The following is a 230,686-nucleotide window of genomic DNA, read 5'->3' as shown; positions in this document are numbered from 1 at the left end:
ATCAAAATCTAATCTTAATTTATAATAATATCACATCAAGAGGTTAATTACCATTATAATTCAACCTCTATTTCCTGCAAATCGAGAGCTTTTCCACCCACCATAACTTTTTTTATTTTATCATTTTCCGAAGATAATTTTACATGAATCTCTGAGGGCCTGTTCATGGAATATCCCTGTTCCATCACAATATTTTCCATATCTTTTACCTTACCATACTTATATAAATAACAGGCTAAAGCACCATTGGAGGTTCCTGTAGCAGACTCTTCATTAATTCCGTAAAGCGGTGCAAAATTTCTACAATGTGCTGAAGCATTATGTAGAGTCTCAAGAGTAAAAACATGATATCCTATAACTCCATATTTTTTGCTTATATGCTTTATTCTATCTAAATTCGGAGATATTTTATTGATTATATCCAAGCTTTTCACAGGAATAATTATATCCTTTAGTCCAGTGGATACGATTTGAATTGGCAACTCTTCAATAATTTCATTAGTCCCTATGCTCAACGAGCCGGTTATTTCTTCATTATTTAAAATGTCATAATAAGTTGGACAGTTTTGTTCCATAGTTACTATTCCATCTTGGTTCACTTCTATTTCTAAAATTCCTGCTTTAACCTCCTGAGTGTAGACTCCTGATGCTATTATACCCTGCTTAAAAAGGGTAAAAAAGCTTCCAACAGTAGCATGTCCACATAAATTTACTTCATCATTAGGTGTAAAAAATCTCAATTTAAAATCTGCTAAATTAGATTTCGAAATAAATGCCGTCTCTGAAAAACCCAATTTTTCAGCAATTCTTTTCATTTCTTCATCTGATAAAAAATCAGCTTCTAAAACAATTCCAGCTGGATTTCCTCCTCCAGATTTTTTTGCAAATGAATTTAATTTAAAAGCTTTAATTTTCATAATCGTCCTCTTTCAATAATTTTATCTGCAATTTATATATAAAAAAATAATATTTCAAATAATATAATTATACTTTTACATAAAATTTGGTTTATGACAATCCATTAATTAAAAATTATTGCATAGGAGAAAATTGAATTTTAAAAAAATAAGTGCAGGTTGCACTGCACTTATTTAAAACACATTCAATTATAGTTCTTCTCCATTAGATTCTATAACCTTTTTATACCAATAAAAACTGTCCTTTCTTAATCTGTCTAGGCTTCCCTTGCCATCATTGTCCTTATCTACGTAAATGAAGCCATATCGCTTTTTCATTTCTCCTGTAGAAGCACTTACTAAATCTATGCAGCCCCAAGGTGTATAACCTATTAAATCCACGCCATCTGCCACTGCTTCTTTCATTTCTTTTATGTGTTCTCTTAAATAATCTATTCTATAATCATCTTTTATAGACCCATCAGCTTCAATCGTATCCACAGCTCCTAATCCATTTTCAACCACCATTAAAGGAATCTGATATCTGTTATATATGTTATTTAAAGACCATCTCAAACCTTTGGGATCTATCTGCCACCCCCAATCGCTAGCTTTAAGGTATGGATTTTTTAAACCGATAGCGAGATTTCCTCCTATGCTCTCCTGATTAGGATCTGCACTGACACATACTGACATATAGTAACTGAAAGTATAGAAGTCCACACATCCATTTCTCAGAATATCTTCGTCTCCCTCTTCCATAAATATGTTTATATTATTCTCTCTAAAATATTTTTTAGCAAAGCCAGGATAATAACCTCTCACCTGAACATCCGAACACAAGAAGTTACTGATATTATCCTTCTCTTGGGCTAATAATATGTCTTCTGGATTGCAGGTAAGCGGGTAAGAGCACATATAAGCTATCATACAGCCTATTTTGAAATCCTTATTAATTTCATGTCCAAGCTTCACTGCTTTTGCACTCGCTATAAATTGATGATGAAGTCCTTGAAATCTTTCCTGTGCATTGCTATCTAAACCGCTCTTTAATTCAGCTTCCTTAGGAATAATAGCTCCCGCCAAGAAGCTTCCAAAAGGCATGGTTAAACAATTTATTTCATTAAAGGTTAACCAATACTTAACCACATCTTTGTATCTATTAAATATTACTTTACAGTATCTAACATAGAAATCAACTACTCTTCTATCTGCCCAGCCATTATATTTCTGTGCTAAATTAAAAGGTGCTTCATAGTGAGATATGGTTACCAAAGGTTCTATATTGTATTTCTTTAGCTCAGCAAATACAGAATCATAGAATTTCAAGCCCTCTTCATTAGGTTCTAAATCATCTCCATTAGGGAAAATTCTGGACCAGGCAATAGACATTCTGAAAACCTTAAAACCCATTTCTGCAAATAGCTTAATATCTTCCTTATAGCGATGATAAAAATCTATAGCCTCATGACTTGGATAGAAAGTTTCTCCTTCTAAAACAGGAGTTATTCTTCTTGGAGTTGTATGAGTCCCTCCAGTCATTACATCTGCTGTACTTAATCCTTTTCCGCCTTGGCTATATCCACCTTCAAATTGGTTAGCAGCCGTAGCTCCTCCCCATAAAAACCCTTTTTTAAATTTAATATCTGCCATATTATCACTCCTTTTTATAATTCCTTACCATTAGTGGTAATTACATTTTTATACCAATAAAAACTTTTTTTCTTGCTTCTGATTAGTGTTCCTTTTCCTTCATTATCATTATCAACATATATAAACCCATAACGTTTTTTCATTTCTCCTGTAGAGGCACTTACTAAATCTATACAGCCCCAAGGGGTATAACCTAATAATTCAACTCCATCCTCATTAATTGCAGCTCTCATAGCTTTAATATGCTCTCTTAAATATTCGATTCTATAATCATCCTCTATATTACCTTGTGAATCTAGAGTGTCTATTGCTCCCAATCCATTCTCTACAATAAATAAAGGTTTTTGATATCTGTCATAAAGAGAGTTAAGAGTTATTCTTAACCCAATAGGATCAATCTGCCATCCCCATTCACTAGCTTTTAAATATGGATTTTTAAGAGTGGCAAATACATTTCCCTCTGTCTGTGAGCTTGCCTTTGGGTCAGCACTAGTAAGTCTTGATGCATAGTAGCTAAAGGATACAAAATCCACAGTGTTCTTCTTTAAAAGTTCCTCATCTCCAGGTTCCATAACTACATTTATCCCTTTTATCTCAAACATCTTTTTAGCATAGTTAGGATATTCTCCTCGTGATTGCACATCAATAAAAAAGTAGTTTTCTCTATCCTTTTCTAAAGCCTTCCAGACATCCTCTGGGGCACAGGTATTGGCGTAGGTATTCCCTGCCGCAAGCATGCAGCCTATCTTAAATTCTGGATTTATTCTATGAGCTATTTCAGTAGCCTTAGCACTGGCTATTAACTGATGATGAGCGGCCTGATATTTAATGGCTTCTTCATCTTCTCCTTCTTCAAATACCAAGCCTGCTCCTACAAAAGGCAGATGCAAAAGCATATTAATTTCATTAAAGGTAAGCCAATATTTAACCTTATTTTTATAACGAGTAAAAATGGTTTCACACAATCTTTCATAATGCTGAACCATTTTACGACTCTTCCAAGAATTTATCGTCTTTACCAAATTTATTGGCACATCAAAATGAGTTATAGTTACTAAGGGTTCTATGCCCTGCTTAATACATTCATCGAACACAGCATCGTAAAATTTTAATCCCTCTTCATTAGGCTCTTTGTCATCTCCATTAGGAAATATCCTCGTCCAAGATAAGGAGAGTCTAAAGCATTTAAAACCCATATCTGCAAATAATCTTATATCATCTTTGTATCTATGATAAAAGTCTATAGCTTCATGGCTTGGATAATAGTGTTCTCTATCACATTCAAGCATTTTTTTCTTACCAAGCATCACAGGAAAGCGATCTTTTCCCGCTGGGATTACATCCACTGTAGATAAACCTTTACCACCTTCTAAGTATCCTCCTTCACATTGGTTAGCAGCTGTAGCTCCTCCCCACAAAAAGTCTTTTGGAAACCCCTTCATAAATATATATCTCCTTTCTTTAGAAAACTTTATAGGAAATAAGTTCCAAGCATAAACTGCTTAGAACTTACTGTTGGTTAAATCATCACAGATAATAGTTCTTCTTCGTAATTAATTGACTTTTTATCTGTTTCTATAATATCTAAGTAGTTAGCTGAATTAGTAACAACTATTGGAGTTGTTAAGGAATAACCTGCTGCTTTTATTGCTTTTATATCAAACTCTAACAATTCTTGTCCCACGGTAACATGATCACCTTGTTTTACTTTTACGGTAAAATATTTTCCATCCAATTGAACTGTATCCATACCTACATGAATCAATATTTCTGCGCCACCATCACTTGTGATTCCAATTGCATGACCAGTTGGAAATACTGTTGTCAATACTCCGCTTATAGGTGCAACCACTTTTCCTTCAGTTGGTTCTATTGCAACACCTTTTCCTAAAGCCCCTGTGGAAAACACTTCATCTTTAACTTCTGATAAAGCCTTAACTTCGCCTTTTAATGGGCTAGCTACAGTTTCTTGTTTAACTAGAACTTCTCCCTCTGCTTCCTTCTTAACGACTTGAATTTCGTCATCTTTAAAACCTGTAACCATCATTAATAAGAAACCTACAACGAAGCTTACTATCATTGCTATTATGGCACCATAGAAACCAGCGGTTATTCCCGAAGGTGATATATAAGTTGGAATTCCGAATATACCCATTCCGCCTATCATATATATCTTGCTTCCTGCAATACCTAATATGCCTCCGCCTACTGCTCCGCCAATACAGCTCAATATGAATGGCTTCTTACGTGGAAGAGTAACACCGTATATAGCTGGTTCTGTAACTCCAAATATACCTGAAATGAAAGCTGGGAGAGCTATAGCCTTTAACTTCTTATTCTTGGTTTTAATTAATATAGCCAATACTACACCTATCTGCGCAAAGGAAGCTCCAAACATAGTTCCAAGGATAGGGTCAGCCTTTAATACTGATAGATTGTTTATAGCTATTGGAACTAGACCCCAATGTAATCCAAACATTACAAATACCTGCCAGAACCCGCCAATAAATATACCTGCTACTACTGGGCTTAAGTTATAAAGTGCAAGAGTAATCGCTCCTAATAATTTACCAGCCCAGGTTGCTATAGGGCCTATTACTATAAAGGTTAATGGAACAGTAACTAACAATGTGCAGAATGGAACAACGAAAGCTTTAACAACATCTGGTACTATCTTCTTAAAGCCTCTTTCAATTTTAGAAGCTGCAAATATTGCTAGTATTATAGGTATAACCGTGGAAGAATAATCCATTAATATTACTGGAATACCCAAGAAGTTCAAATGTATTGGAGATTCTATTAAAGTACCTTTAAATAAAGTATTTATGACTGGAGCTGCGCTAAAAGCCGCTATCTTAGGATAAAGCATAGAAGCACCAATCGCCATACCAACAAATTCATTGGATTTAAACTTTTTAGATGCTGTGTATCCTAGAAATATAGGCAAGAAATAAAACAAGCTGTCACCAATACCATTTAACATTGCATAGCTTCCCGATTTATCACTAAGTAATCCAAAAGCAACAAGCAATGCATTCATACCCTTTATCATACCTGTTGCACATAGCACTCCTAGGATTGGAGTGAAAACTCCCGATACAATATCTATAAATTTATTGAAAGCATTAATTTTTTCCTCTGGCTCTTCAGCTCCTGCTGCTGTCTGAAAGCCTCCTACTGCTACCACGTCTGCATAAACCTCAGGAACATGGTTACCTATAACTACTTGATATTGCCCACCGCTCTTTACTACAGTAACAACACCATCCATATTTTTTAAAACATCTGTATTAGCTTTACTTTCGTCCTTCAATTTAAAACGCAGACGTGTAACGCAATGTGTCAAGCTATTAACGTTTTCTTTACCACCAACATTTTTAATGATGTCTTTTGCAAGTTTTTCATATTTCATTTTTTACATCTCCTTTGTATTTTTTATATAAAAAAGCGAGACCCAGCACGGATAGTAAAATACGTTAAAATATATTACTATCTGATTTGGTCTCGCCTGCTTTACCAGTAACAATCCAAAATATTAAATTTTATTGAGTAATCCTCTGAATATGAACAGTTAGGTACAATTTTTCTTCATCTGATAACTCTTTTTCTAAATATTTTTCTATTTTAAGCATACAATTATAAGCTGATTTATATTTTTCCCTAACCTGTTTCAATAAAAAATCTTCTTCAACTCCTTCTGCAGCATCTATTTTTGAATTTTCTTTTTTATTTAACCTTTGGAAGAAAAACCTTAAATGTGTAACAAATCTTTCATAGCTTATAGATTTTTCATCTAGTGATATATTATAGGTATACTTGACAATGTTTAAAATATCCTGTATCATTTTTGCATTTTTAGCCACATCATCAGCCTTATTGTAGGAACTGTTAATCTGCGCATTTATCAAATGAAGGGCTATATTAGCTGCTTCATCTTCATCTAAAAGTTTTTCAGTTTCATCCTTAATAAATTCTAATGCTTTTAATCCCACATTGAATTCCTTGGGATAAAATTTTTTAATTTCCCAAATCAATGGATTAGTATTTCTTATTCCCTCGCTATACATATTTAATGTATTGCTGATATGATCTGTAAGTGTAACATATATATAGTCATTTAGTTTGATATCTAATACATTCTTAGCGTATTCGATTACATCATAGCATAGAGATACATATTCCATAGGCACATCTTCTAATAATAACTTAAATTTTTCAGAGGCATCCTTTTGTTTAAGAATGAATGTCTTCTCTACAAGACTCTCATCCACCTTTTCTCCCGCATTCTTTTTAAATGCGATTCCCCGCCCCATAACAACGAATTCATGTTTATCTGAATCTTTTGCTAATATGACATTATTATTAAATATCTTCTGTATTACCATCCCTATCCTCCATCCTATAATAGCTTTTATGAAAAAAACCTTAGTTAATTTATAAAAGACATAAATCTTTTTAATTAACTAAGGTTTTGCCTGATCGAGTCAGTAACAATCCAAACAACCATATAAACGTTTTCTTGATGTTTTAATCATACATTGTTTTCTTGGAGCTGTCAACAGTTTTTATAATAATTTTTTGTAGTTTTTTATAATATTTTTTATTTGCTTTTTTGCCTTTTCTAGCTAGCAAGTATATAAAATAAGGTGCTCCAATAATTGCTACAATAGCACCTGAAAAAGCAAACTCACATTTTAGAAATACTTAGCCTATTTTCTAATTCAATTTTTATTTTACTTTATAGTAAGAAAAATTTACTCCAATAAAATACTAGCATGACATATGTCCTATTAATATTTTCGCAGATGTGGTAACTTATATAACATATCACAGATTACAGGGGGATTTATATTCATGAAATATGAAGTTATATTATTTGATGCAGATGAAACCTTATTCGATTTTGAAAAATCTGAAAAGCATGCTTTAAAAAATACTATGATAGATTTCAACATAGATTATAATGAAAATTACCATTTAAGCATATACAAGACTATAAACTCCGCCATTTGGAAGGAACTCGAAAATGGTCTAATTGAACAGAAAGACTTGAATGTGGAAAGATTCAGAAGATTATCCAAAGCTTTAGAAGAAAAATTTGATGGAAATGAATTCGCAAAACACTACGCTCAGCATCTATCAGAGGCATCCTTTTTATTCGAAAGCAGTACAAATTTAATAGAAAGCTTACATGAAGCTTCCTATAGACTTGCTATCGTAACTAACGGTCTAAAGGATGTACAGCATAATAGAGTAAGAAAATCTGTAATAGGAAAATTTTTTGAAACAGTTGTCATTTCTGAGGAAATTGAAATATCAAAACCTAATCCAGAAATATTTCAGTATGCCTTAAACACTTTAAAATGCATTAATAAGAAGAAGGTATTAATGGTTGGCGACAGCTTAAGTTCAGATATACAAGGCGGCATAAATTTTGGAATAGATACTTGCTGGTACAATCCGAAAAAATTAAGCAACAAAACTAATTTAAACCCAACCTATGAAATCTCAGACTTAATGAAGCTTAGACAAATAGTTTAGTCATTAAATATGGAGCTGTAGCAAAAAGATTATTTATTCTATTCATTAAGAAGTAAGATGTAAAAATTAATAGTTTTTCTGTATTATCTTATCAGCTAAGTAAACTATAGTCAATAAGATACTAAATTTGAATAATAAGTTCAAAACGTATATTAAAAACATAAAAAAATGTTTATTGATTGGGGGAAGTCCTTTGCCGTTATTAGAATTCCAAAATACATTTTTTATTAATGATAATAAAACTATACTAAAAGATATAACAATGTCCATTAATCAAGGTGATTATATTTCTGTTGTCGGTCCATCTGGAAGTGGTAAAAGCACCTTTCTTAAACTTTGCTGCCACCTAATAAGTCCAACAAAAGGTACAATAATATATAAAAATAAATCTATTATGGAACATAATCCTATTGAACTCAGAAAAAATATTGCATACTGCTTTCAAACTCCATATCTTTTTGGCGAAACAGTTATGGATAATATTTATTTTCCATATCAAATAAGAGGCATTAAAGTAGATTTAAAAAGGGCAGAAGAACTTTTAACCCTTTTTAATCTTGATAAAGAATATTTAGAAAAGGATGTGAAAAATCTGTCTGGCGGCGAAAAGCAGAGGATTGCGCTTATCAGAACATTGTTATCTAAGCCTGAAATATTGCTTTTGGATGAAATAACCTCTGCACTGGATGTTAATAATACCTTAATTGTTGAAAATGTGATAAAATTGCTGAACCAAAACGGTACAACCATCATTTGGATAACACATAATCCTGAACAAAGTAAGAGAGATGCACATAAATTATTAACCATTGAAGCTGGTAAAATAAAATCATTGGAGGTGCTAAAATGAACGTAAGCAGTAATTTAATGAATACTTCTTCACTTTTAATTTCCTCATCTCTAGTATTGGTGTCCTTATTGTTTTCATATTTTCAGAAATTAAAACTTGAGAAGGAAATTATAATAAGCGTTGTCAGAGCAATCCTTCAACTTATCATTGTAGGGTATTTGCTTAATTATATTTTTGGTTTTAACAATCCAATATTTACAACCATACTTCTTTTATTCATGACTTTCAATGCCGCATATAATGCTTCCAAAAGAGGTAAAGCAATAAAAAACGGACTGCTGATATCTTTTATATCAATAGCTGTAGGAACTATATCAACCCTTGCTATTCTTGTATTTTCTCGTGCAATCAAATATGAGCCTTATCAAATTATTCCTGTCAGCGGTATGATAATAAGCAATGCAATGGTAGCTTTAGGACTTTGTTACAGGCAATTAAGTTCAAATTTTAAAAATAAAAGAGAAGAAGTTGAAACAAAGCTTTCACTTGGCGCGGATATCTTGCCATCTGCTATTGATATAATTAGGGATTCAATAAAAACTGGCATGCTTCCAACAATTGACTCAGCAAAGACCTTAGGCATTGTATCATTACCCGGTATGATGACAGGGCTTATACTTGCTGGCACACCACCAGTAGAAGCAATCAAATATCAGATAATGGTGACATTCATGCTCCTTTCAACTACCTCAATATCTTCTTTCATAGCATGCTATTTATCCTACAAGGGTTTCTTCACTAATAGAAAACAGCTGGTGCAAAAATAAAAAACAAAGCTTATTCAGTATGCAAGTTACAAGCAACTAAATAAGCTCAAAGCTATATTTTGAAAATATTTTTTTATTTCTCTTTTATCGAATCTGCTAACAAGTTCTCTATCTGCTGCAGGAAATCAGTAATGTCACAAATAATAGTAGATCTTGTATTCATCCTTAAATTCAATTTGTCTAATTTATCCCCAAAGGAATTAACAAGTTCAGCAACTGATCCAACTCCTGTAGCTGCCCCATTTATTTCAGAGCTTGTCATTTTCATGCCTTTTATTATATGCTGACTAAAGTTCTTTACTTCATCTGTGCAGTCTGTAACCTGCTTAAAATCTTTTTGAACATTTTGAGCGTATTCAAAATTATCTTGAGTGGCTACTTTTGATGATCTTATTTCTTCTCTCAAGGAGTCTATACTTTCATATAGTTTTTTAACGCTTTCGTCTATTCCGCTTACTAATTCTGTAGTTGAAGAAGAAAGCTTTCTTATTTCCTCTGCTACAACTGCGAAGCCTCTTCCAGCTTCTCCTGCTCTAGCAGCCTCAATGGACGCATTTAATGCTAAAAGATTGGTGCTGTCAGCTATACTTGTAATACTATTAGACATCTCTTGAATATTTTTAGAGCTGCTTTCCAATCCATAAAAAGCTTGCGTAATAGAATCAAGCTGAGTACATGTACCATTAATTTTATGCGCCAAAGTCCCCATTTTATCATCTGCTTGCTTAACTGCCACTTCAGAACGTTCCATAACTCCATTTATCTTGCTAGCATACTGGCTGAAATCATTAAAGTTAGTATCCAATTTATTAATCATCTCTTGTATGCTATTGATTTTTGAATATGTATTATCTATATCTTTAATAGACTGAGTTACTTTTACTTCTTCTTCCATAAAATCTTCAAGTTTTTCTTCAATATGTAGAATTCCATAGTTAATATTTTTATCATGATCTGGAGTTTTTCTCAAATCTACAATTTCTTTTTGTTCTACTGAAAAATTTGATTCTTCCTTGGTCTTTACGGTCTTAGTTTTATCTGATCTAAACCACTTCATATCTATACCTCACCTATTCAAATACAGCAAGAACCATAGTTTGATTAAAATGCTGATGATTAAGCTGTTCTCCATAACCTGCAAAGCCTATATAATTTCCTAAAGCTATGCTCATATTTTTTGCAAATTCATTTATGTATCCATCTTTTTCGAAAAGCATGGATCGCGCCAAGCAATTTATCATTATGCTTAAGGACGGATTAGGTATCTCCTTTTTAACTTTATCTACGGTTTCATTAATTACCTTCTTATAATCATCAGGTTCTAAAAGCACCATGTTAGAATTATTATAAACTCTTGCATGATAAGACATGGCATTATTTTCGCAAACAGCTTGGTTTGCTGTAATGTACATATCGTTGCCAATAATTCTTCCAAGAGGGTAACTATCTAAATACTTTGGAAGATTTTCAACAGTTGTATTCAGTGCTTCAGCCATTACCTTTGCAGCAGGTTTATTATCAAATTCATGTACTATACGATTTCTTACATCTACTTTAGTAGCAGTAAAGAAATGTGTAGTTGGCCTATATATATTTTCTCTGTATAGCCTAATTCTTCCGCCTAGATTTTTTATTATTACAAAAGCACAGGCATTATCGTATATTTTACCATTGAAAGAAATCATAGTTCTTTCTGCTTTTCCATAGTCACCGGAGGAGCCTCCGAATAAAGGGATGTTCTTTTTTTCTAGAACTGAGTTTAGAGTTGATAAGACTAGCTCTTCACAGCTTATTAATGATGAAGAAATCTCAAAACATACCGTATTAGAGGTATCTTTAAATTTGTCCACACAGTTTATTAATCTGTCAACATATTTTAATGGATATTTATCTGCTTCTTCAAGCACATCTGCATAACATTCGATGCCATCTTCAATCCCCATTACAAGCAATGTATTCTTATAAGCTCCTTCTTTACAAAAGCCAGCAAAAGTAGTTGCTCCAAGAATAATGCTATTTTTGAACTCTTCTCCTATCTTTTCATTGTATCCTTCGAAATGTTCCACATCAGAAAAAAACAATAATAATTTAGGTGAATTAAGTTCTTGGGTGGCTTCCTTTATTGCTTGTTCCAAATCGGTTTTAGAGCTTTTTCCAACTTTATAATTCATGCATATCTCCCTCTACAATAAATTACACAGTATTACAAATAGCGTTTATTTTTTATATTTTTTTTGATATAAGATAAAATTTCAATTAAATTTTACATTTATTGCAGAATAATTATAATTAATTCCATATAAAAAGTCAATGAAATTAGTAAAATATAACATAAGCTTAAAAATTCATCTTAGCACCATTAATTTTGAGCCAACCTTGCCTTTCCTTATAATCAGGAAGTATACCTTCTACTATACTCCAAAACTTTTTTGAGTGATCCTTCTGTATCATATGACTCATCTCGTGCACTACTACATAATCTATGGAAGTAAGCACTCCCATGGTACATCTCCAATTAAACAACAGATCATTTCTCCCAGTGCAGCTTCCCCATATACTTTTTTGCTCTTTAACCTTTACGCTTCTCGGTTTCAAAGGGAAAAATTTTTGATAATATTCAACTCTTTCTTCTATTACTTTTTGTCCCATTTCTCTGTACCATTGCTCCAAAGATAGTCTTATAACTGGGTTTTCCTTAGAAGCTGCAGTTACAATTATTTTCTCAGCCCAAAGCATAATCTTAGGTTTTCTAAGCCGCGTATCTATATTTATTTGAAGAGGATATTCTTTTCCTAGATACATGAAAAGTTCTCCATTAGTAAATTTCTTCTCCGCAGGAATTTGGACAGATTTCACTTCTTCTAGTTTTTTTATAATCCAAGCTCCCTTATCTTTTATTTTCTCCAGCACCCATTCTTCTTTAACATTAATTGGGGCAGTCACTATTACAGTATTCGGCGCTTTTATTTGGATTTTCATAGTTTTTCTGTGAGCCAATAATAATTCAAATTCTATCTTTGTATTGTTGTAGCTTACATTTAGCTTCTTCATATTCTATCCTCATTACTGTTAATAAATTTATCTATAGCTTTTGCTACTCCATCATTACTATTAGTTTCTGTAATATAATCAGCTTTCTCTTTTACTAAATCTATAGCATTTCCCATAGCTATCCCCATGCCTGCAAATTCAATCATAGATAAGTCATTCTCACTGTCACCTATTGCTATAATTTCCTTTCTATTTATATTATAATGGGCTGCTAATCTCTCTACCGCTGTACCTTTAGATATTCCATGACAGTTTATCTCAATATTATTTTTAGAAGAGCTTGCCACCTGAATTTCCTTAAGCTTCTCTAACTCTTCTCTAACTCTCTTTAATTTATTTACATCAGTATTAATTAATTCACATTTTACAATATTACCTTCTTCTAATCTAAATACACTTTTCCACTGCTTTTCATTTCCAATCCACTTATATTTTACAGCTTTATTTATGTATCCACGTAATTTTAAATAATCGGAGAATATTTTAAACATCAAGTTTCCATAATAAATTCTCTCTGGAGTATAAAACATGGGACTTACATTATATCTTAAAAATATTTGAAATAATTTTAGGCATACCTCTTCACTAAAAAAACTTTTATATATGATTTCATTATTCTCTCTTATATAAGCTCCATTGGAGGCTATAACCGCTGATTTAGTACCAATTAATCTTGAATATGCTTCTGCATCAGTGTACATTCTACCCGTGCTTACAACTATATGAACACCTTTGTCATGAGCTTTTTTTAAAGCTTCCCTAGAGGCAGTGCTCACTTTATGCTTAGTGTTTAATAAAGTTCCATCCATGTCTACACATACCAATTTATAACTCATAATTTCCTCCGTTAATAGATTTTCTTCGCTGTATTTTAATATTATTTCTTATGATCAATCTCTGTCCCAAAGAAACTTAAGTCATCTATATCCTCTAACTGCTTTATATCATCTAATACCCATCTATGATCCCTTCTGATGAACTTCCAGTATTCCTCAAAGTAAACCCTTCTATATTTAGAGCCTTGAGTAACTTTATTTGTTTCTTCATCAATAGTGTAGTCTATTGATTTTGCCTTTATATGCATCCAAAGAATATCATTTTCTGTTCCTTCGAAATCCTCCACCCCTATAGGATATACTCCTAGCAGAGTCATTCTCTTAAGAATATTTTTTTCCTTTCGTACCTTCATCCACTCAGTCTGAGTTTTATGCCTAATATAAAGTTCTTCACTCATGTATTCCTTTGCTATATCCTGATTTCTCTCGGTCCATGCAAGCTGTACCTTATAAAAGGCCTCTTCTACATCCTGCTTTATATTAGCATAATTCCAATTATCATCGCTTTTAGATAAGCTTTTTATAACTGCAGCAGATTTAATCTTCTTTTGCCCCATTCTTACTTTAATGACAATGATTCCTATGGATGCTGATACTGCCATTAATGAAACTGCTATTATATCTGCTACTGGATTGTTTCTTCGCCTATTATATCCTCCTGAGGATCCACCTCCATGATATGAGTCAGAACTCCTGCTTCCACCAGAAGTTCCACCACTTCCTCCAGAAGAACCTCCTCCGCTGCTTCCTCCTCCAGCTCTAGCAAACACATTTATTGGAGTACAAATCATTAAAAGCACGCAACATATCAATAACAATTTCTTTATGAAATTACTAAACTTATTCAATTTCATCGTCTCCTATAAATAAAAATTATATATATCTATACGTAACATTTTACCACATAGGAGAGTTTAATAATGAAAAAAGATTAAAATTCACTATTACTACTTAATTCTAATTTTTATAATTTTCTATAAACTAAAAGAACTCCAGTTTAATGGCGGAGTTCTTTTTTATTCTTTATAAAACATCTTTAATATTGCTGAGCTTCTTTGAAATTTGGAGTTCCATCACTATCCCATAGTATTTTTTTCGCATAAGTATGCCTATTAGGATCAGTTAGAGGATTTCCCTTTAAATACCTATAGTTCCTGGCATGATATATTGAAATATCTTCCATTCCATTTTCTGAAACAGTGAAACTATTATGTCCTGGTCAAAAATTTTATCCTCTATATTTGTATCAAGAACAGGGTATTGGTTTTTGCTCCAAGCTCTAGCATCCAATAGATTGTACTCCTGAGAAGCAGTTAATAGTCCCATGCAACAGTTACGATCTGTAGCCAAATATGTGCTCCCATTTTCCCTGTTTCATGTTTTTGCCATATAATTTTTGAAGGTGCATTCCCTATATCTTTTATGGTAGCAGATCTTCTAAGTTCTATTCTATCGTAAGTTGGAACTGATGCAGTAAAATAGTAGAATCCATCTGAATGTTTGTAAACCCAAGGATCTGCTCTTTGCAAAACAATTGGCTCTGCATACTTTTTATCCATTTTTGAAGAAATACTTTCTGACATGATTTGCTCCCTTCACTTACTTACCTAAATCAGCTTTATCTACAAGCTCTATAAAATCTGAAGCTTTTCCTTCTGTTTCAAAAATTACAATTTCATTCTTGCCTTTTTTTAACAAAGGTGCAGGAATATATAAGGTGTTTTGCGGCCCTATTTCCCAAAAGCGTCCTATATTAAAATCATTAATAAACACACAGCCTTTTCCCCAGCCATCAAGTTTTAAGAAAGTATCCCCTAAATTTTCAACCTCAAGCTCAAACTTATAAAATGCAGGCACGCCTGTTTTATAGCCTAAATTAAAATCCACTTGGTTGATATTATCTAAAGGAAGTGTATAATGCTCCCAGCCAGCGTGAGCATGCTTATCTATCTCAACTCCATAACTAATTCCCTTCCTCTGAGCATTCAATTTTTCTCCGAAATTCACTCTTCCCATATTCTCAACTAATATATCTAACAAGTTGTTTTCTTCTTTATCAAAAATAATTTCAGCAGATTTTCCTAATTCTAAATCATATTGAGTAAAAACCTCTTTTTCATTTACATATACTTTAGCTCTGTCATTAGCACCTAAAATTTTAAAATCCTCTACCTTTCTTCCACGCCCTACATTTGAATGATAAAGTATATATCCATAGTTTTGTCCCAGTTTTTCCATAGGCAAAGTATAATCACAATACTGCTTAGAAGAAATAGTATGAAGAGTGTTAAACAAAGCAACCTTCTGGTTAACCCTTATTTTACCATAAGCAAGCTTACTGATTTGAGCTGAAAGCCTAACTTTGGGAATATCTGCATATTTAGAAATAACCTTCCTGCACTCTTCATACTTAGGAGTTATATCTCCACTTTCAGACAATGGTGAATCATAGTCATAAGAGGTCACATCTGGTTCCAATTTATCATAATAATTAGCACCATTCATAAAGCCAAAATTTGTTCCACCATGAAACATATAAAAATTAACATGTCCCCTGCTTAATATTTTATCCAATTCTTCTGCGGTTTCCTTTGCATCCCTTTTACCCGCATTGCCGCCCCAAGGAGTAAACCATCCATCCCAAAATTCCATGCACATAAGCGGCTTATTTCCTATTGCTGCTTGAAGCTTTTCAAAATGTTCCTCTGCCTTCGAACCAAAATTTGCTGTGGCCAGAACATCTGAGTTATTGAACATTCCTGATTCTAGCGCTTCATTCCAGGTTCCATCTGAAGTAACAAAAGGCACTACCGCTCCATACTTTTTCATTACTTCTCTGAGATTTGAAAGATATTTTTTATCATTTCCATAATATCCGTATTCATTTTCAATCTGCATCATTATTATGGGGCCGCCATAATTTATTTGCAGAGGTGTAAGTATCTTGAATAATTTCTCATAATACTCATCAACATGTCTCAAAAAAGGTTCATAATTAGATCTCACTCTCATTCCATCATCAGCTAGAAGCCAAGCAGGCAGTCCTCCAAATTCCCATTCACCACAAATAAATGGAGAAGGTCTAACAATTACCCATAACCCAAGCTCCTGAGCTAATTCTATGAATCCTCTTAAATCAGTGATACCTTCAAACTGAAATTTTCCTTTATGAGGCTCATGCATATTCCAAGGAACATAGGTTTCTACAGTATTACACCCCATTGCCTTAAGCTTCTGGAGCCTATCCCTCCAATACTCTGGAACCACCCTAAAATAATGTATTGATCCTGATATGATTTTAACTTCTTTTCCATCCAAATAAAAATTGTCCCTAATTTCGAAAACTTTATTTTCCATTTTTACTCATCTCCCTATTTAAATTTCATATTAAGGTTTATCTTAAATACAGACCTAACATCATTCATGTTTAACTTCTCCTTACAGTTAATATAAAATCATTAATATTGTTTTTTTAACCATAATCTCAACCTTATGTAACCGGTTACCATCATGTTGAAAAGTTTTTACTGTTTTAGTCTAAAAACTGTGCTTTAAAATGTTTATATTGTGCAATCAATATTTTCTAAAGCACAGCTTAAGCTTTTATATACGTCTGCAGGAATCCCTTATAACCAGTTCTGTATCTAACGAGATTTCTAGTTCTGGTATCTCTCCGTTCACTAGTTTATTTACTGCTTCTACAGCTTTCTTTCCTAATTTTTCATATGGATGAGCCATGGTGGTTAATTCAGGCTTTGTTACCTTGCATAAATCAATATTGTCAAAGCCTATGATGGATAGTTCATCTGGAATCCTTACTCTTTGCTTATTGCACACCTTTAGAGCCCCTGCAGCTACCAAATCATTAATTGCTATAACCGCTGAAGGCATTTCTGCATTTTGCAAAAGCTTGCTCATACTTACGATCCCTCCTTCTATAGAATACCCACCTTCTATAATCCACTGATCCTTATATACAAATTTCATTTTATCGGCTGCTTCTAAAAAGGCATCTTTCTTTATATCAAAAGAAGTAATGCCTGAGCTTCCACCTATAAGTCCAATTTTTCTGTGCCCCAAATTAGTAAGATATTGCAGCATCTTAAAAACAGCTTCTTTTTCGTCTGAGAATACCCTATAACTCTCTACGCCATCCATTTTTCCATTGATCATAACCACTGGTACATGCGGAAGTATTTTTTTCATTTCATCAATGTGCTCCGGATTATTGATAGTATCATTGATTCTTCCACCTGCTAGAATAATTCCGTCCACTTGTCTCTCAGCTAGCTTTTCTAGATACAAGGATTCCAGCTTACGATCATTCATTGAGTTGCATAGAAATACATTATAACCTAATTCAACAGCAGATTTTTCAACCTCTAAACATAGCTGAGAATAAAAGCCGTTTGTAATATCAGGTACAACAAACCCCAGCATTTTTGATTTTTTAGTATATAAACTTCTTGCCAATTCATTAGGTATGAAATTATATTTCTCAATTACAAATTGAACTTTAGCAGCAGTTTCCTCGCTTAACACGCCCTTATTATTAATAAATCTGGAAACTGTGGCAACAGACACATTAGCCTCTCTTGCTATATCTCGTACAGTTATATTTTTCTTGCGCATAAAATTCACCTGTTTTATCATTATTGTATTGTTACCATTTATATTTTATTTTCTCCATTTAAGGAATGTAACCGGATACATTACTATTATATAATATCTTATCTGCTTAATCAAACTTATTTATTAAATAATCCCCATCAGCATTCAAAATATTTCTGGTCTTACTGCCACTGCATATCTTTTTTAGTTTTCAATATACTTATCCCTATATCCGCGGGGATTCATACCAGTAATATTTTTAAACACCTTCGAAAAATGGCTAGAATCGTAAAATCCTAATATTTGAGATATTTCCATGATGCTTAAAGCTGTATTTGACAATAATGCTTTAGCTCTGTTAACCTTTAAATTGGTTACATAGTCCATAACGGTAGTACCTAAATGCTTTTTAAACACTAGGCTAATATAGGGTTTTGATAGGTTCAATTCTTCACTCATATTCTTTAAGGAAATATAATTTTCAATATTTAAATGTATATATTTCAATATTTTATTTAAAGTATAGTTATTAGTAACCTCAGTGTAGTAAATAGCAAAATTTGAATATGTATAGAATATTTCCTTTTCTAATACCTGCAATTCTTTTAATGTACTGCTATCTTTTATTTGGTTATAGAACTTATTGTAGGTTTCATGCATTATAGTATTCATAACTGTATTTTTACTAATAGATAACTTCCTAACTAAAACTCCCTGCCATATAAATAGATCTATTTTCTTATCTTCTAGTTTTTTTTCTATCTCTGCTTCATATTTATGCTTTTTTTCAATAGTTTCATATATTTTATCTATGTCATTTTTATCTAATAAAAAGTCAAATGAAGGTATAAAAAGTAAGCAATCGCTTATAAATCCATCTTCCATGAGCACTCTCCTAAATTTATATTAACACAGTACAATTTATTATAATTATATACCATTTTTAAATTTCATATCTCTATATAATGAAATTAAGCTTAAATAAAGTTATTAATTATTGGAGGTATTAATTTGGAAGCATACGTAAATTATTTAGAAAAAAATTACCTAACTCCCCAACAGTATGTATTAAATAAATTTCAAACTCATGATGTCATTTTGCTAGGAGAAAATCATGCTGTAAAGGATAACCTTGAATTTGTAATAAGTATCATTCCCAAATTATATGAGAATGGAATATATAATTTAGGAATGGAATTTGGAGCTGCCGAAGATCAAGACGACCTAGATAGGCTAATTACCAGTGAAGAATACGATGAAAATGAAGCTAGAGGATTAATGTACAATTATAATGTAAAGTGGGCATATAAAGAATATACTGATGTCTACAAGGCTGCCTGGAAACTAAATAAGTCTCTACCTAAAGATGCAGTAAAATTTAGAGTTCTTAATTTAAGCTATGTATATAATTGGAGTGCTTTTTCTAGAATCAGAACTCCTATAAATGCTAAAAAAATATTTCATAAAGGAAATACCGAAATCTATAGAGCTAACATTATTGAAAAGGAAGTTCTAAATAAAGGTCAAAAACTTCTTGTACTCACAGGAATAGTGCATGCCTTTACCAGATATAAATCTCCTGTATACGATCATAACGCAGAACATTTTTATCATCTTCAAGGCGGCTGGTTAGGAAATAGACTTTATGAGAAATATGGAAATAGAATATTTTCTATTCTTCTCCATCAAGGTCTTCAAAATATAAACACCTTAGTCTTAAGCAACACCAGCGGAGTTAAAACCATAGAAGCAATAATGAATAACTTAAAAAATAAATCAGCAGGCTTTGATCTTGTAAATAGTATAATGGGTGATATAAGAGATGATAGTTATTATTCCATAGGATATAATGATTTTTCTCTTAAGGATTTATTCGATGGATATATTTTTATTAAACCTCTAAAAAGCCTTCAAGGCTGCAGCATAGATCATAAGTATATTCAAGGTAAAAAATATGATGAAATCATAGATAAATATCCAGATAAAGACTGGAGCCCTATCCCTGTGAATGAAAAAGAATATTGGGAGAAGGTTAGCGAATATGTCAACATGAGCAAAAGATATTTTATAGACTAATACTACCTTTCATAATACTTTTTAAGCATGGTTTTATGAGTTTTAGGCATGTTAGGCAGCTCTTGGTAGCTGAAAAATTTCAGTTCTTTAGTCTCAAAATCATCTATCTTCAATGTGCCGCTGAAAGTTTTAGTAATATATCCTACCGTTATAAAATATACTTTATCACCATTGGGACACTCCATATAACAATCCTTGCCTGAGGTTGTACCTATATAATTCAAATCTTCAATATGGAGTCCCGTCTCTTCTTTTGCCTCTCTTATAGCCGTATCTTCAAGAGCCTCTCCCAGCTCTGTAATCCCTCCGATAAGCCCCCATTTATATGGAAAGGTTCCTCTTCTTTGAAGAAGCACTTCATTTTTATCATTTATTATCAGCACATTAACTCCAGTTAAATTTATAACATCATGTCCAACTCTATCTCTTATGTATTTCACATAATCCATTTATAAAAACGTCCTTTCTTTAAAAGCTATTACTTTAAGTATATGAAAATATCAATATTATGTAAATATAAGTATTTAAATTTATGTTTCTGTTTTAAATCAGTGTTGATTTTTACACTGATTTAAAATATTCCTTTAGTTTGGTAGGTTATGTTTTAAAATGTTGATATTATCTTTGGAGTTCTAGAAACTCTTAGGAATTGCGACTTATAATTGGCGTAATTTTGCTCAGGATGGGTAAAGCTATTTTAGTGTCAGGACGGCACAATAAAATGGGTAGCCAATTATGACAAAGCAAACCTTAGAGTTTCTTCCATGGGTTCTGAAAGAAACCATGCCTAGGCGATCAAAGCCTTTATCAACATTCTTTTAAAACATAACCAATTTAATCAATCATCTCTTTTTATAAGCTCCAAATACCCATCCAAAACTGCTTTAGTAGCTTCAGACGCAGTATATTTACCTTTAGAATTTTTTATTCTATCCATATCTGCTCTATCATATTCTAGATTTATATTTACTTTCTCATTTGTAAAGTATTCCTTATATAACTGAACTTTATTTCTTATATTTTTCATGGATTTTTCTATAAACTCATTGATAAGACTGATATCGTTTAAGTCAACCTTCTCCATTTCTATGAATAAAGAAATGAATAATCTTTTGAAGGTATATCCATCTTGCTTAAAAGGAGGCACATTCCAGTTAATCATATTTTTTATGTTAGTATTTTCTAACTTTATTCCATTAACAATTACTTCAATTCCTTTTTTCTGAGTTTTCATCCTATAAAGCTTTACTCTTCTATTAACACCTATTTTAGTATGTTTTTCATTCAGCATTTGTCCGTCTTTATCCTTATAGGTTATTTTTTCTCCAAATATTATCACAGTTGAGCCCATAGCTATTAGCTCATTGTAAATGTGAGATAAATAAGCTTTGATGCTTTTTAAATTTTCAGATTTCATCATAGTTTCTACATCCGCATGAAGATTTTGTTTTGATATTTTAAATTCTATGCTGTTATCTGGAGTTAAACGCATAGCAGCACTTTCATCTTCTTCAAAAGAATTGTCATCTACATCCTTAAAGTTTAATACTTTAGTTGTTTGAATATTATCTCTGGTGTTGATAATACTCATTTCATTGCAAAGCTTTATCATAGCCAGCAGTAATATGTTATCGTTTATATTGATTTGCTTATTAAATTTTATAGTGTGAGGTAAACCCTCTCCGGTTATTATAATTAAAATATCGCCATTTTTTATCTGTACATCTATTAACTTGTTAGCCTTGTTGTTTATAATTACAGAATTTATTATTATAGCTAAGCTTTCAGAGACGCTAAATCTTTTGCTTATTATCTCTTTCCTTTCCATGCCGTAAACAATATGTGTAACCTTATTACTGCTTCCTTCCATAGGTCTTTCCCTTAAATATTATTGTTAATAAATTTTATTCTAAAAGAATTATATTATGCTTTATAATAGGCTTTGTTTTGAAAGAATGTTTTAAAACAAAGCCTATTAATAAAAAAGAACAGAGCTGTTAACCCTATTCTTCTTCCTATTAGCTAAAATATTTTTGCTAGTTCCTCTGCTTCTTTAATGATATAATCGTGGGAAGCTACCTCTCCAAAGCCGTAACTAGCATATACAAAAGGTATGTCAGCTAATTTTGCAGCATCGCAGTCTCCCTGAGTATCTCCTACATATATCGAAGCTTTAAGCTTATATTTGTCTATAACTCTTTTGATATTTTCACCCTTTAATAAACCAGTATTTCCTGCACATTCAGTGCCCTTAAAATACTTTCCCAGCTGGTGGTATTCCAAAAAGGCTTCTATATAGCCGCATTGGCAATTGCTTACAATGAAAAGCTCATATTTCTCTGAAAGCTTCTGCAGAGTTTCCTCTAAATTTCTATAGAGTACCCCGCCTTCTTCTCTTATAAATTCACATTCAATGCTGCAGCAATTTTTTAAAATTTTAAGTCCAGCTGCTTTATCCAAATATGGGAAAAGTTTTTCAGCTATTTGAGGAAGCTGAAGTCCCATAACGCTATGCATCTGCTCCTTTGTAATAGGGCTTCTTACTTCCTTGGTTTTGCTTAGCACCTTATCCCAGGCCTTCAATACTACCTCAGTAGAATCCCATAAAGTTCCATCCAAATCAAATATAATAGAATCTATATTCATTGATTCACCCCACCTTAATGCAATTATATAATTATAATGCATGTATTAAACCGCACCTTATAAAATGCGGTCAGCTCAAAAGATGTAAATTATGATGTTATATTTTCAGACAGCTTAAGAAGTTTAGAGGCTAATTCACTGAGCTCTTGACTTTCTGCTGCGATTTGCTTAGATTGTGATGCTTGTACATCATTTGCAGATGTATACCCATTTATGACCTCAACAATTTCATTTATATTATGCTTAATTTTCTCAAGTGCCTGATTTATTTGAACTGTAGAGGTTTTGCTGTTCGCTGCAAGCTTTCTTATCTCTCCAGCTACCACCGAAAAACCTCTGCCATTTTCTCCAGCTCTTGCTGCTTCAATGGCTGCATTAAGTCCTAATAAATTTGTAGTTTCAGCAATACTTTTTATATAGTTTATTATATCATCCATACTGCTTATACCTTCTTTAGTTTCATTAACTAAATTATTAACATTTTCATTTTTATCTGCCAGCTCTTCTGTTAAGCTTGCAAATTCTTCTGAAGATGCCGCTAATTCTTCAGAAAAAGACTGCAATTCATTAGCCATTTCAATAACTTCATTTTCTTTTTCTAATGAAACAGCATAAGTTATACTTCCTACTACATTATTAGTATCAGGATTAATAATAGGAACTCCATAGGCCATTATAGGAAATCCAAAGGCTTCCTTAGGATAACGTAACGAATGTTTCTTTCTGGTTTTAATAGCTTTTTCTGAAACCCCGCCGCTCACAAGCTCCATACCTTCCTGTATATTTAATTCAAAAGTTTCTGCTTGCTTAAATAATATAAAATTTTCGTTGTCCGTAATAGCTATTGCTGCATCAGAAGCAAATACTGTAGGTAATACAGTAAATACATTCTTTAGTGAAGAAAAAAAACTTTCATCATTTAGTCCCATCTCAAAAATCCTCCTCTTGTTTTACAAATATAAAAACATGGAGTGGACAGATGGTTTCGCTGCATTGGCTCCATGCTTATTTATTAAATAAAAAATTATTAATCGTAAATTATATTATTGCTACTGTACTCTATAAGTATATTGTAAGCATGTATTTAAGTCAATATTACTGCATAGACTTTCCACAGCAAAAAGCTCAAGCAATAATAGCTTGAGCTAGAGAATCACATTAAATTTTCTTTCTTATTTAGGTGACGATTTAAATCATAGCCACTATCTAAGTTTAACGACATTCTCAGCAGTTTTAACAACATTATCAACTGTAAAACCAAACTTTTCAAACAATGTCTGAGCTTTTCCTGATGCTCCAAAGGAATCAATAGAAATTACACTTCCATCTAAGCCTACATATCTGTGCCATCCAAAGGAGGAAGCGGCTTCTACAGCAACTCTTGCTCTTACGGCTTTAGGTAATATACTTTCCTTATATTCTTCAGTCTGTTTTTCAAAAAGTTCAAAGGAAGGAAAGCTTACCACTCTTGCTTCTATACCTTTTACCTTTAGCACTTCTGAAGCCTTGTATACAAGTTCAACCTCAGAACCTGAAGCCATAAGTATTATATCAGGAATTTCTTTTTCACAATTCTTAAGTATATACGCTCCTTTCATGGCTTCTTTGCCTGCTTCATTATAGAGAGGAAGAGTTTGTCTTGAAAGAATCAAGGATACTGGTCCATCCTTTTTTGTAACAGCAAAGTACCAGCCAGCAGCGGTTTCTTTTGCATCTGCAGGTCTGAATACCACCATATTTGGTATAGATCTGAGTGCTGCCAGCTGTTCTATAGGTTCGTGGGTGGGTCCATCTTCTCCAACTCCTATGCTGTCATGAGTCAAAACATAGGTTATAGGAAGTTTCATAAGTGCTGATAATCTCATGGATGCTTTCATATAATCACTAAATACAAAGAAGGTAGAAACAAATACTCTTAATCCTCCGTGAACATAAATACCATTTGCTATAGCTGCCATAGCATGTTCCCTCACTCCAAAGTGAAGGTTTTTTCCCTTTCTATCTTCAGCTGAGAAATCACCTTTTTCTTTCATATAAGTTTTGTTAGAAGGTGCAAGATCTGCAGAACCACCAATGAGATTAGGTATAATATCCACCAGTCTATTTATTAGTATGCCAGAAGCATCTCTTGTAGCAAGAGGTTTTTGGAAGCTCCAAAAATCTCTATCTTCAAGTAAGCTTTCCGATGCATTGTCTCCAAACCAAGCTTTCCACTCTTCAGCTAACTGCGGATAATCCTTTGCATAACCTTCAAATAATTTATTCCATTCTGCTTCCTTTTTACAAGCTTCCTTTTTAAATTTCTCCATATGTGCCTTAACTTCTTCTGGTACTGTAAAAGCTTCATAATTCCACTGCAAAAATTCCTTTGCAGCCTTTAGATTATCCTCTCCTAAGGGTTCACCATGGGCAGAAGCCTTTCCCTGCTTTGCAGGGCAGCCAAAGCCAATTATATTCTTTACTATTATCAACGTAGGTTTTGAAAGCTCCCTCTTTGCTGCTTCAATAGCTATGCTAATAAGCTCCAAATCACTTCCATCATTTACTCTTAAAACCTGCCAGCCATAAGCCTCATACCTCATGGCTACATCTTCTCTAAAGGCTATATCAGTATTTCCTTCAATAGATATATTGTTAGAGTCATATAAAGCAATAAGCTTTCCCAGTTTCAAGGTACCTGCCAGCGAAGAAGCTTCTGAAGATATACCTTCCATAAGACATCCGTCCCCAACTATAGTGTAGGTATAATGATTCACTACTTTGTAACCCGGCCTATTGAATTTTTCAGATAGATAGCTTTCTGCAATAGCCATTCCAACTGCATTGCATATTCCCTGACCCAGTGGACCAGTGGTAGTCTCTACTCCATCAGTATGACCATATTCTGGATGTCCCGGTGTCTTACTTCCTAATTGTCTGAAATTCTTAATATCCTCTATGCTTACATCATATCCGAAGATATGAAGCATGGAATACATTAGCATGGAGCCATGACCAGCTGACAATACAAATCTGTCTCTGTCTATCCATTTTGAATTTAAAGGGTTATGCTTCATGAATCTTGACCATAATGTATAAGCCATTGGAGCGGTTCCCATAGGTAGCCCTGGATGTCCCGATTTAGCTTTTTCAATCGCCTCTGCTGAAAGCATTCTTATTGTATTTATAGTTAATTTATCTATATTAGAAAATTCATACATGTTTTTTCATCTCCTTATATTTAGAAAAACCTAAAGTACATTAGAATACTTTAGGTTAATACACTTAATGACATTTATTCTTTTACACTTCCTACATTCATTCCTACTACGAAATATTTCTGAAGGAATGGATAAACCAAAAGTATAGGTACAGCTGTGACAATAGTCAAGGCTGCTCTTATAGATTGTGGTGTTACCGTATTAGATGCTGTATTTGTACCTGTATTGTGCTGTCCAAATTGAGTTGCAGCATTGTTTCCTGTCTGCATTGAAGTTGCTAAGATTTTCATCATCTCATATTGAAGAGTGCTAAGGCTTTGCTTTGAGGAAGCATATAGATAAGTATCAAACCAAGTACCCCATGCTCCTACCGCTACAAACAGCCCTACTACTGCTAGAACAGGTTTGCAAAGTGGAAATATTACACGAATGAATATTCTAAATTCCCCTGCACCATCTATTTTTGCAGCCTCTATCATACTATCAGGCAAAGATTTTATATAAGTTCTTATTATTATAAGATTGAAAGCTCCTACCATTCCTGGAACAATATATACTGCAAAATGGTTTATAAGTCCAAGATCTTTGATAAGGAAGTAGTTAGGTATAAGCCCAGCATTGAAATACATGGTCATAACGAAAAGAATAGTTATAGGCTTTCTTAAAAAATATTCTTTTCTGCTTAATGCATAAGCCAGCATAGTGGTTAAAAATATATTAAGAGCAGCTGACAAAACCGTTCTTGATACAGATATAAAAAACGCCTGATATAAAGTCCCACCAGCAAAAACTGATTTGTAGTTATATGTGGTCCATATCCTAGGCAATACATATATACCGCCCTTCATAGTATCTGTGGCATCATTTAAAGAAATTGCTATAGTATTCAAAAATGGATACAAAGTAGTAGTAACAACAATTAACATTATAATACCATTAACTATATTAAATATCTTATCTCCCAAAGTGGAAGCATTTCTTTTCTTTTTCATATATATTCCCTCCTAAATAAGTTTTTCTTCTCCGAGTTTACCTGCAATAAAGTTTGCAGTAAGAAGCAGAGTTATACTTACAACACTTTTGAAAATACCTGCCGCTGTTGCAAGGGAATAATTAAATTGATTAATACCATATTGTAAAACAAATATATCTATTGTTTGAGAATAATCTGATACTAATCCATTTCCTAAGAAATATGGAAGTTCGAAATTAGTATCCAAAATATGACCTATATTCATAATAAGCAGTACCATTATTGTTGGCTTTATTCCTGGAAGGGTTACATGAAACATTTTTTGAAACCTTCCTGCGCCATCAATTTCAGCAGCTTCATACAAAGCAGGATCTATAGATGCTATGGCTGCCAAATAAATTATAGTTCCCCATCCAACTTCTTTCCATACCGTAGATACACCTACAATCCCCCAAAATAATTTAGGTATTCCTAGAAATAAAATAGGTTCCTGTACAAGGTGAAGCTTCATAAGCACATTATTGATAATTCCTATCGCTGGATCTGTAGAAAGCACATTTGCGATCATTCCAGTTGCAATAAGCCAAGATAGAAAATGTGGCAGATAAGAAATAGTCTGAACACCGCGCTTTAAGAATGTGTTTTTTATCTCATTTATTAACAATGCCAAGGCAATAGAGCAGACAAAGCCAAGAACAAGGCATATAAAACTCATAGCTATGGTATTTCTTAAAACTTGAACAAATCCCATAGCAGTAAAAAGACTTTTAAACTGATCGAAGCCTATCCACTGCTGGTCAAAAAAGCTAGTTCCTGGTTTGTAATTTTGGAAAGCCATAAGCCATCCCCAAATGGGTGTATAAGAAAACAGCAGTACATATGCCAGAAAAGGAACTGACATAAACATAAGTTCTTTTTGGCTTTTGATCATTTTCCATGTTATTTTCTTCTTTCCATCTTTTTTATTAATTCCGTTTTTATTGCTCCTTGAAATTTTTTGTTGAATCTCAGCCATATATACTCCTCCTACAATGAATGATACTTTTGTTATTTAACAGGATAATGGAGTATTCCATTATCCTGTTCATTCATTTATTTATATTATTTTTTTATAGTCCAATTTTCTATTCTATACTTTATTCCTTTATTTATAGCATCAAGATAAGCACTAGGATTATCCTTTTGTATTTCTGCTACATAAGAACTCCACTGACTATCAAAATCAGAAGCCTTTGAACTAACTAATCTTGGAAGCCATTTAAGTGATGTATTATTTATTGCAGTGCTTGCCAAGGAAGCTGGTGAGTTAGTTGGTATATTTATATTCCATGCTGGATAGTATATTTCGTTTTCAGGAGCTTTACCCATCATATCATATGGGCTGTTTACATTGTAAGCTTTGTAGAAAGCTTTATCATAATCACTCATACCTTTAGCATATTGTATTGGATTGTCTCCTAATGCTGTAGCATTACCGTCACTATATCTTCCTTCAATTTTAGGTATGCTCGCATAGATTGCATCTGCTCTATTCTTTGCCTTCCATGCATTATCACTTTGATTTGTTTTTTGCTCATCTGTCCAAACTGGCTGTTTGCTTGCTTGGTCTATAGAATAATCTTCCCCTTCTATACCCCAGTTGAGAGTCTTCTGCCATTTCTCATTCATTAATAGATTAAGTGCAGCTAAAACTCTATCAGGATCTTTACAAGATTTGGTAACAGAAAATCCATTTGTAAGATTTGGAACAGGTTGATCCTTATAGTGAGGAGTAACCCCTGGATAAGTTATAGCAAGTGGAGCATAAGTCTGTCCATATTTCTTTTCCTTTGTAAGTGTATCCTCTCCACTTTGGAAATCCCAGTGCTGATCATACATACCTATTACACGTCCGCTGGCTACTTTTTGAAGATACTGATCCTTTGTCTGTGTAATAGCTTCTCTATCTACTATACCTATGTTATACATATCATTTAATTTTTTATAATACTGCTTAGCAATATCCTTGTCTGCATAAAGTGCTGCTACTCCCTTGTCTACATTAACCATCCCATCATTTGGATGTCCGCTAAGCTGTGCAGGAGCATTCTCCAAAACAAAGGATTGCTGACTTGTAGCTAAGGTTTCAAAGCCTATTGTAGGCATTCCATTAACTGTTGGATGCTTTTTAACATAATCCTGTACAAGATCAAAGTATTGATCCAAGGTAGTTACTTTTGGATAACCTGCGTCCTTTAGTACATCCTTTTGAATCCAGAAGGCTGGGCCGCTATAATATGAACCTGTTGCTTCTTTACTGATTACACCGTAATTTGGCATATAGTAAATATGTCCATCGTTTGAATCCTTCATTTTATTCCATGTATTACCATCAACAAAATGCTTGTAAATATCTGGTGCATCTTTTTTGACCTTATCCTCTAAAGGTATAAGATCTCCTGCTGCTTGAAATTTATTATTGTAGCTAACTAAATCAGGAAAATCTCCACCGGCAATCATGACGCCTAATTTTTGATCTAAATCACCAGCAAGAATCTCGAACTTAAAAGTAATTCCTAATTCATCCTTGATTTTCTTGAAAATTTTATTGTCTGAAGTAGGATTAATTGTTGTAGAATCTGCAATGAAGGCAGTAATAGTTATAGGATTTTTAGGGCTTACATCAGTGCTGCCATTGTCTGATGTATTTTGTGATTTCTTTCCGCAACCGCTAAAAGTAGATAATGCGATAGCAGAAACCATGCATAGAGCAAATATTGCTTTTCTTTTCATGTTATCTATTCCCCCCATATATTATATATTCTTAAGACTATCTAATGTCTTGTACAAATTTATTATAGGGCGTAAACGAATTCATAACAATGTAATGAATTAAAGGTCTACCCCCTACATTTTTAATATATATTTAATTATTAAGTTCTGTTTTAAATCAGTGTTGATTTTTACACTGATTTAAAACTTCATTCAGTTCGATGGGGCTATGTTGATCAAGAAGCATTATCCCTGAATTCCTTTGGCTTCATTCCAGCATACTTTTGAAAGTGTTTTAGAAAGCTGTTGTAATTGCAATATCCCAATTCTTCAGCAATTTCATGATTTTTAAGATCAGTTTCCCGCATGAGCTTTTTTGCCTCCTGTATACGCAGTTCATGTATATATTCATTCAAACAAATTCCAAATTTATGAATAAAAAGCTGGCCTACATAAGCAGGGTGCATATATATATTTTCTGACAGCTCCCGAATTGTAATATTTCTTTTATAATTTCTTCTCACAAAGGCTTCTATCTTTTCAATATTATTTTCAGAATTACTGCGTCTCGCCTCCTTAAGGCATTCACAGCACTGAACACAAAAATTCTCAAAAATCTTTTTCAAAGCCAATATTGTTTTTTCCTGCTCTTTAATTTCTAAGATCGTATTGTTATATTTTATTTCGCTTCTGCTATTTGCCTCGATTAAATTATTTATTTTACATACCATATTTGAGATAAACATAATGACTATATCAGGGTCTATTCTGTGAATTTCAAAATACTGAAAAATTTCGTCGATAGTGCTCCTCACTTTATCTATTTCAAGTTCTTCTACTGCTTCAATAACTTTTCCAGACATAAAAAGATCATTAAACTGAAAATTAAATGCTTTTTCTTTTACATCCTTATAAAAAACTAAACAATTCAAGCCTCTATAAAATTTATATCTCAAGGTTTCATTAGCTGTTATATATGAATCTTTTACTCTAGATAATTCTGAGACACACTCTCCTACAGCTATGCTGAAATTCTGTAAATGTAAGCTAAGAAGCTTATCGTATATCCTTAAGGCTGAGGATTCCTTATTAGAATCAAATAATTTATCACTTTTAAAGCCTTCAACAATAACAAATCTATTTAGATTCTGTTCCAAAACAAAAATGTATTTATTATCTACTGTAACCTCATCAATTGCAGCTCTTATGGTTTTGTTATCGTTTTCCTCTACTGTATTGCCATAGCTTGAATTAAAGCAATCTATTAGTATGCAGTTCCATTTCATAAAAAATGCATCTCCATCTAATAAATTTTTAAGATAATTAACCGCTTGATGCGCATCGATTCCTCTAATTAACTGACTCAAAACCTCTTGCAATATAACCTTTTTATTAATAACTGTACTTTTATTTACCTTATCTAGGTTTTGTTTAATCTCCTGAATTATTTCACATATATCTTCTTGAAAAACAGGCTTTTGGAGATAGTATCTCACACCATACTTCATTGCCTTTCTTGCATATTCAAATTCTCCATAACCGCTTACAAGTATAAAAATAATATTATCTTTTTTATTTTCCTTAGCATATCGTATCAAATCCAATCCATCCATAACAGGCATTTTAATATCAGTTACCACAATATCTGGCTGCAGCCTATCAATGGCATCAACAGCCTCTTTTCCGTTACAGCATGTACCACATATTGAAAATCCTAAGCTTACCCAATCAGCTGCGTATTCTATTGCTTTTAAAGCCATAGGTTCATCATCTACTAATAATACTTTATACATGAAAAACACTCCTTTAAAATCTAATACTTGTAAATCCTAATAAAACCTCACCTTTTTATTCAATATATTTATTTTTATTGATTACGCTTTTATCAATACCATAATGTATTGTTGTACCCTTATTTATAGCACTTTTTATGTCAAACTCAATGTCATCACCATAATAAAGCCTAAGACGTTTATAAACATTCCTTATACCTATATTTTCAAATAAATTATCTTCCTCACTTAAGCCTTCCATGATTTCTTTTAATTTATCTTCTTCAATTCCTCCGCCATTATCTTCCACATAAATATGGGCAAATTTTTCATCCTGTGTCACTTTTATTTTTACTACTCCTACATCCGAGATATTCTGAATGCCATGTTTGCACGCATTCTCTACAAGAGTCTGTATACTCATCTTAGGTATCCTCAAAGCGAGTGTTTCTTCATCCACGTGAATTTCATAATGAAATTTCTCCAAAAATCTGAATTTTTCTATCTTAAGGTACATCTCAGTAAAAGAGATTTCTTCTCCTATGGTAACCAGATCATCTTTCCAGCTTACAAGTCTTCTAAAAATCTTTGAAAGATATTTTATAACTTCTGTAAGATCTTCATAATTATTTTTTACACAGATAGCCATTACTGCATTTAAAGTATTAAAAAGGAAATGAGGATCAATCTGACTTTGAAGAAATCTCAGTTCAGCTTGAACTCGCTGAATTTCTAAATCTTTCTTTTTAATTTCCAGCTTATATACATCATTTATAAGAGTATTTATTTCTGAGGTCATCATATTAAAGCTGAGTATCAGCTCTCCTATTTCATCCTTTCCTTCAGACGTCTCAATTAATTCAAAGTTTTGATTTTCTACTTTTTTCATATGTTTCAAAAGCTTTTTTACTCTATAGTTATAGGACCTGACAATAATCCAAATAAGCAATGAAGCAAGAACTGTAACACCGATACTAACAGCTGCTACAAAAATATTAGATTCATAAGCCTCCTTGGTAATATTCTCTCGATTTGGCATTGCTACTATATTCCAGCCAGCCAAATATCCATTGTTACCAAGGTCCACTTTTAGATAATCCTGTGCAGTTTTACCAAATTTTACGCTGTCAAGTTTTGTATATTGCTCAAATAAGTCCTTTTCGTATTTGTGATCAGTTGAGCAAACTATTCTATTTTCAGGATCAACCAATAAAAAACTAAAATAATCCCTTTCTCTGTCGAATATATCGTATATTTCATTTATATTAATATCTATCTTAAGAACATGGTTGTATGGATCACTACTGGATGCAAACTCATTCAGCTGACGTAAAATACTTAAATGCAGTGGATTATAATTAATTACATTGCTATCTTTATCTCTATAGGTGTATAAAATTATTTTATTACTCACCTTTTCAATGTTCTTATACCAAGGTGAATCTATAACAGATTGATTAATATAATAATAATTTCCTCCATTATCTATAGTGTCATTGGAGGTATATACGGTTATTTCACTAATATCACTATGAACTGGAATATAGCTTGTTATACGATCTCTTAGTGTATCATTATAAGTTTGATAATATTCGCTGTCCCCTTTATACTTTGCTTCTAATGCTTCATACAAGCTTTTATCAGAGGATACTGAATAGCTCACATTAGCACATGCATCTATAATATTGTAGATATCTTTCTCTGTTCTATTGATAGATATATTGTAATTTTCCGTCTCTCTTTTTTTCACGTCATTAGATATTTTTGCACTATAAATTAAATTAATTGTCATTATGGGTACTAATACACAAAGAATATATATCAATAGAAATTTAAAATTTAAAGGAATATCATTTATTAAGTTGGGAAGTTTCTTCCTTCTAATCAAAGTAATCACCCTTTCACATTTTGTTCTCAACATGATTTTTTCTCCTATAATCCGAAGGTAAATTTCCTGTGATCACTTTGAATTTACTTACAAAATAGTCTGAATCACTATATCCTACTTTGGAAGCAATATTAGAAATTTTCATATCTGTTCTTCTAAGAAGCTTTTTTGCTTCTTCTATCCTAACATTATTCAAATATTCATTAAAATGCATGCCAACCGATTTGGTGAATACTTTGCCAAGATATACAGGATTTATAAAATAATCCTTAGCGATCTCCTGCAGCTTTAAATCTCTTTCATAATTTTTATGTACGTAATCTTTTATTTCTATGATTACGTCTTTAGAGCTTCTAATACTAACACTCTTATAATAATCCGACATATCTAAGCATAACCTATAAAATTCTTCCTTCAAGAAGTTAACTGATACCTTTCCAACAATGGTACTGATATTTTTTAATTTTTTTATAATTTCGTCTATATTGCCATTATGAGCATGTATATGCTTTAATATTTCAAATTCAATATTCTCTATATAATTTTCAATAACCTCTGAAGCGCATTTTCTTTTATAGAATTCATTAAAGACATCATTTATCTTATTTTTTATTCCATCTATATTTTTATTTTTTATATCTTGTAATAACGCCTCAGGATTGGACTCATAAAAATTGTAGTCTAATGAAATATTCTTAATTCTATCGTAATATAAAATTTCGTCATTCATCTGAAAAAGTCTATACTGAAGAGCCGTAAATGCATGCTTATATAATTTACTCATATCCTGTATATCTTCTGACTTCTCACTCAACGCCACTGAAACAGAACATTTACACTCCCTATTTATATATGCTGCCAAATTTTTCAGATACTGCTCTTCATTATTAAAAACCTCCTGAGTTATTATTAGTCCAAATCTATTAACATCGTCATCAAATATATTAAGAACCTGCTCACTTCCCACAGTATTTTCAATTACTTTTCTTACAGTCAGCCTCTTCTTATAAATCTCCATATCGTCAAAATCATTCATCCATTTTTCAAATTCATTGATTTCTATCAATGCACACTTAAATAAATTATTATTCAAATCCAGAATTTCTCTGCATTTATCAGCAATATTTGCATTCATCTCATACTTTATGAGGCTGTTAATATAATTGTTAGCCTCAAACTTTTCTTTATTTCTCTCTGCCTTAAGCTTATGAATATCATTTATAATTTCGCTGCTTACTCTCTTTAGAGTTTCAACTATTTCTTCATCATCTATAGGCTTTAGTATATAATCCTTCACTTTATATCGCATGGCGGTTTTTGCATAATTAAAATCACTATATGCACTCAAAATAATAAATTTTGTTTTTAAATATAGCATTTCAGAAGCTTGATGCAAAAGCTGTAGTCCATTGATTTTAGGCATACGTATATCTATAAGCGCCAAATCCGGATTGCATTGTTTAAGAATTTTTAGAGCTTCTTCACCATCTGATGCCGTGCCACATATAGTATATCCTAAGGCTTCCCAGTCAATTAAGCTTTCCAAAAGCTCTATTACTGAGTTTTCATCATCTACTAGTAAAACCTTAAACATCAAAATCTCCCCCTAAGCCTGTGATTTTTTTATATTTACAATCATACATATTTTAATAAAGTAAAAAATTATGTATACATTTTCATTATATATGCTTACACTATAATGTGCAAAGAAGAAGACTTCTTTCCTATATTATAAAAGCTGCCTTCCTCTAATTCTCTAATGCTTATTTGTATATATCTTAAATATCATTTATAACTTCTAATTCATCCATAGAATGTTTGTTACAAGCCTCGGATAAAGCCTGCTTCCTCTTGGACTTCCTGTATCGCTGTTTACTTGATCCGTAGCTCCATCTAAGCTGCAGCTTAACTGCTGCCAGCTTGCATGAACTCTATCCCATTCCTCTTCTTTTTCAAAATCTATATGAAGTATTTCCTTTATTACATACTGACACAAAAATATCTTGCTGTTCCAAGTATTCTTACTGGTAGAAGAGAGTTTCCAGCCTCCAGAAACCTCATCTATGCAAATCCCAGGTTTCATTATTGTTCTAATGTGCTTTTTAAGCACATTAATAAGTTCTCTGTAAGTCCCATCTTCACTCACTGAATCCTTATCTCCTGTTATATATGGATATATGAGCGCCTCCACCGCTGGAATTATTCTCGATTCATTTCCATTTTCAAACACCGCCGGAATATAGTTTTCCTTTTCATTAAATTTGCTTACTATTGAAGCTGCAGCTGCTTTAGCTTTCTCTACAGACTTAAAAGAGAGTTCTTTCAGATTATGCTTTTCAAAAATTTTATGAAGCAGCACATAAGCAGACCAGCTCTTAACTCCTAAATAAAGATTATTTCTTGCCTGTCCAAGACTAACATCCAAGCTGTCATAGGTTGTTATCTCTGAACCAGACTGGCATCTTTCGCTGTCCACATCCATTATTCCATCCTTATTTTTATCTCTTTTTGATAATGAATCAAAACATTTTATAAAAATATCTATGTTTTGATTTGTCCAAACTGTGTCTCCCATCTTTAAAGCATAAACTCCACCAGTTAATGTCCAATTAAGCAATTCTTCATGGGTCATGTAGCTAAAGCAGCCCTTAAGATTTGGAAGTTCATAGGAAGAATATTGTTTTGGAGAAAATCCATTAGCCACTCCCATATCATGGGTAAATGCTATACCCGCTTGATCATAATAACTATATCTTTCCACAAATAAATCTAAGGCATTTGTAATTGTCCACGGATGAAATTTCATCTCATAAAATATATGGTCTACTGTTAAATCGAAGGTATTCATCATTATATATTCACCTTCATTAACTACCCAAATGGGAGAGCCATCTTCCCTCTTCATCAGTTGACTGCTAGCATGATAGCTATGTGTTGCATGAGCTATCATAAATCTTCTATATTCATTTAAATTGCTTTCTTTAAGTTCATTATCCCTTTTTTCTGCCAACTTCATGTAGGCATCAAGATTTTTTATTCCATAAGCTAATACCTCTTCTAAGGATTTAAATAATCCAGTATAATAAAAGCTTGTATCGATTCCTGTAGTTATGATACCCTGCTGATAGGTAGCAAGAGCTATGGTGTAAGTTCTTATCTCTCCTGCAGGAACCTTAAAAAGCAAGGATGGAGCTCTTCCAAGATCATGATTTTCATAATTGTCATTAGCCCAAGATGAGAGTATATCTAGTCTTGATAATTCTTTGATATCTTTAGAGGCTAATACTGCAAAACCATAGCTTCTTTCACAAGCTGCTCCAAGATATTTACCTGCTGTAGAAATAGATAGTCTTCTTTTAAGACCTTCTAACCCAAATATCATTTCTGCATCACTATTATTTTCTCTATTATCAAAGGTGAGCTTAGCAAATATAACCGGAGCAAAAGCAAATTTCTTTTCTTCTTCCGTCATAGTAGAAGGTTCTTTTACTTCTCCAAAAGGAGTAATAATAGAGAACTTAAAGTTCCCTGCAGACCAGGTATCGAAGCTCCACCCCATGTCCCTATCTATTTCGTCTTCTTTAAATAAAGAAATAGATCTGCCATTTTTTGTTGAAATAATTTCCCCAGTGAATTCTTCTTCAGCGCTCTTATCATTTATTGCACAAAATGGCATAAGCTTGATGCTGTTTTCCTGTTTATAGCCTATATATATATTATTTTTCGGAGGCTTTACATCGCTTAGTACAAAACCTCCTCCCATTCCTAGCTTTCCGACCATAAAACTTGAAAATGCACCAAAAGCACTATGGTGAGCATAAAATGACTTATTCTCCATTTAAAATCTTCCCTTCTTATAATAAGTTTGTTTATTAGGTTCTGCTTTCTAATAAATAGCCAAGATAACGTTTACTTTAGTTGTAATCTTCTATATTTTTACTGCACTACATATTTAATTATATTTACCTATCAAGATAATTACTCGACATAAAAAATATATTAACTAGACAAAAATTGGTGAATTTAATATAATGATTAATAAGGTGATGGTATGAATTATTTTTATGAAAATCGATCTGACTCATTATATGATGACATACAGGTTTCAATCTATGAAAATGAAAACCTAAACTATCTTGCTCACTGGCACAATGATGCTGAACTCAGCTATATTATAGAAGGAAATATTTATATAGGTGTAAATAACCAAAAATATCTGCTTAAAGAAGGAGATATAGCCTTATTTAATAGTGGCGACATTCATTACTATGAGAGTTCAGAAATTCATTCTAAAATGATAACCCTTGTATTTAAAACAGAATTTATTGGTCTTCCCTCAATTTGGCCCCCAAAGGGACGCTTCTCCTCTCCTGTAGTATCAAACTCCATTATAGAAAGCTGTGAGCTCTCAAAAATAAAAGCTATACTTAAAAATATATTAGGAGAATTTAATTCAAAAAATGATTATTACGAGCTTTTCATCAAGTCAGGTCTAAATGAGCTTTGTGGAATTTTGTTAAGAAATGTGGATATAAAAATAGATACTTCGCAAGGTAACTCTTCAAAAATTAGAAGCATGCAAAGAGTTTTCAGTTATATAGAAGACAATTATCATCTAGACATTTCTTTAGAAATGATCGCTAAAAATTTGAATATGGATCCTTATAATTTAAGCAAATATTTCAATGTTCTAACGGGTACAAATTTAAAGACTTATATTAATACTATGAGACTTTTTAACGCAGAAGACATGATAATTAACACAAACAAGGCTATAACTGATATAGCTCTAGACAGCGGCTTTAACAGCATACGAAGCTTCAATAGAGCTTTTAAGAAGCTTAAGGGATATACTCCCTCAAGCTTAAGGAAAAACAAGAAATGATCTTTATTTATTAATTGTAAAAACAGCCCTGCATTTACTCATATTATGCATAAAAACCTATTAGTTAAAGTAAACATTTACTGATAGGTACTGTGGTTTAACAATTTTCATGGAGGTGATTTTTTTAATTTGCTTCTTCAGTAAAATGTTATAAAGTATTTTAATTAAGGAGACTTATTTATGATGAAAAAGCTCAAGAAATTTTTTTCATTACTTCTTGTTTTAATGACTTTAATTTCCACCACATACTATAACAAAGCCTTGAAAGTACGAGCAGCTGATACCAACAACGATGATTGGCTTCACTGTGTAGGCAATAAGATTTACGATATGAATGGTAAGGAAGTTTGGCTTACTGGAGCTAATTGGTTTGGGTTTAATTGCAGTGAAAACGTATTACATGGTGCTTGGTATGATATAAAGACCATACTTACAGATGTGGCAAATAGGGGTATAGGATTTTTAAGAATCCCCATTTCCTCTGAACTTCTATACAGCTGGATGATAGGAAATCCAAATAAGGTTTCAAGTGTGACAGCCTCCAACAACCCTCCCTACTTCGTTTGCAATCCTGATTTTTATGATCCTAATACCAAAAGTGTTAAAAACAGCATGGAAATATTTGATGTCATAATGGGATACTGCAAACAGCTAGGAATAAAGGTTATGGTAGATGTTCATAGTCCCGATGCTAATAACTCAGGTCAGAATTATCCATTATGGTACGGCTTAAATACTTCCACAGCTGGTATAATAACTACAGATAAGTGGATAGATACTTTAGCATGGCTGGCCAATAAATATAAAAATGATGATACCATTTTAGCCTTTGACTTAAAAAATGAACCGCATGGAAAAAGAGGTTATTCTGCTGATGTACCTTCAAATATTGCAAAATGGGATAATTCCCAAGACGAAAACAATTGGAAATATGCCGCTGAAAGGTGTTCAAAAGCCGTACTTGCCACTAATCCAAAACTGCTAATAATGATTGAAGGCATTGAGCAATATCCGAAAACAGAAAAAGGCTACACTTATGCTACTCCTGACATCTGGGGTTCTAATTCTGAAACTTCACCTTGGTACAGTGCTTGGTGGGGAGGCAATTTAAGAGGAGTAAAGGATTATCCAATTGATTTAGGAACTTTAAATAGCCAAATAGTATATTCACCTCATGATTACGGGCCTTCAGTATCAGACCAGCCCTGGTTTGATAAGGATTTCACTCAGCAGACATTGCTTGATGATTATTGGTATAATAGCTGGGCATATATAAATGATAAAGGGATAGCTCCTCTTTTAATAGGAGAATGGGGCGGCCAGATGGATGGCGGAAAAAATCAGAAATGGATGACCTATTTAAGAGATTATATAGTTGCTAATCACATAAATCAAACCTTCTGGTGTTTGAATCCAAATTCCGGAGATACTGGTGGTCTTTTAGGTTATGACTGGAAAACCTGGGACGAAGCAATATATGCCTTATTAAAGCCAGCCCTTTGGCAATCAGATGGGAAATTTATAGGGCTTGATCATCAAATACCTCTAGGAGCAAATGGAATATCTTTAGGGGAATACTACAAAAACAAATAGTTGCTAGAATATCCCCCCGTAAAATGGGCTTTTAAGCCCATTTTATCTCTACATCATATTCATTAAAAACTTTACCTTTGCATTATTTAAAGGTGAAAACATTAACTTCATTTTTATTAAAAAAAGGATATTGATTTTTTATATATTCGTCACTAAATTTAAAAAATAAAACTTTTTTACTATCTGGACTCCATTGAATATTTCTAAGGCTGGAGCTATCACTACCATAATTTTTATATATACAGGTTTTGCCTGTTAAAATATTTCCATTTATTCTAGCTGAATACAAATTCCATTCTTCTTCATTATTTTCAATTGCCAAATTTACATAAACAATCTTGGTACCATCTGGTGATACCCAAAATGGGCACATGTAATGACCCTCTTTAGATTTTGTTGCATAAGGAATATCATCATAAAATTTTTTGTTCACCGTATCATACATGTAAATTCCATAGACACCATTTATAGAAGCTGAGAAAAATATTTTTTTCCACCATCCAGCACATAATATTTTTCTGACCATATATTGCTCATATTATTTAAATTGCTACTTTTAGTATCATTATATGGAAGCAGTAAAACTTCAGTAATTTTAGCATCCTCGCTATTTATTTTAAATATACCCATCCTTGAATAATCCTTTCCCTTATACTGTCCTCCAATAAAATATATTTCTTTCCCATCCTTACTATAAAAGCTAGCATCCATAAGTATGCTTGTATTTCCAGTAAGCTTAATTATTTTAGAACTCTTTTTATTAATATCATATAATTCAATGCCTTCCTCGTTATTGCCCCTTATATAATAATTTCCATCCTCTGAAAAGTTACCCTTAGCTTTATACTGCTTTTCCTCTTTGCTGCCTACAGTAATTAAATTATTTTTCAAATCATATATTGAAAATTTTCCTTGAGAAAAATAGCTTACTTTTTTAACGTTAGGCAGCACATCTGCTAGTACATCTCTAGTATTAATACCTATAGGTGTTTTTTCTAATGTAGAAAGATTTAGCCTATATAGCTGTCCACTTATATCATAAAGAGCTTTCTCGTTATCCTCTTTACTAACTGGATTAGGATACTTTTTAAAAAATTCATCACTGGTCATACCTATTCCAACCAACGCCTCATTATCTCCTATAAAGCCCAGATTCGCAGAGAATCCTTCCACATTTCCATAAGTTTTCTTGCTTATTATCTCCAAAGGTTTATCATCACCAACAGCGGCTGAAGTATCTGCATCCACTATTACAGGTTTTTCAGAAAAATATTTTTCAGAAAGGCTGCTCCATCTATCTACCAAAATGCAGCCCCCTATTATAAAAATTGGAATAGGAACTTTTATTATTAAAGACATTTTTTTGTTTTTCATACTTGCTTCCACCTCTTCCTAATTGATAATGAAATGATAAAATTAATTTATTTCTATTATCCAATCAGGTTGTTGCCAAATTGTAAAACAGAGGAATTTTTATATGAACCCTAGTACCTAGGTTAATTTTACTTTCAATAGTTATAGTTCCGCTATAAGCATCTACTACAGCTTGGCTATGGCAAGCCCTAGACCATTTCCCTCCCGACTTCGCATAGCTGCACTTTTATCCCTATAAAATGGCTGAAAAATCTTTTCAAGAGCCAACTCACTTATACCTTGTCCTTGGTCTTCAACAACTATATTACAGCTCTCTGCGTCACCAAAAAGGTTTATGGTCACTGTGGATTTTACATATCCGTACTTTATGGCATTGTCTATTATATTAACTAAAAGCCTGCTTACTTCATCTCTGTTTGCCTCCCTTCAAAGCTTCTTTCAAATCGCTAAAATCGTCTTTTACAATGGTGCCGTCATTTAAATATAGCTGTCCAGCGCTATAATCCGTGTCCAGCAGCAAGCTTCCATCCTTTTTATAAAGTAAAATCCTATTATTAAGCTTAGAGGCTAAAGCTGTACCTATTTCATCACAATTTTTCTCCACCTCAGCTGAAGTTTCTTTTATATTATTGATGATAATATACTGCTTAAAATAAATATTCAAATCTCTCTGAGAGGCAACTAATTCATTACTTATTATTCTTTTGTTATTTTGCAGGGTCATATTATTTATGTAAATAGTCATCACATTAAAACATATACAAAAAATAATCAGGAGTCCTATAGTAAATTTATATCTAATTGAAAATCTCATGTTAATCTGCTTCCAGCTCATATCATCTTATATCCTACTCCAAATACAGTTTGAATTATTGCTTCTTGGCTGGACTCCTCCAATTTTTTTCTAAGCCTTTGAACATGAACATCTACAGTTCTGCTATCTCCTTCAAAATCATAGCCCCAAACCTTCTGAAGCAGCTTATCTCTAGACATTACCACTTTTCTATTTTTAGCGAAGGCTAGAAGCAAATCAAATTCTCTAGGCTTAAGCCTAATGCCCTCTTCCCCTTTAAAAACCTCTCGGCTATTTTCAAGTATCCTTATATCCTGAGAAAGCTTAATTACATTTTCTGCATCATCCTCTTTTAAACTTTCTATTCTCCTTAGGCACACCTTAATTCTTGTCATGACCTCTCTTATATCGAAAGGCTTTGTAATATAATCATCTGCCCCAAGCTCCAGGCCCAATATTTTATCTACGATATCACACTTGGCAGTGAGCATAAAATGGGGATTTTATGGTTACTTGAGATTTTTTTGCACACATCAAATCCACTCATATCTGGAAGCATCAAATCTAAAATTATTAAATCTATACTTTCCCTCTCCACTAATCTAATTCCCGTTTCGCCATCCATAGCCTCTTTAACTACGTAGCCTTCCTTTTTTATATAATGGGTAAGGATATCTCTTATATCTTCTTCATCTTCTATAACAAGTATACTTTTGTTCATGATTTTACCACCCTAGCATTTACAATTTATCCTTATATTATATATTAAACTTATTGCCAAATTGTAAACAACATTCGTGATATACCACTTACAAATTCTATAAGCCTAAAGCTGCTTTAAAAGATTAGCCATCTCAATAGCAGTAACTGCAGCATCATAGCCTTTATTACCTGCTTTTGTACCTGCTCTTTCTATGGCCTGCTCAATGGTATCTGTTGTCAGCACTCCAAAGATTACCGGGACTCCTGTTTCTAAAGATGCATTTGCTATACCCTTTGACACTTCGCTTGATACATAATCAAAATGTGGTGTAGCTCCTCTTATTACTGCTCCAAGGCATAGAATAGCATCATATTTTTCACTTTTTGCCATCTTCTTCGCCACCAAAGGAATTTCAAAAGCGCCAGGTACCCAAGCTATTTCAATATTTTCTTCCTCTACTCCATGACGTCTTAAGCCGTCTAATGCTCCTGATAAAAGTTTACCGCCTATAAACTCATTAAATCTTCCTACAATAATAGCAAACTTTGATCCTTGTGCAACTAATTTACCTTCATATGTTTTCATTTTGGTTTCCTCCATTTTCTTTTTTAAATTTAGCATAGTCCACGCTTTTCTTTCTTAGTTTTTAGCTCTGTTTTAAATAATGTTAATCCTATACCTCATTATTCCTGCGGTAAGAAATTAAATCTGCGATAGTTATAATTTTAAGGTTATGCTTCTTTACAAATTCCATTAACTCAGGTGTCCTTGCCATGCTGCCATCCTCATTCATTATCTCGCAAATAACTCCAGCAGGATAAAGTCCAGCTAGTCTTGCTAAGTCCACTGCCGCCTCGGTATGACCAGCTCTTTTCAGTACTCCGCCTTCTCTTGCCTCCAACGGAAACATATGTCCAGGCCTTTTGAAATCTTCTGCTTTTGCATTAGAAGCCATTACCTTCTTTATAGTAGCTGCCCTCTCAAAGGCTGAAATTCCTGTAGTAGCATCCGAAGAATCTATTGATATCGTAAAAGCTGTACCATGAGGATCTGTGTTATTATCCGTCATTGCTGATATATCTAAATTTCTTAATTTCTCGCCTATGACAGGCATACAGATAAGCCCTCTGCCATACTTAGCCATAAAATTGATGGCTTCTGGAGTAACTTTTTCCGCTGCCATCAATAGATCTCCTTCATTTTCCCTATCCTCATCATCTATTACCACTACTATTTTCCCAATTTTTATATTCTCAATTGCTTCTTCAATCTTATTAAATTTATACATAATCCATCCTCCCTATACATTAAGCAAAACCATTTTCACACAAAAAATTAAGATCAATTCCACCTTTAATCTGTGCCTGCTCCTTAACTTCTAAAAACTTTTCTATATATTTGCCTATCATATCGCACTCTAAATTTACTTCATCTCCCACCTTCTTTCTTAGAAGTGTGGTCATATCCTTAGTGTGCGGAATTATTGAAACCTTAAATACTCTTTCATCCACGTATGCCACTGTAAGACTTACTCCATCTATTGCAACAGAGCCCTTATTCACAATGTATCTTAAAATCTCTCCAGATGCTGCCACAGTAATCCATACTGCATTGTCTTCTTTCTCATAATTCTCAATGGTACCTGTACCATCGATATGACCGCTTACCATATGTCCTCCTAATCTGTCACCTACCCTTAGAGCCCTCTCAAGATTTACTTTATCTCCTGAAGAGATATCTTTTAAATTGCTTCTTCTCACAGTTTCTGCCATAACATCCACTGTAAATTTATTTTTCCCAAAGGATGTCACTGTAAGGCATACTCCATTGGTGCATATGCTATCTCCAAGCCTTGTTCCTTCTAAAACCTTATTAGCACTGATGGTAATTCTCGACGATTTTACAGACTTAGTTACAGCTTCAACATATCCTATTTCCTCAATTAACCCAGTGAACATTAATGTTAATCCCCCTTTTTTTTCGTATATGCTTCTATCATTATGTCATCTCCAAAACTATGGACATTTATTCTATCCAACAAAATAGCCTCCTTCATACAAGCTTTTCCTTCTCCTCCAACCGGTGTCTTTGCCCTGCCTCCTCCGATAATTTTAGGAGCTATAAAAGCATTTATCTTATCAACTATGCCTTCTTCAAGCGCGGCATAATTTAGTTCGCTGCCTCCTTCTAAAAGCACACTATCAATCTTTCTCTTTCCAAGCTCCTTCATAAGAAAAGATAAATCTACCCTTTCATTTTTAAGCGGCGTTATTATGATATCTGCTCCTTTGTTCTCCAAAGCTCTAATTTTATCTATTGATGCCTTTTCAGTAGTTGCTATTATTGTTCTAGCACTGGAATTAGCATCTAGTACCTTAGCTTCAAGTGAAATTCCAGCTCTGCTATCTACAATAATCCTTATGGGGTCGCTTCCTTTTATATCTTCGAGTCGTGTTGTCAGCATAGGATCATCTGCAAGTATAGTTCCTATTCCAACCATAATTCCAGCTGCTCTGTGCCTTAACTTATGTACATACTTTCTTGAAGCTTCCCCTGTTACCCATCTGGAATCACCTGTATAAGCTGCAATTTTCCCATCCAATGTCATGGCAGTTTTCATTATGCAAAAAGGAAGCTTTGTGGTTATATATTTAAGGAATATCTCATTCAGCTTTCTTCCTTCCTCTTCAAGAACCCCTGTCACTACTTCTATTCCTGCGTCCTTTAGAATCTTTATACCTTTTCCAGATACCAAGGGATTTGGATCCTTCAACCCAATAACTACCTTCTTAATCTTTTTTTCTACTATTTTGTCAGCGCAAGGTGGTGTTTTTCCATAATGAGAGCAGGGTTCCAAAGTAACATACATTGTTGCACCTTCTACATTTTCTGCAGCATTTAAAAAAGCATTGACCTCTGCATGATTATCACCATAAAGCTTATGATAGCCTTCTCCTATCACTCTGCCCTCCTTTACTATTACTGCTCCTACCAATGGATTAGGATTGGTATATCCCATTCCCTTCTCAGCCAATTCCAATGCTCTTTTCATATGTTTAATCTCGTCCATACCACCACTCCAATCCTCTTTCTAGAAAATAAAAAACCCTGAGAACTAAATCTCAGGGCATTCAAAATCCACAAAATATCCTGATCATAAATACTATGACTAAAAAAGCATAGACTTATGTATCAAGTACAAATTTTCATCTTCTTCCATCCAGACTTTACTGTCGGCTTCGGAGTTTCACCGAATCTGCCTTACGGCTCGCGGGCTATACCGCCGGTAGGGAATCGCACCCTGCCCTGAAGATTTATTCAGTTTTTATGGAGTTAATAATATCATTATGAAATTCATATGTCAATATAGAAATGTACTAGCATTTTTTATAACATATCAAATCATTAAAAATTTTTCAAGTAAAATATAGCCAATTGGGTTCTATCTCTAAGCTCCAGCTTCTCCAAAATATTTGTTATATAGTTTCTAACTGTTCCTTCTCCCAAAAATAGTTTTTCTGCTATTTCTTTATTTGAAAAACCTTCCGCTATTAATGCCAGAATTTCAAATTCTCGTTGTGACAAATTGAAATCAGAAGGCTTTTTTCTTTTTCCTTGCTTAAGCATGCCCGTGATTGCGTTAACTACATTCTTTTCAAAAACAGTATTTCCTTTGCATACTGCTCTTAGACTTTCTATAATGCTGTCCGATGACTGATTTTTTAATATATAACCTTCAGCTCCATTCATTACGGCCTCTCTTATATATTCATCGTCTTTAAAGGTAGTTAAAAGTACTACTTTAATATCATGAAAGTTTTCCTTTATAAGTTTAGTTCCTAGTACACCGTCCATAACAGGCATTCTTATATCCATCAATACAATATCTGGCTTGTTCACTTTACAAAGTTCAAAAGCTTCTTTCCCATTTTGGGCAGTGCCTAATACCTCTATATCTTCTTCCAAACTTAAAAGTAATTTTAGGCTGTCTATAATAAGGCCATCGTCATCTACTATTATTATTTTCAATTAACTCTTCACCTTTCTTCTCCAATCGGAATTACATAAACTATAATAAAACCATTTTCACCGCTGAAGGAAACCGTTCCCCCCAGGTTTTTTATTCTCTCCCTTATTCCAAGTAGTCCGAATCCTTCTCTTAAGTTATGGCAGCCTTTCCCATTATCTTTAATATAAACCCTTACCGCACTATCACTTATATCAATTTTTATTTCTATGTTTGTTGCTTTGGAATACCTATATGCATTGGTAAGAGCCTCTTTTACGTCAGAGCTAATAGTCTCAAGCACATTAGGCTGGAGTTTGTTAATATCTCCTGAATATTTAAAATCCACAGAGCAAAAATTAAAGTTATTAATAATACTTTTTATATATTCCAGACCAATTGCATTCCCTGGCTTTATATTATGCACCGTATTTCTCATCATATCTAGGGTTTCTGACAATCTTTTAATGGAATCCTTTAACAGGTTATCAGACTTTTCTTCATCTCTAAGCTTTAGTTTTTGCACTGCTTGAAGCTGAATTAAAATACTGGCAATGCTGTGCCCTACTGTATCATGAATTTCCCTTGCAATTCTGTTTCTTTCCTTGATTTCAGCAATATAAGCAGTCTCCTTGGCGGAATTCAAAAGTCTCTTTTTGGCAGCTTCCAGTTCATATCTATATCTTCTTTCATTATCATAGGTTTCCTTAAAGGAATCTATTTTTTCATTAAATCTTAAATTAAGATTTCCTAACATAAAAGCCATAACATACAATGCTAAAGCCTCCAAAGTATTCCTTGAACCTGAAAAATACATTCCCAATGCAGCAGCTGGAATTGCAAGCAGCTTCATATTCTCTCTGCCAGCATCATATGCAATTAAGGCATAGATTAAGGAAAAATTACTACTATATCTACACCCAAAGGCTGCAAGTGCCCCTTCTATTATTAAACCTATCTCAGTGACTTTAAATTTATGCTTAAATATATTTGCTGATACTATTATTAAAAAAACTCCGACTTCAACTGTAAGAACATTGCCTTGAATTACAAACTCCCCTATAATAATCATGAAAATTAGTATTCTAATTAAATATTCCATGTTCCGACCTTCTTTTTAACTATATAAAAAATAGCCTGTATAATAATATTATTATACAGGTGTTGAGATATATCTGCATTAAATGTTTTCAATATATACCTTTTTCCAAGAGGATGCCAGAAAAAATGCTAATGTGAACAATAATATTATTCCTATATCTTGACCGGCAGCAATAATAGATGCGGAGGTCATTAATTTATTTATGCCATCTGTGAACCAATATGCTGGAGTAAACTTTCCTATGGTAATTAGAACATTAGGCATATATTCCTTTGGCCAAAAGAAGCCTCCAAGCATTCCTATGATAGTATTTACAAGCAAAGCTAAAATTGAAGCCTGCTTAATATTTTTGGAAAGACTGCTTATTGCAAGGCTTAAAGCTACACAGCTAGTAGCATAAATTGCAAATATAATAAACATATTTAGTCCTGATGCTCCAAGCTGAGTTTTAAAAGCATCCACCATAAATATAAAACCTACAAGTACTTGTAATAATACTATGAGCAGGAAGCTTAATATATTTTGAAGCATGTAATTCCAATTCTTAAGAGGTGAAACAAACATACGAATATAGGTGTTATTTTTCTTATCCTCAAGCATTAGGTTTGTTGAAAAAGTTGCAATCAGAAGCATTGTATAGCCTAACATGCATAACGCCATTTCTTCCTTCTGCCCATTGCCACCTGCATTTCCAAAAATAATATTTTCACTATTGAAAGCTCCATTTTCATAGTTCTTAAGAGAAGAATAGAACAATTCTTTATTTCCTTTGGTATTTCTAGCAATATTCTTAGCTGCATTCATATAATTTTCCACATATAGTTTTATAGCAGAAGTAACACTTGCATCATCAGTACTAAAAGCTTTAATTTTAGCATCTTCACCATCTATTATCTCATCAGTAAATCCCTTATCTATGACAATACCGTAATCAGCAGTTTTATTAATAATCCTTATTTTAATATTATCTTCTGAAGTAATTCCTACATTACATTTTCTCTCTAACTCTTTTATAAAAGTATTCGTAAATTCAGTGTTGTCTTTATCTGCTATTGATACATTTATGCTGCCTGTGGTGTTTAAACTATAGGCTAATATAATAAACACTATCGGAGCAAGAAATATGGTGATTCTATTTATTCTTTTCTTAAATATTCTTTTTAAATTTGAAATAAAAATTGTCATCTTATCCTCCTCCTTTCAAGTGCCATAAAGCCTATGAATAACAGAGCTGAAAAAATCCAAAGCATTGAAATATAACCTAAAGTGTTAAAGAAATGTACATTAACTCTATAGTTATTAGAATATATAACATTTAACAAAGCTGTTTGCGGATAAAAATTTGGCGAAAAATGCATTATTATTGATTGATTAATATCCTGTGTAACAATTAAAGCGTATCCTCCTGCCAAGAAGGTAAAAATATTATTTAATAATGTGATTATCCCTGATGCCCTGTTTCCGCTGCCAACAGCCATAGTAATGAACATTCCAAATATGGTAGAAAACACAGCTCCACTTATTATAATCAAAACTATCATTCCAAAATTTCCTCCCCAATTCACGTTGAAGGCAGCCTTACTGAAGGCTATGATAATTATACTTTTAATAAATGTATCAATGACGCAGCCTAGAATCTTTCCTATTAATTTTTCGTATTTCTTTACAGGTGCTGCATTAATCCTAATCCCTACATTTTCAAAATAATCTTCTGAAACCATATCTGCGGAAAATAAAGCTGAGCTCATTATGGCTAGGACAAGCATCGCAACACCGTAGTAATCTATTGCTCTCGGAGCATTTCCTTCAGTAGAAATCCTATTTTCATTCACCGTGTTGTACTGCACATAGCTTAAATTCTTAGCATTAAGTTTTGCCTCAGCCATCAAAGCATTCCCTGAAGAATTATATGCATCCATAAGATTCTTAATAATTTCATTTTTAAAATCTGCATACTTTGTATTATATATTTGAATTGAGGCTTTTTCTCCAGATTTTATTTTCTCCGAATAATCCTTTGGAACTACTAATAAAGCAGAAGCCTTTTTATCATCAATTAACTTTTCTCCTTCATTAATTGAAGCCACTTCTCTTAGGTTTAATATATCTTTAACATCATCATTATTAAAAAATTTGCTAAGCTCCTTTCCTTGAATTCCTCTATCCTGATTGAGATAGCATACATCAAATTTATCTATCTTCAAACCCTTAAAGGCACTATTAAGAGCTGTTCCAAGAACTAAAATCATCAGTATTGGAATCACAGTTGATCTAATCATCGATCTTTTGTCTCTAAAGTCACATTTAATAGTGCTTGCAGCTATATATAAGATGTTCAATCTTTATCCCTCCTAGTCTCTTAGCTTTTTTCCTGTAAGAGTAAGAAATACTCCTTCAAGACTTGGCTTTTCAACATCTATTCCTACTATTTCTGAGCTTGAATTATTTATGGAATCTATTATTCTGCTTAAATTCTTGCTATTCTTTTGCGATATTACAGTTAGGTTCCTATCATCAAGCATACATTCCTTAACACCATCTATCTTCTTGATTTGATCAATCATTGTATAGTTAATATTTGATAGTGTAAAAGTTAACTTTTCTTCTAAAGCAACTAATGACTTTAGCTCTTCCTTTGATCCGTTAGCTATTATCTTTCCACAATCCATAATTGTTATATCGGTGCAAAGCTCCTCTATTTCCTCCATGTAGTGTGAGGTATAAATTACGGTAGCACCGCTTTTATTTAGTTTTTTTACTGAATTCAGTATGTGATTTCTAGACTGCGGATCTATTCCAACAGTAGGCTCATCCATTATTATAAGCTTTGGTTTGTGAACAATAGCACAGGCTATATTTAATCTTCGCTGCATACCTCCTGAATATTTCCCTGGGAAATCTTTTTTTCTATCAAGAAGGCCACTAAACTCCAGAGCCTCTTCTATTCGCTCCTTAAGCAGACTTCCTCTCAGCCCATAGAGTCTCCCAAAAAACTGCACATTTTCATAAGCAGTCAAATCATTGAAAACTGCAATATTCTGAGGTACCACCCCTATGCTTCTCTTAATTTCCTCCTGATCTTTATCCATGCTTTTCCCAAAGATTTTTATTTCACCGCTATCTTTTTTACTCAGTCCTAAAATTGTATTTATAGTTGTGGTCTTGCCCGCTCCATTTGGTCCTAGAAGTCCGAAGATTTCTCCTTCCCTTATAGACAGACTTAAGTTGTCTACAGCTACAAATTCCTTATATCTTTTAACAAGATTTTTTATTTCAACTATCATTATTTTCTTGCCTCCAAACTCTTTTTCTAATGTTATAATACTTGAAGCCCATCTATAAAAATAGTGAGTTAAATTATATTTAAATATGACATTTGTCATTGTAAATTGTAATCACAGTTATAAGTTAGTAATATTTTATGAATGTTCACAATATGTTAACTTTTTCTCCACTAATTTGTCACATTTTTGCTAAAACTAAGTAGCGTAAAATCAATGGCAAAATTTATTGCCAAAAATAGGAGGAGATTTACACATGATTCGAAGAAACTTGAAAATAACTGCAGCTATAAGCCTTGCTCTTCTTATAGCTTTTGGCTCCACTGCATTTGCTGCAACAAATGAGCCATCAGTTAAAATCGAAAAAAAATCCAATGACAGCGATGGAACCTGTAAACACTGTCATGAGCATCCTAAAGGAGGATGGTTCCTTACACCTGATGTTTTAAATCAATTAGGAATTTCTAAAGATGATATTTCCAAAGCAAAGGAGGAGAAAAAAACTATTTTTGATCTTGCAAAAGAAAAGAAAGGCTTCACTCCTGAACAAGTAAGAGCTCTAATACTAGCCTGCAAGACAGAGGAAATAAATAAGCGAGTTTCCGAAGGTAAGCTTACAAAAGAAAAAGCAGAAAACAAAATATCAAAAATAAAAGAAAAATTGAACAATTGGGATGGAAGTCTGAATAAAGACTAAAACAAAAAATCCGTAAAAATAAAAAGATTGAAGCTTAAAGAATAGTCTTCAATCTTTTTATTTGGTTCTGTTTTAAATCCGTATCGATTTTTATACCGATTTAAAACTCCCTTTCAATTTCTGAAAGCTTATGCTCTATCAGCTTCAAAACATATTTTCTGTCTTCAGTATTATTTTCAAAATCTAGGGCATCCACGTTAATCTTAAGTATTGGTGATATATTGTAAGCTTCGAAATATGCTTCATATTCCTTGTTAAGAGTTTCCCAATATGCTCTCTCTACCACCTGCTCATAATTCCTTCCGCGTTTTTTTATCTTTGCCATAGCTGCATCAACGCTTGTCTCCAAATAAATCATTAGCTTTGGAGGCTCCACATGCTCTAACATGTTCTCAAGCAGCTCTCTATATAATTCAAATTCATCTTTTGACATGTCTCCTCCATCACAAAGCATTTTTGCAAATATGCAGTCGCCGTAAATAGATCTATCCATTACCGCATTTCCCATAGAGGATGCTTCTTTTATGTATTTAAAACGCTTATTTAAGAAAAATATTTGAAGAGAAAAAGCGTATCTTGCTCTGTCATAATAAAATTTTTCTAAGATTGGATTGTCCACTACAGGTTCAGCAAATTCTGTATACCCTATTTCAGATAATATCTTCATCAATGTGGATTTTCCAACCCCTACCACTCCATCAATTACTACAGTTCCTTTATTATCGCTTTTTAGCATATCACTAACCCCTTTTTCTCTAGTTTTTACTTTTGATAATATATCACTATATAAGGACATAGGCATGGCCCTCCATAACTATCCAAAATCACTTCATTAGTAATAAAGTTTAGAGAAATTATTATAGCATTTTTCCTTAAGAATTTAAATATGCTTAATTGCGAATACTATATCCTATGAGTGAAAAAAAGTAAAAATTAACATATATAAATAAATTGACAAAAGAGTCTAAATTGTAATATAATTTTGCCAAAGCAATGACGAAGAGAAGTAACATGGATTATCGTTCACAGTGAGCGGGAGATAGTGAGAACCCTGCAAAATGAATTTATGCGAATAACACTTTACCAGCTGCAATCTGAAAGTCTTTTGACTAGTAGGTGAGCCGTAAGCCTATCGTAAATTGGCAACACTAGAGTGACTGCATTTGACAGTAAATCAGGTGGTACCGCGGACATATAACAGTTGTTCGTCCTGAAATTTTTTATTTCGGGGCGGGCAACTTTTTTTATGCAATAATAAGCCGCTGAAGCAAGGTATTATGCTAAGGCTGGCCATTAAAGCAATATATAAAGAATCTTGCAGATAAATTTTTATGCTCTTCCGAAATGATAATATCTAAAAAGCAGAAAAGGAGAGAAAAAAATGTCACAAATGTATCGAAGCAAAACCTTAAATCAAATTTTTGAAAGCGATATGGGATCAGAACTTAAGATAGCTGGGTGGGTAGAAAATATCCGTGACCATGGCGGTGTGTCTTTTATAGACTTACGTGATATGTATGGTGTAATGCAGGTTGTACTTAGAAATACTGATCTGCTGAATGGAATCAAAAAAGAAGAGTGCTTATCCATAGAAGGAGTTATTGAACACCGTGATGAAGAAACCTACAATCCTAATATTCCAACAGGGACCATCGAGCTTGAAGCTCATGCCATAACTGTTCTTGGAAAAGTATATAGAGATTTGCCTTTTGAAATAGCCACTTCAAAAGAAATTCGTGAAGATGTTCGTCTAAAATATCGTTATCTTGATTTAAGAAATCGTAAGGTTAAGGATAACATACTTTTTCGTTCACAGGTTATAAGCTTTCTAAGACAAAAGATGAGTGATATGGGCTTTGTAGAAATACAAACTCCTATTCTAAGTGCATCTTCTCCAGAGGGAGCACGTGACTATATTGTTCCATCAAGAAAATATAAAGGTAAATTTTACGCACTGCCACAAGCTCCACAGCAATATAAGCAGCTGCTTATGGCATCAGGCATTGATAAATATTTTCAAATTGCCCCATGCTTTCGTGATGAGGATGCTCGTGCTGACCGTTCTCCTGGTGAGTTCTATCAATTGGACTTCGAAATGTGCTTTGCTACTCAAGAGGATATATTCCATATAGGAGAAGAAGTATTAACAGAAACCTTCAAGAAATTTTCTCCAGAGGGTTATGAAGTTACGGAAGCGCCTTATCCAATTATTAGCTACAAACAAGCAATGCTTGAGTTTGGCAGCGATAAGCCTGACCTTCGTAATCCGCTTCGCATCATAGATGTTACTGATTTCTTTCAGAAGTGCTCCTTTAAGCCTTTCCACAATAAAACAGTGAGAGCTATAAAGGTTCATGCAGAGATGTCTAAAGGCTTTCATGAAAAAATTCTTTCCTTTGCACAATCTATAGGAATGGGCGGACTGGGCTACCTTGAAGTAAAAGAAGATTTATCCTATAAGGGACCTATTGATAAATTTATTCCAGAGGAAATGAAGAGCCAACTTCTGGATATGGCTTCTCTTGAATCAGGTGATGTTATATTCTTCATTGCAGACGCAGAAGATCTTGCAAACAAATATGCAGGACAGATTCGTAATGAGCTTGGATTGCGACTTGATATTTGCGAAAAAAATGCATACCGTTTCTGCTATGTGAATGATTTTCCAATGTACGAAATTGATGAAAATACAGGCAAAATTGGCTTTACCCATAATCCGTTCTCTATGCCTCAAGGAGGTTTAGAGGCACTTAATACAAAAGATCCATTAGATATCCTTGCATATCAATATGATATAGTATGTAACGGTATTGAGCTTTCCTCCGGTGCAGTTAGAAACCACGACATGGATATCATGGTAAAGGCTTTTGAAATTGCAGGCTATGATGAAGATATCTTAAAAGAAAAATTTGGAGCATTGTACAACGCCTTTCAATTTGGAGCTCCACCTCATGCAGGTATGGCCCCTGGGGTTGACCGTATGCTTATGCTGCTTAGAAATGAAGAGAACATCCGTGAAGTTATAGCCTTCCCAATGAGCAGCAGCGCTCAGGATCTTATGTGCGGTGCACCAAATGAAGTAACAGAACAGCAGCTCCGTGAAGTTCATATTAAAGTTAGGAAATAATTGATTTCGGAAAGGAGATAAATTATGGCAGTAAGTAAAACAGAAATTGAAAGACTTGCCAAACTTGCTAGGTTACGCTTTTCTGATGAAGAACTTGAAAAGTTTGCTAATGAATTTGATGAAATTATTGCATTTGCAGATACCATTAACCAGTCTGTAGAAGGTGGCACAGAAGAGATTCGAAGTGTAGGTTCAGAGCTTGTTTCCTTTGAAAAACTTCGTGAAGATGAAGTAATTCCTTCTCTTCCTAATGAAAAAATTGTTTCTAATGTAGAGGATAAGGACGGGTTTTTCAGCGTTAGGAGGAGTAAAAAATGAAAGAAATAATTTCTGAATTATCATCAAAGCTTCACAAGGGTGAAATATCTTCTGTTGAAATCACAAAAGAATATATAAAGTCTATAGAAAATATAAATCCAACTATAAACGCCTATGTGCATACCACCTTTGATACTGCACTTCAAGGTGCCCAAATTGCTGACAAGATGCTAAAGGAAGGAAATGCTTCTGCATTATGCGGTATTCCAATGGCATTAAAAGATAATATATGTACTGACGGCTTGCTTACCACTTGCTGCTCCAAAATTCTTGATGGATTTAAGCCATATTATGACTCAGCTGTATGGGAAAAATTAAAAGTACAAGGTGCTGTACTTTTAGGTAAGACAAATATGGATGAATTCGCCATGGGAAGCACTTCTGAATCAAGCTGCTACGGAGCTCCTTTAAATCCAAGAAACACTGCACATGTAACTGGCGGCTCCTCTGGTGGATCAGCTGCAGCAGTATGCGCAAACTTAGCAGCTTATGCTTTAGGTTCAGATACTGGTGGTTCAGTGCGCCAGCCTGCTTCCTTCTGCGGTATAGTAGGACTTAAACCAACCTATGGTGCAGTTTCACGTTATGGATTAATCGCTTATGGAAGCTCCTTAGACCAGATTGGCCCATTAACCTACAGCGTAAAGGATGCTGCAGTGGTATTCGATGCCATAAAAGGCGTTGACAGACGCGACCAGACAAGTAAAGCTTTTGACTATGATAATATATTAGCTGGCTTAAATCAGGATATTAAAGGCAAGAAAATCGGAATTGCTGAGGAATTCTTTGAAGGCATTGATGAGGATATGAAGGCTCAGATATTTGAAGGAATAAAATTATTTGAGAAAAATGGTGCAGAAATAGTAAACATAAAGCTTCCAGCTCTTAAGCTTGCGCTCCCTGTTTACTATATAATAGCCTGTGCTGAAGCTTCTTCCAATCTTGGAAGATATGATGGTATTCGTTACGGTCACCGCACAACTTCCTATGACAGCATTGATGATATGATTTACAAAACTAGAAGCGAAGGCTTCGGTGATGAAGTAAAGCGTCGTATAATGCTGGGAACCTACGTTTTGTCCAGCGGCTATTACGATGCCTATTACAAGAAAGCTATAGTTATCCGTGAAGAGATTAACAGAGAATTTAATCATATATTTGAAAAATGTGATGCATTGATTGCCCCTACAGCACCAAATACTGCATTTCCTCTAAATTTTAAAGGCGCAAGCCCTGTGGAAATGTATCTTTCAGATATTTGTACAGTACCTATTAACATTGCAGGTATACCATCCATATCAATTCCCTGTGGAAAAGATGCAAAAGGTCTTCCAATTGGTATGCAGATTATGGGCAAAAAATTTGATGAGAAAACCATCTTAAATATGGCTTATTTCTATGAACAAAATTCCGAAGATAAAGTCGGTATTTATGAAGGAGGTGTCAGAATATGAGCTATGAAGTAGTATGTGGTATAGAAACTCATATTGAACTGGCAACTAATACTAAAATTTTTTGCAGCTGTACCACTGAATTTGGAGGAGCTCCTAACACTCACTGCTGCCCTGTGTGCACTGGTCAGCCTGGTTCCCTTCCTATCTTAAATAAAAAGGTAGTGGAGTATGCAGTAAGAGCTGGGCTCGCCATTCATTGTAAAATCAATAATATTTCTCATATGGATAGAAAAAATTATGTCTATCCGGATTTACCTAAGGCTTACCAGATTTCTCAATATGATGAGCCCCTTTGTGAACATGGCTACATCAAGCTGGATAGCGGTAAAAGGATTGGAATCACTCGTATTCATATCGAAGAAGATGCTGGTAAACTAGTTCATGAGAATGGTTACACATATATTGATTATAACAGAGGCGGAGTTCCACTAATTGAGATTGTATCAGAGCCAGATATTTCCTCTCCCGAAGAAGCAAAGGAGTATGCTGAAAAGCTGCAGCTTATCATGCGTTATGCCGGGATTTCCGACTGCAAGATGCAAGAAGGCTCCATGCGCTGCGACGTTAATGTATCCTTGCGTAAAGCAGGCACAAAAGAATTTGGAACTAGAACTGAAACTAAAAATATTAATTCTCTTAACTATATACAAAGAGCAATGTATGCCGAAATTGAAAGACAAACCGACATTTTAGAAGCCAGCGGCACCATAGTTCAAGAAACCATGCGTTATGACGATGCATCAGATTCCGTATCACCAATGCGTGAAAAGGAAAACTCAGATGATTACCGTTACTTCCCTGATCCTGATATTATACGTTTTGAAATTCCACAGGAAAGGGTAGATGAAATTCAGGCATCACTTCCTGAAGCGCCTTTTGATAAGCTAAAGAGATATATGGATGAGCTGGAAATTCCAGAAGCAACTGCAAAACAGATTTTCAGATACAGAGCTGTTGCAGAATTCTTTGAAGCTGCACTAGCTGAAGGTGCAGGTACTAAAAATACTTCAAACCTGATTACTGGAACTATCTATGCCAATATGGCAACTGAGGAAGACAAGGAGCTGTTCAAGGTTTTAATCTCTCCTAAACAGTTTGGAGAACTAGTAAAGCTTTTAGACGAAAAGAAGATTAATTTTAAAATGGCTCAAAGCACACTGCAGCAAATGCTGGAAAGCGGCAAATCTGCGAAAGAATTCATAAAATCTGAAGACTTAGAAGGTATTTCTGATGAGGTTTTAACCAAATTGTGTCAGGAGGCCATTGCTGCTAACCCGAAAGCCGTAGAAGATGTAAAAGCCGGAAAAGATAGAGCTATCAACTCTATGTTCGGCTACATCATGAAGCAAACTAAGGGAAAGGCAGATGTAAAGAAAGCAGAAGCCATCATTAGAGAATTGGTTGCAAAGCTGATTTAAAAGATAGCTCCAAAAATTATAGCTCAACTCTCAGAATTTAGATAATGCTAACTCTAGCTTCTGAGAATTGAGCCTTTTCTTATTTGCCTATGTTTTAAGAGAATGTCGATAACAGCTTTGATGGATTTAAAACAGAACCTATTATTTTACAACCACATTCATTGAATAATATTTATCGTTCCATGGTAAAATCACTGGATCTGCATATCCGCGGGCTAACGGGAATGAATATGCAGCCTGTACCACCTTACCTTTTAACTTATAAGTTCCTTGCTTATAAAAATCAACTTCAGAGCAATCCCATTTTACTGATTTTTCTAGGATTGAAGCATCTGAATAAGTGGCTATTGCTTTTACTGCTTCCAAGTCCTTTGCTGATGATACTGTTACGCTGTCTGGTACAAGAACCTCGGTATTATAAATTGGTGTCCACTGTAACTTAAAAGCATGAAAAACTTCTCTATTGATAGAAAGTATATTACCAGGTTCTATATATTGTAAATTCACAGTTGGATGCTTAAATTCATATTCTTTTATTGCTTTTGGCAGGGATATTTTATCTCCCTTCATTAAATCCGTTATTTTATTCAAATAGCAGTTTCCATCATTACCCTGCCAACGTATTTCATATACTGCTTCCTCATTGTTGAAGCAAACAATATGCCATAATTTTCATTTAAAGGTCTGAAATAATTTTTTTCATCACAAAAAGCAAAATGAATACTATTACTTAACGACTCAGTATACTCATTTTTGGGTTTTCTTGTATAAATTAAAGCCCTCATATTCTCACATTTATTATCCATACTATCACCTCAAAAATAAAATTCAGCATATTTCCTTTATTTTACACACCTACATATTCAAACCAATCAAATGAGGCTGAGTTATTACTAATTGCAGCATTAGAACTTGCATACAAGCCCAATTCAGTACCTACGAAACCTCCAGCCACATCTGTGCTTAGTATCCTTCCATCAACATTTTCAATTAAAGCTTTATAGTCTTGAGAGCTTTTTCCATAGTAAAAGCTGTATTCCTGCCCATGGGCTTCTACCTTCAAATATAATCTAGCTGCTGAAATAGCTATTTCCTTCAAAACCTTTTCTTCTCCTGCCTCACACTTGATGAGTCTTATCACATTGTCATCACCTTTTTTGGTATATACAAAGCTAAAATTAAATTCATTGCTCTGAAGTAAAACCATTCCTGCCGCTTCACTTTCGCTCCTTGGATTAAACTCCATTGCAGTGGAAGCTGAAAATTCTATATGCTGCTGCCTCCTTCCCACAAAACTTGGATTTTTAAGCTCTGTTATTTTTTCAGGTTTAAGCTTTAAAGTCAAATAACCTGGACGTTCTTTTAAACTGTAAAATTCCCCTCTAGGAGTACGTAAAAAGTTCCATTTATAATCAAGTTCATCATCTTCAAAATTATCGCAGGCTGAAGGAATGAGCATCCTATCTTCAGGTAAATCAGGCTTAGGGTAAGTCATTGATATTTTGCCAACGCCTGGACACATTATGGGCCAACCTTCCTCCCATATAAGCGGAAACAAGAAGGTTTCTCTTCCAAGATTTCTATAATATCCTCCATAAATACGCGATGCTAGTCCCACTGACCACCACTCACCATTCTGAGTCTCTACCAAATCGCAATGTCCCACATTTACCACCGGATACTCTCTTCCTAAATGTCTGTGAGTTAGTATAGGATTTGCTGGATTTCCAGCATAGGGACCTGTAACAGAATTGCTGCGGGCTATTGAAACTGCATGCTCAGGCCCTGTGCCGCCTTCAGCAATCATAAGATAATAAACTCCATTTATTTTATATAAATGAGGCCCTTCAGGCCAAACTGCATCTCTTAAAGCCCCTCTCCATAACTCCTCAGGTTCTCCCACTAATTTCATTGTATTTAAATCAAGCTCTTGAAGCCATGCCTCCCAATTACCAAAATACTTTGGTCCTTCAGGTGCAGGTCTTGTACCTATGTAGTAAGCCTTTCCATCATCATCAAAAAATAATGAAGGATCAATACCTGGAGCATCCAAATAATATGGATCAGACCAAGGACCTGCTGGATCAGTGGCAGTAACTAAAAAGTTTCCGCCATGACCTACATTTGTGGTAATCATATAAAAAATACCATTATTATATCTGATTGTAGGTGCAAAAATCCCTCCAGATTGCTGCTGTCCGTCTAAAGGAAGCTGAGAAGGTCTATCTAATACATGCCCTATCTGCTTCCAATTAACTAAATCCTTGCTATGAAAAATAGGAACTCCAGGATAATAAGCAAAAGAGGAAGTAACTAAATAATAGTCTTCTTTCACCCTGCAAATTGAAGGGTCAGGATAAAAACCTGGTAGTATTGGGTTTTCAAAATTATTCATAATTTATATCACTCCTAATAGTATTTTAAATCTGGATCTGTTTTAAACAAGTGTTGATTTTTAACACTTGTTTAAAACATTCATTTAGTTGGCCAGGCTATGTTTAATTATATCCAAATCCAAGTATGGTAAAGTATTTATTCTCACTACCTTCTGCCATCTTAATTTCTACATCATGCTCACTGCTGCTTTCTTCACCATATATAATAACCGCATTGCAGTGAGTCCATCCTGCTATTGTAGGATCTGCAGTAATCACATGCTTTCCGTCAACATAAACCTCTGCTTTACCAAAATCCATTCTTCCAGAATCCTTAAATACTAAAAGAAGACTGCGGCTCTTAAGCTTCAGCTTAAAGCTGTCATTACCTGATTCAGGAGCATGCATCCAATTGTATGGGAACTGTAGGGTTCCTGAAGGATTAGCATCCATTTCTACAAATTGAAGCTCAGTATCCGTGAAGCTAAAGCTTCCCTCTTCTATTATTGCATCGCAAGCATTATCCTTCTTATCAATAAGGTGTACTCCTAAAAATGAATTTCCTATAGCAGGCGCTTTATCCAATAGGATATCCTTATCATCATAAGCACTTTCAGAAATCTGTTTAAACAAATAGCTAATGCAGTCAGCCATTATAATATGTCCTTCATTAGTTGGATGATATATATCATAAAAATATTGTCTCTTAGTTATTATGTTTCCTTCTTCTTTACTTAGCTTGAATTGTTCAACCACGGCATCGGATACGCTCACCATTGGTAAGTCATACAGCCTTCCTACTGGTGATAACCTTTCCTGCAAATTCCAATCATTAGCAAATACGCTGAATAATAGAACTACTGCAGGCTTGTTTTCAGAGGAAAGTATATTAAGAATTAAGCTTTCATAGCACACTCCCTTAGTCTCGTCTCCTTCATCATTTACCGCAAATTCAACTATAACAATATCAGGCTTTACCTTTCCATCTCTAAGAATATCCCTATCGTACCTTATCATTCCAAGCTCTGAAGGAGTTCCGCCAACTCCTGCCTTTATAAAATGGACATTATCCCCGCCATTTTTACCAAACATCTCTTTAAATTTAGCATAGGATTTATAAGCATAGCATTCTGTATGAATAGGCTTAGCTCCAGCTCCTTGAGTTATTGATCCTCCTATGTAAGCTATAGTAACCTCTTCTCCTGTTCTTGCTTTATCTATAGCCTTCTTAAGCCTTACGTTGTTACCACTATTTAAAAGAGATTTTGAAATCATAGCTTCATACTGAGGACTATAAAATTCAACTGTAGGGTCAACAGATATTTCGGGCACCTCATAGCCATCCTGCAAATATATTTTTACAGTTGCCTTTGCAGTAAGTCCTGGCTTTTCAAATTCAAAAGCCATCTTTCCTACCACATCATCATCTGAAGACCAAGTATAGTCTTCAAGCTTAAGAAGCATTTCTGAACCATCCTTGCTGCAGGGCAACTTGATGCAGGTTCCTCCTCCATATCTGTCTACCTTTCCATAGTTTTGAAGCACAAAATCTATATCACCTGTATCCTCACTAGCAACCACAGAAATACCAATGCTGTGAATTATCTTACGTGCTCCTTCCCAGTTTTTCAGTAATGTAAGAATATTTTCATCCTCCACACTGCCTACAAATTGAGCATTAAAGGAAAGTCTTCCCTCATCAAGATATATTTCTTGTGATGGTTTTGCCACTATCCTTTCAGTGGCCTCTAAAATTTTATCTATCATTATATAAAAGCCACTTCTTTTTTTCTGAGGATCCTTTGGTGCCTTGGGTCCCGACTTAACATCACTTATCATAATTTTATTCCTCCTTTTAATATCTAGTGACAAGAGCCTTTCAACCCTTACACCGACTTATTTTTAACTGCAATAATCAACTATGTTGAAATTATTCCATACCATAAAATTCCTCTGGATCATAACCAAGATAACTGTCCGTAGCATCCTTCACTGGAATAATTTCCAGCATACATAAATGATTGCATGGAATTCTCAATTCTATTTCATAAAAGCCATTTTCTTCAAATAACTTTTCATCAGTCTGCAGAGGCTTTGAAGAAGCCTGTAACAGCTTCTGCTGATTCTTGTCAAGGCTGCGTGGTTTGCCCATGTTGCTCCAGGTTTGCATTGGATTTGCATGCTTGCCGCCCACTTCCTGTTTAAGCAGCAGAGCCTGCTTACCTATTGAAGGAAGCGAAAGCAGGTATTCCTTGTCAGCCACCGCCTTATGATCTCTCATATCATGCCAGTTCCAGCCTATAATTACATACTTATCTTCATCCTTGGTTACAATTATATAATCATCTCTATAAAGCAGTTCTTTTCCAGCCTTAGAGAAAAACTCAAAAGCATAAAATGTTGGTTTCTTTATAGAATTTAAGGCAACTAAGCCAAAGCCTCCATGAAAAACTGACTTTGGAACGTCCGCTTCCTCAAATACGTCGCTAAAGGTCCAATAAGAATAGGAATCTGCATATTCTCCTGCTTCACTTAATATACGTGCTATAAAGGCTGCATTAAAGTCTGTATCATGCACAGGGCAAAGAGGAACATAGGAACTGTTGAACTCAGTTATGTGGAGTGGCATATCCGAAATTTCTGGATAATCAGACATGATCCTGCGAGTTTCCTTTAATTCTTCAATCATGAAGGTAGGTTCATTCATTACATGATATACATAGTGTCCCCGGGCAGTAGTCTCTTGAGCAGTATAGCAGTGTCGAGTAATAAAATCTAAAGGCAGCTTATTTTTTATGCAATGTTCAAAAAATGCTCTAAGCCACTTTTCAGTTTGAATACCGCATATTGCAGGCCCCCCCACCTTTATGCGAGAATCCGCCTTTTTTACAGCAGCAGCTGAATATTCATAAAGCTTAAAATATTCCTCCATAGAGCCTGCCCAGAAGCCTATATTAGGTTCATTCCATACTTCAACAGGCCAATTTACGACTTCCTCTCTGCCATATCTTTCAATTAAGTGATTTAGAGTTGCTGTTATGAGCTCTGCCCATTTTTCATAGGAAACTGGAGGTGTCACATTGCCCTTCCAATAAAATATTGTTTGCTCACCACTTTTTAGCTTTTCCGGCATAAAACCTAATTCTAAAAAAGGCCTTATACCATTTTCAAGGTAAGAATCCATGACCCTATCAAGGTAAGTAAAATTATAGAAAGTGCTTGTTTCACCATCCATTGAATACTCACGATATATTCCCATATCATCAGAAAATAGTCCATGACCTCGTATATAACGAAAATGTACCTCATTCTGAATCAATTTTAAATGATCAATATATTCCTTTTGAAGTGCTAGTCCCATTCTTCCAGTTCCTACACAAAAGGTTGCATTATTTTTAAAAGGTTCGCCTGAAGCAGGTACCTGAATTTTTTTAGACACGTTAATTCCTCCTTATTTGGCTTTATTTTAGAATTTTTACAAAGTATTATATATGAAATCAGAAAAATCGGCGATTCCTCCCATTTCCTTAGTGGAATACAAAAATAAACCGAAGCGGCATCCTACAAACTGATCCATCTTCCATACTAAATTATGAGTTATTCCAAGCTTATTCCAGGTATCACCATCTTTATAGTAAAACTCACACTCGTCCTTCAAATCTTCAAAATTTGCATATGCTTTTAAGGTAACTTTGTCTGTATTCAATGGAATTCTTTGATACTCCGCTGCCGGTTGGTCATCAATTAGATTGCCAAATATTGATTTATCTTCAGCAACTCTAGCGCACATAACAAGATAAGTTTTGTCCTCTTCTTTGGTGAGCGCTATGAAGCCATAGGAGCTTATCAATAAGCATAAACCTGCGTAATCGCCATCCTTAAGTCCACTTCCATCCAAGGTTACTACTGACTCGCATCTAGGCCCCATAGTTCGCTGTGTAAGCGTATTTACTGCATAATTTATGTTAGGACAAATCTTTCCCGAATGAATTCTATATGTTCCTTTTTTTTCTGTCACTGACCACAAATCAGATTCAGGTATATGATTCCATTGCCAAAAATCTTTTAACTTTATATTTCCCTTCTCATCGGATTCATAAATAAAATTGTCATTTCCAACTAGGGGCTTATATTTATAAGCTGGTCTTGTACTAGAAATTTCAATGTGCTTAGGTGCTTTTTTATCAAACACAGGGAAATCCTTCTCCCAGCACATTGGCACAATAACCGGTATACGTCCAACTGCACCGCGATCCTGAAATAACATAGCATACCATTTGCCTTCAGGAGTATCTACAATTCCACCTTGTGCAACACCTGAATTGTGAAATTCCATGTCATCATCAAAAACATCCCCGCCAATGAATTCTCCTTGCAATGTATCTGCCACAAAACATGCTTCTGCTCTACGACCTTTAGCCTTGGGCATATGAATAAAAAAAGCATAATACTTTCCATTGATTTTATAAAGATGAGAACCTTCATAACCAAGATAATGAGGTTCCACCTCCTTCACTATGATACGATTCAGCCCACCTGGTTTAATCCCAGAAAGGTCCTCCTTTAACTCTGTAATATAAATTTCAGTATTTCCATATATAATATAAACCCTCTCATCCTCATCAAAGAGTAAAGAACAGTCATGGTAAAAGCCCTGGATTTCTTTCTTTTCCCAAGGCCCATTAATATCAGAGGCTGTGAATAAATAAGTCTTATGTGTATCATTAGCTACAAAACACACATAAAACTTTCCTTTATGATAACGAAGAGAGGCTGCCCACATTCCTTTTCCATAAATATGTTTTTCAACTTCAAGTTTCTGACTGGGTGTGTCATCTAAAGAATCATATACATAAGCTGCTGTTTCCCAATGTATAAGGTCATAGGATCTCAATATCACACAGCCTGGCATAAAATGCATGGTGGTACTTACCATGTAATATACATCCTCTACACGTATCACATCTGGATCTGGATAATCTGCATAAATAACAGGATTGTTATTCATATAAAAGCCCCCCATCACTATTTTAATTATTATTTCAAAATAACCTTCGTCTCTACTTTTGATAAGCCTTTATTTAAATCCTTATATTCTGGCAGATCTAGCACTGGATATCCATCAATATCGAAATGAACTCTGCGCAATCCACTGGATCTAGGTCCATCGACTCCAGGCCTTGCATGATAAGAATTCCAAACGGTTCCGTTATCATCTATGGCATAAGCATTATGTCCTGGACCATATTCACCAGGTATGCTTCTAGAAGTTAAAAGAGGATAATTTGTCTTTACCCAGCTTTCAGGATTTAATAAATCCGAATTCCTATCCGCTGTCAGTAATCCAACAGCATAAGTAGCATCTATTAAAGCTCCAGAAAAAGTTAAAAACAGCTTTTCATTTCTCATTAATGCAAATGGTCCTTCAACAACAAAGACATGATTATTTTCCCATCCATATTCTGGCTTGGTAAGCAATATAGGATCAGTAATAAGCTTCCAAGGTTCCTTTGGATTTACCTTTGCAATATAAATCCATGCTCCAAGATCTACAGGAAGAAATTGACGCTGTGACCATGCAACATAGTACTCCCCATTCACCTCAAAATTTGTCATATCAAGAGATATGGTTTTCCCTGCTTCACATAGATAAGTCCCATCCTTTTTAAGCACTCGCTGAGGTCTGGACCAATCTCCTGCGCACATTGGATTTCCTCCATTTTTCAGCTGCATAACATGGGATTCCTCGTAAAAAAATTCTCCTGACGTTGCACCATGAAAAATGTATAGTTCATCCTCTATGATATGAAATTCTGGTGCCCAAAGAAGCCCTCTGATCCCATCGTAAGTAGTAGAGTCTAGTATCAAGGCTTCCTCTGCATTGACAAGCTCTGGAATTGTATCTGCCTCTCTCATGTATAAGGTATGATTACCATCAGCATCATTAGTAGCAATAAAATAATATTTTTCCTTCCATTTAGCAATGCATGGATCTGCTCGATTTATTGCAACAGGAAAAACGTATTGATCTTTATGTACTGTACCTTTTACGTTATACTCTCCTGGCTTATCATCTTCTATGTCTGATAAATCCCAATCTATGGGCTTTATATCCATTGTTCCATCGCTGTAAATTGCAGTGGCTTTAACATCCTTTAATTCATTTTTGGAGCTTATACATACCTCTTCAGCAAGCTCTATTTTAATATTTTCAGGAACTGTAAGTTTACATACAAGTCTATCTACAACCTCCTTGGATACTTTTACGATATTCCTTTGAACTATTCCTTCTATTCCTGCATACACAGGTTCTATGGTGAAGGCTTCATCTATCTCTGGAGAAGATACATTTTTTAAACCTGCTATGTCCTTAATGTAATTCTTATAATAGTTTCCTTCAGCATCACACCATCTGATAACATAAATTTTATTAGCTTCATCATATTCACAAACTGCATCACTTACATAAGTATCTTTCTTAAGTTCAATAAATCCAACTTCCCTATACTGCAAAAGGTCTGCAGAAGTAAACAACAATATTTTTCCCTTGCTGCTCTCATCATTATCTCCGTCAGCTTCTATACGTACCGCAACCACGCCGAAAGTTCCATCCTCCATATAGAAGATGTATGGGTTCTTAAGGCTCTTTGCATAAAGCATTCTCTCTTCGTTTTCGGATGCTTTCGCAAATAAAACCCCCGAGTTATGATTTAAATCCTTAAAAAGTTTGCCATCCTCACTGTAGGCAAGGTGCATGCTATATGCAAGCCTTGGTGCATAAATTATATCTTCCTGAGGCATCCTTGTATAACAAAGTACTTGATATGCTTTTTTAGTTTCTGCTAATACCATTTTTCATTTCCTTTCTGAATTTAAAAAATCCATTTAGTTTATTTGAATATTCTTTTGACAAAATTATACAAACCGTTTTTCCAAACAACAAAATTATGATCCCCATCCATGGTATACCATAGATGATTTACCCCATTACTTTGCAAGGCCTGATGGTAAGTTTCTGGTACATCTCCTACCACTCCATCCTGATTTCCATTGCAGATCAATATGAGCTTTGGGATGTTTTTTCCTGCTGGAATTGTAAAGTCTTTTTCATCTAATTGTCCAGCATATCCAAGTGCTTCATATCGAAGCAAGCCAGGTGCTGGCGAAAACGCACCGATATAAGCAAAGGTTTCCAGCATTGAAACACCTATGAAAAGTGATTCTCTGCCACCCATGGACAGACCTGCAATGGCAGTATCTTCCCATCGTGTGCTTACAGAATAGTTTTTATTGATAAAGGGCATCAAATCATTTTTTAAATCGTTAATAAAATTATCAAAAGCAGCTATATTCTGCTGACTCAAAATTTGGCTTGGAACACTATCATCTGAACAAGCTCTTACATTAGGTATAACTACCACCATATTTGCAGCTTCGCCCTCGAATACAAGGTTTCCTATTACTTCAACCGGATTACCTCCAAGCCACTCAGAATGTGTTCCTCCTATGCCATGCAAAAGATAAAGTATAGGATACTTCTTTGATTTATCATAATCAGCTGGTGTTATCACATAGCATTTTCTTTTAGCGGCTGTGGTGCTAGAATCATAGGTTGCCTCTTCTAATTTTCCATATTTTATACCTAACTTTTTTTCATCAAAACCTTCTGGTGTACACCAAATACTCATAATTTTATCCTTTCTGCACCGTTGGTGCTATAATTTTATATTCTGCTTTAAATTAACATGGATTTTTATACTGGTTTAAAAACATAATTTTTTTAATAGGCTATGTTTTAAAAGAATGTTGATAAAGGCATTTTTCGTAATGGCATGGTTTCTTTCAGAACCCATGGGATGAACTCTAAGGGCTACTTTGTTATAATTGACTACCAATTTTAATGCGCCCTCCGTGGCGCTAAAATTGCTTTGCCCGTCCTGGGCAAAATTACGCCAATTATAAGTCGCAATCCCTAAGAGTTCCTAGAACTCAAACGATAATATCAACATTTTAAAACAAGGAAGTTTTAAATCAGTGTAAAAATCAACACTGATTTAAAACAGAACCTTTTAATAAATTTTAAACTCTCCAGCCAGCATAAGAAGACTAAAGAAATACAAGCAATTGTCGTAATATCTTCTATCTCCTTTTCTCAAAGGGAGCTTCCAAAAATATTTTACCCACTCCAACCTGTATTTTCCTTCTCCTGCAAGAGAGCCTGCAGCATTTGTTGCAATGATTGCAACTGGGTGCATGGCAGCTTCTTCTAAAGCCTCTCCATTTATCATATAGGCATGATACTCTCCCAAAATTGTATTTTCACTAAAATAAGCTTGAAGTTTATCAACTATATCTCCAAGAGCTTCATCCTTATTAAACCAAGCTGCATCCAGACCTATATTCATTGCAACACGATATGCGTCTGAATAAAATTCTCCATCACGAAATAATTTTTTAGGTTTACCATCAAATTCCGCATATTCAGGTGCCATACCAGTACTTTTATCACAGCATAGGTGTAAATACTGCCTGCTTGCTTCCGCGGCTTTCTCCCAAAATTCTCTGTCCTTTTCCTCTGCCATAATAGCAAAGAGTTCATAAAAATGAGGCAGATGATAAGATGGATCTGAAAATGGTGTTTCTGGTACAAATTTTATATAGTGATTGGATTGCTCCCACATAGGCTTTCCGCCTTCAACCAACTCTGATTGATGAAGACAGTGATTCAGTATATCCTTTGCCTGAGAAGTGTAATCAAAAGGCGGCTCTCCATCTCCCCATCTCCTGCCTGCAAAAAAGAGTGCCATGGCAAAATATTCTTCACCATCCGGTGCAGGACCCTCAGCATTTTTTGTACCATCAGTGCCTACTGACCAAGCAAAATATCCCTTGTATTTTCCCTGAGATTGATGCATATAGGTCTTAGAAAATAACCATAAGCGATCAAATATATCCTTTCTATCCATCTGTACAGCCATCATCATTCCATAACTCATGCCTTCAGTACGGGCATCATTATTTCCTGTATCAAGCATATATCCCTTGTCTTTGCCCATTTCAAAATATATTTTTTCTTCTGGATCAAAGAACATTGCATTAAAGGTATCTTTAATTTTTTTATCTACTTCATCTTGAGAAATACCTATCTCTTCAAATAAATTTATATATTTTCCAGAATAAAAAGCGCCTTTATCCATACTGAATTCTCCTTGTCAAAATCATCATAATTTTTTATTCTTCTCTCTTTTAATTCTATATTTATTTCAAAGAAATGACTGGCAAAAAATTAACCACATATGGACATATATTGCACCCTATGCTATATTCTTTATATTAGAGGTTATCTCAAGTAATTGGAGGCTATCATGTACCCTTTTTTTGAAACAAGCAAGTCCGGAGATAAAGACTTTTTTAGTTCAGGAGTTTTAACAAATTTTAATTATCCGCCTCATTTGCACCCATATGTGGAGATAGTTTATGTCATGGAAGAAACTATAGACATTGTTGTAAACGATATATCCAATTCTCTGAAAGCTGGTGATATAGCTGTATGCTTTCCTAATGATATACACAGCTTTAGCAGCAAGGTCTCTTCAAAAATATTATTATTTCTTTTTTCTCCACAGATTACTGGAAGCTATTTCAGCAAGCGAATGGACAAGACTTTGGAAAATCCATTTATCCAAAATGAATTAATAGATGATGGAATAAGCTCTCTTTTCCTTATGCTTAAAGAGGAATTCAACAATTGTAATAACAGATATGTTATTAAGGGACTTCTATATACGATATTGGGCAAGCTGGACAGATATTTCACTTTTAAGGAAATCAGCTATTCTTATAACAGCGTAATTCAAAATGTGCTAAGATACATAGAGCTTCATTATAACGAAAATATCTCATTAGATGGCATTGCTAAAGCTTTAGGTTTCAGTAAATTTTATCTTTCAAGAATTTTTTCTCAAAAAATTGGATATCAGTTTAATGACTATATAAATAGACTTAGGATAAACAAAGCTGAAAAATTGCTCAGCGAAACAGAGCTTTCAATAACGAATATAGCTTTGGAATGCGGCTTTGAAAGTCAAAGAAATTTTAATAGAAGTTTCAAGAAGCTTACTTCCCTTACTCCAACAGAATTTAGAATTAATTGGGCTAGCAATACCTAATTTGATAATTATTCCGCGAGTTTAATAAAGATTGCTTATAGTAAATTTTTAAAAAAGCACAAAAGGTAGAATACCAATTGTGCTTTCTTATAAAATTAACTAAATTGCCAATAGTCTATATTGAATAGGTTATTATGTTCTTCTTTTCCCTTAAAGACAAAGTAAATATCGTGGACACCAGTAACTTTTTTAATATCGATACTCATCAATGTTCGGCTTTGCTCTCCTCCTGTAGGATTTATAATAAGTTCTCCTATAAGCTCGCCCTCATATTGGTCTAGATGTATTTCTATTTTTCCACCTAGAGATGCTGCAACATTAGCTTTAAAGGCTGTAGCTCCATTTTCTCCAAAGTCTGCCTTTGAAACAGCAATCCAATCACCATCACTTATTCCTGTAACATTGAGGTTAATGCCTTCAGCTAAATTTCCTGGTGCCTCAGCTTTCTCAGTTGAAATACCGAAATTCCAAGCAAAGGTTTCAGCTCCATTTCTAAGAAAGGGATTAAGCTTTGTGATCTGAGCTACGCCTTCCATATCTGCTTTAACTTCTTTAATAAGTCCATTTTCATAATACTCTAGCTTGTTAATATGAGTAGAACGATATCCTCGCCCTTCTCCAGCTATTGCCTTGTCCAAAGTCTGAGCATGATAAGTAATATACCACTGATTCTTAAATTCAAAAATAGCATGATGATTATTTCCGCCAACTCCAAAATAATCGCTTGGATTTTTCAGTATAGTTTCCACATAGGTAAATGGCCCCATGGGATTATCGCTTACCATATATGCAATTTCACCTTTTGGCGGCGCTCCTTTTGGATGTACGCCTGAGAAATTAGTACAATAGGAGTAATAATACTTATCCTTATATTTATGAATACCTGAATCCTCAAACATATAGGGTGCATCAATTGTAACTGCACTTCCATCAATGTGTATCATATCTTCCGCTAATTTTAAGACTCTGCTTGTTTTAGGATTAGCTATTTCCTCTGGTGTGCAATTTGGATCATGAGGAATACCTCCACCACAATACAAGTAGCCTGTTCCATCATCATCCACCAACACCGCTGGATCAAAGAGCCACCAAACTCCTTCAATCCCAGGTGTATTGCTGCCAATCATAACCTCTCCAAGAGGATCTGACCAGGGTCCAGTTGGTGTATCTCCTACTAGTACTCCAATACCTGATCCATTGTTTGCAAAATAAAGAAAGAATTTATCCTTACCCTCAATATTTTTGTGCGCAACTGCAGGTGCCCAAGAGTTCTTTGCCCATTTTGCAATACCATTAGGGCCAGCAACTGGAACTTCACCATGATCTGTCCAATTAACCATATCCTCTGAGGATATTACGCTTATTTTATTTATTATGCCGTAATCAACTTGAGTAACCTTGCCATGCTCATCATAAACTAAGGTATCGTTTGTCATATAAACATATACTCTTCCATCAAAAACTATAGCATAAGGATCCGCTCCATACTTATGACTAATAAGAGGATTAGAGTATCCAGGAATTTTGGCAAATGCATTTTTCATCATATCTTTAGCCTCCAAATTTTTTTATATCTCATATTACTAATTAAATAATTTTGTTATAAAATCCTTTATGCAATGCCGCCAGAAGGTCCAGTCATGGTATCCATACTCTAGGAAGGTTTCAAGCTTAATGCCACAGCTTTCAACTTCTTTAATTCCATTTACACATTTTTCGTAAAAGCCATCTTTTGTACCACAGGCAACATATAACATATCAAAAGTTTTTTCATAGGTTTCTTTGCTGAGAAGTATATCAGAATAATCAAACTCCTCATTTTTTACAATTAATCCGCCGCTAAAAAGTCCTGCCCAGGCAAATAAGTCCGTATTTGCAAATACAGTTTTCTGAGTCTGCATAGATCCCATGGATAATCCTGCCATAGCCCTATTTTTTCTATCATCTAGGGTTCTATATTTTTTATCAATGAAGGGTACGCAGTTTTTAGTGATAATCTCGTCTACCGAACCCATAAGGGGATGCGAAGTGCCATCTTCTTTAAAGCAGTAACCCGTATTCATCACTATTATCATCTCTTTGCAGGAAGCTTCGGCTAAAAGGTTATCCATAATATTAGCAATTTTACCTTGCCATACCCAGCCAGTCTCATCTTCTCCGCCACCATGCTGCAAATAAAGCACAGGATACCTCTTATTTGTTTCAATTTCATATTTAGGCGGTGTATATACATAACAGCAGCGAGTTTTTCCCTTCTCTACTTTTGCTACATATTGTTCTAAAGTAACAGTACCGTGTGGAACATCTTTTAATTCATGGTATTTAAACCCTGGCTCCGGTATATCAAAAAAATTTATAGGTCTGAAGCAGCCATATCCTAAAGCTGCTGACTGGCTTATTGCCCTACTTCCATCTACTATATAATCATGATAGTGAAGGCCAGGTTCTATAGTAGATACTTCTGCTGTCCAATATTCTCCAGCTTTCTTAAGCTCTATTGGCTCCATGCCAAACACAGCTACTTCCACCTTGTGGGCATTTGGTGCAATAAAATTGAACCTTACAGTGCCTTCAACGTTTACCTCTACCCCGCTTCTTACTTCTCTGTAACGCCCTGCAGGATTGCCTTGCTCATCTACAGCAAAAATCAGCTGCCTGTTAACTGGGTCAAAATTAAGTCCATAGCTATTATAGCTTTGATTAATTTTCAGCATATTATATTTTTCATCTTCTGATTTTATATCATAAAATTCAGTATTCTTCTCTATTTTTGTGTCATCAGAGCTAATGTAACTTTCAGAGTTAATATGCTGACTAGAAGTGTCATCAAACAATAATTTAGCAAATTCTCTTAGGCTTTCCCTCCAAACATGCCATTCATGAAAGCCCTTAAAACGCATAGTAACGCAGTTTGTATCAGTTTTTTCTAACAAATTGCGAGCCTTAGACATTTCCTCCCACATGGGTTCCCCTGTTCCACAGGATAAAAAGATTAAATCAAAATCAGCACCATTTTTTCCTATATCTTCTGTTCCATGAAACATAGCACTAAATATCCCTAAGGTTCCAAAAATGTTTTTGTTGTTAAAAGCTATAGCACGTGCTTGTACTCCTCCTAAAGATAAACCAGCTATAGCACGATCGTATTTATCAGCTTTGGTGCGATATTTTTTATCAATGAAAGGTATGCAGTCCTTTGTTAATTCTGCTTCAAAATCTCCGGGATAAAACAAAGGATTTTCATGTTCTTTAAAAGCATAGCCTGTATTTATTACAACTATCATTTCCTTGCAGGCTTTCTCCGCTATCAAATTATCTATAATATAATGAAGCTTTCCTTGCCATATCCAGCCAGATTCATTTTCTCCTACACCATGCTGAATATATAGAACAGGATATGTTTTTTTATCATCTTCAAAGTATTTGGGAGGTGTATATACATAGCAGCACTTCGTTCTTCCAGTGATAGATGATTTATATAGTTCCATATGCACGGAACCATGCGGAACAGCTTTAATTAAGTAAAAATCCTCCTTGCATTTAGGAAGTTCAAAAAAGTTTACATTTCTAAAGCCTCCATATCCTACAGGTGCTAATGGGTTTATCATTAAATTTCCATCTACGTAATAATCATGATAATGAAAGCCTGAATTAATTTTTGAAACGATTGCACTAAAATATCCATTGCCTTCTGGTAATAAATCAATTTTCTCATTACCCATGGAGCCTCCCCATCCAGAAACCTGAACTTTTTTAGCATTAGGAGCAAAATAGCAAAATTCAACATCTCCGTTTTCAAAAACAGTGACGCCTTGTCTCTCTTCAACGTAACGCATTTTATCTAAGTCATGATATCGATACATTTCAACCTTCTTATTTAAAGGATGGAAAGAAAGAAGATGGCTGTTTAGTGTTTGATTATCTAATTTATTCATAATCTTGCCCTCCTTAAGACAACATTATTAATTTTTGCAATATGATTTCTTTTCGTATTTTAAAACAACCACCCATTATAATCATTGCATTCTTTGCTTAAAATATTGCAAATATTGCTTTTTTAAGTTGATGTATCTCAATGCCTCCTATAAAATATAAGTAAGAGGTGATCGAATGAACAAAGAAATTTTGCATTATTGCAGTAATAATTTTTACATGAATCATTCTATTACAGAGGATCCAAATGACATAACTACCCATATTCATGACTGCTACGAAATATTTTACTTTATCTCAGGAAATCTAACCTATTACATAGAAGGTCAGGCTTACAATCTTTTGCCTAATGATATTATAATAACCAATTCCAGAGAGCTGCACAGAATAGTTTTTAATTCAAAACACTGCTATGAGAGAAAATATATAAACTTTAAACCTGAATACATATCCGCATATCAAACACAGGATTATAATATGCTGCATTGCATGGAGAAAAGAAAATTAGGATATTTTAATAAGGTATCAGCAGAAGATGTGCTGAAAAGTGACATAAATAAGCTATGGGATAATATTGAAGAAACTTCTCTTAAACAATCTGCTGAAAGCGACATAGTGATAAAAACATTTTTTGTTCAGATGCTTGTAGCAATCAATAAAGTCTTTTCAAAGTACAAAAATGTTATTAAAGTAAACGGAGAATGTGATAAGAAAATATTAAATATATTAGATTTCATAAATAATAATCTTGAAGATAAAATAACTTTAGACTTGCTTCAAAAGAAATTCTACATAAATAAATTTTACTTAAGTCATATATTTAAATCCAGCACTGGCTTTACTTTAATGGAATATTTAACCCATAAAAGAGTGATGAAAGCTATGGATCTGCTTCTATCTGGCATTTCAACTCTGGATGCTGCTCATGCCGTTGGATTTGGAGACTATTCCTCCTTTTATAAGGCCTTTAAAAACATAACAGGTTTTTCTCCAAAACAATATTCTAAAAAGTAATAATTTATAGACAATATACTTTTTATAGGCTATAATAAATTTGGACTCGCGCTACTGACGTTTTATGTGAATTGACACAGTGTAGCGGAGTTGTCTTTAATGTCGAACGTCTGGACGGTTCTTTATTGAATCGTCTTTTTTGTTTTTAACACTTATCCCCACTAAAACTCATATAATTAGAGATGAAAGGATGTTAATAATGAAAACTGATATTCAAATTGCTCATGAAGCAGAAATGCTTTATATTAAAAAAGTCGCAGAAAAATATGATATTAAAGAAGAAGATTTAGAGCTTTATGGACACTATAAAGCAAAGCTTTCAAATTCATTTCTTAAAAAGCTTAAGGATAATAAAGACGGAAAGCTTGTACTTGTAACTGCTATCAACCCTACTCCAGCTGGCGAAGGCAAGACTACTACCAGTATTGGACTTGGGCAGGCTTTTGAAAAAATAGGCAAAAAAACTATTGTTGCTTTAAGAGAACCTTCTCTTGGACCTTGCTTTGGTATAAAAGGCGGTGCAGCTGGAGGTGGTTATTCACAGGTTGTACCTATGGAAGATATAAACCTTCATTTTACAGGTGATTTTCATGCAATAACCTCAGCTAACAACCTTTTAGCTGCTTTGCTTGACAACCATATTCAGCAGGGAAATGAACTTAATATAGATACAAAACAAATAGTGTGGAAGCGCTGCTTAGATATGAATGATCGTGTGCTTCGTAATATAATAGTTGGTCTTGGAAGCAAGGTGGATGGCGTGGTAAGAGAAGATCATTTCATCATAACTGTTGCTTCAGAGATAATGGCTATATTATGTCTTGCGGAAGACATTGATGATTTAAAGAAGAAATTAAGCCGCATTATCGTAGCTTATAATATGGATGGCGAGCCTGTAACCGCTGGTGATTTAAAGGCAGTAGGTTCAATGGCAGCACTGCTAAAAGATGCTCTTAAGCCAAATCTTGTGCAAACCTTAGAGCACACAGCTGCTATCATTCATGGAGGACCTTTCGCTAATATTGCTCACGGCTGCAACAGCGTACGTGCAACAAAGACTGCTTTAAAATTATCAGACATAGCTATAACAGAAGCTGGTTTCGGTGCTGACCTTGGTGCTGAAAAGTTTATGGACATAAAATGCCGTATTGCTGGATTAAAGCCTGATGCTATAGTATTAGTAGCAACTGTACGTGCTTTAAAATATAATGGAGGAGTTCCTAAAACAGAGCTTGAAAAAGAAAATCTTGAGGCGCTTTCAAAGGGTATCTGCAACCTTGAAAAGCACATTGAAAACCTTCAAAAATACGGTGTGCCTATAGTAGTTACCTTAAACTCCTTTAAGAGTGATACTGCAGCGGAATATGCTTTTATAAAAAACTTCTGTGAAGAAAGAGGCTGCGAATTTGCCCTCTCAGAGGTTTGGGAAAAAGGCGGAGATGGCGGAATTGAACTAGCTGAAAAAGTATTAAAGGCCCTAGAAAAACCTAATGCTTTCAAGCCAATCTACAAAGACGAAATGCCATTAAAGGATAAGATAAAAACTGTAGCTTCTGAAATATATGGGGCCAAGGCTGTTACTTATTCCCCTGCTGCTAATAAAATGCTAGATAAGCTTACTAAGCTTGGTTTTGGAAATCTTCCTGTTTGCATTGCAAAAACTCAATATTCCCTTTCTGATGATATGACTAAACTAGGAAGACCTTCAGATTTTACTATAAATGTTAGAGAAGTTTATGTAAACGCAGGTGCAGGCTTTGTGGTTGCTATTACGGGCAACATCATGACTATGCCTGGTCTTTCAAAAACTCCAGCTGCCTACAATATTGATGTGGATAGCAATGGCGAGATAACCGGACTATTCTAGCTAATGGCTTAAACTTATAAAATGGCTATGTTTTAAAAGAATGTTGATAAAGGCATTTTTCGTAAATGAACTCAAACGATAATATCAACATTTTAAAACATAGCCTCCCGAACTGAAGGAAGTTTTAAATCAGTGTAAAAATCAACACTGATTTAAAACAGAACCTATAAAATAAATGCTACTACATAATTAATTAGTTAATTATGTAGTAGCAAGCTTTTTAATTAGTATCACCAACATTTTCGGCTTATCTATACTAACTTATATAGAAATGGCTTAGTCAATTGATTTGAATGTTGTTTATATATAAACAATGTATGACCTATATTCAAGAAAAAATCATTCCAAAGTGTGGTAAATAATGATAATATTATATATAGTTACGTCAAAATTGTATATTATTGCGAAAATTATTTATATTTTGATGGGTGGGATTACTTTGATTAAAAGCAGAAATTTTATAGATGGTGATTATGAAAAAATAATGGATTTTTTAAGAGAAATATATATTCAAACAGGGAAACAACATTGTTGGCTTCCACAGCGATGGGAATATGCAGAATATAATTGCAATCCTTTGTACATACAAAGAGGATGGGATGATTGGAAGAAGTATATTCGTATTTGGGAGGAAAACTATAAAATAGTTGCAATTGCTCATAAAGAAACTAAATATGAAGTATTTCTACAAATTAGACCTGATTATGAATTTTTAGCTGATGAAATGCTTAATTTTATTGAAAACACTGTGCCACTTGAGAAGCATGGCATTCAATGTGAATTAAATCTATTTGTAAATGACACCAAACGTTGGATGGAAGATATTCTTACACAAAGAGGATATATAAAGAATGATGAATGTAGTTACTATAATGTTCAAGATTTAAATAAGGAATATGTTCCAATACTTCCAGATGGTTTTCAATTTGTAGATGGAAACGATATAAAAGACCCAAACGCAAGACTTCTATGCTGTCACTTGGGATTTCACCCTGATGACGAACCAGATAGACTACCAGTTAAAGATTTTCTTATGGAATGTGCACCCACATTTAGAACTGAATTGCAATTAATGACACAGGATAAAAATGGTAATTTATGTTCGTATTGTGTGATTTGGTACGATGAAAAATTAAATATAGGGCTGTTTGAACCTGTATGTACACGAAAGGATTATAGAATGCTTGGAATTGGAAAAGCAATGCTATTTGAGGGATTAAGGCGATTGAAAGAACTTGGTGCTGAAAAAGCTTATGTTGGATGTAGTGATAGTTTACGTGGATTCTATAATAGTGCTGGTTTTAGTACCTATGATAGTGACTACACTTGGAAAAGGAAATTTTAGAACTTCCATAAGTGTTAAAAGAATAATATAGACTGTAATTAATGAACATTATTCTTATTTGACGCATATATCTTAAAAACACGATATATTTAAACTTGTGAGATATGACGAAATAAATTAGAGGAGGATTATAATGAAAATTTCTGTAAACGAACTATTAAACATTGAAGAATTAGATGCAAGAGCCATATTTGAAGGGGTTAAGTACCCTTGGGAAGTTCTTACAAAAATTAAGAATTTCATTTTTGAATACGCAAAAAATCTGCCAAGCGATTTTGAAAGAATAGAGGAATTTGTATGGGTTGGAAAAGGCACTACTATCGAAAAAAGTGTTCTTATAAACGGTCCAGCGATTATCGGCTACAATTGCGAAATCAGGCATTCTGCTTACATTAGAGACAATGTTATCATTGGTAATGATGTTGTAATTGGGAACTCAACTGAAATTAAAAATTCAATCCTCTTTAATAAAGTGCAGGTTCCCCATTACAATTATGTTGGTGATTCAATATTAGGGTATAAATCCCATTTGGGGGCAGGTGCAATAACCTCTAATTTAAAGTCCGATGGAACATTAGTAAAAGTAAAATATGGAACAGATATTATTGAAACTGGTTTAAGGAAATATGGTGCAATTGTAGGCGATTTATCGGAAGTAGGATGTAATTCAGTTTTAAACCCAGGGACAATAATAGGAAAAGATAGTATTGTTTATCCATTAAGTTCTGTAAGAGGTTATATTCCAGAGAATAGTATTTTGAAAAATAATGGTGAAATTGTAGAGAGAAAATAAAGTCAACGAACCAGAATATCTTATTATTTCAGAAGTGAATTTTGCTGTGTTTTAATTCGTATTTTTATTATTTTGCGTAACAACAACAACCATACCCTATGTTTATTGTTTGTGCAGTTCTTGTTGATGTTGTTAAGGCTATGGGAGAAACTTTTAGACTACCATAAGGATTTTGAAGCCATCTCATAAATGAAGCCATTTCATCCAATCCAATATCTCTATAATCTAAGCTCTCTTGGTCTAAAAATTGAAAGAAGAGTTTTAAGTGATAGCAATAAGCTCTCAAAGTATTTCTTGCTGCACCTGAATTATCTTTATATCTAATGTACTTTAATACTACTTCTACCGGTTCCCCCTTATCGTCAACCAGCATATATCTTTCTTTTCCTTCTCCTGTAATTAATGCTTCAACTCTCATTTCTATTCACTCTCTCATTCACCATTAATCTTCTATACGTAGTGTTCTACTATTACTATTTTTTATACATATAGTTTTTTGTTAAACAAAGTATAAAAAATAGAGATAGAAGCTTCATAGTGTACTATGAGTTCTATCTCATTTTCTAGTATAGTTAATTCGACAAAACGCACACTAAGCCATTTTATGGATTATACTATTTAATGGCATTAATATAATAGTTCCAACGTCTTGGGTGGTTTTGTCTGTTACTTTGTATTCATGATTATTAAAGGTTAGTATTAGCTCATTAGACCATTCAGGACTATCTTTAAAAGTAACCTAGTTTTTATATTTAGTATATCCTAAAAGTGTAATAGTGAGAAAGAAAATTGAAAGTATAATAATCAATATTTTTTTACGGTTATTAATATTCTGTATAATTTTCACACCACCTTGTATAATCTATCAAAGCTTCATACCGAATTACCTGTTGCTAAAGTGCCAGTAATATGTCTGGTAAGTGGCAATTGCCTTTTTATTATTTACATATCCTTTATTTTCTAAAATTTCTTTTAGAAAACATGAAAATACCTATAGAAATAAATAGTATTAATAATGAATAAATAATAATTTGAGGTAATTGAGTTACCCAATATTTATAGTTATATACTTGGTAATAAACATTATCTGATATCTTTACTGCTATCGATTTATTTGAGTCAAGCCCCTTAATTTTATATGCTGGTAAATTAGGCCATAGATCTTTATTACTTGTTAAACCTATTTGCAAATCTATATCTTTTGCTGAAACAGAGCTAGAGTATTTAGTATATGTTTTATTATTAAAAGAATAGTGCATAGGAATAAGCTGGTGTGAATGCGGCTTAGCATTTGGAGGAATATGTGCTACAGTGGACCTCTCTGTCGGTATTATGCTCTTCTGAATGGTATGCGATAGCAAAATAGTACATACAAGTAATGAAATAAACATAAAGATAAAAATAAACTTAATATTCTTATTTTTCATTTAAGCATACTCCCTTTAATATAAATGTAACTTAGATAAAGGAAACTGTGAATATAAAATTTAGGCTATGTTTTAAAAGAATGTTGATAAAGGCGTTTTTCGTAAAGAAACTCTAAGGGCCGCTTTGTTATAATTGGCTACCCATTCAAATTCGCCATCCATGGCGCTTGAATGGCTTTGCTCGTCCGTGAGCAAAATTACGCCAATTATAAGTCGCAATCCCTAACAGTTCCTAGAACTCAAACGATAATATCAACATTTTAAATCATAGCCTTCCCAACGGAATGAAGTTTTAAATAAGTGTAAAAATCAACACTTATTTAAAACAGAACCAAAATTTAAAATATAGATTTATGTGATTTCAATTACAAATTATACTAATAGATTAGGTGAAATCTCAAAAATACTTACGATACAAATGAATATGTTTCAGTTTACATTATAAGTTAATTATATCAAATTTATGCTGTAATTCAATATAGTAAAATCGCCTACTCTCTTAATCTAGAGGCATATTCTCGAGTCCATCAATATTTCCACTGCTGCTGTCATAGCAGTATCCTTAAACTCTGCCGGATTTAACATAACATATGTCTCAGCTAATTATGCCGACATCTCCTCAGAGATCTCATTTCTACCTACGGCCTTCCTGCCATGCAGTAAATAATATAGGAAAAGGCATGCAAATATCACTGCTGCCATCATCATGTATAGGCCGCGATAATGAACTATCGGCACAAAATACCCTAAGACAAAGGGTCCAATACCTACACCTAGATCCTGAAATATAAAGTTAGTAGAGGTTGCCAGCCCTAAACGATGCTTTGGTGCAACCTTAACTGAAATTGCCTGCATACTGGCAGAGGTTGTCCCATATCCAAAGCCTAATAAAACCCCTGAAAGTAAAAGCATTACGCCATTATGGGCTTGACCAAGAAGAAATAGAGCAGCAGCAAACAATATTATTGCCGGATACATAACCGAATTTTCCCCTTTTTCATCAAACAATCTTCCAGTAAAAGGTCTTGAAATTAAAGCAAAAATTGCATAAACAATAAAGAAAAATGTACCAACAGACATTAAATTTATTTCCTTGGCATAGGAAGTTATAAAAGAAAGAATGCTAGAATAACCAAGAGCAATTATAGCAGCAATAATTGAAATAGGAAGAGCTTTTACTTCAAAAAAATTATGTACGGAAAAACCCTTTTTACTCTTTAATTGCTCTTTAGTAAATTCTAATTTTGGAATCTTTACAAAAAACACAGCAATAAAACTTAAAGCTAAGAAGATAATACAGGCAATAAAATTCATATAAAAACTTGCATGCTCAGTGATAAACATTCCTAGAAAAGGTCCAATTGCTGCAGCCACAGTAAGACTTAAGGCGTAATAGCCAGTGCCCTCTCCTCTTCGTTCGTTAGGAATAAGCTTTGCCACAATAGTACCAGTAGCTGTAGAAGCGATTCCCATGGCAGCACCATTTAAAAAACGATTTATTAAAAGAATAGTCATGCTATTTACTAAAAGATAGGAACAAGTAGTAATCAAAAATAATATAAATCCAATGTAAAGAGTCTTCTTCCAGCCTATTTGATCAATGTATCTTCCGCAAAATAAGCGTGCCACCAGTACTCCTATAACAAATATTCCAGATGCCAGTCCGGCTTCACTTGGGGAAGCATGAAATTTTTCAGTTGCAAATAAAGTGATAGTAACCATTAATAAGTAAAATGTAAAATAAAGAAAAAAATTAGCAGCAGATACTATCATAAAATTTTTCGTCCACAATTTAGGTTTATCCATTTTTATAACCCCTTTTCTTTTGTAAGCTTATCTTGTATTTTGGGAAGTGTCTCAAATAAGGTTACCTGCTCAGCTTCAGTAATATCCTCCATAAGCTTGTATTCTAATTCAGTTATGCTTCTACGGCATTCCTCATAAAGCTTTTCACCAGTTTCGGTAAGATGAATTATTTTTTCTCGCCTGTCCTTACCTGGTACTGTATCCACAAGTGATTTCTCCTGTAATGCAAAAACTCTTCTTGTAATACTTGGCTTTTCTATATTATAGTGATTAGCAATATCCACAAGGGAGGATGGTCCATTTTGTTTTATATATAAAATTACCTGCCATAAGGAGTGGGAAAGTCCATATTCTCCTAACAGCTCATTTAGCTTATTTACCAGCGGACGATATAATGAAAAATAACGCTGAAGTATCCCTTTCATGTAGTCACCTCCAAAATTTGTATAGTTACCTTGGTTAATCATTACCTAGAGTAATTATACTCGTTTTTTATAAAATGTCAAATAAGATGGCTTATAAACTCTTATATGCCGGAAAATATGCTCAAAAAATTCTTTCCTGCAGATGACAGATAACCATTTTTAGACCATACTATAGCTATTTGAGTTGATAACAGTTTGTTATCAATTTCTTTATAAATCAAATTTGAAGAGCCTATTAAATCAAATGAGGATTTTGGAACTATTGCAATGCCAAGCCCTCGATTCGCCCAAAGTAGAGAGGTTCTTGCATCTTCATTTATACAAAATGCATTCGGCTGAAAATTGGCATCTTCACAGGCTTTATATATGAGTTCCTTATATCTTTTATAAAATATTAGCGGTTTGTTATTTAGCTCTGAAATATCAATACTACCGCTATTAGTCCAGTCTAAAGCTTCAGTCATGGCCGCAATCATAGGTTCTTTAGGTAAATAAACTGTGTTTATTCCAAAGCTGCTAAAGGGTGTCCTGACAAAGGCAAGTTCAATTATCCCCTTATTTAAAGATTCTAATAATTCATAGGTGTTTCCCTCATAAAGTTCAAAGTTTATAAAAGGGTATCTTTCATGAAACTCATTTAATTGACTGGTCAAAATATGAGCTCCAGAGGAAGATATGGTACCTATAGCTAGAGTTCCACTCATTCCTTTTTTTATATCCTTAACCTCATTTGCAGCGGTTTCGGTTAAGGTCAATATCTGTTTAGCGCGCTTATAGAGCATGCGACCTGCATCGGTTAATTCTATATTTCGGCTTCGACTTCCTCTTTCAATAAGCTTAGCGCCTAATTCATCTTCAAGGCTTTTAAGCTGATAAGTTAATGGAGGCTGTGCGATATGAAGTCTTTTAGCTGCGCTTGTTATTTGACCTTCTTCCACAATTGTATAGAAATATTTTAATTGTTTAATGTCCATCTAATTACCTCTTTCTATATAAAAAATATATACTTCGTGCATATTTTATGTATTTTTAATATACATAGATTTTAGTTATAATAGTAAAGGAAATAGAGAAAATATTCAATGGTTATTAGAAAGCAGGCGAACGAATTTGAAGAACTTATTAAAATTTATAAAACCTTATAAAAAACAAGTTATTTTAGGTCCTATTTTTAAATTACTGGAAGCCATCCTTGAAATATTGATACCCACAATTATGATACTTATAACTGATAAAGGCATAAGGACAAAAGATATAAATTACATATTCAAGATAGGGCTTATAATGATTTTTATAGCAATCTGCGGAGCAATGTTCTCCTTTACCTGTCAGTATTATGCATCTGTTGCATCTCAAGGCTTTGGAACAGTTCTTAGAAATGAATTGTTTAAAAAGATAGACACCTTTTCCTATAATGAAATTGATAGCTTTGGTACACCTTCTCTTATAAATCGTATAACAAATGATGTAAATCAGCTTCAGCTTGCTCTTGCAATGTTTATTAGGCAAGCTACGAGATTTCCATTTCTATGCATCGGCGGAGTTGTGATGGCAATGTTCATTGATATTAAATTATCCACAATACTGTATTTGTCCATTCCATTTTTAACCTTTGCAATATATATGATTATGAATAAATCTCTTCCGCTTTACAAAGTAGTCCAGAAAAGACTTGATAAATTAGCACTTATATTAAGAGAAAACTTGTCTGGAATAAGAGTAATAAGAGCCTTTTCCATGGCAGAGAAGGAAAAAGAGAGATTTAAAAAATCCAATGAAGCTCTTGCCAATACTGCAATTAACGTAGGAAAGATATCTGCGCTTATGAATCCAGTCACAAGCATAATAATGAATTTTGCACTCATAGCCGTAATCTGGTTTGGCGGAGTAAGGGTAAATACAGGACACATGACCACTGGAAAAGTGATTGCTTATATAACTTATATAAATCTTGTACTGTCCGCCCTTATAGTGCTTGCTACCCTTATAGTTTTATTTACTAAAGCAGCGGCTAGTGCAGCTCGTGTAAATGAAATATTTGATACAGAACCAAGCATTAAATACAATGGAAACAGCAGCTTTAACAAAGACTATGATAAAAACACACCTATACTTAAATTTGAAAAGGTATCTTATTCTTATAACAGTTCCAAAGAATATTCTATAAACAATATATCCTTTGAAATAAAAAAAGGACAAATGGTTGGAATAATAGGAGGTACAGGAGCAGGAAAAACTACATTAATTAATTTAATCCCCAGACTGTACGATGTGAGCCAAGGCAGAATATTGATAAACGGTATAGACGTTAAAGATTATGCCAAGGAAGAGCTTGAGAGCAATATTGGATTAGTTCCTCAAAAAGCTGTTTTATTTTCTGGCACTGTAGCAGAAAACATAAGGTGGGGTTCTCAAGCTGCCAGCATGAGCCAAATAAAAAAAGCTGCTGAAATTGGCATGGCAGCAGAATTCATAGATAAAATGCCTGAAAAGTATGATACCTATATCTCTCAAGGAGGAGTCAATTTCTCCGGAGGTCAAAAACAAAGACTCACCATAGCAAGAGCTCTAATAAAAAAGCCAGAAATATTAATCATGGATGACAGCTTAAGTGCACTTGATTATGCCACAGACGCCGCCCTTAGAAAAGCTCTCAGAGAAAATTCTGAGGACACAACTGTAATTATGGTAACTCAGAGAATAAGCACCATAAAAAATGCAGATTTAATAATCGTATTAGAGGATGGAGAATTAGCTGGAGTTGGAACCCATGATGAATTAATTGAAAAATCCAGCGTTTACAAAGAGATATGCAATTCACAAACTACAAAGGAGGCTATGTAAATGAAAAAGCATGCACTTTATAGATTACTTAGCTATATTTCAAAGTACAAAGGTTACATGTTCGCTTCCTTGATATTTGCGCTTATAAGCAATGTCCTAATTGCCTTTATGCCCTTCGTGGTTGGTAAAGCTATCGATAATATAGTGGCTAAGAATAATGTTAATTTTAATGACTTGATGAAAATAATCCTAATACTTGGAATAATCTACATAGTCAGTGCAGTATTTACCTGGCTTTTTACTACGGTAGCTAATATTGTGGCTTATAGTACTGTTAAGGATCTTAGAAATGAAGCCTTAGAAAAAATAAACACCTTGCCTTTAAAATATTTTGATAGAAATCCTCATGGAGATATTATCAGCAGGCTTACAAATGATATGGATAATATCTCAGATGGATTATTTCAAGGCATAACACAATTTTACCCAGGCATTATAACCATATTAACTTCTCTTATCTTAATGCTGTCCTTAAGCATTAAATTGACAATTGTGATAGTGTTGATGACCCCTTTATGCTTTTTTATTGCCTCCTTCATAACTAAAAGATCTAATAAGATGTTTAAAGCGCAGCAAAAAACCTTAGGAGAGCTGAATGGCTACACGGAGGAAATGATAGGAAATCAAAAAATAGTAAAGCTTTTTGGCTATGAGAAAAGGTCAGAAGAAAATTTTTCAAAAATCAATGCAAGATTATATAAGTGTGGACAGCTAGCTCAATTTTATTCCTCCATTACAAATCCCTCTACAAGGCTGGTAAATAACATCACTTATGTATTAATTGGCTTAGTTGGCGGAATACTTGCTGTCTTAAGCAGATTGAGTGTTGGTGTAATTTCAAGCTTTTTAACCTATTCAACTCAATTCTCCCAGCCGATAAATAATATAACAAGTGTAGCCACTCAGCTTCAAGCTGCCTTTGCCTCCTGTGAGAGAGTATTTGCTATTTTGGATGAGGAGCCGGAAAAAGCAGATTCAAAGGACGCTGAAAATATGGAAAGATGCCATGGAAATGTTAATTTTGAAAATGTATTTTTCTCTTATGATAAGAAAGTGCCACTCATAGAGGATTTTAGCGCTGATATAAAACAAGGAAGTACCGTGGCAATTGTAGGACCTACTGGGGCTGGAAAAACTACTATGGTAAACCTGCTCATGAGATTCTATGATCTGGATAAGGGTAAAATAACTATAGATGGCAGGGAAATAAACAAAGTTACAAGAAACAGCCTTAGAAATCAATTTGGTATGGTACTTCAAGATACCTGGCTTTTCGAAGGCACCATAAGAGAAAATATAGCTTACGGCAAACCAGCTGCTACTTTAGAAGAAATCAAAAGCGCAGCCAAAGCAGCCTATATTCACAGCTTTATAAAGAGACTTCCAGATGGATATGACACAATGATAACAGAATCCGGCGGCAACCTTTCAGAAGGGCAAAAACAGCTTCTTACTATAGCGAGGGTTATGCTTATAAATCCACCAATGCTTATACTGGATGAAGCAACCAGCAGTGTTGATACGAGAACAGAAATAAAGATACAAAATGCTTTTCTTGCCATGATGAAAGGCCGTACAAGCTTTGTTATAGCTCACAGACTTTCAACCATACACGATGCAGAAATGATACTAGTTATGAAAAATGGCCATATAGTTGAAAGAGGAAATCATGATGAGCTTATAGCTAAGAAGGGAACCTATGCAAAGCTCTATAATAGCCAGTTTAAGTATCAGGGGTAAAAATGGTATAACATCATATATACTAAACTGCTTAATTCAGTCTATTTTTTCATATCCCAATTCTTAATTCTGTATTGTATGCCTTCGTTAATAGCATCAAGATAAGCTTTGGGATTATCTTTTTCTATTTCAGCCACATAATCACTCCACTGTCTATCAAAGTCGCTAGATTTTCCAGAAATAATTCTTGGAAGCCATTTAATTTCTGTGTCATTTATGGCAGTGCTTGCTGAGGAAGCTGCTGAATTAGATGGAATATTTATGTTCCAACATGGATAATACATTTCATTTTTAGTAGCTTCCCCCATCATTTCATACTCACTATTTACATTATATTTAGCATAGAAATTTTTATCGTAAGCGCTTAGCCCTTTCTTATATTGTACTGAATTATCACCCAAAGTTGTTGCATTTCCATCACTGTATTCTCCTTCTATTTTGGGCAGCCAGCTGTAAAGTGCCTCTGCCTTGTTTGCAGCCTTCCAAGCGGAATCATTTTGATTAGTCTGCTGCTGTTCTGTCCAAACTGGTTGATTCGTACTAGTGTCCATAGAATAATCTTCTCCCTCTATACCCCAGTTAAGTATTTTTTGCCATTTCTCATCCATAAGTTTATCAAGCGCTACCAAAACTCTATCAGTATCTTTACAATTTTTTGTGATTGAAAAACCATTTGTAAGATTTGGAATTGGGCTATCTAAATAATGAGGAGTTACTCCCTCATAAGTTAAAGCAAGAGGGGTATAGGTTTCACCATATTTTTTATCTTTCTTAAGCACAGACTCACCACTTTGAAAGTCCCAATGCTGGTCGAACATGCCTACAACTTGTCCAGTTGCAATCTTTTGAAGATATTGATCTTGATTCTGAGTAATAGATTCTCTATCAATTATCCCTATGTTATACATTTCATTTAATTTGTTGTAATATATTTTAGATATATCCTTATCTTGAAAAAGCGATGCAATACCATTATCCACAATAACCCCGCCATCATTAGGATGTCCGGAAAGATGTTCAGGTGCATTCTCAAGCACGAAAGATTGAGCTGGAGTGACCAATGTTTCAAAACCTATTGTCGACATTCCATCAATAACTGGATGCTTAGCAACCCAATCTTGTATAAGCTTAAAATACTGATCAAGAGTAGTTACCTTTGGATACCCAGCCTCTGCAAGCACTTGCTTCTGAATCCAGAACGCAGGACCGCTATAGTATGTTTTAGCAGTGTTTTTGTTAATGACACCAAGGCTTGTCAAATAATACGTATGCCCATCATTTGAATCTTTCATCATATTCCAAACATTTCCTTGGGTATAATGCTCATAAATATTGGGTGCATATTTTTTTACTTTGTTTTCAAGTGGTATAAGATCATCTGCAGCTTGTAATTCAGAATTATAATTTACCACATCAGGCAATTCTCCACTAGCAATCATAACTCCAAGCTTTTGATTAAGATCACCAGTTAAGAGTTCAATTTTAAATGAAATGCCCAATTCATCTTTGATTTTTTTGTAAATCTTGTTGTTAGCTGTAGCAGCAGAAATTGTAGAACTCCCGCAAAACATTGAAATTGTTATTGGGTGTTTGGGACTAACAGTAGCTTCTCCAATATTACCTGAATCACTGTTGCTTTTTTTACAGCTACTAAAGGTTGATGTCGTCATTACCAAAGCAATAATCATAGAAGCCGTCATAAATTTTTTCAAGCTTTTCATAAGTTTCCCCCTTTAATCTATATCAGTTGCTTACAATTTCTACATATTAATTATATTCCGCAAAGGGCTACATAACAATCTAACAAATTAAAGTTTCTTTATCTATAATAGGCAAAAATCAAAAATAATTAATTTCAAAAAAGCAGAGAAGCCTTAAGGACTTCCCTATTTTTTGTTTACCTATATTACATAACATACCAAACATGGTATAATTAATCATAAGATTAAATTCTAATTATGGAATTAGCCGTATATCATAGATATTTTAGATGTAGGAGTATAAGTATGGATACAAGAAAAAAAGCAGCTATTTTACAATGAAAAATAATAACGGATAATAATATGGTAGAAATAAGAAAGAAAGCATTAAAAAGATTTATATTGTTTTCAGTAGTAATTTTATCAGTAAAAATTATTAATAATTGGTATGCTACAACCACTATTAATTGGACATACCTAAAATATAACAATAAGCTTTATGTTCTATGTGAACCTGGGAATGCTGCTATAGTTAATGAGGCTAAACCTACACTAAAAAAGATAGGAGAAGTAGAAAGAGAAATCCCAATTTTTTTTACACCAACCCATAATAAAGTTTCAAATGGATTGCCAAAAGGAACTGAAGTGTACACATCTGAAAATTGGGAAATAATAATAAAATTTAAAGGTATGCTTTATCCACTGCAAGACACAACACAGAAAGATACCAATTGGGGAAATGGCATCTATTATTTTATTTGAGAAGTAATTACAGCTTTAAGATATTTACCATTAAGCTCTATGGCGATAACTTCTGTAACATTTTCAGTAGATACTGTATCAGTAGTTAGAGTATAGTCTGTATAATTCCAATGAATCGTTGTAGCGTATACATCCTTAATATTTTTCCATATATACCATTTTATTCTTCTTTAACTAGTATGCCTCCTAGAGGCTGATTTTATCTTCTCTAAGAGAATTAATAAGGAAATAAGATATACCATCTAATATCATTGTAAGAATTTGTTCTTGTTTTCACTATCATTTAAGGTATTGTTCAATTTCAGAAATATTCTCTAAAAAGCTTAAGCAGGTTGATTTTTTCCGGTTCATAGCACTTCTGATCTCATAAGTACTACCAAGATTATTGTCCATTGCAATTTTAAAAGCTTCTATATCAACACCTTCTAATATATTATTCCAATCAAAACTCTGTATGAATCCTAACAATTCAGGTTCCAATTATTTAATAAGTTTATTAAGCTTTTTCAAAATTTTAAATAATAATATAGTAATAACTAAACTATTAATGAAAAATAAAATATGCACAATAAAAAATATAGCAGAATATATAAGTTGCATTTTAAACATCTAACTACCTCCTTTTTTGTTTATTGGTTTATCCTATTAAGGCTATAAGCCCAGAAGCCAATGTTTCTCCCCAGCTCAAATAATCATGACCCTAATAAAAATTCTCATATTTAACGTTATAACCCTTAGATAATAAAACATCCCTCATATTATTTATTACTTTCATCATTATAGGTTCAGTATCATAAGGTCTATCTTCTAAAACTCCAGCATTTAAATAAAAATTTATAGGCAACTTCTCTGCTTCTTTATATTTCTGAGTTAGCCACTGCTCTTCATACCAATATGAGCCTGATTGTGAAAGCACATTTCCAAATACATCAGAATTCTTAAAAGCTATATAAGCTGCCATAAGTCCCCCCAAACTAAGTCCACCTATAATCTTTTTTTGTGGTTCCTTAGTTACATTATAATTCTCATATATCCAATCCATTAATTCTTGGGATATAAAGTTTGAAAAGTTATCATTACAAGTTAATTCTTCGTATCTATCACTATTACTTGCAATAAAAACACATACTGTTGGCGTAATCTTATTACTCTCTATGAGATTATCAAGTACTATTTGTGCAGACATCCAATTTATATATTCAAATCCATCTGTAAGTACTAATAAATTATATGGTTCATTATTTTCTGAATACTCATAAGGTTTATAAATCCATATACGGCGAGGATCTTTTAAAATACTGCTATTAGCTATATGTAAATCAATTTTTCCCTTTTGCTCTATATTTCTATCCTTTGTCCATATTTCTGGTTTAAAATTCTCTAATTCTACTAATGAATAAATCTCTTCTTCACTTTCCGGATCTTCTTCATCTTTCATAAACACAACTTTATTTGGATTTAACTCATCTAAAATAGAATTCTCACTTCTGTTTTTGTAACTATAATCCAATCCGCAATTTATCGAAAAATTATATTTAAATTTAATATCATTTCTAACCTTGTATGTCTTAAACCAAATATCTGTATCAAGTAATTTCTCCATTTCATTTTTAGGGAAATCGTATCCCGGAAATGTACCATAAATTAATACATTTTCTGTGGTTCCCTTATCTTTATATATAAATGTAACTAGTACGTTCTCCTTGTCACCATCAATTTTATCAACTAAAGGTGCCCCATCTTTCCTTATACTTGTCCAAAAATCATCTACTGCACTAATATTATTGCATTCTATATTTTTTATTAATTCATTTATTTTATGACTAAATAATTTATTATCACTCATATTTTTCCCCCAGCTTTATATTATACCTTGATATAAAGAATACTATCTAAACTCGTTTTCATGTATTTTGAAGAAGTCATAGTATGTACGCACATTTTCTAATTCCGTCCATTTTTTCACATCAACTGGATTTTCGTCAAGATCATATATTTTTGCTCCATGCATGGAAAGTAGAAAGGGTGAATGTGTTGATATAATGAATTGACAGCCTAAAAATCTTGCAGACTCCTCTATAAAACTCATTAATTCCATCTGTCGTTTTGGAGAAAGACTGTTCTCAGGTTCATCCAATATATATAATCCATTTTCACCAATTTTTTCAATGAAATATCGAAATGCACTTTCCCCATTTGAATATTCCCTTACATTATCCATTAATTCGCTTCTTACAAATCGTGACTGCGTTTTGCTTCTAGCAGTATTTACTTTTTTTAACTGCTCATAATCCTCTATAGACTTCATTTGAAATTGAGAATATTTAGCATCCAAATATTCTTCAAAAAGTTCTTCTCGTTTTTGGTCAATTCCTTCATTTAGGTTGCGTATATTCAGCATGTAGTCAAATACATCATCGCTTGTAATGATTTTGCTATTTTCAGGAATATCAGTTTCAAGATCCATCTCACACATATTCACATAGTAAGGATAGAAATTAGATTTATTATAGATAGAATCTCGATTAACTCCAGTTTTCTCTGCTATAACATTTAAGGCAGTTGATTTGCCCGAACCATTTCCTCCATATAAAATTGTAACTGGCTCAAAATCTATTCTTTCAAGACCATTTCTTGACAATATCTTAAAGGGATAAAAGGAATCATAGCATTTTCTTTTTTCCTCGATTAAAAAATCAAATTCCATATCATCACTTGGAAATGTAAAAAAATTTAAATAAATCATTTTTTTCTCCTTTGATAGATTTTTTATTTAATCATTACGCAAGATATGAAACACCGCTATTCCTTAGAAAAAAGCTCCATCAATTCATCTCTCATTGTTTCACCAGAATACAGCTTTGGTAATTTCAACATAACAAACCTGTTAAGCCATCTGTTCAGCTCGTAGATATCTGTTTCCACCCCATCTACCTTATTTTTATTAAACACGTATTCAATGCTTCTTTTCATTTCATTTATTTGACTTAGTATACTTCTATCACTTGAAGTTTTATAAATTACTACGCTACATACTTGTAAATATCTATCAATTACTGCTTCATCAATTTTCTCCGCTAAAAGATTATTTTTTATTTCATTTACAATAAGTGAATCAAATTTTAGAAGGTCTGCCTTTTTTAATCCCACCAAAACAAAATTAAATCTTGTCTTGTTATTCATAACTATTACACATTTCTTTCTGTTAAATGTAAATAAGTGCGAATGCCATGAGAATATTGGGTCATTTATCGATATAATTTTCTTATCTATATCGATTTTCAATTCATCCAACAGTTTTTTTGTACAATGTACCGTAAGCATTAAAGTTACCTCTCTTCAATTTTCTGTTTCAATTTAATATATATTATATCGTATAATCTGCATAATTCCTGCTAACCTTTCATACCATTACAACTAGTTATATTCTTTTCTTGTTATCTTCTTTTCTAGTTTCTTAACTAGGTTTTACCTATTTTGAATTTAAAGCATCATAGAATTCTGATTTCTTCTTTAATTCTTCATAAGTTAGATTATAAATTTCTTTTAGAATTTTATCAAACTTCAATTTGTATCGAGACTGGGTTATATTGCACATATAAGCTGTAATCATAAATAAAATAGCTAATGAAATTAAGAATTATAAATAAAATTAATTCTTTCTTTATTTTTTTTAATATTCTTTCATATTGTCACCTGCTTTTAGTTAGTTTAGCCTCTGATTTTATCTACATATTCACTCAAATCATATTGAACTATCTTGTAAGTTTTATTTTTAATGTTAACTAAAAATTCTTTACCATTCTGAATAAGCATAATATTAGAATTTGACTTTAGACCTATTACTATATTTACGCTATGTCCTTTTATTGAAGGCCCATTATATTCAATAAGATTTTTGTCATCTATCTTGTTTAACAATTTAACAAATGATTTCACCTCATCCTTAGATAGCTTTTTTAAGTTTTTAGGTTCCATATCTTGACTTATTTCTATGCTTTCAATGTCATTAATTTTAAGCTGCTTAAAAAAAGGAATATTATTAGAACTGCTGCAGCCATATAAATTTATTACCAAGACTATCAACATACAGTAAATATGAATTTTCTTCATACATAATCATTCACTTTCATTTTACTAATTTTATGTTTCAGTAAACAATTTACATTTCAACAAATTATATCATATTATAACAAAAATTACAATACAAGAAAACTTGTCTTTATGGCTATTCAAGCTTTTCTTCTTTCATTATAAAAGCTTCTTTATTTATCATCTTCTTGTTTTTCTACTTTTTCAACTACACCTCGTAATATTAATTCATTAATAGTTTTATCATTAATCACTCTGTCTACTGAATTGCTAAGAATCCCGCTAGACCTTATAATATATGGAGCTATTAATTTTTTATTTTCTATCTGTACAAACTGACCATATACAACTGCTTCAGTATCTTTTGATAATCTTATATCATTTACAAATATATTATCGGAACCAGCTGATTTGAATATTCTAATTACACTATTTATATCCTTTATAGTAACTACATGATCTCGTATTTGTGACGCTTCATTATCATTAGAATAATTGTCATTAAGCATAATAGTTAAGCTATAGGATTTTAATTTAAGCTGATTTACTTTAGTCTGAGTGTTTGAAAAAGGTAAATTATGACTATAAATTTTTGCTGCAATGTAAGGAGCAAATAGTAATAGTGAAATAACTAATAATATCTGAACTGCTCCAGCAACTATTGGAACCAGCCTACTTAAATTATTTAATGCCATCTTACGGTTTTTATCTAAAGTGCACCCATTTATTTCATAATTATTTGTACTTGCATTACTATATTTTTTATCAGCTTCATCAAGTAAATTTATTTTTTTCATAATACTATATTTTAAATTACTAGGTTGGATTACCTCTAGTGTGGGATCATAATTTTTTTAATAATATGAAATCTTTCTCTACACTTTTTACACAGTAACATATGCCTTTTCAATTTGTATTTTTTATACATGTCTAAATCTTTTTCGAGATATCTTATTATTAATTCTTCAATCATTACACAATTCATAGCAGTCTACTCCTTTTCACAATTTCCTATAATCCTCTAATCTACTCTTTAAGTGGTCTCGTGTTCTTTTGAAATTCGTTCTTGCAGTTGAAACAGGTATATGAAGTATATTTGCAATTTCGGCAAAACTTTTATCACCAATAAGTCTCAATCTTGCAACTAATCTTGTTTTATCATTTAGCTTGTCTAATTCAGATAATAAAAAATCCTTCTCAGCAGTAATTTCAATAAGTTCAATGGCATTACATGCTCTATCAGTAAATTCTCATGATTAAAATATTCTTTTTTATCTAGGGCTTTAAGGCTTGTCAAACATGAATTTACACATATTCTATATATCCATGTTTGCAAAGAACTCTTGAAATTAAACATATGTAAATTTTTATATATTGTAATAAAAACCTCTTGTGACATATCCTCAGCATTCCTCATGAATCTGAAACAAATACGGTAAACAAGTTTTTCATATTTTTCAATTATTTTTTCAAAAGAATTCTTATCGCCATGTAAAAACTCATTTATTAGTTCATAGTCGCTTTTGTGCACAAACTCACCCCACTTTTATGTTCCTATAATATTAGACATATAAAATTCTAAAAACGTTTCATAAAATATAAATTTCAATAAAAAGTAACAAGTATAAGCTTCAACGGCTTCCGTTTTGAGGTCCAAATTTGATAAATAGCATCATAAATCACTTGTGAATTAGTTACGGGGATAGAAGGTGAATTACAGGATATGGAAACTAAAGAAACTGATAAGCAAGAATGAAAGCCTTAGAATTGCAGAAAAACCTTTTACTTTAGAGGATATATAGTATATTCCAAAATCAATTATTACAAAATAAATTAAAAAATACCAATAATATTTAAGAACAACAGCGGTATCCTGCGCTATATACCAGCATTTTACATAATCAATACAATGTCAATTATTTATATTTAATATTATTGTAAATGCTCAGGTATTTTATAGCTTTTTATATGTTGAAATTTCAATAATGTTATTTTTTCTGGTTCAATTTTTAAGGTTATATCATCTAACCCAATGGCATCGTGAGGTCCTATATAAGGAGCAACCCTTAATTTTATATTGAAAATATTTGTTTTGTACCCCAAAGGTCTTACTAACTCCAAAACCTTTATTGCAGAAGGATCTACGCTGTAAAATTTCCCATATTGTTTTTCAACCGCATTCGTAATATGAGGTAATAAAAGTAACATGAGCATATCCTTGTAAGTCTCTTCCGTTGGATTAGCAAACAAATCTAGCGCCTTGAAATTTTTATCGTTTTCAGGCTTAGCATTAATAACTATGGGTTGTTGAACAAATATTAAGAAGCATAAAAAAAATAATAAACTATATATAATCTTTTTTTTCATATATATTCCCTCTCAAATAAAAATTTATTTAAATATATATGTTGCAGATTGGTTTCTATCCGTACGCATGCCCTGTCTGTTGTCTTGGAACTAAAACACCCATATCTAAACCTTGCTATAACTATATTTTATATATTAGTTTGAATATTTTAGTGAATTTATATTTATGGATATATTTTCTTGTCAATCATCTTTGAAGTTTTTATTTTCATCACATTTATTTTTTGTAATAAAGTTTGATTAAAATACATCTTTTATTAATACATACAATATTGTTAAAAAAGTCCATAAGAAAAAGCTGCACACTCTCACTTTAAAGAGAATGTACAGCTTTGAAGTTCCAATATTTACTTTATACGCCCATACTATATTCTCAAAATATAGTATGGGCGTATTTGATTTTTTTATCAAACTTTTTTATAAATTATCAGACTTTATTCCAAATGATCAAACTTTATTCCAAAGTTACAACAGCATTAATTGGGCAAGTCCTACTCTATTCAACTGTTACAGATTTTGCTAGATTCCTTGGCTTGTCTACGTCGCAGCCTTTTGTGGTAGCTACATAGTATGAGAACAGCTGTAATGGTATTATTGAAATTACTGGCGCAAGTAACGGAAGCGTTCTTGGGATATACATTGCTGCATCCACAGTCTTCTCTATTTCTGTATGTCCAGCAAGAGCGAAGCCTAAAACCTTAGCTCCTCTTGTGGTCACTTCCTTCACATTGCTTACCATCTTGTCGTAAAGCTCCTCTTGTGTTGCAAGAGCTACTACAACAGTTCCTTTTTCTATTAATGCTATTGGTCCATGCTTAAGTTCACCCGCTGCATAAGCATCAGAATGAATATAGGATATTTCCTTAAGCTTTAAAGAGCCTTCTAGTGCTAAAGCGTAGTCCAGTCCTCTTCCTAGGAAGAACATATCCTTGTGCATATAGTTCTGAGCTGCAAATTTCTGTACGATTTCCTTCTGCTCAAGTATCTCTTCTGCTTTCTTTGGAAGCTCTAGCATCTCTTTCTTTATAGCTTCTATTTCTTCGCCGCTTAAAGTTCCTTTATTCTGTGCAAAGTATAGTGCTATTATATACATTGCTATAAGCTGAGTAACATAAGCCTTTGTGGAAGCAACAGCTATTTCAGGTCCAGCCCAAGTGTAAAGAACATCATCTGCTTCTCTTGAAACAGAGCTTCCTACAACATTTGTAACTGCTATTACTCTTGCCTTTTTAGCTTTAGCAAGTCTTAAAGCCGCCAAAGTATCTGCTGTTTCTCCAGACTGACTTATAACTATCATTAAAGTATTTTCATCTATTAGTGGATCTCTGTATCTGAATTCAGAAGCAATGTCCACTTCTACTGAAATTCTTGTAAGCTTTTCTATGGCATATTTTCCTACGATTCCTGCATGATAAGCTGTTCCGCAGGCAACTATATATATCTTTGAAAGCTTATTGATCTGCTCAGTAGTTATATTTATATCATCTAGCTTTATTGGACTTCCCACAGCTATTCTTGAAGTCATGGTATCTCTTATAGCCTTTGGCTGTTCATGGATCTCCTTTAGCATGAAGTGCTCATATCCGCCCTTTTCTGCAGCATCTGCATTCCAGGTAACATGATATATATCCTTCTTTATTTCTTCTCCGTCCTCAGTAAGAAGCTTAACTCCTTCTCTAGTTAAAACTACAAATTCCTTATCATTTAATAGATATACATCTCTAGTTTTGCTTAGAACTGCTGGAATATCTGATGCAATATAATATTCTCCCTGACCAAGTCCTACTATAAGAGGGCTGTCCTTTCTTACTGCAACCAATTTATCAGGCTCTGAAGCTGAAACTACTCCTATAGCATAGCTTCCTTCCATTCTTGAAGTAGCCTTAATAACAGCCTCCTCAAGATTTCCTTCGTAGTAGTAATCTATAAGATTTGGTATGATTTCAGTATCAGTTTCTGAGTAAAATTCGTAACCTTTTGCTATAAGTCTTTCTTTAAGGTACATATAGTTTTCTATTATTCCGTTATGAACTACACTTATTGTACCCTTGCAGCTGGTATGAGGATGTGCATTTACATCTGAAGGTTCTCCGTGTGTTGCCCATCTAGTATGTCCTATTCCAAGGCTGCCAACTACGGGATTTTCTTCGATCTCTTTTTCAAGGTTTGCAAGTCTTCCTTTACACTTTACAACCTCAACCTTGTCTCCGTTTATTACAGCTACTCCTGCTGAATCGTATCCTCTATACTCAAGCTTTGATAATCCATGAAGCAAAAATGGAGTTGCCTCATTGTTTCCTATATATCCAACTATTCCACACATATTAAATCTTCCTTTCAACTGACTTATTTTTGAGAATAAGCCACCTGACACAGTTTTATATATTTTAAAAAAGCAAAGCTTAACAAAGGTATTCAGCTATAAATTTTTTAATAATCTACGCTCTACCTAATGCAAAATAATATATAAAACTGAGTTAAATTATGCCCTTTTATTAATATTCCAAACAAAGGCCGCTATACTACTAGGCACATTCATAGGGTTTCCCCTATAGCGAAAGGAATAACACCTCATTGATATTGTTCCGAAAATCACTTCTCGGGTTTGTCAATGTTTAACGGTAGTGTAATACCGTGGGGCATCCGCCGAATTTTCGATACTCCCCATCCTCGTCGTCTTAAAGCTCTCCTGCTTCAAGCTCTGGCGCTATTAATTATCTTATCTCCTATCCTCCTTCCAAATAAATTTAAAAGGTCCACAATGTAGGTGGCTTTTATCTGCATGCATAAAAATTTACATGCACATAGCTTAAATTTGTAAGCTAATATAGTATACGCTTCTTATGTAATTTTAGTGCTATATTTAAGCTACTGCATTTATTATATTTTCAAATAAACAATAAATCAATAGATAAATTATTAATTTTTCCATAACTGCCTTGAGAAATATTGAAGTACATTGTTTCTTGTGATATGATTAATAATAATTTATTATGATGATAATTTTTTATCACAACTGGGAGCTGTTTAAATGAATAATTTAGATATCTTAAAAAGTTACATACCTATGGTGGATTTTATCTCTGAAATCCTTGGAGAAAATTCTGAAGTGGTGCTTCATGACATAAATAACGCTGATTCTTCTATAGTATACATAAAAAATGGGCACTTAAGCGGAAGGACTGTAGGAGGTCCTCTCACGGATTTAGTGCTTAAGGTGGTACAAAACAGGATTTATGATAACGAGAATTTTTTAGCTAATTATAAAGCCTTAGGGAATTCTAAAGCCTTTAAATCCTCCAGCTACTTCATTAAAAATCAGCTGGGAGAAATCATAGGAGTGCTTTGTGTAAATACAGATACCAAGCCTTATCAGGATGCTCAAAAGCTGCTGGAGGGTTTTCTTAAGACCAGTAAAGATTTTTCTCCTGCCAACGATAATCAGGAGGAAGCTGAAGAAAATTTGTGCAGCAATACTACGGATCTGCTTTCTTCCATGATAAAGGAGGCTTTAGAGGAAGTAGATATTCCCCCTAGCAGAATGAATTCAGAAGAAAAAAAGCAGCTAATAGGAAAGCTTTATGATAAAGGAACTTTTCAAATGAAGGGTGCAGTCACGGAAGCCTCAAAGGCACTTTTAGTATCCGAACCTACTATATACAGATATATAAGTATATATAAAGATTAATTTTGATGGAGGATGAATTTTATGATAGAAGAAAAATTTTTAGAAATATTAAAAAAAGAATTAGTAGTGGCCCTAGGCTGTACTGAACCCATTGCCATCGCCTTAGCTGCTGCCACTGCAAGAAAATACCTGTCTTCACAGGAAATAGCCTCCATAAAGGTCTTTGCCAGCAGAAACATAATTAAAAATGCCATGTCTGTAAATATCCCAGGCACTGAGAGCTGCGGTATCAATCTTGCTGCTGCTTTAGGCGCTGAAGTTAATTATGAATTTAGCAAATTAGAAGTATTAAATCGCATCACAAAGGAAAATATTATTAAAGCTAAAGAAATGGTTAAGGCTAATATGGTATCTGTGTCTATAGCGGACACTTCAAAAAAGCTTTATATCGAAGTTATAATAAATTCAGGCTCCTCCTCTTCAAAGGTAATAATTGAGGACGATCATACAAATATAACCACCATTGAAGTTGACGGTAAGTCCTATCTTGGTGATATGCTAAGAACGGCTAAATTGACAGATGATGAAAATACAGATACTCTCTGCATAAAAGAAATATGGGATTTTGTGCAAAGCGTAGATATAGAAAAACTAGCTATAATAAAACAAAGCATAACCCTAAATAAAGCAATAGCCTTAGAAGGTATTAATTCCTGTTACGGCTTAAGCGTTGGAAAAACCATTATGGACTCCATAAAAAAAGGCATATTGCAGGAGGATATTTTAAGCTATTCCATGGCTCTTACTGCTGCTGCTTCAGATGCCAGAATGGCTGGCTGCAGCTTGAGCGTAATGAGCAATTCCGGCAGCGGAAATCAAGGCATAGCAGCTACTCTTCCAGTTGTAGCAGCTTGGGAAAAGCTTGGCTTAGAAGAAGAAAAGCTCATAAGGGCTGTTGCCTTAAGCCACTACATAACAATTTATATAAAATCCAAATTCGGCAGGCTTTCTGCACTCTGCGGCATAACCATTGCTACCACTGGGGCAAGCTGCGGTATAGTTTATCTATATGGAGGTAATCTTCAGGCTATAACCTACTCCATTCAAAATATGCTGGGAAATGTTACTGGAATGCTCTGCGATGGAGCTAAAGCTGGCTGTGCTCTAAAGGTATCTACCTGCACCAATGCAGCAGTTCAATCTGCTATGCTTGCCTTAAACAATATAAATATAAAAGCTACTGATGGCATAATCGAAGAAGATGTAGAAAAAACCATAAATAATGTGTGCAGACTGGCTAATGAAGGTACTCAAACTGCTGATGACATAATACTTGATATAATGATCAATAAATAGAGCCTATTAAAAGGGCTGATTACTCAACTGTAAAGTAATCAGCTCTTTTCTATTTATTAGAATTGGTACCCCAAACTCCTATGAGTATGAGAGCAGAACCTATTAAATGATAATAATGAAAGCTCTCTCCAAGAAGCACCACCCCTGCTATTATAGAAACGATGGTGGATATATTTGAAAATACAGAAGCTATGGAGGCTTCCAGCTTTGACAAGCTGAAATTAACTAAGAAATAAGCAATTATAGAAGATAATATGGCCAGATAAACCATGGATTCTATAAAGGTGGCACTTGCCAAGGGCTTGAAATAATCCTTCAAATTCCCTTCAGTGCCCATCTGTATTAAATTCATTATATTAAAGCATAGGGTTCCTAAAAACATCATAAAGTAAGTTATTTCTAATGGAGTAAAGGCTTTAGATATCTTTCTAGAGGTGATTGTAAAAAATCCCGCTGATACTACTGCACCAATAAGTAAAAGTATTCCCCAAAGAGAGGTTCCATTTCCCCCATCAGAGCTTCCAAACAGGGCAATTATAATTACTCCCAAAACTGATATTCCTATAAAAATGCTTCTTTTAAGTGAGGGTACCTCATTTAAAAAATATATTCCTAGGATAGTAACTGCTATAGGAATAAGAGAAATCATGAGCCCTCCAATAGAGGAAGAAGCAAATTTAAGCCCATAGGTTTCAAAAATAAAATATATCACAGGCTCAAAAAGTGATAAAATCACTAGCCATTTTATAGGTTTATTTTTATAATCCACCTTTATTATTCTAAGCAAAACCAATATTGACATCACAATAAATGCTAATAAAAATCTAAAAGAAACTATCTGCAGCGGCGCTGCCACAGTTAATGCTCTCTTAGTAAACAAAAAACTCAATCCAAAAATAGCTGAGGACAAAATCATCGTCATATGTGGTAAAAATTTAAAATTGCTTTTCATTTTATTTTGCAAGCCAGTTTATAACCGCTTCATTTGGGCAAGCACAGGATTCTGCATCTGTTTTTGTTACAAATAATATATCTCCTGGATTAGCCACTGCTTTTAGCTCTTCTAATATTTCCACAGCAGACAAAGTGCTCTTAACTAGATATGCCTCAGGCATAAAGTGTGCCCAAGCACCTACGGATTTTATCTTTGCGACTATATTATCTTCGCTGGACTCAACATGTTCATGGTCATGATGGTGTTCATGTTCATCAGTATGGTCATGGCCACAACCACAAGTATCACTTAAAAAATATGTAATTAAATAGGGTGTCATAAAATGGTCTCCTTTCAAAACACAACTTTATATACAGCTTGTTTATACTCATTAAATTATACATGATTATGTAAAAATGTACATGTTAATATTTGGCCTAAGAATTTTGATTTTTGCTTTAGGTTCTGTTTTAAATCAGTGTTGATTTTTACACTGATTTAAAATATTCATTAATTCTTTGTTCTCAGATAATTAGATCTTCTGGTTTGGATATCAACATAGAACTTCTCATCATTTTGGATGTAGAATAAGATTCGTTCTACCTGCTTATCCGTAAGGTACCTATACCTGTATTTCAGAACCGTAAGCTAGCTTTACTCTATCCTTTGCAATATCTGCAACAATATCTTTTGAATAGCCATCGTCCACCAAGTACCTGTTGAATGAATACTGTTGACCTTCTTATTGATTGAAGAATTTCTTATAGCTTGGATAGTGATAGCATAGCTGACCATGTAGTTGATTGGTTAAAGTAGTTAAAGCTTTTACAATTGCATTCCCTCTATTTGCCATCATTCTTATAGTCCAGTACAAATCCTGCGGATTAGCATCTGGTAGTTTATCAAGTATTCTTAGAAGCACAGCGGCAATACAATAGGCATCCCAATCGTCACTCTTTTTAGTGGTTGGATAGCTCATTCTCTCTGAGTAGGAAAGGGCTGAATTGACTTCCTTTACTACCTGTCTTTTTCTAGCAGAAATATAGCTAATGACCTGCCATAGCCATGTACATCTTCTAGTCCAAATACTGGTTCTAAACCTCCTGTTAACTTTTTTACTTTGTTTAGTAGCTTTGTAAAATCAGAAGGCTTATTTTCAATTACAATAGTATCTAGTTTTTCATTCCAACAATCAATTATTACAGCGGTATGTGTATCTTTATGTAGGTCAAGACTAACGTAGACATGATTTTTGCTTATAGTGCATTTTCATTCACTCCTCGATTTGTCGTTGCAGGAACGCAGGCAACCTCAGTTTGAATCATTCAGACTATTTCCAAACGGTATTTATTGGAATACCTTTAATTATAAGTCTTGTACAGAAGGTATGTCTAAAGGTATGTGGCTTTAGTTTCATTGCAAAATTTCCATTCACTATATGTTTCTCAAGTAGTGTATTTACAGCATCCCTTTGAATCGCTCCTCTTTGTACTAAGATTAGGTACTCAGAATCTTTGAATGAATTATTATTCCTTTCAGAAATGTATTCTTGGAATAGTGTCCATCACTTCAAACTTTACTGGAACTGCTCTCACATTCCCCCCTTTACCAACTATTTTTATCTGGCTTAGCAGAAAATCAATATTCTTTAACTTGATATCACAAAGCTCACTTACCCTTACCCCTGTAAACATCAAAAGCTGAATTATCATCTTATCTCTTAGGCTTACTTTCTTATGGTTTTGAATGTAGAACTGAATTCTTTCTAGTTGATTATCTGAATATACCTCTACTTGTTCCCCTGAACCAAAAGCTATTTTTATTTTGTCTTTCTTTAAGTCAACCACATTATCTGCCATGTAGCCTTTTTCTATTAGGAAATTATTGAAAGCTCCAATACTATTGACTTTTTTATTAATGGTAGCAGACTCATAGCTGTTATCAACAAGATAGTTTTTATAGCTGGTTATGTAGAACCGTTTTAGTGTTCCATCAAATTCCACTCCAATTATTCCAAGATACTTGAGAAAGTTTGAAATATCTCAAACATATCTTTGTATTGTATTACTGCTTTTTCCATCTTCCATTAGATTAATTTTCAATTTCTCTACTAACATTTTCATACTTTTTATCCTTCCATTATTATTTTTAGGCAAAAGAAAAGACTAACAAAGGAAATCATATTCCAATGTTAGTCTTTGTTTTTTATATTCTGAGGTATTGCTAGGTAGCAGATCTGTCACATCTAGGGCATAGTAAACCATTAGTACAACTATGTTTGGTCGCAAGAGCGTAGTCTCAACCAACTTTATTTTTATTATCGAGTATTTTTTCTATAGCTTATTTACTTTCAAAACTTAGGCCTATCCGCCCAAGTTATTGATTTTACTAGCTTTCCTGTGTCCAAAGTATGCCCAAACTCTGTCCTACTGTATCCAGGTTAGACCTTCGAAAGAAAACTCCAACAGACACCGTTTTAGCATCCATTGGAGCTTTACTATTAGCTTGAATCAGACAACAAAAGGAGTTTTGGTTGAATGTCATATGTTTCCATAGCAACAGACATTTGAACCTCCTTTTGATGGCTGTTTGCAGTTTTTAGAGAGTGTTTTCCACTTAGTAGTGAATAAGCTTACCGCAGAATTATTATTATGGAGTAAAATCCAAAATATTTTTTTATTAGAGATTAAAGTAATCAAAGACCTTACTTACCGTTGAATAATCCCTTACTTATTTTGTAGCTAGTTTACATATAATTATGCTTTTAGTTGGTTTTAATTATCCTGATTATTCTCTAATTCCTTTAAAAAATCATGGTCTATCCAAACCGATTTAACCTTGTAACCACTTAAATCTTCATCTTTTACATTATAAGGTTCAATAATATTAATAAACTTATTAAATGACTCTGCCAAATGAATTAAATCGGTAATAGCTATCTCATTAAATTCAAATTGAATCTCTTTTTCATGGTCCCAATAATAAATATGTCCATACATGTCTTTATTTATATTTATACATATAATGTCTCCACCTTCAACACGAGCTATAGGTACACACCCCTTTGGTATTCTTCCATTAAATGTATTAATAGATGAAAATATATCATCAACAGAATTAATACCAACACCAAAGAAATAATTAACACACAATGATTCAATTTCCTCATTATTTAATTTTACAATATTATTTTCGGGTCTTCCTCCATTATACTTTTTAAGAAAATCCTCATATTCTGCTGGGAAACTAAAACCATAGTTTTTTTCCATTGAATTCAAATAATCCGTATTCAACAATATTTTACTAGAATTTATTTTAATCATAATATCCCTTCCTTTTCTTATTTTCTATTTAAGGCACAATACCTTTTTTAATTAGTGATGCTCCTCCAGTATGACGAACAGCTTGATGTAAATCAGTTGGAACAAGTTCCATTGTTACCCCATCTTCAACGTGATGCCAAGTATATCCTTGTGGTGTAGATTTTAATCCTGCAGCCCTATTAGCAGCAGTAAAATCACTAGTAGTATTTCCTTTTAATCCCTCTACTTCAACCTTTACTTTTGCATAAGGTTTTAAATCCGGGAATCCATCTTCAGTAAATTTAACACCATTCGGATACTTTTCAGCTAAGTCACCTGAAAATTCAAATGTTTGTCCTGCATACTTTTTATTTATAATTCTAACATCATCATAAGGATTACTTACCCCCTCGGACTCTTTCCCCATACTAGCATAATCAAAGGTCTTACTCAAATCATTCCCATAATTATTCCAAGAGGTCTTTATTCCACCAATTCCATATCCTATGCTTGCAATTCCGTCACCAGCTAATTCAAAACTTCCTGCAATAGCTAATCCACCTGATAATACAGCTGCTTGCCCTGCTACATAAATTTCTCCCATTCCTTTTGCCATAGTAACTGCACCAAATGCCATTGAAACTATATCTCCTAGAGATTTTCCTGTTTCAAAAGAAGTGGCTCCTTGATAATCCCCTTTTAATTCTAGTTCCTCTGCATACTCATTAGGATCTTTTCCTCCTACTTTTAGATTTAATATGTTTAAACTTGCGTTATTGGCTACAGAATTCACTATTCCTTTTATAAATTGCCCCGGATTATTCTTTATGCTTTTCCCTATATATAGTAGATTTTGAGTTAAACTGCTTAGTTTATCATGAGTTTCACTTATTAAACTAGATATCCTTGGAACTATATAAGAATATATCTGCGTTTTCTTAATAGATTCTACTACCATATTAGCTTCATTTCTTATACTGTTTATTGTACTGCTTATTCCCTTCCCTATTCCAGTATTTAAAAATGATTTATAAACATATTCTGCATTGTTTTTTACAAACCCGGCTACACTGCTGGCGGCACTAGATATAGCCGATGCTCCCGCCTCAACAGAGTTCCACACAGAACTTGCCGTATTAGATATCCAATTAAAGACTCCATCTAAAAAATGTCCTGTAGGATCTTGATGCATTAGAGGCTCATTATTGCAGTAGGTATAAATATTTAAGCTTAGTGGATCTTTTATATCTCCTCTATAGCTATCCTCCTGCATAAATCTTCCTGTTCGCGGATCATACATTCTTGCCATTATATAATAGGTTCCTGTTTCTATATCATATTGATATCCTGCATATCTATATGGATTATCAATTGTTTCTGTTGTATCTGTTAAGCTTCCAAAGGCATCATAGTAGTAGGAAGCTAATTTATTCCCCGAGGAATCTATTAACATTGTAACATCAGCATGTCCGTTAAATAAATAATAAGCTAATTTTGCTGATGCATATCTAAAGTTCTGATTAGTACCATATACATTTTGCGCAGTTTCTGCTCCAGACTCATTAAGTTCTAATACTACTTTTTCTCCATCATAAAAGTATCTTTTTATGTTTCCATTTGATGCCTTTGCTACTCTTTTTCCTTCACCGTCATATATGTTTACTATATTTATTCCTTCTGCTGTAATGGTTTCAACTAACTCATTTAACTCATCATATTTATTGGTTGTCACTAGTGTATTCTGTGCTTTTCCATTTAAATAAGCTGTTGTACTTGAGGATAATTGATTTCCATTGTTATCATAAAAATAATTAATTTTTTCTGTTACTGCGCCATTAATCGTAGTGGCAGTACTAGTTAATCTATTTTCATCATTGTAACTATAGCTTATTATCTTTGTATTTCCGGCGTATACATTAGTTTCTAATATTCTATTTCCTGAAGCATCATACCCATAAGAAGCTGTATTACCGTTTTGTTCTGTCACCTTGATAAGTCTTTCCAATTTATCATATTGATAGCTAGTCGTGCCTTTGTTGTCTAACTTTGAAAGCATATTTCCGGCCTTATCATACATATAGCTATAAGATTCTAATAAGGTACCATCTGACTTTTTATTAGCAAGTGTTTTTAATAAATTATTCTTATAATAAGTATACTGCTCACTAGTTCCATTGGAATATAATAGCTTTTGAATATTTCCATTATCATAATAACTATATACAGCAGTATTGGCAGCTGATATAACTTCGTTTATTCTTCCAAGTCTATCATATAGTTTTGTTACTATATTTCCCTTAGGGTCAGTATCTATCTCCTCTGTAAATCCATTAGCCATTCCTTTGACTATATCATATACATAAGTTTCTTTTCCTATGCTCGGTGCATTTTTCGAGGTAACCCTATTCAACTCATCATAAGTTCTTACCGTAGTTCCTGTACCATCTGTCATAGTCAACTGGTTGCCGTTATTATCGTAAGCGAAGCTTATAGATATTGCTCCAACTTTCTCTGATATAAGTCTATTGTGAATATCATAAATATAATTTACTATATTGCCGTTTCTATCGGTTTTACTCTTCATATTTCCGTTGCCATAATAAGTATAGCTTTCTGTCTTAGATGAATTATAAGTGTAACTTCCAGAATTTCCTGCTCTTCCGCCATTATCAATCCTTCTTATTAGCTTATTCTGCGGATTATATTCATAGGTAGTTACATTTCCTTTACCATCTGTTTCTGTAAGCATATTACCATTATTATCATAACTATACCCTGTAGTTTCACCAATGGCATTGCTAACGTAAATTAATCTATTGTATTCATCGTATCCATAAGTTGTGGTATTGCTATTTCCATCAGTGCTGGAAATCTTATTTCCTACAGTGTCATAGGTTTCACTAGTTACATTTCCTTCTGCATCAATAGTCTTTATTAATCGCTTGTTTTTATCATAGAAAAATTGAATGATATTATTAAGTGCATCATAAGATTTTGATTGTGTTCCATCATCGTTATATTCTAATTTTTCTATAATTTTATTATAAGCATCTAATTTTTCTACTAATCTGCTTAGAGAATCATATACATATGTGGTTATATTTCCTCTCCAATCAGTAACTATTGTATTATTTCCTACAGCATCGTAGCCATAAGTTGTAATTTCTATTGTTTTTGTTCCATTTATGTCTGTTATCGTTATTGATTTTGTTTTTATTCTATTTAATTCATCATAAGTATTTTCTGTTGTTACGTTATTACCATCTACAACAAATCTTTTATTACCATTCTTATCGTAAGCAATAGATGTTATTATTGCATTGGCTCCATTAGAATTTTGCTCACTATACTTAAGTTCTCTGCCTTGATTATCATAAGTGGTTATTTGTGTCTTGCCTAAAGAATCTTGCGTAAATACTTCTCTGCCCATAACATCATATTCATAATTCACAGTGTAGGTATCTATTGTAGCATCACTTGAATAAATAATTTTTCTTATTTTACCGAAAGCATTGTATTCATATTTTGTAACATTTCCATTAGCGTCAATATTGGCGATTATATCACCAAGTAAATCATAAGTATTTCTTTCCATTGTAATTTCTGGTGATGCGGAAGACTTTTGAATTGTTGTAGATAGTATATTTCCTGCATCATTATAATGATAATTAATTATCACTCCATTAGCATTTATTTCAGATATTTTTCTTAATGCACCATCATAAACATATTTTGTCGTATAGGAAAGTTTTCTGTCTGCAGTATCTGCATCTAAAATGCTTATAATTTGATTAACTAAATTGTAAGTTTTCACTACTCCGTATCCGCTATTTATTTTATCATCGGTAGAGACTCCACTTCCTGCTTCATATCCTAGTGCATAAAGCTCCTTTATAATATTTCCATTATTATCGTATTTGTAGGCTTGTGAAACCATATTTATAACTTTAAGAGTGTTTATGTCCCTGTATACTTGAATTATTGTTTTTAATCTATTCATATTATCATAAGTATACTGAATATTATCTGGTCCCTGCTTAGACAATATTACGAAATCATATATATCTATAATGCCATCTTTATTAAAATCATAATTGGCATTATAGCCGCTATCTGAGGATTTTTTATTATAGTAGTTCTGAAAATTATTCAGTAGCTGCTTATAATCTTCTTCATTTTTAGCAGAAATCTCCTGTATCTTTCTTCCTGCGTTATCATAATAGAACTCTGTAGAATTCCCTTTAGCATCTATTTGATTTATTAAGAATCCTCTTGCATCATATATATATATAGTAATATTTCCATTTCCGTCTGTAGAAGTAAGCTTTTTGCCTTCCCAGTCATAGGTAGCTGAATTATTTATTGTTACAGCCTTTCCAAACTCATCTAATCCAGATTGACTTACAGATATTTGTCTGCCCATATTGTCATAGCTATAGATTGTTTTAACTGAATCTGGTGTGACTACACTTATTAAATTTCCATCTTTATCATAACTATAGGTAGTAATCAATTTTATATTTGATGTTGATGAGCTTCCGTATATATCCTGAGATAACACATAGGTTGTTTTTGTAATAGGTTTTCCTAAATAATTATTGGTATAATCTGTGATATTTTTTGTATTTGCATCTATGTAATCTATCTCTTCAATTAAATAACCATCCTTATCATAGGAATACTCTGTTTTTCTACCACTGCTGTCTACCACTGCTTTAATATTGTTATCTCCATAATACTCATAACTTTTTGTTATCACATTTTGAGGAACCGCATATAATAAAACTTTATCCTTACCTGTAATCTCCTGAATTTTTCGTCCATCCTTATCATAAACCACCTTATAATAGCTATAAAGAATTTTTCCATCATAAGTTTCTAACGGAGTCCATTGCTCTGTTAGTCTATTCAATCCATCATATCTATAATAAATAGTGCTTCCATTAGCATCTGTAGTACTTGCTTTAGTTCCATTAGCATTATACGTGAATATCACTTTTGTGCCATCTGCATTATCTTGTTCAATTATACGATTAGCATAATCATAGATATAATTTGTTACTGCTTTATCTGTATCATTCAAATATACTGTTACGGTTTTTTCTATATTCTTGTTACTTAATATAGAATAAGAATATGTTTCTAAAAGTACTGGTGATTTAGATGAATTTTCACTGAAATATATACTTATAACCCTGTTCATTGAATCGTAAGCATAAGTATATATTCCTCCATTAGGTTTTGTTTCAGTAATTAAGTTTCCGTAAATATCATATGCATAAGTAGTTATATTATTATTGGTATCTTCAGAAGTTTTTATCTTTCCACTTGCATAATATGTGTATCTATTACCTGCATCTGCTTTATAATTGCCATTACTTGCATCCTCTTGTGAAGGATCATATAAATTTGCAGTAACCTCTTCAATTTTTCTTCCTTCTGAATCATAAACAGTTCTAGTAGTTTGTCCACCGTTAAACACTGTCTTAGTAAGACTTCCATTGGAATCATACTCATAAGTTATCACATATCCCTCTGGAGAAACAGAACTAGTTTTTAATCCCATATCATTGTAAACATTATTTGTTGTATGTCCTTCTCCATCTGTAATAGTCTTAATATTTCCATAAACATCATAAGTGTAGCTTATAATATTTCCTTCAGGATCATAGGTACATTTTAATAATCCTTTAGCTTTATATCCTAGCTGAGCACCCTCAGAATCTGAATAATAAACATAAACAGTTACTGCAAATTTTGATTGATCCGAATTTTCCGTATATTGATCTGTTCCGTTTAGTGGTTGTACTTTTTTAATTAGATTAATACCATTTGTATCATAAATATAAAAAGTACATTTTCCAGTTTCATCTACTTCCTCTATAAGATTATTCTTATCATCATAATACTTAAGTTTATAGCTGCCATCTGGGTTTATTATTTTTGTTATATTTCCTTTGCTATCTATCTCGTATTGTGTTATATTACCGTTTCTATCGATGGTAGCCTTTTCGTCACCATATTTATTTAATCCATTTTTGTCAAGATAATAGCTCGTATAGCTTATTTTTCCTTCTTCATCCGTGAAAGATATAACATTATATGAACTATCATAAGCTATAATTGTACTTCTTCCCTTTGAATCTGTAATAGTAGTTTTTAAATGGCTAGTATCATAATTATAGGTTTTAAGATTACCATAAGAATCAGTGGTCTGATATACGTTATTCTTGCTCTCACCTGTAGTTATATAGCTTATAGCTTCTATAAGGTTGTTATCATTGTCTCTTATTTCACTTAAATATCCATTTGAGTCATAGGTATATTTAATTAAATGATTCATAGCATCATAGACTGTTACAAGTTTGTTATTTTCATATTCGTATCTTATATTTTTCCCAAGTCCACTTATGCTTTGAATTAATCCCTTAGAGTTATACTCTATAGTAAAAGTTCTTCCTACAGCATCAACAACACTTTTAACTTTTCCATTACTATCTACATTTATGCTTATAATATTATTATTTCTGTCTTTAATCCAACATAAATAACCATTTAGGTTAAAACCATAATAATACTGATCTTTTGTCGACAAAATATATCCGCTAGAGAATTTTTGCAAACTGTCTCTTGAATTATTAGCAGTATAGCTCCCATCAGAATTTAAGTTAAAAATTTCTGAGCTTCCATTTGGAAGTTTGGCAACCTTAATATTTGAACTTCCTTGAAAATCTTTTATATAACTTTCAAAACTAAAAGTCCACCCTATCCCAAAAGCTCCGTTAGTATCTCTATCTTTTGAGTTGTACGTTCTTATAAAATTTATTCCATACCCCAAGGATACCTCGCTTAAATCTGTGTAACTCTGAGAGAAGTTTCCTGTAGCAGCATCAGTACCATCACTACCTACAGAAGAATTGTTAAATTCATCAGTTCCAAAGTTTATATTATCCTTGTAGCCTTCAATCAAAGTATTCCAAAGAGGAGTCCTGCTAAAAGCATAGCCGCTTTCATAAGGAGCCTTTATAACTAAAACATTGAAGTATGAAGATGTGCTTTCGAATCTAACTTTACTTACTCCGATACCTCCTAATATAACAATATTATTTCCAGAAGCTTGGAAGTTATTTGAATTTTGTGTATTGCTTGGATTTAATTCGGTGAAATCTCCTGCAACTTCTAATATGCCATTTTGGTAATCTCCTGTTGAAGATTTAGTTGTAAAATTACCTCCTACGTAAACATAATCCTCATCATTATCCATGTATACACAGGTATAATCTTCGAGATCATAATTTCCTGAAACTATAAGACTTCCTTTATTTATTTTTATATAACCTTCTCCAAAAATAAGAAAACCCTTAAGCTGATTTAAGTCACCATCTATTTTAAGTATTCCGCCTTGAAGATCCACATCACTGTTCTCTAAATACATCGACCCTTTTATTATAAGAGTATGACCATTTAAGGATAATTTACTTACCCCATATGCATCAGTTGTATCGTTAAAATCTACACTGCAGCCTAATATGGTATCCTTAGTAAGATAAATTGTTGAGTTCCAAAACGTAATTTTGTCAGTATTTTTTATATATTCAAAATCATCAAACTTATTTACCTTTATTGTACTATTAAATAATGCTCCTGCGCTTTTCTCTATTTTTAAAATATTAAAATAGCAAGATGTAGCATCTTTGAAGTATATTTTACTTGTATTATCTCCTGTAAATATAGTCTCATGAATACCCGAAGTGCTAAAGCTACTTGTGTCATTTACATTAAAGTCTCCTTGTATTTCAAAAATTCCACTGCTTAGATCACTATGTCCGTATCCATTAGTTAAAAAATTTCCTCCTACAAACACGTAATCTTCACTATCAGTCATATAAAGTTCCGAAAGTTTATTTATTTGATAATCTTCATACACATACAATTTACCATTATCTATATTTATTGATGTCCCTTCTTGATCTAAATCTGTTAATATTTTTAGCTGACCACCTTGAAGATCTATCTTTGCATTAATATAGATTACACCATTTAAAACTAAAGAATGTCCATTCAAATTTAAGCTTCCATCGTCAAGCTCCATAGAAAGTGGAAGAACTGCATCTTCCTTTAATAAAAGATTAGCGCCTAAAAGTGTGATTTTTTCTGTATTCTTAATATTTTCTATTCCTTCAACTTGAATTACTTTTATGGGTGTGTTAAATATCACCCCAGCGCTTTTATTAATTTTTAATATATTAATTTTAGAATATCCACCAGTATTAATAGATATTTTACTTGTGTTACTTCCGCTAAAAATAACTACATTATTATCCGATGCACAAAAATTATAGCCATCATTCGTAAAATCTCCCTGTATTTCTAGCACTCCATTGGTTAAGTGGCTATATTCTCCCCTACATGAGCTTTCATTAAAATCCCCTTGGATATATACATAATCTTGAGAATTTACCATGTCAAGCTCAGCATAATCTCGTAAGGTATAATTTCCCTTTATTATTATTCTTCCTTTATCTAAATTCAAAGTTCCATTACTTTGGTTTAGATTTCCATTTATACATAAGGTATATCCATTTAAATCTATATTATTAGCTGAGTCCATTGTTACATCACCATTTACGACTCTATCTTTAGTCAATTTAGCTTCCCAAACAGATGTATTAATACTAGAACTATAGTTGGATTCATTTCCCGCTGCGTCAACTGCTTTAACAGAAAATACATAGTTAACAAAATATTGAATATTATCACTGTAAGTAAAGCTTGTAGCTGTTGTTGTTCCTATTTTGGCACCATTGCAATATATTTCATATCCTGCCACTCTGCTATCATCAGTGGATGAATCCCAACCTATTGTTATCCCCCTGTCTGAGACAGATAAAGTTTTTATATTTTGTGGTGCTGTAGGTGGAGTATTATCAACGCTTGTTTTAACTTCAATTATATTACTTGCTTCAGATAACACGCCTAATGAATCCTTTGCTTTCACTTCATATCCATATTGAGCGTTAGGGTCAAGTCCAGTATCAGTATAGGTTGTAGAATTACTATCAACCTCTCCTATTTTAGTATTATTCCTATATATTTCATATGCTGCTAAACCTATATCATCCGTTGACGCTGTCCAAGTTAATGTTATTGACTTTACTGTTTGATTAGTAGAATTTAAGTTAGTAGGTGCAGTTGGTGGTTGATTTTCTTCTTCTACTACATCCAATCCATATTGTCCTGTTTGTGAACCATATGCTTTAACAGCTACATAATATTTTCTATTTCCTACTAATCCTTTTATTACTTGAAAATTGTTTCCATCTCCATCATCATTAGATCCCAACAAATTTCCGTTCTCGTCATACAAATATCCGTAAGTATCTAAATTTCCAGTAGATTTAATAGTATATTTTCCATCTATAGAAGCTGTAAAATAAAAATAATCATAATCCCCAGAATAATCTATTTTACCAGCTTGCTCTTTTCCAATTTGTATTTGTGCTGCATCATTGAAATTATTTCCATAATCATCATCATATGTAGTGACTGCTATACTAGTGCTTTCCGATGATATGTTTCCACCTTTATCTATAGCCTTCACGGTAAATGAATATGATGTATTAGGCCTCAATTCTTCACATTTGTATTCTGTAGTGGCACTATTCCCCATAATCTTACCATTGCAATATACTTGATATCTGTCAATTACTCCATCATCTTTTGCTGCATCCCAAATCAGATTAATAGTATAAGATGTTTTTTCCTTTACGGATAAATTCGTTGGTGCACTTGGCGGAGTCTTATCTATGTCTGTTGTTACATTCAACTGAGTACTTGCATCAGATAAATTTCCTGCCTGATCCTTTGCTTTTACAAAATAATTATATGTGGTATTAGGGTTTAAAGATGTATCTGTATAACTAGTATTATTAGCTCCAACTTCTCCTATTTCAGTTCCATTTCTATATATATCATAATTTAATACTGCTATATTATCTGTAGAGGCTGTCCAGTTTATCGTTACACTTGACACAGCTTTACTTAAAACCTGCAAATTAGTAGGTACTGTTGGCGGTTGATTTTCCTGTACTGTCACAAGTAAATTATATTTTCCAGTACCTGATCCATAAGCTCTAACTGCTACATAATACTTTTTACCAGCCACTAAATTTTGACTTATTCCAAAATTACCACCATTATAATCATCATTAGACTGTATGATATTATGACTATCATCATATAGATACCCATAGGTATCTGTATTTCCTGTAGACTCAATAGTATAACTGCCATTCATTGGTGCGGTAAATATAAAATAGTCGTAATCTCCTATATAATCTATATTAGCTGGTTTTTCTGTTCCTATTTGAACTGGCACTGCCGTATCAAAGCTATCTCCATAATCATCATTATATGTTGTAATAGTTATAGAATTACTGTCCAAAGATATATTCCCAGCCTTATCTTTAGCCTTTACAGAAAATGTATACCACGTGCTTGGAGTTAATCCGTTACAAATATAGGTAGTAGCTGTAGAACTTCCTATATTTTTTCCATTGCAATATATATCATATTGTTCTACCCCTACATCATCTGTAGATGCTATCCAGCTTAAACTTATGCTATAGCCAGTCTTTGATGCTTCCGTCAAATTTGTTGGTGCTGATGGCGCTGAAGTATCAGCATTAGCTTTTAAAGTGCTGTCACCATTTATATTTGTTTTACTTTTTACATCTTCATTTATTACATTAGTTTTATTATTAATATTTGAATCATTAGTTCCAAACTTATTGTTACTATCTTTTAAAGTAGTTTTTATAGCTATTGCGCTCCAACTACTTATTTCATCATTTTTTCTGGCTCTTATTCTATATATATGAGAGGTCCCTTCCATTAGGTCAATATGTGTATAAGAATTTATATTTCCTAAAGCTTTTATTATACCATCTACTTCTATATCATAACCTGTCGCATCTTTAACTAAATCCCAAGTAACTGTTATTGAATTTTTAGTTGCTGTAGCATTTAAATTTTGCGGTATATCTATAGGCTTTTCTAATGTAGTTTCGCTTAAATACTCACTCCAATTGCTGTAACCTAATGCATTTTTAGCTCTTACCCTATAGTTATGAGTAGTTTTGGGCGATAATCCTGAATGCACAAATGTAGTTTTACTTCCGTTATCTTTTATTACTCCATCCACTTCTAACTCATAACTCTCTGCCCTTTCCGATGAGTTCCAAGTTATTATTATAGTATCTATAGTTTGTATTCCCTTAATTTTACTTGGAATGCCCGGAGGCAGTAGTTTTTCATTAACATTATTATCAGTTGCTACTTTATTATCATTTTTAACATTATTACTGATAATAGTATTAGACTTAATATTGTTTTCTCTTTCCTTAGTTTTTTCTTCAGTTTTTTCTTTAGTAGTAACCTCTAAATCACCACTCCACTGGCTAACTTGATCTTTTGTATTGACTCTAAGTCTATATTTATGCTTTGTTCCAGGTCTTAATCCAGAATGTACATATGACGTTAAAGTACCATTATTTATAACTTGTCCATCTATCTCTATATCATAGCTTTCAGCATCTTTTACATTATCCCAAGTTATTTTTATAGTATCATATGTGGCTTGTGCAGATATATTTATCTTATTCTCAATCTGCTTTGCACTCTGGTAATTGTTTTTAACATTTTTTATAGATTTTTTAGTGACAGCTTTACTTTGTCCTTTTGTGACATTAGCCTTAACTTCGATATTTAATGAAACTACCATCAAAATACAAATTAATAGCACAGCAAGACATTGCTTTATTTTTTTCATTTCCCTCCCCCTCACTTACTTTACATAAAATTTAATATATTACTTTTTATGTAATATAACATTTTATATTATATATCATACCTTGGTTATTTTTCAATATATTCCTTTTATGTATTTTCATTCCATAAATTTAATAAAAAAACAAACCAGCAAGGATTATTTTAAAAATATCTTTGCTGGTTTTAAATTACCTATTTGCTTTTTCTTCTATAAGCTTTGCTAAACCGTGAGCCATATTGTCAATCTCTTCTTGATTTTCTCCTTCTAGCATAACTCTAACTAAAGGCTCTGTGCCAGAAGGTCTTATAAGAACTCTTCCGCATCCATGAAGAGCCTCTTCAAGCTTCTTTATTTCAGAAATTATCTCTTCATCCTTTTCATGTATATCCTTTTTATCATTTGGAACCTTTGCATTAGCAAGCACCTGTGGAAGTTCCTTCATCATTGACTTAAGCTCTGACATAGTCTTTCCGCTCTTTTTCAATATAGCTGTCATCTGAAGTGCAGTAACAAGTCCATCACCAGTGGTGTTATGGTCAAGCATTATTATATGTCCAGACTGTTCTCCTCCAAGCTTGTACCCGTTCTTAACCATTTCTTCAAGCACATATCTGTCTCCTACCTTGGTTTTCACAGTCTTTATTCCTTCTTTTTTCATTGCTATATCTAGTCCTAAATTACTCATTACAGTAACTACTAGAACATTATCCTTAAGCTTTCCCTGCTCCTTAAGATATTTAGCAGCTATGCACATCATAAAGTCTCCATCTACCTTGTGTCCATTTTCATCCACACATAGACATCTATCCGCATCTCCATCAAAAGCTAAACCTATATGACATTTTTTCTTAACCGCATAGTCCATAAGCTCTTCAAGATGAGTGGAGCCGCAATTATCATTTATATTTAATCCGTCTGGATCGTTATTAATAACTAAAACTTCAGCACCTAGGGCTCTAAAGGTACTCACAGCTGCCTTATAACATGCTCCGTTAGCGCAGTCTAAGGCCACTCTCATGCCTTTTAAATCTATATCTATAGTAGCTTTTGCATATTCTATATAATCATCTAAGGCACCATCTTCTACTATCTTTCTTCCAAGATTTATACCTGTTGGTGATGGAAGCTCGCTAAAGCCGGCTTCTATAGTGGCTTGAATCTTATCTTCTAATTCATCCGAAAGTTTATATCCATCTCCGTTGAAAAACTTTATTCCATTGTATTCCACTGGATTATGAGAAGCTGAAATCATTACTCCTGCATCTGCTCCGTATTTTCTTGTAAGATACGCTATAGCTGGAGTAGGTATTACTCCTAAGCAAACAGCCTCTGCGCCTACTGATAATATTCCAGAAACTAATGCACCTTCAAGCATGTCTCCTGATATTCTAGTGTCCATTCCTACTAATATTTTAGGCTTATGAGTTCCTTCTGTAAGTACATAAGCTCCGGCTTTACCTAATTTAAAAGCTAAATCAGCAGTAAGTTCAGAATTTGCTATTCCTCTTACACCATCTGTTCCAAACATTCTATCCATGGTTTAAATACCTCACTTTATGGTCATTATTAAGTTTTAAATATACCTAAAATATTATATCACATATGCAAATAAGTTGACACATAAAATTATGGATAATGCGGCAAAACAGCTAGCTACACAATTCCTATTTAAAGAATTAGCAGCTAGCTGCTCTAAATTTAATTTATCAATTTTCTAATGTCCGCTCAAATTACCTGTCTCTCTGCATTTTCTCTCTACAGCATAGAACATAAGGCTTCCCAGAGAAAAGAATATCACCATGGATGCTAAGGTTAATAGGAATTCATATTTTAATGGCATTATGGGAAGCTGATTTATAAGTATTGCTCTTGAGGAATCATTTATATAAGTGAGAGGAAATAAAAAGGCAATCATTATAAATATTTTGGACATTACCTTTAGCGGAAAATATCCACCGGATATTCCGCTGAAAAGAGCACTGGAAACATCTATTATTCCATTAGCCTGCTTTGCTAAAAGCACTAAAGAAGATATTATTAGTCCTAATCCCAGCATAGCTATTATTCCAGGTATCAAAAATGCCAAAAGCTTTAATATATTCGGTGTTATGGTAAATCCGAAAGCGAAATAGGATACAACACCAGTAATTATATTCTCAAAGGTTACAGCTACAAAGTCAAACAAAGATCTGCTTATCAATAAATTTATTCTATTTACTGGAGCGCTCCAATTTGATTCTAGGACTCCCTGCATCATCTCTTCCTTGAGAGCAAAGCCAAGACTCCAGAAGGTGATCATAGTGTAAGCAGATACCATATAGCCGATAACTAAAAAGCCCATGTAATCAGAATTTCCTGTATAGCTGGAAAACCCACTCATTTTACCGTCGGAGGCAAATATTTTTCCCATAAAATAAAAAGGTGCAAGCCATATAATAGGATCTATGAATACCTGAAGCATCTTTAGAGGATATCTGAAATAAAGCTTTAAGCTAACCATAAATCTTGCTTTTGCTGCTATTAAATTTCTACTTATATTATTCATCTTATCCCCTCCTTAAAATCTATCTAAAGAACCTGTGAATCTGACTTTTCTATCCACAGCCATGAAGCATAATCTACCTATTATAAGATAAACTATTCCTTCTAACAGGCAAGCCAGCAAATCCGGCATAGCCTCTGATAAGCTGCCGCTGTTTAACATCAAGGTTCTAGAGGCTGATATTCCGAAGGTAAAAGGTAAAAATTTAGATATAATCTGCATCCACTGAGGCATCACAGCAATAGGAAAGCTTATGCCGCAAAGTATCATGATAAGTCCTCTAACTAATTGAACTAGCGAATTAGTTTCTTTCACCCATAATACAAGACTTGCAAATACAGCGCTTAATCCATAAACCCCTGGCATAAGTACTATAAAAGCTAAAATCCATAATAACATGCTTCCTGTAAAATGTACTCCGAGAATAAACCTGTATTCCAAAAGAGAGATTATAATAGATATTATTCCGTTAACTATACTTACCACTGATCCTCCTAAAAGTATATCAAACCTATGAATAGGGCAAAGCCAATTGGATTCAAGTGTTCCCCTGTTTTGCTCATCTCTTAGATAGGTTCCAAATGACCACATAGTCATATTTGCCCACATATATACCATGGTTCCAATTACTATAAAGCCCACAAAATTATCTGTTCCAGTGACGCTTTTATAGGTTGATAGTCCCTGACTATTAGAACCAGACATACCATAAGCACTTAATATATACATTATCGGAAAGAACAAAGGCCATATTAGAAGCTGAATAAACCAGGATGGATACCTGAAATATTGTGAAAGATCCTTTCTAGCCACAGCATAAATTGTTCTTAACCTGCTCATGCGCTCACCTCATCATCTTTAAGCTTCTTACCTGTAAGCTTTATAAACACATCTTCCAAAGATGGATTTGGATTTTCGCTGCTTTTTATGCTGTTTTTTAATTTTTCTGGAGTATCCAAAGCTATTACTTTTCCTCCATCTACTATTGCTATTCTATCGCACAGAAAATCTGCCTCTTCCATATAATGAGTAGTAAGAAGCACGGCTCTTCCTTCCTTTTGTATGTCTAATATTATTTCTCTTAAATTCAAGGCTGAATTTGGATCAAGCCCAAGGGTGGGTTCATCTAGCAATACTACTGGCGCCTGAGGTATTAGTGCTTTTCCAAGAGCTACCTTCTGTTTCATACCTGTAGAATATTTTTCTACAAGCTCATCCGCCTTTTCAGTTATTCCAAGCCTATCCAAAAGTTTCTCTGCTCTTTCTTTTGCTTCTTTTCTGTTACAGCCGTAAAGTGCTGCAAAATATTCCAGGTTTTCTCTTCCAGTAAGCTTCCAATATATACTCCTGTCTCCTGCCAATACTGTGCCTAAGTTTTTTAATGCTTCCATAGGCTTTTTATCTACATCCAAACCATTTACTTTAACATAGCCGCTGGTTGGTCTTAAAAGTCCCGTTATCATTTTTATAGTGGTAGTTTTTCCAGCTCCATTAGGTCCTAATAGTCCAAAAATTTCTCCCTTATATATATCAAAGCTAATTCCATCTACTGCCTTGAATTCACTTTTTTCTACTACTCTGAACATTTTTCTCTTCTTAGATATAAAATACTTTTTTAGATCCTTAACCTCTACTGCCTTTTCCATTGCCACATCTCCCTAAAGCTTATTTTTTTCTTTTACAACTGCGTCTTCAAGGATGTCTAAACTCTCTGTAAATTCAACTTTATCTATATCACAGCCAGCTCCTATAACTATATTTCTTCCTCTCACTATCTTGGCTGTAGTATATTCTAAATAGATATCATCACCTTCTATAATCTCTGTTTCCACACTACCAAATCTCATTATAAAGCTTGATAAAAGCTTTCCTATGAAATCGCTGCCTCTATCTGATTTTTTTATAGTTATCTTTTCTCCACCCATCTCTTTAACTTTGCTATTGCCGGATACAGATACATCTATTTCATCGCTATTTAGCAATCCATCTATATTGAATATGCCGCTGGTTCTAAATTTATTCGCTTCACAGTCTCCGCCGACTTTTAGAGAGCCAGAAGTCTTTATCTCATCGGCATGTATGTTTCCTCCCGCCTTCATTATGCCTGAAACCTTCACATATTCAGCTTTAATATCTCCCTTCACCTCTGAAGATCCGCTGCATTTAACTTCCTTTGCCAAAAGATTTCCTTCTAGCTCGCTAGAACCACTGGTTTTTATAGTTTCAGTTTCAACATCTCCTGAAATCTTTGAGGAACCGCTTACTGACATAAACACTGCCTTTACATTACCGTTAATTCTGCTAAAGCCGCTGGTATGCATGTCATTACAGTCTAAATCTCCCTCCACTTTTCCAGAGCCGCTTATTGAAACTGCATTATAGCTTCCGCCTGAAGTGGAAGATGCTCCTGATATTCTTAAATCTGATCTGTCTTCATAATTAATTTCCATAAATAAACCTCCAATTATTTTAAGAAAATTTTATTTTTAATTTTTCAATGTGCTTGCCTATATTTATCCTTAATACCATCTTTGAAAGATTATCCATATATATTTCTCCGTGAGCCTGAAGAAGTAAGCTTATTCCTACGCCCATTCTTCTTATGAACACTATATCGCAGTCTCTATCCTTAAACTGCATAAAATTTTGCATTAAATTTTTTAATATATGTTTTGTCTCCTCTAAACTTACCTCTCCAGAAATCAAATATTCTTCCATAATAGACATAAACAATATATCCTGAAACTCATAAATTCCCTTCTCATCAGCTTCTTCTATAAAAATTTGAAGCACGTTTTGTGAAACAATGTTGTTTCTTATAATTTCGTCCTGAGGCAATTTTAGCTCTGAAGATTTAGGTGAAAAAGTTTCTGCCAAATCATCCAGTGATAAATCCTCTTTCATATCCATTATTTTTTTTACTCTATCTAAAATTTTATCTCGTGGAAAAAATGTTTCCTGCCCTGTATAACTGGACTTTTTTATAAACCATTCCTCAGGTATAAGCCCTTTTCGCTTCCATCTATACAGTTGACCATAGGATATGGCTGTAAGCTTTAAAAGATCCTTTTTAGATATTAGCTCTTCATCCATCAAATTCCTCCTTTTCCATGTAAAAAAGTATTGATAAATTATTTTCCATGCATTAAGCATAACATAACATTGTTACGTTGTAAATACCTTTGTTTTATTTTTTTCTTCCTTGTTCCTTTGTCACAAAAAATAGTAGATGGAAATTCCATCTACTATTTTTTGTGACATTCCGTTATAATTCTTCAATTTGCCCTTAATCATATAAGTGACAAGCTACCAGGCTGCCTTGTACCTCTTTCATTTCTGGCACTTTTTCCTTACAGATATTCTTGCAATAACTACAGCGTGTATTAAAGCTGCAGCCCTTAGGAGGATTCAACGGACTAGGAACTTCTCCCTCCAATATTATTCTTTCTCGCTTTCTATCCGTGTCCGGCACAGGGATAGCAGAGAGAAGGGACTTGCTATAGGGATGCAGAGGATTAGAATAAAGCTTTTCTACATCAGAAAGCTCTACTAATTTACCAAGATACATCACTCCAACCCTATTGCTTATATGCCTCACCACATTAAGTCCATGGGCAATAAATAAATAAGTCAGCTCAAATTCTTTCTGAAGGTCCTCCAAAAGATTAAGCACCTGAGCTTGTATGGAAACATCTAAAGCGGAAACCGGTTCGTCGCATACTATAATTTTAGGATTGACCGCTAACGCCCTTGCTATTCCTATTCTTTGTCTTTGACCACCGCTGAACTCATGAGGAAATCTATACCTATGATAGCTTGCTAGTCCCACATAGTTTAAAAGCTTTAGCACTTGACTTTCCAATTTATTTCCTTTTGCTATGGAATTTACCTTCATAGGCTCCGCGATTATATCACCTACTGTCATTCTAGGATTCAAGGATGCATAAGGATCCTGAAAAATCATCTGTATATTCTTACTTAAAAATTTTCTGTTTTTCTTTCCAAGCCTTGATATGTTCTGTCCCTGAAAGGATACTTGTCCATTAGTAGGTTCTATAAGATTTACCATCAGCCTTCCCATAGTTGACTTTCCGCAGCCAGATTCTCCTACCATGCCCAAGGTTTCTCCCTTGAATATATCGAAGGATACATCATCTACAGCTTTCACCCATGCTTTTTTACTTATTTGAAAGTATTTTTTTACATGCTCTACCTGAATAAGCTTTTCCATTATATTTCCTGCCTTTCTGAATAGAGAAAACATCTGACCATGGTATTCCCCTGCCTTATTATTTCAGGAGTTTTTTCCTTGCATATGCTCATGCATTTTTCGCATCTGTCACTGAAGGCACACCCCTTAGGCATCTTTAAAGGATTAGGCACCATACCATTTATCATATACAATCTCTCCTTCTTTCCATCCATTTTAGGTATGGATTTCAAAAGTCCCTGGGTATAGGGATGAAGGGGATTTTTAAATATATCCTTAGCTTCTGCTTTTTCTACCACCTTGCCGCAATACATAACTACCACTTTTTCAGCTACCTCTGCCACTACCCCTAAATCATGAGTTATCAGCAGTATGGAGGTTCCAAGTTTTTCTTTTAATCTAAGCATCAAATCCAAAATCTGAGCCTGTATGGTAACATCTAAAGCAGTAGTTGGTTCATCTGCGATTAGAAGCTCTGGATTGCAGCTTAAAGCCATGGCTATCATAACCCTCTGCCTCATGCCCCCGCTCATTTGGTGAGGATATTCTTTTATTCTAGTTTCGGGAGATGGGATTCCTACTAACTTAAGCATTTCCACAGCCTTTTTCTCTGCTTCTTTTTTACTGACTTTTTCGTGTCTTAAAACAGCTTCCATTATTTGATTTCCAATAGTATACACTGGGTTAAGAGAAGTCATGGGTTCCTGAAATATCATAGAAATTCTATTTCCTCTTATATTCATCATGTCTTTCTTGTTTTTCTTTAGCAAGTCCTCCCCCTGAAAAAGTATTTCTCCATCAGTTATACTAGCCGTAGTATCTTGAAGCAGCCTCATTACAGAAAGTGATGTGACGCTTTTGCCGCTGCCTGATTCCCCAACTATAGCAACTATTTCTCCCTTATCAACCTCAAAGTCAACTCCATCCACAGCCTTCACCACTCCACCTTTTACCCTAAATTCAGTTTTAAGCTTTTTAACTTCTAACAGCATTAGTCACACCTCCTTAATTTCTAAGCTTTGGATCAAGAGCATCTCTAAGCCCATCTCCAAAAAGATTAAAAGCCAGCACCGTTATAGTTATAGCTACTCCAGGAAAAACTACAAGATGAGGGGCATTATTAAAATATCCTCTTCCTGAACCAAGCATGCTGCCCCATTCCGCATAAGGTGGTTGAACCCCTAAGCCTAAAAATCCAAGAGCTGCTGTTTCAATTATTGCCGTGGAAATCCCTAAAGTGCCTCTAACTATTATGGGTGATAATATATTGGGAAGTATATGCTTAAAAATTATTGCTCCATCGCTGTTACCTATAACTTTAGCTGCTTGAATATATTCACTCTCTTTAACCGACAAAACTGACCCTCTTACTATTCTTGCGTATTCAGGTATGGTAACTATGCTTATGGCAATTACAGCTTTATCTATTCCCTTGCCTAAAGCGCTCATGAAGGCTATAGCCAGCAGTAAAGACGGAAAAGCTAGTATAATATCCATAAGCCTCATTATCACTAAGTCAATTTTTCCTCCGTAATACCCGGAAATTGAACCAAATACAGTTCCTATGCTAAGAGCTATAGCAACTGCAGTTATTCCTACCCTCATAGATATTCTTGCACCTATTATTATCCTGCTTAAAATATCTCTTCCCAATTCATCTGTTCCAAGCAAATGCTTACTGCTTGGACCTTGAAGGCTTTGAGACATATTTGCAGAATAGGGATCATAGGGCATAATAATGTTTGCAAATAGGGCTGCAAGAATTACTAATATTATTATTGCAAGTCCTACCACTGCGGCTTTATTTTTTAAAAGTATATTAAAGCATTCCTTGAATCTTCTTTTTCTTATATCAAATTTGCTTTGAGTCAGCATATTATTTTCCATAATAATTTCAGTCATCTTATTTAAGCACCACCTTTAGTAATATTTTATTCTAGGATCTAAATAAGCATATAATACATCCACCAAAAGATTAACTATTACAAATATAACCGCCAATATCAATACAGCTCCCTGTACCACTGGATAATCGGATTTTAATATAGAATCAATTATATAGGAGCCTATACCTGGCCAGGAAAATACTGTTTCAGTAAGTACTGCTCCTCCAAGAAGACTTCCAAGCTGAAGTCCTATCACTGTGACTATAGGAATCAATGCATTTCTCAAAGCATGCTTTCCTACCACTGTACTTTCAGAAAGACCTTTTGCTCTTGCAGTTCTTATATAATCCTGTTTTATAGTTTCCAGCATGGTGGATCTAGTCATTCTTGCTATTATAGCCATGGAATAAAGAGACAGTGCCAAAGCTGGCATTATTATATGCTTCACCGAATCCACAAAGGCATCCGTATCACCGGTCAATATGCTGTCTAAAATATAAAGTCCTGTTATTTTATCTGGTTCATAGCCTATGGTTATTCTGCCAGAAGGCGGTAGTATTCTAAAAACATTAGCAAATAATATAATCATCATTAAGCCCAGCCAAAATATAGGCATGGACACCCCTATTAAGGAACCTATTGTACTTATATAATCTATTATTGAATTTTTCTTTACCGCAGATATTATTCCTATTATTATTCCAAATATGGACGCCAGTATTATGGCCGCTAGTGTCAGTTCTATAGTTGCCGGCAGTCTGGTAAGTATCTCCTTTGCTACAGAGGTATGGGTGGTTAAAGATTCTCCCATATTTCCTGTTAATATTCCCTTTAAAAAATTCCAATATTGAAGATATAATGGATCATTAAGCCCTAAGGTCTGCCTAAGCTTTGCTACTTGATCAGCGGTGGCATGCTGTCCCAATATGACACTGGTGGGATCAGGAGCAAATACGTGCATTACAAGAAATACTAGTATAGATACCCCTAAAAGCACTGGTATGAGAAGCAATATTCTTTTTATAATGTACTTTAGCATTTTAGTTCCTCCTATTGTCAAACTAATAATGGAAATGAACTTGTCATTTCCATTATCGTGATATATTATAATTTAATCTTTATCTACCCCTGCAAGGAAAACTGATCCTGTGGAATGTATCTTAAAATTTTTAACCTTAGGAGAATAAGCCGCCAAAGATTGAGCATGTGATATAGGAAGCCATGCTGCATCCTTTAGCACCAATTGCTGAACTTGCTTATATATTTCATTTCTTGCATCGCCGTTAGGAGTTACTCTTCCTTTCTTGAGAAGCTCATCTACTTGAGGATTACTGTATTTAGCTACATTTAATGTGGATTGTATTTGAGAGGAATCAAATAGTGATAGGAAATTATCCGCATCTCCATTATCACCTATCCATCCATATAGCATTATATCTCCTTCCCCCTGAGCTGCTTTTTGTTTGTATTCAGTCCAAGGATAAGTATCTATGGTGGCTTTAACTCCAACTTTTTCAAGATAACTCTGAATTGACTCAGCTAATTTTTGAGCTGCTGCATTGTAGGGTCTGGGATTTGAATATGCCAGTATCTTTATGCTAAGATTTTCTTTTCCTTCATCCTTTAGCAGCTGTTTTGCCTTATCCACATCATAACCATAGGATTTAGCAGTAGAATCATAGCCTGGTATAAAGCTCGGCATAGTTGTTTCTGCCACAGATGCATAACCTTGATATAAGCTCTTTACCATCTCCTCTTTATTTATTGCATGAGATATTGCTTCTCTAAGCTTAGGATCATTGAAGGGAGCTCTAGAAGTATTAAAAGCCATATAATTTATATTCATTCCTGGCTCATTAAATATCTTTAATTTATTATCCTCAAGCTTTTTAATATCGCTGGCGTCTATTCCATCTATTATATCCGATGTTCCTGCTATAAGCTCGCTGGCTCTAACGGAATTTTCTTTTATAAATTTAAATACAACTTTGTCTACCTTAGCTTTTGTTCCCCAATAATTATCATTTCTTTCAAGCTGTATGTCTTGAGCTTTCTCCCATTTAACAAATTTGAAAGGTCCTGTACCAACAGGATGCTCGTTTAAATTACCATTGTATTTCTGCGCAGCTGTTGGACTAACTATTGGAGCTGCAAGTGTCATAGCTAAATTAGCTAGAAAAGGTGTACTTGCCTCTTTCAGTATTATTTTGATTTCATAGTTATTAACCTTTTCTACATGATCCACCTCTCCAAAACAGAAGGATGCATATGGCATATCATCTGTGGCCTTTGGAGGAAGCTGTCTTTCAATATTATATTTAACAGCATCTGCATTAAAATCAGTGCCATCCTGGAATTTTACTCCCTTTCTAAGTATGAAATCATAGGTTTTCCCATCCTCACTTATCTTCCATGAGGTAGCGAGAGATGGTTCTATGTCCGTAGAATCAGCCTTGTACTTTACCAACCCTTCGTATATGTTACCTGTTACCTTTGCAGATTCCCCATCATCTACATATGCAGGATCCAACCCTCTAGGATCTGAGCCTTGAGCATATACTAAAGTCTTAACTGTGCTCTTGCCCCCATTGGTTGCCTGATGTTTTGATTTGCAGCCAACAAATATACTGGATGCTACCAAAACAGATAATACAATTACCCCAACCTTTTTAATCATTTTTTTCCCCCTTTTTAAATAACTATATTTCTTTGTTTTTTGTATTATCAATTATTGTAGCTTTAATTTTACTATTATTCAATTATTTTACATATATATAGTCTTATTTATTAATTTAATTTTGTAGTCCGTTTCTTGCGTATAGCTTGCTATTTTTGACTGTAGATCGCATACATTTTTGAGAAATTTATGTATATTTTTAACAAGTTAGTTTTGATAACAAAAATTCATTCATATAAGCATAGGCAGAAGGATTTCTTTTACATGCATTTTACTCAATTAACATTTTCTTAACTTGTAATAATTTTCAATTTTTGAAATAATTAATTTAAAAATATAAATCTAACCGGTTATGTATTCATATTTTTAATATACTTAAAATTGGAGATGATATTATGAATAATAAAATTAAAATTACATTAGGAAGCATAGCATGTTCCTTAGTAATAGGTGTATGCGTTCAAGCTAATAGTTATTGGGGAGGAGCGGCAACTCCAGGTACTGGCTCTATGACTGCATATTCATATAGTCAAAACAAAAACGATACCAGCATTTATGAGATAAGTACTGATTTGACTTTTTACGATTCTAATTACAATCTAATGGACCATGAACCTTCTAGATATAGCAATGTTGATGGATATGGAAATGCATATATTTCAATCCCCCAAACAAAAGTTGTCGGAAATGTAGCTCATGTTCAATCTTATCACACATTTGTTGATCATAATAATGATGTATCAGAAGTTTATTATACTGAATACTAAAATATAATATTTTGATTAACTAGTGTTTTTATGTAAAAGCACTAGTTAATCAATTTTAATGAGGTGACTGCCATTGTACTGGATAATAAAACGTATAAGAAATTCCAAACTTTGTTTTGTGATTTTATTTTCAGGCTTTTTTATTTCTATGCTTGCACTTTGTGTGGGTATATCAATTCTTAATCAAATCAACAGGGCTACCCAGGATCATTCTAATGGAAATTTTAAATATGTTAAAAAAGTTAGTTTGTCCTTCACAGATGATTACGAAATGACAGCTTTAGCAAATATCTTAAAAGAGAATTTTATAAGCTCCGATGTTGCCAAAGAATTTATTCCTATCCAAACCCAAAACTATGATATCATGCTTGTTACAGGTATTTTACCTAAGGACAAATATTTATGGGTGCCGCCACTGGAAAAAGGTAGCTTCATAAATGGCACTAGCAATGAAAAAATTGCTGTAGTGGGAAGCAAAATAACAAATGGAATCGAAGATAACAATGTTAATATTGGTGGTAAAATATTTAAAATAGTAGGCACTTGTGGCAAATCAGAGGGTTCCACAATAAATAAACAAGTATTTATTCCTATCAACTATATACCAGAAATATTAGGGCCTATGAATAGAAATAATGCTTTTGATTTTGTGGTTAAAAATAACAAAAATCCTGAAATTGAGATAAATAATTTTAAAAAGGCACTTTTAAGCATATATTCTACGGCAGCAATAAATGTAACGGATGATACTCGAATTGCTACCGCAAGAAGTAACATAACAAGAGGATTTCAAAGTGATCTGAAGGATATTTGGAAGCTGCTGCTTATCAATATATTTAATATAATAAATATTAGCTACTTTTGGATACATTTCAGAAGAAAGGAAATATCCTTAAGAAAAGTACTTGGTGCAAGTAAATTATCTTTATATGCTCTTATATTAAAGGAAATATTATTTATTTGCCTCCTAGCTAGCTTTGCTGCTGCTATACTTCTTGCTTTGCTAAATAAACTATCAATTAATCTGTTATCTTATGAATTTACTCTGTCTTTTAATACATTTATTTTTTCAATTTTTATATCACTATTAACCTGCGTATTTACAGCTGTGATACCTGCAAGAATTGCATTTAAGGTGCAGCCCGCTGCAATTCTTAAAGAATAGAGGAGGTCAATATGAACTCTGTAACTGAAGCAATAAAATCAATGAGTAAAAGAAAAGTAAGCTTACTTCTTATAATAATACAATTTATTATTGGCTTTTCTACAATAATATCCTTTACTATTTTTTATAATTCAATACATAAATTCTCTAATTATTTTGAAAAGATAGCCGATATGAATAAAACGTCACTTATGTATAATCCAATAGGAATTGAGAGTTTGTCCACAGAAAAGCAAAAACCCGATTACATTAATTTCTATAAATATATTCAAAACAATAATGATATAAAAAATTATGGCACCTTCTCCTATTATTATAAACTATTAAATCTAAATAATTTAAATTACATTAATAAACAAAGCTTAGTGAACGAGCTAAATAATTTAAATCCTCCTATAGATAAGAATATGAACTCTAACACTAAAATAGACTCAGTAAATGTTAACTTACTCATTATAGATAAAGACTTAAATAACTTCATAAAATTGCCTGTTTCAAAGGGCAATGCCTTTAATTCAAAGGATTTTGATAAAGAGCAAAGTGATATGAGAAATGTATTACTTGGTTCCTTATATGAAAAATATTTTAAAATTGGAGATATCATAACATTACAATCAAATAAGCTGGAGCAATTTAAAATCTCAGGCTTTATAAAAAATAATAGCTATTTTTATGATCAAGGAAATAGGTCAGATTTAGTGAATTTAAGTAACATTATCGTAATTCCAATTAATGACGAAGAGGAAGCTGATCCTCAAATCTTGGAATCACGTATTTCAAGAGGCTTACTACTGCAGCTAAAAGATACTTCTAATTTTGAGGCTGCTAGTAAAAAAATTAATTTAAAAGCCAAGGACCTAAAATTGTCTGAAGAAAACACAAAGCTAAAAACCATATTAAAAAATTCTAAAGATTATTTTATTAAAAGTAATTTATCTCAAATTGTTATTTCCATATTTTTTTGCGTTTTTTCCTCTATAGGTCTGGTTACCTCCTTAATTGTGACGATTCTAAATAAAAAAAGAGAAATAGGCATACGTATAGCTTATGGAGCCAGTACATTTAATATATTTAATAGCTTATTGGTAGAAATCACTATTATTTCCCTTATATCCTTTATCGGAGCAATTTATGAATATTTAATTGAAAACAAAGTAAGTATTCAACTAATATCAAAACAATCTGCTTATTTATATTTTACTGATCCTTATACTCCTCTAGATTTATTTTCTCTGCTACAATTATTTATTTATGTAATATTGGTGTTTATATTCATTTCATTAATAATTTTTATTCAACTGAAAAAGCTTAAGCCCAAAGATTTAATAGGAGGGATGGACTAATGGATATAATAAGACTAGAAAATTTAGACAAGATATATGGTGAAAAAGAAAATAAATTATATGCATTAAAAAATATTAATATATGTATCGAACCTGGAGAAATGATAGCAATTATGGGGCCATCTGGTTCTGGCAAGAGCACTTTGCTAAATATTATGGGGTTTATCGATGACGCTACTGACGGAAAATATATTTTTAACGGCACAGAATCATCTCAATTACATAAAAATAAATTTCACAAATTTAGAAATAAAGAGATAGGATTTATATTTCAGTATTTTGCCTTACTTAAAGAATACTCCGCACTTGACAATGTTATGCTCCCTTTAAGCTATAGAAAAATATCAAAACATACTTGCAAAAAAATGGCTCTTGAATATATGGATAAGCTCGGTATAAAAAGCTTAAGTGATAAGCTTCCTGCTCAGCTTTCTGGTGGTCAACAGCAAAGAGTGGCCATTGCCAGAGCCTTAGTAGGTAACCCTGAAGTCATTCTTGCGGATGAACCTACTGGTGCCTTAGATCAGGAAACTGGAGAAAATATTATGAAGCTTTTATGTGAAGTAAATGCTTCTGGCAAAACTATAATAATTGTCACTCATGATATTAATATAGCAAATTATTGTAATAGGATTATAAATATAAAAGATGGTATGATACGTGAATAATAAAAAATCTACTTGAAGCATTTAATTGTTTCAAGTAGATTTTTTTAACAAATCCTATTTCTAGTATACTTTTGCTTTTTCTTCTCCGTTTAAAACTCTAATTGCTCCTTGCGCAAGTGCAAGAAGTTCGTCTTCTCCTCCGTATATAACCACAGGAGCTATGAAAGATACCCTATCTGATATTAACTTATCCATAGTTTCATTATATGCAATTCCTCCAGTAATAAGTATTGCATCTACCTTTCCGCAAAGAACAGCTGCAGCTTTTCCTATTTCTTTAGCTACTTGATAACCCATAGCTTCAAATATGAGCTTAGCTTTTTCATCTCCAGCTTGAGCTGCGTTATAAACTTCTAAAGCATTATTTGTATTTAGATGAGCTACAAGACCGCCTTTTCCGTTTATCTTCTTTTTCATCTCTGCAAGTGTATATTTTCCGCTGTAGCAAAGCTTAACTAAATCGCCTATTGGAACGGATCCGCTTCTTTCAGGTGAAAATGCTCCTTCTCCATCCAATGCATTATTAACGTCTACTACTCTTCCTTTTTTATGAGCTCCAACAGAAACTCCACCGCCCATATGAGCTACTATGAGATTTAAATCTTCATATTTCTTTCCATCTTCCTTAGCATATCTTTTAGCCACTGCCTTTTGATTCAATGCATGGAATATACTTCTTCTTGGTAGTTCTGGCATTCCAGATATTCTAGCTATATCCTCTAGCTCATCTACCCCAACTGGGTCTACTATATAAGAAGGAATATTGAGTTCAGTTGCTATAGAATGTGCTATTATTCCACCAAGATTTGAAGCATGCTCTCCTTGAATCCCAATTTTTAAATCCTCTAACATGCTTTCGTTAACAGAGTATGTACCGCCTTCTATAGGTTTTAATAGTCCGCCTCTTCCAACTACTGCATTAAGTGTTTTTATGTCTATATTTTTTTCTTTAAGAACCTTTAAAATTGCTTCTTTTCTGAATTCAAATTGATCTGTTACTGTTGCATATTTTTCTATTTCTTCATTTGAATGCTTTAAATTTTCTACTAAAACATCCTTCTCATCCTCGTATACACCTATTTTAGTGGAAGTTGAACCTGGATTGATTATTAAAAGCTTTAATGGCATTTTTGCATCCTCCTTAAAATTTATTTATTTGCAGCTACTAATGCAGCTAGTGCTATTGAATACATTTTTGTTTCTTCGCTGTCTGCTCTTGAAGTCAATATAACTGGTGCAGATGTTCCTACTAATATTCCACCGTTTCTTGAATTTGTTGTATATGTTAATGTCTTATACATAACATTAGCTACATCTATATTAGGAAGTAATAATATATCCGCCTGGCCTGCAACAGGTCCCCCTACCTTTTTATGCTTTGCAGCTTCTGCTGAAATAGCATTATCAAGTGCTAAAGGTCCATCAACTATACAGCCCTTTATCTGTCCTCTGTCACTCATTTTAGCAAGTATAGCAGCATCTACTGTAGCTGGCATATCTGGGTTTACAACTTCTACTGGACAAATTGGTGCTACCTTTGGCATCTCAATTCCTATGGAATGAGCAACCTTAACTGCATTGTTAAGTATATCCTTCTTAGCCTTTAAATCTGGGTAAGTATTGAATGCAGCATCTGTTAAGAATATTAATCTATCAAAGGCTGGAATTTCAAAAACTGCTACGTGAGACATAAGCTTACCAGTTCTAAGTCCAACTTCTTTGTTCAAAACAGATCTTAAGAAATTCGCTGTATCGATTAATCCCTTCATAACCATGTCAGCTTCACCCTTTGAGGCAAGCTCTACTGCTTTTAAAGCTGCTTTTAAATCATTGGTTTCATTCACTATTTCAAACTGTGATAAATCCATGCCAATCTTTGATGCTATTTCTTTAATCATTTCTTCATTTCCAACAAGTATAGCATCAGCTATTCCCTGCTTTTTAGCTTCGTTTACTGCCTGTAGAACAGGTTCGTCCTGAGCCACTGCTACTGCTAATTTTTTTACTTTGCCACTTTTAACCTTTGCCACTACTTCATCAAAATTCTTTACCATCTTATTATTCCTCCCAATAAAACATGTATATTAAGGTCTATAAAACCTATTAGACTTTGTTTATATTTTAACAAATAAAACCACAAAAAGTCTATTTGTCTGAATAATCTGAATTAAAAAAAGTATCTTTTTATAATGTTCTCAGCAACCTTAACTCCATCTACCGCTGCGGAAACTATTCCTCCGGCATATCCAGCTCCTTCTCCTGCAGGATATAATCCATTGAGAGAAATGCTTTCCAGGCTTTCATTTCTAGTAAGCTTAACAGGAGCAGAAGTTCTAGTTTCTATACCTGTAAGTACTGCATCCTCCATAGCAAAGCCTCTTATTTTTTTATCAAACTGATTTATTCCAATTTTAAGCATATCTATTACATAGGAAGGTAAGCACTCTCTCATGTCAGAAAAAATCCATCCTGGCACATATGAAGGCTCTACTCCCTTTATTGCTGTGCTCTTTCTATCTTGCATAAAGTCTCCTATAAGCTGAACAGGTGCAAAATATTTTCCTCCACCAGCATTAAAAGCAAGACTTTCATAGTGCCTTTGAAATTCCATTCCTCTAAGTGGAGAATTTCCCTGAAAATCTTCTGGCGAAACAGAAACCACCAAAGCTGAATTAGCATTTGCCTTATCTCTTTTGTAATAGCTCATTCCATTTGTTACTAATCTATTATTTTCAGAAGCTGCTGCTACAACCTCTCCTCCTGGGCACATACAAAAGCTATAAACTGCCCTTTTTAAATTATCGTCAGTATAAGCCACTCTATAATCTGCAGCTTTTAATCTTGGATGACCAGCAGATTTTCCATACTGCGCTTCATCCATAAAGCTTTGAGGATGTTCCACTCTCACACCTATGGCAAAGGCCTTTGCCTCCATGAAAATCCCATTTTTATTAAGCATCTCGTAAGTGTCTCTTGGACTGTGTCCAATAGCTAATACAACCGCATCAGCAGGTATGGTATCCTCATTTATAACTACTGCTTTAATTTTACCATCTTTTACGACCAAATTATTTAATTTGCTGTTAAATATTACTTCACCGCCTAATCTGATAATTTCTTCACGTATATTCTTAACTACCTTTTTTAAAATGTCAGTTCCTATGTGAGGTTTTCCACTATATATTATCTCCGCTGGAGCTCCTGCACTTACAAGTTCCTCTAGTACATAGTCACACCTTTTATCCTTTATTCTGGTAGTAAGCTTGCCGTCTGAAAAAGTGCCTGCGCCTCCCTCTCCAAACTGCACGTTTGACTCAGTATTAAGTATACCATTTGCCCAAAATTTGTCTACGGTCTTTGTTCTGCTGTCTACATCCTCTCCTCTTTCGAATATAACAGGAGAATATCCTTTTCTTGCCAGCATAAGACCTGCAAACATTCCTGCAGGTCCCATGCCTATTATTACCGGTCTGTGATTGAGTTTTTCATTTCCTGGCACTATTTCTTCATTTATTTCTCTATTGTCAAGAACTATATCCCTATCTTTTAGCTTTTTAACTATACTTTCCTCATTTTCATAATCCACATTCACTGAATAATTAAATTTAATATTATCTTTCTTTCTAGCATCTATGGATTCTTTGATTATTTTAAAATTAGCTATGATTTTATTTGATACTCTTAACTTTTTACATACCTTATCCTTTAACATGGAAATGTCGTCATCTAAGCCAAGAGTTATATTGTTTATTCTTAAGGTCATAAACGTCCTCCATATATTATCCTGTGCTTTTTATTGCTTTTTAGTTATCTTTACCTTCACAGTTTGAGGTGAATAAGATACTATCTGCACTCCTTGAGGTACAGTAACATTTAAAGTTATATTATAATTGTCTCCTTCTTTTAAGTTGGAAAGATCCGCAATACAACTTATATTTCCTGCATTTATATTAGATATCGTACTATCTGATCCTGATAGTATTAAAGATATACTGGTTTTATCGGACTCATAATTATACTCCTGTCCTAAGTTATTGAATTTAATATCCACATTTAAATTTTTCTGAGATATCTTATCCACAGTTACCTTCACTGTTACAGTGCTCTTATCCTGCATCAAGGTGACATTATTAGGTACCACCAGCTTAACATCCATACTATTGGTATCCTTTATGCTCCCTAAATCTATAGGTTCAGTATCTATAGAATTAATCAATTTTATAGCATTATCATCCCCAGCTATTTCAACAGTGGTGGGCTGAACATCCATGCCCTTAATCTGCAATCCTGTTCCAGCACTTCCTGTAGTTTTTACATTTACATTTACTGTCTTTTTCTTTTTAACAGGTACTATTACCTGTGCATTATTTGGAGTTATGGTGACATTATTAACTACTCTGTCTGCCTTGTCATAAGCCTTTAGCGGAAGTGTAGTCTGATAATCACTATCTAAATTCTTAGCAGTAAAATCTACCGCTACATAATCTACATCATCTACATAAGTAGACGGACCGCTTACACTTACTGAATTAGGAGTAGGAACTGCTTGAAAATCTGTATATCCATCTTTTGTTGTAACTGATTTTTTAACCTTTACCTGAACACTCTTTTCAATTAAAGTATCTACATCCACATCAACTCTTAAGCTATCAGGGTCCAGCACTACTATATCATCTGGCTTATCAACTATTCTTACTGGTATAGAATTTTTCCCTTGCTTAAAGGCATATCCTGATAAATCTACTACCATTTTAAACTTACTTATATCTAATTTATTTATTTCCACCATAGGACCTTTTACTGTAATGCTCACACTAGTTGGCTGATCATCTCCAAGCACTAATTTCAGCTTGCTTAAAGCATCCTTATTTTCAATAGTAATCGGAACAGAAATAGACCTTGTTCTTTCTGGGTTCTGAGTATTGGATACATAAATCCAAAATATAAATGAAGCTAAGACACAGACTATTTTGACGATGAATTGTTTGTCTTTTTTCTTGTCCATTGCTTCACCTTCTCCCCTATAGTACTTTTTTTGCTATTCTGCCTTCTTTTCATTATTCTTATCAATATGTCTTTTAATCTATCCTTATCATAGTTTCTAGTTATTTTGCCATTTACGGATAGAGATATTATTCCGGTTTCTTCTGACACTATAACCAATAAGGCATCGGATATTTCAGTAATTCCCATAGCAGCTCTATGACGAGTTCCAAGTTTTTTATTTATATCTGTATTCGCTGTTAGTGGCAATACACATCCTGCAGCAAGTATTCTATCATTTCTTATTATTGTTGCTCCATCATGGAGAGGAGTATTCACTACGAATATATTTTCAAGCAGGGCTGATGATACCCTGGCATCTATTAGAGTTCCAGAAGCTATAACATCATTTAATCCTGTTTTTTGCTCTATTGCTATGAGTGCTCCTGTTTTTGTTTTTGCTAAATTATCTACTGCTATAACCACTTCAGTTATTACTTTCTGCATAACCTCATCATCCTCAAGCAGGATATGCCTCTCCATAAAAGCACTTCTACCCAAATGCTCCAGCGCTCTTCTTATCTCAGGCTGAAATATGATAACTAAAGACAGCACTCCAATTGTTATAGTTTTATTAAGTATTAAATTCAGCATGGTCAGGTTTAATAAATCACTAATTGGGATAAGCAAAACTACTAGCAATAGACCTTTGAGAAGCTGCTCAGCCCTAGTCTCTTTTATTAAGGTGTACCCTTTATAGAATATGTACGAAATCACTAATATATCTAAAACCGATGTGATTTTTATACCTTTAACCGTGTATATAATTAGATTAAATAAGTCAACCACTTTGTCACCTCAGTTATATTATTCTTATTATCAATTATACACTATTATACGGATTAAATGTACCTAAAATTTAACGAATTATAATAAAATTAAACATAAAATTATAATTCATTAAATAAAATATGAAGGCTATACTTATTATTATGTGATAAAATATATTTATGTTGACTGCCCTATATTTACCCTATATAATTTTTAACCATGAACGTATATTAATATAGTGGTTTTAGGCTTGTTAACCGATCCATGTAGAAACCCTATGTAAATACTGAATTTTAACTATTTACATAGCCTTATGAATTTTTCTAGGAAGATTCATCATCATTAAACATATAAAATTAAGGTGGTGCACTTATTTGGTTAGTAAAAACACTAAAACAAAGAAAAAAGGGTTAAGTAAAACAACTGTTACAGTACTCTGGGTTATTATCATAGCTGCTTTGCTTATGGGAACTTTCACGCTTTCATACACTCTTTTTGTAAACAATACTGTTAGTAAATATGAAAGACAGATAAAGCAAATAGTAAATGATATTAGTACTGCTAATACAGATGCAAATAATATTGTTAATAATACTACTATAAACCCTGAGGATGCAAAAAAAGAGCTTCCAAAAGTCTTAAGCTCACTAGAGAAGGCAAGCAATGATTTGGACAACAACCCTCCTGGGAATGACTATAAGAATCAAAATAATTATATAACTACGGGACTTAAAAATAATATACTAATGTATAGGCAGGCTCTTGCTATATTCAATAATCCAAACGCTTCAGACATAAAAGATTCTGTTACTGATTTCAATAATTACAAAGACAACTGTGAAACTCAATATTCAAAATTTCAGGTTGGCAACATTACTATATCTGTATTTGCTCAAGCTAAAAACTTCATAAATATATTTCAGTCCTATACAGATAATTTGGTTAAGGTTAACACTCAAGCTGCTTTAGATGCGTCTCAATATCAAAAATATGTTGACACTATGGATGATATGCTTTCTAAGTTTGCCTCATTAAAAACCGATTTTTCCGTAGAGCTTGGCAAAGCAAGAAATCACTCCATGAGCTATGATGACGTGGTATCTTTGGCCACAAATGATTTAAATGCTTGTGACGATTTGATTAATGAAGCTAAAGGTGCTGTAAGTCCTAGCAATTTCAGAGATGGCAACTCAAATTTCATTAAGATTTTAAATACCTATGATTCCTACATACAAAGTTTTATAAACTCTGTAAACAATGAAAAAGTTCAAGCGGGAAGTTCCACTACTCCTCTTGATGCTGCCGCATTAAAGGATATATATTTTACTCCTTCAAACATGTTTACATCAATCGGTGATAGCTATGATGCTTTTGTAAAAAAATATACAGATTTGAAAAATAATCATTAAATTGTGTATAAAAATATATTTTTTGTGCAACAATACCTTTAGCCTAAATTTTATAGCAAATAATGTATAAAATGCGGAGGAACCAAAATTGGGGTGAATCACTAAATGTGTAGGTTATACCTTTTCCGAACCCGGCAGCTAACTTCGCAGGCAAAGGGAGGAATTTAATGAGAAAATTTTTAATATCAACAGCTGCTTTCTGTCTATTTATTTTATTGGGAAGCAGTATGACTGCTAGTGCTCAAGCTTATTCAGAAGTAGCTAAAGCATCAAAGGATGATACCATCCAAGTATTTAATTATAAAAATAACAGAATATCCATTTCAAATGATGATATTTATTTAATGGCGCAGACTGTATTTGCAGAAAGCAGAGCTGAGCCATACACTGGTAAGGTGGCTGTAGCTTCTGTAATTTTAAATAGGCTTTTAGATCCTGAATTTCCAAAAACCGTAGAAGGCGTTATTAAACAAAAGGGTGCCTTTTCTTGCGTTATTAACGGAAAGATAGGTTTTGCACCCACAGATGACTGTGTGAATGCAGTTTATGATGCTTTAAAAGGTATGGATCCAACTGGTGAAGCTGTATTTTTCTACAATCCTAAAACAGCTACATCAAGATGGATGAAAGAAATTAAAAAGGCTAATGTTAAACCCATAGGCAACCATGTATTTTTCGTTGCCAGCAGGTAATAAAAAGCTTGTGATTTTTATGTTTAGTAAAAATCACAAGCTTTTTAAAAATTTATTATTACTTATTCGGCTTTACATCCAAATATTCTACAGCCTTAAGTGCTGCCACTAAACCTTCTCCAGCAGATTTTAAGTATTGATATGGCTTGCCAGTACAGTCTCCCGCTGCAAAGCATCCTGAGAGATTAGTTCTCATGTTTCTATCAACTTTGATATGCTCATTTTCCATTTCTAGCCCTGGAACAAGCTGTCCTGGAGCTATACTATCCTTCATAACGAATACTCCATCTATTTCTATTTCCTGCTTTCTTAAAACTAATTTATTAACAACATCCTCTCCAATAATTTCTATAGGATTGTCCTCTATAACTATTACTGAATCATTTAGTTTAACATTAGTTTTGTTCATAGGTATGTAATAAACCTTATCTGCAATTTCACTAACATAATTTGTATCTATTGCTGCTTCATCATTATAGCCAACTATAGCTACTTTTTTATTTTTATAAAGGGGTGCATCACAGGTTGCACAATATCCTACGCCTTTGCCTAGATACTCCAATTCGCCTTTAATGGGCTTTGTATATTCCATTCCGGTTGCTATTATGATAGTTTTTGCTTCATACATTTTTTCATTTACCATGATTGCAAAATAATCTCCCATGGAAAAAACATTATTAACTCTTTCTGTATTAATACATATATCCATGGCATCTATATGCTCTTTAAATTTGTCCTTAAGTTCATTCCCTGTAAGCCCAGGAAGTCCTAAGTAATTATTTATTTTAGGTGCTTTAACAATTTTATGGCTTAATTCTTTACTGCCAAACAAAATAATTTTTTTATTTCTTATTTTGGCATTTATGGCGGCAGATAAACCAGCTGGTCCACTTCCTATTATGGCAATATCATATCGTTCCTCCAAAAAACACACCTCTTTATATATACTTTTCTAATACTGCTTTTAGCTCCTGCTTTGGTCTAAAGCCAACTAAAGTCTCCGCTACTTTACCATTATTGAATATCAAAATAGCTGGAATGTTTGTAATTCTATATTTGTTAGATATTTCAGGATTTTCATCCACGTTAACCTTAGCAAACTTTATCTTATCCCCTAATTCATTATTTAGTTCTTCAAAGATGGGTGTAAGCATTTTACATGGAGGGCACCAGGTAGCCCAAAAATCTATTACCGCTACTCCTGCATAGTTTTCTATTTCTTCTTGAAAATTATTGTCTAATACTTCTCTCATTTAAATTACCTCCCTATGTTTTATACCCCTATTAGGTATAGCTTTATTATAGCTTTATTAATATTTGGGTGTCAACTTAAAATAATTATTACCTAGTATTAGTTTCAAAGGTGCCCCTTTTGATGATTTCTTCGTCTTTTATCATAATATTTCCCATACATATAACATCTTTTATCTTCAAAGTTTGCTTATCCACTAGAACCAAATCTCCATCTAATCCTTGCTTTATTCTTCCCTTTTGGGCGAATTTAAAGTTTTTTGCCACGTTAGATGTAATTAATTTCAAAGCTTGTTCTATAGGTATATCCTTATTTAGTATTGCCGCTCTAACTTCTCTATATAGGCTGTCTACTCTTCCAATTCCTATGCCTTTTAATTCACCGTTTTCTCTAAATATTGGCAAACTTCCCTGACCATCCGATGTGAATTGAATATTTTCTATAGGTACTCCATTGTCTAGAAAATATTTTAAGGATTCACTTGCCAGCTCTTCACCAGGCTCTAAATTATCTGAATCACTGCTGGTTGTTATATCTACTAAGCCACCTATCTTAGCATATTCTACCGCTTCCCTCATAAGTTCTTCACATCTATTTACATGAGTTGGTAAAACCTGATTTACAGATATCTCGGTTTCTTTTAGCATTCTAAACAAGTATTTCAGCCCTGCTTTTCCCCCTCCCATATGTATATCCACTATGCCAGCCTTTCCAGATAGCAATCCACCAACTCTGGCTTTAGCTACCACCCTTATGAATTCTTCATAGGTAGGCTGAGAGGAACGGTGATCTGATAAAGCTACCTCCCCAATTCCTACCACCTTATCTATCAGTACTATATCTTCATCAGGCTCGTTAAACATAGATCTTACAGGTATATCGTATGAACCAGTAAATATATATGTAGTTATTCCGTCCTCTTCTAAAGCCCTAGCCTTTGCAAGAAGACTTCTCATATCTCTCGTTACAGAATCCGTTCCCAAGCAGCCTACCACTGTAGTAATACCAGCACTGGTTATATCAGAAAGATTAATTTCTGGAGTTCTTGAATGAAAGCCGTCTTCTCCACCACCGCCTAATATATGGACATGGGAGTCAATAAAACCTGGAAACAAGTATTTGCCCTCACCATCTATAACTTCCACATTGGAAAAAGATTTTGATATTTCAATATTTCCGCCGATTTCCTCAATCTTACCGCCGGCAATCACTACATCCTTTTTACCTAAATATTCAGGGGAATAAATTTCTGCATTTTTTACTAATAACAACTTCTCCACCTTCTCTTTGTTAAAATTATTATTGATTCAATACAGCTTTCACAATAGAATTATTATATATAGATTTAGGATATTTATTTATTAAACTTTCAGCATAGGCTTTAGCTTTCTCCTTGTCCCTATCCTTATATATAAGTACCATCTCATAAAGTGCCGTTTCCTGATATCCATTTTGAGAATTAAATTTTAAATACTGATCATAAAATTCAGTGGCCTTATCTATATTATTCAAGTTCTTGTAGCAGTCAGCTATCATAAATATTAAGTCTGGTTTTATGTTTTCATCTTGATTATATTCAAGGCATTTGTTGTAATAGCTAATAGCAGCTTCGTATTGATTCGCCTTATGCTTTTCTCTTGCGGTATCATAAAAATATTTACTGCCGCTTTGCTGCAATAAGCTTATTGACTGATTAATTAAAATTTTATTATCTTCATTGCCAGAATAATCCTTATACTGCTTAACAATGTCATATATATCATCAAAAGAATTCTTATTAACAGCATCCTTTAGCTTATCGCTTGGAAATTGATCTTGAACATTGGTATTAGCAGTGTTTAAAGAAGTATTAGCACTATTATTTGTGCTGCTCTTTGCAGGCTCACTAACTTTTTGTTTTTCAGGTACGGAAACTGTATTTGAAATCGCTTTATTATTTTTACTATTTAGCGAACTTTTATTCAAAATATTATAATATCCGTATATGCCTATTATCAAAACACATGAAATAAATGCTGCTGATAGGATTTTAAAATTTTTGTTATTCTTTTTTAAAATACCGTATTCTATTAATATTTTTTTTGTGCTCAACGCTTCTTTATTCTTTATATCTATACTAAATACTTTATTTATGTTTTCTTCAGCTTCTTGGTATTTACCTTGCTTTATGTAACAAGCTGCTAATGTATTGCATACATTTATTAGATTAAAATCACTTTCCCTGCAAGTCTCTAAAAGCAATACCGCTTCATTGATTCTTAACTCAGTTATAAGCTGCAATGATTGATTATACATATCTAACTTCAGCCTATCCTTTTCAACGCCTTGCAAATACTTTTGTGATACCTTATCATTATTGTAATATTTATTTATCTTCCAAAGGCTTTCTGCATCTTCAATATCTCCTTTCAAATATAAAAGGAGACCTTTTAGATTGAGCACTGCTGAATTTTTTAGGTCCATGCTTATGATTTTTTCACAAAGCTTTATAGCCTTATCTATTTCCCCTTTATTATACAAAGACGTAGCCTTTTTATAATACTTCCCTTTGTTCATTGTATCACCTATAATCTATATATTTTCTACGCTATAGAATAAATTTTTATATTGGTAAGTCAAAGCCTTTTCCTTGAACCTGAGATGCATCTAGCACTACCATAAACGCTCCAGAGTCAGCTCTGTCTACTATGTATTTTACCTTTGGAATCTGTTTTGTTTCTACTACGCAATATACCACCATTCTATCTGCCTGAGTATAAGCTCCTTTAGCCTTTATCACTGTAGCGCTTCTTCTTAATTCATTGGTGATAAGCTCTGTTATAATTTCAGATTGAGTTGTTACAATAAATGCTAAATTTTTATTATTAAATCCCTTTATTACCTTATCAATGAAGGCTGCAGTTATGTACATTATTATAAGAGTATATAGAGCCTTTTCTGTTCCAAATATGATTCCGCCAAAAGATATTATTATTAAGTTCATTATAAATGACATACTTCCTATGCCCATATTAAATTTTTTTCTAAATATCATAGTTATTATATCCGTACCGCCAAGAGAGCCATGATTTTTAAACAAAGTTCCAAGGCAAAAACCATTTATTACACCTGCGCATATACAAGATAATAATGCATCTTTAGTATAAAAATACTTAGCTACATCCTTGGTAAGGACCAAAAACAATGATTGGCTGACTATAGCTATTCCTGTAAGTATGGTAAATTCTTTATTTAGCTCTTTTAAACTTAAAATAAACAAAGGTATATTCAATAATATAACTGTATATTCTACTTTAAAAGATGTGACATATTGTACAAGTAAAGCTATTCCTGACACCCCGCCGCTTAAAAGCTTATGTGGTACTACAAATGCATTTAATGAAAAAGAAAATAAAAAACTTGATAGCAAAATCATTGCTATTCTGTTTAAATATACTGATGTGTTCTCGTTTTTAAACCAATCCTTGATGCTAAGCATTTTAATCCTCCAATTTCTAAAACTCGCTGACAATATATTATTCGAATTAATTCTAATTAAATTAACTGATATTTATACTTATAATACCTTTAATATAACTATTTTATTTACAACCTCTGTTTTAAATCAGTGTTAATTTTTACACCGATTCAAAAGACTCCTCTTAATGTAAGAATCCAAGTTCATATTTACTTGAAACCAATTCATTGGCCTAATTTCAAGGTTGAACTTGGATACCTATAATTCAAACTATAATTTATTATGTTAGCGCTGATTATATAATTTTGAAAGTGCTTTATCTGCTGAAACCACTTTCACCATATCAGCATCATTATCTGTTGCTTTATTTATATATTCCTTAGCTTTATCTGTATCGTTCTTCTTATTATAACAACTAGCTAGTCCATAATAGCACCAGTTAACATTGCTATCCTTATTCTGGATTTGAGTTCCTTCAGCATAATATTTTATGGCATCATCATACTGCCAATATAATTCGTATGCTAGTCCTTTATAGTATAAAACAAATGCTGAGTCTGGTTTTATTTTAAGTGCTGACTCTATTTCTTTTAACCCGTCTATTTGTTTTCTTATGTAGCATAAAGCAATTCCTTTTATTGCGTAAGCCTCATAGTTTTCAGGTGAGACCTTTAATATCACATCTGCTTCATCTACAGCTCCATAATAGTTCGTTTCATTAAGAAGCTGCAGAGCTTTTTTGCATTGATCTTCAATATTTTTTTGATCTTCTTCCTGCTTTTGCTCACTCTGCTGCTGTTTTATTTCTTCCTGCTTTTTATCATTTTCTTTAGTGCTTATCTGAGCTTTGTACTTTTTATTAATATCCGCCTCTTGTTTTCTATTGCTTAATGCAGTATTAACAAGTATTCCAATACCTATCGCTGCACATATGATAAATATAGTTATCTTTATTTTCAATGGGGAGACCTTCATAATTTTCCTCCAAAATGTATTTTTGTTCTAATTAAAGAATATTAATCATGCTAAGCCATTATATCATAAATAGTGCTTGTATACTCTATATATGTCTTATTTATATATCTTATATACTCTTCATTAGTATGTCTTTTTTCATTCTGGCAAACTTCCTCATATTCACCGCATATAATACATTTTCTTCCTTTAGCGCCTATATCCTTACGTGTTACTTCTTTAAAAGTTTTATTCTCATATACGGACATATTTACGCATCTTGCTAAAAGGAAATTATCTTCAATAAACACTAAATTTTCTTTTATTTTAATAGGATCATCTTTTATTATCATATTAATGTGGGGTCCAGAGTTATTTGTAGTAAATAGCTTCAATTCTATATTTTCTTTGTATATGTCACAAATTAATTTATCCATTTCATTAAGAATTTTGTCTGTGAGATTATTTTCTGCATTATCACTTGGATAATTAACTTTTATATATAATAGGGGTAACTTATATATACTCATTAAGTTTTTATTCAAACTATTTCTATTATTCATATTACCAAAAATAGTATTCTTATCCTTCATTATGCTTGGTGAATCCCTTCCCCCTTTATCGCCGCATCCAGTATTGCTTATATACTCCAAATACAGGAAACCTGTTGCTAAATATATTTTTTAACTATATTATAACAAATATTAAATACAAATAAAAGAAATTATTATTCACTCATTTCATATATGGATCTTGTTTATTAGCTTTGTTTTGAATAAAGTGAATTGCCTTCACTATCTATTGCAACTATTGCTGGAAAATCATTCACCTCTAATTTCATTATAGCTTCCGCTCCTAAATCCTCATAAGCCACTACTTCAGCTTTTTTTATTGTTTTGGAGATTAATGCTCCTGCTCCGCCTATAGCTGCAAAATAAATAGCTTTATTTTTCTTCATAGATTCTATAACTTTAGCATCTCTATTTCCTTTTCCTACCATTCCTTTTAAGCCAAGATCTAAAAGCTTTGGGGCATATGCATCCATTCTTCCGCTGGTGGTAGGTCCAGCTGACCCGATAACCTCTCCTGGCTTTGCTGGAGTAGGACCTACATAATATATAATGGCATCTGCCACATCAATTGGAAGCTTCTCTCCATTTTCTAAAAGCTGTACTAACCTTTTATGAGCAGCATCACGCGCCGTATATATGGTTCCTGTGATTAGTACTGTATCCCCTGCTTTCAAATTCATTGCTTTCTCCTCTGTTAGAGGGGTTTCTAATTTGATCTCCATGCTATACCTCCTGATATTCTATAATTCTACCGATACATGCCTAGTTGAATGACAATTAATATTTACAGCCACAGGTAATCCTGCTATATGAGTAGGATATGTTTCTATGTTCACAGCTAAGGCTGTAGTCCTTCCCCCAAATCCTTGAGGTCCTATTCCTGTCTCATTTATTTTATCCAGCAATTCTTTTTCAAGTTCTGCATAATATGTATCACTATTGTTGATATCAATAGGTCTAAGAAGTGCTTTCTTAGCTAGAAGTGCTACTTTATCAAAAGTTCCTCCAATACCAATGCCTACAACTATAGGAGGGCATGGATTAGAGCCAGCTTGCTTCACAGTCTCGATGACAAATTTTTTTACCCCTTCTATTCCTTCTGATGGCTTCAGCATCTTAATTTGACTCATATTTTCAGAACCAAACCCTTTAGGAGCTAATGTTATTTTTAACTTATCCCCTTTTACTATTTGATAATTTATTACTGCTGGTGTATTTTCTTTAGTATTTATCCTATTTATAGGATCACCTACTACAGATTTTCTTAGAAAGCCCTCTTTGTAACCTAATGCTACACCTTCATTTATAGCCTCCTCTATATATCCTCCCGTTACATGTACATCTTGTCCAATTTCTATAAAAACACATGCCATACCAGTATCTTGGCACATTGGTACAGATTCATTTTCTGCTATCTCTGAATTTTTTAATATTTTTCCTATTATATTCTTAGCCAGCAGGCTGTCTTCTTCTTCATGAGCTTTCTTTAGAGCTTCTTTTATATCTCTAGATATATTGTAATTTGCGTCCATACAAAGCTTTTTTACCGCCATTACTATTTCTTCTGCTTTAATTTCCTTCACGGCTACCTCTCCCTTACTATAATCATTTTATATAATTATACGCTCTATTCTTTTAATTTTCTATGTTTATTGTATTAAGTTATCTTAATACAGGCTATGCTTTTCACATAGCCTTAATAGTTTTAGAACGTGTATAAATGTATATATAAGCTAATGATATATACATTCTATATTTCCCAGGCAATACAACAATACTCGTCAAATACCTTATATTTATTCACCGCTCTGTTTTAAATCAATGTTGATTTTTATATTTTTTTAAACACAGCCCTATTCATTAGAAAAATATATCTCAGCACCATGGCATATAGTTGAAGCTATTTTTTGTTGATATTGGTCACTTTTAAGTTTCTCTCTTTCTGCCTCATTAGATAAAAAACCACATTCTACGATTATTTCTGGTATATCTTTAGGGTTTTTTAGGATTATATACTTATCTCCCGCATTTTTTGCCATTCTATTATTATTCTTGTCAATCATTTCCTTAAGTACGTCTTGCATCAAATTGCCGCAATTTTCACTTTTCTTGTTGTCTGCATACCATACCTGAGCGCCATAGTACTGAGTTTGAGGAAAAAAGTTTAGATGAATACTAATAAACATATCGCAGCCAGTATCACCTATCATTTTATTTCTATTTTGTAAATCCTCTCTCTTTTTATGCCTAATAGTTCCTCCTTCATCATGCAATTCTATATCTGAAGTTCTAGTAAGTATAACCTTATAATTTAATTTTTTTAGCTCCTGCTCCAGCTTTTTAGCTATGCTTAAATTAATATCTTTCTCCAGTGTTCCATCTTTTCCTGAAGCTCCACCATCCATACCTCCGTGTCCAGGATCAATTAATATTACTTTCTCTTTTTTATCTAACTGCTCTGCTTTTGGAATATAGCTTACCACAGTTGATAATATCAATAATGACATTATAAATATAAGTTTTTTCATTTAGTGCACCCCTTTGTATCACTTCTTCTCTTTAGCTATTAAATTAATTTACGTATTTATGGTTTAAATTATTATCTTCAATGGCTTTAGTTTTACCATAAAACTTTTATTTATAATATGTTTAAAACAATTTTAAGTTGTATATAAAAAAACGGCAGTATATGCCGTCTTTTAAATAATCATTATATTGAAAGATATTCTTAATAATTTTCTATGACATTTTCAGATATATTAGTTGCGTGATCGCCTATCCTTTCAAAATTGCTTATTATGTCCAAAAAAATTGTTCCTGAATATGCGGTGCAGATTCCTTCATTAAGTCTCCTGATATGTGATGCTTTCAGATCCTTCTCTAAGGAATCTATCTTTTCTTCTATGAACATCATTTTTCTAGCTCGAGCTTCATCGCTTGTTTCATAGCTTATTATGCTTTCATCCAGAGCTCTTATCGTAAAATTATATATGTCAGACAGCTCTCTTATAGCTTCCTCACTGAAATATAGCTTTCTGCATATCTTTTCACTGGCTAATTCTGCAATGTTTTCTGCATGATCCCCTATTCTTTCTATATCATTAACCACATGAAAAGTTGAGGTAACTATATTTATTTGCTCTTTAGACAGCTTAGAACTAGATAACTTAACCAGATATTGCGTTATCTCTCTCTCCATAATATTAATTATATTTTCATTTTCATATACATCTTTAATTAATTTATCGTCGTTATTTACAAAAGCCTCCATGGATATTTCAACATTCTTTTTTGCCTTATGAGCCATAATTATTGTCTCTTTTATCATTTGGTCTACAGCTATGGAAGGAGTATCTAGAAATCTCTCATCCATATATTCATCCTCTACAATATTGACTTTTTCTTCATCTTTTATCAGGCAGCTTATAGCTTTTAATATATATTTTACAAATGGCAACATTAATATTGTGCTAAATAAATTGAATATAGTATGTATGTTAGCTATCTGCCTCATAGTATTTGAGGTTGCGGCAGTTGCTATATTAATAAAATCTTTTCTAAAAATAATAAATACAATCATACCTATTATATTTATGGTTACATTTAATACAGCGGTAATTTTAGCATTTTTATTTGTTCCAGTGCTGGATATTAAAGCGGTAGCACTTGTACCAATATTGCAGCCTACTACAAATGGGATAATAATATCTTGAGTGAATAATCCTGTAGTGGATGCTGCCATTAAAATCGCTATAACTATAGCTGAATTTTGAAGTACCATAGTAAGAACAATTCCTATAGTTAAAGTAAACAAGAAATTATTTGATAATATCTCCATAATCTCTACAAACACTTGGTAGCCTTTTAGCGGTGCAAATCCTTTTACCATGAAGGTCATGCTTATAAACATCATACCAAAGCCTAAAAGCGCACTTCCAATATCTTTGTTTTTTCTTAAATTTGAAACCATTATAAAGGCTCCCACTCCTACAAACAACAAAGAAATATCTTCAATATTAAAGGCTACTATCTGCGTGGTTATTGTAGTTCCTATATGAGCTCCCATTATGATACCAGCAGCTTGATATAAATTAATTATTTCTGAATTTACTAGTCCAATTACCACTACTGTAGTTATGCTGCTGCTTTGCAGTGTTGCAGCCACTATAAAGCCTACTAAAACTGCTTTATATATATTTGAAGCATGCTTTGCAATAATTTCGTTAATTCTATTTCCTATAATGCTTTCAAGACTGGCTCCCATTAATTTTACAGCATATAAAAATAGACCAATTCCTCCTATTAAATCTATAATTGATTTTCCAAATATATTACTCGTCAAAAAAATACCTCCACGTTTAGTTTTATCCAATAATCTTAGTATAATAACCGAAAAAATACATAATTACATTTTAGGTATTTTTACTATAAAAAACAAGGATTTTCACTTGATTTTTCGTTAGTTTCAAAGTAATTATAAAATTCATAATTTAGCACAGTATTGCGAGTAAAATAATTAAATATTTTATAAAAAGTTTTGTTTTAAATAAGTGTTAGGTCTTTAACATTCATTTAAAGCAAAGCCTGAAAGTAAAAAAGAGAGATATAAAAATCTCTCTTTCCATAAGCAATATTATCTCTTTGAAAATTGTGGAGCTCTTCTTGCTTTCTTAAGACCGTATTTCTTTCTTTCCTTCATTCTTGGATCTCTAGTTAAGAAACCTTCTTTCTTAAGTGCAGACTTCAAATTCTCATCTGATTTAACCAATGCTCTTGTAATACCATGTCTTATAGCTCCAGCCTGACCTGTGAAGCCACCACCATGAACATTTACAAGTACATCATACTTATCCTTAGTTCCTGTTAAAACCAATGGTTGATTAACTATTATCTTTAATGTATCTAATCCGAAATATGTATCCATATCTCTTGAATTTATTATAACTTTTCCTTCGCCTGGAACTATTCTAACTCTTGCTACGGATTTTTTTCTTCTACCAGTAGCTAAATATTGAACCTTAGCCATTATAATTTACCTCCACTTCCAATTAGTACTTTAGCTCAAGAACTTCTGGCTTTTGAGCTGCATTATCGTGTTCAGCGCCTCTATATACCTTAAGCTTCTTTAGCATTTGCTTTCCAAGAGGTCCCTTTGGAAGCATTCTTCTTACAGCTTCCTCAAATGCAAATTCAGGTTTCTTTACAAGTACTTCTCTATATGGAGTTTCCTTTAATCCACCTGGGTATAATGAATGATGTCTAAGCATCTTCTGATCTAATTTCTTTCCAGTTAAAACTACTTTTTCAGCGTTTATAACTATTACGAAATCTCCTGTATCTACATTTGGTGTAAATATTGGCTTATTTTTTCCTCTTAATATTGAAGCAACTTGACTTGCTACTCTTCCAAGTGGTTTGCCTGCAGCATCAACCACATACCATTTTCTTTCAAATTGTTCTGGTTTTGCAACGTATGACTTCATCTTTTTCCCTCCCTAGATATCTGTGCTCATTAATACATTATATCTCAAGACCCGGGGCTAGTGGATCTTAATTGTTCCATTAACAAACATGATAATTATAATACAATCTGCCGGGCGTGTCAATATATTATTAACATAAAGTTTTTTTATTTTAGCACACCCTTATTCATGATAAATTCATATTAATAATAAACTTTTTCCAAACACAGCCCTTGTGCTGGAGATGCCTTACCAGCTTTTTTTCTGTCTCTGCTTTCTAATATTTTTATAATATCCTCTGGCTTTTTTCTTTCCAAGCCTACATCAATTAGTGTACCGCATATTATTCTCATCATATTGTACAAAAATCCATCTGCGGTACCATATATTTTTATATATGGATCTACCTCTAATACATCTAAAGACTTAATAGTTCTTTCAGTTGTTTTAGCGGAACTTCCTAAGGTTCTAAAAGCAGAGAAATCATGTTTTCCTATAAAATATTGTGAAGCCAACACCATTTTATCTATATTTAAAGACTTTCTAACATGGCAGCTATAGTTTCTATATATAGCTGAATTTATTTCTCTATTGAATATAGTATAACTATAAGTTTTCCCTTTACAGCAATATCTTGAATGAAAATTCGTCTCCATTTCAATAGAAGATAAAATTCTTATATCCTCAGGAAGCTTTGCATTAATTGCATTTCTAAACTTTTTATCTTCTATATTGCTTTCAGTATAAAAATTGCATACAAATTCCTTAGCATGGACTCCTGAATCTGTTCTGCTGCATCCTATGGTATTTACCTGCTCTCTTGTTATATTAAATATAGCTTTTTCTAACACCTGCTGAACTGCTAAAGAATTTTTTTGCCTCTGCCACCCTGCATAATCATTTCCATCATATTCTAGCACAAGCTTAATGTTTCTCAAAATTTATCCTCTCCCATGATTCTTCTTAAAAGTATGGCAGCTTTCTCGTTATAAAAGATATTATGACCAATAGTATAAAAGCCAATGCAGCTATTAAATCATTGTAGGTATATTTTAGGATCTTCATTCTAGTTCTTCCTTCGCCGCCTCTATAGCACCTAGCCTCCATAGCCATTGCAAGCTCATCTGCTCTCCTAAAGGAGCTTATAAAAAGCGGAACAAGCAGCGGTATCAAGCCTTTTGCCTTTTGAATTATGTTTCCACTGTCAAAATCAGCGCCTCTTGCCATTTGAGCCTTCATTATTTTATCCGTTTCATCTATAAGCGTTGGTATGAATCTAAGAGCTATAGTCATCATCATAGCAAGTTCATGTGCCGGAAGTCCTATTCTCTTAAATGGCCCTAGCAGCCTTTCTATTCCATCTGTAAGTTCTATAGGTGAAGTGGTAAGTGTCAATATAGAGGTACCTACAATCAAGAATATAAGCCTTACAGACATAAAAACTGCGAGCCTTACTCCTTCATCATATATTTTTATGAATCCCATATGATATATTTCATTTCCTTCTCTAGTCATCAGCAGATTTAAAATAGCAGTTATAAGCAGTAAAATGAATATTGGTTTTAATCCCTTATATATGTAGCTAAACTTTAGACGAGCTATATATATTGTGATAAATACAAATAAAAATACAAAAGCATATCCAACAAAATTTTTAATAACAAATAAATCTATAAGATACAATACTGCTATCAATATCTTTGCTCTTGGATCTAACTTATGTACAAAGGATTCTCCTGGCACATATTGACCAATAGTTATGTCCTTAATCAATTGTAATCCCCCCTATCTTAATATCTTTAATATCGCATCTACGGCGGAATCCACAGTATAGATGTCATCAGATAGTTCAAAGCCCCTATTCCTCAATTCCCTTATAATATAAGTAACCTGAGGAGCTGCAAGCCCTACCTTTTCTATTAAATCAATATTTTTAAATATCTGTGATGGCGTTCCATCCAAAATACATTTTCCATTGTCCATAACTAGTATTCTTTCAGCAAGTTTAGCTACATCTTCCATGCTGTGAGAAACTAATATAATAGTTAAATTATATTCTTTATGAAGTTTTTTTATTTGGCCTAATATTTCATCTCTTCCTTTAGGATCCAATCCTGCTGTTGGTTCATCTAGTATAAGCACTTTAGGCTCCATTGCTACTACTCCAGCAATAGCCACCCTTCTTTTCTGCCCTCCACTAAGCTCAAAAGGCGATTTATCTTTATATTCTTCATAGTTTAAGCCAACAACATTCATAGCCTTTTTTACCCTGATGCTTATCTCTTCTTCATTTAATCCAAGCTTCCTAGGTCCATAGCTAATATCTTTTTCTATTGTTTCTTCAAACAATTGATATTCAGGATATTGAAAGACTAAGCCTACTCTTTTTCTTATATCTGACAGCTTTACATTTTTCGCTGTTATATTGGTAGAATCTATCATTATAGTGCCTGAAGTAGGTTTTAACAGTCCATTCATATGCTGAACTAATGTTGATTTTCCAGAGCCCGTATGACCAATAAGTGCTATAAATTCCCCTTGATTAATTTCAATAGAAACATTGTCTATTGCCTTCTTTTCAAAAGGACTATTAGGCATATAAATATGTGTTAAATTTTCTATTTTAATCGACATAACTCATTCACCAACTCACTAACTGTTAATATATCTGTGCTAATATCTATACCTTGTTTTTTCAATTTAAATGCTAATTCTGTAACCTGAGGTACATCTAAGCCTATTTTTTTCATTGTCTCAACTTTACTAAAAACTTCCCTAGGTGTTCCCTCTGAAACTATTCTTCCTTCATCCATAACTAAAATTCTATCTGCCTCCACTGCTTCTTCCATATAATGAGTTATTAGAATTATAGTTATGCCTTCTTTTCTGTTTAATTCAGTTATGGTTTTAATTACCTCTTTTCTACCTGATGGATCAAGCATAGCGGTAGGCTCGTCTAAAATAATACATTTAGGCTTCATTGCTAATATACCCGCAATAGCCACTCTTTGTTTTTGACCGCCAGATAAAAGATGGGGAGCATGCCTTTTATATTCATACATATCTACTCTTTTAAGGCTTTCATCTACTCTTTTTCTAATTTCCTCACTAGGAACTCCTAAATTCTCTGGTCCGAAGGCTACGTCCTCTTCCACAATAGTTGCTACTAACTGATTATCTGGATTTTGAAAAACCATGCCCGCCATACTTCTTATATCCCATATTTTTTCACTATCTGAAGTATCTATTCCATCTACATACACTTTTCCTCCCGAAGGCAAAAGTAATGCATTCATGTGTTTTGCTAATGTGGATTTTCCTGAACCATTATGCCCTAGAATAACTACGAATTCACCTTTTTTAACAGACATATTCAAATTATCTATAGCAATTTTATAAATTCCTTTTTCTTCATCATCTATGTATTTAAATGTTAGATTTTCACATTTAATCATGTTTTCGCTCATAAAATATCACTCCCCTTTATAATCTGCATTAGGAAATATACATACTGTGTATATTTTCTATTATAGATTATATATTTTTATAACAAAATGGGGACTAAGTCCAAATTCACTTAATCCCCTGAATATTTTAAAGCAATTCCAGTATTACTACTTCAGCTCCGTCGCCTCTTCTTGGTCCAACCTTATACATTCTAGTGTATCCACCTTTTCTTTCAGCGAACTTTGGTGCTATACTGTCAAATAAATCTTTAACAACAGCTTCCTCAGTCACATAGGATAACACCTGTCTTCTTGCATGAAGATCTCCTCTTTTACCAAGAGTTATCATCTTTTCAGCTATAGATCTAGTTTCTTTAGCTCTGGTAACTGTAGTTTCAATTTTGCCATGCTTTAGAAGGCTTGTTACTAAATTTCTAAGCATTGCCTTTCTCTGGTCAGTAGGAAGACCTAACTTACGATATCCTGCCATGATTTACCTCCTTACTCATCGCTTTCCCTTAAGCTTAAATTTAAATCGTGCAACTTCTTTTCAACTTCTTCTAGAGATTTCTTTCCGAGGTTTCTTACCTTCATCATATCTTCCATAGATCTTTCAGTAAGTTCTTGGACAGTATTGATTCCAGCTCTCTTTAAGCAGTTATAACTTCTTACTGACAAATCTAATTCCTCAATTGTCATTTCGAGAACTTTTTCTTTCTTATCCTCTTCTTTTTCAACCATTATCTCTACATTGTTAGCATGATCTGTTAAAGTCATGAACAATTTGAAATGCTCTATAAGAATTTTCGCTGATAAGCTTATTGCTTCATCTGTTTTTATTGTTCCATTGGTCCATAACTCAAGAGTTAACTTGTCATAGTCAGTTACTTGACCAACTCTTGTTTTATCAACAGTAAAATTAACTCTTTTTACTGGTGTATATATGGAGTCTACAGCTATTGTTGATATCGGAAGTTCCTCGCTTTTATTTTTAGTTTGAGAAACATATCCTCTACCTCTATTAACGGATATCTCCATATACAATTTTCCATTATCATCAAGAGTAGCTATATGTAGATCCTTATTGATGATTTCAATATCTCCGTCTGTTCTAATATCTCCACCCTTTACTTCTCCAGGTCCTTTTGCATCAATATAAATTGTCTTAGGACTATCTCCAGTCATCTTCATAGCTAAATTCTTAATATTTAGTATTATTTGAGGAACATCTTCCTTGACGCCTTGCACAGTAGAAAACTCATGTAATACGCCATCAATTTTTATTGCATTAGCAGCTGCTCCTGGCAATGAAGAGAGAAGGATTCTTCTTAATGCATTACCTAAAGTAATACCATATCCTCTCTCCAAAGGTTCTATAACAAACTTACCATATGTGTCATCTGCACCTGAATCTACACGTTCTATTTTTGGCTTTTCTATCTCTAACATTCACAAACCCTCCTTCATAATTTAAATGGCAACCTTATTTTGAGGGCAACTGATTCTATTATTACTAAGTCATTGCTGTTTTTTCAGCTATATATATCTCAAACTAAGCCATTTGTTAATAGTTAATAAACTATTTATTACTTGCTGTATAACTCAACTATTAATGTTTCATTAATAGCTACGTCAATTTCAGCTCTTGTTGGCTCAGAAACTACCTTACCTTCAAAGTTTTCTGGGCTTGCATTTAGCCAGTTTGGTAAAGTTTTTGGATTTTCAGCAAATACCTTAAACAATTCCTTCTGTCTGCTCTTTTCTTTAACTGTTATTACATCATTTGCAGATAAAGTATATGAAGGAATGTTAACTTTCTTTCCATTAACTAAGAAATGCTCATGTGTAACAAGCTGTCTAGCTTCAGCTCTTGAGTTACCATATCCTAATCTGTAAATAACATTATCCAATCTAAGTTCAAGTAATCTTAACAAGTTTTCACCTGTGATTCCTCTTTTTCTTTCAGCCTTTTCATAATAAGTTCTGAATTGACCTTCAAGAACTCCATAAATTCTTTTTGCTTTCTGCTTCTCTCTTAATTGTAAACCGTAGTTAGAAAGCTTCTTCTTACTAGCACCGTGCTGACCTGGTGCGTAATTTCTTCTGTCTATTGCACATTTTCCTGTATAGCATCTATCGCCTTTTAAAAATAACTTTGCACCTTCTCTTCTACAAAGTCTACATACAGCTCCAGTATATCTTGCCATTCATTACACCTCCTGTTACTTGATTATACTCTTCTTCTTTTTGGTGGTCTGCATCCGTTATGTGGTATAGGAGTAACATCTTTAATCATTGTTATTTCTAACCCTGCAGCTTGAAGAGATCTTATAGCAGCTTCTCTACCTGCTCCTGGTCCCTTTACATACACCTGGATTGTTTTCAATCCATGCTCCATTGCAACTTTAGCAGCTGTTTCTGCAGCCATCTGCGCAGCAAATGGAGTACTCTTTCTTGAACCTCTAAAGCCAAGCGCTCCAGCACTTGACCATGAAAGAGCATTTCCCACAGCATCTGTAACAGTAACTATGGAATTATTAAAAGTAGATTTAATATGTGCTGCTCCGTGCTCAACATTTTTTCTTTCTTTTCTTCTTCTAGTTGTTTTCTTAGCATTTTGTGCTGCCATCCTATTCCCTCCTTACTTATTTCTTTTTCTTACCAGCAATTGTTCTCTTTGGACCTTTTCTTGTTCTTGCGTTAGTCTTAGTCTTCTGACCTCTAACTGGAAGTCCTTTTCTGTGTCTTATTCCTCTATAGCAACCTATTTCAATAAGTCTCTTTATGTTTAACGCAATATCTCTTCTAAGATCGCCTTCAACTTTAACATTCTTATTTATATAGTCTCTAAGTTTATTTACTTCTTCTTCAGTAAGATCTCTAACTCTTGTGTCAGGGTTGATGCCTGTTTCACTCAATATTTTCTGTGAACTTGGCAATCCTATACCATATATATAGGTAAGTCCTATTTCAACTCTTTTTTCCTTTGGTATATCTATACCAGCGATTCTTGCCATTAAAATTTACACCTCCTAGGTTGAATATACAAAATTAATATATTATTTATATAAAGTTTCAGGTAAGTAATCATTTTACTTCAGCCGCACCTAAAACATAATATAGCCTATTAGCCTTGCTTTTGCTTATGTTTTGGATTTTCACAAATAACCATTACTTTGCCTTTTCTTTTTATAACCTTACATTTTTCGCATATAGGTTTTACTGACGGTCTTACTTTCATAGTTATAACCCTCCTTATTACTTTGCTCTCCAGGTGATTCTACCCCTAGTTAAATCATAGGGTGATAGCTCAACTGTAACTTTATCACCAGGTAATATTTTAATAAAATTCATTCTTAACTTTCCTGATATATGGCCAAGTATTTGATGACCACTTTCTAATTCTACTAAAAACATTGCATTAGGTAAAGCTTCTAACACTGTACCTTGCATTTCTATTACATCTTCTTTTGACATCAGGTAATCAAACCTCCTTAACTATGTCATTCAACTGCAAAAACTTTCTAATTGTTGAATTCTCTATCACTTTTCCTAATATAATTTCACTTTTTATCTCCTGTGCTATTATATCAGTAAAACGTAAATGCCTCAACTTTTTTTTCTTGGGTTTATCTTGAGTCTTAAGTTTTCCATCAGCAACTAGCACATAATTGTATGAAATTACATCTAATACTATATATAATTTTTCTTTATCTCTACCTGCTGTAGAAATTACTACTCTACCTATCAAGTCATTTTTATTCAAAGCTTTCACCTCAATACGTCTTGCATAAAATACAAGTTTTTTGCGGGAAGCCCTGAAATCCCAAAATGAGGGTCTGGCTTCCTGCTTAAACATTCTGCTGCTGACCTGGTTAGTTCTGCAGTTGTGTCTATGGTTCTTTTACCCTTTAAGTCCTGCAAGAGTATATATTATTCTTTACCAGCACGCCTCATATTTTATTTTAGTATACTTCTATCAGTATCACTTTTAAAAAGTGCTATTAAGAAAATGACAAATATCTTCAAATACTTCATTTATTGCTTTAGTTCCATCAAATTGATGAAGTATTTCTGCTTTGCTATAATACTCTACTAAAGGTTTAGTCTGAGCATCATAAACATCTAGTCTTTCTTTGACAGTTGCTTCTTCATCATCTTTACGTTGCACTATGTCATTGCCACATATGTCACATTTACCTGAAATCATTGGAGGATTATACCTTATATGATAACTGGCTCCACAGGATAAACAACTCCTTCTTCCAGTCATTCGATCCAAAATGAACTCCTTAGGCACATTTAAAAGTAAAACAGCGTCTAGTTTATCATTATGATCTTTTAGGTAGTTATCGAGAGCAACGGCTTGAGCTACTGTTCTCGGAAATCCATCTAATAGATATCCATTTTTGCAGTCATCTTGACCTAGTCTATCCACTAACATAGATATTGTAATTTCATCTGGAACTAAAGCTCCTTTATCCATATAGCTTTTAGCTGTGATACCTAAATCAGTTCCTTCTGATATATTTTTTCTAAATATATCTCCAGTAGATATATGTGGTATCGAGTATTTCATACTAATTGATTTTGCCTGAGTACCTTTACCTGCACCCGGTGGTCCCATTATTTGAATTTTCACCGATTTCATCCCCATACTATTACTATTTTAAGAAGCCATGATAATGACGCATTATAAGTTGTGATTCAAGTTGCCTTACTGTATCCATTGCCACACCAACCATTATTAGGATTGACGTACCACCAAAGGATATTTGCTGAAACTTCGTTTGAGCGTTCACTATTACAGGTATTATAGCAATAACTGCCGCAAATAAACCACCTATCATAGCTACTCTAAAAAGTACCTTTTCAATATATTCATAAGTTGATTTTCCTGGTCTTATTCCTGGTATAAACCCTGAAGATTTATATATGTTTTCAGCCATTTCTTCTGGCTTAAACGTAACTTCTGCATAAAACCATGAGAAAAATATTACTAAAATAGCATAGACCACAGGATAAACCCACTTTTGATCGTTAAAAGGACTATACTTACTTGATTGAACCCATATGCTCCAAGCATGGTTTGGAAAGAACTTTGCTATTGTTGTAGGGAAAGATAGAACAGACATAGCAAATATTATTGCTATAACTCCAGTAGAAGTAAGATTAAATGGTATATGTGAAGACTGTCCTTGGAATGTCTTATTACCAGCTACCTTACCAGCATACTGAACTGTTATTCTTCTTTCTGATAAACTCATAATTATAACAAAGAAAACTAACGCAGCTGCACCAATCGCAAATAGTATCACATTAAGTGTTGTAACAGTATTCTGCTGTCTTAAATAATTGATAGTACCCGCTGTATCAGGAAGTCCAGCAATTATATTAACAAAAATTAATAATGAAACCCCGTTACCAATTCCTTTTACTGTAATCATATCGCCTAACCACATCAAGAAAGTTGAAGCTGTAGTCAATGTTAATATTATCATGAAAGTATTAAATATAGTATCACTCTTAACATAACCGTAGTTATATATATATACATACACACCATATGACTGAAGTGCTGCTAAAACTACTGATACGTTACGAGTATACTTCTGAATTTTTTTTCTACCCTCTTCGCCTTCTTTAGATAGCTGTTCAAGATATGGTATAGCTACCGTAAGTAACTGCATTATAATGGATGAATTTATGTATGGAATTACACCCATAGCAAAGATACTAAACCTTCTAAAAGCACCACCAGATATTAAGTCGTAAAACCCAACTAATCCGGTCTGATCTAAGCTTTTAGCTAACTTAGTACTATCAATTCCTGGAACTGGTATATGGCTACCAAGCCTATATACCGCTACCAAGAAAATAGTAAACAATATTCTCTTCCTTAATTCAGGAATTTTCCAAGCATTCTTAATAGTAGATAGCATAGTTAAATCACCTCTACTTTTCCTCCAGCCGCTTGTATCTTTTCAGCTGCTGTTTTTGAAAATTTACTTGCTTTTACTGTCAAGTTCTTATCAAGGTCACCGTTTCCTAATATCTTTACTCCATCATATACCTTGCTAATTATTCTTTTTTCAAGCAGCAACTGTGGTGTAACCTCAGTTCCGTTTTCGAATGCATTTAATCTATCAATATTTATTACTGCATATTCTTTTGCAAATATATTTGTAAATCCTCTTTTAGGTAATCTTCTGAATAGAGGCATCTGACCTCCTTCAAATCCAGGTCTTACTCCACCGCCAGTTCTAGCGTTCTGACCCTTTTCACCTTTTCCAGCGTTTCTTCCTAATCCTGAACCAGTTCCTCTACCTATTCTTTTAGGAGCTTTCTTGGATCCTTCAGCTGGTTTTAATTCGTGAAGTTTCATATATGTTTACACCTCCTATGTTCCTTTTTAAAAGATAACATTTTATTTAACATAGATGCGATCGCATCTTATACATAAATTATACTTCTTCTACTTTTAAAAGGTAGTTAACTTTATTTATCATTCCTTTTATCTGAGTAGTACCCTCATGTTCAACTACCTTACCTATTTTACTTAATCCAAGAGCTTTAACAGTAGCAATATGATCATCTTTTCTTCCTATTAAACTCTTTGTTAGTGTTATTCTAAGTTTAGCCAAGGCCAATCCCTCCTTAACCTAGTATCTCTTCAACAGTTTTGCCTCTTAGCTTAGCAATCTGCTCAACAGTTTTTAATCTTGACAAGCCATTGATTGTTGCGTTAACCATGTTCTTTGGATTGTTAGAACCTAAAGACTTAGCTCTTACATCCTTTAATCCAGCTAATTCAAGAACAGCTCTTGCTGGACCACCTGCTATAACTCCTGTACCTTCGCTAGCAGGCATTATAAGTACTTTACCAGTACCGAAGATTCCTTCGATTTCGTGTGGAACTGTTGTTTCTACTAAAGCAACTTCCACGATATTTTTCTTAGCGTCTTCAATTCCTTTTCTTATAGCTTCAGGAATTTCAATTGACTTTCCAATACCAACGCCTACATGACCGTTTTCGTCGCCTACAACTACAAGAGCACTGAATCTAAAATTTCTACCGCCCTTGACAACCTTAGCAACTCTGCTAATGCTAACAACTTTTTCCTTTAGGTCTAGTGTGCTAGGATCTATTCTCATTTATTTCCCTCCTTTAGAATTCTAAGCCTGCTTCTCTTGCTCCTTCAGCTAATTGCTGAACTCTTCCATGATATATATATCCGCCTCTGTCAAAAACAACAGCTTTTATTCCTTTTTCTAATGCTTTTTTAGCTACTGCTTCGCCTACTAATTTAGCAGCGTCTTTGTTGCTTCCAAGCTTTGTTGCAAATTCTTTGTCTAATGAAGAAGCTGCAACTAATGTCTTTTGAGCAACATCATCTATAATCTGTGCATAGATGTTTTTTTCACTTCTGAATACAGAAAGTCTTGGTCTTTCTGCAGTACCATGTACCTTCTTACGTACTCTTAAATGACGTTTAACTCTTGATATGCTTCTATCTTCCTTATTGTACATTAGGTTTCACTCCTTTCAACTATTTCTTACCAGTCTTACCTTCTTTACGTCTAATAACCTCATTATCATACTTGATTCCTTTGCCCTTATATGGCTCTGGCTTTCTCCAAGTTCTGATATCTGCTGCTACTGCGCCAACAAGTTCCTTATCTATGCCTTTTACAACAACCTTATTTGCAGCTGGAGTTTCGAAAGTAATTCCTTCAACAGCTTCAATTTCAACTGGATGTGAATAACCTAAGCTCATGACTAATTTCTTTCCTTGAATCTGAGCTCTGTAACCAACGCCTATTAGTTCAAGAGTCTTCTGATATCCCTCAGTAACTCCATTAACCATATTATTTATTAAAGCTCTAGTTAATCCATGAAGAGCTCTATGCTCCTTTTGGTCGCTTGGCCTTGTAACCAGAACAGAATTGTCTTCAACAGCGATCTTTATATCCTTATGCATTGTTCTAGTAAGCTGCCCTTTAGGACCCTTTACTGTCACAACGTTGTCTGGTGTTACATTAACAGTAACGCCGCTTGGTATAGCTACTGGTAGCTTTCCAATTCTTGACATATTTGCACCTCCTGTATTTCTTTTAAGTGTAACATATAATTTGCTACATATTACATTATTCGATGCACAACAAAATTTGTTATGCCGCTGATTGCATTATTAATATTATTACCAAATATAGCAGATAACTTCTCCGCCTAATCCAAGTTTTCTAGCGTCTCTATCAGCTACAATTCCCTTGGAAGTAGATATTATTGCAACTCCTAAACCATTAAGAACTTTTGGAACTTCATCCTTCTTGCAATAAACTCTTAAACCTGGCTTTGATATTCTCTTAAGTCCGCTTATAACTTTTTCTTTATTAGAACCGTACTTTAAAGTTAATCTAAGCATTGGAACTACACCGTCGCTGTATTCCTCAATATTCTTTATATAACCTTCTTCAAGCATTATATTTGTAATAGCCTTCTTTATGGTAGAAGAAGGAACTTCTACTATTTCATGTTTTGCAGTATTTGCATTTCTAACACGTGTAAGCAAATCTGCAATAGGATCTGTTGTCATAACCATTTATTGTGCCTCCTTTCACTACTATGGATTTTTACCAGCTAGCTTTCTTACAACCTGGAATCTGTCCCTTGTAAGCAAGCTCTCTAAAACATATACGGCATATTCCGAACTTCTTTAATACAGAATGGGGTCTTCCACATAGTCTGCATCTTGTATAAGCTCTAGTTGCGTATTTAGGTTCTTTTTTCCACTTTTCTATAATTGCTTTACGCGCCACGGTTTCCCCTCCTTATTTCTGTACAAATGGCATGCCAAGGAATCTTAATAACTCTCTAGCTTCCTCGTCTGTCTTTGCAGTAGTAACAAATACTATATCCATACCTCTTACTTTGTCAATTTTATCGTATTCAACTTCTGGGAATATTAATTGTTCCTTAACGCCTAGTGTATAGTTTCCTCTACCATCAAAAGCCTTATCTGAAACTCCTCTGAAGTCTCTAACTCTTGGAAGAGCAACATTCATTAATTTATCGGCAAATTCAAACATCATTTGCTTTCTTAATGTTACCTTACATCCTATAGGCATATTTTCTCTTATTTTAAAGTTAGCTATTGACTTCTTTGCTCTTGTTAAAATTGGCTTCTGTCCAGTTATTAAAGTCATATCACCAACAGCAGATTCTAAAACTTTAGCATTATCTTTAGCTTCTCCAACTCCCATGTTAACTACAACTTTTTCAAGTTTTGGAACTTCCATTATATTTTTATATCCAAATTTATCCATTAAAGCTGGAACAACTTCATTGTTGTATTTTTCTTGTAGTCTTGCAACCATCTAGGTATACCTCCTTTCAAAAACTAAAATGTTTCTCCACAATGCTTACATATTCTAACTTTTGTTCCGTCATCCAATATTTTATGTGCTATTCTTGTAACTTTTTTGCATTTATCGCAATAAAGCATAACCTTTGAGCTATATATAGGAGCTTCTACATGAACTATTCCACCCTGCATATTAGCTTTACTTGGTTTTTCATGCTTTGTAACAACATTAACGCCCTTAACAAGAACTTTTCCGCTCTTTGGTAATACTTGAAGAACTTCTCCAACTTTACCCTTATCCTTACCGGATACAATCATAACAGTGTCTTTCTTTCTAATGTGTACCTTTGTCAATGTAGCCACCTCCTTATCTATAGAACTTCAGGTGCTAGTGATAATATCTTAGTAAATTCCTTATCTCTTAGCTCCCTAGCAACAGGCCCAAATATACGAGTACCTTTTGGCTGCTTATCTTCCTTTATTATTACTGCTGCATTTTCATCAAATCTTATATATGAACCATCAGGTCTTCTCATACCTTTAACAGATCTAACTATTACAGCCTTAACTACTTCACCTTTTTTAACAACTCCGCCTGGTGTTGCACTTTTAACGCTAGCAACTATTGTATCACCAACATTTCCATACTTCCTCTTTGATCCGCCTAAAACTCTAATGCACATTACTTCTTTTGCACCAGAATTATCTGCAACCTTTAGAATGGTTTGCTGTTGTATCATTTAAAACCCTCCTTTCAGCCTAAAGCTATTTAGCTTTCTCAACTATTTCAACTAATCTCCATCTCTTATCTTTAGATAATGGTCTAGTTTCCATTATTAATACTGTATCGTTAATCTTTGCTTCATTATTTTCATCGTGAGCTTTGAACTTAGTTGTTCTATTAACTGTCTTACCATACAATGGATGACGAACTTTTGTTTCAATAGATACTACTATAGTTTTTTCCATTTTATCTGAAACAACTTTGCCTATTCTTGTCTTTCTATTTCCTCTTTCCACAGGACGAACCTCCTTTCAGCTTACTGCCTAACCGCTTTAAGTTCTTCTTCTCTAATGATGGTTTTAATCTGGGCTATAGATTTTTTAACCTCTTTAATTCTCATTGGGTTTTCTAATTGACCAGTAGCCAATTGAAATCTCAAATTGAAGAGCTCTGCTTTCAGGTCATTGAGCTTAACTACCAATTCCTGAGGGCTACTATTTCTTAATTCTACTAATTCTCTAGCCTTCATTTACTTCACCACCCATTTCCTCAAAATCTCTTCTTGTAACAAACTTAGTTTTTATAGGTAATTTATGTGATGCAAGTCTCAAAGCTTCTCTAGCCACTTCCTCTGAAACTCCTGCAATTTCAAATAAAACTCTATCTGGTTTAACTACTGCAACCCAGTATTCTGGTGAACCTTTACCGGAACCCATACGAGTTTCAGCTGGTTTTTCTGTAACTGGCTTATCTGGAAAAATTTTTATCCAAATTTTTCCTCCTCTTTTAAGATATCTATTAATAGCTATTCTGGCAGCTTCTATCTGATTATTTGTAATCCAACCGCATTCTGTAGCTTGAAGTCCGTAATCACCGTATGCTAAAAAATTACCTCTAGTAGCTTTTCCTTTCATTCTACCACGTTGTACCTTACGATGCTTAACTCTTTTAGGCATTAACATGATGCTTTCCTCCTTTCTTAAGCGTTAATTTCTTCCTTTTGAACTTTTTTTACTGGAAGAACTTCTCCTTTATAAACCCAAACCTTTACTCCTATTTTTCCATAAGTAGTATCAGCTTCTGCAAATCCGTAATCTATATCAGCTCTTAAAGTCTGAAGTGGAATAGTTCCTTCATGATACTGTTCAGTTCTTGCTATTTCAGCTCCACCGAGTCTACCAGCACATGCAGTCTTAACACCCTTTGCTCCAGCTCTCATTGCTCTTTGAATTGTCTGCTTCATAGCTCTTCTGAAAGATATTCTCTTTTCAAGTTGAGAAGCTATGTTTTCAGCCATAAGTTGTGCATTCTGTTCTGCATTCTTTACTTCAACTATATTTATAAGTACATTCTTTTCTTTTATAAAAGTTTCTAAAGATGCTTTTAGAGCATTTATTCCCTGTCCGCCTTTACCGATAACCATACCTGGCTTTGAAGTATGAATACTTATCTTTACTCTTTTAGCGAATCTTTCAATTTCTATTCTTGCTATTCCAGAACTATATAAAGTTGACTTTATATATTCTCTTATTTTATTATCTTCAACTAAATAGTCAGCAAAATTTTTGCTATCAGCGTACCATTTAGCATCCCAATCCTTTATTACGCCTACTCTTAAGCCATGTGGATTTACCTTTTGTCCCACGCTATTTCCCTCCTTCTTATTCTCTTTCTTTTACTACAACTGTAATATGACTTGTTCTTTTCTTTATTGGAAATGCTCTTCCTTGAGCATGTGGTGTGAATCTTCTAAGTGTCGGACCGGCACCAACAAATGCTTCTGAAACGAACAAATTAGATGCATCAAGATCATTATTATTTTCAGCATTTGCAATAGCTGAATTTAATATCTTGTTTACAACTACAGCTGCATCCTTTGGAGTGTACTGTAGGATTGCACGAGCTTCGTTAACATTTTTACCTCTTATTAAGTCGAGCACAATCCCAACCTTCATAGGAGACATTCTTACATATTTTGCAATAGCTTTAGTTTCCATTATTAGTTACCTCCTTTCCAGACTACCTCTTAACGCCTGTTGACTTTTCATTGCCATCATGACCTTTAAAAGTTCTAGTTAAAACGAATTCGCCAAGCTTATGTCCAACCATATCTTCAGTTATATAAACTGGAACATGCTTTCTTCCGTCATGAACAGCTATTGTGTGTCCTATTAACTGTGGGAAAATTGTTGAACTTCTTGACCAACTCTTTATAACCTTCTTTTCATTGTTGGCATTCATTTCGTTTATTTTATTTAAAAGCGACTCTTGAATAAAAGGTCCCTTTTTAGTAGATCTACTCACTATATTGGCCTCCCTTCATAAAACTTAATAGCAGGAAGAGAATCTTCAATCCTCTTCTGACTATTTACTGTTTCTCTTCTTAACTATCATTCTATCGGAATACTTCTTATGTTTTCTAGTCTTAAGTCCAAGAGCAGGTTTTCCCCAAGGAGTAAGTGGACTAGCATGACCTACTGGAGACTTACCTTCACCACCACCGTGTGGATGGTCTACAGGGTTCATTACGGAACCTCTTACTGTTGGTCTCCAACCCATATGTCTTTTTCTTCCGGCATTACCTAGGTTAACTATTTCATGAGTCAAGTTAGAAACTGTACCAATTGTAGCTCTACAATCTATTCTAACATATCTCATTTCTCCGCTTGGTAATCTTAATGTAGCATAGTCGCCTTCCTTAGCCATAAGCTGAGCTGAAGCTCCTGCACTTCTTACTAGCTGCCCGCCTTTTCCATATGAAAGCTCTACATTGTGAACTATTGTACCAACTGGAATATTTCTTAAAGGAAGAGCGTTTCCTGGTTTAATATCAGCGTTTGCACCTGATTCAACTACATCTCCAACCTTTAATCCTACTGGTGCTAATATATATCTTTTTTCACCATCAGCATAAATAACTAGTGCTATATAAGCTGATCTGTTTGGATCATATTCTACTGTAGCAACCTTTGCTGGAACACCATCCTTGTTTCTCTTAAAATCAATAACTCTATATTTTTGTTTAACACCGCCGCCTCTATGACGAACAGTTATCTTACCTTGAGCATTTCTACCAGCTTTGCTGTTCAAAGCAACAAGAAGTGATTTCTCTGGTCTGTCTGTTGTTACTTCTTCAAAAGTAGAAACAGTCATCTGTCTTCTTGAAGGTGTGGTAGGTTTAAATGCTTTAACTGCCATGTTATTTCCCTCCTTCTTTTAGCTTATCTGGCGCTTTCGCCAATAATTTGCCTAGTTTAAACTATTGAATTCCTTCAAAGAATTCTATAGTCTTACTATCCTCAGTAAGCTTAACTATAGCTTTCTTATAGTCAGCTCTCTTACCTATATGAACTCCTACTCTCTTAGTTTTTCCTAGAGTTCTTAAAGTTTGAACATCTTCAACTTTTACACCAAAAACGTCCTCTACAGCTTTCTTTATCTGTGATTTATTAGCTTTGATGTCTACTATAAAGGTGTATTTTTTTTCTGACATAGCTGCCATACTCTTTTCAGTTATAACTGGCTTTCTTATAATATCATGGCTATTCATTATGCATACACCTCCTCAACTTTTGATACAGCATCCTTAGTGATTATGAATTTATCATACTTTAAAATATCATAAACATTTAGGTTGTTAACTGGCATTACTGCTACGCCTTCAATATTTCTAGCTGACTTATATACATTTTCGTTAGCTTCAGCTGTAACGATAAGTGTCTTCTTAGCTTCAAAAGCATTAAGCATTTTAACTATTTCCTTAGTCTTTGGAGCTTCCAAAGTAAGTTCATCTAAAACTACTATTTCATTTTCTGAAACTTTGCTAGTCAAAGCTGACTTCATAGCAACTCTTCTAAGGCTCTTTGGAAGTGACACTCTATAATCACGTGGCTTTGGTGCGAATACTATACCACCATGAATCCACTGTGGTGATCTTGTAGAACCTTGTCTTGCTCTACCTGTTCCTTTTTGTCTCCAAGGCTTTATTCCGCCTCCAGAAACCTCTGCTCTTGTTTTAGCGTTCTGGGTCCCTTGTCTCTTGTTAGCAAGAATAGCAACAACTACTTGATGTATTGCGTTTTCATTAACTTCAACGCCGAAAACATTATCTGATAATTGAAAATCTCCAACTTTTTGACCATCTTTATTAAATAATCCAACTGTAGGCATTCTGCATCCTCCTTTCCTGTAAAAACTAAGCTTTTACGCTATTTCTTATTACTACTAGGCCTTTATTAGGTCCTGGTACTCCGCCTTTTATAAGAATAACATTCTTTTCTGGCATTATTTTAACTACTTCTAAATTAAGAACTGTAGTATTTACGTTACCCATATGACCTGGCATTCTCTTATTTTTGAAAGTTCTTGATGGGTCAGATGATGCTCCCATGGAACCAACAGCTCTATGGAATTTTGATCCGTGAGACATAGGTCCACGATTAGCATTCCATCTCTTTATTGTTCCTTGGAACCCCTTACCTTTTGAAACTCCTGAAACATCAACCTTTTCTCCAGCTTCAAAAACATCAACCTTTATTTCCTGACCTACTTCATAAGAAGCAATGTCTTCTAATCTAAACTCTCTAACATATTTCTTTAATGCTACTCCAGCCTTTGTAAAAAGACCTTTTAGTGGCTTAGTCACTAATCTTTCCTTTGCATCTTCAAAACCAACCTGTATTGCATCATAGCCTTCTTTTTCAGTAGTCTTCTTAGCTATAACAACACATGGACCTGCTTCTACAACAGTTACAGGAACTATTTTTCCGTTAGCATCAAATATCTGAGTCATACCAACTTTTCTTCCTATAATTGCTTTCTTCATGATTACACCTCCCAAACATATTAGCGGATCGACAAGCGATCATAACTGTTCATAATTATATGTTTTTATTCTTTATTAAAGTTTTATTTCAATATCAACACCAGCTGGCAAATCTAATCTCATAAGAGCATCAACAGTTTTTGATGATGGATTGATTATATCAATTAATCTCTTATGTGTTCTTATTTCAAATTGCTCTCTGGAATCTTTATATTTATGTGGAGCTCTTAATACTGTAACAACATCTTTTTCTGTTGGCAACGGCACTGGACCTGCAACCTTAGCTCCGGTAGTTTTAGCAGTCTCAACAATTTTTTCAGCAGATTGATCAAGTATTGTGTGATCAAAAGCTTTTAATCTGATTCTTATTTTTTGCTTTGACATCTATTTCCCCTCCTTTTCATGTACGTATTACTTCTTACGCACAACAGCGGACTCTCTGAACACTGAACCAGGTGTTTCATATTACTAAACACAATTAAGCATTACAGACAACCGACGTCGGATTCGAGACCCTGACATACTCATCAAGAATTACCCGGAAGTCCGGCAACCTCTTGACTCATCGCTGTTATAGCATTACAACTATTTTATTATACACCATATTTTTTTCTTTGACAAGATATTTAATTAAAAAATATGAAGGTTGTAGTGCACTTACAACCTTCATACAAAAATTATGCTATTATAGAAGTAACAACTCCAGAACCAACTGTTCTTCCGCCTTCTCTTATAGCGAATCTTAATCCTTCATCCATTGCTACTTCAGTTATTAATTCAACTGTCATATCAATGTGATCTCCAGGCATTACCATTTCCATTCCACCTGGTAATTTGATTGATCCTGTTACGTCTGTTGTTCTGAAATAGAACTGTGGTCTGTATCCATCGAAGAATGGTGTATGTCTTCCGCCTTCTTCTTTCTTTAATACGTACACCTGTCCTACGAACTTCTTATGTGGATGTACTGTTCCTGGCTTTGACAATACCTGTCCTCTTTCTATATCAGTTCTCTGAACTCCTCTTAAAAGTGCTCCTATATTGTCTCCTGCTTGCGCTTCATCCAATAGCTTTCTGAACATTTCTACTCCAGTTACTACTGTCTTCTTCTTCTCTTCCATTAAGCCTACGATTTCTACTTCGTCTCCTACATGTAGAATTCCTCTTTCAACTCTTCCTGTTGCAACTGTTCCTCTTCCAGTGATTGTGAATACATCTTCTACTGGCATTAAGAATGGCTTATCTGTTGCTCTTTCTGGTGTTGGTATATAGCTATCTACTGCTGCCATTAATTCATCTATGCACTTTGTTGCTTCTGGATCTGTTGGGTTCTCCAATGCTTTTAATGCACTTCCTACTATTATTGGAATATCATCTCCTGGGAAATTATACTCGCTTAATAGTTCTCTTACTTCCATCTCTACTAATTCTAGTAATTCTGGATCATCTACCATATCTGCCTTATTTAAGAACACTACTATGTAGTCAACTCCAACTCTTGATGCTAGTAGTATATGCTCTCTTGTCTGTGGCATTGGGCCATCTGCTGCACTTACTACTAGTATTGCTCCATCCATCTGTGCTGCTCCTGTTATCATGTTCTTTACATAGTCAGCATGTCCTGGACAGTCTACGTGTGCATAATGTCTATTATCTGTTTCATACTCTACGTGAGCTGTGTTGATTGTGATTCCTCTTTCTTTTTCTTCTGGTGCCTTATCTATTTCGTCATACTTGAATGCTTCTGCATATCCTCTGCTTGCTAATACTGATGTTATTGCTGCTGTTAATGTTGTCTTACCATGGTCTACGTGTCCTATTGTTCCAATATTTACATGTGGCTTATTTCTTTCAAATTTTGCCTTTGCCATTGTATATTCCTCCTTATTTATAATCATATATATTTTAATTTATTATCTATGTAACCCGCAAGTACATTTTAGTATTTGCAGGTACAATTTATTTTATTATTGTTTATTTCCTATGATTTGTTCCTGAATGTTCTTTGGAACTTCCTCATAGTGATCAAATTGCATGCTGTATACACCTCTACCTTGAGTTCTTGATCTCAAAGATGTAGCATATCCAAACATTTCTGAAAGCGGAACGAAAGCTCTTATAACCTGAGCACCAGCTCTTGGTTCCATTCCTTCCATTCTACCTCTTCTTGAGTTAAGGTCTCCCATAACATCACCCATATATTCTTCAGGTACTATTACTTCAACCTTCATCATTGGTTCAAGCATAACTGGATCAGCTTTTGCCATAGCATTCTTAAATGCCATAGAACCAGCTATCTTAAATGCCATTTCTGAAGAGTCGACTTCATGGTAAGATCCATCAACTAATTTAATCTTAAAGTTTATAACTTGGTAGCCTCCAAGTATACCATTCTGAGAAGCTTCTTGAATTCCATTGTCTATAGCTGGGATATATTCTTTTGGAATAGCTCCTCCAACTACACCGTTAACAAATGCATATTCGCCTTCAGTAGGTTCCATCTCAATCCAGCAGTGACCGTATTGACCTTTACCACCAGACTGTCTTACATACTTACCTTCAGCCTTAACAGCTTTTCTTATAGTTTCCTTATAAGCAACCTGTGGCTTACCAACATTACATTCAACCTTAAATTCTCTTTGAAGTCTATCAACAATTATTTCAAGATGTAATTCTCCCATACCTGCTATAATTGTCTGACCAGTTTCTTGGTTTGTATAAGTCTTGAATGTTGGATCTTCTTCTGCAAGTTTAGCAAGAGCTATACCCATCTTTTCCTGACCAGCTTTAGTCTTTGGTTCTATAGCAACGTCTATAACTGGTTCTGGGAATTCCATGCTTTCAAGAACTATTGGTGAATTTTCATCACAAAGAGTATCTCCAGTAGTAGTATCCTTCAATCCAATAACTGCTCCTATATCCCCTGCAAGAAGTTCTTCAACTTCCTGTCTATGATTAGAATGCATCTTAACAAGTCTTCCTATTCTTTCTTTCTTATTCTTTGTAGAATTAAGAACATAGGTACCTGTTTTCATTGTTCCAGAGTAAACTCTAGTAAATGCAAGTCTTCCTATGAAAGGATCCGCTGCAATCTTGAATGCTAATGCTGAAAGTGGAGCATTATCATCCGTAGGTCTTGAATCAGCTTCTCCATTTTCAAGAGATGTACCTTTAACGTTTGGAATATCTACAGGTGATGGAAGATAAGCTACTACAGCATCAATCATATGCTGTACGCCCTTATTCTTATATGAGGATCCGCAAACAACTGGTACTATTTCGTTATTTATAACTCCTTTTCTAAGAGCTGCATTTAACTCATCAACAGTTATTTCTTCACCTTCAAGATACTTCATCATTAATTCTTCATCTAGTTCTGCTATGGCTTCTATCATAGCACCTCTATATTCTTCAGCCTTATCCTTTAGGTCAGCAGGTATTTCAGTTGATTCCTCAACTCTACCTAAATCGTCAGTATAGATTATAGCTTCATTTTTAATCAAGTCTATTAATCCTTTGAACTGATCTTCTGCTCCTATTGGAATTTGAATTGGAACTGCATTACAATGTAATCTATCTCTCAATGTGTTGACACACATGTAGAAATCAGCACCTGTAGCATCCATTTTATTTACATAAACTATTCTTGGAACGTGATATTTATCTGCCTGTCTCCATACAGTTTCAGTTTGTGGTTCAACACCACTCTTTCCATCTAAAACTGTAACAGCACCATCAAGAACTCTTAATGATCTTTCAACCTCAACAGTAAAATCTACGTGTCCAGGCGTGTCTATTATATTTACACTATGACCTTTCCACTCACAAGTTGTCGCAGCAGAAGTTATTGTTATACCTCTTTCCTGCTCTTGAACCATCCAGTCCATTGTTGCAGCACCCTCGTGAACTTCACCTATTTTGTGTGTCTTTCCAGTATAAAACAATATACGCTCAGTAGTAGTGGTTTTTCCGGCATCTATATGTGCCATTATACCAATATTTCTAAATTTTTCTAACGGAAATTGTCTTGCCACTATTTCTCCTCCTCTCGACACATTTATAAATTTTAGAAAACTGCTTTGGAATTATCCAAAACAGTTCTTTAATATTAATATCTATAATGAGCAAACGCCTTGTTAGCCTCAGCCATTTTATGAGTGTCTTCTCTCTTCTTAACTGCTGCTCCAGTATTATTTGCTGCATCCATTAGCTCATTAGCTAATTTTTCTCTCATATACTTTTCGCCTCTTTTTCCAGTAGCGAATAGTAACCATCTTATTCCTAAAGTCTGTCTTCTTTCTGGTCTAACTTCTATTGGAACTTGATATGTTGCTCCACCAATTCTTCTTGCTTTTACTTCAAGAATTGGCATTACATTCTCCATAGCAGCTTCGAATACCTCAATTGGATCCTTACCTGTCTTTTCTCTAATTATTTCGAAAGCATCGTAAGTAACTTTTTGAGCTACTCCTTTTTTACCATCTTCCATTATATTGTTTATAAGCTTAGTAACAACCTTGCTGTTATATATTGGATCTGCTAGTACGTCTCTTTTAGCAATATGACCTTTTCTTGGCACTTTTCTTCCCTCCTTAACAATTGAAATTTAAGTTCATCGGTACTCGACTAAATTAGCCGTAAAGCGCTTTGTACTTCATCAAATAATATAATGTATAATCTATATAAATGCTGAAGACATAGCACTATTTACTTTAACTATTTCTTCTTTGGCCTTTTAGCACCATACTTTGATCTTCCCTGCATTCTGTTAGCAACTCCAGCTGAGTCTAATGCGCCTCTAACTATGTGGTATCTAACACCAGGAAGGTCTTTTACTCTTCCACCTCTTATAAGAACAACGCTGTGCTCCTGTAAGTTGTGTCCTACACCTGGAATGTATGCAGTTACTTCATATCCATTTGTAAGTCTAACTCTTGCAACTTTTCTAAGAGCTGAGTTTGGCTTCTTTGGAGTTTGAGTTTTAACAACAGTACATACACCTCTCTTTTGAGGACACTCTTTTAGTGCTGGTGCAGTTGACTTATGTGCTACAGTCTGTCTGCCCTTTCTCACTAGCTGGTTAATAGTTGGCATGTTTTCACCTCCCAAATTAATAAACTATATCTATTAAAATTAAGTTAATAGCAAATTATTTTATAATAAGAGCAACAGCGGCACCTACATCAATACCACAAAGTTTTCCTAACTCTTTCATGGTATCCACATATTTTATCTCTACAGATGTCTCCTCTGCCAAACTTATTACAGGATTAGTCAGATTTTTATCGCTATCCTTAGCCACATAAAGTGTTTGCCCTATATGATTTTTTAGAGATTTAGTAGCTTGCTTTATCCCGATAACCTTTCTACCAGTAAGCCTTTCTACCATCTGATTTCCTCCCCATTACATCATTAATAGCGAGGTAATTAAATTACCTCACTAAAATGCATACAAATTGCAAATCACACAAATTGTATTCTATCATTTATAAATGGTTATGTCAACTTATTATATGTTAAGGTTTCATTGGAAGTTTCTAATTCTTCTTCTTCATTCTCAGTATTTAATTTAACTGATCGATATCTCATCATTCCAGTACCTGCTGGTATTAGCTTACCGATAATTACATTTTCTTTTAAACCTACCAATGGATCTGTTTTACCTTTAATAGCTGCATCGGTAAGAACTCTTGTAGTTTCCTGGAAAGATGCTGCTGATAGGAACGAATCTGTAGCAAGAGCTGCTTTAGTTATTCCTAGAAGCCCCTGTTCTCCAGTAGCTGGTTCTCCACCTAAATTAGTTACTCTTTCATTCTCGCCTTCAAAATCAAATATATCTATCATAGTACCTGGAAGTAATTCTGTATCTCCAGATTCTAAAACCTTAACTTTTCTTGTCATCTGTCTAATAACTACCTCTAAGTGCTTATCGTTTATGTCAACACCCTGCTGTCTATAAACTTTTTGTACTTCAGATAAAAGATAATTTCTTACTCCGTTTATACCTTTTATTCTTAAAATATCATGTGGGTTTACTGATCCTTCAGTAATTTCATCACCGGCAGATATTACATCCCCGTTCATGACTTTAAGTCTTGATCCAAAAGGTATGTCATAAGTAATCTCTTCTCCGCTGTCAGTAGTTACTACAACTGTTCTCTTCTTTTTAGTTTCTTCTACTCTTACATTACCTGCCTGCTCACTTACAATTGCTAATCCCTTTGGCTTTCTAGCTTCAAAAAGTTCTTCAACTCTAGGAAGACCTTGAGTGATATCTGATCCAGCAACACCACCAGTATGGAATGTTCTCATTGTAAGCTGTGTACCAGGTTCACCTATACTTTGAGCTGCAACTATACCAACTGCTTCTCCGATATTTATCTTCTGAGCAGTAGCCATGTTCATTCCATAGCAATGAGCGCATACACCGAACTTAGCCTTGCATGTAAATACAGAACGTATTCTAACTTTCTTTATTCCAGCTTTTTCAGCTCTTTCAGCTTGAATAGGTGTTATATAAGTATTTTTAGGAGCTATCACTTCACCTGTGGAAGAGTCAACTAAATCCTCTGTAGCATATCTTCCTGCAAGTCTTTCTCTTAAAGGTTCTATTATTTCATTTCCCTCTTTGATTTCAGAAACTTCAAAACCATTTTCAGATCCGCAATCTTCATATCTTACTATAACATCCTGACTAACATCAACAAGTCTTCTTGTCAAATAACCTGAGTCAGCTGTCTTAAGTGCTGTATCAGCATTACCTTTTCTAGCACCGTGAGTTGATATAAAGTACTCTAAAACCTTAAGACCTTCTCTGAAGGAAGCTCTTATAGGCTGCTCAATAATCTTACCAGAAGGATTAGCCATAAGACCTCTCATACCTGCAAGCTGCTTAATCTGACTCTTAGAACCTCTGGCTCCAGAATCCGCCATCATGAATATTGGATTAAATCTATCCAAGTTATCCATAAGTGCGTCAGCAACTTCTTCAGTAGTTTTGGTCCACTTATCTATAACTCTTTCATATCTTTCATCTTCAGATATGAAACCTCTCTTATATAACTTTTCAATTTTATCAACAGTAGCATCCGCATCTGCAAGTAATTCATATTTAGCCTTTGGAACAACCATGTCGGCAACAGCAACTGTTATAGCTCCTATTGTTGAATAATGATATCCTTTAGCCTTAATCTTATCAAGCATAACTGATGTTTCAGTTGGTCCATGCTTCATATAGCACTTATCAATTATTTTTCCAAGATTTTTCTTATCAACAAGGAAATCTACTTCTAAAGTTAATGTATTCTCTGGAAGAGATCTATCCACAAAACCTAAATCCTGAGGAATAGACTCATTGAATATTAGCTTACCTACAGTGGTATTCACTATTCCAGTCACATCATTTCCATCTATGCTTCTTGTAATTTGTACTTGAACTTTAGCATGTATGCTTATGCTCTTAGTTTCATAAGCCATTATAGCTTCATCTGCAGAAGCAAATCTGCTTCCTTCTCCCTTTTCCCCGTCTTTATCTAGGGTTAAGTAGTAAGATCCAAGTACCATATCCTGTGTAGGTACGCAGACTGGTTTACCATCTGAAGGCTTCAATATATTATTAGCTGCCAGCATCAAAAATCTTGCTTCAGCCTGAGCCTCAACTGATAAAGGAACATGCACCGCCATCTGGTCTCCATCGAAGTCAGCATTATATGCTGTACATACTAATGGATGAAGCTTTATAGCTCTTCCCTCTACAAGCACTGGCTGGAAAGCCTGTATTCCAAGTCTGTGAAGTGTGGGGGCACGATTAAGTAATACTGGATGATCAGCTATTACTTCTTCAAGTACATCCCACACCTGAGGCATAGCTCTTTCTACCATTCTCTTAGCACTCTTTATATTATGGGCAGTTCCGCCTTCAACCAATTTTTTCATTACAAATGGTTTGAAAAGTTCCAAAGCCATTTCATTAGGAAGACCGCATTGATACATTTTAAGCTCAGGACCTACAACTATAACCGAACGCCCTGAATAGTCAACACGCTTACCAAGAAGATTTTGTCTAAATCTTCCTTGCTTACCCTTAAGCATATCAGATAATGATTTTAGTGGTCTATTTCCTGGTCCAGTGACCGGTCTTCCTCTTCTACCATTATCAATAAGTGCATCTACTGCTTCTTGAAGCATTCTCTTTTCATTTCTTACTATTATATCAGGAGCTCCTAAATCTAATAGCTTCTTCAATCTATTGTTTCTGTTTATAACTCTTCTATATAAGTCATTTAAATCAGATGTAGCAAATCTTCCACCATCTAATTGAACCATAGGTCTTAAATCTGGTGGTATTACTGGTATAACATCAATAATCATCCAATCAGGTTTATTTCCTGATTTTCTAAAGGATTCTACTACTTCTAATCTTCTTATTATTCTTATTCTTTTCTGTCCAGTGCTTCCTTTAAGTTCATCCTTTAATTCCTTTGAAAGTCTCTCTAAATCTATTTCTTCCAAAAGAACTTTGATAGCTTCTGCTCCCATTCCACAGATGAAGCTTTCTTCACCGTATTTATCAACAGCTTCTCTATATTCTTTCTCATTAAGAAGCTGCTTCTTTAAAAGTGGAGTTTCTTTAGGATCAAGAACTACATAAGAAGCAAAATAAAGAATTTTTTCAAGAGATCTTGGTGACATATCAAGTATGAGACCCATTCTTGAAGGTATTCCTTTAAAATACCAGATGTGAGATACTGGAGCAGCAAGTTCTATGTGCCCCATTCTCTCTCTTCTTACTTTAGCTTTTGTTACTTCAACTCCGCAACGATCACAGACAATCCCTTTATATCTAACTCTTTTATATTTACCGCAATGACATTCCCAGTCCTTTATAGGTCCAAAAATTCTTTCACAAAACAATCCATCTCTTTCTGGCTTAAGAGTTCTGTAATTAATAGTTTCTGGTTTTTTTACTTCACCACGAGACCATTCTCTTATCTTTTCTGGAGATGAAAGCCCAATTTGTATAGCGTCAAAATTATTTAATTCAAACAAGGGTTTATCCTCCCTTCATAAATTAATGTTCATCACTGAAATCATCTAGTTCTAACTCATTTTGAAAATCATCCAAAGGTAATTCATCAAAGTCTTCTTCAATATCTTCTTCCGCTTCTTCTTCTCCGTCTAAATATTCTTCAGTTGGAGTTGGAGGGACCAAATCTTCAGTACCTTCTATGTTGACATCTAGGTCTTCCATTTCTTCATCTACTGACTCTTTGATTCTTATTTCTTCATTAGATTCATTAAGTACTTTAACATCCAAGCAAAGTGCTTGAAGTTCTTTTATTAATACTTTGAAGGATTCTGGAACACCAGGTTCAGGAATATTTTCACCTTTTACAATTGCTTCATAGGTTTTTACTCTACCAACAACATCGTCTGATTTAACCGTCAATATTTCCTGTAATGTATGTGCAGCACCATATGCTTCTAGTGCCCATACTTCCATTTCACCAAATCTCTGGCCTCCAAATTGCGCCTTACCGCCTAGTGGCTGCTGTGTAACAAGTGAATATGGTCCTGTTGATCTAGCATGTATTTTGTCGTCTACCAAATGGGCCAATTTCAATATATACATATATCCTACAGTTACTCTGTTATCAAAAGGCTCTCCAGTTCTTCCATCATAAAGCATCGTTTTTCCGTCAACATCATAACCTGCATCTCTTAAACAATCCTCTATATCTTTTTCTGTAGCTCCATCAAATACTGGTGTAGCTACATGCCATCCAAGCTCACTAGCTGCCCAGCCTAAATGCACTTCCAACACCTGCCCTATATTCATACGTGAAGGTACTCCTAGAGGGTTTAAGCATATTTGAAGAGGTCTTCCATCTGGTAAGAATGGCATATCTTCTTCTGGCAACACTCTTGAGATAACACCCTTATTACCATGTCTACCTGCCATTTTATCTCCAACAGATATCTTTCTCTTTTGAGCTATATAGCATCTAACAAGTTCGTTGACTCCAGGAGGTAACTCATCACCATTTTCTCTAGTAAATACTTTTACATCTACTATTATTCCAGCTTCACCATGAGGTACTCTTAAAGATGTATCTCTTACTTCTCTGGCTTTTTCTCCGAAAATAGCTCTTAATAATCTTTCTTCAGCAGTAAGTTCAGTTTCTCCTTTAGGAGTAACTTTACCAACAAGAATATCTCCTGATCTTACTTCCGCACCTATTCTTATTATACCTCTTTCGTCAATATCTCTTAGAGCATCCTCGCCCACATTAGGTATATCTCTTGTTATTTCTTCAGGTCCCAGTTTTGTATCTCTAGCTTCAGCTTCATATTCTTCTATATGAATTGAAGTAAACACATCATCTTTTACTAACTGCTCTGATATAAGCATAGCATCTTCATAATTATAACCTTCCCAAGTTATAAAACCTATCCTTATATTCTTACCTAAAGCTATTTCTCCTAAATCAGTGGAAGGTCCATCTGATAAAACAGTTCCCTTGGCAACAACCTCCCCCTTATCTACAATAGGTCTCTGGTTGATGCAGGTTCCTTGGTTAGATCTTTTAAATTTAAGTAATTTATAAGTGTCAATTCCGCCGTCAGAATCTCTTTTTATTCTTATTTCATTTGCGCTTACATATGTAACCACGCCTGCATTTTTAGCTTTTGGAAGAACTCCAGAATCATAAGCCGCTTTAAATTCTATTCCAGTTCCTACTACAGGAGCCTGAGGTTTTAAAAGAGGTACCGCCTGACGCTGCATGTTTGATCCCATAAGTGCACGGCTGGCATCATCATTTTCTAGGAATGGAATCATAGCTGTTGCAACGGATACAAGCTGTCTTGGAGATACATCCATCAAATCTACTTCTTCTCTTGGAACCACCAAAACATCTGACTTGCTTCTTACTGTAATCTTTTTGTCAATGAAAACTCCATCTTCGCCTATTGGTTCATTAGATTGAGCAATCAAGCAATTATCTTCCTCATCCGCAGTAAAATATTTAATTGTAGTTGATACTACACCTGTCTTTTTATCAACCACTCTATAAGGTGTCTCCATAAAACCATATTCATTAACTTTAGCATAAGTTGCTAATGAGTTTATCAGACCTATGTTAGGACCTTCAGGAGTTTCAATCGGACACATTCTTCCATAGTGTGAATGGTGAACGTCTCTAACTTCGAACCCTGCTCTTTCTCTTGACAAACCACCAGGTCCCAATGCAGATAATCTTCTCTTATGAGTAAGTTCTGAAAGAGGATTATTCTGATCCATGAACTGTGATAGCTGAGAACTTCCAAAGAATTCTTTGATAGCAGCTGCAACTGGTCTTATATTTATGAGAACTTGAGGAGTTATTCCTTCTTGGTCCTGTATAGTCATTCTCTCTTTAACAACTCTTTCCATTCTGGAAAGCCCTATACGGAACTGATTTTGAAGAAGTTCTCCTACAGATCGTAATCTTCTATTACCTAGGTGATCGATATCATCAACATATCCAATGCCATATGGCAATCCAATTTCATAGCTTATTGTTGAATAAATATCATCTCTTATAATATGTTTAGGTATTAGTTTTGAAATATTTTTCTTAATTTCTTCTTTTATAGTAGCTTCATCATTTGAACTATCCAATATCTCTTTTAATGTAGGATAATGAACCTGCTCTTTTATGTGCAAATCATCTATGTTAAATGGCACTACCTTGCGAATATTTACAAAATTATTGCCTATAACTCTCATAGTTTTGTCTTCTACTATTACGTCTACAGAGTTAATACCAGCATTTTGTATATCTACGGCCATCTCTCTGTCTATCTTTTCATTCTTTTGTACCATTATCTCACCAGTATTAGGATTAACAATATCACTAGCTGCAATTTGATTAGCTATTCTTAGATTAAGTGCAAGCTTCTTATTAAACTTATATCTTCCAACTCTTGAAAGATCATAACGCTTTGCATCAAAGAATAAAGAATCAATTAAAGACATGGCACTATCAACTGTCGGAGGTTCACCTGGTCTAAGTCTCTTATATATTTCCAATAGAGCCTCTTCTTTAGTCTTAGTATTATCCTTCTCTATTGTAGCCTTAAGCCTTTCATCTTCTCCGAAAAAGTTTATGATTTCTTGGTCACTTCCTATTCCCATAGCTCTTGATAGTATGGTTATTGGAAGCTTTCTAGTCTTATCTATTCTAACATACATTACTTCGTTGGAATCTGTTTCATATTCCAACCACGCACCTCTATTAGGTATTACCGTGGAAGCAAAAAGTTTTTTACCAGTTTTATCTACAGTGTAGCTGTAATATACACCTGGAGATCTTACAAGCTGACTAACTATAACTCTTTCTGCTCCATTTATTATAAATGTACCTTGTTCGGTCATTAATGGGAAATCTCCCATAAAAACCTCTTGTTCCTTCAATTCTCCTGTTTCTTTGTTGTAAAGTCTAACTTTTACCTTTAGTGGAGCTGCAAAAGTGGTATCTCTCTCTTTACATTCCTCCACGCTATACTTGATATTATCCATATCAAGCTTATAACCAACAAATTCAAGAACGAGATTTCCAGTATAATCTGCAATAGGATTAACATCATCAAATACCTCTTGAAGACCTTCATCTAGAAACCATTGATACGAATCTAATTGTACCTCGATAAGATTCGGCATATCCGCTACTTCTTTTACTGTACCAAAGCTCATTCTTGTTCTTTTTCCTACCTGGACAGGATGTACCATTAGCTATCACCCCTTGTAAATACTTGTATAAACGACACTATCCCCTAGGACTTACCTAACGGATTAAAACATGCTCATTCTTTTATTATACCCAATGTTAAATACTTTATTCGTTAAAAATATTTGAATAAACAAATTTCCCATTAAGCCTAGGTATATTAATGCATTTTAATATTATATTACAGGAAATTCATTTTGTCAATGCACACTTGAAAAAAGAGACACTTTGCTTCAAAGTGCCTCTTTCTTTTTTTTTAATTGACTACTTTACTTCTACAGTTGCTCCAACTTCAGCTAGCTTAGCCTTTATAGCTTCAGCTTCTTCCTTAGAAACAGCTTCTTTTAATGTCTTAGGAGCTCCGTCAACTAATTCTTTAGCTTCCTTTAATCCTAATCCAGTTAATTCTCTAACAGCCTTTATAACTTTGATCTTTTCTCCACCTGCATTAGCAAGTATTACATCAAATTCAGTCTTTTCTTCAGCTGCTGCTGCTCCTGCTGCTGCGCCACCTGCAACTGCTACTGGAGCTGCTGCGCTAACACCAAACTCCTCTTCGCATGCTTTAACTAATTCGTTTAATTCTAAAACTGTCATTTCTTTTATAGCTTGAATAATCTCTTCTCTTGTCATTTATAAGACACCTCCATAATTTTTGGTTTAATATTTATATCCTACTGTGCGGATTCTTTGCTTTCTTTAACTGCATTTAATAAGTATGCAAGATTTGATAATGGAGCTTTGAAGCTTCCAAGTATCTTGGCAATAAGAACTTCTCTTGAAGGTATTGCTGCGATTGCTTTTATCTGTTCTGCATCATATACTTTCTTTTCAACTACTCCAGCAATTAGATCAAGTTTCTTATGTCCTTTAGCAAAATCATTCAATATTCTTGCAGGTGCAGTAGCATCATCATAACTTATAGCTACTGATATAGGTCCTTCAAGATATGAAGTAACATCATCAAGACCTATTTCCTTAGCAGCTAATGTAGTTAAAGTGTTTTTGTAAACTTTATATTCTATTCCAGCTTCTCTAAGAGTCTTTCTAAGTTCAGTATCCTCTTCAACAGTTAATCCCTGATAATTAGCAAGTACTAGACCTTGAGCTTTCTCTAACTTCTCTTTTATCTCTTGAACCTTTGCTTCTTTAATTTCTCTATTTTTATTTTGCACTGTGTGTCCACCTCCTCACAGTTTTAAACTGTTTAAATAATAAAGGCCTCCCCGCAGACGCGAAGAGACCATACTAACATTGTATTGGAACCCTCGGTAGGTTGGTTTCCCGTTACGCTATAAGCACCTACTGTCTACGGTTAATTACCTTATTCAATTAACTCAATCATTTTATCAGATTAAGTACCCTATGTCAATATTAATCTAAAACTTTTGTCGGATTTATCTTAACTCCAGGTCCCATAGTGCTTGATATAACAACTGATTTAATATATTGTCCTTTTGCAGCTGCTGGTTTAGCTTTTACTAACGCATCCATTAAAGCATGGAAGTTATCAGTTAACTTTGCAGCATCAAAAGATTTCTTTCCTACTGGAACGTGAACTATTGAAGTCTTATCTACTCTATATTCAACTTTACCAGCTTTTATTTCTGATAGCGCTCTAGCTACATCAAATGTAACTGTGCCTGACTTAGGGTTAGGCATTAAACCCTTAGGTCCAAGAACTCTACCTATTCTACCAACTACACCCATCATGTCTGGAGTAGCTACAACTACATCAAAATCAAACCAATTTTCTTTTTGAATCTTTTCTACTAATTCTTCTGCACCTACATAATCTGCACCTGCAGCTTCTGCTTCTTTAGCCTTCTCGCCTCTAGCGAAAACTAAAACTTTAACTGTCTTACCAGTTCCATGAGGTAACACAACTGCTCCTCTAACCTGCTGATCAGCATGTCTTGGATCTACACCAAGTCTAACTGCTAATTCGATAGTTTCATCAAATTTAGCTTTTGCTGTCTTTAACACTAAGTCCATTGCCTCAGCAGGAGAATATAATGCATTCTTATCTACTAGCTTTGCGCTTTCAACATAATTCTTTCCCATAATCTATCCTCCTTGTGGTACTAACGGTTTTACCTCCCACTTATTTATCTACATAGAATCAACTTAACTCTAGAATACTATTCTTCTACAGTTATGCCCATACTTCTTGCAGTTCCAGCTATCATGCTCATAGCAGCTTCTACTGATCCAGCATTAAGATCAGGTAATTTTGTTTCAGCAATTTGTCTTAACTGGTCCTTAGTTATTTTACCAACCTTGGTTTTGTTAGGAACAGCTGAACCACTTTCCAAGCCAAGAGCCTTCTTTATAAGTACAGCAGCTGGTGGTGTCTTTAGTATAAAACTGAAAGATCTGTCCTGATAAACTGTTATAACTACTGGTATTATCAAGCCAGCCTGATTTGCTGTCTTAGCATTGAACTCCTTACAAAATCCCATGATGTTTACACCGTGCTGACCAAGTGCTGGACCAACTGGTGGTGCTGGAGTTGCTTTTCCTGCTTGAAGCTGAAGTTTTATCATTCCTGTAACTTTTTTAGCCATGTGTTTTACACCTCCTAAAATGTGGTTATACGGGTATATGCCCTCCCACTTATTAAAAACCAAGTAAATAAAACTTGGTTATTAGCTTAATCAAATTTTTCTATTTGGTTAAAATCTAGTTCCACAGGAGTTTCCCTGCCAAACATATTAACCAATGCTTTCATCTTTCGTTTTTCTGTGTTAATTTCTTGAATGATAGCAACAAAATTTTCTAACGGTCCTTTCACAACCCTAACGGTCTCTCCAACTTGCAAGTCTATTTCTACAGGTTTTTCTGATATTCCCATGGAAATAACTTCTTCATCAGTAAGAGACACAGGCTTCGATCCTGGACCAACAAATCCTGTAACACCTCTAGTATTTCTTACAACATACCAAGAGTCATCATTCATTATCATTTCAACCAGTACATACCCTGGAAAAATCTTTTTTTTGGTAATCTTTTGCTTACCATCTTTTTCTTCGATAACTTCTTCCATAGGTACCTGCACGTCATGGATCAAGTCATGCAAACCTCTATTTTCAACAGACTTTTCAAGATTTGCTTTTACTTTATTCTCATAACCAGAGTATGTATGGACAACATACCATCTAGCTCTCTCACTCATACTTATAGGAGCAGATAACCTACTCCCGCCTCCTTTTTTTACTTTATTTATTAAACATGAAATCAAAGAGGTTTTTAAATAAAAAGTCTATTACTCCAACATATGCGATGTAAAGTGCACATAGTATAACAACAGCAGTAGTAGCTTTTTTTATGTCTTTTTTAGTCGGCCATGTTATTCTATTAATTTCTGCTTTAAAACCCCTGAAGAAATCAAAAATCGAGGTCTTTTTCTTTTTTTTCTTACTTTTAACTTTTTCATTATTAATTTTTTCTTCCACAGCCATTAAATTCACATCCTTAACAATTGTGCAGACTACTTAGTTTCTTTATGAACAGTATGCTTATGGCAAAATCTGCAATATTTGCTCATCTCTAATCTGTCAGGATCATTTTTCTTATTTTTCATTGTATTATAATTTCTTTGCTTGCATTCAGTACATGCTAATGTAACCTTAACTCTCACTACCTACACCTCCAAATTTTATTGTAGCTACGGTGCCTAAACCTGCAACTGTACCACTAAATAATTTATCATATAATATAACATGCTGTCAATATCAATACATTTTTAAAAGGACTAGGTCTGAACCCAGTCCCTTAATGATTTGAAATCTATGTTACATTTTTAGTAAGATTTTAAATAACTTTTTCTAATTATGCTATTATAGAAGTAACAACTCCAGAACCAACTGTTCTTCCGCCTTCTCTTATAGCGAATCTTAATCCTTCATCCATTGCTACTTCAGTTATTAATTCAACTGTCATATCAATGTGATCTCCAGGCATTACCATTTCCATTCCACCTGGTAATTTGATTGATCCTGTTACGTCTGTTGTTCTGAAATAGAACTGTGGTCTGTATCCATCGAAGAATGGTGTATGTCTTCCGCCTTCTTCTTTCTTTAATACGTACACCTGTCCTACGAACTTCTTATGTGGATGTACTGTTCCTGGCTTTGACAATACCTGTCCTCTTTCTATATCAGTTCTCTGAACTCCTCTTAAAAGTGCTCCTATATTGTCTCCTGCTTGCGCTTCATCCAATAGCTTTCTGAACATTTCTACTCCAGTTACTACTGTCTTCTTCTTCTCTTCCATTAAGCCTACGATTTCTACTTCGTCTCCTACATGTAGAATTCCTCTTTCAACTCTTCCTGTTGCAACTGTTCCTCTTCCAGTGATTGTGAATACATCTTCTACTGGCATTAAGAATGGCTTATCTGTTGCTCTTTCTGGTGTTGGTATATAGCTATCTACTGCTGCCATTAATTCATCTATGCACTTTGTTGCTTCTGGATCTGTTGGGTTCTCCAATGCTTTTAATGCACTTCCTACTATTATTGGAATATCATCTCCTGGGAAATTATACTCGCTTAATAGTTCTCTTACTTCCATCTCTACTAATTCTAGTAATTCTGGATCATCTACCATATCTGCCTTATTTAAGAACACTACTATGTAGTCAACTCCAACTCTTGATGCTAGTAGTATATGCTCTCTTGTCTGTGGCATTGGGCCATCTGCTGCACTTACTACTAGTATTGCTCCATCCATCTGTGCTGCTCCTGTTATCATGTTCTTTACATAGTCAGCATGTCCTGGACAGTCTACGTGTGCATAATGTCTATTATCTGTTTCATACTCTACGTGAGCTGTGTTGATTGTGATTCCTCTTTCTTTTTCTTCTGGTGCCTTATCTATTTCGTCATACTTGAATGCTTCTGCATATCCTCTGCTTGCTAATACTGATGTTATTGCTGCTGTTAATGTTGTCTTACCATGGTCTACGTGTCCTATTGTTCCAATATTTACATGTGGCTTATTTCTTTCAAATTTTGCCTTTGCCATTGTATATTCCTCCTTGATAAATCTATTATATTTCAAATAAACTTTGCCAGGCGTGTTGTTAATAAAAACTGGAGCCCATAACCAGGATTGAACTGGTGACCTCCACCTTACCAAGGTGACGCTCTACCGACTGAGCTATATGGGCAGTTTATCTGGAGCGGGTGAAGGGAATCGAACCCTCGTAGCTAGCTTGGGAAGCTAGAACTCTACCATTGAGTTACACCCGCTTTAATGCATGTAATATAACAATTAAGAATTTTACTACTGTTTTTTTACTTTGTCAATATATTTATTTATCTATTAATCAAACATTTTTCCAATTTTCTTTTAACACGCTGTAATGCATTATCTATTGATTTAGCATGCCTATCCAAATCGCAAGCAATTTCCTGATAGGATTTTCCATCCAGATATGACATTAGCACTTCCATTTCCAAATCTGATAGAACTTCTTCTATTTCATTCTCTATATGACACATTTCTTCTTTTCCTATAATAAGTTCCTCAGGATCTGAAACCTTTATGCTTGAAAGTATATCCAGCAGAGTCCTATCTGATTCTTCATCATAAATAGGCTTGTTCAATGAAACGTATGTATTTAAAGGTATATGTTTTTGGCGTGTAGCTGTTTTTATTGCAGTTATTATCTGCCTAGTAACGCAAAGCTCAGCAAAGGCTCTAAAGGATGATAGCTTATCTGGTCTAAAATCCCTGATTGCTTTATAAAGCCCTATCATTCCTTCTTGATATATATCTTCCTTATCTGCACCAATTAAAAAATAAGATTTTGCTTTGGACTTAACAAAGCTCTGATATTTATTTATTAAATACTCCTGAGCCTTAGCTTCCCCCTTTTGAGCTTCAACAACTATCTCTTCATCTAGTTTATCAGATATATTTGTAAACGTTTTTAAATTATTTCTTCTACACTCCATAGCTATCACCCCCAATTTTTTACACGTCATTGCAATTATTATACATTAAAAAAGTTCATTAAGTCAACTATTTTCAATGGCTTCTGCGAATTTTCTCAAGTTTTTCCAATACATTTTTTTCAATTGTATCTTCTAACAAATTTCTATTGTCTGCAAACTTTTTTTGTGTCTTATTTTGTATGTTAACTTGCATAGCCTCAATTTCTCTTAAAAATTCTATTGATGACATTCTAGTGGCACCCCTTTGAAATGTAAGCATCTGCTCCAATGCGTCAGAAGTAACTACACATACATCTATTTTCTTACCAATGCTGTCAACAGATTTTTCTATAAAATTATCAGCTGTCTCCCCCTCTTTAGTAAAAACAATGGTCACATTTCCGTGTCTTTCTTTTTTCTCTAAGCTTTTAGGAACTTTATGAGCATCAAAAACTACGAAGACTCTGCACCCGTAAAAAGATGAATAGTCCATCATAATATCTGTGAGCTTTTGTCTAGCTGCTTCATAGCTAAAATCTTTCATATTCTTTAATTTCGGCCATGCATTTATGACATTGTATCCATCTACAAAAACTATCTTCACGATTAAACACCCTTATTTAATTCTGCTTTTTAAAACTTCATACATCATTATTCCTGCAGCCACAGAAGCGTTTAACGAATTTATATGTCCAACCATAGGGATCTTAATAATTTTATCACATTTCTCTTTAGTAAGCCTAGATATACCATTTCCTTCGCTTCCCACTACTAAAGCAACTGAGCCTTTAAAATTAGTCTCAAAGCTAAATTCGCTTCCATCCATATCACAGCCATAAACCCAAACGCCATTTTTCTTAAGTTCCTCTATGCAGGCATTAATATTTGTAACCTTAGCAATTTTCATATATTCTACAGCACCTACGCTAGATCTATATACAGCTGCAGTTACTCCAACATTTCTTCTTTTAGGAATAATTATTCCATGAGCTCCACAAACTTCAGCAGTTCTAATTATTGATCCTAAATTATGAGGATCCTCTAATTCATCTAAAATTATAATAAAAGGTGCCTCATTCTTTTCCTTGGCAGCCTTCAATATATCCTCTACTTCATAATATTTATACGGAGTAGTCTGAGCAATGACTCCCTGATGATTTCCTGTAGATGACATGGAGTCTAGCTTTTTTCTGTCAACTTCTTTTATCACTAGATTTTTTTCTTTTGCAATGCCTAATACTACGTTTATTGCGCCTTCTTTTTCTCCCTTAGCAATATATATATTTTCTATGGTTCTATCACTTCTTAAAGCTTCTATGACAGCATTTCTTCCTTCTATAAGATCCTCTCTTACTTCTGGCTGAACTGCTCTATTTTCCTGTTCTTTCTTTCTTGGTTTTACTGATATCTCATCGCTTTTATTTCTTCTTAAGCTATTTTTTTCTTCATAGCCCTGTCTCTTATCCTTAAATCTTCCATCATTACTTTTTCTCATATAATTTCTCCTAACATTAATTAAATATTATATTCATAAATTCCTTTAATCTATCTGAATTACCTATAACATATAGATACCCTATTAGCGCCTCAAAACCTGTTGCTCCTCTATATTCAGAAACATTAGCATTTTTAGGTACTGTTGGAGATTTAGCATTTCTTCCCCTCTTAAATATATTTTGTTCTTCTTCGCTTAATATGTCCTGAAGTTTTTTCATAATTTCATTTTGAGAATGTGCTTTCACATAGGATACTGCTAGCAGATGCAATTTATGTGCAGACAAATTATTATTTTTTATAACTAGATATTCTCTCACCATAATCTCATATACAGCATCTCCTATAAAGGCTAGAGATAACGGATTCATATTTCTTGCTTCCTGTGGAGTTAGTTTTTTTTCAAAATAATTAAATATCATATAAAAATCACCTATATAAACCTTTAATAGTATTAAGTACATCCTCAACTTTTAGAACTTCGACTTTTTCTTCATTTCTTAATTTAATTTCTACTTCGCCCTGTGTTATCTTATTACCAACTGTTATTCTTATTGGAATACCTATTAAGTCCGCATCATTAAACTTCACTCCAGCTCTTTCATTTCTGTCATCTATGATAACTTCTATACCATCATCCATAAGCTTACTATACATTTCTTCCGCAGCATCAACCACAGCTTCATTTTTCATCACTGCTGGAATTACTATTACTTGATAAGGTGCAACACTTAATGGCCATATTATTCCTCTATCATCATGATGCTGCTCTATTATAGCAGCCAGAGTTCTATTAATTCCTATTCCGTAGCATCCCATAATAAGCGGCTTTTTATTCCCTTCATCATCTATGAATTCAGCTCTTAAGGCTTTAGAATATTTTGTGCCAAGCTTAAATATATGTCCAACCTCTATTCCTCTTCTTATGTGTATGGCTCCTCCGCAAATAGGGCATCTATCACTTTCATTCACATTTCTAAAATCTCCTACAGTTCCTTTAAAATCTCTACCATAGTTCACATTTATGAAATGATAATTTTCTTCATTGGCTCCAACTATCATATTGTTTATTAAAGTTACCTCTTCATCAACTAATAGATAGTCTGCATTTATTCCTATAGGACCAGCGTAACCTATTTCAGCATTGGTAGCCTTCTTAACCATATCTTCATCTGCCAACCCAAGGCTTACAGCTCCCCCTACGGCATTTGACACCTTGGTTTCATTAACTTGTCTATCTCCTCTTACCATCACAACAACTATCTTACCATCTGCATTATATATCAAGGTTTTAGCAAATTTATAGGCCTCAAGATTTAAAAAATCAGTAAGCTCTTCTATAGTCTTCACAGCAGGTGTTTTTAATTTACTCAACGTTTTCAGCTCTTGGCTATCGGACTTTTTAGGTGCTGCAGCTGCACGTTCAATATTAGCTGCATAGCTGCATTCCTTGCAGAAGACTATGTCATCTTCTCCAATCTCCGATTGCACCATGAATTCTGCTGATCCAGAACCACCCATAGCACCTGAATCCGCCTGCACAGGACTAAAATTCAACTTGCATCTGTTAAATATTTTGTTATAAGCGTCATACATAGCTTGATAGGATTTATTTAAACCGCTTTCCTCTGCATCAAAGCTATAAGCATCCTTCATAATGAACTCTCTTGATCTTATAACTCCATACCTAGGTCTTCTTTCATCTCTAAATTTGGTTTGTATCTGGTATAAGGTTACTGGAAGCTGCTTATAGGAATTTATCATTTCTCTAGCTATGTCTGTAAATACCTCTTCATGTGTAGGTCCTAAGCAGAATTCTCTCTCATTTCTATCTTTAAGTTTAAACATCTCAGGTCCGAATACTTCCCACCTGCCCGATTCCTTCCAAAGCTCTGAAGGTATAAGTGCAGAAGCAAGAATTTCTTCTGCTCCAGCACTGTTCATCTCTTGTCTAATTATATTTTCAACTTTTTTCAAAACTTTTAAACCTAGCGGCATAAAATTATATACGCCAGCTGCATTTTTTCTTATAAGTCCTGATCTAAGCATTAGTTTTTGACTATCCACTTCAGCATCAGAAGGCGCTTCCCTAAGTGTAGAGAAGAACATTTTTGACATTCTCATATGAAACACCTCCAATTTTTAATAAGCTCTGCCCCAATAAACCATGTGTTTAGCTTCCTTACCACAGCATACACATTTGTCACTTATATGTTCCTGATCAAAAGGTATGCATCTTGAAGTTGCTGCCGTTTCCTCTTTGATCTTATCTTCGCACGCTTTATCTCCGCACCACATAGCTTTAATAAAGCCTGGTTTATTCTCTATAGCATCCTTAAATTCATCATAGTCCTTAGCATAGGTTGTGTGAGTATCTCTATTAGTCCTTGCTTTTTCAAGCATATTATCGTGTATAGCATCAAGAAGCTCTGGAACCATTTTCTCTATGTCGTCTAGCGATACCACTACTTTTTCCATTGTATCCCTTCTTGCAATTACACATTGATTATTTTCCATGTCCTTAGGACCTATTTCCAATCTTAGAGGAACACCCTTCATCTCATATTCAGCAAATTTCCAGCCTGGCATCTTATTGCTGTCATCAAGCTTCACTCTGGCAAAGGAAGATAATCTATCTTTTATTTCTTTAGCCTTATATAAAACACCTTCCTTATGCTGAGCCACTGGAACTATAACCAGTTGTATTGGTGCAACTCTTGGAGGTAATACTAATCCATTATCATCTCCATGCACCATTATAAGTGCACCTATAAGTCTTGTAGTCATACCCCAGGAAGTTTCATGCACATATTGAAGCTTACCTGTATTATCTGTGTACTGTATATTAAAGGCTTTAGCAAAATTATCTCCAAAATTATGGGAAGTTCCTGTCTGAAGTGCTTTACCATCATGCATTAAGCTTTCTATTGTATAAGTTGCCTTAGCTCCCGCAAATTTTTCCTTCTCTGTTTTTTGTCCTTTTATTACAGGTATTGCAAGAATCTCCTCACAATGCTTAGCATATATGTTAAGCATTCTCAAGGTTTCTTCCTGAGCCTCTTCAGCAGTAGCATGCACCGTATGCCCCTCTTGCCATAAAAATTCAGTAGTTCTCAAGAAAGGTCTTGTAGTTTTTTCACATCTTACCACTGAACACCATTGGTTATACAGCTTTGGAAGATCATTATAGGACTGAACTATCTTTGAATAATGTTCACAAAACAGAGTTTCAGAAGTAGGTCTTACACATATTCTCTCAGTAAGTTTATCTTCTCCAAATTGAGTTACCCATGCAACCTCAGGAGCAAAGCCTTCTATATGATCTTTTTCCTTTTGCAGAAGCGATTCTGGAATAAACATTGGCATATACACATTTTCATGCCCCGTTGCCTTAAATCTGCCATCTAAATCCTTCTGAATATTTTCCCATAAAGCATATCCGTAAGGTCTTATGATCATGCATCCCTTTACTGTTGCATAATCAACTAATTCTGCCTTCTTCACTATATCAGTGTACCATTGTGCAAAATCCACATCCATGCTAGTTATCGCTTCTACCATTTTCTTATTGTTCTTACTCATAGTTTACCTCCATGTAAATTTACTAAAATAAAAAAACTCGCCCCTAATTAGGGCGAGTAAATCGCGGTACCACCTAAATTTATATAAATTCCAAATCAATTATCAAAATTTATACAACTCGATTCAAATAACGGTTTATTCCGGTAGCTATTAACTACTGCTCAAAAGCGGGTTCAAAACAATAAAAATCTTTCAGCCTAGGATTTTTTCTCTGTCTTCAGTTTCTACTATTCTTTATCATAGCATATATTAAATTTACGTTCTTTAATTATAAAGTTTAAGCTTAGTTATGTCAATATATGAACTATTCATATAAAAAGTCCTGCACCATTATTTCACCGATTTTTAAATCTTCCGGCGTTGTTATTTTTATATTTCTGTAGTCCCCATCATATATAAATACTTCGTGTCCATACTTTTCAGCTACCATAGTGTCATCAGTGGCAATACCTTCTTCCTGCCTAAGCTTTTCATGACATTTAAGAATTATATCATACTTAAAACACTGAGGCGTTTGGATTGCCACCAATTTGCTTCTATCTAGAGTTTTTTCTGATATTCTATCTGAATTAACTACTTTTATAGTATCCTTAGGCTGTATTCCACAGGCTGAACATCCGTATTTCTCAGCATACCTTATGCCATCTTTAATAATATGTGAGCTTATAAAAGGTCTAGCCCCATCGTGAATCAATACAATATTACAATCTTTAATAGCCTTAAGTCCATTAAGAACTGAATTATATCTTTCTTTTCCTCCTGGTACAACAGCTGTAACTTTTTTTATATTATATTTCTCAATTATTTCTTTTGTGACATATTCTTTGTCATCTGGTGATACTACCAATACTATGGCATCAATATCATGGCAGTTAGAGTATGCTTTAAGAGTGTAATAGATTATAGGTTTTCCATTTATATTCATATACTGCTTAGGTATATCACTCTTCATGCGTTTACCTCTGCCGGCTGCTACTATCAATGCATAATTTAAATTCCCCATTTAAAATCCTTTCCAGTCTAATTAGCCTTCTCAAGAGCATCCTTTTGTTTAGCAAATATCATCCTGCCTGCAGCAGTCTGAAGAACAGAAGTTACAATAACGTCTATGATTTCTCCGATAAATTTTTTCCCGCCTTCTACAACTATCATTGTACCATCATCCAAATATGCTATTCCCTGACCAGATTCTTTTCCATCTTTTATAATTTGTATTTTCATTTCTTCACCTGGAAGTACTACTGGTTTAATAGCATTAGCTAATTCATTTATGTTTAATACGGGAACCTTCTGAAACTCCGCTACCTTATTTAAATTGTAGTCATTTGTTATAACTTTACCGTCTATAACCTGAGCTAATTTTAAAAGTTTACTGTCCACTTCAGCAATATCAGGGAAGTCCTTCTCACTTATAACTACATCCATGTCTAATTCTTTCTGAATTTTATTTAATATGTCTAGTCCTCTTCTCCCTCTGTTTCTTTTCAGAGAATCAGAAGAATCCGCTATATGTCTAAGCTCCTGAAGTACAAAGTTCGGTATTATAAGACTTCCTTCTATGAATCCAGTTTGACATAAATCAAATATTCTTCCGTCAATTATCACAGATGTATCCAATATTTTAGGACTTATCTTTGCTCCGTTTTTAGCTTTTTTATCTTTTGATGTACTCATCTTTTTGATGCTGAAAATTAAGGACATTAAATCATCTCTTTTTTTAACGGCGATCTCTGCCCCCATAACAGCCATCATTATGTTAAGAAAAAATGAAATAAGTGGCCCTACGTACTGAATGCTGCTTGTTACATTTGTTATCATAGATGAGATAACAAGACCTATTATTGCTCCGCCAGCTCCAAAAAGAATCACATTGGCAGGCAGCTTCTGTATATTCTTTTCAATATAGTCCATAGTTTTACGTATCAATGAAAATACGCTTTTGGCACTAATAAAAAATATGAATCCGCATACAATTATACATGCTGTTATGAATAGAAGTCTATCATTTCCATTTTTACCTACGTAGCCAAGTTCATTAAGATAGTTGATATCAAGCAATAAGTTTCCTACAAAGTAGCCTAAAACAATACCCATCATAGTAAATATAATTCTTAATATTCTACTTAACATAAAGATTCACCTCCTTATAAATTCCTATTTTATGTTTTATAAAATCATATTTTTAATCTATATGTTATAAATCAATATTATATTAATATGCAAATATTTTCAACTGGGATAAATCATGTTTTTTGACCTAAAACAAAGAATTTTAGTAAACAGCTGTTAGTATGATTTGCCACTAATGACCCCCTTTCAATTATCGATTCTTTAGTTTATTATATTTTCATGGACAAAAGCTTTTAAGAAAACTAGTTTGTAAAATGTAAGTCCTAAAAATAACTATAGGAGTTGAGCTTTATGAAAGACATTATTTTTGATGAATTTCAAGACTTAGTTAACTCATCACTTCTGAAACATAAAAGCATTATAGATATAATGTCTAAACTTCAGGAATCAAACTCAAGAATTAATAGAGCTGTTGCAAAATCAGTTACTAGCTGCGGATGCATAAAAATAAATGCAGAAAAGCAGCCTAATTCACTTGATGAAGAAGATATAGCTAATTTATCAAAGCATTTAAAATCTCACTTACATGGTACTCTGTGTGACAACTGTCGTGAAATCATAGAAAGTGAAATAGGTAATAATTTATTCTATATCAATTCATTATGCAACACCTTAGATATAAGCTTATATGACACTTTAATAAAAGAATACAATAAACTAAATACTCTAGGTGATTATTCTTTTAAATAAATATTTAATTTATAATTGCTTGTTTAAATGGACTTGTTCTCGCATGCGACGAAGTCCATTAATAATAGCCTTTGCTCTGACTTCACCGATACCTTCAACATTATCCAAAGCTTCATGAGAAGCTTGCATTACAGCTCTTAATTCTTTGAATTTTTTAACAAGATTATCAATAACTCCAGAGGGTATTCTAGGAATTTTATTTAGAATCCTGTATCCTCTTGGAGAAATTATAGTATCAATAAGAGAAATACCTGAATATCCCAGTATTTTTGCTATTATATCCATATCAAGTATATCTTCTGCGGATACTCCTTGTATTTGTTTATATATTTCAGAACAATCTAAACTGCTTCTGCAATAATCTTTTATGATTAGTATTCCGTCTTGTTCTATGCATTTAACTAATTCATTAAGCTGCATGGATATAAGTCTGCCTTCATTGCCAAGCTCACAAATATAAAGTTCTATTTCTGATACTATCCTCATTACCATTTCAGTACGCTGCATAGCTGCAATAGCATCTGATAGAGTCACTATGTCTTCAAATTCTAAAAAATTAAGATTAGTTATTACTCTGTCTAGTACAGCTACATATTTTTCTAAGGTTTGTATAGCCTGATTTGCTTTTGCAAGTATCACGCTACTTTCTCTTATAACATACTTGATTTCACCCTTATAAGCTGTAATCATGTGTCTTCTTTGCGATATAGCTATAAGCAATGCCCCAGTTTGTTTTGCAACTCTGTTAGCTGTTCTATGCCTAGTACCAGTCTCATAGGTTTGTATTGATGATTCAGGCATAAGCTGCGTATTAGCTAGTATTATTCGCTTTAAATCATTGCTTATCACAATAGCCCCATCCATTTTAGCAAGTTCATAAAGATATGAGGCATTATATTCTGCATTTATGTTAAAGCCGCCATCCACAAGCTGCATAGTATCTTCGCTATCACTGAATAATATAAGTGCACCGGTTTTTGCTCTTAGTATATTCTCAAGTCCTTCTCTTATAGCAGTTCCTGGAGCCAAAATCTTTAGGATATTTTTTAATTCCTTTTCTTTTTCAAGCCTCATTAAACCACCTACATAAAATAATATAGTCATATAAGATTATTATCTTCTTATAAATATTTACCAAATTATTTATTAATTATTCATGTAAATAGAAAATTTATTTTTCAAATATTTTATAAAAAGCCTCTTTCAAGGTGCTCATACCAGTAATACTTATTTTCTTATTGTCCAATGTACTTATATTTTTATAAGGTACTATAACATTCTTAAAGCCTAATTTATAGGCTTCATTAACCAATCTATCACAGGCTCCTATAGGTCTCACTTCTCCTGTCAATCCTACTTCTCCAACCACCATCATCTTTTCAAGTTTGAACTCTTTTCCTCTTATACTTGATATAAGCGCTAGAGCTAGCCCTAAATCTCCATATGTACCGTCTATATTAAGACCTCCAACTACATTTACGTAAACATCAAAATTATAAAATTGTATCTTAAGCTTTTTTTCAAGAACAGCTAAGATTAAATTTAATCTTGAGGTGTCTATTCCTACTGCTGTTCTTCTTGGATTGGCTGTTTTTGTTTCAGTTACAAGTGCTTGAACCTCCACTAAAATAGGTCTTGTTCCCTCCATTATTCCTATAATTACTGATCCTTCTTCATTGAAGCTAGCATCTTCTAAGAAAAGCCTTGAAGGGTCTGAAATTTGAGTGAGACCTTTATCCTTCATTTCAAACACACCAATTTCACTGGTAGTTCCAAATCTATTTTTTACAGCTCTTAAAACCCTTATATCCTCTGTCCTTTCACCTTCAAAGGATAAAACTGTATCTACCATATGCTCCAACACTCTAGGTCCTGCTAATTCTCCCTGCTTTGTCACATGAGCCACTATAAAAAAAGGAATTCCCTGAGTCTTGGCTAATCTCATCATATGATTGGCACATTCTCTTACCTGAGATACGCTTCCTGGAGCTGAAGTTATATTATCCTTATACATGGTTTGAATAGAATCAATTATTACAAACACTGGCTTAAGTTCTTCAATGTGCCTATCCACATTTTCTAGATTTGTTTCTGAAAGAATATATAGATTTTCTGAGCTTATATTAAGCCTATCTCCTCTTATTTTTATCTGTTCTTCAGATTCTTCTCCTGAAACATATAAAACCTTGCCATTCTTTGAAATATTATCACTGGTCTGAAGCAGCAGCGTAGATTTTCCTATTCCTGGATCTCCCGAAATTAATGTAAGGGAGCCTTTTACAAGCCCTCCGCCAAGAACTCTATTTAATTCTTCTATCTCTGTATCAAACCTTTCAAGGTTTCCTGACTTTATATTTGTTATAACCTTTGGAAAGTTTTCATTTCTAAGGGGCGCATATTTCGGTTTCGGCTTATCAACCTTTTCTTCCTCCAGCATACTATTCCAAGCATTACAGTCTGGACATTTTCCTAACCATTTTGGGGACTCATACCCGCATTCTTGGCATACATAGACAGTCTTAATTTTCGCCAAACATATCCCTCCTTGTATGTAACCTTTAATAAATAATACCTATGTTAATAAAATTTATCAAGAATTCATGCATTAAATTTTTTTAAAACATAGTCATTACCTAAAATACCAGTTTATAATTATAAAACATGCGCATATAGGGTTCCTAGGCTAACCGTAAATTTATAACACTATACATGCATAAATTAAGTTAGGCTATAGAAACCCTATAAATAGCACATGCTCTACATTAAATTAATTTTGAAGAACTAAATTTTCAAATACTAATTTATCCTCTTTTACTGTAGCTAATATCTTTGAACCTGTCTTAATATTCCCACTTAGTATTTCTTCCGAAAGTCTATCTTCCACAATTTTAGTAATAGCTCTTCTAAGAGGTCTAGCCCCATATACAAGGTCTACTCCTTCTTTGGATAAAAGCTTCTCGGCTTCTTCGGAGAACTTTATGCTTATTCCTTGTCCTTCAAGTCTTTCAGCTACAGATTTAAGCATCAGAGAAACTATTCTCTGTAAATCTGTTTCTTCTAATTGATGGAAGACTATAATATCATCTATTCTATTTAGAAATTCTGGTCTAAAACTTCTTTTTAGTTCTTCCATTATATTATCTTTCATCTTTTCATATTCAGTTTCCTTTTGCTTATCTCCACCTAATGAAAATCCCATGGATTTCTGCTTTTTAATTGTTGAAGCTCCTACATTAGAAGTCATTATAACTATTGTATTTTTAAAGTTTACAATTTTTCCTTTTCCATCTGTAAGTCTTCCATCTTCAAGAACCTGAAGCAGAACATTAAATACATCAGGATGCGCTTTTTCTATTTCATCAAATAGCACTACGCTGTATGGATTTCTTCTAACTTTTTCTGTTAATTGCCCTCCTTCTTCAAAGCCTACATATCCTGGAGGTGATCCTATAAGTCTTGATACAGTATGCTTCTCCATGTACTCTGACATATCAATTCTTATCATATTATTTTCATCACCAAACATAGCCTCAGCCAAAGCCTTGCTCAATTCTGTTTTACCAACACCAGTAGGTCCTAGGAATATAAATGAACCTATTGGTCTCTTTGGATCTTTAAGTCCAACTCTAGCTCTTCTTACTGCTCTTGCTACGGACTTAACAGCCTCTTCCTGACCAACAACTCTTTTATGAAGAATTTCTTCTAATTTTAGAAGTTTTTCAGACTCTTTCTGGGTTAATTTTTCCACAGGCACATTGGTCCATTTTGCAACTACCGCAGCTATCTCATTTTCAGAAACCACATGATTTGCTACACCATTTTTAGTAATCCAGTTTTTCTTTAAGCCTTCCAATCTATCTTTAAGTTCTTTTTCATCATCTCTAAGCTTTGCTGCTTTTTCGAAATCCTGAACTTTTATGGAATCTTCTTTCTCCTTTGTTGTCTTTTCAAGTTTTTCTTCTAATTCCTTAAGATCTGGTGGTGCTGTAAGGTTCTGAATTCTTACCTTGGCTCCAGCCTCATCTATCAGATCTATAGCCTTATCCGGAAGATATCTATCGGTTATATATCTATCAGATAAATTAACTGCTGCCTCTATAGCACTATCCGTAATTTTTACGCTGTGGTGAGCTTCATACTTGTCTCTAAGTCCAAAAAGAATCTGAACAGTTTCTTCCTTAGTAGGCTCTCCCACCATAACTGGCTGAAATCTTCTTTCAAGTGCAGAGTCCTTCTCTATATATTTTCTGTATTCATCTATAGTTGTAGCTCCTATGCACTGTATTTCGCCTCTAGCTAATGCAGGCTTTAAAATATTTGAAGCATCTATGGCGCCTTCAGCTCCTCCGGCTCCTATAATTGTATGAATTTCATCTATAAACAAAAGTACATTATTAGCCTTTCGTATTTCTTCCATAACCTTTTTTAATCGTTCTTCAAATTCACCTCTATATTTAGACCCAGCTATCATTGAGGATAAATCTAATGTAACAACTCTCTTGTCTTTTAATATTTCAGGTATATTGCCTTCTACAATTTTTTGAGCTAATCCTTCAGCAATAGCTGTTTTACCAACACCAGGATCGCCTATTAAACAAGGATTATTCTTTATTCTTCTGCATAGAATTTCCAAAACTCTCTGAGTCTCGTCACTTCTGCCTATAACTGGATCAAGCTTTCCTTCTGAAGCCATAGAAGTTAGATCTCTTCCAAATTGGTTCAGAGTAGGCGTATCTTTGTTTTCTTTTTTCTGACCTGAAGTTTCACCTATATTCTGCTCTCCTGAAATGTTTTGAACTATATCTTTTCTAACTTTTTCAAAGTCACATCCAAGATTGCTTAATATAGTATATGCAACACCTTCTGACTCCTTTATAAGTGCCAGTAATATGTGTTCAGGTGTTATATAATTGTGGTTTAAATTTCTTGCTTCTATATGACTAAGTTCAAGCAATCTCTTAGTTCTTGGAGTAAGGGGAATATCATTTTTAATATAATCAAATTCGCCTTGTCCTTCAAAATCGTTTATAAGAGATCTAACTGAATCCACATCTATGCTCATGTCATTTAATAGTTTCTGTCCTATACCGCCTTCTCTTAGTATTCCAAGAAGCACATGTTCTGTTCCAACATAACCATGCTTAAAGTTTTTAGCTTCTTCTTGGGCTAATACTAATACTTTTTGAGCTCTCTCGCTAAATCTACTGAACATCATAATTTTACACCTCCATTTGTATTGAATTTTAACACTAACTAGCTAAAGTTTAAGTATAAAAATCCTTTTAATAAAAATTAATAAGTTTTAATCTAAAAGTACGCTTTTTACTATTCTAGCTCTATTAATATCTCTTTCTATCTCAGTTAAATTTGAATGGAGTTCTCGCTGCAGTGATGCAGGTTGTATTGCTATTAAAAGTTTATTGAGCTTTACTTTATCTACATCTTTTATTATGCCCATTTCCACGCCCATTCTTACACTGGATAACAAATTCATGCACTCTCCAGATTTCATTAATGATGCATTTTTTAATATGCCCAAGGATCTGAAGATTTTATCTTCTAGTTCATACTTATAAGCGCTGTAAATCTGATCTCTAGTTTGATACTCCTGATTTACAATCTGATTTATAATTGCCTTAAGATTTTTAATAACATCTAGTTCTGAAATTCCCATAGTAATTTGATTGGATATCTGATACAAGCATCCTTCAGCTTTGCTTCCTTCTCCATATAATCCTCTAATAGTCATACCTACTTGAGTAAGGGCTTTTAATATACCATTCATACCATTATTCATAGTAAGAGCTGGCAGATGAATCATCGCTGAAGCTCTAAGTCCTGTTCCAATGTTTGTTGGACATGCTGTTATATATCCTATTTTTTCGTCAAAAGCATATTCTACGGTCTCTTCAATTAAATCGTCGTATTTATTAGCCATATTATAGCATTCATCTAGGTCAAAGCCACCTGTTATACATTGAAGCCTTATATGGTCTTCTTCATTAATCATTATGCTGACTGTCTCATCATTATCATAAATAAATGCAGCTTTATCCTCATTTTCAATAAGTGCTGGACTTATTATATGCTTCTCTGCAAATTCATGGTATTTAAGTTCATCCTTTTCCCACAGGTAAACAGTTTTAAAATCCTCTTTAAGGCTATCTGCCGTATAAAAAGCATTTTCTATATTCTTTACAATCTGCTTAGATTTTTCCATGTCTAGTTTGTGTGGAAAAGGTGTATTTTTTATGTTTCTAGCTAATCTTATTCTACTGCTAATTACTAACTCTTCAGGATCAGTTTCAGAAATTTGCCAATTTTCCATGTTATACTTCCCCCTCTTTTTTAGTAAATTCTTTAATTTGGTCTCTTATAGCAGCAGCTTTTTCATATTCCTCTAATAAAATAGCTTTTTGAAGCTCTTCTTTTAGTTTTATAAGCTTTCTCTTTCCCGCTATATTCTCTCCTGCTTTACTTGGCATCTTGCCAACATGCTCTAAGCTGCCCTGAACACTTTTTATAACTGGTATTAAAGTTGAACTAAAATATTCATAGCATTTATCGCATCCCATCAATCCTTTTTTCTTAAACTCTCCATAGGTGGTTCCACAATGTGGACAAGTCATTTCTACCTGTCTAGAATTTTGCGAGGATTGATTCATATAATCTATAAGCCCGCTAAATACATTTTGAAAAGAAAAAGAATTTGCAAATGGAGTTAGGTCACCAAATTCATATCCATTAGCTTCCCTAGCACAGTCTTCACATAAATTTAGTTCTTCTTTGACGCCATTTACTATTTTCACAACGTGAACTGTAGCATTATTCTTTTTACACCTGTCACAAAACATACTATCATTCCTTTCTTAACTATGACTTTATATTAATGACAGACCATAATTAGCATTGCTTTAAATATATCAGCTCGAAGTTTATTTCTATTTTCGCATACACTGAGGCTTCTATCATTTATTGCAACCTTCATTATTGCAGCTTCTCTATCAGTTACTATGTCGGATTCAAACAACCCATCAATTATTAAAGCAGCCTTATCATAAGTAATATTTTCTCCTATATTTTCCATTATAGCATTAATAAAGTTATTAATAGCATTAAATTGAACTCTTTTTATGACTATGCAGCCTCCACCGCCTCTTCTGCTTTCAATACAATATCCCTTATCTGTGGTGAATCTTGTAGTTAAAACATAATTGATTTGAGATGGTGCACAGCTAAACTGATTTGCAAGTTCATTTCTCTGTATAGTTAATTCTCTCTCTCTGCTATTTTCGAGCATATCCTTGATAAACTCCTCAATAATATCAGACAATCTTGCCATTATGCCTTCCTCCAGACTTTGTCTTTCTTTGACCTTAATTTAATAATAACTATTTTTTAATAGCTTTACAACTTTAGAATTCCTCATTTAATTAAGATTTTAAACAAATAGATAAAAATATATGCATTTATCTATTAATTTCAAGCATTTTCCTCAATTTAATATTAAATAAAATGCATACATCTATGCTAAAATATATTTATATCAACATTTTAAAACATATCCAAATATAAAATAAAGAGGTGCTATTTATGAAAATAACTTGGTTTGGCCAATCTTGCTTTTTAATAGAGGCAAAGGATGGTTGTAAAATTCTAACAGACCCATTTGATAATTCCTTGGGATATGAACTTCCAAGCGGAGATGTGGATATAGTTACCATAAGCCATCATCATAGAGATCATGATTATGTATCTTATATAAAAAAATCCGCAGCTATAATAGATTCTATAGGTGATAAAAACATTAAAGATATAGTTATAAGCGGAAAAGAATCTTTTCATGACAAATTTAATGGAGAAAAACGAGGAAAAAATATAATATTTAAATTTTTAATAGATGGATTTTCTATATGTCATCTAGGAGATCTAGGTCATGAGCTTGATAGTGACTTTATAAATTGGATAGGAGATTTAGATATATTAATGATACCCGTTGGCGGAAATTATACAATAGACGGAACCGAAGCTGCTTCTATTGCTTCTAAAATTAATAGTCATTTAATCATACCTATGCATTTTGGAACTGCCGCCTTATCTTTTCCTTTAGAAGGTGCAGAAAAGTTTATAACCTCCATGAAAAACGGAGAAAAACTGGCTTCATCCTATCTTGAAATGGATTCAGTACCTGAAGACAGAAAGGTAGTAAAAATTTTGCGTTATCAGAATAAAATATAGATAAAATAAAAAGGACCACATACCGAGTGTGATCCTTTTTATGCTTGTCCCAATTATTCTTGAGCAGGAGCTCCAACTGGGCAAACACTTGCGCAGCTTCCACATTCTATACATGCAGATGCGTCTATAACAAATTGAGTGTCTCCTTGACTAATACAGCTTACTGGACATTCTGATGCACAAGCTCCACAGCTTACGCATGAATCTGATATTTTATATGCCATAACAAGCACCTCCTTATTCTTTTAGACAGAATCATATGTAGTACCTGTCCAAATGTATTCTATCATGTTTGAATTAGTTTTTAAAGTATTTTTTTAATATGAGAGATTCTTTAACAGTTTTAAAATTATAATACAGAGTACCCCTTATCTTCGATACACTCTATTATTTTATCTTCATTAACAAAGTAATCATCGAACACCACGCTTACTTCGCTCTTTTCTTTACTTATCTCACAAGCTAGTATTCCTTCATTATCTGCTATAGCCTTCCTCACGTTATTTACGTCTTCAATACTATTTAATCCATATACTTTAAATATCCTCTTCATAGCCCTCACCTCAGTTTTCTTTAAAAAGCTCTTTTATTTCTGCTTCACCTGTATTCTCATCGGTTTCCAATTTTATATCATAATCTGCTACTGCGCTTTCATAGGAGCCAGATATGATAGAAACCTTCTCTATAGGAAATTCCTCAATTATATCTTCGGCATCTTTGAAGGATATCTTGACCTTAACTTTCTCATTTACTACACTATTTGAAATGACTTCGCCTTTTCCTCTATCGGTAGATACTATGGAACCTACTATAGGCATTCTTTTCCTTATGTCTTCATAAGTCTTCTGTTCATAATTTAGGCAGCACATAAGCCTTCCGCAAATTCCTGAAATTTTAGTAGGATTTAATGATAGATTTTGTTCTTTTGCCATTTTTATAGATACTGAAGCAAAATCACCTAGAAAGGAGGAACAGCATAATTGTCTTCCGCATGGTCCAAGTCCCCCTACCATTTTAGCTTCATCTCTTACTCCTATCTGCCTTAATTCAATTCTTGTTTTAAATATGGTAGCAAGATCCTTTACCAATTCTCTAAAATCTACTCTTCCGTCTGCAGTAAAATAGAATATTACTTTATTATTATCAAAAGTATATTCAACATCTATAAGCTTCATATCCAGCTTATGAGCATTAACCTTTTCAACGCATATTTCCAAAGCTCTCTCTTCTTTAGCTTTGTTTTCCCTGTGAATCTTTATATCCTCTTCAGTAGCCTTTCTCAATACAAATTTAAGCGGAGCTACTATCTCATTTTCCTTAACCTCTTTGGTGCCTATTACGCATTCACCAAATTCTATTCCCCTTGCTGTCTCTACTATTACGCTGTCTCCTTGATTTATATCTATGTTATTAGGATCAAAATAATATATTTTACCGGCTTTTTTGAATCTAACACCTACAACTTTTACCATGATTCCCTCCATCGTCACTCGCATTTTATTAACTATTTATATTATTTACACTTAACTTACCTTTGATACTTTATTTTATTATTGAAGCATATTGATAAGCATTACTTGAAAAACTAATGAAGGATTTACATTGCTGTTTAAGTTACTTCTAGCTTCATTCAAAGCTTCAATAATCTTTTGAAGTTTTCTATATGAAAAGCTGTCAGAGCATTCTTCTATATAGTTAAACTTATCTTTATTTATTATATTTTCTTTATTATTAACATTTTTGTATATTATAATATCCCTTATAAAAGATATCAGTAAGCTGAATATTTCTTCGCTCATATCCTTATTTTTAACAAGGAAATCTAAATATTTTTCAAATTCAGCATCACTCAATTTATTTATATCTATAATCAGCTCTAAAGCTGTTGATCTCAAAATTTTAAAATCATTGTCCTTTATAAAATGATCACATCTTCCTGGAACTCCCTCTGCAAAGTTCATAGCAGATATTTTTTCTTCATCAGAAATTTCAGTATAATTTTTATCTATAAACCCCATCATCTCATCTTTACTTAAAGATGTAAGCTTATGCATTTGGCATCTAGATTTTATAGTATCTAATATTGCTTCACTATCTTCGCTAAGTATTATTATAAAAACTCCAGCTGGAGGCTCTTCAATAGTTTTCAGAAAAGCATTTTGTGCTGCTGCAGTCATCTTATGCCCCTGATATACTATTATAGCTTTTTTATCGCCTTCAAAGGGTTTTTTAGATATTTCTTCTATAATCCCTCTTATATCTTCCACTCCAATAGATTTTTTAGTTTTAGAAACTCTAAATTCCATTATATCTACATAGGGTTTTATTTCTGTCTTTCCTATTATTCTTACCGCTAACTCCTTGGCAATAAGACTTTTACCTATGCCCTCCTCACCGATAATAAGGTGTGCATGGGACAGTACTCCGCCTTCTACAGCCGAATTAAAGTAATTTCTTAATTCCTTATGTCCTATTATATCTTCAGAATACATATATTCCTCCTTGTATTCCTCTACAGCTAATGTAAACATCTTTAGTTTACTGTATAATGACTGAACGAACTCTAATTAGAGTTCGCTCAAAATAATCAAAACTAAAATCTAAGAAATTTATCAACGTCTAGGACGAATATAGTTGCGCCTCCCACTTCTACTTCTACAGGATATGGCACATATACTCCAGTAGCACCTGCCACGGAAGAAGGTGAAGTAACTACCTGATCTCTAGTTCTGCATACATCTTCAATAGATGCAATCACTTTATCAACCTTATCTGCATCTACTCCTATCATTAGTGTAGTATTCCCTGATTTTAAAAACCCACCAGTGGTTGCTAATTTCGTAACCCTAAAGCCTGCCTCTGTAATCACATCTATAAGATCACTAGCATCATCATCTTGAACTATTGCTATAATAAGTTTCATATTTACCCCTCCTTGTTTATAATAAGTTATTTCTAATCCCCTTTTTACAGATGCTTCTTGGAACTTATATTTTACATAAGCTTAATGTTGCACATCTATAAAGTTTTGTATCTTAGGTATATTTTATCACATTTAAGCCCTACAATATATATGAATTATTAATATTTATTATCTTTAGTTAATATTTGCGAAATATCCTTTTTAATACTAGTTACACAAATTTTTAAACTATCATTACTATATATTTTTTCTATATTGCTAGATTTTAGCTTATCTATACTAAAATCATTGTCATCTGCTAAAAATCTTCTGCACATTTCATTATAATTAGGTTTAAGCTGCTGCCTTTCCCTGTTTAATGCTCTCTCTAATCTAACTCCATCATCCACAGCTATATATAAGGGAACAACATTTTTTTCCCCGAAATACTTTTTTAGATTATTATATGCCTCTAAAGTAACTATAACAATATAATTGTTCTTCTTTAAATTTACTTGTCCATCATCTATTGTTCCATAATACCATTTCCCCATGACGGTTTCATAGCATCTTAATTCAATAACTTTATTTTTATCTTTAAACTCTTCCAGTTTATTTTCGTCAATGAAATAATACTCTACTCCATCAACTTCATTTTCTCTTTTAGGTCTTGTAGTATATGGAGTTACAGCTCTTAAATCCAATTCTCTGTCTTCTTTTAAATATTTAAAAATAGTATCCTTACCAGTACTGCTCTTTCCCATCAAGCAAAATAATTTCCCCATATCAAGCAAAAGCTCCTTCCAATGCTATATTACTATCTTAATTTTGTTATCTTCCACCCCTAATATTGAAGCTTCGTTTTTTAAATAATATTTTACCACACCTAATGCTTCCTTATCTATTATTTCTCCCATCATAATAATTGGAACTCCCGGTGGATATGGGACTATATTTACTGCACTTATTTTACCTTCTGCTTCATCTAATTCAACCTTTGAATTTTCTCTTTCAAATACTTCCCAAGGTTCAAGAGCCTTTTCAGGAATATTATTCATATATATACTAAACTGATTGTCCCTAAACTCTTCTAATGGACAATTCATAAGAGAAGTCAAGAGCATATCATAATCTTCTCTGGTATTAAAAGGAGATGCAATAAAAACTATATTATACCCATCCGTCATTTCAGCTTGAACTCTGCTATTTCTAAGGTAACTTAATATCTTATGACAATTGTAACCAGCACCAGGAGATATAATAATTCTAGATTCATCTATCCTTAAATTAAGCTTGGAATATTCCTGTTGTATATTCCCTTGCTCCCAAGCATAAAAATCAGTTTCCTTGTTTATTCTTGACTTATATTCCTTCACCACTTCTATGCATTGTTCGAATTCTTTTTTACCCTTAGCATCTAAATAATCTCTAGCATAATCCATGGAAGCCATAAAGATATACGAGGGGCTGGTAGTTGAAAAAGAGCTTACATAAAAGCTGCACTTATCTATATTTTCTTTATCTTTTACGTGTAAAAAAGCTGTTTGAGTAAGACTTGGCAGAGTTTTATGCGCACTCATAACTGCCATATCTGCTCCCAATTTAATTGGGTTTTCCGGCAAAAGCTCTGTGATTCCAAAATGAGCTCCATGGGCACAATCTACTAAAACCTTCATTCCTCTGCTGTGACATATATTAGCTAAAGCTTTTAAATCAAAAGCTATGCCGTAGTAATTTGGATATGTAAGCACTATACCTTTAGCTTCAGTTTCTTCTACTACACTAAAAAAATGCTCCATATCCACAGATATAGGAGCATTGTACTTTCTGCTAATATAATTCTGTATATATATGGGTTTTAATTTTTTTAGAATTATAGCATTTGTTATGGACCTATGACAATTCCTCTCAACTATAATTGAGTCTCCTTCATTGAAACATGAGAATATCATAGCTAAATTTCCACTGGTACTACCGTTTACCAGAAAATATGATTTATAAGCTCCATACAACTTAGCTAAAAGTTCTTGGCTCTCTTTAATTATTCCGTCACAATTATGAAGATTGTCTAATCCTTCAACTTCTGTTATATCTCCACTTAAAAAAATTTCTTGCATATCTTTATTATCTTTCACAACAAATCCCCTGCCAGATTTATGTCCCGGCATTGAAAAAGGGGCATTTTTATCCTTGATATACTTTGATAAGGCATCTACTATAGGTGTTTTACTCAAGCATCATCCGTCCCTTCTGGATATTAAGATTTATCTATAAAAGCTTTCATACTTCGATGTTCTCTCTCTAAGCATAAGCTCCATAATTATTTTTTTCATACACTCAATGTAATACTTATAAAAATCAGTTTCTATATTAGAGTTTATAAGTCTAGCTTCACATGTATTACAAATAAATCTCCCGTTAATTATTATACCATTACTGTGGTTTTTTCTACAAATGATACATTTTTGTTTTTCCATTTAAAATGCTATTTGCTGCATCAATACCAATCGTCATTATTGAATTCGTATAATAAAAGCATATATACACTTGCCCTTAATTATAGAAAATCACACAATATAAAAACAGCCCCTATTAAAAATATAATTATTCTTAAAGGTTAATTTATAATGCATAATTTTCTTACTCACTGGTTTTCAAAGTGCAGCATAATAGCTTGCACCCCCTTATGACATGATTAAACTATTTTGATTGTTGCCCTATCTAATATATTGTATTCACAATGTAGCCAAATCTTATTTTGTCCACCTTTTTATTTTTGAAATTATAATATATTTTTTTTATTTGGAAAAAATAATTTCAAATGCAAATCTTTTTAAAGGAGGTCATCATTATGAAACAGGAAGCTATTTCCTATTTAACTACTCTAAAAGATACAATAACTGGTATTTCAAAATATATATATAATAATCCAGAAGAGAGCTACCATGAATACAAGTCATGTTCTTATATATGCAATATTCTCAAAGAAAATAAGTTTAATGTGAAAGAAAAATATCTAGATATTGACACAGCTTTTTATGCACAATATGGCAATGGTTATCCCAAAATATGCCTGCTGTGCGAATATGATGCCTTATTACCAGAGGGGCATATAAATGGTCACAACGCGGTATCCGCTATATCTGTAGGCGCAGCACTTGGATTGACAAAAGCTATTGATAAGCTTGGGGGATCTATTATTGTGCTGGGGTGTCCAGGAGAATATATAGGCGGTGCAAAGGTTACAATGGCAAAGCAAGGTACCTTTAAGGATATAGACCTAGCAATGATGGTTCATCCTGATGTAAAAACCTGTCAGAGTGGGACTTCCCGTGCCATACTTCCTCTGAGTGTAAAATTTAAAGGCAGCTCCGGATTTACATATTTGAGTTCTAACAATCACTCTCCTATGGATGCCTGCATATTTATATTGAATTCTATAAACACCTTGCTTAAATGCTCTCAGGATAACCTAAGAATAGATAGTATCCTCTCCAACGGAGGATATACTCCATCTCTCCCATCTGATGTTTGTGAGATAAAGCTTTATATAAGAGCCGACAAATATTCAAATGCAGAAACAATTGAGAAGCATATAAGGAATTTATCTGATTTAACAGCTAATATTATGAAACTAGATTGTTCTCATTCAATTTACGAGCTTCCATACTTAGAAATGCACACAAATGACACATTATCACGACTCTTTGGACATAATCTTAAGGAAATAGGCATAATAGATTGCTGCGGAATAAAGAATACAGAATCTGGCTTAAGTATAGGCAATGTAAGTAAGCTAATTCCTACAATACATCCATATGTAAGAGTAACCGAGGAGGATAACATACAATATGGCACTAAGCAATTTGCTGATGCTACCATATCTTCCTACGCTGATGAAGCCATAATTTCTTCTGCCAACGCTCTGATATTAACAGCTATAGATCTTCTAGAAAAAAGAAATCTGATTGACGAAATCAAAAGTGAATTTTATAAATCAAAATAAGTTGTGCATTATAAAGTGCTACTGTATAATTGTTTTGTAATGAACTCTACAGGATTTTAAATGCAATAAGGTCTAATTAAAATTGCATAATTAATACTTGCTTTTAATTATGCAATTTTTTATATGTATATAATCCTGTAAATTTAATATCTTGGGGGTGCCATTTATATGATAAACATATACAAAAGCATTGATGATGGAAGTAACATACTTCAAAAAATTGAAAATATAGAAGCTGGATGTTGGATAAACATTGTAGCTCCTACTGACCAAGAATTATTACTTGTCTCTAAAAAGACAGGTGTTCCCCTTGAGTTTTTAAGAGCATCTCTAGACGATGAGGAAGCTTCTCGTCTTGATATAGAAGGCAGCAACGTATTAGTAGTTGTAGATATCCCCTTTACCGAAATGGAGGATAATTCTCTTACTTATGATACATACCCTTTAGCTATAATCCATACTGAGAAAGAAATAATTACCGTTTGCTTGAAAAACAGCAAGGTTGTAACTGACTTTATAGATGGCAAGGTTAAGTCTTTTTTTGCTTTTAAGCGTTCTAGATTTATTCTTCAGATGCTTTACAGAGTAGCCACCTACTATCTCTTATATCTTAGACAAATAGATAAGAAAAGCATAATGATTGAAAAGAAGCTCCATAAATCCATGAAGAACAAGGAACTTATTCAGCTGCTTTCTCTGGAAAAGTCTCTAGTGTACTTTTCTACCTCATTAAAATCTAATGAAATAACCTTGGAAAAGATGCTTAAGCTTGAATTTATAACAAAGTATGAAGAAGATAAAGATGTTTTGGAAGACGTAATAATAGAAAATAAACAAGCTATAGAAATGGCTAACATTTATAGTAATATACTATCTGGTACCATGGATGCTTTTGCATCAGTTATATCAAACAATTTGAATATCGTGATGAAACTTTTAGCCTCCGTAACCATTGTCATGGCTATCCCTAATATGGTATCGGGTCTCTTCGGTATGAATATGAGCAAAATCCCCTTTGGAAATAATCCCTATGGTTTTTATATAATATTAGGAATTATTGTAGGCATGGCCTTAATTGCAATAGGTATTCTAAATAAAAAAGATATGTTTTAAGGAGAGGTTATCATGTTAGGTAAAAGATTTTTAGAACATTCTACTCTAGGAATAATAGCTCCTGCAAGTCCTTCTGAAAAAGAAGTGATAGATAGGCAGATTGAATGCCTAAGAGGCTTAGGCTTTAAATTAAAATTGGGCAAGCACCTTTATGATAAATATGGCTTTCTAGCTGGAACTGATGAGGAAAGAGCTCAGGATTTAATGGACGCTTTTCTAGACGAAAAGGTTGATGCAATAATGTGTTATAGAGGGGGCTATGGTACTATAAGAATGCTTCCTTACCTAGATTTTAATATAATAAAAAATAATCCAAAGATATTTATAGGTTTTAGTGATGTTACATTGCTATTAAATTCTATATATGAGCGCTGTGGTCTTACTACCTTCCACGGAGTAATGGCAAATTCGGGTACTGATAATCCAATAAGTATAGATAGCCTTAAACAGAGTATTATGAAGGGCTACGATAATTACAGAATATGTAACCCAAAAGGAACTCCTCTTACCTTTAAAAATTTCTCTGGAAATATAGAAGGCACTTTAGTAGGGGGAAATCTTGCTGTTATATGTTCCTCCATAGGCACTGATTACGAAATTGATGTGAAGGATAAAATATTATTTTTAGAAGATATAGCTGAACCTCCTTACAAATTAGATAGGCTCTTAGCTCAGCTAGCTCTTTCAGGTAAACTAAAAGAGTGTAGAGGTGTATTATTGGGTCAATTCACAAATTGCACCCTTCCCCACTATGAAAGAAGCTTTACCTTAGAGCAGGTTATCGAAGATAATTTTATCTCTAAAGGCATACCCATTTGCTATCACATAATGAGCGGTCATGGAAGCCCACGATTAACCTTGCCAATAGGCGCAAAAGTTAGACTTAATGCTGAAAATAAATGCATTGACGTTTTAGAAGCGGTAGTTAAATAAAGGGTTATTTGAAGAAAAACTCCAGCACTTAGCAAGGTTATATTGCTAGATGCTGGAGTTTACATTTCCTATTACAGGCTTTATCTGTTACCTTTTCTTTTAAACACAGTAAAGAAACCTATTGCTATTAATAATGTACCTATTGCTATTAATAGATTGCCGTCAATTATACTTCCTGTCTGAACTAATTTTTTATAATTTGTACCTGCCGCTTTGGTTGATTCTCCTGATGAATTCGGTGGATTATTTGTATCATCAGTAGATTGTTTAACTGTTGATTTTATTGTATATTCTTCACTTACAACCTTAGAGTCAGTATGTCCATCTTTAGAGGCATAAGCCTTAATAATAGTATTAGCTGCTACCGTTATCGGTCCGCTATATATTTGTGATCTTGAATTTGGTTCTGTGCCGTCCGTTGTATATCTAATTATCGCCCCTTCCGTATCAGATATTATTTCTACCTGCTGAGGGCTATCATAGCTTCCTCCGCTTATGCTGAATTTAGGTGCTGCAGCTGCTGAGAAATTATAAGTAACAGCAGATATCTTAGAATCAGCTAATCCGGCTTTTGCAGCATAAGCTTTAATTGTTGTATTTGCAGAAACCTTTATAGGTTGGGAATATATAGGTGAAGCTGCAGTTGGATCTGTTCCATCTGTTGTGTATCTTATGATTGCTCCTGGAGAAGCACTAGTAATAGCCACGTTTAGTTCCGAGCTATAAGTACCTCTATCTACACTAAAGCTTGGTTCAGCTGTTATAGCAGGCAAATTCTTTAAACTAACATTATCTATATATACATCGTGTGCTGCTACTGCCCCCATTCCATTTACATTTCCCATGCAAAATACCAAATGTGCATTATCCACATCAGCTGGTACAGTAAAGTCACAGGTATACGTGCTCATATCTGAGGTTATAGGTACTACCTTATCCAAGAAAGTGTTTCCATCACCACCACCTGGAATTTCAACTAAAGGCTCGATACTTCTATTAATGGTTGACCTGGCATCAAAGGTTAATCTGTAGGTTATTCCTCCTTTGAGCTTAAAATTTCCTTGACTTAGCTGAACTGACCAGTAATAGTCTCCCACATCTCCAACGGTAGTTTTGAATTCCCCATTATCAACACCAGCAGGCGAGTTATCTGCGCCATTGTATGTTTGCCAAAAGGAAGCTCCACTTGAAAAATCGCCGTTTTGAATAAGCTCTGTTCCGCTTGGCAAATTTATAATATATTTGGAACTTGTAATATCTGAATTATTTAAGCCATCCTTTATGGCAATAGCTCTTACTGTGGTGGTATCACTTAATTCTATAGGGCCGGTATATATGCTTGATTTTTCATTAGGATCTGAGCCATCCAGCGTATATCTAATAATAGCATTAGATGTATCACAGCTTATAGCCAAATTTTGTTTTTCAGTATATGCCTTAGAGGAATCCAAACTAAATACAGGCTGGTCTACTGTAGCTTTGCTATCTACTGCAAAGCTAATACTATACGTTTTAGTTACACTTTTATCTGCAGAAGTTACCGTTATAACTGCTTTGTCCTGTAAATTAGAAGCTTGCTTTATAGAAACTGCTGCATCAGAATCTGTAGGATCTGCCTCAAGCTTTGGAGCTAGTACAGTATTTGGTGCTAGTAAAACCCTGTATCCTAAAGTATCTGGAGCAAAATCCTTTAGCATTTTACCATTTATAGTAATACTCTTTAATGTAGCATCAGTTTTTATTTTTTCTACTTGAAGCTGCTGAGTAGCACTTTCAGTTATTCCATCTACAGTAACTCTTGCTGTAATATTGGCAGTTCCCTTAGCTAAAGGGGTTATAGTACCAGTATCATCTACTGCTGCTATCTCTGGATTGTCACTTGAATATTTTATCTCAGCCTTTTTTAAATCTGCTGCACTTCCATCCGTCATAGTTCCCTTCAAGCTTGTTTTGGCTTTATCAGCACCATCTAGCAGCATAGCAGTCTTATCAGCTGTTAGGGTAATATTGTCCAATCTTGCTGCGGTGCTTTGCTGATTTATATAATTATCAAGGATCTTTATAGATGAATTTGTGTCCGTACCTGAATAGTCCACCTCATACTGACCGTCCTGTTCCCATTCTCCTTTAGTAAAATTTCTTCCCTTTATCAATATTTTATCCTTGTACACATCTATATAATAGCCTTCACTTATATCATCCTCAGCATTAGCATCTGTCCAGCAATATCCGCAGGACGGCACATTAAACATTGTGCACAAACTTTTATTATAGAACATATCCTTAGAACCAAATTCCCAATGAGTATGCCCTGTAAATAAAATTGCTTGAGGATACTTTGCTAATATGTCTCTCACTTCTTTATCCTGATCCAAATTCTTATCCATTTGTCCTGGCTTAGAACCTGCTACAGTATCGTAAAGAGGCTGATGAATAAATACAAATATAGGTTTGTTATTTTTTACGTCCTGCGCTATAGTTTGCTGAAACCATTTTAGCTGTGTATCGGAAAAATAAGCACTATTACCATCACTTTTTTCTGAGCCTAAGAATATATAGTGATAGTCATTAAGCCAATAATCATAATACACATTTGGCTCTCCTGAATATTTAATGAAATTTTGTTTAGATATATCATACTCATTCTGATCTATCCATGAATTTTCCTGCCAAGTATCGTGATTTCCTAAAGCCATATCTATTTTAGGATGCTTATTACTGTTTACTATAGTAGAAAAAGCATCCCAGTTTGCTGCAAGACCGCTATCTACCACATCTCCGTTTATTATAAGCCTGCTGCTATTTGGATCTACTTTATTAATATCCTTTAGAGCATTATCTAAATTTTTATCATGGATATAATTAAGATTGGATACTATATGTGTATCACTAAAAACTTGAAATGAATATAAAGGGCCTTCTCCTTCTACTACATTTACATCAGCTCTTGCTTTTTCTGAAATGCCATTTACCGTTCCCTCTACCGTGAAGCTTCCAGCTTTAGAGTAAAGGTATGAAGGTATTTTGTCCCAGATAACATTTACCTCACTAAAGGTTCCATCAGAATTATCTTTTCTTACTGTAGCTGGCAGCGTAGGAGCTGTAGATGCTTGTGTCTTAATTTCTGCTGCTTCTAAATTATGTACTGGTGCCTGTGGTGCAGAAACATAGAAGGTAGAACTGGCATCCACCGTATAGCCTCCATCTTTAAAGAGTACCACCTTATAGGTTTCCCCTTGCTTTATTCCGCTTATTGTATCTAATGGAAGTTGGAATTCACCATTAGGGCTAGTAAAGCCTAGGCTATGATCTGGGTCATTTTTAGTATCTCCGTAGATATATTTCCAAAACATAGAATCTACTTTTCCAGGAGTATCTTCCTGATTATATACTCCTAACCAGGCCTCAGAATCCTTACTTGCATTTTTTATGGTAACTGTTATGGTATCTTTTAATGCTACGGTTGAGGAAGATAAGCTTACATCAGGTTCAACCTCTGACGCTGAAATGGTGAAATTTGCACTTGCCTCAACAGTATATCCTCCATCCTTAAATAATAGCAGTTTATAGCTTTTTCCCTGCTCAAGTCCGCTGATAGGAGCTAAATTAAGCTTAAAGTCACCATTTCCATTTTGAATGGCTAAGCTGTGGCTGGGGTCGTCTGCTGAATGATCTGATAGATAGCTCCACCATATAGAAGCAACCCCGCCGCTAGAAGAATCTCCTGGTGTATCTGCTTCATTGTAAAGCCCTACCCAAGCACTAGAATCTTTACTGCCATTCTGAACAGTTACAGTTATTGTATCTTTTAAACCTGCAGTGGAAGCCGATAAAGTTATTGAGGTTTGGCTCTGGGAATCTTTTAATATTGATGCATAAACCGCTAGATTTGAATTAGTTATTACAATAGATATAACAATTAATAAGCTTACCACATTTTTAATACATGTCTTTTTTCTCATTTTTAACCTCCTTATTTAATATTGCTTACTTAAAATTACATAGAGTGTTTATATAGTCATTCAACCCAAATGTTGTAGTTGTACACAACATATTCATTCTACCCACTTTGAATATTAATTTTGTTATGCATGTGTAAATGCTAGGTTAAAATCCACTTAACTGCACATATAATTGCATAAATGCACATAAATACACAATATATGCAAAAATAAAAATAGCCTATACAGTTAACTTTTTACAAGTTACTATATAAGCTATTTTTAAATTACTGATATTATTTTGGAGGCGCCACCCAGATTTGAACTGGGGGTGAGGGTGTTGCAGACCCGTGCCTTACCACTTGGCTATAGCGCCATAAAGGATGGCCAGACCAGGAATCGAACCAGGGACACGAGGATTTTCAGTCCTCTGCTCTACCGACTGAGCTATCTGGCCGCTCAACGTTAAGCTTCTGCTTTTCGTGACAAAAGATATATTATCACAGGCACTCCATTTATTTTTTAATTTATCCTTGATTTACAGAATTTATTCATATTTTTCTTCACAATCCTTTTTATATCTCATATATATACATATTGACACACTAGGCACAGTTTTCACTTATTTTCTTCTTTCCAAAGGATTATAAACTTTTCACTATTTCTACAAATTTGTTTCCTTTTGCTTCAAAATTAGGGAACATATCAAAGCTTGCACAGGCTGGTGAAAGCACCACGTAATCCCCTTTATCTGCGATTTCCTTACCTTTAAGTACTGCAGCCTCTAAGGAAGCTACTACGTATATAGGAAGTTCTACCTTTCTTTCTGCCATTTCTTTTTCAAATACAGCTTTAATCTTATCTTTAGTTGCTCCTACAAGTATCAGTGCTTTAACCATATCTATACCTTTTTCAGCAAGAGGTTCAAAAGGAATATGCTTGTCATATCCTCCAGCAATCAAAATCACTGACTTTTCAAAGGAAGACATAGTAGCTAAAGTTCTAGTAGGACTTGTTCCTATTGAATCATTATAATATTTTACTCCGTCCACTTCTCTTATAAACTGATTTCTGTGCTCAACTCCTGTAAAAGTAGCTACCACCTTTCTCATGCTTTCTACGGAAACCTCATCCTTAACTGCAAGAAAAGCTGTTAAATAATTTTCTACATTATGCATTCCCTTTATTAATATATCTGACCTTTTACAAATCTCCTTGTCTCCCAAGTATAGACTTCCATTGTCAAAATAAGCATCCTGCTTAGTTTTGCTGCTAAAGCTTCTAACTTCACCCTTAGCTTCCTTTTCAAAGCTTTTAGTTATTTCATTTTCAGCATTTATAATGAGTATCCCATCTGAAGATTGATGAGTAAATATATTTTTCTTAGCATCTATATACTCTTGCATGTCCTTATGAATATCTAGGTGGTTAGGAGTCACATTAGTTACTACAGCAATCTCTGGAGAAGTATCTATGGTCATAAGCTGAAAGCTTGATAATTCTAAAACCACCCTATCTTTTGAAGTCATTTCTTCTATTTTAGAAAACAAGGGTGTACCTATATTTCCCCCTACCCAAGTTTTAAAACCTTCTGCACTTAAAAGATTATATATTATGCTAGTAGTAGTGGTTTTTCCGTCACTACCTGTAATTCCATACATCTTTGCAGGGCAGTATCTCATAAACTCTTCCATCTCAGAAGTTACATAAGCACCTTCCTTCATTGCTGTCTGCAGGGCTGGGCTGTCTATTCTCATAGATGGTGATTTAAAAATAACTTCAAACCCCTTAAGACTGTCAAGGTAATTTTCTCCCAAACAGAGCTTAACGCCCTTTTTTCTAAATTCCTCTGCAGCCTCTCCAAGTTCTTCAGCACCCTTTTTATCAAAGGCTGTTACGTAAGCCCCTAAATCTAAAAGAAAATTTATCAAAGGTCTATTGCTAACCCCTATGCCAACTACGGCTGTTTTCTTGCCTTTTATGAATTCTTTAAAATCCTTAAAATCTTTTTTCATTTAAAATACCACCTTAATATAATTAATATGTATAGTATAAATTATAAAACTACTATTATAAATATTGTCCCATTGATAATTAATTATAACACTTTAGAAATAATTCTGTAAATTTATTCTACCTACAATATAACAAAAGGCTTTGCCTTAAAAATCATCTTTATAATACCTTTAGAGTTTAAACCTAGCTATCATAAAGCTAAGCCTAAACTCTAAAATTATATCAATGTTTTTAAAGCAGAGCCAAAACTAGAACTCCATCTTTTCAGTTATATATGCTTCTAATTCATCTATGCCTATTCTTATCTGATTCATTGAATCTCTATCTCTTAAAGTTACAGTATCGTTCTCTAAAGTATCAAAATCTACAGTTATACAGAATGGAGTCCCTATTTCATCCTGTCTTCTGTATCTTTTTCCTATGCTTCCTGCTTCATCATAGTCCACGTTGAAATGCTTTCTTAGCTTATCATAAACCTCTGTAGATTTTTCTGAAAGCTTCTTGCTAAGTGGAAGTACAGCTGCCTTAAATGGCGCTAGAGCTGGGTGGAATCTCAACACTGTTCTTGAATCACCGCCTTCAAGCTCCTCTTCATCATATGCATCTACTAAAAATGCAAGAGTAACTCTGTCTGCTCCAAGAGATGGCTCTATACAGTATGGAACATATTTTTCGTTAGTGTTTGGATCTAGATAGCTCATATCCTGACCTGAATGTTCTGCATGCTTGCTTAAGTCGTAATCAGTTCTGTCAGCTATACCCCAAAGCTCACCCCATCCAAATGGGAATAAATACTCTATGTCTGAAGTAGCATTACTATAGAAGGATAGTTCTTCCTTGCTGTGATCTCTCATTCTTAAGACATCCTTATTTATGCCAAGAGATAATAAGAAGTTCCAGCAATAATCTCTCCAATAGTCAAACCATTCTAAATCTGTTCCTGGTTTGCAGAAGAACTCTAGTTCCATCTGCTCGAATTCTCTTATTCTGAAAATAAAGTTTCCTGGAGTTATTTCATTTCTAAAGGATTTACCAATCTGTGCTATACCAAATGGAACTTTCTTTCTTGAAGTTCTCTGAACATTCTTAAAGTTAACAAATATACCCTGTGCTGTCTCTGGCCTTAGATATATCTCTGACTTGGAATCTTCTGTTACTCCTTGATAGGTTTTAAACATAAGGTTAAACTTTCTTATATCTGTAAAGTTTTTCTTGCCACACTTTGGACAAACTATTCCATTTTCATCTATATAATTTTTTAGCTGCTCATTAGTCCATCCGTCTGCTGAAGCTACTTCTGCTCCCTGAGAAGTCATATGATCCTCTATAAGCTTATCTGCTCTAAATCTTGACTTACATTCCTTACAGTCCATAAGAGGGTCAGAAAAGCCTCCTATGTGTCCTGAAGCAACCCAAACTTCGCTATTCATAAGTATTGCACAATCAACACCTACATTATAAGGGCTTTCTTGAACAAATTTTTTCCACCAAGCTTTTTTAACATTGTTCTTAAATTCAACCCCTATAGGACCATAATCCCAAGAGTTTGCAAGTCCGCCATATATATCTGATCCTGGAAATACAAAACCTCTGCTTTTACATAGTGATACTATCTTATCCATGGTTTTTTCAACTGCCATTTTTTATTCCTCCTAAACTTTATTTCATAAAATGCAGCATTGTGAAACAATATTGTAACAATAAAAAAGACCTGTACCATAAAGGGACGGATTTACCGCGGTTCCACCCTTTTTGGCACAAGCCCTGCTCTCTCAATAATATACTCCAAAGCGCCATTCACTTAAGCTCATTGATGATTTTCACCATACATCATCTCTCTAAAAATTTACTAAAGCTACTCTTCTTTTTCATCGTATTATATACAATTTTTATGTTATATATAATTCTAACAGACTATTTAAAAATGTCAATATTACTCAATAATAATTTTATAGCTGCAGGAAAATTTTTCGGAAGGCCTTAGTTTAATTGTTCCTCGCTTATCTTCCAGGTTCCCTGAAGCATCAACACTATCAGCTATTCCATACCATGGTTCTATGCATACAAAAGGTGCTCCTTCTGGTTTTGACCATAAACCTAGATAAGGAAATCCTTTAAACTCTAAGGTTACTGATTTTGATGTCTTTTTACTCTTTAAGCTTACACTGTCTGATACAAAACCTTTTAAAATTAAAGCATCCTCCTTAAATAATTCCCTAGTTATAGGAAGTACTTTCTCATCATTCAGCAGTTGCTTTTTTCCTTTTCCTATAAGTCCATCATCTAATGTTGAAGTCTTTAATGTTTCATTTTTTTCGAACTCAAAATAGTAATCTTCAAATTTTTCTTCTTGAGATAAAGGGCATACAAAACCAGGGTGTGCTCCTATGGAAAATATCATTTCTTTAATATCTTTATTTTTTACTTCATAACCGACTATTATACTATTCTTCTCTAATTTATAAGATATTTTCAACTGGAATTCAAATGGATATTTATTTAAAGTTTCAGTTCCGCTTGATAATTCATATATAATTTTGTCTTTAATTTCACTGCTTATATTAAATTTCATATCTCTAGCAAAACCATGCTGTCCAAGTTTATAGTTACTATTATCATATTTATAGTTGTTATCTTTAACTTTCCCTACTATCGGAAATAAAACAGGTGCATGTCTTCCCCAAATATCAGGCTCTGCCTGCCATAAATATTCTGTTCCGTCTTCTTTTAGCTTTATGCTTTGAAGTTCAGCTCCCTTATCACTTACCGCTACACTTATATATTCATTCTGTAAAGTTTCCAAATTTATCACCTCAATTCATTATAACAAATCTTATCAGAGGTTAAAGATAAATTTATTTTCTATTACATATAATTTTTTCCAAACTAATTTCGCCAAAAAACAAAAATCACCTAGCTTTAAGCTAAGTGTCCTATCCCAAAAAAAAGAAATTGGCTCCGCGAAGAGGGCTCGAACCTCCAACCCTTCGGTTAACAGCCGAATGCTCCACCATTGAGCTATCGCGGAACGTCAATCACAATAATTATTATAACAAGTTTAGTCGAAAAATCAAGAGTTTTTTTATAAATATTATAAAATTTTTATAGTTAACTTGCTAACTATTGCCACATAAGAAGTTATTACCTTCCTTTAATCCGCTCTAACTACAACGGGAATTTTCTTTTGCAAACCTATGATTAACTAGATATCGCGATATCTTCTTTTATAGTTATATAGTTTTATAGTTATTTAAGCATATCAATATGGATTTAAAGCTGGAGATAGTCTTCTTTAGTTAGTTCTACAATATCTTCTGAAACTCTTTTGAAGCCTAACTTTTTAAATGTTTTTTCTGCTGACTCCCTAGATCTTGGAAAATAGTCAAAGACTTTTCGGGCTCCTAGTTCATTAAAAGGCTTTCATCAAAATCTATGCATCCTGTTTTTTCGTTTTTACCGTACCCTATATTGTAAGACATGGTTTCACCATCTGATAAAAGTTTTTTTCTATATCTTAATTCTTTAAATTTGGGCACTCTTAATATAATTTTATTCTCTGCCACTATAAACCACCTTCTTTAACTGTTGTTAGCCTCTCTCTATCAATTACATCTAACCTAAATCTCATTTTAATTCAATTATTCACTTCTATATATTACATCAAATTTTAATGTATATCGAATAATTTTATAATACTTTTTAAAGTAATTAATATTGACATTCCAATTAGATGCATATATAATTCTAAGTGTACTAATCAGTGTAGTACACTTAATACATTCAACATGGAGGTGATTATTTTGTTTACCATCGATCCTAGAAGCAGTACACCTATATACGAGCAAATAGTACATTCGGTTAAAGAAAGTATTATAAAGGGGATTTTACAGCCTGGCGATAAGCTGCCATCCGTTAGAGAACTAGCCTCTATGCTTACTACTAATCCTAATACAGTCAGCAAAGCTTTTAATGAGCTGGAAAGATTAAAAATTATAGAAACTCTAAGAGGTAAAGGTACTTTTGTATCTATGGATTATAAACCTAGATTGGAGGAAGATAAAATGGCCAAATTAAAAGATGACTTGAAGAAAATTTTGCTAGATGCCCATTACATGGGAATTAATAAAGAAGATCTTGAAAAAATATTATCCGAGCTCTACGATGAGCTAAATTCAAGTAATGGAGGTGATGAAAATGAGAAATAAATATTTTAGTATGGCCTTATTCTATAGAGAAAGAAAAAATATTTTATGGGTAATGATATCTTATTTAATAACCTTTTCCTTCTTGCTATTAGCTTTCTACAGTGATTTTGATTATACAAAACAATTATTTGCTGCTAACACTAATGTAAATTTTACCATTTCAAACTCAAGCGAAATAATTCCTTTACTGTATGTTCCAACTCAGTTTTTTGTAATACTGTCTATAATAATGGTAATAGTTTCATTTTTTCATAAAGAAAAAAAATATGGCTTTATGCTAACAGAGCCCATGTCAAAGGACGCAATAATAATTACTAAAACCGTAGGCTTCATTATAAGTTATACAATACCAATAATTATCTATGGCATCGTTGCCTTAGGAATTTTAAAATATAATTCTCAGATTTTTGGGTCTCATTATTCTGAAATTGTTCGGGTATTGATGATAAGATTGTTTTCTGCTTTTGCTTTATTGACTTTTATTACTGTTGTCTTAGAACTTTTCCAAATGCTTTTCGGACACAGCGTAGCTGCAGTATTTGTTCCTAATGGACTGTTCTATGCTTTTATATTGGGGCTTGGCGGATTTTATGAATTACTGTCAAACAGACTTCAATTCATAAAAGATTTATTCCGCTCAGCTGATAATATTTCATCTAATGCCTTTGATAAAATTTTAGTTCCCTATTTTGATCATTACTACGTAATTTATTCATTGGTGCTATTGCTTGTATCCGCATTTATTTTCTATATAGTATTGCTATTAAATAGAGTTTTGAAATATGAGCAGCTGTCAAAAATGCTTATGTTTAGATTCAGCGAAGTGGTATTTAAGATTGTCGTATCTTTAGTTATAATAATTGCAGTGCCTATTATATTAGCTATCATAGTTTTTATAATACTTCATTTTGTAGCTGGAATTTCAACCTTTAATATTGACGATAACAATGATTTATTTCAAACCCTGTTATTGATTTTAAACTTTCTGTGGATTCCAATGTTTATATTTGTATACAGGCTTCAAACCAAGATTATTAATAAAAGGAGGGCTTCATAAATGATAGAAATCAAAAATGTATCCAAAAGCTTTCCTGGTAAGGAAGCGATAAAAAACATTAATATAACTATCAATGATGGGTCTATATTAGGATTGGTAGGCCCTAATGGGGCTGGTAAATCTACTTTGCTGAGAACTATGGTGGACATATACGAACCAGATACTGGAGAAATTTTAATAAATAAAGAAAATATTAAAGATAATACTGCTATTAAAGAAATCATTGGATATGTGGGCGATAGAAATGATTTCTTCAATGACTGCAAAATAAAAGAAATATTAAAATATTATTCTTTATCCTATCCAAACTTTGATAAAGATAGATTCAATAAAATTAATTCAATATTTAAAATTCCCCTTAACAAGAAAATTTCTAAATTATCAAAGGGTAATGCTACTAGAGTTCACCTTATGATGGCCTTCAGCCAAAATCCAAAGATTATGATTCTAGACGAGCCTACTTCAGGATTAGACCCTATTATTAAGAGAAAATTTTTAAACTTGCTTATGGAGGATGTGGCAGAGAGAGGAACTACTGTAATAATATCTTCTCACAATCTTCCTGATCTTGAAAGCATCTGCGATCATATAGTATTTCTAAACGAAGGTGAAATAATCAAAGATAATTCACTGGATAATTTAAAGCTGTCAATGAAAAAAATTCAAATTATATTCAAGGAAGAAGCTCCTGAAGACTTCGAAAAATGGCCTGAATTCTTAAGGGTAGAGAAAATAGGCCGAAGCTACAATGTAATAACAAAAGACTACAATGACAGTCTTAAAGAAAAATTAGAAGAGCAGGGAGTGTTATTTATAGAAGAATTAAACCTAAGCTTGGAGGATATGTTGATTTATTCCGTAGAAGACTAGCTTTAAGGTATGGAGGATCTATGAAGAGAAAACTAATAATAAGCCTTTTAATAATGCTGATGATTATTATAAATCATTTCAGCTGATAGCTATCGTGCGTAAAGAATTTATGATGAGGGTTAATATAAAGAAAGAGTATCTAGAGTGATAAAACACTAAAGATACTCTTTTTAGATATCATAGTAAAACTAAATATAAGGTTATGCTAGAGGCTTCATAGTTGGGAAATCCTACCGACTTTTTTATAACTCTTTAAATCTCTATATACCCCTATTTAAGAGTATTCATTTTTCAGTCCATTTTACAACTCTACATAATTCTTTATAAATGGTCGTAATTCTGTCGTAAAGCGGTCGTAACCTATATTATCCCAGATTGAGCTTTCTTCTGTGTATTAAAATAATCCTCAAAACCAATCAATTCTGCACGTTTTAAATCCTTTGTAGCTTCTGCATATATATCCATTGTTGTTTCAGCGTCCGCATGACCTAATATATCCTGCATAGCCTTAACATTAACACCGGCTTCACACATTCTTGTAGTAAACGTATGTCTCAATGAATGATTACTAAATCGAGGAAGTGTTACTGTATCATTATTTTTTTCTTTATCCAACACCTCATAATTGCAATCACGAATAATCCTTCTTAATGCCTTGTTGAGCGTTCCTTGATGCTGTACACCTCCAAAACGATTGACGAAAATAAAATCTGTATACCCATCCACAACTGCATTACATTTTAATCCACATTCTTCTTGATACTTCTTTTCTAAAAGAAATGCTTCTTTTACTTTTGGCAACATAGGGATTATTCTTTTTCCGGCTTCTGTTTTTGGTGTATTGACTGCGAATGAACATCCTTCCTCTTTCCCTCTACTATAATAAACAACTGTTATAAGGATAATATCGAGGACACTCACGCAAATATGCAAACTGGTCATCCTGCTTGAAGTCTGCAAAATATACAACTCCATCCGAATTACATGCATTACTGATTTTTGCAAATATGATATTTGTAGCATAACTCTTTCCGCTTCCGGACATACCGCACAATAAAGCGTGACTGTTACTCTTTACAGAAATATCCGTAATAATCGGCTGCTTCACACCATAGCCATACCATTTATCATAATCATATCCGAGAACCAAATCAGAGTTCATCGTCATATAAATTACTCCTTGGTACTGTTTTTCTTCCTTGTGCTGTAATCATCACAATTCGTTTTCCATCTGATTTACCGCCATATCGAAGTTTTTCGACAAAATGAATATTCATAGCATCTGCAATATCTTCCTGTCTTTCAATCCATGCTTTCATGGGAATATCAGAATAAAACTCACGCATTGTCACATTGCCCTTTATACGCTTCTTATTCATTAAAATAGGGCATCCGTTACGAAGTTCCTGTGTATTAAATGCAACATACAATTTTGCTTCATCTTTTCTTGCTGTTAGTTCTCCGATAGCATCAATCACCGTAAATATACAGATTATAGGTATCAATATTGCTATTATCATAATGGTATATCTGTAAATCGGTAAAAGAATCTGTGGAACATCAAATAGTGAGAAAGCTATATCCTTTTTCATCCATAGGGATACTGTTCCCACAATAATTGGAATAAAGCACAAATCGAGCAAAGGTTTATGAATCATCTGTAATATGCCTAAGCGTAATCTCAAATATTGATGTTTTCTGTTTTTTCTCTGCTGAATATAATTAGCATTACTCATATATATCCTTTCCTGCTGAAACACCAAGGGCAAATATTCCCTCCCTTGGTGATAGCATTGGTTATTAGTTTGCTTTACTGATGCTTTCTATTTTTCCTTTGAAATTAAATGCGATTTCTACTGTATCATTGATTTTTGTATCTTTAGGCAATTCAATTCCATTTTTGAGGAATATTTTCTCAGCACGTAATCCAGTTACATTTTCATCTTTAAACGCAATATAAATATTCGTTCCTTTAATTTCTTCACCATTATTATTGGTAAATTGAATAGGCTGAACCCCGATAATTTGACTTTTCAATATTGTTTCTCCTTTCCGTCAGTATGTCATGAGCATCTGACAATGTAATTCAAGCGAGCTCCTCTTGATGTTTTTAATTATATACTTTATAATGTGATTAATCGAACACATGCGAACTCATTTTCAATATTTATAAAGGAGTAATTGTGAATGAAATATGACAAATTTGTATTATGCAAAAGGATAAAAGAAATTAGATTAAATAGAAGGAAACTATATCAGGATAATTCCGACAAATATGAAAAGTATTTTTGTTGTACCACTCAAGAAAATTTTGCTGATTCACTACATATTGATAGAAGAACAATAATCAAATGGGAAAAAGGAGAAAGCATCCCACCATTAGATAAGCTTTTAGATATATGTAATTTAGTAGATTGTAATATTGAGTATTTGCTTGGTGCTGATGATATGTCAGAAATCAGTCCTATTGCCATAGCATCGCATTATTCAAAAATATCATCTGAGATTATTCGTTATGGTTTAGAAAATCCTGATTACTTGGATTGTCTCAATTTTTTCATGCATCCCGATAATTGTTCGGAATTATTCAACAAATTTACCTTGTCAGCATGGAAAGAATTTAACGCAAATCAAAGTTTAAAAGAATTAAAAGAACCATTAACAAGTACTGTGATAGATGCATTTAGCAAATTCAGTGCGTTTACACCAATCAACGAATATAAAAAAGAAACATATAAAAAGTTCCTTTTATCCGAATTGCCAGAAAGCAAAATTTCTTTTTCTTCAAAGAACGTCAAGAACAAAATTAGTATTAAAGCTTGTTTAATTCTTGGACGTTATAACGAGTTATCGTTATCATCTGAAAGTGACCATCAATATGAGGATTTCATCAACTATTTAATCGAATATACCTATGAACCTCTTATGAATAAAGCTGTTCTTGAGATACAGCAGAGCAGACTAGCAAGTGCTTTTATTTCATTATTTTCAGATTATCTTTCAAAATAAAAAAGAAGCGCTCATTCTATAATGAACGCTTCCACTACATTTTACTTGTTTCCTTTAGCACGATTATGTGTTTTGCAGAGCATCGTACAATTTGAAATGTCGGTTGCACCGCCGTTACTCCATGCTGTAACGTGGTCAGCGTCCATTTCTGCTAATTTGTATATTCTTGCTTTATTACTGTCATTGCCCAAAGCACATAATGGACAGTTTGATTTTCCACAGTCCTGAGCATCTTTTGTTTGCTTCGCATATACTGTTTTCTTTGTAACATCATCGAAAATTCTTACATCAAGATTCTTCGTATCTACACATCCACCTAAAATATATTCATATACGCCTTTTCTATTCTTAACGTAAAAGTCTGAATACAATTTATGAAGTTTATTATGTACATCCTGCTGATTATATGAGTTTGAATGAAATCTCTCATATAATCCGCCCCATGGAAGTCCTCGCATTTCGCTTTCAACATCTGTAAATACGCTAGATATCCAATCAATAACGGAAGTAAAGTAAGCTTTTAATTCATTGATATTATCATCAAATCTATGTCTGCTCATGTAATCATCAATATTGCCCTTAGAAACCCA

223 protein-coding genes, 5 tRNA genes, 2 pseudogenes, 2 riboswitches and 2 other annotated features (1 of these 234 running past the window's edge) are annotated in these 230,686 nt (G+C 33.6%); of the genes and pseudogenes, 36 read left to right on the top strand and 194 right to left on the bottom strand.

The window, feature by feature from the left end:
• Positions 1 to 53: 53 nt before the first annotated feature.
• The 5 genes from IAI10_RS04870 to licT form a co-directional block, all read right to left on the bottom strand.
• Complete coding sequence (locus tag IAI10_RS04870; RefSeq protein ID WP_315672157.1) at positions 54 to 917, bottom strand: PhzF family phenazine biosynthesis protein; 864 nt, start codon at positions 915 to 917, stop codon at positions 54 to 56.
• A 189-nt stretch (positions 918 to 1,106) separates the two neighbouring features.
• Complete coding sequence (locus IAI10_RS04865) at positions 1,107 to 2,549, bottom strand: 6-phospho-beta-glucosidase (RefSeq protein WP_315672156.1); 1,443 nt, start codon at positions 2,547 to 2,549, stop codon at positions 1,107 to 1,109.
• A gap of 14 nt (positions 2,550 to 2,563) precedes the next feature.
• The gene (locus IAI10_RS04860; protein WP_315672155.1) at positions 2,564 to 3,991 is read right to left on the bottom strand and encodes a 6-phospho-beta-glucosidase; all 1,428 of its coding nucleotides are present in this window, start codon (positions 3,989 to 3,991) and stop codon (positions 2,564 to 2,566) included.
• A 77-nt stretch (positions 3,992 to 4,068) separates the two neighbouring features.
• Positions 4,069 to 5,961, bottom strand: coding sequence for a beta-glucoside-specific PTS transporter subunit IIABC (locus tag IAI10_RS04855; RefSeq protein WP_315672154.1), 1,893 nt, complete (start codon positions 5,959 to 5,961; stop codon positions 4,069 to 4,071).
• Positions 5,962 to 6,091: 130 nt separating this feature from the next.
• Positions 6,092 to 6,934: a BglG family transcription antiterminator LicT gene (licT, locus tag IAI10_RS04850; RefSeq protein WP_315672153.1), complete on the bottom strand. Its 843-nt coding sequence runs from the start codon at positions 6,932 to 6,934 to the stop codon at positions 6,092 to 6,094.
• Between the two features lie 469 nt (positions 6,935 to 7,403).
• On the opposite strand from licT, the gene IAI10_RS04845 reads away from it, so the two are divergent.
• The 3 genes from IAI10_RS04845 (at position 7,404) to IAI10_RS04835 (ending at position 9,707) form a co-directional block, all read left to right on the top strand.
• Positions 7,404 to 8,090 carry a YjjG family noncanonical pyrimidine nucleotidase gene (locus tag IAI10_RS04845; RefSeq protein WP_315672152.1) on the top strand — a complete coding sequence of 229 codons (687 nt, stop codon included), beginning with the start codon at positions 7,404 to 7,406 and terminating at the stop codon, positions 8,088 to 8,090.
• A gap of 193 nt (positions 8,091 to 8,283) precedes the next feature.
• Complete coding sequence (locus IAI10_RS04840) at positions 8,284 to 8,940, top strand: ATP-binding cassette domain-containing protein (RefSeq protein WP_315672151.1); 657 nt, start codon at positions 8,284 to 8,286, stop codon at positions 8,938 to 8,940.
• Positions 8,937 to 9,707: an ABC transporter permease gene (locus tag IAI10_RS04835; protein ID WP_315672150.1), complete on the top strand. Its 771-nt coding sequence runs from the start codon at positions 8,937 to 8,939 to the stop codon at positions 9,705 to 9,707. Before IAI10_RS04840 ends, IAI10_RS04835 begins: the two co-directional genes overlap by 4 nt.
• A gap of 73 nt (positions 9,708 to 9,780) precedes the next feature.
• Here IAI10_RS04835 and IAI10_RS04830 read toward each other — a convergent pair whose 3' ends face one another.
• From IAI10_RS04830 to IAI10_RS04780, 11 genes are all read right to left on the bottom strand, one after another.
• Entirely contained in the window at positions 9,781 to 10,764 is a 984-nt protein-coding gene (locus IAI10_RS04830; RefSeq protein ID WP_315672149.1) for a methyl-accepting chemotaxis protein, read from the bottom strand.
• 13 nt (positions 10,765 to 10,777) lie between these two features.
• A complete protein-coding gene (locus IAI10_RS04825) occupies positions 10,778 to 11,878 on the bottom strand; it encodes an FIST N-terminal domain-containing protein (protein WP_315672148.1) in 1,101 nt (366 codons plus the stop codon).
• A 166-nt stretch (positions 11,879 to 12,044) separates the two neighbouring features.
• Entirely contained in the window at positions 12,045 to 12,758 is a 714-nt protein-coding gene (locus tag IAI10_RS04820; RefSeq protein ID WP_315672147.1) for a SprT family zinc-dependent metalloprotease, read from the bottom strand.
• Positions 12,755 to 13,594: a Cof-type HAD-IIB family hydrolase gene (locus IAI10_RS04815; protein WP_315672146.1), complete on the bottom strand. Its 840-nt coding sequence runs from the start codon at positions 13,592 to 13,594 to the stop codon at positions 12,755 to 12,757. The genes IAI10_RS04820 and IAI10_RS04815 overlap by 4 nt, the downstream gene beginning before the upstream one ends.
• A 41-nt stretch (positions 13,595 to 13,635) precedes the next feature.
• Positions 13,636 to 14,442 carry a Tim44-like domain-containing protein gene (locus IAI10_RS04810; RefSeq protein ID WP_315672145.1) on the bottom strand — a complete coding sequence of 269 codons (807 nt, stop codon included), beginning with the start codon at positions 14,440 to 14,442 and terminating at the stop codon, positions 13,636 to 13,638.
• Between the two features lie 188 nt (positions 14,443 to 14,630).
• Positions 14,631 to 14,777 (bottom strand): hypothetical protein, encoded by a 147-nt coding sequence (locus IAI10_RS04805; protein ID WP_315672144.1) that lies wholly within the window; start codon positions 14,775 to 14,777, stop codon positions 14,631 to 14,633.
• Complete coding sequence (locus IAI10_RS04800; protein WP_315672205.1) at positions 14,732 to 14,944, bottom strand: hypothetical protein; 213 nt, start codon at positions 14,942 to 14,944, stop codon at positions 14,732 to 14,734. The genes IAI10_RS04805 and IAI10_RS04800 overlap by 46 nt, the downstream gene beginning before the upstream one ends.
• Positions 14,908 to 15,177 (bottom strand): hypothetical protein, encoded by a 270-nt coding sequence (locus IAI10_RS04795; protein ID WP_315672143.1) that lies wholly within the window; start codon positions 15,175 to 15,177, stop codon positions 14,908 to 14,910. The genes IAI10_RS04800 and IAI10_RS04795 overlap by 37 nt, the downstream gene beginning before the upstream one ends.
• Positions 15,178 to 15,193: 16 nt before the next feature.
• Positions 15,194 to 16,951, bottom strand: a complete 1,758-nt coding sequence (locus IAI10_RS04790) for a beta-galactosidase (protein WP_315672142.1) — start codon at positions 16,949 to 16,951, stop codon at positions 15,194 to 15,196.
• A 246-nt stretch (positions 16,952 to 17,197) separates the two neighbouring features.
• Positions 17,198 to 18,226, bottom strand: coding sequence for a LacI family DNA-binding transcriptional regulator (locus IAI10_RS04785; RefSeq protein WP_315672141.1), 1,029 nt, complete (start codon positions 18,224 to 18,226; stop codon positions 17,198 to 17,200).
• Between the two features lie 183 nt (positions 18,227 to 18,409).
• Positions 18,410 to 19,090 (bottom strand): AraC family transcriptional regulator, encoded by a 681-nt coding sequence (locus IAI10_RS04780; protein WP_315672140.1) that lies wholly within the window; start codon positions 19,088 to 19,090, stop codon positions 18,410 to 18,412.
• Positions 19,091 to 19,216: 126 nt separating this feature from the next.
• On the opposite strand from IAI10_RS04780, the gene IAI10_RS04775 reads away from it, so the two are divergent.
• On the top strand, positions 19,217 to 20,281 hold the full coding sequence (locus tag IAI10_RS04775) for a ChaN family lipoprotein (RefSeq protein WP_315672139.1): 1,065 nt from the start codon (positions 19,217 to 19,219) through the stop codon (positions 20,279 to 20,281).
• A gap of 2 nt (positions 20,282 to 20,283) precedes the next feature.
• Here IAI10_RS04775 and IAI10_RS04770 read toward each other — a convergent pair whose 3' ends face one another.
• The 12 genes from IAI10_RS04770 to IAI10_RS04715 form a co-directional block, all read right to left on the bottom strand.
• Positions 20,284 to 20,730, bottom strand: coding sequence for an NUDIX domain-containing protein (locus IAI10_RS04770; protein WP_315672138.1), 447 nt, complete (start codon positions 20,728 to 20,730; stop codon positions 20,284 to 20,286).
• A 389-nt stretch (positions 20,731 to 21,119) separates the two neighbouring features.
• A complete protein-coding gene (locus IAI10_RS04765) occupies positions 21,120 to 22,151 on the bottom strand; it encodes a hypothetical protein (RefSeq protein ID WP_315672137.1) in 1,032 nt (343 codons plus the stop codon).
• Positions 22,152 to 22,303: 152 nt separating this feature from the next.
• Positions 22,304 to 22,927, bottom strand: a complete 624-nt coding sequence (locus tag IAI10_RS04760) for an HAD family hydrolase (RefSeq protein WP_315672136.1) — start codon at positions 22,925 to 22,927, stop codon at positions 22,304 to 22,306.
• An 89-nt stretch (positions 22,928 to 23,016) separates the two neighbouring features.
• The gene (locus IAI10_RS04755; RefSeq protein WP_315672135.1) at positions 23,017 to 23,856 is read right to left on the bottom strand and encodes a methyl-accepting chemotaxis protein; all 840 of its coding nucleotides are present in this window, start codon (positions 23,854 to 23,856) and stop codon (positions 23,017 to 23,019) included.
• Positions 23,857 to 24,129: 273 nt separating this feature from the next.
• Positions 24,130 to 26,127: a transketolase gene (gene tkt / locus IAI10_RS04750; protein ID WP_315672134.1), complete on the bottom strand. Its 1,998-nt coding sequence runs from the start codon at positions 26,125 to 26,127 to the stop codon at positions 24,130 to 24,132.
• 74 nt (positions 26,128 to 26,201) lie between these two features.
• The gene (locus IAI10_RS04745) at positions 26,202 to 27,119 is read right to left on the bottom strand and encodes a carbohydrate ABC transporter permease (protein ID WP_315672133.1); all 918 of its coding nucleotides are present in this window, start codon (positions 27,117 to 27,119) and stop codon (positions 26,202 to 26,204) included.
• A gap of 12 nt (positions 27,120 to 27,131) precedes the next feature.
• Complete coding sequence (locus IAI10_RS04740) at positions 27,132 to 28,115, bottom strand: ABC transporter permease (protein ID WP_396334341.1); 984 nt, start codon at positions 28,113 to 28,115, stop codon at positions 27,132 to 27,134.
• 86 nt (positions 28,116 to 28,201) lie between these two features.
• Positions 28,202 to 29,872, bottom strand: a complete 1,671-nt coding sequence (locus IAI10_RS04735) for a sugar ABC transporter substrate-binding protein (protein WP_315672132.1) — start codon at positions 29,870 to 29,872, stop codon at positions 28,202 to 28,204.
• Positions 29,873 to 30,087: 215 nt separating this feature from the next.
• Entirely contained in the window at positions 30,088 to 31,644 is a 1,557-nt protein-coding gene (locus IAI10_RS04730) for a response regulator (protein WP_315672131.1), read from the bottom strand.
• Positions 31,645 to 31,699: 55 nt separating this feature from the next.
• On the bottom strand, positions 31,700 to 33,544 hold the full coding sequence (locus IAI10_RS04725; protein WP_315672130.1) for a sensor histidine kinase: 1,845 nt from the start codon (positions 33,542 to 33,544) through the stop codon (positions 31,700 to 31,702).
• Positions 33,525 to 35,105 carry a response regulator gene (locus IAI10_RS04720; protein ID WP_315672129.1) on the bottom strand — a complete coding sequence of 527 codons (1,581 nt, stop codon included), beginning with the start codon at positions 35,103 to 35,105 and terminating at the stop codon, positions 33,525 to 33,527. Before IAI10_RS04720 ends, IAI10_RS04725 begins: the two co-directional genes overlap by 20 nt.
• Positions 35,106 to 35,309: 204 nt before the next feature.
• Entirely contained in the window at positions 35,310 to 37,349 is a 2,040-nt protein-coding gene (locus IAI10_RS04715) for a glycoside hydrolase family 52 protein (protein ID WP_315672128.1), read from the bottom strand.
• Positions 37,350 to 37,562: 213 nt separating this feature from the next.
• Between IAI10_RS04715 and IAI10_RS04710 the strand changes: the two genes are divergently transcribed.
• Both IAI10_RS04710 and IAI10_RS04705 read left to right on the top strand, forming a co-directional pair.
• The gene (locus IAI10_RS04710; RefSeq protein ID WP_315672127.1) at positions 37,563 to 38,396 is read left to right on the top strand and encodes an AraC family transcriptional regulator; all 834 of its coding nucleotides are present in this window, start codon (positions 37,563 to 37,565) and stop codon (positions 38,394 to 38,396) included.
• Positions 38,397 to 38,579: 183 nt separating this feature from the next.
• Positions 38,580 to 39,977: pseudogene (locus tag IAI10_RS04705) on the top strand (glycoside hydrolase family 5 protein); the annotation flags it as partial.
• 94 nt (positions 39,978 to 40,071) lie between these two features.
• On the opposite strand, the gene IAI10_RS04700 reads toward IAI10_RS04705, so the two are convergent.
• The 15 genes and pseudogenes from IAI10_RS04700 to IAI10_RS04630 form a co-directional block, all read right to left on the bottom strand.
• Positions 40,072 to 40,362: a hypothetical protein gene (locus tag IAI10_RS04700; protein ID WP_315672126.1), complete on the bottom strand. Its 291-nt coding sequence runs from the start codon at positions 40,360 to 40,362 to the stop codon at positions 40,072 to 40,074.
• 92 nt (positions 40,363 to 40,454) lie between these two features.
• Positions 40,455 to 41,363: a hypothetical protein gene (locus IAI10_RS04695; protein WP_315672125.1), complete on the bottom strand. Its 909-nt coding sequence runs from the start codon at positions 41,361 to 41,363 to the stop codon at positions 40,455 to 40,457.
• Between the two features lie 165 nt (positions 41,364 to 41,528).
• A complete protein-coding gene (locus IAI10_RS04690) occupies positions 41,529 to 41,732 on the bottom strand; it encodes an ATP-binding protein (protein WP_315672203.1) in 204 nt (67 codons plus the stop codon).
• Between the two features lie 37 nt (positions 41,733 to 41,769).
• Positions 41,770 to 42,177, bottom strand: coding sequence for a hypothetical protein (locus tag IAI10_RS04685; RefSeq protein WP_315672124.1), 408 nt, complete (start codon positions 42,175 to 42,177; stop codon positions 41,770 to 41,772).
• Positions 42,178 to 42,194: 17 nt separating this feature from the next.
• Complete coding sequence (locus tag IAI10_RS04680; RefSeq protein ID WP_315672123.1) at positions 42,195 to 42,647, bottom strand: response regulator transcription factor; 453 nt, start codon at positions 42,645 to 42,647, stop codon at positions 42,195 to 42,197.
• On the bottom strand, positions 42,620 to 42,877 hold the full coding sequence (locus IAI10_RS04675) for a response regulator (RefSeq protein WP_315672122.1): 258 nt from the start codon (positions 42,875 to 42,877) through the stop codon (positions 42,620 to 42,622). Before IAI10_RS04675 ends, IAI10_RS04680 begins: the two co-directional genes overlap by 28 nt.
• A gap of 105 nt (positions 42,878 to 42,982) precedes the next feature.
• The gene (ribE, locus tag IAI10_RS04670; RefSeq protein ID WP_315672121.1) at positions 42,983 to 43,444 is read right to left on the bottom strand and encodes a 6,7-dimethyl-8-ribityllumazine synthase; all 462 of its coding nucleotides are present in this window, start codon (positions 43,442 to 43,444) and stop codon (positions 42,983 to 42,985) included.
• A gap of 94 nt (positions 43,445 to 43,538) precedes the next feature.
• Positions 43,539 to 44,147 (bottom strand): annotated as a pseudogene (gene ribB, locus IAI10_RS04665) (3,4-dihydroxy-2-butanone-4-phosphate synthase); the annotation flags it as partial.
• A gap of 19 nt (positions 44,148 to 44,166) precedes the next feature.
• Positions 44,167 to 44,817: a riboflavin synthase gene (locus IAI10_RS04660; protein ID WP_315672120.1), complete on the bottom strand. Its 651-nt coding sequence runs from the start codon at positions 44,815 to 44,817 to the stop codon at positions 44,167 to 44,169.
• Positions 44,818 to 44,822: 5 nt separating this feature from the next.
• Positions 44,823 to 45,929, bottom strand: a complete 1,107-nt coding sequence (gene ribD, locus IAI10_RS04655; protein ID WP_315672119.1) for a bifunctional diaminohydroxyphosphoribosylaminopyrimidine deaminase/5-amino-6-(5-phosphoribosylamino)uracil reductase RibD — start codon at positions 45,927 to 45,929, stop codon at positions 44,823 to 44,825.
• 134 nt (positions 45,930 to 46,063) lie between these two features.
• Positions 46,064 to 46,177: riboswitch (FMN riboswitch) on the bottom strand.
• Between the two features lie 87 nt (positions 46,178 to 46,264).
• A complete protein-coding gene (locus tag IAI10_RS04650; RefSeq protein WP_315672118.1) occupies positions 46,265 to 46,888 on the bottom strand; it encodes a response regulator transcription factor in 624 nt (207 codons plus the stop codon).
• Positions 46,889 to 46,896: 8 nt separating this feature from the next.
• Positions 46,897 to 47,967: a sensor histidine kinase gene (locus IAI10_RS04645; RefSeq protein ID WP_315672117.1), complete on the bottom strand. Its 1,071-nt coding sequence runs from the start codon at positions 47,965 to 47,967 to the stop codon at positions 46,897 to 46,899.
• Between the two features lie 78 nt (positions 47,968 to 48,045).
• A complete protein-coding gene (locus IAI10_RS04640; RefSeq protein ID WP_315672116.1) occupies positions 48,046 to 49,152 on the bottom strand; it encodes an ABC transporter permease in 1,107 nt (368 codons plus the stop codon).
• Positions 49,149 to 50,306 (bottom strand): ABC transporter permease, encoded by a 1,158-nt coding sequence (locus IAI10_RS04635; RefSeq protein ID WP_315672115.1) that lies wholly within the window; start codon positions 50,304 to 50,306, stop codon positions 49,149 to 49,151. Before IAI10_RS04635 ends, IAI10_RS04640 begins: the two co-directional genes overlap by 4 nt.
• 12 nt (positions 50,307 to 50,318) lie before the next feature.
• Positions 50,319 to 51,251 carry an ABC transporter ATP-binding protein gene (locus IAI10_RS04630; RefSeq protein ID WP_315672114.1) on the bottom strand — a complete coding sequence of 311 codons (933 nt, stop codon included), beginning with the start codon at positions 51,249 to 51,251 and terminating at the stop codon, positions 50,319 to 50,321.
• A 253-nt stretch (positions 51,252 to 51,504) separates the two neighbouring features.
• Between IAI10_RS04630 and IAI10_RS04625 the strand changes: the two genes are divergently transcribed.
• Positions 51,505 to 51,945 (top strand): hypothetical protein, encoded by a 441-nt coding sequence (locus tag IAI10_RS04625; RefSeq protein WP_315672113.1) that lies wholly within the window; start codon positions 51,505 to 51,507, stop codon positions 51,943 to 51,945.
• A gap of 100 nt (positions 51,946 to 52,045) precedes the next feature.
• Here the strand turns inward: IAI10_RS04625 and IAI10_RS04620 are convergent, their stop codons facing one another.
• The gene (locus tag IAI10_RS04620) at positions 52,046 to 52,741 is read right to left on the bottom strand and encodes a deoxynucleoside kinase (protein ID WP_396334340.1); all 696 of its coding nucleotides are present in this window, start codon (positions 52,739 to 52,741) and stop codon (positions 52,046 to 52,048) included.
• 585 nt (positions 52,742 to 53,326) lie between these two features.
• Between IAI10_RS04620 and aspS the strand changes: the two genes are divergently transcribed.
• From aspS to gatB, 4 genes are read left to right on the top strand one after another with little or no spacing between them, the layout of a single operon-like run.
• Positions 53,327 to 55,072 carry an aspartate--tRNA ligase gene (aspS, locus tag IAI10_RS04615; RefSeq protein WP_315672112.1) on the top strand — a complete coding sequence of 582 codons (1,746 nt, stop codon included), beginning with the start codon at positions 53,327 to 53,329 and terminating at the stop codon, positions 55,070 to 55,072.
• 24 nt (positions 55,073 to 55,096) lie between these two features.
• Positions 55,097 to 55,390, top strand: coding sequence for an Asp-tRNA(Asn)/Glu-tRNA(Gln) amidotransferase subunit GatC (gene gatC, locus IAI10_RS04610; protein WP_315672111.1), 294 nt, complete (start codon positions 55,097 to 55,099; stop codon positions 55,388 to 55,390).
• Positions 55,387 to 56,844: an Asp-tRNA(Asn)/Glu-tRNA(Gln) amidotransferase subunit GatA gene (gene gatA / locus IAI10_RS04605; RefSeq protein ID WP_315672110.1), complete on the top strand. Its 1,458-nt coding sequence runs from the start codon at positions 55,387 to 55,389 to the stop codon at positions 56,842 to 56,844. Before gatC ends, gatA begins: the two co-directional genes overlap by 4 nt.
• On the top strand, positions 56,841 to 58,262 hold the full coding sequence (gene gatB / locus IAI10_RS04600) for an Asp-tRNA(Asn)/Glu-tRNA(Gln) amidotransferase subunit GatB (protein WP_315672109.1): 1,422 nt from the start codon (positions 56,841 to 56,843) through the stop codon (positions 58,260 to 58,262). Before gatA ends, gatB begins: the two co-directional genes overlap by 4 nt.
• Before the next feature lie 141 nt (positions 58,263 to 58,403).
• On the opposite strand, the gene IAI10_RS04595 is transcribed toward gatB, so the two are convergent.
• The 9 genes from IAI10_RS04595 to IAI10_RS04555 form a co-directional block, all read right to left on the bottom strand.
• Positions 58,404 to 58,853, bottom strand: a complete 450-nt coding sequence (locus IAI10_RS04595; RefSeq protein WP_315672108.1) for an Ig-like domain-containing protein — start codon at positions 58,851 to 58,853, stop codon at positions 58,404 to 58,406.
• Positions 58,850 to 59,068, bottom strand: coding sequence for a hypothetical protein (locus tag IAI10_RS04590; protein ID WP_315672107.1), 219 nt, complete (start codon positions 59,066 to 59,068; stop codon positions 58,850 to 58,852). The genes IAI10_RS04595 and IAI10_RS04590 overlap by 4 nt, the downstream gene beginning before the upstream one ends.
• Positions 59,069 to 59,109: 41 nt before the next feature.
• Complete coding sequence (locus IAI10_RS04585; RefSeq protein ID WP_315672106.1) at positions 59,110 to 60,657, bottom strand: glycoside hydrolase family 43 protein; 1,548 nt, start codon at positions 60,655 to 60,657, stop codon at positions 59,110 to 59,112.
• Between the two features lie 103 nt (positions 60,658 to 60,760).
• Complete coding sequence (locus IAI10_RS04580) at positions 60,761 to 62,476, bottom strand: SGNH/GDSL hydrolase family protein (RefSeq protein ID WP_315672105.1); 1,716 nt, start codon at positions 62,474 to 62,476, stop codon at positions 60,761 to 60,763.
• Between the two features lie 91 nt (positions 62,477 to 62,567).
• On the bottom strand, positions 62,568 to 64,076 hold the full coding sequence (locus IAI10_RS04575; RefSeq protein WP_315672104.1) for a GH39 family glycosyl hydrolase: 1,509 nt from the start codon (positions 64,074 to 64,076) through the stop codon (positions 62,568 to 62,570).
• 36 nt (positions 64,077 to 64,112) lie between these two features.
• A complete protein-coding gene (locus tag IAI10_RS04570) occupies positions 64,113 to 65,645 on the bottom strand; it encodes a glycoside hydrolase 43 family protein (RefSeq protein ID WP_315672103.1) in 1,533 nt (510 codons plus the stop codon).
• A gap of 29 nt (positions 65,646 to 65,674) precedes the next feature.
• Positions 65,675 to 67,489: a family 43 glycosylhydrolase gene (locus IAI10_RS04565; protein ID WP_315672102.1), complete on the bottom strand. Its 1,815-nt coding sequence runs from the start codon at positions 67,487 to 67,489 to the stop codon at positions 65,675 to 65,677.
• Positions 67,490 to 67,527: 38 nt separating this feature from the next.
• Positions 67,528 to 68,325 carry an alpha/beta hydrolase-fold protein gene (locus IAI10_RS04560; protein WP_315672101.1) on the bottom strand — a complete coding sequence of 266 codons (798 nt, stop codon included), beginning with the start codon at positions 68,323 to 68,325 and terminating at the stop codon, positions 67,528 to 67,530.
• Positions 68,326 to 68,706: 381 nt separating this feature from the next.
• Positions 68,707 to 69,834, bottom strand: a complete 1,128-nt coding sequence (locus tag IAI10_RS04555) for a glycosyl hydrolase family 8 (protein WP_315672100.1) — start codon at positions 69,832 to 69,834, stop codon at positions 68,707 to 68,709.
• Positions 69,835 to 70,002: 168 nt separating this feature from the next.
• Between IAI10_RS04555 and IAI10_RS04550 the strand changes: the two genes are divergently transcribed.
• Positions 70,003 to 70,806: an AraC family transcriptional regulator gene (locus tag IAI10_RS04550; RefSeq protein ID WP_315672099.1), complete on the top strand. Its 804-nt coding sequence runs from the start codon at positions 70,003 to 70,005 to the stop codon at positions 70,804 to 70,806.
• A gap of 95 nt (positions 70,807 to 70,901) precedes the next feature.
• On the opposite strand, the gene IAI10_RS04545 is transcribed toward IAI10_RS04550, so the two are convergent.
• Both IAI10_RS04545 and IAI10_RS04540 read right to left on the bottom strand, forming a co-directional pair.
• On the bottom strand, positions 70,902 to 72,353 hold the full coding sequence (locus tag IAI10_RS04545) for a glycoside hydrolase family 43 protein (protein WP_315672098.1): 1,452 nt from the start codon (positions 72,351 to 72,353) through the stop codon (positions 70,902 to 70,904).
• A 36-nt stretch (positions 72,354 to 72,389) separates the two neighbouring features.
• A complete protein-coding gene (locus IAI10_RS04540) occupies positions 72,390 to 74,741 on the bottom strand; it encodes an alpha/beta hydrolase-fold protein (RefSeq protein ID WP_315672097.1) in 2,352 nt (783 codons plus the stop codon).
• A 175-nt stretch (positions 74,742 to 74,916) separates the two neighbouring features.
• On the opposite strand from IAI10_RS04540, the gene IAI10_RS04535 reads away from it, so the two are divergent.
• The 4 genes from IAI10_RS04535 (at position 74,917) to IAI10_RS04520 (ending at position 79,758) form a co-directional block, all read left to right on the top strand.
• Complete coding sequence (locus IAI10_RS04535; protein ID WP_315672096.1) at positions 74,917 to 75,753, top strand: AraC family transcriptional regulator; 837 nt, start codon at positions 74,917 to 74,919, stop codon at positions 75,751 to 75,753.
• Between the two features lie 199 nt (positions 75,754 to 75,952).
• Positions 75,953 to 77,620 (top strand): formate--tetrahydrofolate ligase, encoded by a 1,668-nt coding sequence (locus IAI10_RS04530; protein WP_315672095.1) that lies wholly within the window; start codon positions 75,953 to 75,955, stop codon positions 77,618 to 77,620.
• Positions 77,621 to 78,059: 439 nt separating this feature from the next.
• Complete coding sequence (locus IAI10_RS04525) at positions 78,060 to 78,965, top strand: GNAT family N-acetyltransferase (RefSeq protein WP_315672094.1); 906 nt, start codon at positions 78,060 to 78,062, stop codon at positions 78,963 to 78,965.
• A 133-nt stretch (positions 78,966 to 79,098) separates the two neighbouring features.
• On the top strand, positions 79,099 to 79,758 hold the full coding sequence (locus tag IAI10_RS04520) for a UDP-N-acetylglucosamine pyrophosphorylase (RefSeq protein ID WP_315672093.1): 660 nt from the start codon (positions 79,099 to 79,101) through the stop codon (positions 79,756 to 79,758).
• A gap of 67 nt (positions 79,759 to 79,825) precedes the next feature.
• Here the strand turns inward: IAI10_RS04520 and IAI10_RS04515 are convergent, their stop codons facing one another.
• The 5 genes from IAI10_RS04515 to IAI10_RS04495 form a co-directional block, all read right to left on the bottom strand.
• On the bottom strand, positions 79,826 to 80,176 hold the full coding sequence (locus tag IAI10_RS04515) for a site-specific integrase (RefSeq protein WP_315672092.1): 351 nt from the start codon (positions 80,174 to 80,176) through the stop codon (positions 79,826 to 79,828).
• Positions 80,177 to 80,711: 535 nt separating this feature from the next.
• Positions 80,712 to 81,185, bottom strand: coding sequence for a hypothetical protein (locus tag IAI10_RS04510; RefSeq protein ID WP_315672091.1), 474 nt, complete (start codon positions 81,183 to 81,185; stop codon positions 80,712 to 80,714).
• A gap of 603 nt (positions 81,186 to 81,788) precedes the next feature.
• The gene (locus tag IAI10_RS04505) at positions 81,789 to 82,991 is read right to left on the bottom strand and encodes an MFS transporter (protein WP_315672090.1); all 1,203 of its coding nucleotides are present in this window, start codon (positions 82,989 to 82,991) and stop codon (positions 81,789 to 81,791) included.
• A gap of 2 nt (positions 82,992 to 82,993) precedes the next feature.
• Positions 82,994 to 83,416: a MarR family transcriptional regulator gene (locus IAI10_RS04500; RefSeq protein WP_315672089.1), complete on the bottom strand. Its 423-nt coding sequence runs from the start codon at positions 83,414 to 83,416 to the stop codon at positions 82,994 to 82,996.
• Positions 83,417 to 83,517: 101 nt separating this feature from the next.
• Positions 83,518 to 84,390: a LysR family transcriptional regulator gene (locus IAI10_RS04495; RefSeq protein WP_315672088.1), complete on the bottom strand. Its 873-nt coding sequence runs from the start codon at positions 84,388 to 84,390 to the stop codon at positions 83,518 to 83,520.
• A gap of 136 nt (positions 84,391 to 84,526) precedes the next feature.
• On the opposite strand from IAI10_RS04495, the gene IAI10_RS04490 reads away from it, so the two are divergent.
• Complete coding sequence (locus IAI10_RS04490; RefSeq protein ID WP_315672087.1) at positions 84,527 to 86,260, top strand: ABC transporter ATP-binding protein; 1,734 nt, start codon at positions 84,527 to 84,529, stop codon at positions 86,258 to 86,260.
• Complete coding sequence (locus tag IAI10_RS04485) at positions 86,261 to 88,000, top strand: ABC transporter ATP-binding protein (RefSeq protein ID WP_315672086.1); 1,740 nt, start codon at positions 86,261 to 86,263, stop codon at positions 87,998 to 88,000. It begins immediately after the preceding gene.
• A gap of 41 nt (positions 88,001 to 88,041) precedes the next feature.
• Here the strand turns inward: IAI10_RS04485 and IAI10_RS04480 are convergent, their stop codons facing one another.
• A complete protein-coding gene (locus IAI10_RS04480) occupies positions 88,042 to 89,721 on the bottom strand; it encodes a sugar ABC transporter substrate-binding protein (RefSeq protein ID WP_315672085.1) in 1,680 nt (559 codons plus the stop codon).
• A gap of 342 nt (positions 89,722 to 90,063) precedes the next feature.
• On the opposite strand from IAI10_RS04480, the gene IAI10_RS04475 reads away from it, so the two are divergent.
• Complete coding sequence (locus IAI10_RS04475) at positions 90,064 to 90,462, top strand: hypothetical protein (RefSeq protein ID WP_315672084.1); 399 nt, start codon at positions 90,064 to 90,066, stop codon at positions 90,460 to 90,462.
• A gap of 279 nt (positions 90,463 to 90,741) precedes the next feature.
• Here the strand turns inward: IAI10_RS04475 and IAI10_RS04470 are convergent, their stop codons facing one another.
• The 10 genes from IAI10_RS04470 to glmS all read right to left on the bottom strand — a co-directional run bounded on the left by IAI10_RS04470 (position 90,742) and on the right by glmS (position 99,244).
• Positions 90,742 to 90,930 carry a hypothetical protein gene (locus IAI10_RS04470; RefSeq protein ID WP_315672083.1) on the bottom strand — a complete coding sequence of 63 codons (189 nt, stop codon included), beginning with the start codon at positions 90,928 to 90,930 and terminating at the stop codon, positions 90,742 to 90,744.
• 232 nt (positions 90,931 to 91,162) lie between these two features.
• Positions 91,163 to 92,308 carry an alpha/beta hydrolase-fold protein gene (locus IAI10_RS04465; protein ID WP_315672082.1) on the bottom strand — a complete coding sequence of 382 codons (1,146 nt, stop codon included), beginning with the start codon at positions 92,306 to 92,308 and terminating at the stop codon, positions 91,163 to 91,165.
• A gap of 42 nt (positions 92,309 to 92,350) precedes the next feature.
• Positions 92,351 to 93,208, bottom strand: coding sequence for an AAA family ATPase (locus IAI10_RS04460; protein ID WP_315672081.1), 858 nt, complete (start codon positions 93,206 to 93,208; stop codon positions 92,351 to 92,353).
• A 56-nt stretch (positions 93,209 to 93,264) separates the two neighbouring features.
• A complete protein-coding gene (locus IAI10_RS04455) occupies positions 93,265 to 93,786 on the bottom strand; it encodes a DUF6933 domain-containing protein (RefSeq protein ID WP_315672080.1) in 522 nt (173 codons plus the stop codon).
• A gap of 387 nt (positions 93,787 to 94,173) precedes the next feature.
• Complete coding sequence (locus IAI10_RS04450; protein ID WP_315672079.1) at positions 94,174 to 94,575, bottom strand: hypothetical protein; 402 nt, start codon at positions 94,573 to 94,575, stop codon at positions 94,174 to 94,176.
• Between the two features lie 152 nt (positions 94,576 to 94,727).
• Positions 94,728 to 95,351, bottom strand: a complete 624-nt coding sequence (locus tag IAI10_RS04445) for a DUF881 domain-containing protein (protein ID WP_315672078.1) — start codon at positions 95,349 to 95,351, stop codon at positions 94,728 to 94,730.
• Between the two features lie 204 nt (positions 95,352 to 95,555).
• Entirely contained in the window at positions 95,556 to 95,762 is a 207-nt protein-coding gene (locus IAI10_RS24640) for an RNA polymerase sigma factor (RefSeq protein ID WP_396334344.1), read from the bottom strand.
• On the bottom strand, positions 95,726 to 95,971 hold the full coding sequence (locus IAI10_RS24635) for a sigma factor (protein ID WP_396334343.1): 246 nt from the start codon (positions 95,969 to 95,971) through the stop codon (positions 95,726 to 95,728). The genes IAI10_RS24640 and IAI10_RS24635 overlap by 37 nt, the downstream gene beginning before the upstream one ends.
• Before the next feature lie 515 nt (positions 95,972 to 96,486).
• The gene (locus IAI10_RS04440) at positions 96,487 to 96,921 is read right to left on the bottom strand and encodes a DUF3888 domain-containing protein (protein WP_315672077.1); all 435 of its coding nucleotides are present in this window, start codon (positions 96,919 to 96,921) and stop codon (positions 96,487 to 96,489) included.
• Between the two features lie 496 nt (positions 96,922 to 97,417).
• Positions 97,418 to 99,244 carry a glutamine--fructose-6-phosphate transaminase (isomerizing) gene (glmS, locus tag IAI10_RS04435; protein ID WP_315672076.1) on the bottom strand — a complete coding sequence of 609 codons (1,827 nt, stop codon included), beginning with the start codon at positions 99,242 to 99,244 and terminating at the stop codon, positions 97,418 to 97,420.
• A 708-nt stretch (positions 99,245 to 99,952) separates the two neighbouring features.
• Between glmS and IAI10_RS04430 the strand changes: the two genes are divergently transcribed.
• Positions 99,953 to 100,609, top strand: coding sequence for a PAS domain-containing protein (locus tag IAI10_RS04430; RefSeq protein ID WP_315672075.1), 657 nt, complete (start codon positions 99,953 to 99,955; stop codon positions 100,607 to 100,609).
• A gap of 21 nt (positions 100,610 to 100,630) precedes the next feature.
• On the top strand, positions 100,631 to 101,905 hold the full coding sequence (locus IAI10_RS04425) for an L-serine ammonia-lyase, iron-sulfur-dependent, subunit alpha (RefSeq protein ID WP_315672074.1): 1,275 nt from the start codon (positions 100,631 to 100,633) through the stop codon (positions 101,903 to 101,905).
• 49 nt (positions 101,906 to 101,954) lie between these two features.
• On the opposite strand, the gene IAI10_RS04420 is transcribed toward IAI10_RS04425, so the two are convergent.
• The 18 genes from IAI10_RS04420 to IAI10_RS04335 form a co-directional block, all read right to left on the bottom strand.
• A complete protein-coding gene (locus IAI10_RS04420; RefSeq protein ID WP_315672201.1) occupies positions 101,955 to 102,821 on the bottom strand; it encodes a DMT family transporter in 867 nt (288 codons plus the stop codon).
• Positions 102,822 to 102,858: 37 nt separating this feature from the next.
• A complete protein-coding gene (locus IAI10_RS04415; RefSeq protein WP_315672073.1) occupies positions 102,859 to 103,179 on the bottom strand; it encodes a hypothetical protein in 321 nt (106 codons plus the stop codon).
• Between the two features lie 402 nt (positions 103,180 to 103,581).
• On the bottom strand, positions 103,582 to 103,881 hold the full coding sequence (locus IAI10_RS04410; protein WP_396334342.1) for a transposase: 300 nt from the start codon (positions 103,879 to 103,881) through the stop codon (positions 103,582 to 103,584).
• Positions 103,882 to 104,169: 288 nt separating this feature from the next.
• Complete coding sequence (locus tag IAI10_RS04405; RefSeq protein WP_315672200.1) at positions 104,170 to 104,337, bottom strand: tyrosine-type recombinase/integrase; 168 nt, start codon at positions 104,335 to 104,337, stop codon at positions 104,170 to 104,172.
• A 37-nt stretch (positions 104,338 to 104,374) separates the two neighbouring features.
• Positions 104,375 to 104,842 carry a tyrosine-type recombinase/integrase gene (locus IAI10_RS04400; protein ID WP_315672072.1) on the bottom strand — a complete coding sequence of 156 codons (468 nt, stop codon included), beginning with the start codon at positions 104,840 to 104,842 and terminating at the stop codon, positions 104,375 to 104,377.
• 771 nt (positions 104,843 to 105,613) lie between these two features.
• Positions 105,614 to 106,162 (bottom strand): SMI1/KNR4 family protein, encoded by a 549-nt coding sequence (locus tag IAI10_RS04395; RefSeq protein ID WP_315672071.1) that lies wholly within the window; start codon positions 106,160 to 106,162, stop codon positions 105,614 to 105,616.
• A gap of 28 nt (positions 106,163 to 106,190) precedes the next feature.
• Positions 106,191 to 117,971: a fibronectin type III domain-containing protein gene (locus IAI10_RS04390; protein ID WP_315672070.1), complete on the bottom strand. Its 11,781-nt coding sequence runs from the start codon at positions 117,969 to 117,971 to the stop codon at positions 106,191 to 106,193.
• A 187-nt stretch (positions 117,972 to 118,158) separates the two neighbouring features.
• Positions 118,159 to 119,508 carry a phosphoglucosamine mutase gene (glmM, locus tag IAI10_RS04385; protein ID WP_315672069.1) on the bottom strand — a complete coding sequence of 450 codons (1,350 nt, stop codon included), beginning with the start codon at positions 119,506 to 119,508 and terminating at the stop codon, positions 118,159 to 118,161.
• A 177-nt stretch (positions 119,509 to 119,685) separates the two neighbouring features.
• Positions 119,686 to 120,516: an ABC transporter permease gene (locus tag IAI10_RS04380; protein WP_315672068.1), complete on the bottom strand. Its 831-nt coding sequence runs from the start codon at positions 120,514 to 120,516 to the stop codon at positions 119,686 to 119,688.
• 12 nt (positions 120,517 to 120,528) lie between these two features.
• Positions 120,529 to 121,353 carry an ABC transporter permease gene (locus tag IAI10_RS04375; RefSeq protein WP_315672067.1) on the bottom strand — a complete coding sequence of 275 codons (825 nt, stop codon included), beginning with the start codon at positions 121,351 to 121,353 and terminating at the stop codon, positions 120,529 to 120,531.
• Positions 121,350 to 122,159: an ABC transporter ATP-binding protein gene (locus IAI10_RS04370; RefSeq protein ID WP_315672066.1), complete on the bottom strand. Its 810-nt coding sequence runs from the start codon at positions 122,157 to 122,159 to the stop codon at positions 121,350 to 121,352. Before IAI10_RS04370 ends, IAI10_RS04375 begins: the two co-directional genes overlap by 4 nt.
• Positions 122,160 to 122,171: 12 nt before the next feature.
• Complete coding sequence (locus tag IAI10_RS04365) at positions 122,172 to 122,963, bottom strand: polymer-forming cytoskeletal protein (RefSeq protein WP_315672065.1); 792 nt, start codon at positions 122,961 to 122,963, stop codon at positions 122,172 to 122,174.
• Between the two features lie 19 nt (positions 122,964 to 122,982).
• Positions 122,983 to 123,606 carry a YhbD family protein gene (locus IAI10_RS04360; protein WP_315672064.1) on the bottom strand — a complete coding sequence of 208 codons (624 nt, stop codon included), beginning with the start codon at positions 123,604 to 123,606 and terminating at the stop codon, positions 122,983 to 122,985.
• 193 nt (positions 123,607 to 123,799) lie between these two features.
• The gene (locus IAI10_RS04355; protein ID WP_315672063.1) at positions 123,800 to 124,744 is read right to left on the bottom strand and encodes a dipeptide ABC transporter ATP-binding protein; all 945 of its coding nucleotides are present in this window, start codon (positions 124,742 to 124,744) and stop codon (positions 123,800 to 123,802) included.
• Positions 124,744 to 125,715, bottom strand: a complete 972-nt coding sequence (locus IAI10_RS04350; protein ID WP_315672062.1) for an ABC transporter ATP-binding protein — start codon at positions 125,713 to 125,715, stop codon at positions 124,744 to 124,746. Before IAI10_RS04350 ends, IAI10_RS04355 begins: the two co-directional genes overlap by 1 nt.
• A 13-nt stretch (positions 125,716 to 125,728) precedes the next feature.
• Positions 125,729 to 126,625, bottom strand: a complete 897-nt coding sequence (gene nikC / locus IAI10_RS04345) for a nickel transporter permease (protein ID WP_396334339.1) — start codon at positions 126,623 to 126,625, stop codon at positions 125,729 to 125,731.
• Positions 126,626 to 126,643: 18 nt separating this feature from the next.
• Entirely contained in the window at positions 126,644 to 127,648 is a 1,005-nt protein-coding gene (locus tag IAI10_RS04340) for an ABC transporter permease (RefSeq protein ID WP_315672061.1), read from the bottom strand.
• Between the two features lie 72 nt (positions 127,649 to 127,720).
• Positions 127,721 to 129,286 (bottom strand): ABC transporter substrate-binding protein, encoded by a 1,566-nt coding sequence (locus IAI10_RS04335; protein WP_315672060.1) that lies wholly within the window; start codon positions 129,284 to 129,286, stop codon positions 127,721 to 127,723.
• Between the two features lie 395 nt (positions 129,287 to 129,681).
• Here IAI10_RS04335 and IAI10_RS04330 point away from each other — a divergent pair, with 395 nt between their 5' ends.
• The 4 genes from IAI10_RS04330 to IAI10_RS04315 all read left to right on the top strand — a co-directional run bounded on the left by IAI10_RS04330 (position 129,682) and on the right by IAI10_RS04315 (position 133,229).
• The gene (locus IAI10_RS04330; protein WP_315672059.1) at positions 129,682 to 130,053 is read left to right on the top strand and encodes a hypothetical protein; all 372 of its coding nucleotides are present in this window, start codon (positions 129,682 to 129,684) and stop codon (positions 130,051 to 130,053) included.
• A 73-nt stretch (positions 130,054 to 130,126) separates the two neighbouring features.
• The gene (locus IAI10_RS04325; protein ID WP_315672058.1) at positions 130,127 to 131,218 is read left to right on the top strand and encodes an ABC transporter permease; all 1,092 of its coding nucleotides are present in this window, start codon (positions 130,127 to 130,129) and stop codon (positions 131,216 to 131,218) included.
• Between the two features lie 11 nt (positions 131,219 to 131,229).
• Entirely contained in the window at positions 131,230 to 132,561 is a 1,332-nt protein-coding gene (locus tag IAI10_RS04320; protein WP_315672057.1) for an FtsX-like permease family protein, read from the top strand.
• Entirely contained in the window at positions 132,561 to 133,229 is a 669-nt protein-coding gene (locus IAI10_RS04315) for an ABC transporter ATP-binding protein (RefSeq protein ID WP_315672056.1), read from the top strand. The genes IAI10_RS04320 and IAI10_RS04315 overlap by 1 nt, the downstream gene beginning before the upstream one ends.
• A gap of 60 nt (positions 133,230 to 133,289) precedes the next feature.
• On the opposite strand, the gene buk is transcribed toward IAI10_RS04315, so the two are convergent.
• The 5 genes from buk to cdaA form a co-directional block, all read right to left on the bottom strand.
• A complete protein-coding gene (gene buk / locus IAI10_RS04310; RefSeq protein ID WP_315672055.1) occupies positions 133,290 to 134,357 on the bottom strand; it encodes a butyrate kinase in 1,068 nt (355 codons plus the stop codon).
• A gap of 20 nt (positions 134,358 to 134,377) precedes the next feature.
• Positions 134,378 to 135,283, bottom strand: coding sequence for a phosphate butyryltransferase (gene ptb, locus IAI10_RS04305; RefSeq protein ID WP_315672054.1), 906 nt, complete (start codon positions 135,281 to 135,283; stop codon positions 134,378 to 134,380).
• A 113-nt stretch (positions 135,284 to 135,396) separates the two neighbouring features.
• Complete coding sequence (locus IAI10_RS04300; RefSeq protein ID WP_315672053.1) at positions 135,397 to 136,992, bottom strand: FAD-dependent protein; 1,596 nt, start codon at positions 136,990 to 136,992, stop codon at positions 135,397 to 135,399.
• Positions 136,993 to 137,022: 30 nt separating this feature from the next.
• A complete protein-coding gene (locus IAI10_RS04295; RefSeq protein ID WP_315672052.1) occupies positions 137,023 to 138,234 on the bottom strand; it encodes a CdaR family protein in 1,212 nt (403 codons plus the stop codon).
• On the bottom strand, positions 138,195 to 139,061 hold the full coding sequence (cdaA, locus tag IAI10_RS04290; protein ID WP_315672051.1) for a diadenylate cyclase CdaA: 867 nt from the start codon (positions 139,059 to 139,061) through the stop codon (positions 138,195 to 138,197). Before cdaA ends, IAI10_RS04295 begins: the two co-directional genes overlap by 40 nt.
• Before the next feature lie 356 nt (positions 139,062 to 139,417).
• Between cdaA and IAI10_RS04285 the strand changes: the two genes are divergently transcribed.
• Together IAI10_RS04285 and IAI10_RS04280 are read left to right on the top strand one after the other, a co-directional pair.
• Positions 139,418 to 140,452 carry a hypothetical protein gene (locus IAI10_RS04285; RefSeq protein WP_315672050.1) on the top strand — a complete coding sequence of 345 codons (1,035 nt, stop codon included), beginning with the start codon at positions 139,418 to 139,420 and terminating at the stop codon, positions 140,450 to 140,452.
• A 30-nt stretch (positions 140,453 to 140,482) separates the two neighbouring features.
• Positions 140,483 to 140,617, top strand: a riboswitch (cyclic di-AMP (ydaO/yuaA leader).
• A 2-nt stretch (positions 140,618 to 140,619) separates the two neighbouring features.
• Positions 140,620 to 141,144, top strand: coding sequence for a cell wall hydrolase (locus IAI10_RS04280; protein WP_396334338.1), 525 nt, complete (start codon positions 140,620 to 140,622; stop codon positions 141,142 to 141,144).
• Positions 141,145 to 141,202: 58 nt separating this feature from the next.
• Here IAI10_RS04280 and IAI10_RS04275 read toward each other — a convergent pair whose 3' ends face one another.
• The 73 genes from IAI10_RS04275 to IAI10_RS03915 all read right to left on the bottom strand — a co-directional run bounded on the left by IAI10_RS04275 (position 141,203) and on the right by IAI10_RS03915 (position 197,116).
• Entirely contained in the window at positions 141,203 to 142,069 is an 867-nt protein-coding gene (locus IAI10_RS04275) for an NAD(P)/FAD-dependent oxidoreductase (RefSeq protein ID WP_315672049.1), read from the bottom strand.
• Positions 142,070 to 142,082: 13 nt separating this feature from the next.
• The gene (gene trxA / locus IAI10_RS04270; protein WP_315672048.1) at positions 142,083 to 142,397 is read right to left on the bottom strand and encodes a thioredoxin; all 315 of its coding nucleotides are present in this window, start codon (positions 142,395 to 142,397) and stop codon (positions 142,083 to 142,085) included.
• Between the two features lie 88 nt (positions 142,398 to 142,485).
• The gene (gene iadA, locus IAI10_RS04265; protein WP_315672047.1) at positions 142,486 to 143,667 is read right to left on the bottom strand and encodes a beta-aspartyl-peptidase; all 1,182 of its coding nucleotides are present in this window, start codon (positions 143,665 to 143,667) and stop codon (positions 142,486 to 142,488) included.
• A gap of 28 nt (positions 143,668 to 143,695) precedes the next feature.
• The gene (locus IAI10_RS04260) at positions 143,696 to 144,952 is read right to left on the bottom strand and encodes a tetratricopeptide repeat protein (protein ID WP_315672046.1); all 1,257 of its coding nucleotides are present in this window, start codon (positions 144,950 to 144,952) and stop codon (positions 143,696 to 143,698) included.
• A gap of 46 nt (positions 144,953 to 144,998) precedes the next feature.
• Positions 144,999 to 145,874 (bottom strand): YitT family protein, encoded by an 876-nt coding sequence (locus IAI10_RS04255; RefSeq protein ID WP_315672045.1) that lies wholly within the window; start codon positions 145,872 to 145,874, stop codon positions 144,999 to 145,001.
• A gap of 264 nt (positions 145,875 to 146,138) precedes the next feature.
• Positions 146,139 to 146,828 (bottom strand): hypothetical protein, encoded by a 690-nt coding sequence (locus IAI10_RS04250; RefSeq protein WP_315672044.1) that lies wholly within the window; start codon positions 146,826 to 146,828, stop codon positions 146,139 to 146,141.
• 50 nt (positions 146,829 to 146,878) lie between these two features.
• The gene (locus IAI10_RS04245; RefSeq protein WP_315672043.1) at positions 146,879 to 147,460 is read right to left on the bottom strand and encodes a citrate lyase holo-[acyl-carrier protein] synthase; all 582 of its coding nucleotides are present in this window, start codon (positions 147,458 to 147,460) and stop codon (positions 146,879 to 146,881) included.
• Between the two features lie 107 nt (positions 147,461 to 147,567).
• Positions 147,568 to 148,101, bottom strand: a complete 534-nt coding sequence (locus IAI10_RS04240; protein ID WP_315672042.1) for a Fe-S-containing hydro-lyase — start codon at positions 148,099 to 148,101, stop codon at positions 147,568 to 147,570.
• An 18-nt stretch (positions 148,102 to 148,119) separates the two neighbouring features.
• Positions 148,120 to 148,962 (bottom strand): fumarate hydratase, encoded by an 843-nt coding sequence (locus IAI10_RS04235; RefSeq protein WP_315672041.1) that lies wholly within the window; start codon positions 148,960 to 148,962, stop codon positions 148,120 to 148,122.
• A gap of 270 nt (positions 148,963 to 149,232) precedes the next feature.
• A complete protein-coding gene (cwlD, locus tag IAI10_RS04230; RefSeq protein ID WP_315672040.1) occupies positions 149,233 to 149,907 on the bottom strand; it encodes an N-acetylmuramoyl-L-alanine amidase CwlD in 675 nt (224 codons plus the stop codon).
• Positions 149,908 to 150,107: 200 nt separating this feature from the next.
• Positions 150,108 to 151,721 (bottom strand): Na/Pi cotransporter family protein, encoded by a 1,614-nt coding sequence (locus IAI10_RS04225; protein ID WP_315672039.1) that lies wholly within the window; start codon positions 151,719 to 151,721, stop codon positions 150,108 to 150,110.
• 291 nt (positions 151,722 to 152,012) lie between these two features.
• Positions 152,013 to 152,405, bottom strand: a complete 393-nt coding sequence (gene rpsI, locus IAI10_RS04220; protein ID WP_315672038.1) for a 30S ribosomal protein S9 — start codon at positions 152,403 to 152,405, stop codon at positions 152,013 to 152,015.
• A gap of 22 nt (positions 152,406 to 152,427) precedes the next feature.
• Complete coding sequence (gene rplM / locus IAI10_RS04215) at positions 152,428 to 152,862, bottom strand: 50S ribosomal protein L13 (RefSeq protein ID WP_315672037.1); 435 nt, start codon at positions 152,860 to 152,862, stop codon at positions 152,428 to 152,430.
• Between the two features lie 182 nt (positions 152,863 to 153,044).
• Entirely contained in the window at positions 153,045 to 153,779 is a 735-nt protein-coding gene (gene truA, locus IAI10_RS04210) for a tRNA pseudouridine(38-40) synthase TruA (protein WP_315672036.1), read from the bottom strand.
• A 25-nt stretch (positions 153,780 to 153,804) separates the two neighbouring features.
• Positions 153,805 to 154,614, bottom strand: coding sequence for an energy-coupling factor transporter transmembrane component T (locus tag IAI10_RS04205; RefSeq protein WP_315672035.1), 810 nt, complete (start codon positions 154,612 to 154,614; stop codon positions 153,805 to 153,807).
• Positions 154,615 to 154,626: 12 nt separating this feature from the next.
• Complete coding sequence (locus IAI10_RS04200; RefSeq protein ID WP_315672034.1) at positions 154,627 to 155,475, bottom strand: energy-coupling factor transporter ATPase; 849 nt, start codon at positions 155,473 to 155,475, stop codon at positions 154,627 to 154,629.
• Positions 155,460 to 156,308 carry an energy-coupling factor transporter ATPase gene (locus IAI10_RS04195; protein WP_315672033.1) on the bottom strand — a complete coding sequence of 283 codons (849 nt, stop codon included), beginning with the start codon at positions 156,306 to 156,308 and terminating at the stop codon, positions 155,460 to 155,462. The genes IAI10_RS04200 and IAI10_RS04195 overlap by 16 nt, the downstream gene beginning before the upstream one ends.
• A 127-nt stretch (positions 156,309 to 156,435) precedes the next feature.
• Entirely contained in the window at positions 156,436 to 156,777 is a 342-nt protein-coding gene (gene rplQ, locus IAI10_RS04190) for a 50S ribosomal protein L17 (RefSeq protein ID WP_315672032.1), read from the bottom strand.
• Positions 156,778 to 156,788: 11 nt separating this feature from the next.
• On the bottom strand, positions 156,789 to 157,736 hold the full coding sequence (locus IAI10_RS04185; protein ID WP_315672031.1) for a DNA-directed RNA polymerase subunit alpha: 948 nt from the start codon (positions 157,734 to 157,736) through the stop codon (positions 156,789 to 156,791).
• 137 nt (positions 157,737 to 157,873) lie between these two features.
• On the bottom strand, positions 157,874 to 158,494 hold the full coding sequence (gene rpsD / locus IAI10_RS04180; protein WP_315672030.1) for a 30S ribosomal protein S4: 621 nt from the start codon (positions 158,492 to 158,494) through the stop codon (positions 157,874 to 157,876).
• A gap of 23 nt (positions 158,495 to 158,517) precedes the next feature.
• Positions 158,518 to 158,916, bottom strand: coding sequence for a 30S ribosomal protein S11 (gene rpsK / locus IAI10_RS04175; RefSeq protein ID WP_315672029.1), 399 nt, complete (start codon positions 158,914 to 158,916; stop codon positions 158,518 to 158,520).
• 16 nt (positions 158,917 to 158,932) lie between these two features.
• Complete coding sequence (gene rpsM, locus IAI10_RS04170) at positions 158,933 to 159,304, bottom strand: 30S ribosomal protein S13 (RefSeq protein ID WP_315672028.1); 372 nt, start codon at positions 159,302 to 159,304, stop codon at positions 158,933 to 158,935.
• 110 nt (positions 159,305 to 159,414) lie between these two features.
• Complete coding sequence (gene rpmJ / locus IAI10_RS04165) at positions 159,415 to 159,528, bottom strand: 50S ribosomal protein L36 (protein WP_002509257.1); 114 nt, start codon at positions 159,526 to 159,528, stop codon at positions 159,415 to 159,417.
• Between the two features lie 17 nt (positions 159,529 to 159,545).
• Positions 159,546 to 159,764, bottom strand: coding sequence for a translation initiation factor IF-1 (gene infA, locus IAI10_RS04160; protein WP_315672027.1), 219 nt, complete (start codon positions 159,762 to 159,764; stop codon positions 159,546 to 159,548).
• A 7-nt stretch (positions 159,765 to 159,771) separates the two neighbouring features.
• Entirely contained in the window at positions 159,772 to 160,146 is a 375-nt protein-coding gene (locus IAI10_RS04155) for a KOW domain-containing RNA-binding protein (RefSeq protein ID WP_315672026.1), read from the bottom strand.
• Between the two features lie 132 nt (positions 160,147 to 160,278).
• Positions 160,279 to 160,929, bottom strand: a complete 651-nt coding sequence (locus IAI10_RS04150) for an adenylate kinase (RefSeq protein WP_315672025.1) — start codon at positions 160,927 to 160,929, stop codon at positions 160,279 to 160,281.
• Between the two features lie 22 nt (positions 160,930 to 160,951).
• On the bottom strand, positions 160,952 to 162,229 hold the full coding sequence (gene secY / locus IAI10_RS04145; RefSeq protein ID WP_315672024.1) for a preprotein translocase subunit SecY: 1,278 nt from the start codon (positions 162,227 to 162,229) through the stop codon (positions 160,952 to 160,954).
• A gap of 2 nt (positions 162,230 to 162,231) precedes the next feature.
• Positions 162,232 to 162,672: a 50S ribosomal protein L15 gene (rplO, locus tag IAI10_RS04140; protein WP_315672023.1), complete on the bottom strand. Its 441-nt coding sequence runs from the start codon at positions 162,670 to 162,672 to the stop codon at positions 162,232 to 162,234.
• Between the two features lie 79 nt (positions 162,673 to 162,751).
• Positions 162,752 to 162,931: a 50S ribosomal protein L30 gene (rpmD, locus tag IAI10_RS04135; protein WP_315672022.1), complete on the bottom strand. Its 180-nt coding sequence runs from the start codon at positions 162,929 to 162,931 to the stop codon at positions 162,752 to 162,754.
• A 13-nt stretch (positions 162,932 to 162,944) separates the two neighbouring features.
• Positions 162,945 to 163,442 (bottom strand): 30S ribosomal protein S5, encoded by a 498-nt coding sequence (gene rpsE, locus IAI10_RS04130; protein WP_315672021.1) that lies wholly within the window; start codon positions 163,440 to 163,442, stop codon positions 162,945 to 162,947.
• Positions 163,443 to 163,455: 13 nt separating this feature from the next.
• The gene (rplR, locus tag IAI10_RS04125; RefSeq protein ID WP_315672020.1) at positions 163,456 to 163,818 is read right to left on the bottom strand and encodes a 50S ribosomal protein L18; all 363 of its coding nucleotides are present in this window, start codon (positions 163,816 to 163,818) and stop codon (positions 163,456 to 163,458) included.
• Between the two features lie 19 nt (positions 163,819 to 163,837).
• On the bottom strand, positions 163,838 to 164,380 hold the full coding sequence (gene rplF / locus IAI10_RS04120; RefSeq protein ID WP_315672019.1) for a 50S ribosomal protein L6: 543 nt from the start codon (positions 164,378 to 164,380) through the stop codon (positions 163,838 to 163,840).
• 108 nt (positions 164,381 to 164,488) lie between these two features.
• Positions 164,489 to 164,890: a 30S ribosomal protein S8 gene (rpsH, locus tag IAI10_RS04115; RefSeq protein ID WP_315672018.1), complete on the bottom strand. Its 402-nt coding sequence runs from the start codon at positions 164,888 to 164,890 to the stop codon at positions 164,489 to 164,491.
• A gap of 31 nt (positions 164,891 to 164,921) precedes the next feature.
• Entirely contained in the window at positions 164,922 to 165,107 is a 186-nt protein-coding gene (locus IAI10_RS04110) for a type Z 30S ribosomal protein S14 (protein ID WP_136006861.1), read from the bottom strand.
• Between the two features lie 12 nt (positions 165,108 to 165,119).
• Positions 165,120 to 165,665 (bottom strand): 50S ribosomal protein L5, encoded by a 546-nt coding sequence (rplE, locus tag IAI10_RS04105; RefSeq protein ID WP_315672017.1) that lies wholly within the window; start codon positions 165,663 to 165,665, stop codon positions 165,120 to 165,122.
• A gap of 23 nt (positions 165,666 to 165,688) precedes the next feature.
• A complete protein-coding gene (gene rplX / locus IAI10_RS04100) occupies positions 165,689 to 166,006 on the bottom strand; it encodes a 50S ribosomal protein L24 (RefSeq protein ID WP_315672016.1) in 318 nt (105 codons plus the stop codon).
• 17 nt (positions 166,007 to 166,023) lie between these two features.
• Positions 166,024 to 166,392 (bottom strand): 50S ribosomal protein L14, encoded by a 369-nt coding sequence (gene rplN, locus IAI10_RS04095; RefSeq protein WP_315672015.1) that lies wholly within the window; start codon positions 166,390 to 166,392, stop codon positions 166,024 to 166,026.
• Between the two features lie 25 nt (positions 166,393 to 166,417).
• Positions 166,418 to 166,672 (bottom strand): 30S ribosomal protein S17, encoded by a 255-nt coding sequence (gene rpsQ / locus IAI10_RS04090; RefSeq protein ID WP_315672014.1) that lies wholly within the window; start codon positions 166,670 to 166,672, stop codon positions 166,418 to 166,420.
• A 20-nt stretch (positions 166,673 to 166,692) separates the two neighbouring features.
• Positions 166,693 to 166,905, bottom strand: coding sequence for a 50S ribosomal protein L29 (rpmC, locus tag IAI10_RS04085; protein WP_315672013.1), 213 nt, complete (start codon positions 166,903 to 166,905; stop codon positions 166,693 to 166,695).
• Positions 166,895 to 167,338 (bottom strand): 50S ribosomal protein L16, encoded by a 444-nt coding sequence (rplP, locus tag IAI10_RS04080; RefSeq protein WP_315672012.1) that lies wholly within the window; start codon positions 167,336 to 167,338, stop codon positions 166,895 to 166,897. Before rplP ends, rpmC begins: the two co-directional genes overlap by 11 nt.
• 17 nt (positions 167,339 to 167,355) lie before the next feature.
• Positions 167,356 to 168,021, bottom strand: coding sequence for a 30S ribosomal protein S3 (gene rpsC / locus IAI10_RS04075; RefSeq protein ID WP_315672011.1), 666 nt, complete (start codon positions 168,019 to 168,021; stop codon positions 167,356 to 167,358).
• Between the two features lie 16 nt (positions 168,022 to 168,037).
• A complete protein-coding gene (rplV, locus tag IAI10_RS04070) occupies positions 168,038 to 168,373 on the bottom strand; it encodes a 50S ribosomal protein L22 (protein WP_315672010.1) in 336 nt (111 codons plus the stop codon).
• Between the two features lie 22 nt (positions 168,374 to 168,395).
• Positions 168,396 to 168,680: a 30S ribosomal protein S19 gene (gene rpsS, locus IAI10_RS04065; protein ID WP_315672009.1), complete on the bottom strand. Its 285-nt coding sequence runs from the start codon at positions 168,678 to 168,680 to the stop codon at positions 168,396 to 168,398.
• A 60-nt stretch (positions 168,681 to 168,740) separates the two neighbouring features.
• Entirely contained in the window at positions 168,741 to 169,574 is an 834-nt protein-coding gene (gene rplB, locus IAI10_RS04060; RefSeq protein ID WP_315672008.1) for a 50S ribosomal protein L2, read from the bottom strand.
• Between the two features lie 61 nt (positions 169,575 to 169,635).
• A complete protein-coding gene (gene rplW / locus IAI10_RS04055) occupies positions 169,636 to 169,926 on the bottom strand; it encodes a 50S ribosomal protein L23 (RefSeq protein WP_315672007.1) in 291 nt (96 codons plus the stop codon).
• On the bottom strand, positions 169,926 to 170,546 hold the full coding sequence (gene rplD / locus IAI10_RS04050; RefSeq protein ID WP_315672006.1) for a 50S ribosomal protein L4: 621 nt from the start codon (positions 170,544 to 170,546) through the stop codon (positions 169,926 to 169,928). Before rplD ends, rplW begins: the two co-directional genes overlap by 1 nt.
• A gap of 25 nt (positions 170,547 to 170,571) precedes the next feature.
• Positions 170,572 to 171,201, bottom strand: coding sequence for a 50S ribosomal protein L3 (gene rplC / locus IAI10_RS04045; RefSeq protein ID WP_315672005.1), 630 nt, complete (start codon positions 171,199 to 171,201; stop codon positions 170,572 to 170,574).
• A 75-nt stretch (positions 171,202 to 171,276) separates the two neighbouring features.
• The gene (gene rpsJ, locus IAI10_RS04040; protein ID WP_315672004.1) at positions 171,277 to 171,585 is read right to left on the bottom strand and encodes a 30S ribosomal protein S10; all 309 of its coding nucleotides are present in this window, start codon (positions 171,583 to 171,585) and stop codon (positions 171,277 to 171,279) included.
• A gap of 293 nt (positions 171,586 to 171,878) precedes the next feature.
• Positions 171,879 to 173,072 carry an elongation factor Tu gene (gene tuf, locus IAI10_RS04035; protein WP_315671990.1) on the bottom strand — a complete coding sequence of 398 codons (1,194 nt, stop codon included), beginning with the start codon at positions 173,070 to 173,072 and terminating at the stop codon, positions 171,879 to 171,881.
• A gap of 96 nt (positions 173,073 to 173,168) precedes the next feature.
• The gene (fusA, locus tag IAI10_RS04030; protein WP_315672003.1) at positions 173,169 to 175,235 is read right to left on the bottom strand and encodes an elongation factor G; all 2,067 of its coding nucleotides are present in this window, start codon (positions 175,233 to 175,235) and stop codon (positions 173,169 to 173,171) included.
• A gap of 74 nt (positions 175,236 to 175,309) precedes the next feature.
• Positions 175,310 to 175,780: a 30S ribosomal protein S7 gene (rpsG, locus tag IAI10_RS04025; protein WP_315672002.1), complete on the bottom strand. Its 471-nt coding sequence runs from the start codon at positions 175,778 to 175,780 to the stop codon at positions 175,310 to 175,312.
• 137 nt (positions 175,781 to 175,917) lie between these two features.
• A complete protein-coding gene (rpsL, locus tag IAI10_RS04020) occupies positions 175,918 to 176,295 on the bottom strand; it encodes a 30S ribosomal protein S12 (protein WP_315672001.1) in 378 nt (125 codons plus the stop codon).
• 55 nt (positions 176,296 to 176,350) lie between these two features.
• On the bottom strand, positions 176,351 to 176,590 hold the full coding sequence (locus tag IAI10_RS04015) for a ribosomal L7Ae/L30e/S12e/Gadd45 family protein (protein WP_315672000.1): 240 nt from the start codon (positions 176,588 to 176,590) through the stop codon (positions 176,351 to 176,353).
• Between the two features lie 107 nt (positions 176,591 to 176,697).
• On the bottom strand, positions 176,698 to 180,249 hold the full coding sequence (gene rpoC / locus IAI10_RS04010) for a DNA-directed RNA polymerase subunit beta' (protein WP_315671999.1): 3,552 nt from the start codon (positions 180,247 to 180,249) through the stop codon (positions 176,698 to 176,700).
• A gap of 22 nt (positions 180,250 to 180,271) precedes the next feature.
• A complete protein-coding gene (rpoB, locus tag IAI10_RS04005) occupies positions 180,272 to 183,973 on the bottom strand; it encodes a DNA-directed RNA polymerase subunit beta (protein ID WP_315671998.1) in 3,702 nt (1,233 codons plus the stop codon).
• Between the two features lie 262 nt (positions 183,974 to 184,235).
• Positions 184,236 to 184,604 (bottom strand): 50S ribosomal protein L7/L12, encoded by a 369-nt coding sequence (gene rplL, locus IAI10_RS04000; protein WP_315671997.1) that lies wholly within the window; start codon positions 184,602 to 184,604, stop codon positions 184,236 to 184,238.
• 41 nt (positions 184,605 to 184,645) lie between these two features.
• On the bottom strand, positions 184,646 to 185,146 hold the full coding sequence (gene rplJ / locus IAI10_RS03995) for a 50S ribosomal protein L10 (RefSeq protein WP_315671996.1): 501 nt from the start codon (positions 185,144 to 185,146) through the stop codon (positions 184,646 to 184,648).
• 29 nt (positions 185,147 to 185,175) lie between these two features.
• Positions 185,176 to 185,304: a sequence feature (ribosomal protein L10 leader region), on the bottom strand.
• 41 nt (positions 185,305 to 185,345) lie between these two features.
• Positions 185,346 to 186,035, bottom strand: coding sequence for a 50S ribosomal protein L1 (gene rplA / locus IAI10_RS03990; protein WP_315671995.1), 690 nt, complete (start codon positions 186,033 to 186,035; stop codon positions 185,346 to 185,348).
• Between the two features lie 77 nt (positions 186,036 to 186,112).
• Positions 186,113 to 186,538 carry a 50S ribosomal protein L11 gene (rplK, locus tag IAI10_RS03985; RefSeq protein ID WP_315671994.1) on the bottom strand — a complete coding sequence of 142 codons (426 nt, stop codon included), beginning with the start codon at positions 186,536 to 186,538 and terminating at the stop codon, positions 186,113 to 186,115.
• A gap of 86 nt (positions 186,539 to 186,624) precedes the next feature.
• Positions 186,625 to 187,146 (bottom strand): transcription termination/antitermination protein NusG, encoded by a 522-nt coding sequence (nusG, locus tag IAI10_RS03980; protein ID WP_315671993.1) that lies wholly within the window; start codon positions 187,144 to 187,146, stop codon positions 186,625 to 186,627.
• A 43-nt stretch (positions 187,147 to 187,189) separates the two neighbouring features.
• Entirely contained in the window at positions 187,190 to 187,432 is a 243-nt protein-coding gene (gene secE / locus IAI10_RS03975; protein ID WP_315671992.1) for a preprotein translocase subunit SecE, read from the bottom strand.
• 29 nt (positions 187,433 to 187,461) lie between these two features.
• Positions 187,462 to 187,611: a 50S ribosomal protein L33 gene (gene rpmG / locus IAI10_RS03970; protein ID WP_315671991.1), complete on the bottom strand. Its 150-nt coding sequence runs from the start codon at positions 187,609 to 187,611 to the stop codon at positions 187,462 to 187,464.
• Positions 187,612 to 187,802: 191 nt separating this feature from the next.
• On the bottom strand, positions 187,803 to 188,996 hold the full coding sequence (tuf, locus tag IAI10_RS03965; RefSeq protein WP_315671990.1) for an elongation factor Tu: 1,194 nt from the start codon (positions 188,994 to 188,996) through the stop codon (positions 187,803 to 187,805).
• Positions 188,997 to 189,065: 69 nt separating this feature from the next.
• A tRNA-Thr gene (locus tag IAI10_RS03960) sits at positions 189,066 to 189,141 on the bottom strand.
• A gap of 8 nt (positions 189,142 to 189,149) precedes the next feature.
• Positions 189,150 to 189,223 (bottom strand) — tRNA-Gly (locus IAI10_RS03955).
• Between the two features lie 66 nt (positions 189,224 to 189,289).
• Positions 189,290 to 189,931 carry an RNA polymerase sporulation sigma factor SigH gene (sigH, locus tag IAI10_RS03950; RefSeq protein WP_315671989.1) on the bottom strand — a complete coding sequence of 214 codons (642 nt, stop codon included), beginning with the start codon at positions 189,929 to 189,931 and terminating at the stop codon, positions 189,290 to 189,292.
• 73 nt (positions 189,932 to 190,004) lie between these two features.
• Positions 190,005 to 190,514 (bottom strand): NYN domain-containing protein, encoded by a 510-nt coding sequence (locus IAI10_RS03945; protein WP_315671988.1) that lies wholly within the window; start codon positions 190,512 to 190,514, stop codon positions 190,005 to 190,007.
• Positions 190,515 to 190,526: 12 nt separating this feature from the next.
• Entirely contained in the window at positions 190,527 to 191,405 is an 879-nt protein-coding gene (gene rlmB, locus IAI10_RS03940) for a 23S rRNA (guanosine(2251)-2'-O)-methyltransferase RlmB (protein ID WP_315671987.1), read from the bottom strand.
• A 16-nt stretch (positions 191,406 to 191,421) separates the two neighbouring features.
• Positions 191,422 to 191,826, bottom strand: a complete 405-nt coding sequence (locus IAI10_RS03935) for a ribonuclease III domain-containing protein (RefSeq protein ID WP_315671986.1) — start codon at positions 191,824 to 191,826, stop codon at positions 191,422 to 191,424.
• Between the two features lie 7 nt (positions 191,827 to 191,833).
• On the bottom strand, positions 191,834 to 193,528 hold the full coding sequence (locus tag IAI10_RS03930; protein WP_315671985.1) for a proline--tRNA ligase: 1,695 nt from the start codon (positions 193,526 to 193,528) through the stop codon (positions 191,834 to 191,836).
• Between the two features lie 18 nt (positions 193,529 to 193,546).
• The gene (gene proS / locus IAI10_RS03925) at positions 193,547 to 194,986 is read right to left on the bottom strand and encodes a proline--tRNA ligase (protein ID WP_315671984.1); all 1,440 of its coding nucleotides are present in this window, start codon (positions 194,984 to 194,986) and stop codon (positions 193,547 to 193,549) included.
• 304 nt (positions 194,987 to 195,290) lie between these two features.
• The gene (ispD, locus tag IAI10_RS03920; RefSeq protein ID WP_315671983.1) at positions 195,291 to 195,989 is read right to left on the bottom strand and encodes a 2-C-methyl-D-erythritol 4-phosphate cytidylyltransferase; all 699 of its coding nucleotides are present in this window, start codon (positions 195,987 to 195,989) and stop codon (positions 195,291 to 195,293) included.
• A gap of 17 nt (positions 195,990 to 196,006) precedes the next feature.
• Positions 196,007 to 197,116 carry a PIN/TRAM domain-containing protein gene (locus IAI10_RS03915; protein WP_315671982.1) on the bottom strand — a complete coding sequence of 370 codons (1,110 nt, stop codon included), beginning with the start codon at positions 197,114 to 197,116 and terminating at the stop codon, positions 196,007 to 196,009.
• 291 nt (positions 197,117 to 197,407) lie between these two features.
• Here IAI10_RS03915 and IAI10_RS03910 point away from each other — a divergent pair, with 291 nt between their 5' ends.
• On the top strand, positions 197,408 to 197,806 hold the full coding sequence (locus tag IAI10_RS03910) for a DUF1573 domain-containing protein (protein ID WP_315671981.1): 399 nt from the start codon (positions 197,408 to 197,410) through the stop codon (positions 197,804 to 197,806).
• Between the two features lie 9 nt (positions 197,807 to 197,815).
• On the opposite strand, the gene disA is transcribed toward IAI10_RS03910, so the two are convergent.
• The 6 genes from disA to IAI10_RS03880 form a co-directional block, all read right to left on the bottom strand.
• Entirely contained in the window at positions 197,816 to 198,880 is a 1,065-nt protein-coding gene (gene disA / locus IAI10_RS03905; protein WP_315671980.1) for a DNA integrity scanning diadenylate cyclase DisA, read from the bottom strand.
• A 97-nt stretch (positions 198,881 to 198,977) separates the two neighbouring features.
• Positions 198,978 to 200,339: a DNA repair protein RadA gene (gene radA / locus IAI10_RS03900; protein WP_315671979.1), complete on the bottom strand. Its 1,362-nt coding sequence runs from the start codon at positions 200,337 to 200,339 to the stop codon at positions 198,978 to 198,980.
• A 234-nt stretch (positions 200,340 to 200,573) separates the two neighbouring features.
• Complete coding sequence (locus IAI10_RS03895) at positions 200,574 to 203,021, bottom strand: ATP-dependent Clp protease ATP-binding subunit (RefSeq protein ID WP_315671978.1); 2,448 nt, start codon at positions 203,019 to 203,021, stop codon at positions 200,574 to 200,576.
• An 87-nt stretch (positions 203,022 to 203,108) separates the two neighbouring features.
• The gene (locus IAI10_RS03890; protein ID WP_315671977.1) at positions 203,109 to 204,134 is read right to left on the bottom strand and encodes a protein arginine kinase; all 1,026 of its coding nucleotides are present in this window, start codon (positions 204,132 to 204,134) and stop codon (positions 203,109 to 203,111) included.
• A gap of 1 nt (position 204,135) precedes the next feature.
• Positions 204,136 to 204,660: a UvrB/UvrC motif-containing protein gene (locus IAI10_RS03885; protein ID WP_315671976.1), complete on the bottom strand. Its 525-nt coding sequence runs from the start codon at positions 204,658 to 204,660 to the stop codon at positions 204,136 to 204,138.
• Between the two features lie 32 nt (positions 204,661 to 204,692).
• On the bottom strand, positions 204,693 to 205,148 hold the full coding sequence (locus tag IAI10_RS03880; protein ID WP_315671975.1) for a CtsR family transcriptional regulator: 456 nt from the start codon (positions 205,146 to 205,148) through the stop codon (positions 204,693 to 204,695).
• A 251-nt stretch (positions 205,149 to 205,399) separates the two neighbouring features.
• On the opposite strand from IAI10_RS03880, the gene IAI10_RS03875 reads away from it, so the two are divergent.
• Complete coding sequence (locus tag IAI10_RS03875) at positions 205,400 to 206,044, top strand: MBL fold metallo-hydrolase (RefSeq protein ID WP_315671974.1); 645 nt, start codon at positions 205,400 to 205,402, stop codon at positions 206,042 to 206,044.
• A gap of 53 nt (positions 206,045 to 206,097) precedes the next feature.
• Here IAI10_RS03875 and IAI10_RS03870 read toward each other — a convergent pair whose 3' ends face one another.
• The 8 genes from IAI10_RS03870 to IAI10_RS03835 all read right to left on the bottom strand — a co-directional run bounded on the left by IAI10_RS03870 (position 206,098) and on the right by IAI10_RS03835 (position 211,423).
• Positions 206,098 to 206,268 (bottom strand): 4Fe-4S binding protein, encoded by a 171-nt coding sequence (locus IAI10_RS03870; protein ID WP_315671973.1) that lies wholly within the window; start codon positions 206,266 to 206,268, stop codon positions 206,098 to 206,100.
• 125 nt (positions 206,269 to 206,393) lie between these two features.
• The gene (locus IAI10_RS03865; protein ID WP_315671972.1) at positions 206,394 to 206,597 is read right to left on the bottom strand and encodes a heavy-metal-associated domain-containing protein; all 204 of its coding nucleotides are present in this window, start codon (positions 206,595 to 206,597) and stop codon (positions 206,394 to 206,396) included.
• A 10-nt stretch (positions 206,598 to 206,607) separates the two neighbouring features.
• On the bottom strand, positions 206,608 to 207,516 hold the full coding sequence (locus IAI10_RS03860) for a stage 0 sporulation family protein (protein WP_315671971.1): 909 nt from the start codon (positions 207,514 to 207,516) through the stop codon (positions 206,608 to 206,610).
• 78 nt (positions 207,517 to 207,594) lie between these two features.
• Positions 207,595 to 208,536: a DNA polymerase III subunit delta' gene (locus IAI10_RS03855; RefSeq protein WP_315671970.1), complete on the bottom strand. Its 942-nt coding sequence runs from the start codon at positions 208,534 to 208,536 to the stop codon at positions 207,595 to 207,597.
• 101 nt (positions 208,537 to 208,637) lie between these two features.
• Positions 208,638 to 208,967, bottom strand: a complete 330-nt coding sequence (locus tag IAI10_RS03850) for a cyclic-di-AMP receptor (RefSeq protein WP_315671969.1) — start codon at positions 208,965 to 208,967, stop codon at positions 208,638 to 208,640.
• A 158-nt stretch (positions 208,968 to 209,125) separates the two neighbouring features.
• The gene (locus tag IAI10_RS03845) at positions 209,126 to 209,731 is read right to left on the bottom strand and encodes a guanylate kinase (RefSeq protein ID WP_315671968.1); all 606 of its coding nucleotides are present in this window, start codon (positions 209,729 to 209,731) and stop codon (positions 209,126 to 209,128) included.
• Positions 209,732 to 209,755: 24 nt separating this feature from the next.
• Positions 209,756 to 211,180, bottom strand: coding sequence for an aminotransferase class I/II-fold pyridoxal phosphate-dependent enzyme (locus tag IAI10_RS03840; RefSeq protein WP_315671967.1), 1,425 nt, complete (start codon positions 211,178 to 211,180; stop codon positions 209,756 to 209,758).
• A 30-nt stretch (positions 211,181 to 211,210) separates the two neighbouring features.
• Positions 211,211 to 211,423 (bottom strand): sigma factor G inhibitor Gin, encoded by a 213-nt coding sequence (locus IAI10_RS03835; RefSeq protein WP_315671966.1) that lies wholly within the window; start codon positions 211,421 to 211,423, stop codon positions 211,211 to 211,213.
• Positions 211,424 to 211,797: 374 nt separating this feature from the next.
• Here IAI10_RS03835 and IAI10_RS03830 point away from each other — a divergent pair, with 374 nt between their 5' ends.
• The 3 genes from IAI10_RS03830 (at position 211,798) to IAI10_RS03820 (ending at position 214,998) form a co-directional block, all read left to right on the top strand.
• Positions 211,798 to 212,952 carry a M20 family peptidase gene (locus IAI10_RS03830; RefSeq protein WP_315671965.1) on the top strand — a complete coding sequence of 385 codons (1,155 nt, stop codon included), beginning with the start codon at positions 211,798 to 211,800 and terminating at the stop codon, positions 212,950 to 212,952.
• A 168-nt stretch (positions 212,953 to 213,120) separates the two neighbouring features.
• A complete protein-coding gene (locus IAI10_RS03825) occupies positions 213,121 to 214,065 on the top strand; it encodes a magnesium transporter CorA family protein (RefSeq protein WP_315671964.1) in 945 nt (314 codons plus the stop codon).
• Between the two features lie 12 nt (positions 214,066 to 214,077).
• Positions 214,078 to 214,998: an LD-carboxypeptidase gene (locus IAI10_RS03820; protein WP_315671963.1), complete on the top strand. Its 921-nt coding sequence runs from the start codon at positions 214,078 to 214,080 to the stop codon at positions 214,996 to 214,998.
• An 80-nt stretch (positions 214,999 to 215,078) separates the two neighbouring features.
• Here IAI10_RS03820 and IAI10_RS03815 read toward each other — a convergent pair whose 3' ends face one another.
• The 8 genes from IAI10_RS03815 to IAI10_RS03780 all read right to left on the bottom strand — a co-directional run bounded on the left by IAI10_RS03815 (position 215,079) and on the right by IAI10_RS03780 (position 224,518).
• On the bottom strand, positions 215,079 to 218,960 hold the full coding sequence (locus IAI10_RS03815) for a chitobiase/beta-hexosaminidase C-terminal domain-containing protein (protein ID WP_315671962.1): 3,882 nt from the start codon (positions 218,958 to 218,960) through the stop codon (positions 215,079 to 215,081).
• A gap of 281 nt (positions 218,961 to 219,241) precedes the next feature.
• A tRNA-Cys gene (locus IAI10_RS03810) sits at positions 219,242 to 219,315 on the bottom strand.
• Between the two features lie 8 nt (positions 219,316 to 219,323).
• Positions 219,324 to 219,396, bottom strand: a tRNA-Phe gene (locus IAI10_RS03805).
• A gap of 187 nt (positions 219,397 to 219,583) precedes the next feature.
• Complete coding sequence (gene murD, locus IAI10_RS03800; protein WP_315671961.1) at positions 219,584 to 220,954, bottom strand: UDP-N-acetylmuramoyl-L-alanine--D-glutamate ligase; 1,371 nt, start codon at positions 220,952 to 220,954, stop codon at positions 219,584 to 219,586.
• A gap of 249 nt (positions 220,955 to 221,203) precedes the next feature.
• Complete coding sequence (locus IAI10_RS03795) at positions 221,204 to 222,595, bottom strand: glycine--tRNA ligase (RefSeq protein ID WP_315671960.1); 1,392 nt, start codon at positions 222,593 to 222,595, stop codon at positions 221,204 to 221,206.
• Between the two features lie 79 nt (positions 222,596 to 222,674).
• Positions 222,675 to 222,836, bottom strand: a binding site (T-box leader).
• A gap of 52 nt (positions 222,837 to 222,888) precedes the next feature.
• Complete coding sequence (locus tag IAI10_RS03790) at positions 222,889 to 223,758, bottom strand: aldose 1-epimerase family protein (RefSeq protein ID WP_315671959.1); 870 nt, start codon at positions 223,756 to 223,758, stop codon at positions 222,889 to 222,891.
• Positions 223,759 to 223,908: 150 nt separating this feature from the next.
• Positions 223,909 to 223,983: transfer RNA gene (locus IAI10_RS03785), tRNA-Asn, on the bottom strand.
• A gap of 373 nt (positions 223,984 to 224,356) precedes the next feature.
• Positions 224,357 to 224,518 (bottom strand): hypothetical protein, encoded by a 162-nt coding sequence (locus IAI10_RS03780; protein ID WP_315671958.1) that lies wholly within the window; start codon positions 224,516 to 224,518, stop codon positions 224,357 to 224,359.
• Positions 224,519 to 224,755: 237 nt separating this feature from the next.
• On the opposite strand from IAI10_RS03780, the gene IAI10_RS03775 reads away from it, so the two are divergent.
• From IAI10_RS03775 to IAI10_RS03765, 3 genes are read left to right on the top strand one after another with little or no spacing between them, the layout of a single operon-like run.
• Positions 224,756 to 225,160: a GntR family transcriptional regulator gene (locus IAI10_RS03775; protein ID WP_315671957.1), complete on the top strand. Its 405-nt coding sequence runs from the start codon at positions 224,756 to 224,758 to the stop codon at positions 225,158 to 225,160.
• Positions 225,150 to 226,217, top strand: coding sequence for a hypothetical protein (locus IAI10_RS03770; protein WP_315671956.1), 1,068 nt, complete (start codon positions 225,150 to 225,152; stop codon positions 226,215 to 226,217). The genes IAI10_RS03775 and IAI10_RS03770 overlap by 11 nt, the downstream gene beginning before the upstream one ends.
• Positions 226,218 to 227,087, top strand: coding sequence for an ABC transporter ATP-binding protein (locus tag IAI10_RS03765; RefSeq protein ID WP_315671955.1), 870 nt, complete (start codon positions 226,218 to 226,220; stop codon positions 227,085 to 227,087). It begins immediately after the preceding gene.
• Between the two features lie 360 nt (positions 227,088 to 227,447).
• Here the strand turns inward: IAI10_RS03765 and IAI10_RS03760 are convergent, their stop codons facing one another.
• Genes IAI10_RS03760 through IAI10_RS03745 form a run of 4 tightly spaced genes read right to left on the bottom strand, consistent with a single transcriptional unit; the run spans position 227,448 to position 229,124 of the window.
• On the bottom strand, positions 227,448 to 228,020 hold the full coding sequence (locus tag IAI10_RS03760; RefSeq protein WP_396334337.1) for a tyrosine-type recombinase/integrase: 573 nt from the start codon (positions 228,018 to 228,020) through the stop codon (positions 227,448 to 227,450).
• On the bottom strand, positions 227,965 to 228,255 hold the full coding sequence (locus IAI10_RS03755; protein WP_315671954.1) for a hypothetical protein: 291 nt from the start codon (positions 228,253 to 228,255) through the stop codon (positions 227,965 to 227,967). The genes IAI10_RS03760 and IAI10_RS03755 overlap by 56 nt, the downstream gene beginning before the upstream one ends.
• Positions 228,239 to 228,856 carry a hypothetical protein gene (locus IAI10_RS03750; protein ID WP_315671953.1) on the bottom strand — a complete coding sequence of 206 codons (618 nt, stop codon included), beginning with the start codon at positions 228,854 to 228,856 and terminating at the stop codon, positions 228,239 to 228,241. The genes IAI10_RS03755 and IAI10_RS03750 overlap by 17 nt, the downstream gene beginning before the upstream one ends.
• A gap of 31 nt (positions 228,857 to 228,887) precedes the next feature.
• Positions 228,888 to 229,124 (bottom strand): hypothetical protein, encoded by a 237-nt coding sequence (locus IAI10_RS03745; RefSeq protein WP_315671952.1) that lies wholly within the window; start codon positions 229,122 to 229,124, stop codon positions 228,888 to 228,890.
• Between the two features lie 150 nt (positions 229,125 to 229,274).
• On the opposite strand from IAI10_RS03745, the gene IAI10_RS03740 reads away from it, so the two are divergent.
• Positions 229,275 to 230,096 (top strand): helix-turn-helix transcriptional regulator, encoded by an 822-nt coding sequence (locus IAI10_RS03740; RefSeq protein ID WP_315671951.1) that lies wholly within the window; start codon positions 229,275 to 229,277, stop codon positions 230,094 to 230,096.
• 41 nt (positions 230,097 to 230,137) lie between these two features.
• Here the strand turns inward: IAI10_RS03740 and IAI10_RS03735 are convergent, their stop codons facing one another.
• On the bottom strand, positions 230,138 to 230,686 hold the 3' portion of the coding sequence (locus IAI10_RS03735; protein ID WP_315671950.1) for a DUF262 domain-containing protein. Its footprint extends 615 nt past the window's final position; 549 of the gene's 1,164 nt are visible here — the last part of the coding sequence; the start codon falls outside the window, past its right edge — the gene reads right to left on this strand; its stop codon occupies positions 230,138 to 230,140.

Origin of the sequence: Clostridium sp. 19966 (assembly GCF_032335695.1) — a bacterium.
GTDB lineage: Bacteria > Bacillota > Clostridia > Clostridiales > Clostridiaceae > JACTOJ01.
The sequence above is the reverse complement of the archived record's forward strand: the minus strand, read 5'-3'. Positions and strand labels throughout refer to the sequence as shown.

Coding starts and splice junctions, on each gene's coding strand:
- IAI10_RS04870 (WP_315672157.1), bottom strand. CDS start 917: ATGAAAATTAAAGCTTTTAAATTAAATTCATTTGCAAAAAAATCTGGA.
- IAI10_RS04865 (WP_315672156.1), bottom strand. CDS start 2,549: ATGGCAGATATTAAATTTAAAAAAGGGTTTTTATGGGGAGGAGCTACG.
- IAI10_RS04860 (WP_315672155.1), bottom strand. CDS start 3,991: ATGAAGGGGTTTCCAAAAGACTTTTTGTGGGGAGGAGCTACAGCTGCT.
- IAI10_RS04855 (WP_315672154.1), bottom strand. CDS start 5,961: ATGAAATATGAAAAACTTGCAAAAGACATCATTAAAAATGTTGGTGGT.
- licT (WP_315672153.1), bottom strand. CDS start 6,934: ATGGTAATACAGAAGATATTTAATAATAATGTCATATTAGCAAAAGAT.
- IAI10_RS04845 (WP_315672152.1), top strand. CDS start 7,404: ATGAAATATGAAGTTATATTATTTGATGCAGATGAAACCTTATTCGAT.
- IAI10_RS04835 (WP_315672150.1), top strand. CDS start 8,937: ATGAACGTAAGCAGTAATTTAATGAATACTTCTTCACTTTTAATTTCC.
- IAI10_RS04830 (WP_315672149.1), bottom strand. CDS start 10,764: ATGAAGTGGTTTAGATCAGATAAAACTAAGACCGTAAAGACCAAGGAA.
- IAI10_RS04825 (WP_315672148.1), bottom strand. CDS start 11,878: ATGAATTATAAAGTTGGAAAAAGCTCTAAAACCGATTTGGAACAAGCA.
- IAI10_RS04820 (WP_315672147.1), bottom strand. CDS start 12,758: ATGAAGAAGCTAAATGTAAGCTACAACAATACAAAGATAGAATTTGAA.
- IAI10_RS04815 (WP_315672146.1), bottom strand. CDS start 13,594: ATGAGTTATAAATTGGTATGTGTAGACATGGATGGAACTTTATTAAAC.
- IAI10_RS04805 (WP_315672144.1), bottom strand. CDS start 14,777: ATGGAAGATATTTCAATATATCATGCCAGGAACTATAGGTATTTAAAG.
- IAI10_RS04795 (WP_315672143.1), bottom strand. CDS start 15,177: ATGTCAGAAAGTATTTCTTCAAAAATGGATAAAAAGTATGCAGAGCCA.
- IAI10_RS04790 (WP_315672142.1), bottom strand. CDS start 16,951: ATGGAAAATAAAGTTTTCGAAATTAGGGACAATTTTTATTTGGATGGA.
- IAI10_RS04785 (WP_315672141.1), bottom strand. CDS start 18,226: ATGCGCAAGAAAAATATAACTGTACGAGATATAGCAAGAGAGGCTAAT.
- IAI10_RS04780 (WP_315672140.1), bottom strand. CDS start 19,090: ATGGAAGATGGATTTATAAGCGATTGCTTACTTTTTATACCTTCATTT.
- IAI10_RS04770 (WP_315672138.1), bottom strand. CDS start 20,730: ATGGATTATGTGAAATACATAAGAGATAGAGTTGGACATGATGTTATA.
- IAI10_RS04765 (WP_315672137.1), bottom strand. CDS start 22,151: ATGGAAGGAAGCAGTAATAAGGTTACACATATTGTTTACGGCATGGAA.
- IAI10_RS04760 (WP_315672136.1), bottom strand. CDS start 22,927: ATGAATATAGATTCTATTATATTTGATTTGGATGGAACTTTATGGGAT.
- IAI10_RS04755 (WP_315672135.1), bottom strand. CDS start 23,856: ATGGGACTAAATGATGAAAGTTTTTTTTCTTCACTAAAGAATGTATTT.
- tkt (WP_315672134.1), bottom strand. CDS start 26,127: ATGTATGAATTTTCTAATATAGATAAATTAACTATAAATACAATAAGA.
- IAI10_RS04745 (WP_315672133.1), bottom strand. CDS start 27,119: ATGAAAAAGAAAAGAAATGCTTCCACTTTGGGAGATAAGATATTTAAT.
- IAI10_RS04740 (WP_396334341.1), bottom strand. CDS start 28,115: ATGGCTGAGATTCAACAAAAAATTTCAAGGAGCAATAAAAACGGAATT.
- IAI10_RS04735 (WP_315672132.1), bottom strand. CDS start 29,872: ATGAAAAGAAAAGCAATATTTGCTCTATGCATGGTTTCTGCTATCGCA.
- IAI10_RS04730 (WP_315672131.1), bottom strand. CDS start 31,644: ATGTATAAAGTATTATTAGTAGATGATGAACCTATGGCTTTAAAAGCA.
- IAI10_RS04725 (WP_315672130.1), bottom strand. CDS start 33,544: ATGTTGAGAACAAAATGTGAAAGGGTGATTACTTTGATTAGAAGGAAG.
- IAI10_RS04720 (WP_315672129.1), bottom strand. CDS start 35,105: ATGTTTAAGGTTTTACTAGTAGATGATGAAAACTCAGTAATAGAGCTT.
- IAI10_RS04715 (WP_315672128.1), bottom strand. CDS start 37,349: ATGGAGAATAAGTCATTTTATGCTCACCATAGTGCTTTTGGTGCATTT.
- IAI10_RS04710 (WP_315672127.1), top strand. CDS start 37,563: ATGAATTATTTTTATGAAAATCGATCTGACTCATTATATGATGACATA.
- IAI10_RS04700 (WP_315672126.1), bottom strand. CDS start 40,362: ATGTGCCCATTTTGGGTATCACCAGATGGTACCAAGATTGTTTATGTA.
- IAI10_RS04695 (WP_315672125.1), bottom strand. CDS start 41,363: ATGAAAAACAAAAAAATGTCTTTAATAATAAAAGTTCCTATTCCAATT.
- IAI10_RS04685 (WP_315672124.1), bottom strand. CDS start 42,177: ATGAGATTTTCAATTAGATATAAATTTACTATAGGACTCCTGATTATT.
- IAI10_RS04680 (WP_315672123.1), bottom strand. CDS start 42,647: ATGCTCACTGCCAAGTGTGATATCGTAGATAAAATATTGGGCCTGGAG.
- IAI10_RS04675 (WP_315672122.1), bottom strand. CDS start 42,877: ATGAACAAAAGTATACTTGTTATAGAAGATGAAGAAGATATAAGAGAT.
- ribE (WP_315672121.1), bottom strand. CDS start 43,444: ATGAAAACATATGAAGGTAAATTAGTTGCACAAGGATCAAAGTTTGCT.
- IAI10_RS04660 (WP_315672120.1), bottom strand. CDS start 44,817: ATGTTCACTGGGTTAATTGAGGAAATAGGATATGTTGAAGCTGTAACT.
- ribD (WP_315672119.1), bottom strand. CDS start 45,929: ATGGACGAGATTAAACATATGAAAAGAGCATTGGAATTGGCTGAGAAG.
- IAI10_RS04645 (WP_315672117.1), bottom strand. CDS start 47,967: ATGGAATATTTAATTAGAATACTAATTTTCATGATTATTATAGGGGAG.
- IAI10_RS04640 (WP_315672116.1), bottom strand. CDS start 49,152: ATGACAATTTTTATTTCAAATTTAAAAAGAATATTTAAGAAAAGAATA.
- IAI10_RS04630 (WP_315672114.1), bottom strand. CDS start 51,251: ATGATAGTTGAAATAAAAAATCTTGTTAAAAGATATAAGGAATTTGTA.
- IAI10_RS04625 (WP_315672113.1), top strand. CDS start 51,505: ATGATTCGAAGAAACTTGAAAATAACTGCAGCTATAAGCCTTGCTCTT.
- IAI10_RS04620 (WP_396334340.1), bottom strand. CDS start 52,741: ATGTCCTTATATAGTGATATATTATCAAAAGTAAAAACTAGAGAAAAA.
- aspS (WP_315672112.1), top strand. CDS start 53,327: ATGTCACAAATGTATCGAAGCAAAACCTTAAATCAAATTTTTGAAAGC.
- gatC (WP_315672111.1), top strand. CDS start 55,097: ATGGCAGTAAGTAAAACAGAAATTGAAAGACTTGCCAAACTTGCTAGG.
- gatA (WP_315672110.1), top strand. CDS start 55,387: ATGAAAGAAATAATTTCTGAATTATCATCAAAGCTTCACAAGGGTGAA.
- gatB (WP_315672109.1), top strand. CDS start 56,841: ATGAGCTATGAAGTAGTATGTGGTATAGAAACTCATATTGAACTGGCA.
- IAI10_RS04590 (WP_315672107.1), bottom strand. CDS start 59,068: ATGGATAATAAATGTGAGAATATGAGGGCTTTAATTTATACAAGAAAA.
- IAI10_RS04585 (WP_315672106.1), bottom strand. CDS start 60,657: ATGAATAATTTTGAAAACCCAATACTACCAGGTTTTTATCCTGACCCT.
- IAI10_RS04580 (WP_315672105.1), bottom strand. CDS start 62,476: ATGATAAGTGATGTTAAGTCGGGACCCAAGGCACCAAAGGATCCTCAG.
- IAI10_RS04570 (WP_315672103.1), bottom strand. CDS start 65,645: ATGAATAACAATCCTGTTATTTATGCAGATTATCCAGATCCAGATGTG.
- IAI10_RS04565 (WP_315672102.1), bottom strand. CDS start 67,489: ATGGTATTAGCAGAAACTAAAAAAGCATATCAAGTACTTTGTTATACA.
- IAI10_RS04560 (WP_315672101.1), bottom strand. CDS start 68,325: ATGAGTATTTGGTGTACACCAGAAGGTTTTGATGAAAAAAAGTTAGGT.
- IAI10_RS04555 (WP_315672100.1), bottom strand. CDS start 69,834: ATGGATAAAGGCGCTTTTTATTCTGGAAAATATATAAATTTATTTGAA.
- IAI10_RS04550 (WP_315672099.1), top strand. CDS start 70,003: ATGTACCCTTTTTTTGAAACAAGCAAGTCCGGAGATAAAGACTTTTTT.
- IAI10_RS04545 (WP_315672098.1), bottom strand. CDS start 72,353: ATGATGAAAAATGCATTTGCCAAAATTCCTGGATACTCTAATCCTCTT.
- IAI10_RS04540 (WP_315672097.1), bottom strand. CDS start 74,741: ATGAATAAATTAGATAATCAAACACTAAACAGCCATCTTCTTTCTTTC.
- IAI10_RS04535 (WP_315672096.1), top strand. CDS start 74,917: ATGAACAAAGAAATTTTGCATTATTGCAGTAATAATTTTTACATGAAT.
- IAI10_RS04530 (WP_315672095.1), top strand. CDS start 75,953: ATGAAAACTGATATTCAAATTGCTCATGAAGCAGAAATGCTTTATATT.
- IAI10_RS04520 (WP_315672093.1), top strand. CDS start 79,099: ATGAAAATTTCTGTAAACGAACTATTAAACATTGAAGAATTAGATGCA.
- IAI10_RS04515 (WP_315672092.1), bottom strand. CDS start 80,176: ATGAGAGTTGAAGCATTAATTACAGGAGAAGGAAAAGAAAGATATATG.
- IAI10_RS04510 (WP_315672091.1), bottom strand. CDS start 81,185: ATGAAAAATAAGAATATTAAGTTTATTTTTATCTTTATGTTTATTTCA.
- IAI10_RS04505 (WP_315672090.1), bottom strand. CDS start 82,991: ATGGATAAACCTAAATTGTGGACGAAAAATTTTATGATAGTATCTGCT.
- IAI10_RS04500 (WP_315672089.1), bottom strand. CDS start 83,416: ATGAAAGGGATACTTCAGCGTTATTTTTCATTATATCGTCCGCTGGTA.
- IAI10_RS04495 (WP_315672088.1), bottom strand. CDS start 84,390: ATGGACATTAAACAATTAAAATATTTCTATACAATTGTGGAAGAAGGT.
- IAI10_RS04485 (WP_315672086.1), top strand. CDS start 86,261: ATGAAAAAGCATGCACTTTATAGATTACTTAGCTATATTTCAAAGTAC.
- IAI10_RS04480 (WP_315672085.1), bottom strand. CDS start 89,721: ATGAAAAGCTTGAAAAAATTTATGACGGCTTCTATGATTATTGCTTTG.
- IAI10_RS04475 (WP_315672084.1), top strand. CDS start 90,064: ATGGTAGAAATAAGAAAGAAAGCATTAAAAAGATTTATATTGTTTTCA.
- IAI10_RS04465 (WP_315672082.1), bottom strand. CDS start 92,308: ATGAGTGATAATAAATTATTTAGTCATAAAATAAATGAATTAATAAAA.
- IAI10_RS04460 (WP_315672081.1), bottom strand. CDS start 93,208: ATGATTTATTTAAATTTTTTTACATTTCCAAGTGATGATATGGAATTT.
- IAI10_RS04455 (WP_315672080.1), bottom strand. CDS start 93,786: ATGCTTACGGTACATTGTACAAAAAAACTGTTGGATGAATTGAAAATC.
- IAI10_RS04450 (WP_315672079.1), bottom strand. CDS start 94,575: ATGAAGAAAATTCATATTTACTGTATGTTGATAGTCTTGGTAATAAAT.
- IAI10_RS04445 (WP_315672078.1), bottom strand. CDS start 95,351: ATGAAAAAAATAAATTTACTTGATGAAGCTGATAAAAAATATAGTAAT.
- IAI10_RS24635 (WP_396334343.1), bottom strand. CDS start 95,971: ATGAGGAATGCTGAGGATATGTCACAAGAGGTTTTTATTACAATATAT.
- IAI10_RS04440 (WP_315672077.1), bottom strand. CDS start 96,921: ATGAAAAAAAAGATTATATATAGTTTATTATTTTTTTTATGCTTCTTA.
- glmS (WP_315672076.1), bottom strand. CDS start 99,244: ATGTGTGGAATAGTTGGATATATAGGAAACAATGAGGCAACTCCATTT.
- IAI10_RS04430 (WP_315672075.1), top strand. CDS start 99,953: ATGAATAATTTAGATATCTTAAAAAGTTACATACCTATGGTGGATTTT.
- IAI10_RS04425 (WP_315672074.1), top strand. CDS start 100,631: ATGATAGAAGAAAAATTTTTAGAAATATTAAAAAAAGAATTAGTAGTG.
- IAI10_RS04420 (WP_315672201.1), bottom strand. CDS start 102,821: ATGATTTTGTCCTCAGCTATTTTTGGATTGAGTTTTTTGTTTACTAAG.
- IAI10_RS04415 (WP_315672073.1), bottom strand. CDS start 103,179: ATGACACCCTATTTAATTACATATTTTTTAAGTGATACTTGTGGTTGT.
- IAI10_RS04395 (WP_315672071.1), bottom strand. CDS start 106,162: ATGATTAAAATAAATTCTAGTAAAATATTGTTGAATACGGATTATTTG.
- IAI10_RS04390 (WP_315672070.1), bottom strand. CDS start 117,971: ATGAAAAAAATAAAGCAATGTCTTGCTGTGCTATTAATTTGTATTTTG.
- glmM (WP_315672069.1), bottom strand. CDS start 119,508: ATGGATAGAATGTTTGGAACAGATGGTGTAAGAGGAATAGCAAATTCT.
- IAI10_RS04380 (WP_315672068.1), bottom strand. CDS start 120,516: ATGAATAATATAAGTAGAAATTTAATAGCAGCAAAAGCAAGATTTATG.
- IAI10_RS04375 (WP_315672067.1), bottom strand. CDS start 121,353: ATGAGCAGGTTAAGAACAATTTATGCTGTGGCTAGAAAGGATCTTTCA.
- IAI10_RS04370 (WP_315672066.1), bottom strand. CDS start 122,159: ATGGAAAAGGCAGTAGAGGTTAAGGATCTAAAAAAGTATTTTATATCT.
- IAI10_RS04365 (WP_315672065.1), bottom strand. CDS start 122,963: ATGGAAATTAATTATGAAGACAGATCAGATTTAAGAATATCAGGAGCA.
- IAI10_RS04360 (WP_315672064.1), bottom strand. CDS start 123,606: ATGGATGAAGAGCTAATATCTAAAAAGGATCTTTTAAAGCTTACAGCC.
- IAI10_RS04355 (WP_315672063.1), bottom strand. CDS start 124,744: ATGGAAAAGCTTATTCAGGTAGAGCATGTAAAAAAATACTTTCAAATA.
- IAI10_RS04350 (WP_315672062.1), bottom strand. CDS start 125,715: ATGCTGTTAGAAGTTAAAAAGCTTAAAACTGAATTTAGGGTAAAAGGT.
- nikC (WP_396334339.1), bottom strand. CDS start 126,625: ATGACTGAAATTATTATGGAAAATAATATGCTGACTCAAAGCAAATTT.
- IAI10_RS04340 (WP_315672061.1), bottom strand. CDS start 127,648: ATGCTAAAGTACATTATAAAAAGAATATTGCTTCTCATACCAGTGCTT.
- IAI10_RS04335 (WP_315672060.1), bottom strand. CDS start 129,286: ATGATTAAAAAGGTTGGGGTAATTGTATTATCTGTTTTGGTAGCATCC.
- IAI10_RS04330 (WP_315672059.1), top strand. CDS start 129,682: ATGAATAATAAAATTAAAATTACATTAGGAAGCATAGCATGTTCCTTA.
- IAI10_RS04320 (WP_315672057.1), top strand. CDS start 131,230: ATGAACTCTGTAACTGAAGCAATAAAATCAATGAGTAAAAGAAAAGTA.
- IAI10_RS04315 (WP_315672056.1), top strand. CDS start 132,561: ATGGATATAATAAGACTAGAAAATTTAGACAAGATATATGGTGAAAAA.
- buk (WP_315672055.1), bottom strand. CDS start 134,357: ATGCCATTAAAGCTTTTAATAATCAATCCAGGTTCAACTTCCACTAAA.
- ptb (WP_315672054.1), bottom strand. CDS start 135,283: ATGGTAAAGAATTTTGATGAAGTAGTGGCAAAGGTTAAAAGTGGCAAA.
- IAI10_RS04300 (WP_315672053.1), bottom strand. CDS start 136,992: ATGACCTTAAGAATAAACAATATAACTCTTGGCTTAGATGACGACATT.
- IAI10_RS04295 (WP_315672052.1), bottom strand. CDS start 138,234: ATGGACAAGAAAAAAGACAAACAATTCATCGTCAAAATAGTCTGTGTC.
- IAI10_RS04280 (WP_396334338.1), top strand. CDS start 140,620: ATGAGAAAATTTTTAATATCAACAGCTGCTTTCTGTCTATTTATTTTA.
- trxA (WP_315672048.1), bottom strand. CDS start 142,397: ATGAGAGAAGTATTAGACAATAATTTTCAAGAAGAAATAGAAAACTAT.
- IAI10_RS04260 (WP_315672046.1), bottom strand. CDS start 144,952: ATGAACAAAGGGAAGTATTATAAAAAGGCTACGTCTTTGTATAATAAA.
- IAI10_RS04255 (WP_315672045.1), bottom strand. CDS start 145,874: ATGCTTAGCATCAAGGATTGGTTTAAAAACGAGAACACATCAGTATAT.
- IAI10_RS04250 (WP_315672044.1), bottom strand. CDS start 146,828: ATGAAGGTCTCCCCATTGAAAATAAAGATAACTATATTTATCATATGT.
- IAI10_RS04240 (WP_315672042.1), bottom strand. CDS start 148,101: ATGGAGATCAAATTAGAAACCCCTCTAACAGAGGAGAAAGCAATGAAT.
- cwlD (WP_315672040.1), bottom strand. CDS start 149,907: ATGAAAAAACTTATATTTATAATGTCATTATTGATATTATCAACTGTG.
- rpsI (WP_315672038.1), bottom strand. CDS start 152,405: ATGGCTAAGGTTCAATATTTAGCTACTGGTAGAAGAAAAAAATCCGTA.
- rplM (WP_315672037.1), bottom strand. CDS start 152,862: ATGAAGTCATACGTTGCAAAACCAGAACAATTTGAAAGAAAATGGTAT.
- IAI10_RS04200 (WP_315672034.1), bottom strand. CDS start 155,475: ATGTCGATTAAAATAGAAAATTTAACACATATTTATATGCCTAATAGT.
- IAI10_RS04195 (WP_315672033.1), bottom strand. CDS start 156,308: ATGAGCGAAAACATGATTAAATGTGAAAATCTAACATTTAAATACATA.
- rplQ (WP_315672032.1), bottom strand. CDS start 156,777: ATGGCAGGATATCGTAAGTTAGGTCTTCCTACTGACCAGAGAAAGGCA.
- IAI10_RS04185 (WP_315672031.1), bottom strand. CDS start 157,736: ATGTTAGAGATAGAAAAGCCAAAAATAGAACGTGTAGATTCAGGTGCA.
- rpsD (WP_315672030.1), bottom strand. CDS start 158,494: ATGGCAAGATATACTGGAGCTGTATGTAGACTTTGTAGAAGAGAAGGT.
- rpsK (WP_315672029.1), bottom strand. CDS start 158,916: ATGGCAGCACAAAATGCTAAGAAAACAACTAGAAGAAGAAAAGAAAGA.
- rpsM (WP_315672028.1), bottom strand. CDS start 159,304: ATGGCAAGAATCGCTGGTATAGATATACCAAAGGAAAAAAGAGTTGAA.
- rpmJ (WP_002509257.1), bottom strand. CDS start 159,528: ATGAAAGTAAGACCGTCAGTAAAACCTATATGCGAAAAATGTAAGGTT.
- infA (WP_315672027.1), bottom strand. CDS start 159,764: ATGTCAAAAGAAGATGTAATAGAAATGCAAGGTACAGTGTTAGAAGCT.
- IAI10_RS04155 (WP_315672026.1), bottom strand. CDS start 160,146: ATGTTTAAGCAGGAAGCCAGACCCTCATTTTGGGATTTCAGGGCTTCC.
- secY (WP_315672024.1), bottom strand. CDS start 162,229: ATGCTATCTACTATTAAGAATGCTTGGAAAATTCCTGAATTAAGGAAG.
- rplO (WP_315672023.1), bottom strand. CDS start 162,672: ATGAAACTTCACGAATTAAAACCAGCTGAAGGATCCAAGAAAGCTCCT.
- rpsE (WP_315672021.1), bottom strand. CDS start 163,442: ATGAGAATAGATCCTAGCACACTAGACCTAAAGGAAAAAGTTGTTAGC.
- rplR (WP_315672020.1), bottom strand. CDS start 163,818: ATGTACAATAAGGAAGATAGAAGCATATCAAGAGTTAAACGTCATTTA.
- rplF (WP_315672019.1), bottom strand. CDS start 164,380: ATGTCAAGAATTGGAAAGCTACCAGTAGCTATACCAAGCGGCGTTACT.
- rpsH (WP_315672018.1), bottom strand. CDS start 164,890: ATGGTTATGACAACAGATCCTATTGCAGATTTGCTTACACGTGTTAGA.
- rplE (WP_315672017.1), bottom strand. CDS start 165,665: ATGGTTGCAAGACTACAAGAAAAATACAACAATGAAGTTGTTCCAGCT.
- rplN (WP_315672015.1), bottom strand. CDS start 166,392: ATGATACAACAGCAAACCATTCTAAAGGTTGCAGATAATTCTGGTGCA.
- rpmC (WP_315672013.1), bottom strand. CDS start 166,905: ATGAAGGCTAGAGAATTAGTAGAATTAAGAAATAGTAGCCCTCAGGAA.
- rplP (WP_315672012.1), bottom strand. CDS start 167,338: ATGTTAATGCCTAAAAGAGTTAAGCATCGTAAGGTACAACGTGGTAGA.
- rplV (WP_315672010.1), bottom strand. CDS start 168,373: ATGGAAACTAAAGCTATTGCAAAATATGTAAGAATGTCTCCTATGAAG.
- rplB (WP_315672008.1), bottom strand. CDS start 169,574: ATGGCAGTTAAAGCATTTAAACCTACCACACCTTCAAGAAGACAGATG.
- rplW (WP_315672007.1), bottom strand. CDS start 169,926: ATGAATAGCCATGATATTATAAGAAAGCCAGTTATAACTGAAAAGAGT.
- rplD (WP_315672006.1), bottom strand. CDS start 170,546: ATGCCTACAGTTGGATTATTTAATAAAGATGGTCAAAAAGTTGGAGAT.
- rplC (WP_315672005.1), bottom strand. CDS start 171,201: ATGAAGAAAGCAATTATAGGAAGAAAAGTTGGTATGACTCAGATATTT.
- rpsJ (WP_315672004.1), bottom strand. CDS start 171,585: ATGTCAAAGCAAAAAATAAGAATCAGATTAAAAGCTTTTGATCACACA.
- tuf (WP_315671990.1), bottom strand. CDS start 173,072: ATGGCAAAGGCAAAATTTGAAAGAAATAAGCCACATGTAAATATTGGA.
- rpsL (WP_315672001.1), bottom strand. CDS start 176,295: ATGCCAACTATTAACCAGCTAGTGAGAAAGGGCAGACAGACTGTAGCA.
- IAI10_RS04015 (WP_315672000.1), bottom strand. CDS start 176,590: ATGGTAGAAAGGCTTACTGGTAGAAAGGTTATCGGGATAAAGCAAGCT.
- rpoB (WP_315671998.1), bottom strand. CDS start 183,973: ATGGTACATCCTGTCCAGGTAGGAAAAAGAACAAGAATGAGCTTTGGT.
- rplL (WP_315671997.1), bottom strand. CDS start 184,604: ATGACAAGAGAAGAGATTATTCAAGCTATAAAAGAAATGACAGTTTTA.
- rplA (WP_315671995.1), bottom strand. CDS start 186,035: ATGGGAAAGAATTATGTTGAAAGCGCAAAGCTAGTAGATAAGAATGCA.
- rplK (WP_315671994.1), bottom strand. CDS start 186,538: ATGGCTAAAAAAGTTACAGGAATGATAAAACTTCAGCTTCAAGCAGGA.
- nusG (WP_315671993.1), bottom strand. CDS start 187,146: ATGAGTGAGAGAGCTAGATGGTATGTTGTCCATACATACTCTGGTTAT.
- secE (WP_315671992.1), bottom strand. CDS start 187,432: ATGGCTGTGGAAGAAAAAATTAATAATGAAAAAGTTAAAAGTAAGAAA.
- tuf (WP_315671990.1), bottom strand. CDS start 188,996: ATGGCAAAGGCAAAATTTGAAAGAAATAAGCCACATGTAAATATTGGA.
- sigH (WP_315671989.1), bottom strand. CDS start 189,931: ATGGAGTGTAGAAGAAATAATTTAAAAACGTTTACAAATATATCTGAT.
- rlmB (WP_315671987.1), bottom strand. CDS start 191,405: ATGAGAAAAAGTAATGATGGAAGATTTAAGGATAAGAGACAGGGCTAT.
- IAI10_RS03935 (WP_315671986.1), bottom strand. CDS start 191,826: ATGATATTTAATTATTTTGAAAAAAAACTAACTCCACAGGAAGCAAGA.
- IAI10_RS03930 (WP_315671985.1), bottom strand. CDS start 193,528: ATGAGAATGTCAAAAATGTTCTTCTCTACACTTAGGGAAGCGCCTTCT.
- proS (WP_315671984.1), bottom strand. CDS start 194,986: ATGAGTAAGAACAATAAGAAAATGGTAGAAGCGATAACTAGCATGGAT.
- ispD (WP_315671983.1), bottom strand. CDS start 195,989: ATGGGGAATTTAAATTATGCATTGATAGTAGCAGCCGGCAGAGGTAAA.
- IAI10_RS03915 (WP_315671982.1), bottom strand. CDS start 197,116: ATGTTAAGTAGAATATTAAGAATTATATTTACTATGATGGGTATTGTT.
- IAI10_RS03910 (WP_315671981.1), top strand. CDS start 197,408: ATGAAAGACATTATTTTTGATGAATTTCAAGACTTAGTTAACTCATCA.
- disA (WP_315671980.1), bottom strand. CDS start 198,880: ATGAGGCTTGAAAAAGAAAAGGAATTAAAAAATATCCTAAAGATTTTG.
- IAI10_RS03895 (WP_315671978.1), bottom strand. CDS start 203,021: ATGATGTTCAGTAGATTTAGCGAGAGAGCTCAAAAAGTATTAGTATTA.
- IAI10_RS03890 (WP_315671977.1), bottom strand. CDS start 204,134: ATGGAAAATTGGCAAATTTCTGAAACTGATCCTGAAGAGTTAGTAATT.
- IAI10_RS03885 (WP_315671976.1), bottom strand. CDS start 204,660: ATGTTTTGTGACAGGTGTAAAAAGAATAATGCTACAGTTCACGTTGTG.
- IAI10_RS03880 (WP_315671975.1), bottom strand. CDS start 205,148: ATGGCAAGATTGTCTGATATTATTGAGGAGTTTATCAAGGATATGCTC.
- IAI10_RS03875 (WP_315671974.1), top strand. CDS start 205,400: ATGAAAATAACTTGGTTTGGCCAATCTTGCTTTTTAATAGAGGCAAAG.
- IAI10_RS03870 (WP_315671973.1), bottom strand. CDS start 206,268: ATGGCATATAAAATATCAGATTCATGCGTAAGCTGTGGAGCTTGTGCA.
- IAI10_RS03865 (WP_315671972.1), bottom strand. CDS start 206,597: ATGAAGAGGATATTTAAAGTATATGGATTAAATAGTATTGAAGACGTA.
- IAI10_RS03860 (WP_315671971.1), bottom strand. CDS start 207,516: ATGGTAAAAGTTGTAGGTGTTAGATTCAAAAAAGCCGGTAAAATATAT.
- IAI10_RS03855 (WP_315671970.1), bottom strand. CDS start 208,536: ATGTATTCTGAAGATATAATAGGACATAAGGAATTAAGAAATTACTTT.
- IAI10_RS03850 (WP_315671969.1), bottom strand. CDS start 208,967: ATGAAACTTATTATAGCAATAGTTCAAGATGATGATGCTAGTGATCTT.
- IAI10_RS03845 (WP_315671968.1), bottom strand. CDS start 209,731: ATGGGGAAATTATTTTGCTTGATGGGAAAGAGCAGTACTGGTAAGGAT.
- IAI10_RS03835 (WP_315671966.1), bottom strand. CDS start 211,423: ATGGAAAAACAAAAATGTATCATTTGTAGAAAAAACCACAGTAATGGT.
- IAI10_RS03830 (WP_315671965.1), top strand. CDS start 211,798: ATGAAACAGGAAGCTATTTCCTATTTAACTACTCTAAAAGATACAATA.
- IAI10_RS03825 (WP_315671964.1), top strand. CDS start 213,121: ATGATAAACATATACAAAAGCATTGATGATGGAAGTAACATACTTCAA.
- IAI10_RS03820 (WP_315671963.1), top strand. CDS start 214,078: ATGTTAGGTAAAAGATTTTTAGAACATTCTACTCTAGGAATAATAGCT.
- IAI10_RS03815 (WP_315671962.1), bottom strand. CDS start 218,960: ATGAGAAAAAAGACATGTATTAAAAATGTGGTAAGCTTATTAATTGTT.
- murD (WP_315671961.1), bottom strand. CDS start 220,954: ATGAAAAAAGATTTTAAGGATTTTAAAGAATTCATAAAAGGCAAGAAA.
- IAI10_RS03795 (WP_315671960.1), bottom strand. CDS start 222,595: ATGGCAGTTGAAAAAACCATGGATAAGATAGTATCACTATGTAAAAGC.
- IAI10_RS03770 (WP_315671956.1), top strand. CDS start 225,150: ATGAGAAATAAATATTTTAGTATGGCCTTATTCTATAGAGAAAGAAAA.
- IAI10_RS03765 (WP_315671955.1), top strand. CDS start 226,218: ATGATAGAAATCAAAAATGTATCCAAAAGCTTTCCTGGTAAGGAAGCG.
- IAI10_RS03755 (WP_315671954.1), bottom strand. CDS start 228,255: ATGACGATGAACTCTGATTTGGTTCTCGGATATGATTATGATAAATGG.
- IAI10_RS03740 (WP_315671951.1), top strand. CDS start 229,275: ATGAAATATGACAAATTTGTATTATGCAAAAGGATAAAAGAAATTAGA.